Genomic DNA, 230,686 nt, shown 5'->3' on the forward strand with positions numbered 1-230,686 from the left:
CTAAAACCGAAGAACAATTAATGCAATATTTATGGAAACGTAAAAAAGCATTTTTAAAAGAATTATTAGAAGATTTTCCGGAACCAAAACCTGCAACTACTACAGTTGCTACTTTGTTAAAAAGGATTTCAGATAAAGGTTTTATTGATTATAAATTGTTTGGTAAATCGAGAGAATATTATCCAATAATTAAAAAGACAGACTATTTTTCTAATCACGTAAACGGATTGATAAAAAACTTTTTCAATAACTCTGCCAGCCAGTTTGCTTCTTTTTTTACGGAAGAAACAAATTTATCTACAGAAGAATTAGAAGAATTGAAAAAAGTAATTGATTCGCAAATTAAAAAGCAGCAAAAATGATTATCTATTTACTAAAATCTACAACTTGTTTGGCTTTACTTTTAGCTTTCTATCATCTAGTTTTAGAAAGAGAAAAAATGCACAATTTTAACCGTATTTATTTATTAAGCAGTATATTATTTTCTTTTTTAGCACCTTTATATATCATTTATATTGATGTTCCTCCTATTGTTTTACAAACAATAGAAACTACTTCTGAATTTATGATATCAGAAGATTATCCAACAGAAATTATCATAGAAAAATCTATTGATTATACACAAGTATTTCTAGGTTTTTACGCTTTTGTTTCATTTCTATTATTAATAAGATTTGGTAAAAACTTAGTCAATATTCTTAATAAAGTTAGAGAAAACACAAAAATTACGTATCAAAATTCTAAACTTGTTTTGGTTGATGATAAAATACAACCACATACTTTTTGGAACTACATTTTTATCAATAAAGAAGATTATAGATATCAAAAAATTGAGCAAGAATTATTTACGCACGAACTAACGCATGTAACTCAAAAACATACATTAGACATCTTGATTATAGAGATCATTCAGATTGTTTTCTGGATAAACCCATTCTTTATTTTGTTAAAAAAAGCGATGAAATTAAATCATGAATTTTTAGCAGATGATACCGTAATCAATCAACATAAAAACACATTTCAATATCAGTATTTATTACTAAATAAAGCTGCTTGGAAAAACGACTATTACTTGGCCAGTAATTTGAATTATTCATTAACTAAAAAAAGATTAAAAATGATGACAACACAAAGTTCACAGACACAAATCTTGTTAAAAAAACTGGCGGTAATTCCGTTATTAGCAGGGTTTGTTTTCCTCTTTGCAAAAAGAGTTGAAGCACGAGAGGTTATTAAAATTACTGAAGATCCAATACAAACTATTGTAGAAGAAGATTCTTCTATAAGAAAAGTATTGTCAAATTCAGAAATGAATGAATATGTACTTTTGATTAAGAAAGAAGGAGTGTTAATAATACAAAATCAATCAACAAATATCAATAATTTAAAAAAAGTAATTGATGCTGAAATTAATAATATTGAAAATGCTCATATTATTTTAGAAGCAGCTCCAAAAGCTAATCTAAATTATGATCTTGTTAATGATATTAAAAATGAATTAAGAAAGTCTGGCATTTATAAGATTAGTTTTAAAAATTTTACGCTATCACCAAAACCTCATAAAGTTTTATTAAAAAAGCAAACTCCATTAAAAGGAAAGTTACCTAATGATAAAATAGTAGAAATAATTGAAGTACTTGAGGAAGCTCCAAAAAAAGAATATATAGATTCCCCAATAGGTACAAGTTCTAAACAAAGCGTAAGTGATGTTACGTTAAAATTAGAGGATATCAATAAACTCTTTTTAAAAATAAATAATCCTGATTTAGAAGAATACAACAAGTTAGCAAAAAAATATAATCAAATACCCCTTCAAAAACGCATCATTAAACTAAAAGATTTAAATACGTTAGAAAGCTTATATAAAAAGTTATCTAAAGAAGAGAAAATGAACGCTCAGCCATTCCCTAACATTTATTTTCCAAATAAAGAAATACCTCAACAAAACCCGAAATTTCATAAAGACTGGTTTATCACCATTGATGGTCAAAAATATTACTACACTTTTGATAAAGATGAAAGAGTTGCCAGATATTACAAAAACGGAAAATTAGCAAATCTTGATATTGTTGAAGAATACAAAAAGAAGCATAAAATATTTGAAAACCTAAAAGCAACTGGTAAACATTATGTCTTTAAACCAAAAAACGAACAAAAAGAAATTGATAGAGAATTTTCTGATTTAGGTGGTATGTATTTTAGAATGCCAAGAGTAGATAAAAACAAAGTTCCTTACCCAGATAATCCTATTAAACCTTATGTTAGACTTAAAAAAGGAGATAAAATTTGGTATAAAAAACTTGATGAGTTAACAGAAGAGGAAAAACTATTACTTCCGCCTCCACCACCAATGCCAAATGCATCTGAAAAAGAAATTCTAAAAGCGAAAAAAGCTTATAGTGATTGGAAAAAGAGAACTGGTAATGATTTACCAGTTCCTCCAAAACCTACAAAAAATAAATAATTATAAAAAACCTCGAAATTTCGAGGTTTTTTTATGTAACAAATTCACTTTTAAAACGTTGTATTTATACATTTAAATACAAAACCTTGCTTAAAAAATTCTTTATTACGTGTTCTGGTGTAGATAAAAATCTACTAAATAGTTGTTCTAACGGAGAACAAAACAAATATGTTGGTATTGGTGCAACAGTATTTTTTACTGCAGTTATGGCAACAATTGCGGGTAGTTATGCTTTGTTTACCGTGTTTGATAATATATACACTTCTATTTTCTTCGGTATTATTTGGGGATTGTTAATCTTTAATTTAGATCGTTTTATAGTAGCAACTATTAAAAAAAGAGATAATAAATGGAAAGAATTTTTACAAGCTTCTCCAAGAATTTTGTTAGCCATAATTATTGCTATTGTAATTTCTAAACCTTTAGAGTTAAAATTGTTTGAAAAAGAAATTAATCAGGTTTTGTTAACGGAAAAAAACCAAATGACTTTTGATAATAAAACCCAAATTGCAGCACAATTTATACCTGAAATTGCAAAAATAAATTCAGAAATTGATGCTTTAAAAGAGGAAATTACAACCAAAGAAACAGAAACAAATACTTTGTACGAAACTTATATTGCAGAGGCAGAAGGAAGAAAAGGAACCAAATTATTAGGCAAAGGACCTGTTTATAAAGAAAAAAGAGAAAAACATGATGCTGCTTTAGCAGAATTAAAACAACTAAAAGAAACTAATTTAGAGAAAATAAAGGCAAAAGAATTGGCTATTACAGCATTACAAAAAGACCAAAAATTATACGAAAGTAAAACACAACCAATTATATCTAATTTTGATGGTTTAATGGCAAGAGTTAATGCTCTAAGTAAATTACCTTGGTTACCATCTTTCTTTATTTTTCTTCTCTTTTTAGCAATAGAAACTTCTCCTATTTTTGCCAAATTAATTTCACCAAAAGGCGAATATGATTTTAAATTAGAAGAACAAGAATCTGCTGTAAAAACTTGGGTAAAACAACAAGTTACTCAAAGAGAAGAAATGCTAAAAGCTGATATAAATATTAATAAAAAAGTATATGAAGATATTTCTACCGAAGAAGAAATATATGCTTATAAACAAAAAATGGCTCGTAATTTAATGAAATTACAAGCCGATTCTTTTTATAATAAACAACAAAAAATGTTGTAAAATCTATTTGTTGGCAAACAAGTGCGTTAGCGATTGCAGCATTTGTTTGAGCTCTTTTTTTTTTTGAAAAAAAGCGAGTGCGTAAAGCGCGACCTGAAAGGTAACGCCCAAATAACTTTACTCCTTTTCTGCCATTTTTTTAACGTAATCTGTAATAATTACAATTTGCGTTGGCCCAACTTTACCTTCTATATATTTTGCATTTTCATGATCTAAAGAAATTCTACGAACCGCAGTTCCTTGTTTTGCAACCATACTAGAGCCTTTTACTTTTAAATCTTTAATTAAAACCACAGAATCTCCGGCTTGTAAAATTGCTCCGTTTGCATCTCTATGAATTATTTTTTCGCTTTCATCTAAATGATCTCCAGATTCTTTTGCAAAACGTAAATCATCATCTTCTAAATACATCATATCTAACAAATCTTGCGGCCAACCTTCTACTCTTAAACGAGACAACATACGCCAAGCAACAACTTTTACTCCTCTATGCTCAGACCACATAGAATCGTTTAAACAACGCCAATGGTTTGCATCTGTTTCTTCTGGGTTTTCTATTTGAGTAACACAAGTTTCGCAAGCCAATAAACTACCATCAACACCACCGCCACCAGTTATAGTTGGTTTTACTTCGTAAATTGATAAATTATTTGTGGATGCACATAATTCGCACTGATTACCACTTCTTGCTTCTAAATCTTGTTGTAAACTCATAATATATTTTTGTTTCACAAAAGTACATTTTTAAAGTAAAACTCATTATTTTTATTGAGTGAAATTAGAAAGCGAAAGACTAATTATTAGAGATTTTGAAATAAAAGATGCTGCATTTTATTTTGATTTATTTAACGACCCAGATTGGAAACGTTTTATAAATGATAAAAAATTAAAATCGGTTGCAGAAACAGCTGAATTTCTTAAGAAAATGAGAGAGTCTAAATTAGAAGGACTTGGTTATTTTACTGTTATTTTAAAAGAAACTAATGAAGCTATTGGCGTTTCTACGGCGTTAAAAAGAGACAAGTTACAATTTGTAGATATTGGCTATGGTTTTTTACCAAAAGGAAGAGGAAAAGGCTATGCACAAGAGGCTACAAAATTAATTATAGAATTTGTACATGATACATTTAAACAGGAAAAAGTACTAGCTTTTACAATGCCAGAAAATAAGAATTCACAAAAATTGTTACAAAAATTAGGTTTTAAATTTATTGGCAATAAAGTTATTATTGAAAATAAAGAAGATGCTGTTTTTGAGTACCTTTTTTAATAAATTACTTTTTATCAGAATGCCCTAAATCTTTATTAGGTGCAATTTTATCTCTTACTAATTGTTTTAATTCTTTTATTTCTGGAAATCCACCATTTTCTTTTCTACACCAAATTAATGCTTTATTTACATAAATTTTAAAAACACCAACACCAGATGGTTTTAATGTTAATTCTGTGATTTCTGTTTCAAAAGTGGTTAATAATTCTTGCGCCATCCAAGAAGAACGCAACAACCATCTACATTTTGGGCAATATTTTATAGTGATTTTAGTTTCCATTTTTTAAATTTCTAATGAAGTAAACTGAAACGTATTTCCGTTAAACAAACCTTTGTCAGACAGTTTTAAAGCAGGTATTACCAACAACGCCATAAAAGACAAACTCATATAAGGCGCACGTAATTTACTACCCATTTGTTTTGCCATTTTATCTAATTCTGCATAAGCTTTACCAATTTCTTCTGCTGGTTTATCAGACATAATCCCAGCAACAGGTAAAGAAACTATTTTTTCTTCGGATGCATTTACAGCACAAACTCCACCTCTATTTTCTATAATTAAATTTACAGCTTTGCAAATAGCTTCATCAGAAACTCCTACAGCAATAATGTTATGAGAATCGTGCCCAACAGAACTTGCAATAGCACCTTCTTTTAATCCAAAATTTTTGATAAAAGCAATTGCGGGTTCATCATTTTTATAACGATTTACAACCGTCATTTTTAACACATCATTTTGAGTGTTAGAAACTAAATTTCCATCAACAATTAAAGACTGCGCTTCAATTTGATTGGTAACTAATTCGCCATCTAAAGCTTCTATAACTTTAATTTTTTCAGCCGATGATGCAAACCTAAAATCTGCAACTTCTTTTTTATTGGTGTTAAAATTATTTAATACTTCAAACGGAACAGACTTTACAAAAGAAACGCCATTTTTTGCAACCAACTCTCCGTTAATATATGTTTCTAATACATTAAAATTTGTTAAATTATCTACTACAACAAAATCTGCAAAATCTCCTTTTTGTAAAAGACCTACATCTAAATTGTAATGTTTTACAGGGTTTACACACGCTGCTTGTAATACTTTAAAAACATCAACTCCTTTGGCAACTGCTCTTTGGCATAATTGATTGATGTGACCTAACAATAAATCATCTGGATGTTTATCATCAGAACAAAACATCATATTCTCAAAATACTCTGGCAATAAATTAATTAAAGCTTCAAAGTTTTTTGCGGCAGAACCTTCTCGGATAATAATTTTCATGCCTTTTTGTAACTTTTCTAAAGCTTCATCAAACGTAAAACATTCGTGATCTGTAGAAATTCCGGCAGCAATATATTTTGTAGCATCATCGCCTCTTACTCCTGGTGCATGACCATCAATAGGTTTGTTGTTATTTTTTGCATGCTGAATCTTCTTTAAAACCTCTGTATCATCAAACAAAACACCCGGATAATTCATCATTTCTGCTAAATATTTAATGTCTGGGTTTTCCATCATTACTTTAATATCATCTGCATCTATAATTGCTCCGGCACTTTCAAAAGAGGTTGCTGGCACACAACTTGGCGCACCAAAATTAAATTTTAACGGAACTTTTTTTCCGTTTTCAATCATAAACTCAACACCTTTTACACCTAAAACATTCGCAATTTCATGCGGATCGGAAACTGTTGCAACGGTACCATGTTTTACAGCTATTTTTGCAAATTCTGACGGAACCAACATAGAGCTTTCTATATGAATATGCGCATCTATAAAACCTGGTAAAATATAGTTTTCTTGGTTGTGATTTGCTTCTCTGATTTCTAAAATCTTGTTGTTTTTTACCTCAACTTCACCTTTAAAAATTCGCTTATTTTTAATATCAACTATGTTTCCTTGTACAATCATTTGCTTTCTGTTTCTAGAACAAATTTACAAAGAATTAAAGCGGATTTAAAGTTTATTTGGGATAGATTACTTGATGTAAAGGAATATCAAAATCGTTAGAATCTTCTATTTGATAAATAGGTTTAAAGAAGTTTAACCCTATAAATTGTGCATCGTCTTTACATTTTGATAAAAACCGATCGTAAAATCCTTTTCCGTAACCAACTCTGTAGTTTAATTGGTCTGAAATTAATAACGGAACAAAAACCAAATCTAGTAATTTTTCATCTACTTGTTCTGCATTTACAGGTTCTGGAACTCCATATTTATTAAGTTCTAAAACGGTGTTTTCTTCTAAATAAAAATGAGTTAGTGTGTTGTTTTCTAAGTTAGATTTACTAACAACTATTTTAATATTTCTACTTCTAAAAAAACTTATAATTGGCTCTGTATCAATTTCTTTAAACTTTTTAAGTGATAAAAATATATGTACAACTCTAATACCTGTAAGATCTAAATCATAAATTTGTTGATAAATGCTATTCTGAAAATCAATAATCTGATTTTCAGTTAAATTTTGTCTTTTTTGTTTGTATATTTTTCTAAGTTCTTGCTTTTTCATTATTAATAAAATAACTTTTATTTTCTGATTTTATCTACCGTAATAACTCTAAATGTATTCGAATTTATTGTAATTCTGATATTATCTTTTTTACTATAAATATAAAAGTTCTTTCCTTTTTTTGTGTAATTTTCTAAAGCAGTTTCTTCTAAAACATTTCTGATAAGATGCTCTATTTTATTCTTAGAAAAATTAGTTTTTAACTTCTTATTTATTCGTTGATACACTAATTCTGTATAACAATGTTTTTCTAAAATATTGTTTTTATTAAGGTTTATCATTTTAAAAATCTACAATTCTTCTAGCTCTTTTTGTAGTTTTTTAGTCAATCCTTTTACCACTAAATCGTAAGAATGGTTAATGAGTTCTATTACTAAGTCGTCAGAAACATCACTTGTATTTAAAAGAACGGTGTTCCAATGTTTTTTATTCATGTGAAATCCGGCAGAAATCCCTTCAAATTCTTCACGCAATTCTATTGCTTTTTCTGGATTGCATTTTAGATTGACCTTTGCTTCTCCTTTTTCCCAATTTGTTAAACCAGTTAATAAAAACATTTTGTTCATCACTTTAAAAACTAAGGTAGATTCATCAAAAGGAAAATGTTCTGTTACTCCTTTTTTGGCTATACAAAAATCTCTTAATTGTTCTATATGCATAAACTCTAATTTTTAAATTGATTTTTTTTACAATATAAGAAGTATCTTTATCTATCAAATTTACAATTATTTTTAAGATGGAAAATGATTTTTTAGACAACACAACCATTATTAGATATTCTGACAATATTTATGAAAAAAATAAATTTTCTATGTTATCAGAAATTATTTTTTCTGATAATTCTAATACTACAAAATGGTTAAATACCTACGGAATTCAGTTTCAAGATATTTACAAGAAGGTTATTTATCAAAATAAATTAGACGATTTTTTAATTAAATTATTAAGTGATGAAGAGCATCCTAATAAAGTAATTTTATTAGATAATTTATTTTTTGTAACCACACGAGTTTTAATTACAGAAAGTCAGAAATTAGATTCTGAACAAATGGTTTTTATTGTTTCTTCTGATTTTCTATGGTCTATTCAAGAAAAAAAAGGTGATTATTTTAATTGGATTCGAGAGCGTTTAGAAGGTAATAAAGGAATTGTTAGAAAGAAAAAAGCAGATTATTTATTGTTTTTATTATTAGAGTCTATTATTGATAATTACCAAGATACTTATTTAGAAAATGCAGAGCTAAGTGCAGATAAATTAGACTCTTCTCATATAAAACCAACGCCAGAATTTACATCTTTAGTTGAAAAAAGAAAACAAGAATTATTTAACTTTAAAAAAGCGACTTTAAGTTTAAGAGACACTGTTATTAAACTAGAAAAAATTGAAATTGAAGGCTTTAATGTAAAATATTTTAGCGAACTAAAAGAACAAACCAACAATTTAGTTTCTAATATAGATTTTGAATTGCAAGAATTAGAAAGTAAAATAAACCTGATTTTTAGTATACAGGGACACAGATTAAATGAAGTAATGAAAACGCTTACAATTTTATCTGTTGTTTTTATTCCGCTTACTTTTTTGGCTGGAATTTACGGAATGAACTTTGAAAACATACCTGAGTTAAAATTTAAATATGGCTATTTTGTTCTATTAGCAATTATGGTTTTAGTAACCATTATTTCTATTTGGTATTTTAAAAGAAAGAAGTGGTTTTAAAAACACTTACAAAAAAAGAACTTTCAAGTTTAAAAAATTTGAAAGTTCTTTTTTATAAATCATCATTTTTATTTAAAAGCTTAAACGCCAAGAATATTAAAGATATAAATCCAAAAATTAATAAAAAATATTTAACCAAATTAATGATTAAAAAAATACCAAAACCTCTACTAGAATTATTTTTTTGAAGTTTTATTAAAATAGAATTTATTTTATCTGAGTTTTCTAGCAAAAAGTAAAATAACGATGACAAAATAGATAAAACTAATAATTTTATTATTTTTAAGTTTACTTTATCCATTAAAATCGTTATTTCTTTCCTATTTTTCCTAAATGAGTATTATTAAAACTATCAGAATATTTTAATCCATAACCTAAAATTCTATCAAAAGAAGCATGACCAAACATTACAATTCCTATAAGTTGTAAGGTTTCATTTTGTAAGTAAAATCCTAATAAATAAAACACAATTGCAATTGCTTTGTGATGTAAAACATTGTAACAAATAGCACCAAATTTTGTACTTATTTTGTAACCTAAAAAACTAATATCTGGCAACAAAAACAGTACAAGGTACCACCACCAATCAAAACTTAATTGATTGTAAGCAACAATAGACAAAGCAAACATTAATAACTCTTCTAATTTTAGAGTATTTTTCATTATTATTATTTTATGATTTTATACAAAATAGGTTTACTTGGCGTTGCATCATTTTCAAAAGGAGCAATCATTAAGTTTAATAAATACTCGCCATCTTTTACTTGGTTTGGTACAAAAATAAATTCTGTAATTGTTGCTTCCATTCTTACATCTCCATCAGTGTTCCAAAAAGTGTTGTGTACTTCTAATTTACCACCATCTTTTTCTTTATCTACAGAAGGTAAATCAATCAATAAATGTTTAATTCCTTTTTCTACTAAATAACTAGCAGCTTCTTTAGATAAATAAGCCGGGTTTGTATTAAAATATCTTGTTTCTTTTTTATCAGATAAATTTGGCAAAGTTCTTATTACAATAGCGTCTCTTTTTTTGTTTCTTAAAGCTGTTTTTATCTGCTTTTCTGAAATTACAAAATCTTCACCTACTTGCTCAGGAGCAACTGTAACCAACTCTGCTAAAAAAAAGTAATGTTTTAAATTTTGATTTACAGAATGTACTTTTTTTGTAATATGGCCAACACATTCTGTATGTGTTATATGAGAATGCGGGTTAAATTGAATACTATTAAAATTTACAACAGCTCCGTTTGCAACACTAACTTCATAACCATCAAAGTTTTCTACTTCTATTTTAGGATCATCTATACCCCAAGCGTTAATTTTACCTTTATCCATATCTATAGGTATTGATATATCTATAGGTTTAGAAACGTTAATTTCTATTTTTCTAGAATTGTATTCTATTATTGCTTTCATTTTGTACTGAAATTTATTTTTCTATGTGTTTAATTAAATTGCTTAGCTTATCATAAATAAATCAGAAGCAATTCCGTCTGTTAAAAATTGGCCTTTTTCAGTAGCTTTTAAAATTTGGCTTTCAATATACAACAAATCTTGTTTAATAAATTTGTCTGATTGCTTTTCTAAATAAATTCTATATTTTTCGCCAAAATCTTTTTTTACTTTGTGCAAAGAAACTCCCCAAATTGTTCTTAAACCCGTCATAACATACTCATTATAGCCATCTGTTTTGGTTAAAGTTTCTCTTTCTATTGGCAACTTTTTTTCTTGAATATATTTTATGTATTTAGAATTGTTGTTAATATTCCAACTTCGTTGAACACCATTAAAAGAATGTGCAGACGGACCAATACCTAAATACGATTTACCTAACCAATAAGAAGAATTATTTTTACTAAAAAAACCTTCTTTACCAAAGTTAGATAACTCATAATGCACAAAATTGGCTTTTTTTAATTCTTCTGTTAAAATAATAAATTGCTCTTGTGCCTTTGCATCATCTACATTTTTAATCTTTCCTTTTTTAATTAATGTATCTAAAGCTGTTTTTTCTTCTACCGTTAAAGCATAACTAGAAATATGTGGCACACCAAAACTCAAAGCAGTTTGTATGTTTGTTCTCCATTCTTCATTAGTACAATCCGGAATTCCGTAAATTAAATCTAAGGAGATATTATTAAAATATTGCGTTGCAAATTCTAAACATTTTTTTGCTTCGGATGCATTATGTGCTCTATTCATCAGTTTTAAATCTTTCCCAAAAAAAGATTGTATACCAATACTTAATCTATTGATGGATGTTTTAGAAAGCTCGATAATTTTTTCTTCGGATAAATCATCTGGATTTGCTTCTAAAGTAATTTCTGGATTTGCTACAACAGTATTATTTTTATAAACAGCACTAATTAACAACTCAATTTCATCAATATTTAAAACAGACGGAGTTCCGCCACCAAAGTAAATAGTTTCTATAATTTCATTTTGCAATTCATCTTTTCTGATTTCCATTTCCTTTATCAAAGCAGAAATCATAGGTTCTTTTTTCTTTAAAGAAGTAGAAAAATGAAAATCACAGTAAAAACAAGCTTGTTTACAAAATGGTATGTGAATATAAATTCCAGCCATTATTTTTTAACTCGTTTTTCATTTTGCTTTACAAAACTAGCCCAACCTGTATAGCTTTTTCCGGCTACAATTTTACCCGAATTGTAAAAATGACAAACTGCTGCCGCTAAACCATCTGTAGCGTCTAAATTTTTAGGTAATGTTTTTAAATTTAAAAGCGATTTTAACATCATTGCAACTTGCTCTTTACTTGCTGTTCCTTTTCCTGTAATTGCCATTTTAATTTTTCTTGGCGCGTATTCTGTTACAGGAATTTCTCTAGATAAACCCGCTGCCATAGCAACTCCTTGCGCTCTACCTAATTTTAACATCGATTGTACATTTTTACCAAAAAAGGGTGCTTCTAAAGCAATTTCATCCGGATGATACGTATCTATTAACTCTATAGTACGCTCAAAAATGAGTTTTAACTTTAAATAATGATCGTCGTACTTTTTCAACATCAATTCATTCATTTGAATAAATTCCATCTTTTTACCTACAACTTTTATAATACCAAACCCCATTATTGAAGTTCCTGGGTCAATTCCTAAAATGATTTTTTCTGTCATCAATTTTAACGTTCTTTGTAATAATGTACAACTCGTTAACTTACAAAACTAAACAATTCTTTTGGTTGATACTTAAACTATCGATTGTTATTGGTTGTACTTACTTTATTTATCTAAGATTAGGTAAAAATGAGCAATTATTTTTTTCTGATTTTTATCAAAAATTGAGTAAAAACAACATTTTTTCTTTTAAAACCGCTTTTATTTTATTTATTTTTTCTTTTTTAAACTGGTTTTTAGAAATTTTAAAATGGAAATATCTTGTTGGTTTTCTTAAAAAAATATCTTTTTACAAAGCTGCAAAACAAAGTTTAGCTTCTTTAACTACTTCTTTAATTACACCAAACAGAATTGGAGAATATGGTGCAAAAGCAATATATTTTAATAAAAATGATAGAAAAAAAATCTTAGGATTAAATTTTGTGGGTAACTTTTATCAAATGTTAATGACCTTATTTTTTGGAGTTATCGGATTTAGTTATTTTTCTTTTTTACATAAAGTTGAAATTAACTTTCCACAAATTTTTATTATTTTTCTAACAATATTTATTGCAATTACAGCCTTTTTTTTAATTATAAAACGTTTTAATTTAGGTGAATTATATTTTAAAAAAGTTAGAAATTTTACAAAGAAAATTCCGTTATCTTTAAATATAAAAGTCAGTTTTTTATCGTTTTTACGTTTCGTGGTTTTCTCACATCAGTTTTACTTTTTATTGATAATCTTTACTGTTAATATTTCTTATTTAGAGGCTATTTCTGCAATTACATCTGTTTATTTAATTGCTTCTATAATACCAATGTTGTCTTTATTTGATGTTGTTTTAAAAAGTTCTGTAGCTATTTGGGTTTTCTCTTTTTTTAATGCAGAACCACTTACTATTTTATCTATAACTACTTTAATGTGGATTCTTAATTTTGTTTTACCAGCAATTATTGGTTGTTATTTTGTGCTAACTTTTAAACCTAATTTTGTAAAATGATTGGGTTCTTAATTTTAGTTTTTACATTGTATGCAATTCTAATTATTGCACTTTCTTATGGTTTTAATAAGGTTGATGAATATAAATTGAATGATGATTTAGAAACAAATTCTTTTTCTGTGATAATTCCTTTTAGAAATGAAGCTAAAAACTTACCCAATTTATTAAGTTCTATTTCTAAAATTAATTATCCTAACAATTTGGTTGAATTTATTTTAGTTGATGATGATTCTACTGATAATTCGGTTGATGTTATTAATACTTTTTGTCAGGTTAAGCGTAGCCGAAACCTAAAACCTCTCGACTGCGCTCGAAGAGACATTTTTAAAATTATAAAAAACAACAGAACTTCTAATTCGCCCAAAAAAGATGCTATTACAACTGCTATTTTACAAGCAAAACACAATTGGATTGTTACTACTGATGCAGATTGTATTTTACCAAAAAACTGGCTAAACACATTAGATAATTTTATTGAAGAAAACAATCCTAAAATAGTTGTTGCACCTGTAAATTATAATGTTAAAAACAATTTTTTAGAGCAATTTCAATTGCTCGATTTTTTAAGTATGCAAGGCACTACTGTTGGTGGTTTTGGTATTAATTTTCCTTTTTTGTGCAATGGAGCAAATTTAGCTTACAAAAAAGATGAATTTTTAAAATTAGATGGTTTTAACGGAAATAATTTAATTGCTAGTGGCGATGATATTTTTCTATTTGAAAAATTTTTAAATGATGATAAAAAAGGTGTACAATATTTAAAATCTACAGAAGCAATTGTTACTACTTTTCCTGTAAAAAGTTGGACAGATTTGCTAAATCAAAGAACAAGATGGGCCGCAAAATCTAGCCATTTTAATTCTCTTAGTGTAAAACTAATTGGTTTATTGGTTTTACTTACTAATTTTTTAGTTCTTTATTATTTGTGGTTTGGTAGTTTTAAGGTGTTTTTTATTCCGTTTATTTTAAAAATGATAATTGACTTGTGCTTGTTTCTACCAACAATTAAATTTTTTAAAATAAAAAACAACTTTTTTAAATGGTATATTTTAGCAAGCTTATTGTATCCTTTTTTTAGTATTCTTGTTATTTTAAAATCTATTTTTTTTAAATATAATTGGAAAGGAAGGAATTTTAAAAAATAGGTTTTCTATAAGTAAGCAAATAAGTTTAGCCCTGATTGAACGACCTGTTTGAGCTCTTTTTTTATGCCAAACTAAATGCTGTAATATGCTTTAATAATTAATAGACTTTAAAAAAAGACAAAATGCTAAAATAAAATGATACATAAAAAAAAGCGAGTAGTGAAAGCAGGAAATAGCTTCTAAAATAAGGCATGCATAATATCTTCTGCTTTAAACCAAAGGATTAAAACAAACGCCAAAAGTATAACTAACAAAAGACCTTTTGTTGGTTTTGTTTTTTTCTGTCTTCCAAATTTTCTCTTAAACTCCATTTTGTATAATTTTTGTTTTTTCTTGACACAAATTTAGTCAATCAAACTAAATTTTTAATAGTAATAATTGGTTGCTGCTACAATGTTTTTTTGGTTGCTCTTAACATTTCTCTTTTTCCTGGAGGACCTGGCAATCTTTCTACTGTAAAACCAACTTCTTGCATAGCTCTTCTAACGCTTCCTTTTGCAGAATACGTAACTAAAATTCCGTTTTCTTTTAAGGCTTCAAACATTTTTTTAAAAATTTCTACGGTCCATAGTTGAGGTTGAACACGTGCGCCAAAAGCATCAAAATAAATTAAATTAAAGGTATTTTTATCTTCTATATCTTCAAAAAACTGTTTTCTTTTTGTTAAAGAAAAAGTACTAGAAATCTTATTTTTTTCTTCCCAAGAAACTTGGTGAATTTTATTAAAAAAAGCGCTTTCTTTTTCTGCATTTAAAATAGAAATGAAATTCATTTTTTCTACCTCATCTGCAGTTACCGGATAAGCTTCTACACCTACATAATTTATATTTCTTTTAGCTTCTAAAAAGGTTATAAAACAATTTAAACCTGTACCAAAACCTATTTCTAAAATAGAAACTTCTTCTGCTTCAACTAATTTTAATCCACTATTTATAAAAACATGATAAGACTCGTTAATAGATCCATTTTTAGAGTGATATTGCTCGTTTAATTCTGGTAAATTAATGGTTGTAGAACCGTCTGAGGTTATTAAAATTTCTCTTTTCATATCTTATTTAATCAATAATTTTTTAATTTTAGGTATAGGACCTACACAAGTAGTTTGATGACAAACTATACAACTATTAATTGCGTTATTATGATTGATAATAAGTGAATCTTTAGAGGTATTAAAAACCTTTTTAAAACTGTTTAAATAAAAATCTGAAAAGGTATTAAAAGTAGGATTTCTATTTGATGGATCTGTTAATTGAGCTGTATGAATGTTTAAAAATTCTGCTGGAAATTCGTTTGGTTTTTCTCCTTGTAAAATAAGCTGTTTATTTTCTAAATTTTTAGCATACATTTTAAGCATTAAAGCAGCCATTTCTGACTGCTTTGGTTTTTTACTTTCTATTATAATTATTTTTTTGGGAGTTTCTTTTTTACAAGAAAAAACCGCAATCAATAAAAAGAAAACAATTATTTTTTGCATTTATTTTTTCATTAAAACACCATCTGCCTCAAAAGCAAAATCTATTTTAGATTCTGTTATTGCTGCAATTTCTTCTTCAGTTTTACCTGCATCTTGTGCATAATGTTGTAATTCTTCTACAGATGTTTCTTTTACAAATGCCTTACCGTTTACCACAACTTCTCTTCCTTTAGAGTCTAAAGGCATAAAAAAACCATAGTCTTTAAAACGTACAAAAGTTGTTTTATCTTCTGCTAAAGGTAACTTCATCCAACATCCTTTTTTAGGACAAACATCTTCTATACTCGATGTAAATTTTACATCTAAAGTGTCTCCTACTTTTAAATCTTTAAATTTAGCTAATAATTTCTCTGATGAAATTGCATCGTCTAAAGTAATTTTTTCTCCAAAAGAATCGTAAACAACTTCTTGTTTTGGTTCTACGGCTTCTCTAGTTTCTTTTTTAGACTCTTTGCATGCTGTAAATGCAAGTATAGTAACTAAACAAATTTGTGCTAAATATTTCATCTCTTGTAGGTTTGGATTGTTTAACACAAAAGTAAGTATTTCAAGTAATAAAACCAATGATTTGTTCTATGGATACGAGCAATAATTTATGTACATTTGCTATTCAATTTAAACAACTCAAATGAAATCTAGTATAGAAATTCAACGTATAGAAAAATCGAAGATCGATTCTGTAGATTTTAATAACTTACCTTTTGGTAGTGTATATTCTGACCACATGTTAGAATGTGATTTTGTAAATGGAGAATGGCAAACACCTGTAATTAAGCCATATTCTCCTATTTCTTTAGATCCTGCTGCAAAAATTTTCCACTACGGTCAATCTATTTTTGAAGGGATGAAAGCTTACAAAGATGATAAAGGAAATACAATGTTATTTAGACCTTTAGACAACTGTAAACGTTTAAACAAATCTGCTGAAAGATTAGTGATACCTCAAATTCCTGAAGAGCTTTTTATGGAAGGTTTAAAAAAATTACTTGAGGTAGATGACGCTTGGATTCCTACAAATGAAGGAAGCTCTTTATACATAAGACCTTTTATGTTTGCTTCTGGTATTGGTTTTCATGCATCTCCTGCAAATGAGTATAAGTTTATAATTTGTTCTGCGCCTTCTGGTGCTTATTTTTCTGGAAAGGTAAAAGTTTTAATTGAAGAAAAATATGCACGTGCTGCTAATGGAGGTGTTGGTTTTGCTAAAGCGGGTGGAAATTATGCTGCTCAGTTTTATCCAACTCAATTAGCTATAGAAAAAGGTTACAACCAAGTTATTTGGACGGATGATAATACACATGAATATATAGAAGAAGCTGGTGCAATGAATATCTTTGTAAGAATAAACGATACTTTAATTACAAGCCCTACTAATGATAGAATTTTAGATGGTATAACTCGTAAGAGTATTATTAAAATAGCAGAAGATTCTAATATAGATGTAGAAGTTAGAAAAATTACGGTTTCTGAAGTTATTGCCGCGGCACAAAGTGGTAATTTAAAAGAAATGTTTGGTGCAGGTACTGCTGCTGTAATTTCTCCAATTTCTGGTTTTGGCTATCAAGGAACGGATTATGATTTACCTGAATTAGAAAATTCTTTTGCTAAAAACTTAAAGAAAACTATTACAGATATACAAACAAACAAAACAGAAGACCCTTACGGTTGGCGAGTAATACTTTAATCTAAAAAAATAAATCATTATTTATAAAAGCTTTAAGGTACTAACTTTAAAGCTTTTATTTTTTATATATTTACTGTTATACACATTATCTCTCTAATTTAAAAAAACAAAAATTAATGGCATCAATAATTACTCAAATATTCTTTTTAATAGCTGTTTTAGACCCTATTGGTTCTGTACCTGTTTATTTAGAAGCTACAAAAGAACTAAATAAAGTAGAAAAAAAGAAAGTTGCAGTAAGAGCTGCTGTAGTTGCTTTTTTAATTTTATTATTTTTTATAGTAATTGGTCAATTTATTTTAGAAGGAATGTCTATTACTTTAGATGCTTTTCAAATATCTGGAGGTGTTATTTTATTTCTTTTTGCTATTACTATGATTTTTGGTGATGGAAAACCAGAAAAAGAGAAAAGTCAAATTACAGATTATAGACATGTTACTATTTTTCCTGTAGCAATTCCTTCAATTGCTTCTCCTGGTGCAATTATGGCTGTAGTTTTACTAACAGATAATCATCTTTATTCTATAGACAAACAAATACTTACTTCTTTTCTTGTATTAATTGTAATAGCTTTAACAGCTGTTTTATTACTAATTGCAAATAGAGTACAAGAAAAAATAGGTAGTTACGGTATTACTGTAATTAGTAAAATTATGGGATTAATTCTTGCTTCTTATGCAGTACAAAGTATTTTAAGCGGAATAAGTGGATATTTTATTAAATAACCCAATATTAACTTTCTAAAATAGCTTTAATATTAGGTTTAAAGTAATTTGGTCCTTTTAGCACTTTACCATCTTCTCTGTAAATAGGTTTACCATTTTCGCCTAATTTACTCATATTACTGCGCTGAATTTCATTAAAAACTTCTTCTATTTTATCTTGCATACCATGCTCTATAATAGTACCACATAAAATATAAAGCATATCTCCTAAAGCATCTGCTACCTCAACCAAATCATTGTTATTTGCAGCCTCTAAATACTCTTCATTTTCTTCTTTCATTAGATCAAAACGAAGTTTATTTCTGTCTTCACCTATATTTGCAATAGGTTTTGTATTTATATTTACCTTAAAAGATGTGTGAAATTCTGTAACTGCTTTTATCTTATTTTTCATTTATATAATTAAATTAATCTACTTTTATTTTTAAATACGTTTTAGAAGATACTTTAAAAACTATGTTTATCTACTTTTAAAATTCGTAATTTTGCTAATTAATATTGATAGTAATATATAGATTTTTTTGTACAAAATTTATATCTCCTATTCTTTTTACAACTAATAAAAATTAGAAAATGTTTTTAAGCGCTTATTTTTCAACAGGTAGAATTATCTTTATGTGTTTTTTTATTATTGCATTTATTGCTTTAATGATTTACAGTTATAGAAAAGATATTAAAAACCACGAACGTTACTATAAAAATGCAGGTAAAAAAGTATTAATATACGGTGGGCTAATTATTGCTGTTTTTGTCGCTATCAGAATTTTGGCAGGTAACTAGACCCTATATTTGCACTTTTAACCTCAAAAAAAACAAAAAATTACATTTTTCTTAAAATTATAACTATATTAGTATATTAAACTAAAAGTCAATATTTAATTAAATGCATTTTGTATACTTTATAAAAAACAAGTTTAAAATATTAATCTTTTTTCTATTATTTTTTCAGTTTATTAATGCTCAAGTAACCAACAATGGCTTATTAACATCAAAGGTAACTAGTTGCAATCAAGGCTATACTGTAGATAACTTGTATAAAATAAAATACAAAATAACCCTTACAAATACGAGTACAGAAGCAAGCATAAATTCTACAAATGTTATTAAAGATATTAATTTAATTAATGATTTAGAATCCATATTTGGAAACGGATGTATCTCATACAACGATCTTGAAATAGATATAATAACTACAAGTGCAAAAGACTTAATAACTGATACAGATTTTCCAGAAGAATTTACAACAACCAACAGTTTAAACAACAACTTTTTAAACGGAACATCTAAAGATATCTTTAATACAGTTTCTAAACAATTTAGTTTATACCCAAGACAATCTATAAATATTGATATCTGTGTTGCTATAAACCCTTTTTGTAATGGTAGAACAAACCCTACCCAATCTGGTTCTAATATCGATTTTGACATTACAACAAGTACCACATCCGACAACGGAGACTCTAGCGCTAATTTATTGTTAAAAGATTTTCATACTACAGAAGCAATTTTAGCAGCAGGTTTATATGTATCAAACTCAAACCCAGAAGCAAATTCAGATGGTAGCTATGATTTTAGTAATAGAGTAATTATAACCAATGAAGGTACAGAAACAGCCCAAAATATAAATTACAACATGGGTTTAGAGAGCTTTTTAGAACAAGGAATTGTATTTAAAACCATAAATATTACTCAGGTTTCTGGTCCAACTGCTAAAATTAACACCAATTTTAATGGAGACACTAATACAACTTTATTAGATGCTAATCAATCTTTAGCAGCAAGAGAAACTATAATTTTAGAGATAAATGCATCAATAGATAAAACACCAACTATTTCTATAGGTTTCGATCAATTAGAAACTTCTCAAACACAAGGAGATTTAGATAATTTTGATGAATCAACCGATCAATACAAGCGTAAATATTCTTATGTACTTTGGTCTGATAATTTAGGAAATCATTTAGATCGTTATTACATTTCTAATTCTGAAACAGAATCTGTTTCCTCTTCTCAACAGTGTAGTTGCCAAGTTGCTAATATGAAATTTGAATTTAATACTTCTTCTACTGTTGAAAAATTGATATCTGACACAGATTTTGCTCCAAACGGAATCATTCAACATCAAAAAATTACATTTCAAATTACATTAACAAATACAAGTGATGAGGTAGAATTAAAAGACCTTCAATTAGAAGACAATTTAAATGCTATCTGTAATGATATTGCTGTAATTGATGTTAGCACTCCTTTTATTCAGAACTCAAATGCAACTTCAAACCCAGTAATAAACACAAGTTACAATGGCAAAACAGACATTAATTTTTTTGATGGAAATTCTGGACTTTTAAAAAAAGATGAATTTGTTACTGTTGAATTTTCGGTAGTTTTTAATAATGAATGTGATGGCTTTAATACGGCTAATTTTTCTGCAAAAGATCCATTAGACAATATAGTAAACTCTAGTAATAACGTACAAGTTAACACCAATTCAGACTTAGATAATGATAGTGATGGAATTACAGATAGTAATGATATTGATGATGATAATGACACCATTCTAGATATAGATGAATATAATGGTTTAGCTGATCCTATAGGTGATCATGATGGCGATTTTATCCCTAATTATAAAGACATCGATTTTGGTGAAGATTCTAATGCAGATGGTATAATAGATGTTTTTGATTTTGATTTAGACGGTGTTCCAAATCATTTTGATTTAGATAGCGATAATGACGGAATTTTAGATATTGTAGAAGCAGGAAACAAATCTGTTGACATCAACAATGATGGTGAAACAGATAATGAAGTTGGCATTAACGGACTTGATAATACCGTTGAAACGGATGATACCGATACTGCTTCAATAACCTACACAATACCTAATACAGATGAAAATGATAATTTTAATTTTTTAGATATTGATGCAGACGGAGATGGAATTGTAGATAATATAGAAGGTCAACCAACATTTAGCTACATTCCTCCTAATAACACAGTTACTATTGATGGTATAGATACTGCTTACAACAATGAAATTAAAGGAATTTTACCTGTAGACACAGATAATGATGGAATTTATGATTTTATAGATACAAATTCCGACAACGACACAAGAGATGATTTTATTGAAGGTTGGGATATAAATAATGACGGAATTGAAGAAATAATAGCTCTAAATATAGATGTTGATAATGATGGTTTAGATGATGCTTATGATAATGACAAAAGCAGTGCAAATCCTACAAACAATCAAACCCCTTTAGATTTTCCTAATATTGATACACCTGATGGAGATAAAGATGATCTTGACAGAGACTGGAGAGAAATACCTCCAGTTTATGTTACTATAGATAATGTTTCTGTTACAGAAGGAGATTTACTGACATTTAACATATCATTAGTTAGAAACAACCAATTAACTACGAGTGCAACACCTGTAGAAATTAGCTTATTTACATCAGATGGCACAAGTACAACAAACACTTCTAATACAGCAATGGCTTCTTTTGATTATTTAGAAAAAACAAGTTCTATTGCCATCCTTCCGTCTACTAGCAGTGCCACATTTTCTATAGAATCTATAGATGATAATTTTTACGAATTAAACGAGTTCTTTTCTTTAAACTTAAATATAACATCTACAAACACAAGAAACAAAATAGTAAATGGTATTGGTACTTTAATTGATAATGATAAGTTACCCAACTTATTTTCTCCTAACGGAGACGGACTTAGTGATGTTTTTAAAATAGATGAAATTAGCAATTATCCCAATTTTAAGATAATTATAATAGACCGTTGGGGAAGCGAGGTTTACAACTACAATAATAACGGTAATTTCAATCCTATTTGGTGGGATGGCACCTATAATAACAAACCGGTTATTGAAGGCGTGTATTATTACACAATTGATTTTAATGATGGTTTTACACCTCCTAAAAAAGGTTTTATTCAATTAATTAGATGATGCGAGAAAATCAATCAAAAAAACATAGAAATAGATATTTACAATATCTTTTTTGCATCTTTTTAGTTACTTTTTTAAGTAAAGTAATGCATGCGCAACAAGCACCGCATTACACTCAATATTTATACAATATGCAAATATTGAATCCTGCGTTTGTTGGTTCTAAGTCAGATTTAAGTATTTCTTTATTATCAAGACAACAATGGATTGGTATAGAAGGTGCACCAGAAACAACAACATTTTCTATAGGCGGAAGAACAATTGCTGGTTTTGGGCTAGGTGCTACTTTTATAAAAGATAAAATAGGCTTAACAACTAGTACAAATTTAAATATAGATGCCTCTTACACTGTTGCAACATCTAATTACGGAAGAATATCTTTTGGCTTAAAAGGTGGTTTAACTTTTTTTAATAATAATTTAGCCAATGCTATTACACCAGACAACGAAGTTTATGCTTCTACAGAAGGTAATTTTCCTAATATTGGTTTTGGTGGTTTATTTTACAATAAAAACTTTTTTATAGGCTTATCTGTACCTAATTTATTAAAATCCAATCAATTTAAAACTCTAGATAACTTAAACAATAATAACGGTATTAGTAATACAAATTACTTTATAACATCTGGTTATGTTTTTAATTTGTCAGATAATTTAAAGTTAAAACCATCAACTATGGTAAAGTACACAACTTCTTTACCTATTTCTGTAGATATTAACTCTAATTTAATTTATAAAGATAAAATTGAAACAGGTTTATCTTATCGTTATCAGAATTCTGTAAGTGCTTTATTTGCTATCATTATAAATAAAAAATACAGAGTTGGCTATTCTTATGATTACACTTTAGCAGAATACGGCAGTAATTTAAGTTCTCATGAGATCATCATTCGTTTTGATTTAGACTTAAACAGAAGTTCTCACTGGCTATTTCATAACCGTTGCTTTTTTTAAAATTACCTAGAATACCTAAAACAATCTGTAGTATGATCGTTTACCATACCAATTGCTTGCATAAAAGCATAAATCACTGTAGAACCAACAAATTTAAAACCTCTTTTTTTTAAATCTTTAGAAATTTTATCGGATAACTCTGTTGTTGCAGGAAACTCTTCTCTTGTTTTAAAATGATTTATAATTGGCTTATGGTTTACATAAGACCAAATAAATTTAGAAAAAGAACCAAACTCTTGCTGAATTTCTATAAATAACTGTGCATTTATAATTGCACTTTTTATTTTTAATTTATTTCTAATAATACCGGCATCTTGCAATAAAGACTCGTATTTACTTTCTGAGTATTCAGCTATTTTTTGATATTCAAAATCATCAAAAGCTTGCCTAAAATTTTCTCGCTTATTAAGAATTGTAATCCAACTTAAACCAGCCTGAAAAGTTTCTAAAATTAAAAACTCAAACAACGTTTTATCATCATAAACAGGTTTTCCCCATTCATTATCATGATAATCTTGATACAACTTACTATCTGTTACCCAAAAGCACCTATTTTTCATTTATTAAATTTAAGTGAGTAAAATAATGTTAAATCATTTAAAACTCATTATATTTTGGAATAATTTTTGCAACTTTACTTTCTAAACACTCTAATTATGAAGCTTTTAAAATACATATTTATTTCTTTTTCTTTAGCCTTTCTTTTTTGGGCTTGCGCATCTACACCTACAAAAACTACATCAACAGAAAAAGAAGAACCAGTTGTAATTGCTAATGATAGTTTAGAGTATCAAATTATAATTATAGATCCTGGTTTTACCTCTTTTTTAAACTCCATAGCACAACCTGAAGGTTTCTATTCGCAAAGTTATTTAGAAGCTAGAAATAATGTTTGGGTTTTAGAATGGAATAATAGAGTAAGATCTCCTTTTAGATATAATAGCAATATTTACGAAAACATAATCGATTACCAACCAACTATAGATTATGGTTACGAAGTTAATTATAAACTGTTTAATTATTTTTTGTTTGCACAACAAAAATATAAAATGAGTTTAGGTGGTGGTTTTAGAACCAATAGAATTAACTAAGCTTTCGTTTAAACTGAACAAAACTATAATCAAATTTATTTTTTTCATCTGCTTTAAAATCTTCTCTCTTAACTTCTTTCCATACTTTAAAGTCAATTTCTGGAAAAAAAGCGTCTGCCTCAAATTGATAATGTACTAATGTTAAATCTAAAGTATCTGGTATATTATTTTCTATAGCATATTTATAAATTTGAGCTCCGCCAATTATAAAAATTTGCTCATCTTCTTTTGCCATTTCAATTGCCTCTTCTAAACTATGTGCAATTAAACAACCATCTTTAAAATATTCTTTATTTCTGGTTATTATTATTGTTGTTCTATTTGGTAAAGGTTTACCTATAGATTCAAACGTATTTCTACCCATTAAAATATGATGACCAGAAGTAATTTTTTTAAACCTCTTTAAATCTTCTGGTAAATGCCAAATTAAATCGTTGTCTTTTCCTAACGCATTATTTTTTGCTATTGCTGCTATAATTGTAACCATTTGTACTCATTCATTTTATGCAAAATTACAGTAAATGTTCCACCATTTGATGATTTACGATTAATTTACAACATTTTTTCTTTTAACGAATACGTTTTCGTTAGCAAAAACCCTGAAAATCAATGCGAGAGCAATTATACTGTTTTAAAAATATTTTAATTTACTTCTGTTTTTATTTTGATAAATTAATATTTTGAGTTATCTATTTATCAAACTGACAATTCTTTAAAAATATTATAAAATAATGATTGTAAGTAAATACAACTTAATTAAATTTACTTAAACTTTTGAATAGAAAAATTATGGCAATTAAAAAACAATTTTTAAAAAGTAAACCAGTTTGTAAAGTAACTTTTACTGTACCAGCTGAAGAAGCTAAAAATGTTTCAGTAGTTGGATGTTTTAATGAATGGGATGTAGAAGCAATGCCTCTTAAAAAACTAAAAAATGGTTCTTTTAAAGGAACTGTAGATTTAGAAACAGAAAAATCATATGAATTTAGATATGTTATTGATGGCGAATATACAAATGAGCCAGATGCAGACAGTACTGTATGGAGTGATTTTGCTTCTGCCGATAATAGTGTTTTAGATTTATAATAAATATAAAAAGAGCTTTCAAAATAAATGAAAGCTCTTTTTTATTTTACTAAACAGCAACTGCTCCTTTTATATGAGGATGCGGGTTATAATCTAACAAAGTAAAATCTTCGAAAGTAAAATCTTCGATATTTTTTATTGATGGATTTATTTTCATCTTTGGTAACGCTCTTATATCTCTAGACAATTGCAACTCTAATTGTTCTTTATGATTATTATAGATATGAGCATCACCAAAAGTATGGATAAATTCTCCTGCTTCATATCCGCATACTTGCGCAATCATCATAGTAAATAATGCGTAAGATGCAATATTAAATGGTACACCTAAAAATATATCTGCACTTCTTTGATATAGTTGGCAAGATAATTTTCCTTCTGAAACATAAAACTGAAAAAAGGCATGACAAGGTGGTAACGCTGCTTTACCATTTGCTACGTTTTCTGAAAACGAAATAGAAGTATCTGGTAACACAGATGGATTCCATGCAGAAACCAACATTCTTCTAGAATTTGGATTTGTTTTTAATGTCTCTATCACTTCTTTTAACTGATCTACTTCATCACTATTCCAATTACGCCATTGATGACCATAGACAGGCCCTAAATCTCCATTTTCATCTGCCCATTCATTCCAAATTTTCACTCCATTTTCTTTAAGATATGTAATATTTGTATCTCCTTTAATAAACCAAAGTAATTCGTAAATTATAGATTTTAAATGCAGCTTTTTTGTAGTTACCATCGGAAAACCTTCACTTAAATCAAAACGCATTTGATAACCAAAAACACTTTTAGTTCCTGTACCTGTTCTATCTCCTTTTTCGTTTCCGTTTTCTAAAACGTGCTTTACTAAGTCATGATATTGCTTCATATTTCTTCTCTTTTATCAGGTTTTAAAAATAAAAAAAGCTTCAACCTAAAAAGATTGAAGCTAAAAATAATATTATAAAGTTATCAACTTTTTTTAAAAAGTTAGAATCTCAATTTATCCAATAATCATTCCTGCAATTGTTGCAGACATTAAAGAAGCTATTGTACCACCAATCAATGCCTTCATACCAAATTCTGATAATGTTTTTCTTTGCCCTGGAGCTAAAGAACCAATACCACCTATTTGAATACCTATAGAAGCAAAATTTGCAAAACCACATAGCATATAAGTAGCCATTATAACCGATTTATTAAACGTTAAATGTGTTGCATTAGCGGCATTTTTTAACTCTGCTAATTGTATATAACCAACAAATTCACTTGCGGCTAATTTAATACCTAATAATTGTCCCATCATAGAAATATCTACTGTTGGCACTCCTATTAACCACATTAACGGAGCAAAGATAGAACCTAAAATAAACTCTAAGGACAATGCAGAATAAGCTGTATTTTCTGCTATTATAGCATTTAATGTTGTAACATCTCCTACCCAACCTAAAATACCATTTAACATAGCTATAATTGCTACAAAAACAAGTAACATTGCACCTACATTTACTGCTAAACGAAGACCTTCTGTTGTTCCGTTTGCTATTGCATCTAATATATTAGATCCTATTTTTTCTGGCGAAACAGAAACGTCTGAATTTACTTCTTCTGTTTGTGGATACAATATTTTAGCAATTACAATTGCTCCTGGCGCTGCCATAACAGAAGCTGCCAAAAGGTGCTTTGCAAAAAGCAATTCTAACTCTTTATCTCCACCTCCTAAAAACCCTATATAAGCTGCTAATACCGCACCTGCTACGGTTGCCATACCACCAATCATAACCAACAACATTTCCGACTTATTCATTTTTTCTAAATAAGCTTTTATTAAAAGAGGAGCTTCTGTTTGTCCTAAAAAAATATTACCTGCTACAGATAAACTTTCCATACCAGAAATACCTAAAAACTTAGACAATACTATAGCTAAAACTTTAACTACTTGCTGAATAATACCTAAATAAAATAATAATGAAGTTAAAGCAGAAAAGAATATAATAGTTGGTAATACTTGAAAAGCAAATATGTAACCAAACTTATTCATATCACCAACAATACCTGCAAACAAAAACTCACTACCAGCTTTAGTGTATGCTAATATTTCTATAAAAATACCTCCTATAAATTCGAAAATAATTTGAATAAATTCTACTTTTAAAACACCAATAGCGATTAATAACTGTAATGATAAACCAATACCTACTTTTTTCCAATTTATTGCTTTCTTATTAGAACTAAATAAAAAGGCAATAACTATTAAAGAAAACATCCCTAAAGCACCTCTCCATAAACTAGTTATAGAAAAACCTTGACTTGGAACTATTTCTGAAATTGTTTCGGTATTTTGAGAAAAAATTGTAATTGATAATAAACAAAAAATAACGGTAAGTATTTTTTTCATAATTCTAATTTAATTTTTAGGAACGCTTACTAATTTCATCCCTAAGTTTTGCTGCAAGCTCATAATCTTCATTAGTTACTGCTTCTTCTAATTGGTTTTGAAGTTCTTCTATTGTTAAAGATTTAAATGAACTTTCATCATGTGTAATCATATTATCTAATGAGTCAGATTCCGCTGTTTCTTCTTCACCAAATTCTTCTTCTATTTTAAGAAAAACACCTGCTTTTTCTAATATATTTTCATAAGTGTAAATTGGTGCCTGAAAACGAACTGCTATTGCAATAGCGTCTGAAGTTCTTGCATCTATAGTTTCTTCTAGCCCATCTTTTTCACAAACTAAACTAGAAAAAAACACACCATCTACCAATTTATGGATTATAACCTCTTTTATTACGATAAAAAACCTATCAGAAAAGGTTTTAAATAAATCATGTGTAAGTGGTCTTGGCGGTCTAATTTCTGTTTCTAAAGCAATGGCTATAGATTGAGCTTCGAACGCGCCTATAATTACAGGCAAAGTTCTAGACCCGTTCATTTCGCTCAAAACTAACGCATAAGCTCCACTTTGAGTTTGACTGTAAGAAATACCTTTTATAGTTAGTTGTATTAAACTCATAAATTTATTTACATAAAACTAAAAGAAATTTATAATTGTTTTGAAGTTAATTTTATAAACTTTTTTAGAGGGCACAATTTAATAAAAATAATAAGTTATTACTTATATTTCTTAAAAAAGTACTTTTTTTTAAATGTTACACTTAATTGAAAAACAGAAAGGTTTTGTTTAAGCTTCTTTCTGTTGATTAATATAAGATTAAAAACCTATTAGAAAACAAATTCTAACAGGTTTTTAATCTTATAATTTAGTATCGTAAACATAAAAAATTATTCCTTTTTATGTTTAATAGTTTTTACTGATACATTATTATTCGTTTTTTCTATCTTTTTTTTAATTTCATCAATAGTTCCTTCAATTTTTTGAACATCTTTGGTTACAACACCATTAACAGTTTTAATTGTGGTAATTGTTGCCATTGCTAAATCTCCATTGGTTTGAGTAATTTCTACTTTTACATCTTTTTTAGTTTGATTAAAATTAGAAATATCAGCAGAATTCATTGCAATACTCGGTGCTATAACCAATGCAACAACAGACATTAATTTTAAAAGAATATTTAAAGAAGGACCAGAAGTATCTTTAAAAGGATCTCCAACAGTATCACCAACTACAGCAGCTTTATGATCTTCTGTCCCTTTTTTACCTTGTTCTTCAATTGTTTTCTTAGCATTATCCCAAGCACCACCTGCGTTAGATTGAAAAATTGCCATTAAAACTCCACAAGTTGTTACACCCGCTAACAAACCACCTAACATTTCTGCACCACCAATAAAGCCTATAGCCACAGGTACAGCAATAGCTAATAACCCTGGTAAAACCATTTCTTTAATAGACGCTTTTGTAGAAATATCTACACATTTATCATATTCTGCAACTCCATCTGCAGCATCAAAAATAGCTCTTTGTTCTTTGGTTGCTTTTGTCATATCAGAATCTACCGCTCTCATAACTTCTAAAGCAGCTTTTAATTTAGGAATATCTCTAAACTGACGACGAACTTCTTCTATCATTGCCATTGCAGCTCTACCAACTGCATTCATAGATAATGCAGAAAACACAAAAGGTAACATACCACCAATTAATAAACCTGCCATAATTTTTGGCTGAGAAACATCAATTGCTACAACATTAGCTGTTTTCATAAATGCAGCAAATAACGCTAATGCTGTTAAAGCTGCAGAAGCAATAGCAAAACCTTTTCCAACAGCTGCTGTTGTATTACCTACTGCGTCTAATTTATCTGTTCTATCTCTAACTTCACTAGGTAATTCTGCCATTTCTGCAATTCCACCTGCATTATCACAAATTGGTCCATAAGCATCAACAGCTAATTGGATTCCTGTATTTGCTAACATACCTACTGCAGCAATTGCAATACCGAATAAGCCTGCAAAATGATGAGAAACAATAATTGCAGCCGCAATTAAAATAATAGGAATTGCAGTAGACATCATACCAACACCTAAACCTGCAATAATATTTGTAGCTGCACCAGTTTTAGATTGCTTTACAATAGAAAGTACTGGTTTTTTACCAGTGGCTGTATAATACTCAGTTATTTTACCCACAGCTAAACCTGCAATTAAACCTGCAATTGTTGCCATAAAAACTCCCCATGAACCAAAAGGTAAACCTTCTACGGATTCTGGAATTAAAGTATCGATTATAAAATACGAAGCTACTACCATTAAACCTGCAGAACCAAATTCGCCAATATTTAAAGCAGTTTGTGGATTTCCACCGTCTTTAACTCTTACAAAGAACGATCCTAAAATAGACATTACAATTCCCACTGCAGCTAAAACTAACGGAAGATAAACTGCTCCTAAACCATTTAAATCTGGAGTAATTATAAAAGCTCCTAAAACCATTGTACCAATAATAGAACCTACATAAGATTCAAATAAATCTGCTCCCATACCAGCAACATCACCTACATTATCACCCACATTATCTGCAATTGTAGCTGGGTTTAAAGGATGGTCTTCTGGAATACCAGCTTCTACTTTACCAACTAAATCTGCACCAACATCTGCTGCTTTTGTATAAATACCACCACCTACTCTTGCAAAAAGAGCAATAGAAGACGCACCTAAAGAAAACCCAGAAAGCACATTTAAAACTAAAGTTAAATTTTCTGATCCAGGCCAAATATTTTGATACAAAATAAATAAACTACTAAGTCCTAAAACTCCTAAACCAACAACTCCTAAACCCATTACGGCTCCTCCTGCAAAAGCTACTTCTAATGCTTTTCCTAAAGATGTTCTAGCTGCTTGCGTAGTTCTTACATTTGCTTTTGTTGCTACTTTCATGCCAATAAAACCAGCTAAAGCAGAGCAAATTGCACCAATAACAAAAGACAAAGCTACAACTCCACTAGATCCTTCTTCAGAAACCCCTTTAAAATATAATAACACAGCAACAGCTACTACAAAAATTGATAAGACTTTATACTCTGCCTTTAAAAAAGACATTGCACCCACAGCAATATTTTTTGCAATTTTTTGCATCCTATTATCTCCCTGATCTTGCTTGCTTACCCAAGCACTTTTAATAACTACAAACGCTAGGGCCAACACCCCAAATAGCGGTAAAAATTTAACGATTAATTCCATACAATTAGTTGATTTAAATTTATATCATTTTGAAAATGACATTATAAAACATAAATTTACAGAAATTAAATTGATAAAAAAAGTATATTTATTTTACATATTATATATTTTAATAGCTATTAAATTTATATTTTAATAAAAAATGATTTATATCAGCTTTTACAAGTAATCTCATTGATTTTTAAAATACATAGTGAGAAGTGAAATAATTTTAATCTATTTTTAAGTTTAAAACAAAAAAAAACACCTTAAAAATTTAAGGTGTTTTTTTAAATATTATTTATCTATTTAAATAGTAAATGTTCTTTTTTTCTTGTGCTCACTATTATTATATCTATCAACACATTCGTTATATATTTTTACAGCAGCAGTTGCATCTCCCCAACCTCCTGTATCAACTTTTTTCTTTTCTAAGTCTTTATAAACTTGAAAGAAATGTTCTATTTCTTTTAATCTATGAGGATTTAAATCTGAAATATCTGTTTTATTACTCCAAATAGGATCAGAAACAGGTACACAAATTACTTTTTCATCTGGTCCTTTTTCATCAGTCATGTAAAAAACACCAATAGGTCTTACTTCCATTACCACCATTGGATAAGTTGGTTGATGACCTAAAACAAGTACATCTAAAGGGTCTGAATCTAAAGCTAAAGTTTCTGGAATAAACCCATAATCACCAGGATACATCATAGAAGAAAACAACATTCTATCGAATCTAATTTTGTGAAGCGCAAAATCGTATTCATATTTATTTCTACTTCCTTTAGGGATCTCTATAAGTACATCAAAAGTTACTTGTTTTTTTTGTTCTTTAGTCATTTGTTTCGGTTCTTTCATATTTTGGTTTTACACAAAATTAGTGATAAATTAAATTTTATTTAAGATTTTTGCCTTGTAAATTTACGCAAAGGTTTTCGGTTAAATTATTTAATAAAGCTATATAACTTTATTAAGATTAAAAATTAAACTCTAATCCGGCTGTTATACCAAACCTTCTAGCATCTGTATTATCAAAGTAGTTTCCTCTAAAATTAAAGTCTACTCTTAACACTTTAAATATGTTAGCAACACCTATACTATACTCGTAATATGGTTTTATAGATGGTGCTATTAATGGTATTTCTGCAGTATTACCAGTTGTATTAAGTGCAACATTTTCATCAGAAATATTTCCTATAAATGTTTTAAAGCCAACAACTGTTCTCATTTTTGTCTTTTTTAATAACGGAATTCTAGAAAAAATTCTTCCATTAAAATTATGTTCTAAATGTAAAGATGTGTATTGATCTGTTACAAATTCGTAAAAATTTAATAGGTTAAATGTATTATTAAACATAAAATAAGTTTGATTTCCAGGAGCCACACTTAATAAAGCTAAAGGCACTTCGCCAAATGTTTTACCAGCTTCTAAAGAGGTTTTTAATCTTCCTAAAGCCCCTATTTTCCATAACTTAAAAATAGATAATTGTACTTTTGTATAATCAAAATCACTATCAAAAACATCTTTACTACCTCTTGTTATTTGTGTATAATATTGGGCATAATCTGTATTAGCAGGATACCTTTGTACACCAAAGCCAGACATTTTTCTTTTAGGATAATAACCTAACCCAAAAATGGTTTCAAATTGTCTCATTTCTGAAGAAACCCCAGTTGCAGACGCGGCATCGTTATAATCTAAACTAAATGTTTCTGATGCAGAACTTAACGTTTTGTAGTTAGAAGAAAGTTTTAATACTAGGTTTGGTGTCGGTTCTATTTGTGCCGAAAACGTAGTTATATTAACATTTGTTAATTTATCATTTGTTCCTGTACTAATTAAAGATGACGAACCATCACTTCTACCTAAAACATCTGTATTAGCTATTAAAGAAGCCCCAATTTGTTCTATATCTCTTCTTTTTCCTCCGGATAGAATTAATCTGTTTTTCTTATTTAGTAACCATTTTCCTTGAAAACCATATTTTAACTTCTCATCTTTAAGTCCGTATGCTGTATAAGCTTCTAACCTAAATAAATCATTACTTGTTTTATAAGTTCTAGCACCAACTCTTACACGCAATCCTTCTACATCATTAAAACCAAAAGTAGAAAAAAGTGGTCCGTAATCTATGTTTAATGAATTAATTTCAAAATAACCAGAAGATAAAGTTTCTATTATCTTATTTAAGTTTTTATATTTTTTTACCGTTTGTAAAGTATCAATTAAAGTATATATTCCTTTTTCGTTGTCATTTAATTCTTCAAACCTATTATTGTTCCAAAATTCTTTGGGTTTATTATAAGAGTCATCATCTTGAGAAATAAAAGTTTTCTTATCGTAAAACTTTTTATCCTCTATGGGTTTATTAAAAACATAATCTTTATAAATGGTTGTTTTTTTACCATAAACACCTCTAGATTTCTCTTTATTTGTTAAAGAAAAATCTGACAACAAATAATCTCTTTTTAATACAAAAATAGAGTCGTTTAAAATATCAAATTCTTGTTCTATATAAACGTCTTTAACCCAATTTATGTTTGCATTTTTAGTTACTTGAAGGTTAATTTCTTTTACTGCAAATGTGGTATCGCTTACCCAAAAATTCCCTTTAAAAGTAAGTTCGTTTTTTCTTCTTGGGTAATAAATAATATTGTAAGACCATTTTTTATCAATAAAAGCACTGTCTGCCAATACATAATTATAATTGTTAATACCCGTTTTAGACAAAGGACTCACAAAACTTTTATCAAATATTTTTAGATAATTATCATAAATATTATAATCCGCGTACAAATCGTCTATATAATCAATTAGTTGTTGATTGTTACTAAAGCCAGAGTTTTGATTGGCTACTAAAACATCTTTTTCTTTTTTTAAAATATTATCACCATATACTTCAGAAATAGCTTCGTTTAAAAAAACAGGCAAAAAAGTTTTACCTGTAATACTTGAAGTATCTACATCTTTAAAAACAAACTCTAAACCATTAAAAATTTTCTTGTTTTTTAATTTATCATCAATTGTATTTAAATCAAATTCTACTTTTTGATATTTTTTATATTGATATTGATTAAAGTGTTTAAGTCCGTTTTTACGTTTTTGAGCCCAAATCTTTCTAAGAATTGCTATTGCAGGGTTATTTTTCTTAGGCTGTTTACCAGTAACTATAGTAATTGCATTTAAAGTTTCTTCCTCTTCTTCTAAAATTAACTTTAGATTAAATTGAATACTGTTCTCTAATTTATAAATTAAGTTTTTATACCCAATAAAAGAAACACTTATTTCTTGCCAATTTTTGTCTGATTCTAAATAAAAAGAACCATTATCATCACTAGTTGTACCTTCTGTAGAGTTTACAAATTGTATGCTACAGTATGGTATTGGGTCGTTATTTTTATCAATAATTATTCCTTTTACTTTTGTTTGTGCAAGTATAGAAAAAGAAAAAAAAGATATATATATTAAGAGTAATTTAAATCTCATATTTGTTTAATAAATAAGCAAAATAACGAATAAGTTGATTATTTATTTTCTATTAAAAGTTAAATATTTGTTTAAAAAAAAAGCCTTTTTGTCTTATAACAAAAAGGCTTTTTAAAAAATTTATATTTTGTTTATATATATAAAACTTCTTTTACAGCTTTTATAACATCGTTATGATTTGGAATCCATTTTTCTAATAATACTGGAGAATATGGAGCTGGAGTATCTGCCGTAGTTAATCTTTTTATAGGAGCATCTAAATAATCAAATGCCTCATCTTGTATTCTATAAGTAATCTCAGAAGAAACACTTGCAAATGGCCAAGCTTCTTCTAAAACAACTAATCTGTTAGTCTTTTTAACTGAAGCTATAATTGCAGCGTGATCCATAGGACGTACTGTTCTTAAATCAATAATTTCTACAGAAATATTTTCTTTAGCTAACTCATCTGCAGCTTTGTAAGCTTCTTTAATAATTTTACCAAAAGAAACAATTGTTACATCTGTTCCTTCTCTTTTAATGTCTGCAACACCAATAGGAATAATGTATTCTCCTTCAGGAATTTCCATTTTATCACCATACATTTGCTCAGACTCCATAAAAATAACCGGATCGTCATCTCTAATTGCAGCTTTTAATAAACCTTTTGCATCATACGGATTAGATGGAACTATAACTTTTAAACCTGGCGTGTTTGCAAACCAGTTTTCAAATGCTTGCGAGTGTGTTGCTCCTAATTGACCTGCAGAAGCTGTTGGCCCTCTAAAAACTATAGGACAATTAAATTGCCCACCAGACATTTGTCTAATTTTTGCAGCATTGTTTATAATTTGATCAATTCCAACCAAAGAGAAGTTAAAAGTCATATACTCTACAATAGGTCTATTACCGTTCATTGCAGAACCAACTGCAACTCCAGCAAAACCAAGTTCAGCAATTGGTGTATCAATAACACGTTTAGCACCAAACTCATCTAACATACCTTTAGATGCTTTATATGCACCATTATATTCTGCAACTTCTTCACCCATTAAGTAAATGCTTTCATCTCTACGCATTTCTTCACTCATGGCTTCACAAATCGCCTCTCTGAATTGAACTGTTTTCATCTAGTATAAAATTGTAATTATTATTTTCTATTTACAAAAGTAAGGAAATTATGTGTAAAATAAATGTACTTTTATATCAAAAAAAAACAAGTTTATATTTTGCATAAATCTCTATTTTTTAATCTAAAAGATAAGGTGTTTTTAATCTTACTTTTTCTAATTAATTCTCTTTTTGTTTTTAAGTATTCTGTAAGACTACCAGAAACTTTAAATAATATAGCTTTGTTAACTTACACCTTATTATTTATAAGCATTTTCTATGCTCACTTTAAGCTTAAAAATTTTTTAAATAGAATTAGAAACTTTAATTTGCTATTATACATTTTTTCTTTTTTGATATTTATTGTCTTTCTATTAGTTAACTTAAAAGTAGATGGATTGTCTTTAAATACAGACAGATGGTCTGCTTTAGATGTTTTAATAAAAAGTATTTTAGAAATTAAATATCCTTACGCAATCTTAGATCATTTAGGTAATACAACTTCTAATCTACCAGGTTTGTTTTACATTGGGTTGCCTTTTTATTTACTGGGCGATATAGGTTTTTTACAACCATTTACGTTCCTTTTTTTATCATTATTCATCATACAATCAAATATTAAAAATGATCAAAAAGTATTTATTTTTTTATTGATATTGATTTCTCCTGCTTTTTATTGGGAGGTAATTGCAAAAAGTGATTTAATGAGTAATTGTATCTTATTACTTATTTTTATTTGTTTTTGGCAGAAAAAATTTAGAAATAAACTTTTTAAGAAAAAAGGATTACTAGCAATTATTGTTGCTTTGTTCTGTTTAACAAGAGGCATAGTAATGATACCTTTAACCCTTTTTTTGTTTGCTCCTTTTGTTAAAATTGCCTCAAAGAAAAAAATATCTTTTCTACTTTATTTATTCTTTTTTGGAGTTCTTATTTCTTTACCAATTTTATTTTCATTACCAAGTTTAGATTTTATAATAGAACACAACCCTTTTAATCATCAGACAAGATATGCTCCTAAAATTTTAATTATTTTATCATTATTAGTTCCGTTTTTTTTGTCTTTTAAAGTTAAGTATTCTAGTGATGTTTTTCTTTTTTCTACTTACATTTTTAGTGGTTTAATGTTAATTACTTTTGGCTTAAATATTATAGAAGAAGGTTTTTATAATAATGTCTTTGGAGATTTATTTGATATTTCTTATTTATCAATGATATTACCTTTTATATTTTTTTACTTTTTAGAAAGCTTTATAAATATTGAAGAGGGTTTTAAAAATTATAGAAATTAATGAGAATAAGTTTTCAATAAAAAATCTCCCTTCTTTATTTAAATAATTTTATTTTTATTTATTAAACCTCTTTTTTTTATAAAATTGAAAAAAAATACTATTGTTTTTAATTAAAAAACTAAAAAACCCTAAAAAATACTATGCATGCATAGTATTTTTTAAAAAAAAGCCGTATTTTCGTAAACGACAAAAAACGTTTAAAATAGAGTTTTATGAAAATATTGGTTTGTATTAGTCACGTCCCAGATACTACATCAAAGATTAATTTTACAGATAATAACACAAAGTTTGATACAAATGGAGTGCAATTTGTAATAAATCCTTATGATGAGTTTTGTCTTACAAGAGCGATGTGGTTTAAAGAAAAACAAGGTGCTTCGGTAACCGTTGTAAATGTTGGTGGTGCAGAAACAGAACCTACTTTAAGAAAAGCCTTAGCAATAGGTGCAGATAAAGCAATTCGTATAAATGCAAACCCAACAGATAGTTTTCAGGTAGCAAGTGAGTTATCTGAAGTTGTTAAAAAAGGTGAGTTCGATTTAGTTTTAACAGGAAAAGAATCTGCAGATTATAACGGACAAATGGTACCTGGTATGTTATCTGCTTTAACTAATTTTAATTTTATTAATGGTTGTGTTGGTATAGAAATAGAAGGCACAAATGTATCTGCTACAAGAGAAATAGATGGTGGTAACGAAACTTTGTCTTCTAGTTTACCTATTGTAATAGGTGGCCAAAAAGGAATTGTAGAAGAAAAAGATTTACGTATACCAAATATGCGTGGTATTATGATGGCACGTAAAAAACCGTTAGAAGTTGTAGAGCCTATAGGTAGTACATCTGCCACAAACATTCAATCTTTTGAAAAACCAGCACCTAAAGGAGCTGTAAAATTGATAGACTCAAATAATGTAGATGAATTAATTAATCTGCTACATAATGAAGCAAAAGTGATCTAACTTAATAAAATAAGTTTACACAAATTTGTCTTAGAATTTTCACAAATAATAAAAATATTTTTAGAATACTTTTTAGTACCTGATTATAATAGTACAAATATTCTAAAAATTTAAAACCTTATAAAATATGTCTGTATTAGTTTTTGCCGATTCGTCGGAAGGAAAATTTAAGAAATCTGCTTTTGAAGTAGTTTCATATGGAAAAAAAATTGCAGAACAATTAAATACAAATATTGTTGCAGTAACAATTAATGCTGATGATTCATCTGAATTATATAAATACGGAGCAGAAAAAGTAGTTACAGTTTCTAATGATAGTTTAACTATTTTTAATGCGAAACAATATGGAGCAGTAATTACTGAGGTAGCAAAAGCAGAAAGCGCAACAGTTGTAGTTATAGACTCTAGCATTGATGGATTGTATTTAGCTCCATTAGTTGCTGTAAACCTAGAAGCCGGTTGTATTTCTAATGCTGTAGAGCTACCATCAAACGTTAGCCCGTTTACAATAAAAAGAAAAACATTTTCTAATAAAGCATTTTCTAACACTGTAATTTCTACTGATGTAAAAGTAATAGGATTAGCAAAAAATTCTTTTGGAATTTATGAAAACGTTGTTTCTGGAACTACAGAATCTTTTGAAGCAGCTTTGCCTGATGCAGGTGTAAAATCAGAAAAAATAGAAAAAGTTACTGGTAAAGTAACTATTGCAGATGCAGATATTGTAGTTTCTGGTGGTAGAGGTTTAAAAGGACCAGAAAATTGGGGTATGATTGAAGAATTGGCAGATGTTTTAGGAGCCGCAACAGCTTGTTCTAAACCTGTTTCTGATTTAGGTTGGAGACCTCATGGAGAACATGTTGGACAAACAGGTAAACCCGTAGCATCTAATTTATATATTGCTATAGGTATTTCTGGTGCAATACAACACTTAGCAGGGATTAATGCATCTAAAGTAAAAGTAGTTATAAACACAGATGCAGATGCTCCTTTCTTTAAAGCTGCAGACTACGGTATTATTGGTGATGCTTTTGAAGTTGTACCAGAATTAATAGAAAAATTAAAAGCATTTAAAACAGCTTAATAGTTTTTTTGTGTCTTTTAAAATAGACGCTCATAATACTAACAAAATAAGGTAGTAATATAAATATTACTACCTTTTGTTTTGTTATATAATTTCATTTAAAAAAAGTTTATTTTTTATTTATAAACAAAAATGTAATTTTTTATTTTTTTTATATTAAAAACTAACTTTATAAATATTGATTTTATAAAATATTGACAAACAACAACTAAATTATATCATTTTTTATAAAAAAATCTCTATAAAATAAAAACATCGCTTAAATTAAGCGATGTTTTTATTTCTATTTTTTATAATTAATAGTTTAACGTTTTACCAAACTCTTAATAATTGATAAAACAAAAAGTACTATAAATATAAAAAAGAAAATTTTTGCGATTCCGGTTGCAGCACCTGCAACTCCACCAAATCCAAAGATTGCAGCAATAAAGGCTATTATTAAAAATGTAATGGTATAACGTAACATATTAGTAAGTTTTAATGGTTAATATTATAGATAACTCCTTGTTATCTTCTATTCAAAGTTACTAACAATTAACACGTTACATTAACTGTAATAATTTTCATTTTAACTCATTTAATTTTAGTTACTTTACAAAAGTTCTCTCACATAATTAAAACTAGGTAAAAAAGGAATATTAAAACATAATATCTAATGATAGAAATTGAAATAATTGCTGATAGTCCTAAGGACTTAATCACTCAAATTCACGACGTGACAGGAGGTTCTTTAGTAACAGATTGGAATGAAAGCGTATTAACAATTAATAATGAATACGCTACAGGGATTATAAGATTTATTCCTTTTGATTGGGGCGTAAACCTTTTAGATTTTGAGTTAAAATTACACAAAGAGTTTATTTTAAAAATTAAAGCTGATGAACATTTTAATCCAATTCGTTTTATTTATCCTTCTTTAGGTTATTTAAAACATCGTTTTGGTGTTCAAAATGAAGTAAAACAAATAGATCAATTTCAATCTTTAATTTTTACAAATAAAACAGGAGGTTATAATTACCTTTCTTTTCCTAAAAACGAAAGTGTAAATATTAATGTAATACAAATTACCAGAAAACATTTTCTTAAAAAAAGAACAACCAATGTTTCTACTTTAAGCGAAAAACTTTATGATGTTTTTATGGACACCGATCATGAAAATAGGTTTTCTAATTATGGTACTTTAAACTTAAAAATGGCCGATTTAATTAGAGACATGAAAAAAGTAAAAGGTAAAGGAATGCTACGTATTTTAAAAATTGAAGCAAAAGTTTATGAGATTTTATCACATCACATACAACAACATAATAGAATTTTAGATGGTCAAAAAATACCAAATGCTATTGATAAAAGCGAATTAAAAATTGTAAGAAAAATAGGAAATAATATTCTAAAAAATCCTGCTAAAGAATACACTTTAGAGCAAATTTCAGAAAATTACGGTTTAACACAAGCAAAGCTTCAAGAAGGTTTTAAGTTTTTATACAAAAGAACTGTTACAGAATATATAAGACATATTCGTTTAGAATCTGCAAGAAACATGTTAAAAAATACCGATTTAAATATTTCTCAAGTGGTGTATAGTGTAGGTTTTAGTAGTAGAAGTTATTTTTCTAAAATTTTTAAAGAAAAATATGATATTACTCCAAATCAATTTAAAAAAAATCTACTAACTGTTATTTAATAAAAAAACCTCAATATAAAATATATTGAGGTTTTTAAAATCAACTAACCACTATTAAAAAAATTATTTAAACACTTTTTTTAAAAGCATAAAAAAACCGTATTTACTTGCAAATTTAAAAGTGCTATTTAACCAATTTATTGGTTTTAAAACATCTTCAAAATCACGCTTTACAATCTTAAGTTCTTCTAAAGCTATTTCCTTTTCTAAAGCTAATTTTTTAAGTTCTTTTTCTATATCATCAAAGCTCTCGTAGGTTTTCATAGTTTTATTTTTTTTTAGTTGATTGATTTTTTTAAGATTCAAAAAACATATCAGACATTTTTCGAATAATCTTTTTATCTATTTTTTTTCTTATTGAAAAAATAAAAAGCGGAATAATTAAGAAAAACAACGCAACAATTAAATATCCAAGAGAAGTATTATTTAAATAGTTACCTAGAAAAATTGCGGAAGCAAATGCTAAGAAAATTAATCCTATAAAAACAAACCAACCTATTAAAAATACTTTAACTATAGAGCTTAAAGAAACAGTTGCTAGTTGAAAAATTTTTAATTTTCCATGCTCGTAAAAAGTTTCTAAATATTTTTGGCCAGACTCAGAACCTCTATTTGTTGTCTTATTTATTTTATCTAAAATTTCCATTTAATTAGGCAGATTTTTGTAATTTTTTATTTTTCTCTTTCAATTCTTTTAATTTTTTCTCTAAAGAAGAAATTACATCTTCTGTTTTATGACTTACGTTAGATACCACAGTTTCTAATTGATCATCTAAAGTATCTGTCTTATTTACAAACGTAGATGCTACTTTTTCTGAAATATCAGAAGCATTTTCTACTATTATATCTTTTGCATTAATTGCTTCATCTGCAATTTTCTGTCTTGTTTCACTACCTTTATAAGGTGCAAATAAAACTCCTAAAGTTGCTCCTATTGCTGTTCCTGCTAAAATTCCTACTATCGTGTTACTACTACTATTATTCATAATATTTTGTTTTAATGGTTAAACTTATTTTCTGTACTTATATAGTGTTGTATAATTAGTACATCACAAATCTACAACAGCAATAAAGTCTTGTTTAACTCTATAAAAGTAAATCTTAACTCAAATGCTAATTAAGGTGAATTTTAAGCTATTATGAGTCGTTTTTTGAGAAAGTATGCCAATTGAATTTTCTGTAAGCTGTAAAACTCTAGGATAACCACCAGTAACTTGGCAGTCTTTCATTAAAACAATAATTTTTCCAGAAGGTGTTAATTGTACAGTTCCTGGCAAAACTGCAGATGTTAAAATAGAAGGTAAATTATTTTTGATTGTTTCATTTAACCGATACCCCATTCTATTATTATCATTAGAAATGGTAAATAACAGATTTGTTAATTGTTTTTTTTGATCATCATTTAACAAATCATATTCCGGACCTTTAAAACATTTTATTTCTTCTGTTTTAAAATAAGATTTTAAAATTCCGACAGAAGTATTGGTTGATTTTAATTGAGCTTTAATCTTCTTTACAGGTAGAATTTCATTTTTTTTAATGATAAAATCATCGGTTATATTCTGATAAAAACTTCTACTTTGTAATATTTTTTTTGATTGAAAACCTTCTTTTACCGCTAAATAACAACGAACTCCAAAATTAATTTTTCCAAAAGATAAAACATCATTTTTAGAAACACTAATTCTTGCATTTATTAAAATTGATTTCTGATTTATTTTAGGCGAAAAATCTCCACCAGAAATACATATAAAAGTATCGGTTAAAAACTGTAATTGCGTTCCGCCAAATGTAATTTCTAAAACGGCAAATTCTAAAGAATTATTTAAAATACTATTAGCTAAATTAGCAGAATACTCATCCATAACACCAGAAACCGGCACTCCTATTGAAGCAAAACCTTGCCTACCTTTATCTTGAATTGATGCATAAAAACCTGCTTTTAAAACTTTAATCATTTAATAAAGTTTTAGAAATTTTATAACTATTTTCTGTAATTTCTTTTTCTATTTCATAAAATTCATCCAAAGAAATAGACACAAATTTTATTTTATCTCCAGCTTTTGCAAAACACGGATTGTCATTTTCTACATCAAAAAAATTAACAGGCGTTTTACCAATAATATTCCATCCGCCAGGAGAATTTAACGGGTAAACTCCGGTTTGTTCACCACCTATTGCAACTGCACCTTTATCTACTTTTAAACGCGGATTTGGTTTTCTATCAAAAAACAATTGTTTATTTAATCCGCCTAAATAAAGAAAACCAGGTAAAAACCCAATAAAGAAAACTGTATAAATTTTAGATGAATGCAATTGTATAATTTCTGATGTAGTTAGTTTGGTTTTTGCTGATATTTCTTCTAAATCAGCCCCAAATTTAACATTGTAACAAACAGGAATTTCCCACAAATAATTAGATGCTTTTTTAATTTTTACATCAGAAATATAAATAGATTTTAAGAAGTTTACTTCTTCTAAAAAATTAGAAAACTCTTCTTTATATTTTATAGTTAAAGAATGATAACCAACAACTAAATCTGTATAAAATTCTTTTTTTTGATGCGCTATTTTGTGTTTAAATTTAAGAATATCATTTAAAATATCTTCACTAATAATTGCGTTCCATTCTACAAGAATAGCCTTATTTCCAAAAGGTTTATATGTAATTTTATTAACCAATTTGTATTCCTTTTTTTGCAAGTTCTTTAGATAAAAACGCTAAAATTTCTAATGAATTTTCATGATCTCCATGAATACAAAAAGTATCTGCTTTAATCTTTATTTCTGTATTAGAAATAGTTGTTACTTTTTGATGTAAAGCCATACTACAAACATGATTTAAAACTTGTGTAGAATTCTTAATAATCGCATTTTCTTTATTTCTGGCAACCAAAGTTAAATTATCATTGTAATTTCTATCTGCAAATGCTTCGTATTTAATTTTGATGTTGTTTTTTAAAGCAATTTTTTCAATTTCAGAATTAAAAGGAACATATAAAAACACATTTTCTGTATATTTTAAAATGCTTTTTATAAAGTTTTCTGCTGCATTTTTATCTACAGCAATTAAATTATACAAAGCTCCGTGTGGTTTAATATGATGCAGTTTTTTATTGAATTTAGATAATCTTTCTACAAATAAATCTAATTGATTTTGAATACTAGTTTGCAAATCGTTTGCAGAAATATGCATTACTTTTCTACCAAAATTTTCTTTATCAGCAAAAGAAGGATGTGCACCAATTAACACATTATTTTCAATAGCCAATTGTATGGTTTTGTCAATAGTATTTTTATCGCCATAATGGCCACCACAGGCAATATTACAAGAAGATATGTGTTGCATTAACAAATGTTCATTTACAATTCCTTCACCAACATCACAATTAATATCTATCTTCATTTATATAATATTAAAGACTTTTAAAATTCCTTTTGCACCTAAAAAAATGGTTATTGCTAAAATTACAAAACCGATAATATTTTGATTTTTACTATTGATAAAATCTCCTAAAACCGCTTTTTTATTCATAATCCACAATAAAATTCCGGCAATAATAGGTAAAAGCATTCCGTTTGCAACTTGTGCAAATTTTATAATTTCTATTGGTTTTATGCCTATTGATGAAAATAAAACACCTAAAAACAGAATGGTAATCCAAACAAATCTAAATTTTTTAGATTTTAAACCAACTTGCCAACCCAAACACCCTTTTGCTACATAAGCAGCTGCTAAAGGTGCTGTAATTGCAGATGTAATTCCGGCAGAAAACAAACCTAAAGCTAAAAAATAAGTAGCAAATTCGCCATACAAAGGCGCCAATCCTTTTGCTAAATCTGCGGCATTTGTAATATTGGTAGTTTGTATTGCTGCTGCAGAAACTATAATTGCCATTGAAACCAAACCGCCTAAAATAATAGAAACTACAGTATCTTTTTTAGCTGCAGATAAATCTTCTTTTTTACTCCATCTTTCTTTTACCAAAGAGGCGTGTAAAAACAGATTATATGGCACTACAGTTGTACCAATTAAACCAATAATTGTTAGAATACTTTTTTCTGGAAACTGAGGTATAAACAATCCTTTTAATAATTCTAAAATATTTGGTTTAGTAACAATTGCAGTTACTAAAAAAGAAATACTCATTATTAAAACCAATGTTACTAAGGCTTTTTCTAAAAATTTATAATTACCAATATAGAGCAAAACAAAAGCAATAATACCAATTAATACACTTAATAAATTGATTGAAAACCCATTGAAAACTAAGGTAATTTCACCTAGAATAGTTTCTAAACCTAAAATTCCACCGCTTATGTTTCCTGCTTCGTAAGATGCATTACCAACTACAACTGCGGCTAAAATTAAAAAAGTGATAAACTGTTTTAAAATTGGGTTTTTAATTTCTTCTCTAATCACTTCAGACAATCCTTTTTGAGAAATAATACCCAATCTTGCTGCCATTTCTTGTAAAACTATGGTTGCTATTACAGAAAGCAACATTGCCCAAAGTAAATTAAATCCAAAATTTACACCTGCTAACGTACAAAGTGTTACAGTACCAGGACCAATAAAAGCTGCTGCAACTAATGTACCCGGACCTATATTTGAAAACCATTTTTTTATCATAAAAATAAAGTTTATCTAATTTTTAAAACTAAAGATACTTTTTTAAAATAAAAAACACCCCAATTACGGGGTGTTTCAGAATAACTATTAAAAAAAACGACTAAAATGCATAACGTTGTGGACCTCCTCTTCGGATTTCTTCGTTTGCAAACTCTTCAAATTGTTTAAAATTATGTCTAAATGCATTCGATAATTTAAACGCTGTTTTATAATAAGCATCATCATTATTCCAAGTTGCTCTAGGACTTAATAATTCTGTTGGCACGCCAGGACAAGTTCTTGGTTGTGCTACACCAAAAACAGAATGTATATGGTAATCTTCATAAGTATAATCTCCTAATTTACCTTCTAAAACAGCCGTAATCATTGCTCTTGTATATTTTAAAGGCATTCGTCTACCAACACCGTATTGACCGCCAGACCAACCAGTATTTACCAACCAAACATTTACACCTGCATCCTTCATTTTTTTACTTAACATTTCTGCATATCTTGTTGGGTGTAATGGCATAAAAGGCGCTCCAAAACAAGCAGAAAAACTTGGTACAGGTTCTGTTACACCTGCTTCTGTACCTGCAACTTTTGCAGTATAACCAGATATAAAATGATATGCTGCTTGGCTTGGTGTTAACTTAGAAATTGGAGGTAAAACTCCAAAAGCATCTGCAGTTAAAAAGAAAATATTTTTTGGATTTTTACCTATTGATGGTTTTTGAATATTATCTATATGATAAATTGGATAACTTACTCTTGTATTTTGAGTAATTGATGTATCTGCAAAATCTACAACACCATCATTATTCATAACAACATTTTCTAAAATTGCACCTTTTTTAATGGCTGCAAAAATCTCTGGTTCTTGTTCTGCAGATAAGTTTATTACTTTTGCATAGCAACCTCCTTCAAAATTAAAAACAGTATTTTCTGCCGTCCAACCGTGTTCATCATCACCAATTAAACTTCTTTCTGAATCTGTAGATAATGTTGTTTTACCAGTACCAGATAATCCGAAGAAAATAGCAGTATCACCTTCTTTACCAACGTTTGCAGAACAATGCATTGGCAACGTATTTTTATAAATAGGCAAAATAAAATTTAAAGCAGAAAAAATTCCTTTTTTAATTTCTCCTGTATAACCTGTTCCTCCTATTAAAGCAATTTTTTTAGTAAAGTTTAAAATTGCAAAATTATGTTGACGTGTTCCGTCTTCTTCTGGATCTGCCATAAAACCAGGTGCGTTAATCACGGTCCATTCTGGTAAAAAGGTTTCTAATTCTTGTGCTGTTGGTCTTAAAAACATATTGTAAGCAAACATGTTACTCCACGGATATTCATTTACAACTCTAATATTTAGCTTGTAATTATCATCTGCACAGGCATAACTATCTCTTACAAAAATTTCTTTTTCTGATAAATAATTTACAACTTTTCTGTATAAAGCATCAAACTTTTCTGAATTAAACGGAATGTTAATATCGCTCCACCAAACTTTATCTTCTGTAATTTTATCTTTTACAATAAAACGATCTAAGGGCGAACGCCCAGTAAACTCTCCTGTGTTAACAGCAATTGCACCTAAAGAAGATACTACACCTTGTTTTTTTTGTAAAGTCTCTTGGTGTAATTCTTCTGAAGTTAACTGATAACGAATTATTGCATTTTTGATTCCTAGACTAGTTAACGAAATCGATTTCGTGCAGGTATCTAACATATCAATATTTTTAAATGATGAATATAAATTTTTACACCACTAATTTACGAATATAATTTTATATAGCTATTAAAATTATTAAATATATAAAAACCTATTTGTTTTTAAGAGCAGTTTTTAAAAATACAATAATCATTAAAAGCCACCCTAAGATTAAAGTAAGACCTCCTAAAGGCGTTATAAACCAAATAGATTTTGCTGAAATTGATGTTAAATGAATAGCATAAATAGAACCTGAAAAGAGTAAAATTCCTGAAAAGAAAAGATAACTAATTCTATTTTTTTGTTTCTTAGAAAATCCATCAAAAATATTAACAAACAATAGTACTATTACATGATACATTTGGTATCTAACTCCTGTTTCAAAACTCAATAATTCTTCTGCAGATAAAACTTCTTTTAAAGCATGAGCACCAAATGCTCCTAAAATAATAGCTAACATTCCTAAAAGAGCAGTAATTGTTAAATTTTTATACATTTTTAAAATTTATTTTTCATGATAAAACTAAGCATAACCCTATATAATATCTTACATTTTTAAATAAAAATCTTTGGTTAATTTTATGTAATCTTCTGTGTATTGATGGCGAGCAACTTCTATAACTAAATGTTCTTTTTTAATTTCTGATGGATGAAAAGAGAATTCTAACAAACTTCTTTTTATTTCTGATTTTGGATTGCCTTGTACATGACAAACTTTGTTTAAAAACAATTTATTTTCTTTTGCTAAATTGATAAAACCCTCTTCTTCTTTAAAAGGAACAATTACAGAAAATATTCCATTTTCTGATAAAATTTTAGATACACCTTTTAATAATTCATCAAAAGAAAGTGATGATGTAAAACGTGCTTTGTTTCTTGCTTTATTATTAGTTTCGTAATCATCAGTATAAAATGGTGGATTAGAAACAATTAAATTATAGGTTTCTTCCTCTTCTTCAATTTCATCGGCAAATTCTTGAAAAGTAGCATTGTAACAATACAAACGATCTCCCCAATCAGATTTTTCAAAATTTTCTACCGTTTGTTCATAAGCATTTTCATCAACCTCAACAGCATCAATTGTCATTGCATCAGAACGCTGTGCAAGCATTAAAGATATAATTCCTGTTCCAGAACCGATGTCTAAAATTGTATCTAAATAATTATCTACAGAACACCAAGCTCCTAAAAGCACTGCATCTGTACCAATTTTCATAGCTGTATTATTTTGATGAACAACAAACTCCTTAAATTCAAATGGTTTCATAAATAAATTATAATTGCTACAAAAGTACTTTTTCCCTAGCTAATTTTACAATTTGAACTCGATATTTATATCAATAAAAAACTAGGAAAACTGCATCTAATTAAGCTTCTTATAAATCTCTATATTTTGATAATTAATATCATTTTCTTTATAATTAATTGTTTGTTTAAGAGATGAATCTGATACTTCTATAACTATTGGATAAATAGAATTATACCCTTGCAAAGGGATAGACATAGAAGTTAAAGTTTCTATTAAAGTATCTTTTTTAAGATTATAAGTTCCGTAAGCATGCCATTCTACAGAATCTTTACCAGCATCAGAATTCCAGATAAGAAATCCGTCTAAATATATTTTGTGTTGAATTTTAGAATTATCTTTTAAAATAGTGTCTTTTTCCTTCAATCTAAAAAAGTTAGTTTGTTCCCAAACTCCCTCTAATTTATCTTTTTTACCTTCTTTATTATTACAAGAAACAAATACTAAAAGACTTGATAAGAATACTGTTTTAATGGCATTAAAAATTAGTTTATTCATCTCTTATTTTTTGTAGAAGGTACAACAAATAAGTTAGAACTCTTTATTTAAAAAACATAAAACACTATCAATAAAATATTTATAAATAATTTTTCATCATTAAGGCAGCACCCAAAGCACTTTCATTTTTACATTCTGATATTTTTATAACAACATCTTTCTGTAATAATTTTAAAAATGCTATAAAGATGTTATTCCTATTAAATCCACCAGAAATAAAAATATTTTTAATTGCTTTATCTTTATCCGTAATTAAATTAATACCAGAAATTACCTTTTTAGAAATCTCGAAAATTAATTGATAATAAGCTGTTTTATACAAACTAAAGTTATTTAATAAACTTTCATTCGCCTCAAAATTGGTATCTATTCCTTCTGATAAAAAAACTCGTGCGTTTTTAGTTATTAAATTTTGACATAGTTTTTCATCTAAATCTAACTCTAAATGTGTATTTATATCAACATTAAAATGTTTACTAAATGGCTCTAAATACACCTCATGAATACGCCCTAAAAATTGCATAGAAGATTTAACTTGTTGTTTTTTAGGTGTCATAAAACACAAACAATTGTTTTTTAATTGATGTTGTGTTAAAGTTTCTAAACTAAAAGGATTCATTGCAATAATCCAGGTTCCTGTAGAAAGTAATACAAAATCATTGTTTTTTTCTTTCTCTAAAATAGGTATTATTGATGATGAACTGTCATGTAAACCAGAACCAACTGCAACTTGTTGTCCGTTTATTTCTGCTAAAATTGCTTTTTCTCCATTTACAGGTTCTGGCAAAGAAATTCCTGCTTTTTTTAACCACGGATGATAATCCATTACATCAAAATTCCAAGTAGCTGTATGCGCTCCTATAGATGTAAAATCTGCTGTAACTTTTTTTGTAAATAAATAACTTAAATATTGAGGGTAATGTAGTATTGAGTGAACTTTCTGCCAAGTTTCTGGTTTATCTTTTTGCATCCAAAGCATTTGTAAACCTGTATTTAACATGCCGTAAGCAGGTGAAGCTGTTGCTCTAGAAAACTCTTCTACGCCTCCGTTTTGCTGATAAAACTCGTTAAAATCATTAATATCTAACGGTTTTAAATAATTATATAAAGGAGTAATTCTATTACCTTGTTTATCTAAATAAACAAGCGAAGCTCCATGAGTTGAAAAATTAATTGCTTTTAGATTATATAAGGAATTATTCTGTACCTTTTTTATTTCTTCAAAAATCCAATTTTCTATAGACTTAATATCATCACAAGGAAAACCATCATCATCTAATATTTCTTTAAATTTTGTAGAGTTTTGAAAGCATACTTCAAAATTTTCATCAAATAAAAATATTTTTTTATTTGTTTTACCTATATCTATAATTGCAATTACATTTTTCATTCTTATTGTAGTTAAAAAAGAAAAAGTTTCCTTTTAACTATTAAGAATTAAAAGGAGAAACTTTATCATCATCGAAATAAGAATTGACAAACAAAACAAACAATCCTAAAAATTTGCTTGCCAATTCTATTTTATAAATATTTTTTTATGATTCTTTAAAACCATATAATGGTCCATAATTTTTACAAGCTCTATAATCTGCTCCTTCTAGTTCTTCTCCAAAAGCAGACCAAGCACTTGGTCTAAAGACATCTTTTTCATCAACATTATGCATGTTAACAGGAATACGTAGCATTGCCGCTAAAGAAATTAAATCTGCACCAATATGTCCATGAGAAATTGCACCATGGTTTGCACCCCATTTTGCCATTACAGTATAAGCATCTTTAAAGAATCCTTTACCTGTTGTTCTTGGCACAAACCAAGTTGTTGGCCAAGTAGGGTCTGTTCTTTCATCTAAAATAGTATGTATATCTTCTGGCAACTCAACACTCCATCCTTCTACTATTTGTAAAACAGGCCCAATTCCTTTTATTAAGTTTAACCTGCACATTGTTAATGGCATTGTTGCTTTTGTTAAAAATTGAGATGAAAATCCTCCTCCTCTAAAATACTCGAAAGTTGCTGGTGGCCATTTTGTATTATCTAAACAACGCTGAACGTCATCTTCTGTTATATCCCAAAATGGTTTCATTGTTGGGTTTCCTTCACTATCTTTTTGTTGAGCTGTTGCATCTAACGTTGTAGATCCAGAATTAATTAAATGTATAATACCATCTTTGGCAATTCCTGTTAATTTTTTACCTGTAACTCTTTCTACAGATTCTGGACTCCAATACGTTCTTACATCAGAAAATAACTGTGCTTTGTTAGTTAATAAATGCCCAAATAACATAGAAATTGCATTTAAACAATCGTTTTCTGTAGCAAAAACATAAGCTTGTCTAATTCCGTTCCAATCAAAAGAAGAATTTAAAATAGACTCTGTAAAATCTGCATTTGGCTGATAATCTGTCCATTGTCTTTGCCCTTGAAAACCACCCATAATAGCGTTTCTCCCTTTAGACTCTTCACCAAAACCTAATTCTTTTAATTTTGGGTTTCCATTCATCAAATCTTTACAGATTAAGGTCATTTTAACAACCTTTTCCCATTCTTTTTCTTTTTCTTCGGATGATTTTTGAGTTTCTAAACTATTACGATCTTCTCCTTCTTTACAATTTTCTTTTGTCCAAGCTAATGCTTTTTCAAACTCTTCTTTATCATAAATCCCTTTATCCATTCTTCTTAAAAGCTCTACAGACTCTACAAATTCTGCTCTAACTCCTAAATAATCTTGTAAAAAGTTTACATCTACCATAGAACCTGCAATCCCCATAGAACTATAACCGATAGATAAATAAGATTTACCTTTCATTTGGGCAACTGCTAAAGCTCCTTTTACAAAACGTAAGATTTTCTCAGAAACATCATCAGGAATGGTTTGATCTCCTCCGTCTTGTACTTCTTTACCATAAATACCAAAAGCTGGTAATCCTTTTTGAGAATATCCTGCCAAAGCAGCCGCTAAATATACAGCTCCTGGTCTTTCTGTTCCGTTAAATCCCCAAACTGCTTTTGGTGTTAATGGATCTGTATCCATAACTTCTGTACCGTAACACCAACAAGGTGTAACTGTTAAAGAAACTTCTACACCTTCTCTTTTAAATTTATCTGCACAAGCAGCAGCATCTGCAACACCACCAATTGTTGTATCTGCAATAACACATTCTACTTTTTCTCCGCTAGGAAAACGCAAAGTATCTTCTATTAACTTTGCTGCAGCTTTTGCCATATCCATTGTTTGAACCTCTAAAGATTCTCTAACTCCCATTTCGCGTCCATCAATTACAGGACGAATTCCTACTTTTGGTAATCTACCTATTAATCTACTCATGATTTTTTTAATGCTTTTTAATTTATATAAACTGCTCTAATTCTGTTAACTGCTCGTTAGATAATCCTGCAGGCTTAAAACCAGCAGACCAACATGTTAACAACAATTTAGCACCTTTATTAGCTACATCTAAAAAGTCCCAAGCTTTCATAACATCTGGTGCTGTAGAAGTTGCACCGTGTTTTTCCCAAAGAGAAATATTTCTTGTTTTAAAAGCTTCCATAGTAACTTCTGCTAATGCAACTGTACTTGATAATGCATAAGGTGTACAATGCACTCCTTTTGGTACAAATACTTTTACTTCTGGGCACATCATCCATAATTGTCTGTTTAACTCTTCTTCATCATTAAATAAATCATGATGACTCATACAAATTAATTCTATAGGATGCGTATGTACAACTGCTAGGTTTTCTGGGTGATATTTTGAGTTGAATAAATGAATACTAGCATGAGAAATCAACTCGCAAGTTGGCCCAAAATTAGGTCTTTTTCCTCCCCAAATAATAGAATATGCTGTTGCTGTTTCATTTATATAAAGTATACAAGAAACCTCTTCTAACATATCAACTAAATCTCTTAAATAACAACCTGTTCCTGTAATATAAATTACAAAACCTGCTGATTCTTTAGGGAAATCGAAAGGCACTTCTGTACCAATACCTTGTACTTCTTCTTTTGTAAAAAACGAAGTTAAATTCATTGATATATTTCCTGCATTTCTTTCTGCCCACTCACGTTGCCATAAATAGCCTGCAACTTTAGAAACTTTTTTTAATTCTTCTGTTACTTGTAAAGGAAGATTTAGTGTTTTCATAATATTTAGTAAATTTGATGTAACAAAGATATTAGTCATTTAAACGATTAAAAATATTCAAAATCTGTATTTTTGTATCTAATTTAAACATTATCACTTTTTGGCATTTTCTAAAAACATAGCATTAGGAGACCCTTCTTCTAACTTTCAAAACTTTATAGATTTAAAATTAAAGTTATTGTGCTGCAGGTATTGGCTATTAAATTTATGGGATTGCCACGATATGATTTTCCCTTTTTGGAGAATATATTGGAATAGAAATGAAGGTGGAGAATTGATTCATTTAGATGAAGTGTACAAAATGACTCCAGACACTTTATATATAATACCACCTTTTACTTCTTTCTCTTCTCGTTTTACAAAAAACCATACCTATGAATCTGGCATACATGTTTCTGGTAGACATCTAACAAGTGATTATAATGAAAATGATTATTTAGACTCTTCTTTAATTCATTTTTTTATTCATTTTAACCTGGGTGTTCCTTTTGATAATGTTTACCCTGGTATCTTAAAAATAGAAGTAACAGATTATTTAAAAGATCGATTAGAATATTTAACAGAAAGATTAAAAATAGAAAACAAAGATTTTAAACTTACATTTAATTTAAAACTACAAGCATTTATTAAAGAAGCACTTACTACAATAGGACCAGAACTATGGAAAGCCATAAATATTGATAGTAGAGTTTTGCAAGTAATAAGATATATAGAAGCTAATATCAATAAAAAATTAAGCAATACAGAAATTGCTTCTGTAGTAAATATGGCTCCTAACTCTTTTGCTCGTTTATTTAAAGATGAAATGCATATTACAGTTCATAATTTTATTCAGAATAGAAAAATTGCAAGATCTTGTGAATTGTTTGAACACACCAATAAAACAATAGAAGATGTTGCTTTTCATTTAGGATTTTCTGATAGGTATCACTTTTCTAGAGTTTTTAAACTAGTTACAGGTTTAACTCCCGGAACTTATAAATCTGGAAAATATACATAAGTCTAAAAATTTATCTTTTAAAAAAAACACCTATCAACTAACTATACAAGGGTTTAAATGTTATTTACTTTTTACATTTTAACCTCAATGTTTAAATTATACATATTATTGATTATTATGGATAAAATTTTTAGACAATTCTATTTTTAAGTTTGTGTATTGACTTTAGCAACCAATATACATTAAGAGACATCTTTTAAAATCTCTTAAAAAAAAACAATTAACTAAAAAATTATTTTATGCAAGAATTCAATCAATTTATAAACGGAAAATTTGTAAAATCTACCTCTACAGAGGTCATAGAAATTTTAAATCCTTGTACAGAAGAGGTCTTGTCTCTAATGCCTAAAGGAAGTGTAGAAGATGCTAATTTAGCATTAGATGCAGCAAAAGCTTCTCAACACGCATGGAAATCTCTTCCTGCAATAGAAAGAGGTAATTACCTAAACAAAATGGCTAATATTATTCGTGAAAATCGAATATTTTTAGCAGAAACTTTAGCAGCAGAACAAGCTAAAGTAATGAGCTTAGCCCAAGTAGAAATTGATGTAACAGCAGATTATTTTGATTATTACGCTGGCTTTGCAAGAAGAATTGAAGGAGAAATTATACAAAGCGACCGTAGTAAAGAACATATCTTTTTACACAAAGCACCAATTGGTGTAGCTGTTGGTATTTTACCTTGGAATTTTCCTTTCTTTGTTATGGCTAGAAAAGTTGCAGGTTCTTTAATTACAGGTAATACTTGTGTTATAAACCCAAGTTCTATAGCTCCTAACACCGTTATGGAATTTGCAAAATTAATAGAAAGCATAAAACTACCAGCTGGTGTTTTAAATTATGTTTGTGGTAAAGGTAGTATAGTTGGTAACGCATTATCTAAAAGCCCTATTACTGGTATTATTAGTTTAACGGGTAGTGTTGGTGCTGGTCAAATGGTTATGCAAGCTGCATCAGAAAATATTACAAAAGTTTCTTTAGAGTTAGGTGGTAAAGCCCCTGCAATTGTATGTGCAGATGCTAATTTAGAACTAGCCGTTAATGCAGTTGTTACTTCTAGAATTACATTTAGCGGGCAAGTTTGTAATTGTGCAGAACGTCTTTATATAGAAGAATCAATTCATGATCAATTTTTAGACATGGTTGCTAAAAAAATGAAAACAATAAAGGTAGAAGATGCTTTTTCTGACAATAATCCAGACATGAGCGCTTTAGTCTCTAAAGATCAATTAGATAAAGTTTCTGAAATGGTAGAATATGCTAAAAAAGAAGGAGCAGAAGTTATCGTTGGTGGATCTGGCATGAGTCAATTTAATAAAGGATATTTTTATCAACCGACTTTATTAACAAATGTAAAACAAGACATGCAAATTATACAAGAAGAAGTATTTGGTCCTGTTTTACCTGTAATGAAATTTGGTACGCTTGATGAAGCAATTGCTTTAGCTAATGACTGTGAATTTGGTTTAACATCATCTATATTCTCAGAAAACTTTAATAAAGTAATGTATGCTGCAGAAGAATTACAATACGGAGAAACTTATATAAATAGAGAGCATTTTGAAGCTATACAAGGTTTTCATGCAGGTTGGAAAAAATCTGGTATAGGTGGTGCAGATGGTAAACATGGTATGGAAGAATACCTACAAACTAAAGTTGTTTACGCTCAATATAGATAGTAATTTCATTTTTATAAAAAGCACTTTTAATTTATCTAGATATCTATAATTTTATAGTATCTTTTAAGAGTGCTTTTTTAACAAAAAAAAATTTTATGAGTGAAACAAAAAAAATACCTGTAGTATCTAAAGAGGTACTTGTTCCTTTTATTATTATTACTTCATTATTTTCTTTATGGGGCTTTGCAAATGATATTACAAACCCAATGGTAGCAGCATTTGCCACCGTTATGGAAATATCTACCGCAAAAGCAGCATTAGTACAACTTGCTTTCTACGGAGGTTATGCTACAATGGCAATACCCGCAGCTTTATTTGTAAGAAAATATAGTTATAAGAAAGGCATATTATTAGGTTTAACATTGTATGCTGTTGGTGCATTATTATTTTACCCTGCAGCTAGGTTTGAAGTATTTGGGTTCTTTTTAGGCTCATTGTATATCTTAACCTTCGGGTTGGCTTTTTTAGAAACAACTGCAAACCCATATATACTTTCTATGGGAGATGAAAAAACAGCAACACAGCGTTTAAATTTAGCACAAGCCTTTAATCCTATTGGCTCTTTATTTGGCATGTTTGTGGCTTCAAAATTTATCTTAGTAGCATTAGATTCTGACAAAAGAAACGAAGCTGGAGAGTTAATTTTTAACACATTAGATGAAGCTCAAAAAGCAATTATTAGAACTCACGATTTAGCTATCATTAGAAATCCATACGTAATTCTTGGTTTTGTAGTTATTGCTATGTTTGTACTTATTGCTCTAATGAAAATGCCTCAAAGAAAAAAAACACAAAAATATTCTAGCGCAAAATCTTCTTTTCAAAGACTTTTTAAAAACGGAAAATATAAAGAAGGTGTTTTAGCTCAATTATTTTATGTAGCTGCACAAATTATGTGTTGGACATTTATTATTCAATACGCTGGAAACTTAGGCATTTCTAAAGCTACTGCTCAAAACTATAACATTGTTGCCATGTCTATTTTTTTAGGCAGTAGGTTTATTAGTACCTTTTTAATGAAATATGTTAATGCAAAAAAGTTACTAATGATTTTTGCACTGTGTGCAATGGTTACAATTGCAGGAGTAATTTTAATTGATGGTATTGTAGGTTTATATTTATTAGTAGCAACTTCTGCCTTTATGTCTTTAATGTTTCCTACCATTTACGGTATTGCTTTAGATGGTTTAAGCGAAGAAGACTCTGCTTTAGGTGCAGCTGGTTTAGTAATGGCTATTGTTGGTGGAGCATTAATGCCTATTTTACAAGGATTAATGATAGATATGGAAAAAATTGGACCTTTATCAGGCGTTAATTTTTCTTTTATTCTTCCTTTTATATGTTTTTGTTTTATTGCTTTCTACGGATATAGAACTCTAAAAATTTACAAGTAACATGAAAAAACATTGTTTTGCTTTAGATCTAAAAGATGATCAAAAACTAATTGATGAATACAAAGAATATCATCAAGAAATTTGGCCAGAAATAACTAAAAGTATCGTAGAATCTGGTATTATAAATTTAGAAATTTTTAATGTTGGTAATCGTTTATTTATGATTATGGAAGTTGATGATTCTTTTTCTTTCGAAAAGAAAGACAAACTAGACAAAAACAACATTAAAGTACAAGAATGGGAGACTTTAATGTGGAAATATCAACAAGCATTACCTGTTGCCAAAAAAGGAGAAAAATGGGTTTTAATGGAAAAAATTTATCAGTTAAAAGTATAGTTAGATATGGAAATAAAAATAAACCCTAAATATCCTTCTGTAACAGATTTAAGAAAAAGAGCAAAGGTTAAAATGCCAAAATTTGCTTTTGAATATCTAGACGGTGGATGTAATGAAGATATTAATTTAGATAAAAACCGTACCGATCTTCAGAAAATAGAATTAATGCCACAATATTTATCAAAATTTGATAAATCTAACCTTAAAACAGAATTGTTTGGTCATACTTATGCTGCCCCCTTCGGAATTGCACCAGTTGGCTTACAAGGATTAATGTGGCCAAATTCTCCAGAAATTTTAGCCAAAGCCGCTTTTAATCACAATATACCTTTTATTTTAAGTACCGTTACAACTTCTAGTATAGAACGTATTGCAGAATTAACCGAGGGTAAATCTTGGTTTCAATTATATCATCCGGCAGAAGAAAAAGTTAAAAGAGATTTATTAGACAGAGCTGCAAACGCAGGAACCGATGTTCTAGTTATTTTAGCTGATGTACCTACATTTGGTTATAGACCTAGAGATGTTAGAAATGGTTTAGCAATGCCACCCTCTATGAGTTTAAAAAACATTATTGAAGTTTTAAAAAAACCAGATTGGGCTATAAACACTTTAAAACACGGACAACCTGCTTTTAAAACACTAGAACCATACATGCCTAAAGGTTTAAATTTAAAAAAATTAGGCGAATTTATGGATGCAACTTTTTCTGGACGATTAAATGAAGACAGAATAGCTTCTATAAGAGATCAATGGAAAGGTAAATTGGTTATAAAAGGTGTGGTAAATGAAATGGACGCAGAAAAAGCTCTTAAATTAGGTGTTGATGGTTTAATTGTATCTAATCATGGTGGAAGACAATTAGATGCCGGACAATCATCAATTGTACCTATGACAAATCTGGCAAAAAAGTATAAAAACGACATAAAAATAATGGTAGATTCGGGCTTACGTGGTGGACCTGATATTGCAAGAGCGATGGCTAATGGTGCTGAATTTACATTTATGGGACGTAGTTTTATGTACGGAGTTGGAGCTCTTGGGAAAGAAGGTGGTAACCATACAATTTCTTTAATGAAACGTGAATTTCAACAAGTTATGGAACAATTATGTTGCGAAAAAGTAAAAGATTTACCTAAGCATTTAATATAAAATTAAATAAGTTATCTGTTACTAAAATACATTTTACAAGAATTTAATTTTAATTTAAACAAAAAAAATCGCTCTAAAAAATAATTTTTAGAGCGATTTTTAAGTTAAAAACACTTTTTATTTAATAGTAATTGTTTCTAAATGAACAGGTACAATAACTTTAGATTTTGGTGATGCTAACTCCATTTCTTTTAAAAATGGCTTAATTTTTTTCTCGATAGCATCTTCTTGAGAAAATCCGTAAGGCACTCTAAAATTATCCCAATGTGTTGGAATTACAATTTTAGGAAAATTTGTTAATGCCATTAATCGTTCTGTGTATTTGTAAATTTCTAACCTAGAAAAATTAACTCCTGGCAAAATAACATCTGGTTTTAAGCCCTCTACTTCTCTTTCCAAAAAATTCATAGAACCAGCCGTTAGTACTTTATGGTTTTTAAAACGGATTAAAAACATTAATGATTTTCCTTCTATAAAATCTTCTAACTTTAATGGCAGTTCTATTTCATCTGTATGCATTCTAGAATCGTAATAATGCTTATCATTTAATGCCGAGTGAATTGACGGAATTACTCTTACCGAAAATTGATCGAACTGATAATCTTCTCCTCCTCTTACTCTAAGCAATTGCTTTTCTGGAATACCGTAAGCTTTTAAAATTTTACAACTTGTTTCAGTTGCAATAACTGTAGCTCCTGTTTTTTTAGCAATGTAAGGCACATCTGCTAAATGATCTAAATGAGAATGATGTACTAATATAAAGTCTACTTTTTTTGTTATAACTTTATCAATCATTACTGTATCAGAAACATAAACATCTTTTGGATAAAAATTTTTACGTGGGTCTTTTTTACTATTTGCAGGGCTATCACCTAACTTTAACCTAGAAATATATGGATCTACTAAAATATTTAAATCACCTTCAATCATTTCCCAACCTGCTCCACCAAAGTATTTTAGTTTTAATTCTTGTGCTTTACTATTTTGAGTAAAACTTAAAAGGAATATCAATAAAAAAAACGACTTTAAAACGACTCTTTTTGTTGATTTTGTGTTACTTATTTTCATGTATTCTTTTTTATAATTAATCATAAACTTCTACAATTAATTCTATTTCTACAGCTTGCGCTCTTGGTAAAGATGCCATACCAACTGCGGCTCTTGCATGTTTTCCTTTTTCGCCAAAAACATCTACCATTAAATCTGAAAAACCATTAATTACTTTTGGTTGTTCTACAAAATTAGGATCTGAGTTTACCATACCCAAAACCTTAACAATGCGTTTAACTTTATTTAAATCTCCCAACATGTGTTTTAAAACTGCTAGTTGATTAATTGCTGTTAATCTTGCTGCTTCATATCCTTGTTCTATGGTAATATCTTGCCCTAACTTTCCCGTAATTTCTGATCCGTCTACACGTTTTGGCCCTTTTCCTGCTAAGAAAATAAGATTACCTGTTCTTACGCCGTTTACATAATTTGCAACTGGTTGTGGCGGACTAGGCAACACAATATTTAATTCTTTTAATTTTGCTTCTGGATTGTAATCTTTAGCTGGAGTTTCTTTTGGTGTTTGCTGTGTACAACTTACCATTAAAACAGCAACAAAAAGTAGTTTTATAATTTTATTCATCATTTTTATATTTATATTTTTTATTGTTTACTTATTCTGCTGGTTTAAAGTCTGCAGCTTTCCATAATGGATTACTTTTAAAATAATTTCCGTTTGTAACCACTGCAGATACTGTTCTTATATTAGATATATCTTCTAAAGGATTTTTATCTAAAATAGCAATATCTCCTTCTTTACCAACTTCTAAAGTTCCGGTTTTATCTCCTAACCCCATAGCTGTTGCCGGTATAATAGTTGCTGTTTTTATAGCTTCTAAAGGCGTTAATCCTCCGTATTTTTGATACGTTTCTAACTCTAAATACAAACCAAAAACAGGTACAATATTATCTGTACCAGCAACAATTGGCACACCTGCTTTGTAAAACTGCCCTAAAATACCCATTGCTTTTATATAATCTGCTCTAGCTATTTCTGCTCTTTTTGGAGATAAACCTGTTCTAAATCTTTTTCCTTCAAATAACTCATAAGCAATTCTATCAGAAAAAGGTTCTATACTTTCTAAAACATCTCCTTTTGTCATTCCTCTAGCAACGTCTAAAGCTATTGTTGGATCTAAAACAGTTTTATTTTTCAACAAAAATGCAATTGCATCGTCTATTTGTTTTTGAGAAATTTCATTTTTATAAATATAATAACTTCCTAAATCTTTAACTTTTTTATCAGGAAATAATACCGTTAAAATTCTAGATCGATGACTTAACATATCCATACCAGCATCAATAGCACCACGTGCATTACCAATAGCATTTGGTACATGCCCAGTAATAGACATACCTCTTTTATGACCTTCTTCTGCCAATACTTTTGTTAATTCTTCGGTTACAGAAGAGTAAATTTTTATTTGTTTATATCCGTTAGAAAAATACAGATCTGCAACTTCTTTTGCTTCTTGTTCATTTCTTGCTCTTACTACTCCGTTACCTTGTATTCCGGCTCCGTCTGTCATTCCTGCTAATAAAATATCCGGACCAATTGCTCCTTTTTTTGCAATAGCATCTCTAAATGATGTTGCAAACTCAAGCTCATTTCCGTTATCACGGATTGTAGTAACACCACCTGCTAAATAAGCTGGCGCCCAATCTACTTGATTAGAATGTGCATGCATATCCCATAAACCAGGAATTAATGTTTTGCCTTTTACATCAATTACTTCTGCTCCTTCTGGAATTTCTACTTCAGATCGTTTTCCTATTTTAGAAATTGTTCCGTCTACTACAATCAAAGTCATATCTTCTTTAGCTGTATTGCTAAGTCCGTCTACAATATTTCCACCAACAAAAGCTTTTACTTTTGCTTGAGTACCTTTTAAATCTTCTGTAAACTTAGACAACGCTGCCATTTCTTCTTCTACGTTTCCTTGAATAAAAAATGGTTTTGCTTCTTCGTATCCTTCTTTAATATATTCTCTAATTTGCGTATTTGCTTTAACAAGCGCCACTAAATTATTAGTTTCATCTACCCAAATAGTTCTTCCTCCCCAATTAATTCCTTCTACAACATATCTTTTTAAAGAAACTTTTTCTCCTTTAATAGTTACCGTATCTTTTTGGATGAAATTCATAGTAATTTCTCCTCTTGGTAAAATAGGAATACTTCCTGTACCTCCTTTTTTAAAGTAATAATGATACAACATCATTTCTATACCGGCAGGAATATTACTATGTACCGGAAAAAAATCTGAATTTTCTTTTTCTACAAAATCTCTATTTTTTTCCCAAACAGCAATACCTTTTGATGTTTTTTCTACTTTTAAATTAACAATTGTATCTGTTTGTGTAATACGTCTGTTTAAATAAAAAGACGGATTTAAATCCATATCTAAAATCAACTTTGCCTCTACACCTGTAATTCTTCCTCTTTCATTTTCTCCTTGAAGAGATGTTACTATAACAGAATCTTTTGTTGTAGAAATAGCATATGTTTCTTTACCAATTAAAGACTGCCTTCTATACACTAAAAAAGTACCTTCTTCATTTTTATTTGCCCATTCTGATGGCGCTGTTGAACAGCTTGTAACTAAAAATAGCACACCTAATTTAAACAAATTACCAACTTGTTTAAATGTTATTTTTGATTGATTATTATATATCATTTTATATTTTTAAATTATTTAGAATCTATTTTTTAGAGATAAGATTATGGAAATTTTGGTGTAAATCGGTTGAAATAAAATAGATTTAATTCATCAGAATTACTTTCTATAATATCTAGTTTTTTATCACCATTTAAATCTGAAGTTAAAATATCATAAGTACTAAAATTAGCGTCCTTTAATTGTATTTTCTCCCAAGAAGTGGCTTTTTTAGAATTGATAAAAACATTATTAGGCGCTGCTACATTACCTACAATAATATCTGTTTCTCCATCATCATTTAAATCTGCAATAGATAAAGAGTAGGTTTTATCATTACTATTATCAAAAACAATTTTACGATTGTAAGTTTCGTTTTTACTTCCAAAATAAATTACGTTTGGCTCACCAATATTTGCAGTAATAATATCCATAAAACCATCTTTATCTATATCTGTTACTGCAACAGACCTAGTAACATCCTTACCTGTACCATATGCTATTTTTTTAGTAAAATTTAAGTTTCCATCATTTAAATACACATAATTTGGTTGATCGTCTCTGTTTGCTAAAATCAAATCTAAATGTCCGTCTGCATTCATATCTGCAACCTCAACATCTATTGTAGAGTCTTTTTTATTTCCAAAACCAATTACTTTTGTAAAAATTCCTTTTCCGTTATTTAAACAGATTTCATTTTCGCTTCCTCTATTAGTTATTAAAATATCTATGTCTCCATCGTTGTCTAAATCTGCAACTACAATATTTCGTGTATGTCCGTATTTATCACCAAAAGAAGCGCCTTTTGTAAAATTTCCTTTTCCATCATTTATAAAAATAAAATTAGGTGCCATATCATTACCAACAGCAATATCTAAATCGCCATCGCCATCAAAATCTGCTAATTCTGTAGAGTAACTTGTTTCTTGTTCTGTGCCTAAATTTTTAGAAACAGTAAAAATACCACGTCCGTTATTTATAAAAATACGGTTCTGTCCTGGCCAATGCCTACCGTTTGCAAGTACAATATCCATATCTCCATCATTATCAACATCTCCAATACCCATAGAGGCTGTACGCTCTTTATGAATACCTAAAATGGTTCTATTATTAGTAAAAAAACTAGACTCCTGTGAATGAACAGAAAGTACGCAACTTAAAAAAATTGCTAAAAAAATGTATTTCATAATATGTTTATTAATTAATGACTACGATTATAAATAGGGGGATTTATCTTTTTTATAGACATTTTTTTTGAGGTGACTTTTACTTTAATGTCTCTTTAAAATATCGTAACCAATTTAAGCCTAATATTTTTTCGATATCACCAGTACTATAACCTCTTTTATCTAAAATTTTGGCAACTTGTAAATAACGATCTGGTTTATCTAATTCTGGTATCCAAGGTGGCCATTGTACTTTATAAGAAGGTTTAAATCTTGTTAATCTTGGTACATACCAATTTTCTTTTGTTGCGCCTGTTGCTTGCAATCCTTGAATTGCAAAATCTGCAGCAACACCTACATGATCTATTCCTGCAATTTTAACAGCATGATCTATATGATCTACATAAGTTTCTATGGTTGTTTTTGTTCCTAATTCTGGCCCAATCATATAACCTAAACAAATTACGCCCATAATACCACCTTTGTCTGCCATGGCTTTTATTTGTTGATCTGTTTTTGCTCTTGGATGATTTTTATATAACGTTTCGCACATTGTGTGATTAAAACAAGCTCCAGATTTGCTAAACTTAATTCCGTCGTTAGTAGTTTCTCTTCCGCAATGCGATAAATCAATCATAATACCAAGTTCATTCATACGTTCTACGGCTTCAATTCCAAAATCTGACAAACCACAATCTGTACGCTCTGTACTTCCATCACCTAACAAATTTCTTTGATTGTATGTTAATTGAATCCAACGTGTACCTGCATCATATAAAGTATCTAAGTTTTTTATAGATTTCTCCATCATTGTGGCATTTTGAAATCCATATAAAACAGCTGTTTTATTTTCTTTTTTTGCACGAATAAAATCGTTTGCTGTTGTAGCTTTTATTAAAACATCTGAATTGTTTTTTATACGAGCATCCCATTCTGCAATATTTTTTAAAGCCAATTTTAAGCTTCCGGAAAGTAAAGAGGTACTAAAACCAGAATAACCTGTTTTTGCCAAAGCTTTAAAAGAGTCTTCATTCCATCCTTTAGGAATAATAAGACCGTCTATTACCATTGCTTTTTTATAAAGCGCTTCAATTTTATCATTTGGAAGATTCATAATTGTTTCTGTTGATAAAAACTGACCTGAATCTGGACTTAAAGATTCTAATATGGAGTTGAAAGCACCTACTGTCTGTTTCGGAAAAAAAGCTCCTAATGACAATAGCTTTACTAAATTTCTGCGAGTTTGTTCCAAAATATCTTGTCTTTAAATTATTTAAATATTATAATCTTCTAAAACTAATAAAAAAAACTTGTTTACACACATTGACAAAGGACATCAACTTTATCAACACATGTGCAACAAGTTTATTTACCAGGCTATTAATTATAACCTGGATTTTGTTCTATATTAGGATTTACATCTGTTTCATCTTGTGGTATTGGCAATATATTTGTATCATCTGCATAAGGAATATAGCAAATACTAGATGTACATTCTGTTCTTACAATATCTTGCTTTCTACGCATTAAATCCCACAATCTTTGTCCTTCAAAACAAAGTTCTAATCTTCTTTCTAAGAAAATAGCATCTAATAAATCTTCTCCGGTAGTTGTTGTACTTGTTGCTGTTGGCAGTGCTCTTTTTCTAACAACATCTAAATCTTCTTGAGCACCTGTAATATTAGTACCAATTTGTGCTCTTGCTTCTGCTCTAATTAAATAAATTTCTGCAAGACGTACAACTTTTACATTATCATAACCTAATACATCAGAATATTTATTTACTCTATATGGTGCATAATCTCCTGCTAAATTAGTATCTTCTACAAAAACATTCATTCTTACATCTTCTGCATCATATAAAGAAACTACATCGTTAGACGGTAAATAATCTCCATAACCACCATCTGCAGCAGAAAGATATAAACCAGAAATACCGTTACCACCAACATTATCAGACTCAGTCATAGAAATTTCAAAAATAGATTCTGATGTATTATCTACATTCCATAATGTTAAATAATTATCATTATCAACTAAACTATAACCCGCGTTTATTACATCTGTAGCCATTGCTTCTGCATTTACCCAATCTTCTTTATATAAATAAACTCTAGACAATAATGCTTTTACTGATATTGCAGATAAGGTATTTGAATTTGAACTTCTAGAAGTGTCATTCATTAAAGATAAAGCCGTTGTCATATCAGAAATTATCTGATTATATACTTCTTCAACTGTATTTCTTTCTGGCTCTAAAGTTGGATCGAATTCTAATATTAAAGGAACACCTGAATGACTTGCATCTGAAGTATAAGTATAATGTTGGGCAAAAAGTTTTACCAAATCAAAATAAATTAATCCTCTTAATGCGTATGCCTCTCCTAAAATATGGTCTTTACTATCTTGAGATGTTTCTGGAACCTCTACATCTGAATTAATGATATTATTTAATGCATTATTTGCAAAATACATTCCCGTCCACAAAGAACTTGCCTGAACGTCTGAAACGTTTTGCACATGTTCTGCATAATCTATAATTCTGTTTGCTGATAAATTTTGTTTTACATCATCTGCTAAAACATCAGGAATCATAAACATATATCTACCATAATAATATGCTTCTTGCATCTCGTCATACACACCTGTAATAGAAGTTTCTAAATCTTCTAAATTGGTAATTGCATCTTCATTTGCAACTGAAGATTGTGGAGTAAGTTCTAAAAATGATTCTGAACATGATAAGAAAAAACCTATCATAATCAATAGTAATATTTTATTATATTTTTTCATGAGTGTTTTTTTATAGTTTAATATCTAATCCTACAGAAATAGTTTTCATTGCTGGCGTTAATCCATTATAACTACCACTTATCGATTGTTCTGGATCTATATATAAATCTTTTTCTTTAGTAAAAGTTAATAAATTTGTACCTCTTGCATATAACCTAGCAGAACTAAGATGTAAAAAAGAAGTTACTTTTTCTGGAAAATCATAAGCTGCTGTTATATCTTTTAAACGAATAAAACTACCATCGTACAACCATCTTGTTACATTGGCTTGATTACTACCAGAATGACCTCCCCATTGAAACTTAGGAAATAATGCATCTGTTTTACCTTCTACCCATCTGTTTTCAAACACATAAGTAGCCGTACTTCTTGGTGTTAATCTACCATCACCTAAAGTTCCACGTGCTCTACTGTCAAATAAATAATTACCAGAAGAATACATAAAGTTGGCATTTAAACTAAAACCTTTGTAAGAAAAAGACGTATTAAAACCTCCATAAAAATCTGGTGTTGCAGATTTACCTGTTAAATAACGTTCTGCTTCTCCTATATTATTAGTTATAGTTGTTTCGCTAGCATCTGTATAGTATTGTACTTCTCCATTTGTTTGATCTACACCTGCCCAACCATACATATAAAAAGATTGAAAATCTTGACCAACTTGTCTTCTAAAAGCTCCGTCTGTATAATCTTCATCTAACTCTGTAATTTCATTTTTTATAAAAGTGGTATTTAAACCAACACTCCATCTAAAATCTTTTTTATTAATAATATCAGCATTTAAAGTTATCTCTAAACCTTTATTAGACATTGATCCAAAATTTTGAGTAAGCTCTGTAAACCCTGTAGTTGGAGAAATAGGCACATCTAAAATAAGATCTGATGAAAGTCTATTAAAATACTCTACCGTACCACTTACTGCATTAAATAAACCAAAATCTAAACCTATATTAAAATTCTCTTGAGTTTCCCATGTTAAATCTGGATTTGCAAGTTGTTGTGGAGTTCCACCAGGAGAGCTATCATAATCATCTCCATAACCATATAATCCTAAAGAAGCAAAGTTACCAATAGCTGCGTTACCTGTTAAACCGTAAGAAGTTCTTAGCTTTAATAAATTTATAAAAGAAATATCATTAATAAAATCTTCTTTAAACATGTTCCAACTTGCTCCAACAGAATAAAAAGTTCCGTATCTATTATCTGCACCAAATCTAGAAGAACCATCTCTTCTTACACTACCAGAAAGAAAGTATTTATTATCATAATTATAGTTTCCTCTTAAAAATGTAGAATTAAAAGTATATTCTGTTTTTGTACCAGAAACAGCATATTCTGCTGCTGCTGTACTTAATGTTTTAACTACATCATTAGGAAAATCTGAACCCGAAGCAGAAAACGATTCTCTTGTAGTTTGTTGCGCTTCATAACCTGCTAAAAAGTTTAAGTTATGATTTTCATTTAACTTTAAACTATAATCTAAAGTTTGCGTACCTACCCAAGTTTTATTTGTAGTGTTTGCCTCATAAGCATAACCATTAGTATCATAACCAGTACCATAACGTCTATTATAATACGTAGATTCATTAATACTTAAAATATCAAAATTCCATTGAGATCTAAATACTAAACTTTCTACAGGTGTAACCGTTAAAGCTAAATTATCTATAATTCTATTTGTTTTTGTTTCCCAAGTATCTTCACCACTTAAACTACCTACAGGGTTACTCCCTATTGGAAAATAATCTAAATGATCTGCATTAAATTGCCCTTCATCATTATAAATAGGAATTAATGGAGATAATTCTAAAGTACTTTTAAACGGATTGTTCCAAGAACCTGCATCTGGCGCGGTTGTAGAAGTAATGTCTGCAATAGAAATATTATTAGATATTGTAATGTAATCACTAGCTTTGTATTCTAAATTTGTTCTACCACTAAATCTAGAAAAATCATAACCAATTATATAACTTCCTTGCTCCATAAAACCTCCAGACATAAAATATTTAACTTTGTCTGTGGCACCTCTTATACTTAAATCATAACTTTGTGTAACACCTGTACGTGTTATTGCATCTAACCAGTTTGTATCTGTTGCTTCACCTGTAGAAGGATCTATTTGCTGTGTATAATAACTATCTAATTGTGCTTGCGCTTCTGCTTCTGTTAAACCTAAATTTACATAACCTTCTATATACAGCTCCTTATATTGAGCTGCATTTAAAGGTTTTAAAATATTTTTTGATGCTTGTGAGTTAAAACCTGTAAGCGTTTTTAATTCTATTGTTGCTTTGCCTGTTTTACCTTGTTTTGTAGTAATTAAAATAACACCATTTGCACCTCTAGATCCATAAATTGCTGTAGAAGCAGCATCTTTTAAAACACTAATACTTTCTATATCATTTGGGTTGATAGACGCCATTACGTTAGAACTTGCACCGTCATTATCGTTTGTAGATTGGCTACCTGCCTGAATAGGAATACCATCTATAACATACAATGGTTCACTAGATGCATTAATAGAACCAATACCTCTAATTCTAATTTCTGTATTTGCTCCTGGAGCTCCATCAAGGGCACTTGCTTGTATACCAGCTACACCACCTCTAAGAGATTGCTCAAAAGAAGATGTTGGTGCTTGTTGTAAATCTGCACTTTTTACAATTGCAACAGAACCTGTTAATTCTTCTTTCTTTTGAGAACCATAACCTACAATTACAACTTCATCTAATGCAGCTGTAACCTCTTCCATTCTAACATCTATTATAGATTTATTACCAACGGTTATAGTTTGTTTTTTCATTCCTATATAAGAAAACTCTAAAACAGACTCACTTGTTACTTTTATTGAGTATTTACCATCAAAATCGGTTTCTGTACCAACAGATGCACCTTTTATACGTATACTTACACCTGGTAATGGATAACCTTCTGATGCTTCATAAACTACTCCGGAAACAACTCTTTCTTGTACACTTATTTTATTTTTAGATAAAGAATCGTCTTCTTTTTCTTTTATTTTTTTAACCACAACCTGCTTACCATCTACCTTATAAGTTAGGTTTGTTTTTGAAAAAGCTTTATCTAATACCTTAATAATATTTGCTTCGTTAAGCTTTAGTGATACTTTTTTATTTGTACTTAAAACATCATCTTTATAAAAGAACATGTAATCGCTTGTAGTTTGAATCTCTTTAAAAAGTTCTTCTATTGATATCCCTTTTACATCAATATTGATTTTTGTTTGCCCCATCAACGGATTTACATTACCAGCTGTGATTCCTAAACTAATTAATAATAGAAATATTCTCATAAGTATTAAAATTCCTGTGCGTGAGTTTTTTTTCATATTTTTGTTTTTGATTATTAAATTTTGCTGTTCTCTACAGCAATACAATTAAAATAAGCCAGAAGATGTTGGCGCATCTTCTGGTCTTTTTAGTAATTCAAATAATAGTTCACTTCATACATTACTTTTATTTAATTAATAATTATTTTATCCTCTTCTATGATATATTTCATATTTGTACTTGCTGCAATATTCTTAACTACTTTATCTATATTTTCATTTAAATCTAAGTAACCAGAAAATTTTTCTTTAGCTAACTCTTCGTTTTTTATATTTACTTTTAAATTATAGTATCTAGCAATTCTATTCATTACATAATGCAAATCGTTATTTTTAAAGATTAAAAAGCCATCTCTCCAAGAGAAATAATTATTTACATTTACTTTTTCTGATATTATACTCTTACTCTCTTTATTATAAGTTGCCTTTGTACCTGGTGTAATTTTAATTTTATCTGAATAATGATGCAACTCTGGATCATTATGATAATTAATTTGTACACTTCCGCTTTTTAATACTGTATTAATTACCCCTTCTTCCGGATAACTTGTAACTCCAAAAACAGTCCCCAACACCTTAACCTCTTGATCTTTAGATATTACTATAAAAGGATGGTTTTTATCGTGAGCAACATCAAAAATTGCTTCTCCTTCTAAGTACAATTCTCTTCTATCTCCATTAAAAGCCACTGGATATATTAACTTGGAACCCGAATTTAACCATACAATAGTTCCGTCTGAAAGGTTTATTTTAGACCTTTTCCCATAAGGAATAATTAACGTATTGTACGCAACTTTACTGTCTCTTGTGGTTTCTTGTTCTATTTCTGTATCGTTACCAATTGTTAACTTATTACCAGATTTAGAATAATTAATATTACTATCTTTTTTATCTATTTTTAAGTTTTTTCCATCACCTAAAACCAATACTACTTCATTTTCTTTACTAAAATCTATAGGTTTAGATTCATTTACAAAATCTGTAATCGAAATAGTTGGTTGGTTTTGATAATACAAAAAACCACCTATTAAAAAAACAATTGAAAAAGCTAGACTCATTGCCAGCCCCTTATTTCTTTTACTTCTTCTATAACTAAGGTTATCAACAGAATTTAAAATCTTACTCTTTAAAGCAGTTTTCTCCAATTCTGTAATTGGTAAAATCTTAACTTTATTAGACTTATTAATTTTCATATTGTATTTGTGTTCTGTTTTATTTTTTTTAATTTGATTGAATTCTATATAATTAATAGTACATATTAGACTTTATATAGACATATAACTTGTTTTTTTTATAAAAAACAACAAGTTAATTGTAAGAATAAAACAGTAAAATTCAGTTTTCTTAACGCTTTAATTGCCCTATAAACAGATGTTCTTGCAGACTCTACAGAAACACCTATAATCATAGAAATTTCTTCGTAAGATTTTTCTTGCTCAAACTTTAAAAGCAACACTTCTCTTTGTTTATCACTTAAAGTTTTCATTGCATTTTTCAACCTAATATTTCTTTCAGAAATATGCTCTTCTTTTATAATATCTTTCTCACAAGAATCTGAATGCTTTTTGTTCATAGCATCTATTTCATAATCAAAATCATCTAAAGAAACGGAGGTGTTTTTTTTGTAATACTTTTTATTAATCTTTCTTTTTAAAGATTTAAACAAGTAATACTTTACATTATCTGTTTTAGATAAGCTATTTCTATACTTATATAGATCTACAAATAAATCATGAATACAATCCATAACATACCCTCTATCTTTAGAGTGATACATTCCATAAGAAAATAAAATATTTACATATCTATCATACAGTTCTCCTAGAGCTGTCTTTTTTCCTTTTTTTAGCTCTGCCCAAATTAAAGCATCAGATTTTTCTTCAGGAAAAACATCATTAGCGCTAGTTTCTACTACTTGATTTATTGCAGATGTATTAAGATTGTTCTTTGCTACTAAAGCCAATGCTAACTCTCCATATTCTTGCATAAATTTTTCATTTTATATTCTTACTCTATTAATATGTTGTAAGGGCAACACAGTATATTAAGTAAACCATTTTAGTTTTATAGACGAAATTATCATATAATTATTAAAAAAGATCATTTTAAGAAAAATATTAAACAAAAATACCATTTACATAAAAAAAACACACATAAATTACCATATTATTACCTATACCTCAACAACACAAGTAACAAAAACTATATTGCTTAGTTTAAGGTTTAATTAAATAACAGGTATAATTGACAATAATTCTCTCTTTTTAAAAAACAAAAAACCTATAAGACACTTATCTTATAGGTTTTTATAACTCTGTAACAATTTGTAAGTTTTTTTAGCAGAAAGGAAGGGATTCGAACCCTCGATACCGTTACCAGTATACTACCTTTCCAGGGTAGCTCTTTCGACCACTCAGACACCTTTCTAAATATACAAGGCAATTAAACCTTCTGGTGCCTCTACTTTTATTATTTTATTTTCTCTGTCTACCTTTTTTATAAAGTCATCAACCATAGGAATAAAGATTTCTGTACCATCTCTATCTATTTCAAAAAGTGGTTGTGCTGCTTTATCATTTATATAAACGATTTTACCAACTTCGCCAAAATTAACATCTACAACTGTAAAGCCAATTACTTCGTGATAATAAAATTTATCACCTGTAAGTTTAGGCAACATTGTATTTGGTAAATAGATTTCGCATTTTAGAATTGATTCTGCTTCTTCTTCTGAATATACATCTTCAAACTGAACACGTAGTTGATTTCCTTTGTGTAGTGAGCTTTTTTCAATAAAAAATGGAACCAAGTTTGTGCCAAATTCGACATAAACTGATTCCATTTCTGTGTACAACTCAGGTTCATCTGTATCTAATTTGATAACAACTTCACCTTTAAAACTATATTTTGTTACGATTTTGCCTAAATAAAAACAATCTTCTTTACGCATTGTCGTATAAATTTATAATTTATTCTGCTGTATTTTCTTCTGTTGTTGCTTCTTCAGCAACCTCTTCTTCTACAACTGGTTTAGCTGCTTCAATTCTAGCTTCATTAACAGCTTTTTCTGCTGCAAATGCTTTTGCTTTAGCATCAGCTTGCGCTGCGCTTAAACCTTCTTCTTTTGCAGAAATTTTTGCTGCTTTTTCTTCTAACCAAGCTGCAAATTTAGCATCTGCCTGCTCTTGAGTTAAAGCTCCTTTTCTAATACCACCAACTAAATGGTTTTTTAACATTGCACCTTTGTAAGATAAAATGTTTTTTGCAGTATCAGTAGGTTGTGCACCATTTTGTAACCATTCTACAGCTTTATCAATATTTAAATCAATAGCAGCAGGGTTAACGTTAGGATTGTAAGTCCCAATTTTTTCTAAGTATTTACCATCTCTTTTTGCACGAGCATCAGCGGCAACGATCCAATAGAATGGTTTCCCTTTTTTACCGTGTCTTTGTAATCTAATCTTTACAGACATAATTTGTTAATTTTTTAAGGTTCTCGACCTTGATTATTAATAGTCTTACTATCTCGTAGTAAGTGGGCGCAAAATTACACTTTTTTTAAAAACTAAAACACTAATTTTCAATATTTTTTTACAGCTTCTAATCACAGTTTACAGTTAACTTTTTAAATCTATAACTAAACTTAAAAATCTTAAATTTCTATTAAAATAGCATATGAGCAAAGAATCAAACCTTATGCATCAATCACAACATTAAACATCCTATAAATTTGTGGTATCAACAGATGTGAAACAATACGCATCTTAAAACAATCTATTGGAATTTAAAATGAAAATGATATTATGAAGTACACAGAAAAAATTTCGAATAAGTTAAACGAACTATTAGAAAAAAATTACGATGCAGAAAAAGGATATTTAAATTCTGCTGATAATGTAGATAGTCCTAAATTAAAAATATTCTTTAAAAATAGAGCATCAGAAAGAAGTCAATTTGCAAAAGAAATTAGAACAGAAATTTTATCTTATGGTCAAATACCAGAAGATGATGGTTCTTTTAAAGGTACAATGCACAGAAATTGGATGTCTTTAAAATCTTTATTTAGCTCTAACGATGAAGAAGCAATTTTAGAAGAAGCAATTAGAGGAGAAAAAGCAAGTTATAATGAATATAAAGAAATTTTACAAGAAGATGCTCTTGCTCCATCAACAAGAAAAATGCTAGAATTTCAAATGCAAAAAATTCAATCTGCAATTAATATTTTAATGGTAGAAGAAGAATTATCATAAATAGTTGTAATTTAAATATAGTTAATTAATTTAAAGTCAGCCCTTAATTGGGTTGACTTTTTTTTTGGTTAAATTTCTATCTTATTTACAATATAATCCTCTGATGTTTTTGTATTTTTAACTTTCCAAATTTATTACCCAAAAAGTCTTTTTTATGTACTTAATTTTTGATACAGAAACTACCGGTTTACCCAAAAGCTGGAATGCACCCATCACAGACACAGACAATTGGCCTAGATGTATACAAATTGCATGGCAATTGCATGATGCAATGGGAAATGTATTAGAACATAACGATTTTTTAATTCAACCAGAAGGTTTTAACATTCCTTATGATGCAGAAAGAATTCACGGAATTTCTACAGAATTAGCACAAGAACAAGGTATAAAATTAGACAAAGGGTTAGCACTTTTTAATGAAGCTCTAAAAAAAACCAAGTTTATTGTTGGGCAAAATGTTGGTTTCGACATCAATATTATGGGGTGCGAATTCCATAGATTAGGTGTAGAAAACAATTTAACTTCATTACCACTATTAGATACTTGTACAGAAAAAACAGCTACAATGTGTCAAATTCCTGGTGGTCGTGGTGGTAAATTTAAATTACCAACCTTAACAGAATTACACAATCATTTATTTGGTGTTGGTTTTGGTGAAGCACACAACGCAACTGCCGATGTTGAAGCTACAACTCGTTGTTTTTTAGAGCTAATTCGTTTAAGAGAATTTACAAAAGAAGAATTAGATGTTGATGAAGATTATTTTAAAAACTTCTCTGAAGCAAACCCAAAACCAATTCAAGTAATTGGTTTAAAACACATCAACCTAAAACAAGAAAGCGATAAAATTCGCAAACGTTTAGAGAAATTAAAAGATACTGTAGAAACCAAATCTACATCAGAAGGTTTAGCAGAATTAAAAGACGTACAATTTTCACATTTACACAATCACACACAATATTCTGTTTTACAAAGTACCATTCAACTTGGTAATATTGTAAAAGCTGCTGCAAAGTATAATATGCCAGCAGTTGCTATGACAGATACAGCCAACATGATGGGAGCTTTTCATTTTGTAAATGCTGTTTTAAGTCATAATAAAAATGCAGAAACACCAATAAAACCAATTATTGGTTGTGAGTTTAATATTTGTGAAGACCACAAAAACAAGTCACAAAAAGACAATGGTTATCAAGTTGTTTTATTGGCTAAAAATAAAAATGGTTATCATAATCTAGCAAAATTATCTTCTGCTGCATTTGTAGACGGTTTTTACTATGTACCAAGAATAGACAAAATACTTGTAGAAAAATACAAAGAAGACATTATTGTATTAACCGGTAACTTATACGGAGAAGTACCAAGTAAAATTTTAAATCTAGGAGAAAAACAAGCCGAAGAAGCTTTAATTTGGTGGAAAGAGCAATTTAAAGACGATTTATATATCGAGTTGATGCGTCATAATCAACAAGATGAAAACATTGTAAATGAAACTTTATTAAAATTCTCTAAAAAACATAATGTAAAAGTTGTTGCTACCAACAATACTTTCTATCTAGATAAAAAAGATGCCAACGCACATGATATTTTATTATGTGTAAAAGATGGCGAAAAACAATCTACACCAATTGGTAAAGGCCGTGGTTATAGATATGGTTTACCTAACCAAGAGTATTATTTTAAGTCTTCGGATGAAATGAAGGCGCTCTTTGCAGATTTACCAGAAGCCATAATTAACATACAAGAAATTGTAGATAAAGTAGAAATTTTTACGCTAGCAAGAGACGTTTTATTGCCTGCTTTTAATATTCCTGATGAGTTTAAAGACGAAAAAGACAATGAAGATGGCGGAAAAAGAGGTGAAAATAATTTTCTAAAACACCTAACTTATGAAGGGGCAAAAAAACGTTATGGAGAAATTACAGAATCTATAAAAGAACGTTTAGATTTTGAGTTAGAAGTAATTGAAAAAACAGGATATCCTGGTTACTTTTTAATTGTAGAAGATTTTATTAGAGAAGCCAGAAATATGGATGTTGCTGTTGGTCCCGGTCGTGGTTCTGCAGCAGGTTCTGTAGTTGCTTACTGCCTTTGGATTACAAATATAGACCCTATTAAATACGATTTACTTTTTGAGCGTTTCTTAAATCCAGAACGTGTATCGATGCCCGATATTGATATTGATTTTGATGATGAAGGTCGTGGACGTGTAATGGATTATGTAATTGATAAATATGGCGCAAACCAAGTAGCACAAATTATTACTTACGGTACAATGGCTGCTAAATCTTCTATTAGAGATACTGCCAGAGTATTAGATTTACCACTTTTTGAAGCCGATAGAATTGCCAAATTAATTCCAGGAATTAAACTAAAAAATATTTTTGGTGATGATCCTAAAAGCAAAGGTAAAGTTGATGGTTTACGTGCAGAAGAAAAACAACTTGTAGAAGAATTAAAAAACATTTCTTATGGTTCTGATTTAGCTTCAGAAACTGTAAATAAAGCAACTATATTAGAGGGTTCTGTTAGAAATACCGGTATACATGCCTGTGGTGTAATTATAACTCCTGGTGATATAACAAATTATGTTCCTGTTTCTCTTGCTAAGGATTCTGACATGTATGTTACACAGTTTGATAACTCTGTAGTAGAAACTGCTGGGTTATTAAAAATGGATTTCTTAGGATTAAAAACACTAACTTTAATTAAAGATACCGTTAAAATTGTAAAAGCAAGACATGGCATTACTTTAGATCCAGAAAATTTTTCTTTAGATGATGTAAAAACTTACGAATTATTCCAAAGAGGAGAAACTGTTGGTGTTTTTCAATATGAATCTCCAGGAATGCAAAAACACATGCGCTCTTTAAAACCAACTGTTTTTGCCGATTTAATTGCAATGAACGCATTATATCGTCCTGGACCAATGGAATATATTCCGTCTTTTATCAACAGAAAACACGGTACAGAAGATATTGAGTACGATTTACCTGCCATGGAAGAATATTTGGCAGAAACCTACGGTATTACAGTTTACCAAGAGCAAGTAATGCTTTTATCGCAAAAATTAGCCGATTTTACCAAAGGTGAAGCCGATGTTTTACGTAAAGCAATGGGTAAAAAGCAAATTGCGGTTCTTGATAAAATGAAACCAAAATTTATTGAACAAGCTAGTAAAAACGGACATGATGAAGAAAAACTAGAAAAAATCTGGAAAGACTGGGAAGCTTTTGCAAGTTATGCCTTTAATAAATCTCACTCTACTTGTTATGCTTGGATTGCCTATCAAACTGCCTATTTAAAAGCACATTACCCAGCAGAATATATGGCTTCTGTACTTTCTAATAATATGAATGATATTAAATCTGTATCATTTTTTATGGAAGAATGTAAACGAATGGGATTACAAGTATTGGGACCAGATTTAAATGAATCTTTCTTAAAATTTTCTGTAAACAAAGAAGGTGCTGTTCGTTTTGGTATGGCAGCTGTAAAAGGTGTTGGCGCTGCAGCTGTAAGAGCAATTATTAAAGAAAGAGAAGAAAACGGACACTATAAATCTATTTTTGATTTAGCAAAACGTGTAGATTTAAGAGCTGCCAACAAAAAATCTTTTGATAGTTTAATTAAAGCTGGTGCTTTTGATTCTTTTACAGATACACATAGAGCACAATATTTTGAAACCGATGAAAAAGGGCAAACCTTTTTAGAACGTGCTATGAAATTTGGTAGTAAATATCAAGAAAACGAAAACTCAGCACAAGTTTCTATGTTTGGTGAAGCTTCTACTGTTCAATTTCCAGAACCAGACATTCCTAAATGTGAAACTTGGGGAACTATGGAGCTTTTATCTCAAGAAAAAGAAGTAATTGGTATTTATATTTCTGCACATCCTTTAGATGATTTTAAAAACGAAATGATTTTTTGTAACGCGGCTTTAAAACATTTTAAAGGAGATTTATCTAAATATGTAGGTATGAATTTAACTTTTGCTGGTATTGTTACAGATGTGCAACATCGTGTATCTAAAGCCGGTAAAGGTTGGGCAATGTTTACTATGGAAGATTATGGAGATAGCAATGAATTTAGAATTTTTGGTGAAGATTATTTAAGAATGAAACATTTTTTGGTTCCTAATTCTTTCTTGTTTGTAAGAGCTACAATTCAACCTGGTTGGACAAACAAAGAAGGTGTAACAGGCGAACCTCGCTTAAAATTTACCGACTTTAAATTGTTGCATGATATTATGGATGAACTTTGTAAGAAAATAACCATTAAAATTCCTTTACAAGAAATTACAACAGAAACCATTTCTAATTTAGAATCTATTCTAAAAAAGAGTCCTGGTAAACAAAATTTACATTTTACTGTTTGGGATGCTAAAGAAAAAATAGAAGTAAATTTACCAAGCAGAAATACAAAAGTTAATGTTTCTAACGAACTGTTAACTACCTTAAAAAGAGAACAAGTAGATTTTAAAATAAATTAAATACTATGAAAAAAAATTACATAATTATTTGTGCATTTTTAATCATAACCTCTTGTGGATCTCCAATAAAAATTACTGACTATAAACCTAATAAATATAAAGTAGCAAAAATAAATCAAGACACTATATTTGTTCCAAAACCTACTAGAGTTAGCACATACTCTAAAAAAGGTAGCTATCCTTTCATCCATATTAATGGATTTAAATCTTATGAAATTAACAAATCAAGAGCAGTAAAAACAAGAGATTCTATTTTTGCAAATGAACTTAAATTTTACGCAACTTATTCCTCTTTTTATACTAGACAATCTATGTATGAAAAATTTGGAAATTGGGATAAAAATTTATTTTTAAAAGGACAAAGAACTCCTTTTCTTATTTGGGAAAAAGTAAAATTATTTTCTGATAAAGAAAAATATTATACTGTAATTGCAGGTGGGTTTGAATGTACAACTTGTAATCCATCATTAGAAACAATTTACTCTTCTATTATTATCTTAGATGAAAATAAAAATGATTGTTTATCGGATCAAAATCCCGAATTAAAAAAAGAAATTCTAGCATTCTTTTCTGAAGGCATTAAAAACCTAACAAATAGTAAAGAGTTTCACAATAAATTTTGGGAATTAGTTCTTGATTGAAAAATAAATAATTTTCCTAATAAAACTCTTTACAAAAAAAAATAAACTTAATCAGTTGCTAAAAAAAGATTAATGATTACTTTTGTTTAATATTTTTAAAAATACATGAAACAAAACAAAAACGGAGTTTGGTTAAGCTGGAATGAAAATATAACTTATAACTACAAGTCTCTTTATACTATTTCTACTGAAGAAGAATTACAAGAAATTGTAAAAAATTCAGAAAAAATAAGGATTTTTGGTAATAAGCAATCTTCTGCAGACATTGCATCTGGAGCAGCAACTTTAGTTGATATAAAATCGTACAACAAAATTTTATCTTATAATGATGCTGAAAAAACAATTACAGTTCAGTCTGGTATTATTTTAGGTGATTTAATAGAAGCTGTAGAAGCAAAAGGTTGGTGTATACCTTGTTTGCCAGATATAAATACGATTACAATTGGTGGTGCTTTAGCTACAGGAACACATGGCACAAGTGGTAAATTATTATCTGAATATATTACAAAATGTAATCTTATTTTAGCTGATGGTTCTTTAAAAGAAATCACAGAAAAAGACGATTTAATAAATGCTGTTAGAGTTTCTTTAGGGGTTTTGGGCGTTTTATCAACCATTACTTTTAAATGTGAATCTATTTATACTTTACATGTAAAAGAAGGGCCAGAAAACGATAATGAATGGTTACCAAAAATTAAAGAACGTTTAAAAAAACACGATTTTTTAAGAATTTTATGGATTCCACATACAGATAAAGGATATGTGATTACTGGTGATAAAATAAATCCTGAAACAGAAATTAATGAAGATTTAGGTTCATCATTTTTAAAACATAGAAGAAAAGCTTCTAAAATTCTATATAAATACACACATATTTTTCCTTGGCTTACATCAATTGCAAACAAAATTTTATATCAAGGTTTTTTTAGCGGAACAAAAGAACACAAAGGTTCTTTATACCAAGCAACAGTTACAAAATCTAGAGGTTCTACATTAGAATTAGCAGAATGGACAATTGGTTTAGACGATTTTCCGAAAGTTTTTGAAGAGCTGAAAACTGAAATTAATAAATGGTCTAACAAATCTTTTATTCATATTCCTATGGATATTCGTTTTGTATATAGTGATAATTCTTGGTTAAGCTACGCTTACAAAAAAGAGGTTGTAACAATGGGGTGTGTTTCTAGAAATGCAGCAACTGCAGATACTTATGAAGCTTTTAAAACAATAGAAAACATCTTTTTAAAATACGGTGGAAAACCACATTGGGCAAAAAGATTTATGGCTAAAGATGCAGAGTTTTCTAAAATATATGACAAGTGGGAAGATTTTAAAACTTTAAGAAGAAAATTAGACCCAACTAACAAATTTTTAAATCCGTATTTAACAGAAATATTCAACGAAAAAACAAATAATTAATGGAGTTACCTAAAGGATTTTTATTCGATTTTGATGGTGTAATTGTAGATAGTAAAGAAAGTCATAATTCGGCTTGGGCTTCTGCCTTTAAAGAATTGTTTAATACAGAAATTGCTCCTTTTCCTAAAAGCCTTTCTGGAAAATCGCCAATGATAATAGCAGAATATTTTTGTAGTGTAATCGGTAAAAAAGAGAAAACCGAAGATTTATATCATTTAAAAGATGAACATTTAGATAAATACTTTACAGTGCCTAAATTATTACCTGGTATACGTGAAATTACCCAATTTTTATCCGAAGAGAAAATACCTTACGGTATTGCAAGTAACGCTACAAAACAGTTTTTAAAAAACAGTATTCATCATTTAGATTTAAACTTTACTACCGTTTTTGGATTGCAAGATTATGCAAAGCCAAAACCAGACCCAGAAGCTTATATATCTTTAGCAAAAGCTTTAGGTTTTAAAGAAGAAGATTTTAAAGAAATTTGGGTTTTTGAAGATAGCTTAACAGGTACAAATGCTGCAAAATTGGCAGGAATGCAACCTATTGGAATTACAACAAATTATTCTGTAGAAGAACTAAAAGCTGTTGGTAGTATTCTTGCATTTCCTACAGTTTTAGAAGCTTATAAATACTTAACCAATAAATAAAATCTTTTTTTTTAAGCTGATGTTACTTCTCTAAAAAGAGTTTCTAAATTCTTATTTTCTGTATTTAAACTAAGAATTTTTAAACCGTTTTCTTGTGCAAAATCAAAAATTACAGGTCGCATATCTTTATCACTCTCAAAAGTAATGTACCAAGTATTGTCGTAATTATTCTTGTATGAAACTATGTTTGGTAATCTATTAATAAATTGCTCTTCAATCTTATAATCAAAAGTAACAATTATAGTTTGTTGGTTATTTTCTTTCAATTCAGAAAGTTTTTTATCAACTAACAATTCACCTTTTTTAATAATAATTACTCTATCGCAAACCGCCTCTACTTCTTGCATAATATGTGTAGAAAAAAGCACTGTTTTGTCTTTACCTAAATCTTTAATTAACTCACGTATTTCTACCAATTGATTAGGATCTAAACCTGTTGTTGGTTCATCTAAAATTAAAACAGATGGATTGTGTAAAATAGCAGCAGCCAAACCAACTCTTTGCTGGTATCCTTTAGATAATTGATGTATTTTTTTATGAGCTTCTGCAGTTAATCCTACTTTTTCTATACAAGTTTGTATTTGTTGTTTATCAACTTTATAAATTGAAGCTCTAAACTGCAAATACTCTTTAACATACATATCTGTATACAAAGGGTTATGTTCTGGTAAATAACCTATTGTAATTTGTGCTTTTAATGGATTGAGTAAAACATTAATTTCATCAACAAAAACATCTCCAGAGTTTGGTTTGATAAAACCTGTTAAGATTTTCATCATTGTTGATTTTCCAGCTCCGTTTGGACCTAAAAAACCAATAATCTGACCTTTATCGGCAGAAAACGATACTTCGTTTAACGCTTTTTGATCTTTATAATTTTTAGAAACTAAGGATACTTTTATAGACATTTTACAAATGTAATATGATTTATATTGATAACGAAACGATGCGGAAATTAGTTTTTAAAATTAATTTTTTTACAAAAAAAATGGCTCTAAAAAGAGCCATTTTAAATTATATAATAAAGTAAAATATTATAATTGATAACGAACTCTAAGACTTATAAATCTTGGTAAAATAAAAGTTTCGTTAATAGAAAAAGCAAGATTACTTGTATTTACAGACGCTGTAGAACCTGTTGCTAATAGGTTACTACCTACTAACTCATATTCCCATTTTGCATCTTTATCTTTTCTATAAGCAAATGTTGCATCTAATATTTTATAAGAATTGGCAACAACTCCATCTTGTTTTACTTCATTATAAGAAAAATCTGAACGTATTGTTAAAGAGTTCCAAACATAAGCATCAAAACTTACAGAAGGCGCATTTGTAACACCTTTTACAATAGCATCTCTAGAACTGTTGTCTTGATCTGATAACCTTAAACTATAACCCAAAGAAAGATTTGGTGCTTTAGTAAAATTAGTACTTACACTTGCTGTATAACTTTGCGAAAATAATTCGTTTGTATTTTCTAAAGAGTTTATAAATTGATACGTTTTACTAAAACTATAATTAGCACCTAAAGAAGTTTTAATTTTATTAAATGTTTTACCAACTCTACCAGATGCTGTTAAACTCTCATTATCGAAAGGAGAATTTAAAGAAGTACTACTAGATACTACAGAACCATCTTCATAAATTACGTTAGAGTTAATTTGATCCATTGTTTTTCTATAGTTAATTCTTGCAAAAACATTGGTATAATTAAATAAATTAAAACTAGAGTAATTTAAATTAACATTATGTAATTGTGCATTCATTAACGCCTCATTACCATAATAAAAAGAATCATAACTATTGGCTACAATACCTCTTGCTAACTGATTAACGTCTGTAAAGTTAACTTCTTGTTTATAAGAAAAACGTAAACTTTCGCTTTGTTTAAACTGTGCTATCAAAGAAAATTCTGGAAATACTTTTTGAAATTGATCTTCAAAAATTTCTGTTTGATATTGTGTGTTTTTCACATTATAAGCATGCACTGTAAAACCTGGTGTAATTGTAAAAATACCAGCTTTTAAACGATATCTTAATCCTCCATAAATATCAGAAAAAGTATATTCTGTATCGTTAATTGTTTGCGGATCATCATTACCAGGAATAGTTGGTGTTGGTGTATGCTCACTTCCGTCATCTAAAATTTGAAAAAATCTAGAATCAAAATTTTGCTTACTTTGTATTGTACCAACCACAAAGTTTAAGTTACTTTTATCATTTAAAATATTATAGTAATCTAATTTTACATCTAACTGATTAGATTTTACACGTCTATCTTGCTCTAATGTATAAAGTAAATTTGTTGAAGTTGGCTCTGGATCTAAACCTAACGTTTCTGCTTCATCAACAAAACTATCTTTTTCTAAAGCAGCTACATAAAAAGGATCTTCGTCTTGTAATAAGTGCTGTGCTTCTAATGCAAAGATATTTTTTTCGTTTGCTGTATAGAAATAACTAAAATTCTGATTGATTTTATAAGGTGTTGATCTTTCATCTTCAGAAATATTATTTAACACATTAGACTCTACTTCATCTGTTCTAAACTCATTTGAAAAACGACCAATAAGATCGTAATTATATTGTTTTCTAGCGTTTTGCTTGTAGTTAGCACTAAACTTAAACAAACCTGTATTACTTGTTTGATCTGTTGTACTTACTTTGTTTTCATCTGGCGTAGCTTCATCTACGTAATCTATAATTGATGAATTTTTTTGTCCGTTACTATTACTAGAAAAAATTAAGAATCCACTTAAATCTAATTTTGTAGTTGGTGAGTAACTAAAGTTTATTGCACTTAATTTAGTTTCTATTCTATTTGCATTTCTTGCATTTGCTGTTAAAAAACCAATACCTGCATCTGCTAAACTTAAGTTTGTTCCGTTAGAAGGACTCTGGCTTCTAAAACCACCACTAAAATTTCTAATATCACTTCTATCTAAAACTACTTCTCCAATATTATTTACATCTCCAATTACGTTAATTGTATATTTTGGTGAATAGTAGAATAATTTTGGTTGAAACAAATATAAAGCTTCATCTGGTGCACTACCTCCTCCTGCAGTTACTTCTCCAAACCAAAAATTCTTTTTACCCTCTTTTAGTTTGATGTTAATAGCAACTCTGTCTTGGTTATTTTGCACACCGCTTAACTGACTTACATCTGCATAATTTCTTAAAACTTCAATTTTATCTAAAGCATTAGAAGGTATATTTTTTGTTGCTAGTTTTGTATCTCCATCAAAGAAATCTTTACCATCAATCATTATTTTTTCTACCGTGTTTCCTTCTACTTCAATTTCTCCATCATCATTAATTTCTACACCAGGTAGTTTCTTTATAACATCTTCTAATTTTCTTTCTGTACCATTCTGAAAAGAATCTGCGTTATAAACAATTGTATCTCCTTTTACCGTAACTGGCATTTTAGATACAATATTTATTCCTTCTAAAGCATTATCATAAGCCAACATAACATTATTAGTTATGTCTTCAGATTTTGTTTCTATATTAAATTCTGCTGGAATCATACCAACATAACTAATTTTTAAAATTATAGAAGCGTTTTTTTCTACATTTAATTTATAGTAACCATTTGCATCTGTAAAACCATAAGAGGCCATTTTATTAGTTACTTTATTAATAGCTAATACATTTGCCATTTCTAAAGGTTCACCAATACTATCTTTAACAACACCTGTTAATTTTACTTGTGCAGTAGCACAAAGTGAAACCATAAAAATGGTTAGTAGTAATATTTTTTTCATTAGTTGAATTATATTTATTTTTTATTTTTAGAAACGTCCACCACCACGGTTACCACCTCTACCTCTGTTCTGAAAGTTTTGTCTTAATTCTTCCATTTTTTTAGTAACAGTTTCTGTGTATTTTTCTCTAGTAATTTTTTTACCTTTTGTTGGCGCTTCTATAGATGCTTTTTCTGATGGATTTAAAACAATTTCTGTACATAAAATTGTTGTATTACCTTCACTAATTTCTAAAATTAAACCTGGTAAACCCCAGTATTCTCCAGGACCTGTACTTACTGGTATTTGTGGTGTATACCAAGCAGTAACTACAATTTGTTTTACTTCTTTTTCTTCTTCTTTTTTATCATCATTATTACCTGGTCTTCTAAAATTAGAAAAATCTAAAGGGTTAGCATCTTTTACTAAAGTTGCCTTATAGCATAAATAGTTACCTATTTGTTTTGTTTCTGCACCTAGCTCCCATTGTGGTTGCTCCATTTCGTCAGAAATTAAAAACTTTTTACCAAAAAATTCTGTAGATTCTAAAGCTACTTTGTCTTTAGTGTTTTTATATTTTGTTCCTCCTGTAGAAAAACCACCAAATCTAGGACCTCTTCCTCCACCACCAGTTGTTGGTGCATCTAATTTTGCATCTTCTTTATATAGTGAAGATGTTTTATCAAAGTCTAAAATAAATGTTTTCTCTAACTGAGATTTCATTCTTTCTTGAATTTGTTTCTTTCTAGCTTCAGACAATTGTTCTCCTCCTCTTGCAAAGTTATTTAGATCTATGCTTGTTTTAGACATGTAAGTAGCTTTACCTTGAAAGTCTTGTTGAGCAATTGTAACAAAAGAAGCAAATGCTAAAATGAATGTAAAAATTGATTTCATGTGTTCTGTTTATTTTTTTAATACTGATTGATATTACCTAAGACTTTTATAAAACAGAAAAGTTTAATCTAAATTCATTTTTTTTTAACCTTGTATGGTAATATTTATTCCTTTACCATCTCTACTTCTAAAACGCTCTAACATTTCTTTTTCTTTTTGAGCACTTATTTTGTTGTATTCTTCTTGGTTTACAACCTTACCTTTTTCTGGTGCTTCAATTTTAATTTCATCCGTAGGATTTAAAATTATTTCTGTACAAACCATAGTTGTTGTACCATCATTTATTTCTAAAATTAAACCTGGTAAGCCATAATAGGTACTTGGCCCATTGCTAACTGGTATTTGTGTTGTGTACCATGCGGTTGTAAGTACAGTTACTTTTTTGGTAACATTTTCTAATTTACCATCTACAACCTCCATACTTTTTTTATCTACTTCTTTAGATATTGTAGCTTTATAACAAGTATAATTACCAATATGTTTTGTTTCTGCAGTTAGTTGCCAATTGTATTTTGGTAAAACATCTTTTATTAAAAACCCTTTACCCATAATGTTTGTTTTATTAACAAACTTTTTTTCTTTAATATCTTTATAATAAACATCTGTACTGTTACCACCAAACATAGTAATTCCGCCTTTTTTTGGCTGTGGAACATTTAATTTTGCTTCTTGCTTGTAAATTGATGTAGATTTATCGAACTCTAAAATAAATGTCTTTTGATTCATTTTGCGCATTCTTTCTTCAATCTCTTTTATTTGACTCTCTGACATGTTAGATTTTGCTCCATCAATTTTAAAATTAGATTTTCTACTCGTCTTATAAATAGCTTTTCCTATAAACTCTTGGGCGCTTACAAAAACAGATAAACATAAAATTAGTAGTGTAAGTAGTTTAGTTTTCATGGTTTGATTTTTTAGTTATTTTATTAATATAGTTTATTCCTTTTTTCATTCTTACAATTAAAGTATCTATAGCTTTTGCTTTACCAACAGATTTAAAACTGTAATCTACCTTAAACTTAAGTTTTTTATCTTTAGTTTCTTTGGTTTTTACTTTAAACTCTAAAGAAACATTACTTTCTGGATCATTATCTTTAAATATACTTTTTATATCGTCCCAATTAATTGTTGCTAATTCTTCTTCAGAATCTACTTTAATACTAAAACCGGTTACATTAACATACGCTGCTTTTGGTGCACTTTTTTGAGAAAAGACAAGCAACGAAGTAAAAAAACAAATAATTAAGATTAGCTTACTCATAATAATTAATTTTAAATTCATTACAAAAATGGGTTTTAAATAACTATTACTTAGTTAACAAGTGTTAACGAGTGTTAACCGACTGATTATATAATTTTTACTGATTATATTTGACTTATGAATACCAAAAAGTATAAATGGATTTTCTACTTAATTACCGCTACAATTGTTGCAACAATTGCAGTACAATTCTATTGGAATTATAAAAATTACGAAGAAAATAAAATTAGAATTTCTAATGAAGTTCAACTAAGTTTAGATAATGCAATAGAAGAGTATTATGCCAAATTAGCTAAAGATGAAGTAACTACTATTATTGATTATAATAGAATTAAGGGTAAAACGAATAAAAAAATAAAATTTGATTCTATTTTTAAAAATTCTAGAAATTTTCAAAAAATAAAATCGCTTATTAAAAAAGACACTTCTGTAAAACCAAAATTTGAAATTACCAATATTGCTATTACTACAGATGATAAAAATGATGCAAAAAAAACAGATTCTATTTTTAAAGAATTAACAAAAGAAATTAATCCAAAAAACATAAAAAGTGTTCAAGTTTTTAAAAATAATACATTTAATAGAAAAGATGAATTAAAGTATTTTATGGGTCAAAAAGCTGCAGATAGTTTAAAACTAATAGATAATTTAAAACCTATTGTAGTTTCTATTACATCTAATTTTGTAGAATACAATCAATTAGACTCTTTAATTACAAACCAATTAAAACAAAAAGAAATCTCTATTGATTATACATTTCAGCATTTTAAAAGTGATACCATTTTTTACACCTCTAAAGATACTTTTTTTATTAAAAAACCAGTAAGAAGTATTTCATCAAAATCTACCTATTTAAAAAAGAATGAAGCATTTAAATTACTTTTTATCAACCCAAATTTAGAAGCTCTAAAACGAAGTTCTTTTGGTATTTTATTATCACTTTTACTATCAATTTTAATTATTTCCTCTTTGTTTTATTTGCTAAAAATAATCAATCAACAAAAAGATTTAGCAACCATAAAAAACGATTTAATTAGTAATATTACGCATGAGTTTAAAACACCAATAGCAACGGTTTCTACAGCTATAGAAGCCATTGAAAACTTTAATGTTTTAGATGATAAAGAAAAAACAAAAAAATACCTTTCTATGTCTTCTATTCAATTAAAAAAACTACATCAAATGGTAGAAAAACTGTTAGAAACAGCAACACTAGATAGTGAGCAATTAATCTTAAAAAAAGAAACTATTGATATTACAGAGCTAATAAAAAAATTAGTTTTAAAACATCAATTATTGTCTAACGGAAAAGAATTAATATTTTCTACCAACTTAAAACCTGTTTATGTTAACGTTGATGCTTTTCATTTTGAAAACGTAATTTCTAATTTAATTGACAACGCAATAAAATATGGCGGAAATAAAATAGAAATTAATATAAATGCTATTTTAGACTTTACAGAAATTACTGTTGCAGATAACGGAAAAGGAATTCTTCAAAATCAACAAGAAAAGATTTTTGATAAATTTTATAGAGTACCAAAAGGCAATACACATAATGTAAAAGGTTTTGGGATAGGCTTGTATTATTGTAAAAAAATAATTGAAAAACACTTAGGTAACATCTCTTTATCATCAACAAAAAACAATACTATTTTTAAAATAAATATTCCTAATGAATAACATAAAAATACTTTTAGCAGAAGACGAAGCTAGTTTAGGAATGATTGTAAAAGAAAGTTTAGAAACTAGAAACTTTACTGTTTTTCATGCTGAAAATGGCGAAGAAGCTTTAGATATTTATCAAAAAGAAAATGTAGATATTTTAGTTTTAGATGTTATGATGCCTAAAAAAGATGGCTTTACACTTGCCAAAGAAATCCGGCAAGAGAACAAAGAAATTCCTATTATTTTTTTAACTGCAAAATCGCAAACTTCTGATGTTTTAGAAGGTTTTAATAACGGAGGAAATGATTACCTAAAAAAACCTTTTTCTATGGAAGAATTAATTGTTAGAATTAAGTCTTTATTAAATAGAATTGAAATAAAACCACAAACAGACGCTATTAAAATTGGTAATTATCTTTTTAATTACACCAAACAAACTTTAACTTTTTTAGATGTAAAACAACAACTTACAAGTAGAGAAGCAGAATTATTACTGCATTTACACAAAAAGAAAAATGAAGTTTTAGACCGAACTTTTATATTGAATAAATTATGGGGAAATGATGATTTTTTTAATGCCAGAAGCATGGATGTTTTTATAAGTAAACTAAGAAAGAAACTAAAAAACGATGCTAATGTTAAGATTATTAACGTAAGAGGTTATGGTTATAAACTAATTTGCTAGTTTTTTTATCTATTAAAAAACATCATTCTTTAAAAAGATAACTAATTAAAAATCAAACAAAAAGACAAAAGTAACTTCTATTTATAAAGATAAAATATGTTAAATTTATTCTTTTTTTAAAAATTTATATTCTTTTTTGTAACAAAAACTTAGACTCTAACGTATAATAAGTTGTAGCGATTATATTAATGCTTAAAAAAGTTATAGAGAATTAGATGAGACAACTTAAAATTACCAAGCAGGTTACCAATAGAGAAACTGCATCGTTAGATAAATATTTACAAGAGATAGGAAAAGTAGACTTAATTACTGCTGATGAAGAAGTGGAATTAGCTCAACTTATTAAAGCAGGAGACCAAAGAGCTTTAGAAAAATTAACTAAAGCCAACTTAAGGTTTGTTGTCTCTGTAGCAAAACAATACCAAAATCAAGGATTAACATTACCAGATTTAATTAACGAAGGTAACTTAGGTTTAATTAAAGCTGCAAAACGTTTTGATGAAACAAGAGGTTTTAAATTTATATCTTATGCTGTTTGGTGGATTCGTCAATCTATATTACAAGCTTTAGCAGAACAATCTAGAATTGTACGTTTACCGTTAAACAAAATTGGTTCTATCAATAAAATTAACAAAATGTATGCTTTCTTAGAGCAAGAAAATGAAAGACCTCCAAGTCCGGAAGAAATTGCTAAGAAATTAGACATGACTGTTAATGACGTAAAAGAATCTATGAAAAATTCTGGTCGTCACGTATCTATGGATGCTCCTTTAATTGAGGGTGAAAACTCTAACTTATACGACGTATTAAACTCTGGAGAGTCTCCAAACCCAGATAGAGTTTTATTACATGAGTCTTTAAGAATAGAAATTAATAGAGCCTTAGAAACACTAACTCCTAGAGAGGCAGATGTTGTAAAATTATACTTTGGTTTAGGTGAACACCAACCAATGACTTTAGAAGAAATTGGAGAAACTTTTGATTTAACTAGAGAACGTGTTCGTCAAATTAAAGAAAAAGCAATTAGAAGACTAAAACACACTTCTAGATCTAAAATTTTAATGACGTATTTAGGATAATAGAAACAATAAATTATCGTAATTAATTATCATATTAAAAACTCTCGAAATAAAATTCGAGAGTTTTTTTGTTCTTTACTTTACAACATAATTTTTTATACTCTAAATCATACTTTTGAAAAAACTGTTATTATTTATATCGTCATTATTTTTTAGCAATATAAATGCTCAATCAGAATTTGATTTAGAGACCGTTTTAAGAATGGAAAAAAGAGATATGATTGTTATGAAAATTGACTCCTATTTGAATAAAAAATCTGAATATGGAGAAAAGATTGAAAAATTAAACTCCTCTCAACAAACTTTTCTTTTCGTAGAAAATTTAGAACGCGAAATAAATAATGGAGGATTTAATCAATTTTATTTTAATTCTAGTGGAGATTTTTGTCTAGAAACTGTAAATGCTTTGTTAGAAATTGGAGCTAAAAAAACGGCTGAAATTGTAAAAAAAGCGAACTCAGAATTTAAAGAGGAAATTGTTACAAAAGACAGAACTAAAAGACAAAATCAATTAGAACTGATTAAAAAAAATGCAGAAGATAACTGGAGTAAATACAATTCGGAATTTTATGAGTATCAAGATAATTTAACCGAACTATTAATTGTATTTGTTATTAAAAACAAATCTGATTTTAAAAAATAATGTTTTTAACCTACATTTAGATGAATAAATAGGTAAAAAAAGAAAAGCCATCATTACTATTGATGGCTTTTCTTATCTTGATTTTTTATGTAATTACAATCTTTTAATTTATTATCAATTTATTAGTATCATAATCTCTGTAATCATTAGATATTTTAATAAAATACAGTCCAGATTTTAATCCTTCTCTCTTTAATTGAATCTTATTATTACCTATTTCTGTATTAACTTCAAATTTTCTAATTCTTGCTCCTGTTAAAGAATACACTTCTATTTCTGTAGTAGTATTAATTTCTGAATAAAAACTAATTTCTGATGTAGAACTCATCGGGTTTGGATATATCATTGTTTTATTCTCTTCAATTATTTCATCATTTACACTTAAAACACTCTGAGTAAACAATATATCTCTTAAATTTAATTCTCTAGAAACTACCTCTACTCCATCCGAAGACATTGTAAACACCATACTTACTGCATCAGTTAAATCAATATCATCAGCAATAGCAGATGCAAAATGATCTAAAGGAACCGCATAATGAGTTTCATTCTCATTTAATGTAATTGTAGTTCTAAACTGATTTTCCCATGCATCAATACTTTCTTTTACAATTGTAATTTCTACATCTCCTATTCCGTTAGCATCAAACTCTAAAATATCGAATTCAGATAAATCAACCGCTGTAAATCTTGGAGTAAAAGACCTAAAAGCAGAAACATATTCGCTTGTTGTTGCTTTTAGAGCTATATTTCTTTCTACTCTATAACCACTTCCTGTATAAATTTCATCATTCTGAGTAATAGAGAAATCTGTAACTGTTGTTCCTTCTGGAGAATCATCTTTACCCCAAACACCATCAGACATAAATAAATCATCTGGAGTTAAATTGTACTCATTTTCTATTCTAAAACCGATATCAAAAATATTACCTGTTTCAATCACTAGATTTTCTATGTAACTACCTGTTAATTGTATAGTTTCGTTAAAGTATTCTGTTTCTGAAGTTTCAGTTCTTTTAAACCCTGCATCAATTACAGCACTAGTACCTCTTCTTACATTTATTAACTCTAATTCTAAAGCTCCGTTTTTGTACTCTCCTCTTTTTACAAATAATGGTGGAGGAGTAGAAGTTGCATACTCTGTAATAGGTTTTTGAATATCGAATAATGTTAGAGCTTCTTGACCTAAAGCTAACAAATCATCTATACTACTAGCCCAAATTTGAAAGTTATAATAAGTAGCTCCTTCTTGATATTTATCAATATTCCAATGACTATCAATTACAAAGTTTTCTTCATCATCAGTTAATCTACCAGAAAAACTTAATACAAATTCTTTAGATCCGTTGCTATTTTCTATTATAGATTTAATAAAATGAACCCCTTCTTCTTCTCCTTCTCCTTCTTCAGAATCTTCTTGAAATAGCTCTATTGTAGAAACAGATAATAATTTTGCACCTAATAATCTATCGCAAATAAACTTAGTATGTTCATAAACACCGTTTTCTGTTTTTGTTGCTAATACTACAGCTACAGTTTCTGAACCTTTTAAATAATCAACAGAATATAACTCTGTAGCATTAGTTATGTTTAATAAATCTAATGGTGATGATTCTACCGTTTCTGTTTCTGAGATTACACCTAAAGGAATTAAATCTTTTAATTCAAAACTTGTAGTTTTAGCAGATGTTTTCTTATAATTTTCTGACTTAATAACTTTTTTTGCTGAAAATTTATCAAACTTATAGTTTTCTTTAATTCTTAAATAATTTCTTTGATTGATTTTTTGTGAAAGTCTATCGTTACTTTCTAAACCTCCATCGCTTCCACTAGAAACCTCTGGCGTAATAACAGGACAAGATGCAACACCAGAACAAGCAGGATCATCACAATCTGTTAAACCATCACCATCATCATCTAAACCATTTGAGCAGTCTTCTTGCGGCACAGGAGCAGAAGGACATCTTGCACCATCGTTAGAGCTACTAGAAGGACCAAAAGCAAAAAGATTAGAATCCATTGTACTGCCTGCTGTTAAATCTTGTACATTTTGAATTACATAAACGGTTCCTGTTTCATTTGCTGATACATAAAAACGTCCAGAAGCATCAAAATAAACAGCTCCGTATGTATATCTAAAACCAGATAAAATTGGTACTTCTCCTAAATCTGTAATTACACTCGTTTCAGAGTCTATTCTATATAACTTATTTGTACTCTTTTCTACAGTATATAAATGTCCGTCTACAGCATTAAAAGCCCAATCATGAATATTAATACTTTTAGACAACTCATTAGTACTTAAAACTTCTGTATATGTATCTGAACTTGGGTCTAAATCTATTTTATAAAATGTACTTGAAGATCCTGCTTTTGCATAATAGATTCCATCAACACTTACATCTCCTACATATCTATTTTTTGTAGATAATTCATTAATTGTAATAACTTCTACTTGAAAGTCTTTACCTATTCTAACAATATTTTTACTAGACTGTAAAGAACCCCAAATATAACCATCAACAGAATTGTAACCTGCTGCGTTTATATTGGTTGATGTAATATTTTCGGCCACTAAATACGAGCTTCCTGAAGCTAAATCTAATGCATAAACATCATTTCTTTGAAATAAATATGCATTATAATCACAATTAAAAGGCTCGCTTTGCGCATAAATCGATAAACTTAAAATTATACATAAAACTGAGAATAATTTTGTTTTGAGGGGATGTAATTTTGTTATCATTTTTTCTGTTTTTTTGTCAAAGATAATTTCTTAACGTCTCTAAATATAACAAAATTAGATTACTAACACAAATCTATAGATGAAATGTAATCTTAAAATGATTAATTTTTAAACAAAAAAAAACTCCTTCGTTAAAAGAAGAAGTTTTTTTGTTTGAAAGTATTTTATTAATTCTAATCTACATTATCATGTAAAAATGAATTATTAGATTTTAAATTTAATTCATCTGTGTCTTTTTGAATAGATGTTTTATTGCTACTAATAGGCCCATTTGTATTTAAATCTATACCTAATCTTTTATAAGCTGGTTGACGCTCTATTTCATCTATATTTTTACTCATTTGATCGTTAAACTTATAATTGAAACCTTTCATCTTTTTACGTCTCTCTTCTGCTCTTCTTTGAAGCTCGTTTATTGTTAAATCTAACGGAGACACTTCTTCACTACTTACTTCAAAATTATCATGAGATTCTGTTGTTTTTGTTTTTAATTCAAATTTAATCTCATCTTTATCTTCTTTATCATCAACAATAACAGAACTTTTACCAATAGTTGGTTTAGCATCAAATTCTTCTAAAACATAACGTTTTTCTACTGTCTTTCTTTCAAATGTAATTTCTTCTACTCCAGAAACCTCAATTTCATTTACATTAACCTTAGGTGTTTCTTGTATCGGTTTTACCTGTCTTTTTGATGTTAAAGGTAAATCAAACAACAATTTTTCTTGAACTTCTTTAGGTTCTTCTTCAATAACTTCTTCTACAACAGGAGTTACATCATTAATAATAAAATCATCTTCAGAAACGATATCTAAAGTAATTTCTTCTGGAACTACTTGTGTTTCTATAACCTGATTAGTTATTTGTGTTGGCTTAGGCGCTACTTCTTCTTCCTCTTCTAAAACATGTACCACTTTTTGCGGCACTTCTTTAGAAATAGGCTCATTTGAAGCAGGCTCGTTACTTATTGTTTTTTCTCCAAAATCATAAGTTGCCTTTTGTTCGTCTTCTAAAGTATGTACAATTTTCTTTACTTCTGTATTAGTAATTGTATTTTGTTGATCTGCAGCAAAACCAGTTGCAACGATAGTTACCGAAATAGCTTCACCTATACTTTCATCTTCACCAATACCCATAATAATGTTGGCATCATAACCAGCTTCATCTTGAATGTAATCATTGATTTCTCCAATTTCATCAAGTGTAACTTCATTTGTACCTGACACAATTAATAACAACACATTTTTAGCTCCGGTAATTTTATTATCATTTAACAATGGAGAATCTAATGCTTTTTCTATGGCTGTTTTTGCTCTATTTGTACCTTCTTCTTTTGCAGAACCCATAATTGCAGTACCACTATTAGAAAGCACTGTTTTAGCATCATGTAAATCTATATTTTGTTTATAGTGATGTGTTATAACTTCTGCAATTCCTCTAGATGCAGTAGATAATACTTCGTCTGCTTTAGAAAACCCTGCTTTAAAACCAAGATTTCCATAAACTTCACGAAGTTTGTTATTATTAATTACAATTAAAGAATCTACATTTTGGCGCAGTTGATCGATTCCTATTTGAGCTTGTTTAGAACGTCTTCTTCCTTCAAACTGAAAAGGCATGGTTACAATACCTACAGTAAGGATCTCCATATCTTTTGCAATTTTTGCTATAATTGGCGCAGCTCCAGTACCTGTTCCACCTCCCATACCAGCAGTAATAAATACCATTTTTGTTTGGGTATTTAACATTTGCTGAATCTCTTGTAAACTTTCTTTAGCTGCCTTTGCACCAATCTCTGGGTTAGCTCCTGCACCTAAACCTGAAGTTAAATTAACACCTAACTGAATTTTATTGGGAATAGGGCTATTTTCTAAAGCTTGAGCATCTGTATTACAAATTACAAAGTCTACTCCTTTTATTTGTTGTGTAAACATGTGGTTTACTGCATTGCTACCTCCACCACCAACACCAATTACTTTAATTGTATTAGATTGTGTTTTTGGCATGTCAAATGAAATGTTATCAAATTCTGCGCTCATAATAACGTATCTATTGTTTAATGTTTCTAATTTATTTTTTACTTTTTCTTTTTTATTCTGCGTTATCTAAAAAATCTTTTAAAGATTCTGTAAATTTTTCTAAAAAAGACTTTTTCTTTTTTAATTTTGGTTTAGGCTCTTCTGCCTTAACAGGCTCTTCTTCAATTTCAATTGTTTTTTCTTCTGGCTTAAAAACCTCTTCTTCAACAACTTCTTTTTCTTCTACAATTGTTTCAACTTCTTTATCTTTTTTCTCCAAACCTTCCATTAACAAACCTACTGCTGTTGCGTAAGATGGACTTGATAAAGCGTCATCAGAATCTCCTGCCAAATGCTCATTAGGATAACCTATTCTAGCATCCATACCCGTAATATATTCTACCAGTTGGCGTAAATGTTTTAATTGTGCACCACCACCTGTTAAAACAATACCTGCAATTAATTTTCCTTTTGCAGTTTCGTGTCCATAATTTTTTATCTCTAGATACACATGCTCAATAATTTCTTGAACTCTAGCATGTATAATTTTAGATAAGTTTTTAAGTGTAATCTCTTTAGGCTCTCTACCTCTTAACCCTGGTATAGAAACTATTTCTGTTTCTTTATTTTCTCCTGGCCATGCAGAACCAAACTTAATTTTTAACAATTCTGCTTGTTTTTCTATAATAGAACAACCTTCTTTAATATCATCTGTAATTACATTTCCTCCAAAAGGAATTACTGCTGTATGTCTAATAATACCATCTTTAAAAATAGCTAAATCCGTAGTTCCACCACCTATATCTATTAAAGCAACACCAGCTTCTTTTTCTTCTTGGCTTAAAACAGCAGATGCTGATGCTAATGGCTCTAATGTAATTTCATTTAAACCTAAACCAGCACTTTTTACACATCTACCTATATTTCTTATTGATGAAACTTGCCCAACAACTACATGAAAATTGGCTTCTAAACGACCACCATACATCCCTATAGGCTCTTTAATATCTGCCTGAGAATCTACTTTGTATTCTTGCGGTAAAACATGAATAATTTCTTCTCCTGGTAACATTACTAGTTTATGCACCTGATTTACCAAATCTTCTATATCAGAGTCATCAATTACCTCATCGGCATGGCTTCTTGTAATATAATCACTATGATGTAAACTTCTAATGTGTTGCCCAGCTATACCAACAACAACTTCATCAATCTTTAAACCAGAAACACTTTCCGCTTCATCTACAGATTGTTGTATAGATTGAATTGTTTGTGTTATATTGCTTACAACACCTCTTTTTACACCTAAACTTTTAGCTTTACCTATACCAACAACCTCAATTTTATCGTATTCATTTTTACGACCAATCATGGCAACAATTTTGGTTGTACCAATATCTAAACCAACTGCTATTTTATTGTTCTCCATTTTTGATTTATTTTGTACACACAACTTGGTTGTGATATTTTACATTTATTCTTTTATAATCTTTAATCGTTTTATCTTCAAATACTGTATTATAAAACGCTTTTAACTTTTTAATTTTAACATCTATTTCTGTTAACTTACCAAAGTCTATTTTGTAATCTCCACTTCTTACAGAAAGTTGATATTCTCCATTACTCTTTCTTTCTATACCAATAACTTCTTCTTTTAAAAATTTATCGTTATAAACAATCGATAAAAAAGGCAATACCTCTTTAATATCGTCATCACTTTCAACTCCAAAAACCAACATAACTCTTGCTGTAAAATTATCTGACAAAGGAAAACTTACTCCTTCTTTATCAACATAGTAAGAATTATCATTGTTAATAACTCTAGCTATTGGGGTACGTTGTTTTATGGTAGATTTTAAGACTCCATTTATTGTTAAAAACACTGCTGCACTCTTAACAAACGGATTCTTAGAGACTTTCTTTTCTAAATCGTGTAAATTTATAACAGATTTAGTTTGATTTTTAACTGTTGAATCATTTTGTATTAACAATTTATTAACCATAGCATGAGTTAAAAAATTATTATCTCCTGCATCAAATTCTACAACAACTTCTTTTACTTTTTTATTATAATTTCTTTTTGAAGAAAAACTACATAAAAAGCTTAAACTAATAATTAGTAAAAAAAATAGTATGTATTTTAAAAACTTTTTAAATTTCATTTGCTATTGTTTTTAAAAGTTCTTTTGTTACATCATTAATTACAGCTCCAATATCTCCTGCTCCTAACATTACCACTACTTCTGCATCAGATTTTTTTATCTCTTCTATTATATTATTTTTTTTAATTATTTTTTTCTTATCGTTATAAATTTTACTTAACAACCATTCTGAGTTTACCCCCTTAATTGGCTCTTCTCTTGCAGGGTAAATATCTAGTAACAAAACCTCATCAAACTTAGATAACGAATCTGCAAAACTATCAATAAAATCTCTAGTTCTACTAAATAAATGAGGTTGAAATACAACTAATATTTCTTTGTTAGGATACATTTCTCTAACAGAAGCTTCTACGGCATTAATTTCTGTTGGATGATGTGCATAATCATCAATTAAAACAAAATTTTCTGTTTTTATCTTATATGAAAATCTACGTTTTACTCCTTTAAAAACAGCCAAACTTTCTTTAATTTTTTCTAATGATATGCCATAAATATCTGCAAGTGATAATGCAGCCAAAGCATTCATTACATTATGATGACCTGGCAAAAGAAATTCTATATCTTTAATTTCTGATGAAGGTGTTTTAACATCAAAAATATATTTACCTCTTACAATTCTTAAGTTATAGGCTTTATAATCTGCATCATCATTAATTGCATAAGTTAATCCTTTTAAAGGCAAACCTTTTGCAACAACTAACGTATTAGATACTTTTTTAGAAAACTCTACAAAAGACTCTTTTAAAGCTTCTGCATTTCCATAAATATCTAAATGATCTGCATCCATAGAAGTTACACAAGCAATATTAGGACTCAGTTTTAAGAAAGATCTATCAAACTCATCTGCCTCTACTACACTTACCTTATCTTCACCTAATATTAAATTTGAATTGTAATTTTCTGCAATTCCGCCTAAAAAAGAAGTTGCTTTTACTTCCGTCATAATATGACCCAAAATAGAAGATGTTGTTGTTTTACCGTGCGTACCTGCAACTGCTAAACAGAATGTGCTTTCTGTTATTTTACCTAAAATCTCTGCCCTTTTTAAAACTGTAAAATTATTATCTAAAAAATAATTTAACTCTATATTTTCCTTAGAAATTGCTGGCGTATAAACCACCAATGTATCCTTTTTTTCTAAAAATGAAATCGGCACATTTTTTAAAGCATCTTTAAAGTGAATTTGAACTCCCAAATTTTCTAAATCTTGAGTAATTTGTGTTGAATTTTTATCATAACCAGCCACATTTTTTCCATTAGAAACAAAGTAACGAGCAATTGCACTCATACCAATGCCTCCAATACCGACAAAATAGACGTTATGTATATTCTTTAAATTCACTACTTTAATAATTTTTCTACTTCATTAACAATATCTATTGTTGCACTTGGCAACGCTAATTCTTTAATATTTTTAGACAACTGTTGCTGTCTTTTATCATCTTTTATCAGTTCTTTAAATACAGAAGAAAATGTTTCTAATTCTGTTTCTTTTAATAAAATTGCTCCCTCTTTATCTGCAATTGATTTTGCATTTTTTGTTTGATGATCTTCTGCAACATTAGGAGAAGGAATAAAAATTACAGGTTTACCTACTATACATAATTCTGATACAGAACTTGCGCCCGCTCTAGAAATTATAATATCTGATGCTGCATAAGCTAAATCCATTCTATTTAAAAACTGATGCACTTGCACATTATCTAACTCATTGTATTTTTTATACTCATCAAAATAAAACTTACCACATTGCCAAACAATTTGCACTTCTTTACTTTTAAAGAAATTTAAATTATTTTCTACTAATTGATTTATTTTTCTTGCTCCTAAACTTCCTCCTAAAATGAGTACAGTTTTCTTAGTTTTATCTAACTTAAAAAACTCTTTTCCTTCTTTTCTCTTTGTGTCAATTGTTAATAAATCTTGACGAACAGGGTTTCCTGTTTTAACAATTTTTTCAACAGGAAAAAAACGTTCTAAATTATCATAAGCAACACAGATTTTATGAGCTTTTTTACCTAATAATTTATTGGTAATTCCTGGAAAAGAATTCTGTTCTTGTATTAACGTAGGAAATCCTTTTTTATTCGCCATTATTAAAGTTGGCCCACTTGCAAACCCACCCGTACCAATTGCTACATCGGGCTTAAATTCTTTAATTATTCTTTTTGCTTCTCGCAAACTACTCATCAACTTAAACGGAAAAGACAAATTATCTATTGTTAATTTTCTTTGAATGCCAGAAATCCACAAACCTTTAATTTTATATCCCGCTTGCGGAACTTTTTCCATTTCCATTTTATCTTTTGCACCTACAAACAAAAAATTAGCTTCCGGATAACGTAATTTTATCTCGTTAGCAATTGCTATTGCAGGATAAATATGCCCTCCTGTTCCTCCGCCTGAAATTAGTATGTTAATCGACTGTTTCATGAAGTATGTCTAAAGGGTTATCATCTAAAATATCTTCTTCTGTTTCTTCTTTTGATGCACTTACACTTAAAATCATTCCTAAAGCAAAACACGTCATCCAAATAGAAGTACCACCACTACTAATTAACGGTAAAGTTTGCCCTGTTACCGGAAATAAATTTGTTGCTACAGCCATATTTATTGTTGCTTGAAAAACAATAGGAATACCTACACCTAACACCAGTAGAACTCCAAAGATTGTTGTTGTTTTTCTTACAACAACAAAAATTCTAAACAACAATAAAAAATAAATACACACTATTACAAAACCACCAACTAAACCATATTCTTCTACAATAATTGCATAAATAAAATCTGAGGTTGATTGTGGTAAAAAGTTTTTTTGTACACTTTTTCCTGGTCCTACACCTAATGTTCCTCCTTTTGCAATTGCTATTTTTGCTTTTTCTACTTGATAAGAATCTCCACTTTCATCTTCAAAAAAACTACCTATCCTACTTTCCCAAGTTTGTACTCTATTTGGCATTATATCCGGAAAAGCTTTTGCAAATAATATAAATATTAAAAGCGCAACAATACCTGCTCCTAAAATAACGCCTATTTGCTTTATAGGATAACCACCAATAAAAGATAAAACCAAAATCATCATAAAAATGATGGCTGTTGTAGAAAAATTTGCTGGTAAAATCAATACCAAAACAGCAAATACTGGCAACCATAATTGCCATAAACTTTCTTTAAAATTTATTTTACCTTCTTTATTTTTTGCCAAATATCTTGCCACGTAAACCATTAATACCAAACCTGCCAAAGTAGATGTTTGAAAACCCAAACCACCTATTCTAATCCATCTACTAGCATTTGCACCACCAATGGTAGTACCTTGTGCCATTGTAAAAACTAATAAAATTATAATTACAGGCAACATTAACACAGATCCACCAGAAAAGTATCTGTAAGGTATTTTATGAACTCCATAAATAATAAGAAATCCCATTATTAAATGAAAAATATGCTTTGCCAAATAACCTAAAGTAGAACCAGAACCAACAACATACACTAAATTTGTACTTGCACTATAAACAGGCATAAACGAAAATATAGACAAAATGGCAAATATTGCCCAAATTGTTTTATCTCCTTTTATATGTTGAAAAATGGTTTTCATTTCTACGTTATTAAACTAGTTTTTATTCTTTTTTTATTGTAGGTTTCTTACTGCATTTTTAAATTGACGTCCTCTATCTTCATAATTATCAAATAAATCAAAACTTGCACAAGCTGGCGATAACAAAACAGTTTCTCCTTTTTCTGCTAATTTTTGAGAAACTTTTACAGCTTCTTCTGCTCCTGCTGTTTCTACAATAATATCTACAACATTTTCGAAAACATTTTTTATTTTATCATTATCTATACCTAAACAAACAATTGCTTTTACTTTTTCTCTTACTAAAGGCAATAAATCATTATAATCATTTCCTTTATCTACACCTCCTACAATCCAAATGGTAGTTTTATCCATGCACTCTAAAGCATAAAAAGTTGCATTAACATTGGTTGCTTTAGAATCATTAATGTATTCTACTTCTCTTATTTTTGCTACATTTTCTAATCTATGCTCTACACCTTCAAAATCCTCTAAACTTTCTTTTATTGTTTGCCTTCTTACTTTTAATAGTTGAGAGGCCATTGTTGCAGCCATAGCGTTTTTAGTATTGTGTTTTCCTTTTAATGATAAAGCTGATATTGGCATCGTAATTTTGTCGTTATTTATATTAATTATAATATTATTATTTTCTAAAAATGCTCCAAATTCTAATTTTCTTTCAATCGAAAACGGAACTATTTTTGCTTTTGTTTTATTGTTTTTTAACCAATTAATTATTGCATCATCATCTGCATCAACAATTAAAAAATCGGTTTCTTTTTGATTTTTTGTTATTCTAAATTTTGATTCTATATACTTATTAAAATCATACTCATATCTATCTAAATGATCTGGCGTAATATTGGTTATAATTGCAATATGCGGCGCAAATGTTATAATTCCATCTAACTGAAAACTACTTAATTCTAAAACATAATTTTCATAAGATTTTTCTCCAATTTGTTTTGCAAAACTATCACCAATATTACCTGCAACAGCAACATTTAAACCTGCTTTATTTAAAATATAATGCGTTAACAATGTTGTTGTTGTTTTACCGTTTGATCCCGTAACACCAACAATAGTTGCATTTGTATATTCTGATGCAAATTCAATTTCTGAAATAACAGGAACTCCTTTTTCTTTTATCTCTTTAATTAAAGATACTTTATCTGGAATTCCAGGACTTTTCATTACTACATCAGCATTTAAAATTTTGCTTTTAGTATGATTTTTCTCCTCAAAATCTATTTTACTATTTAAAAGAACTTCTTTATATTTTTTTAATATTTCTCCTTTATCAGAAACAAACACATCGTAACCTTTCTGCTTTCCTAAAATAGCAGTTCCAACGCCACTTTCGCCTCCACCAAGAATTACCAACCTTTTCATTTATCTTAATTTAAGAGTAACAATTGTAAATACAGCTAATAAAATTCCTATAATCCAAAAACGAACTACAATCTTACTTTCATGATAATCTAACTTTTGATAATGATGATGTAATGGCGACATTTTAAAAATCCTTCTTCCTGCTCCAAACTTCTTCTTTGTATATTTAAACCAAGAAACTTGCATAATTACCGATAGATTTTCAACCACAAAAACTCCTGCTAAAATTGGCAATAACAATTCTTTTCTAATTGCAATTGCTATAACTGCTATAATTCCTCCGATTGTTAAACTACCTGTATCTCCCATAAAAACTTGGGCCGGAAATGTATTGTACCATAGAAAACCTATTAACGCACCTGCAAAAGCCAAGATAAAAACAGTCATTTCTCCAGAATTTGGTATGTACATCACATCTAAATAATCTGCAAAAATAATATTACCAGAAACCCAAGCGAAAATTGCCAATGTTACCACCATAATTGCAGATGTACCTGCTGCTAAACCATCTATACCGTCTGTTAAATTTGCTCCGTTTGAGATTCCTGTTACTATAAAAACAGTAACCAAAATAAAAACAATCCAACCATATTTTTCATAACCTTCTCCTAAAAAACTTAAAGCTTTAGAATACTCTAATTCATTATTTTTAAAAAAAGGAATTGTTGTTTTTGTTGATTTATGAGCATCACCAAAAACTATTTTTCGTCCATTTTCATTTACAACTTGCTGCTCTTTAGGTAACTGATCTTTCATAGTAACTCCATCATTAAAATACAACATAGAACCTACGATAATACCTAAACCAACCTGACCAAGAACTTTAAATTTCCCTTTTAAACCTTCTTTATCTTTTTTAAAAACTTTTATATAGTCATCTATAAAACCAATTAACCCCATCCAAATGGTAGTAATTAAAAGCAGTACTATATATACATTATCTAACTTTGCTAATAAAAACACAGGTACTAAAGTTGAAAGAATAATAATTATTCCACCCATTGTTGGTGTACCAGATTTTTGCTTTTGTCCTTCTAAACCTAAATCTCTAACAGTTTCTCCAACTTGTTGTTTTCTTAAAAAATCAATAATTCTTCTACCAAAAATTGTTGATATCAATAATGATAAAATAAATGCAGCTCCAGCTCTAAACGTAATAAACTGAAACAATCCTAAACCAGGAAAGTGAGTTTGACTTTTTAAATACTCAAATAAATAATACAACATTATTAATTTCTTTTTAATTGATTAAAACAATTATTAACCTCTTCTAAATCATCAAAATGAGTTCTTACTCCATTTACTTCTTGATAATTTTCATGTCCTTTTCCTGCTATTAAAATAATATCACCCGTTTCAGAAAACTTACAAGCTGTTTTTATTGCTTGTCTTCTATCTAAAATTGACAATGTTTTTTTATAATTTTCTGCCGCAACACCAACTTCCATTTCATCAATTATCACTTGAGGATTTTCTGTTCTTGGATTATCTGATGTAAAAATTGCCTGATTACTTAAATGAGAAGCAATGTGTGCCATTTTTGGTCTTTTTACTTTATCCCTATCACCTCCACAACCAACAACCGAAATTAATTTTTCGTTACCTGTTCTAATATCATTAATTGTTTCTAAAACATTTTTTAACGCATCTGGTGTATGTGCATAATCTACAATTGCAGTAACCCCATCTTCTGACACTGTGTATTCAAAACGTCCGCTTACACTTTCTAACTGACTTACAATTGTTAAAATCTCTAATTTTTCTAATCCTAACAATTCTGCAGCAGCAACAATTGCTGTTAAATTATAGATATTAAAAACACCTATTAATTTTGTCCAAACTTCAGTTCCATCAACATTAATTAATGTACCAGAAAGCTGTTTCTCTAAAATTCTTACCTTAAAATCTGCAATGGTTTTTAAAGCATATGTTTTCTTTTTCGCTTTTGTGTTTTGCAACATAAAAGCACCATTTTTATCATCAATATTTGTTAAAGCAAAAGCTGATTTTGGTAAAGCATCAAAAAATGATTTTTTAATATTTCTGTACTCTGCAAATGTTTTATGATAATCTAAATGATCATGAGAAAGATTTGTAAAAATTCCTCCCGCAAAGGTTAAACCTTCAGTTCTTTTTTGATGAATTCCATGAGAGCTCACTTCCATAAAACAGTAATCTACACCAGCATCAATCATTTTATCTAAATAACTATTTATAGTTACCGAATCTGGCGTTGTATGTGTTGCTTTAAATTCTGTATTATCTACTAAAATTTTAACCGTAGATAAAAGACCTACTTTATAACCTGCCTTTTTAAATAATTGATACAGTAAAGAAGCTATTGTTGTCTTTCCGTTTGTTCCTGTAACACCAATTAATGGCAACTTACTTGAAGGATTATCATAAAAATTTGAAGCCATTATAGCTAAAGCTACATTCGAATCTTTTACCTCAACATAAGTTATTCCTTCTTTTTTATCTGATGGAAAATCTTCACACACAATTACTTTTGCCCCAAGACCTATTGCTTTATCAATATATAAATGACCATCTACTGTAACTCCTTTTTGAGCAACAAAAACATCGTTTAATTCAATTTTACGAGAATCAAAAACAATATTATTTACCACAACATCTGTTATGCCAAATACTTGCTGAATAGCAACCTGATACAATATGTCTTTTAAATTTCTCAATCTACGACAGCTTTAAAATAATTGTTCTTCCCTTTACTAATTTTTCTCCTTTTCTAAGTGATTGAGATTTCACCTTTCCAGTTCCTTGTACTTTTACTTTTAATCCTATATTTTCTAACAAAGACAAAGCATCCATACCAGACATACCTCTTACATCTGGCACTTCTTGGTATTCTTTATGCAACTTTTTATCAAAATCTTGATATTCTTTTTCTATGTCTGTAAAAGAAATTTTATCTCCGTCTACAGATTTATTATCTATAGGATTTGTTGTATAAATCTTTTGTGCAATCTCTTTAAATACAGGTCCTGCAACTGTTGCCCCGTAATATCCTTTTTCTTTCTTTGGATTATGAATAATAACAATACAAGAATATTTTGGCTTGTCTGCCGGAAAAAAACCAGCAAAAGAAGCTGTATAATGTTTGGTAGAATAATAACCACCCTCCCATTCGCCATTTTTATTTTTAGTTCTTGGCAAATACTTTTTAGCAGTACCCGTTTTACCTGCCATAGAAAAATTTGACGAGTATATATTTTTTGCGGTACCTTTAACTACAACATTCTCCAATACCTTTCTCAACTTTTTTAAAGTTTCATCAGAAGCTATTTTTGGATTGATTACTTCTGTTTTAAAAACTCTTTCTGTTTTATCTTCTTTTCTTAACTCTTTTATAAACCTAGGTTTTACCATAACCCCGTTGTTTGCAACAGCATTATAAAACATTAATGTTTGCATTGGCGTTATTGCTATACCATATCCCCAAGACATCCATTCTAGAGAAATTTTACTCCAGTTTTTCTTATCTTCAGGATTAGGCACAGAAGGCATTCCTTCTCCTTTTATTTGAAAACCAATAGGCTTAGTAAAACCATACTCTTCAATTTTATCATAAAATTTTTGAGGATTATCATCATAATGTTCTTTAATGATCTTAACAACACCTACATTAGAAGACACCTCTAAAACTCTAGCAGCAGATATTTTGCCATAACCACCTCTGTGAGAGTCTTCAACTTTTTTTCCATTTACATAAAATATTCCCTTCTCCGTATCTACCACTGTAGAAGTATCAATCACCTTATCATCTAGAGCAACCATTAAACTTGCTAACTTAAAAGTAGAACCTGGCTCATGACTTTCCCAAACAGCGTAATTTCTTTTCTCGTAATATGTCCCTTTAGAAGTTCTTCCTAAATTAGAAATTGCTTTAATCTCTCCAGTTGCAACCTCCATAACAACCGCACAACCATGTTCTGCCTCAAAATATTCTAACTTATCTAACAATGCATGATGCGCAATATCTTGAATATTTACATCTAAAGTTGTAATAATATCAAAACCATCAACAGGCTCTTTCTCATTTACATCATTTATTGGTTTCCATTGGTTTTTTGCAATTTTCTGTTTCCACCTAACACCATCTTCTCCTTTCATAAAATCTGCAAAAGCACCTTCAACCCCAGCTTCTCCTCTATGATCATGATAACCAATTGTACGCTCTGCAATTTTACCTATCGGGTGTGCACGAACCGTTTTTTGCTCTGCAATAAAACCACCTTTATAAACACCTTTATTAAATATCGGAAACTGTTTCATCTTTAAATAATCAGTATACCCAATATTTCTAGCAATAAAGAAATAACGTTTTCTTTTATTTTTTGCGTCCCTTAACCTAGATTGATAATAAGAAGCCGACCTACCTAAAAGCTTAGACAACTCTTTAGAAAGCCCTGCAATATTTTCTTCAAAAAGCTTCTGATCAACCGTTACCAAATCCATATAGATATTAAACCTAGACATTGATGTTGCTAGCAAATTACCATCAGACGCATAGACATTTCCTTTATTCGCAAAAACAGTATCCTTTCTAACAGTAAGATCTGTAGCCAGTTTTCTATATTTATCTCCCTCTACATTTTGAATCGCAAAAACCCTAAAGACAATAGCTAGTAAAAAAAGCGACATAAAAGCAGCCACTAAGTAGAATTTTGCAAGTATGCTTTTTTTATGAGTTGCCAATTTTATTAATCTTTAATAGTTACTTTTATTTTTTTCGGAGGAGACTCCAAAGGTTTTAAACCTCTTAATTTTGCTTTTTCTCTAATACTAGATTCCATTTTCATTCTCATCAAAATAGTCCCCGTATCTACGTATTCTGCCCTTAACTCTCTTTTCTTTTTATTTAGCTCTGATATCTTAATTACTTTCGTATCAGCCCTATGAGCACTTGATATCATTATCAACAATAAAGCCACTACAAAAACGATGATTTTCCAATTTTTAAAAGAAGAATCATCCGTAAGAAAACTTCCTCTCAGAAAATCATACACTCCTTTTTTTACTTTAGACATGTTATTTTTTTAATGTAGCTATTCGCAACTTTGCACTACGCGCTCTATTATTTAACTTAATTTCTTCCGCTGTAGGCACAATCAATTTACCCACTCTCTTTAAAGGCTCATTACTATTCCCAAAAACATCTTTCTCTGGCTCACCACTAAACAACCCCGTTCTAATAAACCTCTTTACTAACCTATCTTCTAAAGAATGATACGAAATAACACTTAACCTACCATCTTCTTTTAATAAGTTAGGAATCTGCTCTAAAAACTCTTTTAAAACATCCAACTCCTCATTCACCTCTATTCTAATTGCCTGAAATATTTGTGCAATTATTTTATGTTCTTTTGCTTTTGGCAAATACCTTTCTAATACTTTTCTTAATTGAAGACTGGTATTAATCTTCTCTTGCCCTCTTTTCTCTACAATCGTTTTTGCTATATTTCTAGAGTTTCTTAACTCACCATACAAAAACAATATTTCAGCTAATTTTTCTTCTGTATAACTGTTGATTATTTCTTTTGCTGATATTTTAGATTTTTGATTCATCCTCATATCTAACTCTCCATCAAAACGAGTAGAAAAACCTCTTTCCGCCTCATCAAACTGATGAGAAGAAACTCCTAAATCAGCTAAAACCCCATCAACTTTTCTAACACCATTAAATCGTAAAAACCTAGACATGTATCTAAAATTTTCTGGAATTAAAACAAAACGACTATCATCTATTATATTTTCTTGCGCATCCGGATCTTGATCAAAACCAAACAACCTACCGTTTTCTCCAAGCCTACTCAAAATTTCTCTTGAATGACCTCCACCACCAAACGTAACATCAACATAGACACCATCTTCTTTAATAGCTAAAGCATCTACACTTTCTTTTAACAAAACCGGATTATGATAATTCATCTATTATATCTGTATTTCCCATTACTTCTTCTGCCAAATCAGCAAAATCATCAGCCGCCTCATTGATGGCTTTTTCATACTTCTCTTTATCCCAAATCTCAATAATATTTACTGAAGACGCCATTACAACCTCTTTTTTTATCCCTGCAAAAGCAAATAAATCTTTTGGTATTAAAATTCTTCCCGCAGCATCTAATTCTACTATTTTTACACCCGCAGTAAACCTTCTTATAAAATCGTTATTCTTTTTGTTAAACCTATTTAACTTATTAATCTTCGCCATCATCAATTCCCACTCTTTCATAGGATACAATTCTAAACATGGTTGAAAAACCGCTCTTTTAATAACAAAACCTTCTTGTAAGACAGATGACAGCTGCTTTTTAAAAGCTGATGAAAACATCATCCTTCCCTTAGCGTCTGATTTACAATCATATGTCCCAATTAAATTTATCACTTCTGAGCTCGTTTATTAAAATCAAAAATATATAAAATTTACCACTTTTTACCACTTTTTACCACTTTGTTAATAACTATTCCTTTTACCCGTAATCTTTTAAGAACAAAATCTTCTAGAATTAAAATAATAGTGAAGCTTTAAAACAATATGTAATTCACAAAAAAGAATTACATTTGCTATTAGCCAATTGAAAAATTAATGACTGACAAGTTAACATCGGAAGGAAAATTTACATATGCAGAAGCTGGAGAAGGACCTTCAATCATTATTTTACACGGATTGATGGGAGCATTAAGTAATTTTGACTCTACATTTGATCATTTCTCTAATAATGGATATCAAGTTTTAATTCCAGAATTACCCTTATACACATTACCTCTAATAAAAACTAATGTTAAAAACTTAGCTAAGTTTTTACATGAATTTATGGAGTTTAAAGGCATAAAAAGTGCCATTTTATTAGGAAATTCTTTAGGAGGACATATTTCTTTATATTTTACAAAACACTATCCAGAAAATGTAAAAGCACTAGTACTTACTGGTAGTTCTGGTTTGTACGAGAATGCCATGGGAGATAGTTTTCCTAAAAGAGGAAATTATGAGTTTATAGAGCAAAAAGCCAGAGAAGTATTTTACGATCCTGCAATTGCTACTAAGCAATTAGTAGATGATGTTTACAATACTGTAAACGACAGAGTAAAAGCTTTAAAAACTATATCTATTGCCAAAAGTGCTATTAGACATAATATGGCTAATGATTTACCTAACATGAAACATCCTACATGTTTAATTTGGGGTAAACAAGATGGTGTTACACCACCAGAAGCTGCAGAAGATTTTCATAAACTTTTACCTAATTCAGATTTATTTTGGATAGACAAGTGTGGACATGCTGCAATGATGGAAAGACCAGAAGAGTTTAATAAAATTCTTCATGATTGGTTTCTTGCTAAGAATATTTAAATCTATCTTATGAAAATAAAATCTGCAGACTTTGTAATGAGCAATAGTAATGTTACAAATGCTCCCAAAGATAGAATTCCGGAATATGCTTTTATAGGACGCTCTAATGTTGGTAAATCTTCATTAATAAATATGTTAATGGAGCGCAAAGATCTAGCAAAAACATCTGGTAAGCCTGGTAAAACACAACTAATCAATCATTTTAAAATAAATGATGAGTGGTTTTTAGTAGATTTACCTGGCTATGGTTACGCACAAATTTCTAAAAAGAAAAGAACTATTTTTCAATACTTTATAGAAAACTACTTTAAAGAAAGAGAACAATTAGTTTGTACTTTTGTTTTAATTGATTCTAGACACGATCCTCAAAAAATTGATTTAGAGTTTATGCAGTTTTTAGGCGAAAATCAAATTCCGTTTTGCATTGTATTTACAAAAGCAGATAAATTAAGTAGCTCTAAATTAAACAAGCAAATTACCTCTTATAAAAAGAAACTTTTAAACAATTGGGAAACTTTACCAATGTCTTTTATTACGTCTTCTTCTAGCGGACTTGGTAGAAAAGAATTTTTAGATTTCATCAATAGTGTAAATGAAGATGTTGCAAAAGACTTTAAATAGTCTTTAATTTACTATATTAAAACAAAACTTCTTTTTTATGCATTCTTCCAAAGAAAATTTACAAATTTTATTTGAAGACAATCACATTGTGGTAGTAAATAAACGTGCTGGCGATATTACACAAGGTGATAAAACAGGCGACAAACCTTTAAGTGAGGTTGTAAAAGAATACATTAAAGACAAATACAACAAACCTGGCAACGTATATTTAGGCGTAGTACATAGGTTAGACAGACCAACATCTGGTATTATTATCTTTGCAAGAACCTCTAAAGCACTTGAGAGACTTAACAAAATGTTGCGAGATAAAACCATCAATAAAACCTATTGGGCTGTTGTTAAAAATCACCCTAAAAAAGAAAAAGACACTTTAATTAATTTTTTAAAAAAGAATCCTAAAAACAACAAATCTACCGCTTACGATAAAGAAATTAAAGATTCTAAAAAAGCTATCTTACATTATAAGGTGATAAAAAAACTAGACAATTACTCTTTATTAGAAATAGATTTAGAAACCGGAAGACATCACCAAATTAGAACACAATTATCTAATATTGGTTGCCCAATTAAAGGTGATTTAAAATACGGATTTAATAGAAGTAATAAAGACGGAAGCATCCATTTACATGCTAGAAAAATTAATTTTACACATCCTGTTTCTAAAGAAAACATTCAAATAACTGCTCCTACACCAAATGAAGTTATTTGGAATGCTTGCTCTTAAAAACTATTCTTTGGGTTTAAAAATTAACACGTTTTTACTCCTTTCTATCTCCGATTGATTTAGTTTCATTTTAACAAACTCTCCATCTAAATATTTTTGAGTTTGATCTTTATAATACTCACTAAAAACAACTCCAGACTGCCCTGTTGGTAAAATAGCCAAACTATTTTCTACATCAGAAAAATCGATAATTCTTCTTGTTGATGGTCCTGCAGTTACCTTATAATAACCTGTACTATCAATTTTAAAAATCTGATTATTTATTACCTCATTCCCGCCAATTGTTTCAAAAGGGCCAACATTAAAAAACGTACGTAAAAGACCTCCTGCCTTACCAATTGCATGTTCATGTTCTACAGATAAAACTCTATTCCATGTCCAATTATTTATATTTTCTCCTAATTGATTTTGTAAAAAAGAAATGGCTTTTACAAATGATGTTTGAACAATTTCTTTTCTTGTCTCAACCTTATCATTTGTTTTAATGTTATCCCACCAAACAGAATTTTCTCTATTAATTTGATTCGGCAAAACCTCATCTTGTAATTGTGTGTTGATAAACAAATTAAAACTTTCACCTAATTCGTCTTTATAAGTAGCACTTAAAAACTCATATAAAAAGCGATTATAAATTGTTGGTCCAATAGCTGTTTTTAAATACTCGCCATTCCAATTTATTAATGCAGAATGCGCTCTTTTTTCTGAAGGAGAAAATTTAAATTTATCAATAACTATTAATAAATCTTTAATCATAGAAGTAACTGTTGATGATTCTACATCATAAATCATCTCAGCAACATCTTCTTTTGTAAAATTATCTTTTGCATCTAATAACTCTACTATTCTTTTAGCTCTATCTTGTGGCTGACAATATCCAGGATACAATTTTCCTCTTACAGAATCTACTTGATTATTTGCAGAATACACATAATTAAAATCTGGATTTACAGCCTTAGGATTTTCCTCAAAAGGTAAATACGCTACAATTTCATCTTTACCAGAAGCTCCATTTAAATATGTTTTGGTAGACAAACTATCTCTTAATTGATACAATTTTGCAGAAGAAAACCAAGCCACATTATCTTTTGCATCACCATACATTACATTTAAACCAGGAGCATGAATTTTTGCTACAGAATTTTTAAAGTCATTTATAGATTTTGCATGAGAAATACCATAACAAGCATCTAAAACCCTGTTTGGCAACTGCGTGTAAATCCAGTTCATAGCAATTGATCTTTCATCTACAATATGTTCTATCAAACCATTCATAACCGGACCATGTTTACTAACTTTTACCTGATAAGAAGTATCTGCCGCATTTTTTACTAGAATTGTTTTATTTCTAATTTCATACTTTTTAAAACCATCTATCGTTTTGTATTCTAAAGAATTTTTAGGATTATTTTCTTCCACATAAAAATTTAAATCATCATTTGCCAACATTGTTAATCCGTATGCATAATCTCTATTATGCCCCAATAATGGAAAAGGCATTAAAGCAATATTAAATCCATAAATTTCAAAATCGGGTGTTTTTATATGATTTTGATACCAAACCGAAGGTTGAGAATATGCAATATGAGGATCGTTTGCAAAAATTACTTTTCCGTTTTTTGTTTTTTCTGGTGCTATTACCCAAGAATTACTACCTATAAGAGGAGAAACTGGTAAATTATCCATTATAGAAGCTACACTTTTAGAAATTGTAGCATCTATTTTATTTGGCACACTTGTTCTATTTATTGTTAAATAATCACTATTTAAATCTAACAATTCATTTAAATAAGAATCTCCTAATTTTTCTTTTATCTCTGTTAATAAAGGGTCTGTTTTATGAGCAATCGCAAAACTAAAAGACATATAACCAAAAACATTATACACATCTTTTATCGTATATTTTTCTTTTTCTACACCTACTAAAGTAAATTCTAAAGGAGTTTTCCCCTCTTCTATAAATTGATTTATACCATCTAAATACGCTTGTGTTAAAATATAAGCGTCAGAAGTTTTATCTAAATTTTCTATGGTTTTTTCAGCCGCTTCTTCAATTCCTAATCCTCCAAAAAACTGATCTACTCTTACCAAGTCTTTTCCAAAAATTTCAGATAATCTTCCTGCTGCAATTCTTCGCATTAATTCCATTTGCCATAATCTATCTTGCGCATGTACATAACCCAAAGCTATGTATGCATCTTTTTGATTTTTAGCATTAATATGAGGCACACCAATTTCATCAAAATAAACAGTTACTTCATCAGAAATATTTTTTAAATCTAACTCTCCAGAATAATTTGGATGATAGGTTTTAGAGTATAACCAGACAGAAACAACCGTTAACAAAATAAGAATTAATAAAATTTTAAAAAAACGTCTTAAAAACTTCATAAAATTGATTTTATTCAAAGATAACAGAATTATTATTTACTTATAAATACAAAAAAAACGAAAGTTAGTTTGTATTTTTGATGAGCAAACTTTTTTATATGAAAAAAATTCAAATGGTTGACCTACAAGGTCAATATCAACAAATAAAAGAAGCTGTAAATACTTCTATAGAGCAAGTTTTAAATTCTTCTGCATACATAAACGGACCTTTAGTTCACGAGTTTCAAGCAGATTTAGAAAAATATTTAAATGTAAAACACGTAATTCCTTGTGCAAATGGTACCGACGCTTTGCAAATAGCAATGATGGGCTTAGGTTTAGAACAAGGTGATGAAGTTATTACTGCAGATTTTACTTTTGCAGCAACTGTAGAGGTTATTGCTTTGTTAAAATTAACACCTGTTTTGGTTGATGTAGATGCAGCAACTTTTAACATAGATATTGAAGCTTTAAAAAAAGCAATTACACCTAAAACAAAAGCAATTGTACCAGTTCATTTATTTGGACAAGTAGCTAATATGGATGCTGTTTTAGAAATAGCCAAAGAACACAATTTATTTGTAATAGAAGATACTGCACAAGCAATTGGTGCAACTTACACGTTTAAAGATGGTACAAAAAAGAAAGCTGGTACAATTGGTCATGTTGGTACAACTTCTTTTTTCCCTTCTAAAAACTTAGGTTGTTATGGTGATGGAGGTGCAATTTTTACAAATGATGATGAATTAGCACACACTATTAGAGGTATTGTAAATCACGGAATGTACACACGTTATTACCACGATGTGGTTGGTGTAAACTCTCGTTTAGATTCTATACAAGCTGGTGTTTTAAAAGCTAAATTACCTTTATTAAATGATTATTGCGATGCCAGAAGAAATGCAGCAGAATTTTATTCAAATGCTTTTGCTGATAACAAAAACATCATCACTCCTAAAATTGCAGAAAATACCACACATGTTTTTCATCAATATACTTTACAAATAACAAACGGTAAAAGAGATGATTTACACAAACATTTATTAGCACAAGGAATACCGAATGCAATTTACTACCCAGTTGCATTGCATTCTCAAAAAGCATACGCAGACACTCGTTATAAAGAAAGTGATTTTCCTGTAACAAATGAGTTGATTAAAACTGTAATTTCTCTGCCAATGCATACAGAATTAGATAAAGAACAATTAACATTTATTACAAAAACTATTTTAGGTTTTGTAGGCTAAAAAAATATCATGAAAAAAATACTAGTAACAGGAGGACTTGGTTTTATTGGTTCTCACACAGTTGTAGAATTACAAAATGCAGGTTTCGAGGTAGTAATTATTGATGATTTATCTAACACAACTATAGGTGTTTTAGATAAAATTACAGAAATTACGGGCACTAAACCAGATTTTCATCAAATTGATTTAAGAGTAAAAAATGATGTAAAAAACTTTTTCGAAAACAATAAGGTTGATGGAATTATTCATTTTGCGGCTTTTAAAGCTGTTGGAGAAAGCATGCACAAGCCTTTAGATTACTATGAAAACAATCTTGGTGCTCTAGTTTATTTATTACAAGAAATGAGAGATAGAAAGTTAGACAACTTTATCTTTTCTTCTTCTTGTACTGTATATGGGCAAGCTGATGAATTACCTATTACAGAAAAAGCACCGGTTAAAACTGCAGAATCTGTATACGGAAACACAAAACAAATTGGTGAGGAAATCTTAAAAGACGCTAGTAAAGCACACAATTTAAATATTATTGCTTTAAGATATTTTAATCCTATTGGCGCACATCCATCAATAAAAATTGGAGAATTACCATTAGGTGTTCCTCAAAACTTAATTCCTTACATCACTCAAACTGCAGCTGGCATGAGAGAAGAATTATCTGTTTTTGGTGATGATTATGATACACCAGATGGAACAGCTGTACGTGATTATATACATGTTGTTGATTTAGCAAAAGCTCATATTGCGGCTTTAGAAAGATTGATTAATAAAAACAATAAAAAAGGTTTTGAGTATTTTAATATTGGTACAGGTAAAGGTAGCTCTGTTTTAGAAGTAATTAAAGCTTTTGAAAAAGCATCTGGTAAAACTTTAAATTACAAAATTGTCCCAAGAAGAGAAGGTGATATTACTGCTGCTTACGCAGACACAACAATTGCCAATAAAGAACTAAATTGGAAAACCGAAAAAACATTAGAAGAAGCTTTAGGTTCTTCTTGGAAATGGCAGCAACAACAATAATTTTATTTTTCTTTTAAATTAGAAAAAAGAAATTTTAATAAAAAAATCACTTGAAAAAAGATAATTCTCTATCATTTTTGAGTGATTTTTTACATTTTTTAGATATTTTAATCTAAAAACTGCTTTCTATATGCTAACGATATTACATTAGAATTATCATATCAATAAAACTAACTCGTAATATTTTTGACATTCATGTTTATTCGTAATTCATCTTGGTTTTAACATTTATAAATTGACATCCCTTTAGATTCGCTCTAACTTTGTTGCCAATTTATTAATGATACTAGAAAACATGAAATTGATTAAAATTAAAAGAAAAACACGTTTAGAAAAACGTTTTACACCAAAAATGGGAAGGCTACACACAAATGTAACTTACATTAAAAAAACACTATTTAATGTTATTCCTATAGAAACTGTACACAAATATAGAGAAACATATTACGGTGAAATAAAAGATTGCGAAGACTGTGTTTTATCAAAATAAAAATTAAAAACCTAAACTAAGATTTAGGTTTTTTTTTGCAATTTATTTAACAAGACTCAAAGACGCTCATCAATAAATTTTAGTATTTTTAAAAGTCTAAAATCAAACCAAATGAAAAAAATATTACTCGCATTCTTAGTTACAACTTCGCTATTAAGTTGTAAAAATTCATCCGAAGAAAAAACACCCGAACTTAGCATCAATTATAAAAAAATAGAACTAGAAAACGGCTTAGATGTTGTTTTTCATGTTGATAAATCAGACCCAGTTGTTGCTGTAGAATTAATGGTACACGTTGGTTCTGCCAGAGAAATTGAAGGTAGAACTGGTTTTGCCCATTTATTTGAACACTTATTATTCTTAGAATCAGAAAATTTAGGCAAAGGAGGTTTAGATAAAATGAGCGCAAGAATTGGTGGTTCTGGCGCAAACGGTTCTACCTCTAGAGATAGAACTAATTATTTACAAACAGTACCAAAAGATGCTTTAGAAAAAATGATTTGGGCAGAAGCAGACAAGTTAGGCTGGTTTATAAATACCGTTACAGACCCTGTTTTAGCAAAAGAAAAAGAAGTTGTTAAAAATGAAAAAAGACAACGTGTAGACAATGCTCCTTACGGTCATAATCAATATGTAATTGGTAAAAATTTATACCCAAAAGATCATCCTTATAATTGGCAAGTAATTGGTTCTTTAGAAGATTTACAAAATGCTACTTTAAATGATGTAAAAACATTTTTTAAAAAATGGTACGTACCAAATAATGCAACATTAGTTTTATCTGGTGATATTGATGTGGAACAAGCTACAAAATGGGTCCATAAATATTTTGATGAAATTCCTAAAGGTGATGAAATCCCTACACTAGAAAAAAGACCAGGAAAAGTTGATGAAATTAAATCTTTATATTATGAAGACAATTTTGCTAGAGTTCCGCAATTAACAATGGTTTGGCCAACGGTAGAACAATACCATCCAGACTCTTATGCTTTAGATGTTTTAGCTCAATATTTAACTGACGGAAAATCTGCTCCTTTTAATCAAGTTTTAATTGACGATTTAAAACTAACTTCTCGTACAGGTATGTTTAGTAGAAGTTCTGAATTGGCAGGAGAAACACAAATTTCTATTAGAGCTTTTAACAATGTAAAACTAGATGATGTAAAAGCCGGAATAGAAAAAGCTTTTGCAAAATTTGAAGAAGAAGGAATTTCTGAAAAAGACTTAAATAAAATTAAAGCCGGACAAGAAACACGTTTTTATAGTAGTTTATCTAGTGTTTTAGGTAAAGGAACTCGTTTAGCATCTTACAACACGTATACAGGAAATCCAGGTTTTGTAACAGAAGACATAAAAAACACATTGGCTGTAACTACTGCAGATGTAATGCGTGTGTATAACAAATACATTAAAGGTAAAAATTACGTTGCTACTAGTTTTGTACCTAAAAGTTCTGCAGAATTAGCTTTAACAGGAGCAGTTTTAGCAGATGTTGTAGAAGAACAAATTGTAACAGGAGCAGAAGAAAAATTTGATCCTAAAATTGCTGCAACTTACGAAAAAACTCCTTCTACTTTTGATAGAAGCGTAGAGCCACCTTACGGAGAAACTCCTTCTTTAGCTGTACCAGAAGTTTACGAAAGTAGCTTAGAAAACGGATTAAAAGTTTACGGAATAGAAAATGATGAAGTTCCATTAGTCCGTTTTAATATTACTATTGATGGAGGTCAATTATTAGAGTCTATGGGTAAATTAGGCGTTGCCAATTTAACTGCAGATTTATTAAATAAAGGAACCAAAAACAAAACGGTAAAAGAATTAGAAGAAGCAATTCAAGAACTAGGAGCTTCTATATATATTTATTCAGATGTTGAAAACATTACTTTAAGCGGAACAACTTTAGCTAAAAACTATAATAAAACATTAGCTTTAGCACAAGAAATGTTATTAGAACCAAGGTTCGATGAAAAAGAATTCGACTTACTTAAAAAAGCAACTATTACTAATTTGCGTCAGCAAGAAGCAAACCCAAATTCTGTAGCAAGAAATGCTTACAATGAATTAATTTACGGAAAAGACAACATTCGTTCTAAAAACATTTTAGGTAGTTTATCATCCGTAGAAAAAATAACTATTGAAGATTTAAAAGCATATTACAACAATTACATTTCTCCTTCTGTTGCAAAAATGTTAGTAGTTGGTGATATTTCTAAAGAAAAAGTAGTTGCTTCTTTAGCTTCATTAAATACAAATTGGCAAGCAAAAGAAGTGAATATTCCAGAATATAAAACACCAGAAACACCAACAAAACCTACTGTTTATTTTTACGACATTCCTAATGCAAAACAATCTGTTTTACAATTTGGTGCTCCTGCTTTAGCTGCAACAGACAAAGATTTTTACGCAGCTTCTGTTATGAACTATATTCTTGGCGGCGGTGGTTTTGCTTCTCGATTAACACAAGAGTTAAGAGAAGGAAAAGGTTATACATACGGAATTCGTTCTGGCTTTTCAGGTACAAAAGCAAAAGGTGCATTTACCATTTCTAGCGGAGTTAGAAGTAACGTTACACTAGAATCTGCACAATTAGTAAAACAAATTTTAGAAGAATATCCAACCACTTTTTCTGATAAAGACTTAGAAACAACTAAAAGTTTCTTAATTAAAAGTAACGCAAGAGCTTTTGAAACTTCTAGAGCAAAATTAAATATGTTATCTAATATTAGTAATTATGGCTGGAGTGCAGATTATGTAAAAGACCGAGAAAATATTGTTAATAATATGACTAAAGAAGAGATTTCTACACTAGCTAATAAATACGTAAATCCTAATAAAATGATTTGGTTAGTTGTTGGTGATGCAGAAACACAATTAGACAGAATGAAAGAATTAGGCTACGGAGAACCTATTTTATTAAACAAAAGACAAGAAAAAATTAAAAATTAAAAATTAAAATAATATTTACAAAAAGGTCCTAATTTCAAATAAGAAATTAGGACTTTTGTTTTTTAAATTATTAAAATAATGAACTACAGAAAAGCAACCGAAAAAGACCTTTTAGCAATTGTTAAAATAATGGCAGATGATGTATTAGGACAAAAGAGAGAAAACTTTCAAATTCCATTACCAAGCTCTTATTTAGATGCATTTCACAAAATAGACGCAAACAAAAACCAAGAATTGATTGTTTTAGAAAATGAAAATTTAGAAATAATTGGCACACTTCAATTAACTTACATTCAATACATTTCTTATTGCGGTGGCACTAGAGTTTTAATAGAAAATGTTTTTATAAGAGCAGACCAAAGAGGTCTTGGTATCGGCAAAAAAATGTTTGAGTGGGCAATTAACAGAGCTAAAGAAAAAAATGCACACATGGTGCAATTAACTTCTAATAAAGAAAGACCAAGAGCTATAAAATTTTATGAAAATTTAGGCTTTAAAGCAACTCATGAAGGCATGAAATTACTTTTTTAATCTTAAAAAGATATTCCCCTTTAAACATCAATCAACAAAATTTATATTTATTTAGATTTATTATAAATAACTTGCGTAAATTAAAGCAAGAAAGTATTTTTGCATAAAATTAACATATTATCTATACTCATTCTAAATAAACTAAATGAAAAATAAATTAACGCTACTATTATTAGTAGCAATAACCTCTCTTGGTTTTTCTCAAAACGCAACAGTTTCTGGTAAAATAACAGACAACTCTAAAACAGAAATTATCGGTGTAAACACATACTTAAAAAACACTATAATAGGTACTGAAACAAATGAAAAAGGAGAATTTACAATTTCTAACATTAATACAGGAAAACACACACTTGTAATTTCTTATTTAGGATATAAAACTAAAGAAATACCATTTACAATAACTAATAATGAAGTTAAAGATTTTGGTACTATTATATTATTTGAAGGAAATGAATTATTACAAGAAGTAACATTAACTTCTAGAGACAATAAATTTTCTCGTAAAAACACAGCATACGTTTCAAAATTACCTTTAAAAGATTTAGAAAACTCGCATGTATATTCTACTGTTACTTCAGATTTATTAGAATCTCAAATAGTTACTAACTTAGATGATGCTATGCAAAATGCAACTGGAGTTTATAAACTTTGGGAAGCTACAGGTAGAGGTCCCGGAAATGGAACCTCTTACTTTTCAACTAGAGGTTTTAGCGTACAACCTAGATTAATTAATGGTGTATCTGGAATAACTTTTAGTGAAGTAGATCCTTCTTATATAGAGCGTATTGAAGTAATAAAAGGACCTTCTGCTACTTTATTTGGTAGTACAGAAACATCATTAGGAGGTTTAATTAATGTCGTTACAAAAAAACCTTTTCAAGGTTTTGGAGGTAGCATTAGCTATACAGGTGGTTCATTTGGTATGCACAGGCTTTCTGCAGATGTTAATACTCCAATAGGAAATAGTGATGATTTATTTTTTAGAATAAACACTTCTTACTTAACTCAAGATAGTTTTCAAGATGCAGGATTTAAAAACACCTTTTTTGTTGCTCCGTCTCTTTCGTACAGAGTAAATAATAAATTAAATCTTACAGCAGGTATCGAGTTTTCTAGAACAGAACAAACAAACCCTTCAATGTTATTTTTAGGAAAAGGAACTCCATTAGTATCTACAAATATTGAAGAGCTAAACATAGACCCAAACAAATCTTTTACCTCTAATGATATTACATTAGATAACGATGTTTATAATACAAGGTTTGTAGTAGACTATAAAATTTCTGACAAATGGACTTCGCAAACTACTTTTTCTAGTAGTTATGCAGAAACAGGTGGTTATTATCAATATCAATTTGATGGAGGTGCCGCAGGTTTATTACAATTAGTAGCACTTTATGATGTTCCTGGCCTACAAGATTTAATAAGTCCGTTTGTAGACCCAATGCTTTATGAAGCAAGTACATTATTACAACAAAATGCTTTTACACGTGTTTACAGTAAAAGAGATGCAGACCAAACTAGATATAATTTACAACAAAATTTTATTGGAGATTTTAAAATAGGTAAAGTTAGAAATAGATTTGTTTTTGGAATTGATTATTTAAATGATTTAAGAAACAATAGAAATGTTAACGGTAACACTGTACTAACAAGTACTTCTAATTTCCCGGCATTATTAAACTACTTAAACAATTTTCCTTACGCAGATTTATCTGCTGTAGCTCAAACAATAGAAGCAAGTTTTGCTGGTTTTCCTTTCTTTGATGCTTTTCTATCTCCTAACGGAAATGTTATTTCTACAAGTTTTACACCAAACGCAACATATTCTCCTCCAACTAAGGCTCAATTAGATGCTAATTTTAATCAAATAGAACCTTTTACAAACAGACAAACATCTAAAACAATTGCAACTTATGTTTCTGATGTAATTAATGTAACACCTAACTTAACTGTTAATCTTGGTTTAAGATTAGATCATTTTATTCAAGATGGTAGAGATGATATTGCAGAAGATGATTTTACAAAAACTACATTATCTCCAACAGCTGGTATTTTATATCAACCAATAAAAAATAAATTATCATTATTTACAAACTACCAAACTGGTTTTGTAAATGTAGACCCTGTGGTAAATGCAGATAATACTGTTGATGTTTTTCAACCTCAAAAAGCAGTACAAATAGAAGCAGGAATAAAAACGCAGCTTTTTAATAGTAAATTAAATTTAGGAGCTAGTTATTACCATATTACTGTTGATGATTTTACCGCTCAAGATCCTACAGAAAGATTATTTAACACAACAATAGATATTGCACAAGCAGTAAGTAAAGGTTGGGAACTTGAGTTAAACGCAAACCCTTTTAACGGTCTTAACATTAGAGGTTCATATTCATTTAATGATATGAAATACACAGATGTTTATAGTGAAAAGGCCGGTAGAGATATTACAGAATTTGAAGGTAGAAGACCAGAATCTGCAGGAGCAGAAACTTTATATAATTTTTGGGCAGATTATAAATTTCAAAAAGGAAGTTTTGCAGAAAACTTTGGTTTTGGTATTGGTTTTAACGGAGCCTCAGAAAGTTTACCTATAAACAATGCACTTACAGGTGCTTTTACAATACCTAGTTACACAATATATAATGCAAGTATTTATTATGATGCTAATAAATTTAGAATTGGTTTAAAAGCAAATAATTTTACAGATAAAATTTATTACACAGGATGGACAACAGTAAATGCACAAGCTCCTAGATCTTTTGTAGGAACTGTAAGTTATAAATTTTAGATAAAATTGTGATTAATAATTATTTTGAATTAATAATTTTTGAAATGAAGAACTCTAAATTTTTTAATTTAGAGTTCTCTTATTCTGTAAAAATATGATAAGTACTTTAATTTTTATAATTTTCTTTGGATGTTTTTTTATATATAATACTTCAAAAAAAACAGTATTACAGCGTCAATCTATTTTAGATAATTGGCTACAAAAAAACAAAAAGCAAACAAAATACTTAGGGCTAACATTTTTATTAATTACTTTAATCTGTTCAATTCTAATTTTTAATCTAACAAGCGGACTCTTATTTTGGCTTTTTACAGTATCTTTTATTTTAAGTCTCATCATTGTACTTTACCCTATAATTAAACCTAAAATAAAACACTTAATAATTCTTTATATAATATCATTAATAATTGAATTAACATTAAATTTTTAAAATGCCTGCAAATACTAAATACTTAACAACAAGCGCTTGGCAAAAAACAGCAAAAATTACTGCTGGGTTAATTGGCGGATATATTATAACAGCATTATTTCACATATCATTAGCATTATGGTTATCTCCTTATCATAAAGAGGTATTAATTACATCTATTTATACTGTTTTTATTCTTTGGGGTATTTTATTAATTATCCCTTTTTTGTTTAAAAACGGATGGAAAGTATGGGGATTATACCTAATTATTTCTATAGTGTTATATATCATCTATTTTTTAGGAAAACAACAAAACCCTTTTATGTAATGAGTAAAAAAAACTATAATATTTTTTTTAACACACATACTGTTAGCGGTATAGTTATTAGTGTTGCATTGTATGTTATTTTCTTTGCGGGTGCTTTTTCTTTATTTAAAGATGAAATTTCATTATGGGAAGAAGGAAAACCACTACAACATATAGAAAAAAAAGATGTAAATTTTGATAAAATACTAAATAATTTACATCAAGAACACAATTTAACAGGTAGAGATTTATCATTAAATTTCAATTTTGAAAGCGATCATATTTCTATTACTTTAGAACCACAAAAAGACACTATAAACAATCAAAAAGATATAGAAAGAAAAGTCTTTTTTGTTAATACAAATACTTTTGAAAGCAAAACTTACGAAGAACAATATAGCTTAGGAGAATTTATTTATAGGTTACATTATTTTAGACAATTGCCAATTATTGGTCAGTACTTATCTGGTTTTGTTTCATTGTTTTTCTTATTTGCCATTGTAACAGGTGTTATTGTTCATTGGAAAAAAATTATTCCTAATTTCTTTCAATTCAATCCTAAAGTAACTTTAAAACGAATCTGGACAGATTCTCATACAGCTCTTGGGGTTATAGGATTACCTTTTCAATTTATATTTGCTGTAACTGGTGCTTATTTAGGTATAGGTCTTTTAGTGCTTTTGCCTGCTACATTTTTATACAATGGTAGTCAAGAAAAATTAATTGAAGATGTACGTCCTGCTAGAAAAACTTATGAATGGGTAAACACATCAAACCAAAAAGCTTTAAGTTTTAACACTTTTGCAAAAAAAACAAACGATAATTGGAATGATTTTTTCTTAACCAGAGCCTTTATTCGTAATTACGGAGGTAACAATATGGAGTATGTTTTAATAGGAGAACTAAACGACAACAAACGCTATATTGGTATTGGTAGAATTGTTTACAACGCCTACACAGGGCAAATACAAGAAGTTAAATCACCAGAAAAACTAGGCTATTTAGAAGATTCTCAAAGACTATTAGCTAGATTACATTTTGCAGATTTTGGTGGCTATTGGATTAAAATAGTCTATTTTATTTTAGCTTTAATTACCTGTTTTGTTATAATAACAGGAGTTTTAATTTACATAGAAGCTCGTAATAAAAAGAGCATGACGTTAAAACAACGTTTATTTACCGCTAAAGTTGGTCATATTTATTTAGCAATTTGCTTATCTATGTTTCCTATTATAGCATTATCCTTTTTATTGATAAAACTTTTACCAGAAGCATATATGGATCAAAGAATGAATATTTTGTACGCATTCTTTTTCACCTCTTGGTTAATAGCAACCCTCTTTTTTCGTTACAAAAGAGATAATTATTTTACAAACAAAATAAACCTATTAGCTGGTTCAATTCTTGGATTCTTAATTCCTATAACAAATGGTATCGTTTCTAATAATTGGATTTGGAATACTTATAAAAATCATCAATATGAAATTTTATCAGTAGATATTCTTTGGTTAATATTATCAATAACAGCATTACTTATCTATTTAAAAATTAAACCAGCTGTTAAAGAACAAAGTTCTTTTACAAAACATCCTATTGATTTTAAAAATCGAAAAAAATTATTATTAGAAGAAAAAAACAACCTATCTGTTACTAATAAAACAGAAATTACAGATAAAAACTTACAAAACAAAAACCACATCTCTATGAGAACAAAAATTATAATACTTTGGATATTTTTAGCTATCGGATGGATTGTACATCACATTTATGGTCTTTTTAACATCTACTATAACGAAACTTTAATGATTGAAGGTGCAACGGGAGATGTACCAACCGCGCATCATATTTACCGAATTTTATTTGAAGGTCTTTGTCTTCTTTTTGGATTATTAACCCTAGAAGTTTCTAAAAAATGGTTTAAATGGGTTTCTCTTATTTGGGCAATAATTACAGGTTTATACAATGTATATCATTTTGTAGAAGCTATTATTTATGAGAGCACAAACATTTCAGAAATATTTATGTTAGCATTAGTTTCTATTGCAAGTATTTTCTTAATTAAAAATTTAATTAACTGGAAAAAAGAACTTTAAAAATATACAATGAAAGAAATTGGGTTAATTTATGGTTCTGATACAGGAATGACAGAAGAAATTACAAGTGCTATTATAGACAAATGGGATTTGTGCAACATTAATGTTATTGAAGTTTCTGAAGTTAAAAAAGAAGATTTTGATAAATACAATATTTTAATTCTTGGTCTTTCTACTTGGTACGATGGCGATTTACAAAGCGAATGGGAATCTTATTATAACGAATTTAAAACAATAGATTTTACAGGTAAAACAGTTGCGCTTTATGGTTTAGGAGATCAATATGGTTATGGAGAATATTTTATTGATGGTGTAGGTATTTTAGCAGAAATAATATTAAAAAACAACGGTAATATTACTGGTTATTGGCCAACTAAAGAGTATGCTTTTGAAAAATCTAAAGCCTTGTTTAATGATGATTTCTTTTACGGCTTGGCAATAGATGAAGATAATCAACCAGAACTAACAGAACAAAGAATAAAAGATTGGCTCTCTATCTTAAAAGACGAGTTTTCTTTCATCTTAAATTAACACATCACATTTTAAAAAACAAAAAAAACGAACTTAAATTAAGTTCGTTTTTTTTGTAATATATAATTTCTATTTATTCTGCCAAAGCAGCACCAGAAGCTGCAACAGATCTATCAATCTTACGCATTAAACCTTGTAAAACTTTACCAGGTCCAACTTCAATAAATTCAGTTCCACCATCAGCAATCATTGCTTGTACACATTGTGTCCATTTTACAGGCGCAGTTAATTGAGCAATTAAATTCTCTTTAATTTCTGCAGGATTTGTAACAGCTTTTGCAACCACGTTTTGATATACTGCACAAGTTGGCTCACTAAACTGAGTAGCTTCTATTGCAGCCGCTAACTCTTCTCTTGCAGGCTCCATCATTGGCGAATGAAATGCACCTCCAACAGGCAACAATAAAGCTCTTCTTGCTCCTTTTTCTGTTAATACTTCACAAGCTTTTTTAACCGCTTCTATTTCTCCAGAAATTACCAATTGACCCGGACAATTATAATTTGCCGCAACTACTACTCCATCAATTTCTGCACACGTTTCTTCTACAACCTCATCTGCCAAACCTAAAACTGCCGCCATTGTACTTGGTGCAATTTCACAAGCTTTTTGCATTGCCAAAGCTCTTTTAGAAACCAAAGTTAATCCATCTTCAAAAGATAAAACTCCGTTTGCAACCAAAGCAGACAATTCTCCTAAAGAGTGCCCAGCAACCATTTCTGGCTGAAAAGAATCTCCTAAAACCTTTGCTAAAATTACAGAATGTAAAAAAATTGCAGGTTGTGTAACCTTTGTTTCTTTTAATTGTTCTGCCGTTCCTTCAAACATAATATCTGTTATAGAAAAACCTAAAATCTTGTTGGCTTTTTCAAATAATTCTTGCGCCAATGCAGATTTTTCGTATAAATCCAATCCCATTCCTGTAAATTGTGCTCCTTGACCCGGAAAAATATATGCTTTCATATAATATCTATTTTTGTAACTATTTTTTCGTTTTATTATCGGCAAAAATACTCATTTTTATTAGAAGCTATTTCCTGCTTTCCGCACTCGCTTTTTTTTGATGTTCTTTTACACAAACATCAAGCATTTTTTCAATCTCATTTTCAAATCAAAAAGCATTACACTTTATTTTTTACATCAAAAAAAGAGCTCAAACAAATGCTGCAATCAGGGCTAAACACATCAATTAACACTTGGCTTTCTTTAACCAATAGAATATTTATTAATTTCGCTTTATGAAAACAAAAGACAAACTACTTGCTAACAGAATTTATTTAATCTTAGCAGCATTGTTTATTGCTTCTTTAGTTACTTCTAACTTAATTTTTCAGAAGTTTTTTTATTGGTATCCTTTTCAAATAGAAATATTTAATGTAAAATTATTCGAAGTTTCGGTTGGTTTATTGCCTTACCCAATTACCTTTTTAATTACAGATATTTTATCAGAAATTTACGGAAAAAAGAAAGCCAACGATGTTGTTATTGCCGGCATTTTTGCATCATTTTTTTCTTTATTAATAATATACGTTTCTAAAGAAGTGCCAGCAACTTCGTGGTCTCAAGTACAAGACAATACTTTTTTAAACGTTTTTGGCGCAGCGCCTTTAGCAGTTTTTGCATCTATGCTAGCCTATTTATTTGCACAATTTATAGACATTAAAGTATATCATTTCTGGAAAAACTTTACAAAAGGCAAACATTTATGGTTGCGTAATAATTTTTCTACTTTTTCTTCTCAGTTTATAGATACACTTACGGTTTTAGTATTATTATGCTCTTTTAATATTATAGCTTGGAGTCAGTTTATAGGACTTTTAATAAGTGGAGTTCTTTTTAAAATAATTATTGCTGCGTTAGATACTCCTATTCTTTATTTTATTGTTTTTCTATTTAAAAAGAGATTCCATTTAAAAGCCGGACAAGAATTAACAGATTAATTTTTTATTTTTTGTAATCAATCTAAAAAGGTTTCGTCTAAAAAATCAGAAATTATAAAAAATGAAAAAAATACTTTTAATACTTGTTGCAGTTTTTACTTTATCAAATGTAAATGCACAAACATCAATATTTAACAATTTACTACAAAAACACGTTACAAAAGATGGCGTTGTAGATTATAAATCTTTACAAAAAAACGAAGCAAAACTAGATGAATTTTTATCTTATTTAGCAAACACAGTACCAGATAATTCTTGGTCTGCCAATAAACAAAAAGCTTTTTGGATAAACGCATACAACGCATATACAATCAAATTAATTTTAAATAATTACCCTTTAAAAAGCATTACTAATATTAAAGTAAAAGGCAAAACTGCTTGGAAAACTCCATTTGCTAAAGTTGCTGGTAAAACTTATACGTTAGATGAAATTGAGCACGAAGTTTTATTTAAAAACTTTTTTGATCCTAGAATTCATGTTGGTGTAAATTGCGCTTCTGGTTCTTGTCCTCAATTAGCAAATTTTGCTTTTACAGAAAATAATATCGACACAGAATTAACACGTTTAATGAAGCTCTTTGTAAACGATGCTTCTAGAAATAAAATATCAGAAAAGAAAATTCAAATATCTTCAATCTTCGATTGGTTTAAAGTTCATTTTACAAAAAACGGAACTGTTATTGATTTTTTAAATCAGTATTCAGAAACTAAAATTAGTCCAAAAGCAAAAATCAGTTATCTAAATTACGATTGGACTTTAAACGGTAAATAATTTTTTATCTTTCCGTTTTTAATCTAAAAAAACCAAAAAATGTCTAAAACATATTACGATGCTGCCGATTTAAGAAAATTCGGAAAAATAACTGAATGGAACGAAGAATTGGGTAACAAATTTTTTGATTATTATGGTAAAGTTTTCGAAGAAGGTGCTTTAACAGCTCGCGAAAAAAGCTTAATTGCTTTGGCAGTTGCACATACAGAACAATGCCCATATTGTATAGATGCTTACACTAAAGACGGTTTACAACGTGGTATTACAAAAGAAGAAATGATGGAAGCTGTGCATGTTGGTGCTGCTATTAAAAGTGGCGCAACTTTGGTACATGGCGTACAAATGATGAATAAAGTTAACAAACTTGAAATGTAAAGCAAGTATACAGTATCGATTGGCTAAAAAGCAGTCTAACTGTTTTACTGCAATTGAATACTGAGAATTATAAATATGGCTACAAAATCACTTAAAGCAAGAAATAACGATATTGCTAACACTTCTCGTCAAATGGAAATTCTGTCTAACGGAATTTTTGCTGACGGAGAATTACCCACTTTTGCCGCAAAAATTAAAGAAACAAATCAGTTTCCTTTACGTCCTAAAAAATTAGAAATTTTGCAAATTAACTTAGGTTACATGTGTAACCAAGTTTGCGAACATTGCCACGTAGATGCGGGGCCAGATCGTAAAGAAATTATGACGGTAGAAACCATGCAACAATGTTTAAAAGTCATAAAAAATACCGGTGCACATACGCTAGATTTAACAGGTGGCGCACCAGAAATGAATCCTAATTTTAGATGGTTTGTAGAAGAAGCTTCTAAAGCCGGAATTAAAGATTTTATTGTTCGTTCTAATTTAACCATTATTAGAGCCAATAAAAAATATTACGATTTACCAGAATTCTTTAAAAAACACAACGTACATGTTATTTCTTCTATGCCACATTGGACACGTGGAAAGACAGACAAACAACGTGGTAATGGTGTTTTTGATAAATCTATAAAAGCATTACAAGAATTAAATGCTGTTGGTTACGGTATGCCAAATTCTGATTTAAAATTAGACTTAGTTTACAATCCTTCGGGAGCTTTTTTACCTGGAGACCAAATGGCTTTAGAAAACGACTTTAAAAAAGCATTAAAAGCAGATTTTAATATTGATTTTCATAATTTATTTGCCATTACAAACTTGCCAATTAGCCGTTTTTTAGATTACTTAATTGCATCAGAAAATTACGAAGATTACATGTATTCTTTAGTAGAAGCCTACAATCCGCTTGCGGTAGAAAACGTAATGTGTACAAACACGCTTTCTATTAGTTGGGACGGTTGGTTGTATGATTGTGATTTTAATCAAATGTTAAATTTAAAAGTTAACTCTAAAGTAAAACACGTTTCTGATTACAACGAAGAATTATTGCAAAACAGAAACATTATTATAAATCAACATTGTTATGGTTGCACTGCTGGCGCAGGAAGTAGTTGCCAAGGTGTAGTTGCATAACAAATCTTACAATAAAATTTTATCTTTTTAAAAGAATCAGAATTAAGTAAAAATCATATTATTTTATACTTTTTTTTGATTCTTTTCTTATTTTAAAAATTACATTATTATTAAAAAATACAGGTTATTTTTATTAAAAATTTATTGATTTTCTCAAAAACTAATTTTTAAATCAAAAACCAAGGATATTTCCTCTATTTTTTTGTACTTTGAGCAAATGTTGATTTTATCATCAATAAAAACCAAAATTTTTAGACAAAAACCATAATTGAATGAAACACATTTTCATGTGGATGTTTTTGCTTTTTACTGGCATAAGCATTGCGCAAACTAAAATTACGGGTACAATTACCGACAAAAAAACAGGAGAAAAACTTCCTTATGTAAGCATCTCTTCTACTAGTAAAAATGGTACAACTTCTGATATTAACGGACAATATTCTATTACCATTTTACCCAACTCTAAATTTTTAACATTTACTTATTTAGGGTATCAAACAAAAAAAATCCCCATTAATAATCAAACCATAATTGATATTCAATTAGAAGAATCTGCTACTAGTTTAAACGAAGTTGTGGTTACTGCTTTGGGTGTAAACAGACAAACCAAAGAATTAGGTTATGTAGTACAAGAAATAAAATCTAAAGATCTTACAGAAGTAAAAACGCCTAACTTTTTAAATAACTTATCTGGTAAATTAGCAGGTGTTACTATTTCTCAAGGTGCTACAGGTGTTGGTTCTTCATCAAAGATAACCATTCGTGGCGAGGCTTCTTTTTCTAACAACAATCCGCTTTTTGTTGTAGACGGAACGCCTATAAATAACAATACTGTTTTTAATTTTAGTAACGAAGCGGCAGCTGGTTTTCAAGAAATAGATTTTGGAAACGGTGGTATGGAAGTAAATGCAGATGATATTGCATCGGTAACTGTTTTAAAAGGGCCAAGTGCAGCTGCATTGTATGGTACAAGAGCTTCTAACGGTGTAATTGTAATAAAAACAAAAGATGGTAGCAAGAAAAAAGGATTGGGTATCAGCATTAATTCTTCTATTACTTTTGACAGCGCTTTTCGTTTGCCAGATTTTCAAAACGAATACGGACAAGGTAATGCCGGAAACTTTGAATTTGTAGATGGTTTAGGTAGCGGAACCAATGATTTAATTTCTTATTCTTGGGGACCAAGATTAGATGATGGTAATTATATTGCCCAATTTGACAGCCCTGTAACCTTACCAGACGGAACGGTTGTTCGTGGTGGAGATACTTCTTTATATAGTGGTTTAACAATTACGCCTACTTTATTTAAATCTAACCCAGATAATTTAAAAGATTTTTACAGAACGGGTATTACAACTATTAATAATATTTCTATTACCGATAGTTTTGACAGAGGTTCTTACCGTTTGTCTTTAACTAATTTAGATAGCGAATCTATTATTCCGGGGGTAAATTTAGACAGAAAAACAGCCGCTTTTAAACTGAATTTTAATCCGATAGAAAAAACAAAAATTACTGCTTCTATCAATTATGTAAATTCTGGTAGCGACAACAGACCTTCTAACGGTTATGGTAGTGAAAATGCCAATTATGCGTTAGTTGCTTGGGGACCAAGATCTTTAAATATTGATAGTTTAAGAGATTATTGGCAACCTGGTCTAGAAGGCGTGCAACAATATTCTTTTAATTACACCTATTTCGACAATCCGTTTTTTACATTATATGAAAACACCAATTCTTTTAACAGAGATCGTGTGTACGGTAATGTAGCTATCAATCATCAATTTACAGATAATTTAAGCATTACAGTGCGTTCTGGAATGGATTACTCATCAGAAAAAAGAAAATTTAAACGTAATTTTAGCTCTAATCGTTTTAAAAACGGAGCTTATGCAGAACACGATGTTTTTTACAGAGAAGTTAACACAGATTTTTTAGTTAATTACAATAAGGAATTTAATAATTTTACTTTTGATGTTTCTTTTGGAGGTAACAGATTAGACCAAAATGCTTCTACAAAACAGTTACAAACAACAAGTTTAGCGCAACCAGGTATTTTTAGCTTAAACAATGCTGCTTCTCCTATAGAAGGTTTTCAATTCGATTCTAAAAAACGAATTAATTCTTTATACGGAATTGCAAAATTTGGATACAAAAATTATTTATACGTAGATATAACAGGAAGAAACGATTGGTCTAGCGCCTTGGCAACACCTTTTTCTGTAGACGGTACATCGTTCTTTTATCCATCTCTTTCTACAAGTTTTATTTTGTCTAATTATACAGAATTACCAGAAGTATTTTCTTTTGCTAAACTAAGAGCTAGTGTTGCACAAGTAGGTAATGATACAGATCCGTATCAAACTTCAGGAGCATTTGTATCGCAAACAACCTATAACAGCCAACCAACATTTAGCAACCAAGATTTTATTCCGAATGCAAATTTAAAACCAGAATCTACTACTTCTTATGAAATTGGTGCAGATGTGCGTTTCTTTAAAGATCGATTAAATGTCGATTTTACGTATTATAATGGTACAACGGTAGATCAAATTATCTCTTTACCAATTGCAAGTTCTTCTGGTTATAACCAACAAGTAATTAACGGAGGAAAAGTAAACACTAGTGGTTTTGAAGTTATTTTAGGAGGAACACCAATTAGAACCGAAAATTTTAAATGGAATACCACATTTAATTTTGCTTCTAACAAATCTATAATTAAAGATTTACCGCAAGAAGAAGGTAGATTAACATTAGCTTACAGTAGAATTTATGATAGTGCCAACCAAACGGTTTGGTTTCAAGCAGAAGAAGGCGGACAAGTTGGAGACATTTATGGAACTGGTTATCAAAAAAATGAAAATGGGCAATTTTTAATTGATGATAGTGGCAATTATATTGCCAGTGATGAATTGATTAAAATTGGTAATTACAATCCTGATTTTACCTTAGGATGGAACAATAGTTTCTCTTACAAAAACTGGAATGCAAGTTTCTTATTAGATTGGAGACAAGGTGGCGAAATTGTTTCTAGAACCCGTGCTTTAGGTAATGTTGGTGGGCAATTAGCAGAAACATTATACAGACCTTCTGAAGGAATTATTGCAGATGGAGTAAACATTAATACAGGTGCACAAAACACTGTAGCAATTACTGCAGAAAGTTATTACAGACAGTATTACGACAGAAATCATGAAGAAAATAATGTGTACGATGCTTCTTATTTAAAACTGCGTCAACTTTCTATTGGCTATACTTTAGAGTTAGATGAAGGTTTCTTAGGGTTGAAAGACACTTCTACAATGAATTTTTCTTTGATTGGAAACAACTTGTTTGTAATTACAGAAAATCCACATTTCGATCCAGAACAATTATCTGTACAAGGTAATGGTTTTGTAAGTGGTGTAGAAGATATGAGTTATGCTACAAGCAGAAGTTTAGGTTTTAAAGTATCGTTTGATTTTTAAAAAAGACATTATGAAAAAAATTATATATACACTCGCAATTTTTGCTTTTACAATAGCAAGTTGCACCAAAGATTTCGAAGAATTAAACACCAATATTAACGAGCCTGTTGCCGTACAACCAAATTTGTTATTAAGACAAGTTATTTACGATTTTGGAGAAAACATGAGTTATGAAGGTTTTGTTGCTGGCGATTTATTAGCACAACACAGAACTGCTTTAGACTTTAATTTATTTGATAGACATGCTTTAAAAAGTCCGCAATTGGGAGGAAATCCTTGGGAAATATTTTATACTAATTTACGTGATAATGAAATTATTATAAAACAAGCTCAAGAAACCACAGCTTACGCTGTTTACGAAGGTCCGGCTTTAATTTTAAAAGCATATATGGCTGCTGGTTTAACAGATTTATTTGGTGATGTTCCGTATTTTGAAGCCTTTAACGGAATTGACGGAACAGTAACACCTGCATACGATTTACAAGAAGATATTTATTTAAGTGAAAATGGTATTCTAGATAATTTAGACAAAGGGATTACAGCCATTAATGCGTATACAAGTTCTATTGCTTTAGAAGGTGATATATTGTTTAATGGTGATTTAGAGAGTTGGGTAAAATTTGCAAATTCACTAAAAATAAAATACCTAATTCGTATTTCTGATAAAGTAGATGTGGCTACTCAATTACAAACCATCTTTACAGAAGGTAATTATATAAAAAGCAATACAGAAAATGCAATTTTCGATTTTACAAACACAGAACCAAACAGTTTTAGATTGTCTCAATTAAGGATTGGAGATTTTAACAACTTTGTTCTTTCTGAAACTATGGAAGAAATTTTAACGGAGTTAAATGACACTAGAATAGCAACCATGTTTAGACCTTTTTCTAATTCAACTTCTAATGAATTTAATGGTTTAATTAACGGTATTGATGCCTCTTCTACTTCTATTGCTTTGGCCGATTATTCTTTAGCTGGAACAATTTTTAGAGAAGACTCTTCTACTTTAGATGCTAATTTTATGACAGCTTGGGAAACCAGTTTTTTACTTGCAGAAGCTGCTTTAAAAGGATTTATTTCTGCCGATGCAGAAACCTTATACAATAGCGGTGTTACACAAGCTTTTGAGTATTGGAACACAACTTTACCGACAGATTATTTAACAGTAAATGCCAACTTTAACGATACAAGTAAATCTTCATTAGAGCAAATTATTACTCAAAAATGGATTGCCTCGGTTATCAATGGTTATGAAGGTTGGATTGAATATAGAAGAACAGGTTTCCCTGCTTTAAAAGATATTTCTGCAAGTTTAAACGATGGTTTAATTCCGGTAAGAATGCCTTATCCTGCAGAAGAAGCTTCGTTAAATTCAGAAAATTATCAAGTAGCAGATGCCGCAACAGATGGCAATAGTTTAAACGTAAAAGTTTGGTGGAATAATTAAAAAATTTTTAAAAATATATGGATATTATAAAATGGCAGTGGCTTTTAGTAATTTGTTCTAGTTTAACCATGTTTTTTTTGTCGCCTTTGGCAAAAACAACAGATCAGTTTTTTAAAGCAGTAAATAAAAAGAAAGCTCCTAACACATTAATATTAACAGGTAGTTTAATTATCTCTTGGATTTTTGCAAAAAGTATTACCAATGCAGCAGACTTAGGATTGGCATTTGGTTTAGTTGGTGGTGTAGCATACGCGGGCTACTATGTTTCTTTTGCTGTTGCAGGTATTGTTATTTATCAATTAAGAACAAAAGGTGGTTTTAGAAGTATTCACGAATTTTTAATTTCTAAGTTCGGAAAAAAAGCCATGGCTGTTTTTTCTATTCTAATTGCTTTTAGACTTTTTAATGAAGTCTGGAGTAACACCATGGTTATTGGTAATTATTTTGGCGAGCAAGGTAGCACCCCTTATTACGCTTCTATTTTAGTATTTACTTTTTTAACACTAGCTTATGCTGTAAAAGGTGGTTTAAGTAGCTCTATTTTTACAGATGTAATACAAATGGTATTATTTTCTGTTTTATTAATCATTATTTTAGCCACTATTTTTACTACAAAAGATTTTTCATCAGAAGAAATGTTAACCTCTGGTACTTGGAGTTTTGAACTTGGATTAAATTTATTTTTTGCCGCTGTAATCCAATCTTTTAGTTACCCTTTTCATGATCCTGTTTTAACAGACAGAGGGTTTATTTCATCACCAAAAGTTACAAAACACAGTTTCTTATGGGCGAGTATTTTGGGCGCTATCTGTATTATTCTATTTAGTTTAATTGGTGTATACGCACAAACGAAAGGGATAAAAGCGCACGCAGCAGTAGAAGTTGGTAAAGCGTTAGGTGTTGTAATTTTATTAGTAATTAATTTTATAATGATTACTTCTGCCGCTTCTACCCTAGACTCTACATTTTCATCTTTTTCTAAATTACTGGCAGTAGATTTAAACTTAGGAAAATCGGTGTCTTTTGGTAGAATCACCATGATTACAGTTGCTATACTTGGTACAATTCCGGTATTTTTAAATGCCGAAATTTTATCTGCAACTACCATTTCTGGAACCATGGTTATTGGTTTAACACCGATGTTTATTTTTTGGAGTGTAAAAGTGCCAAAAATTAGCTTTTATTTAAGTGTTTCTTGTGGATTAATTTTTGGATTCTTACTTATTTTTGGAGTTTTCCCAAAGGCATTGGTTTTTACAACCGGTAAGTACGCTGCTTTATTATGGTCTAATCTTTGGGGAGTGCTTTGTTGTACGATTATATATTTTATTCCAAAATGGATCTCGAAATAACCGATTTAGGTAAATTAACTAAAAAAACATTACTTTTTGGCGGTGTTTATAGCAATTTACAAGCTTTAGAAGCTTTAAAACAAATTGCCGAAAAAGAAAATATTGCTCCAGAAAACTGTATTTGTACTGGTGATATTGTTGGCTATTGTGCACAACCAGATGAAACTGTGCAATTGCTAAAATTATGGGGTGCAAAAAGCATTGCTGGTAATGTAGAAATTCAGTTAAGAGAAAATGCAGAAGATTGTGGTTGCGATTTTAGAGAAGGCTCTCGTTGCGATAATTTTTCGCAAATGTGGTATCCATATGCACAAAGTAAATTATCAGAAAATAGTTTAGAGTTTTTAAAAACACTACCCAATTATATTCGTTTTCAATTTGCAGATAAAAATATTACGGTGGTACATGGTTCTTATTTTAACGTATCAGAATTTATTTTTAAATCTACAGATTGGGATCTAAAAGAGCCTAATTTTAAAGCCGCAAATGCAGACGTAATTGTTGCAGGCCATTGTGGTTTGCCTTTTAACCATCAACAAGAAAATAAACTTTGGTTAAATCCTGGTGTTGTTGGTATGCCTGCAAATAATGGTCATCCATCTGTTTGGTATGCTATTTTAGACGATGCTGATAATCGTTTTAATTTTACACATAAAAATTTAGATTACAACTACAAATTAACCAGTAAACTAATGCAAAACGGTTTGCTACCAGAAGAATATTCTAGAACAATTGTTACAGGAATTTGGGATAACACAGAAATATTACCACCTATAGAATCTGGTTTACAAGGATTTGGAATTCAACTTTAAGCTATTTAAAATGAAAAAAATATTCCTTCTTTTTTTACTGATATCAACTACTATTTCGGCACAAAATAAACTTGATAAACTATTAACAAAGTACAACAAAAACAACGTGCCGTATATTTCTGTAGATTCTTTGTCAACTACCTCATCAGCTATATTATTAGACGCTAGAGAAACTAAAGAATATAATGTAAGTCATTTAAAAGATGCTATTTGTGTTGGTTTTGACAATTTTAACATCAACAATACTTTAAAAGAATTACCCAAAGATAAAAATGCAAAAATTGTAGTGTATTGTTCTTTAGGCATTCGGTCAGAAATTGTAGCACATCAATTAATAGAAAAAGGATATACTAATGTTTATAATTTGTACGGAGGAATTTTTGAATGGAAAAACAACAATTTTAAAGTAATGGATACACTAGGTAAACCGACAGAGAAAGTACACGCTTTTAATAAAGATTGGGGAAAATGGTTAAAAAAGGGAACAAAAATTTATGAGTAAAAATCTATTATTAATATTTACAAGAAACCCAGAATTAGGTAAAGCAAAAACACGTTTAGCTAAAACTGTTGGAGACGTAACTGCTTTAGAAATCTATAAATTCTTATTACAAAAAACCAAAGAAGTTTCCTCTAAAGTAACTGCAGACAAAGCCGTATATTATTCTGTAAAAGTTAGAGAAAATGATATTTGGGATAGCAATATATTTCAAAAACACCAACAAGAAGGAGAAGATTTAGGACTTAGAATGTTAAACGCCTTTAAAGACGGATTTGATTCTGGATACAATAAAGTAATGATTATTGGTAGCGATTTGTATGATTTAACACCGGAAAATATAGAAAAAGCATTTGAAAAATTAGATACTAATGATGTTGTTATTGGTCCGGCAGAAGATGGCGGTTATTACCTTTTAGGGATGAACTCTTTACAAGAAAAAGTTTTTAAAAATAAAAATTGGGGATCAGAAACAGTTAGAAAAGATACTTTAGAAGATTTACAGGATAAAAAAGTATTTTTGTTAGAAGAATTAAATGACGTTGATGTTTTTGAAGATATAGAACATCACCCAGCATTTCAACAATTTATACACAGATGAAAAAACAACAGTTACAAGAAACCATCGATTTTTTAAAATCAAACGGAATTACAAACCCAGCAATAGGTATTGTTTTAGGTACAGGTTTAGGTAAATTGGTTCATGAAATTTCTATCGAAAAAGAAATTCCATATTCAGAAATACCACATTTTCCACAAGCAACGGTAGAGTTTCATTCTGGTAAATTAATTTACGGAGTGTTATCCGATAAAAAAGTATTGGTAATGTCTGGTCGTTTTCATTTATACGAAGGTTACACTCCTTGGGAAGTTACTTACGGCATTAGAACCATGCATGGATTGGGAGTTCAAAAATTATTAATTTCTAACGCAGCAGGTGCAATTAATTTAAATTACAAAAAAGGTGATTTAATGTTGATTGATGATCATATTAATTTACAAGGAAGTTCTCCTTTGGCTTTTAACGGAGCTAATAATTTTGGAAATATTTTTGCTGATATGTTAGCACCTTATTCAGCAGAGATTAATGGAAAAATAAAAACCATTGCTGCAGAACAAAATATTTTATTGCATGAAGGTGTTTATGCAAGTGTTTTAGGTCCGCAATTAGAAACCAGAGCAGAATACAGAATGTTACAAATTTTAGAAACTGATGCGGTTGGTATGAGCACTGTGCCAGAAGTAATTGTTGCCAAACAACTAAACTTACCTTGTGCTGCAATTTCGGTTTTAACCGATGAATGTGATCCTAAAAATTTAGAACCTGTTAATATTGCAGAAATTATAGCTATTGCAGGAGAAGCAGAACCTAAAATGATTACACTTTTTAGAGAAGTTATAAAAGTGATTTAAGAAATTTAAAGACCGAACAACATCTTTTTATAATTAAGCTTTGTTCGGTCTTAAAAAACTTAATCTTCTATATATTTTTTTATCGCCTCTTTCCAAAGCAGATATCCTTTTCCGTTTAAATGCAATCCATCATAAGACAAACTCATATCTAATTGATTATTGGCTGTTTTAAAAACATCAAAAAGATTGATATAAATTAGATTTTTCTTTTCGGCTAACTTTTCTAGTTCTCTATTTATGGCCATAATAACATTATTGTCTCTATTCAAACTATTTTTAGTTGGTAAAATACTTTGTACATATAGTGCTGTTTTGGGTGTTTTTGTAATTATGGTATCAATTAATTTTTGGTAATCTGATATAATTTGATGTTTATTTCTTCTATTTCCTAAATCGTTTGTACCAATCATTAAAAATATTTTTTTGGGTTTAGAGGCAATAATTTCATCTAATCGATTGATAACACCTTTTATTACATCTCCACTAATCCCTCTATTTTTAATATTTTGCTTATTAAAAAGTTCGTTCCAATTACAAAACTCAGTTATACTATCACCTAAAAAAACAATACTATTTTCTTGACATGGCATATTTTCAAAAATATTTTTTCTTGCTTGATAATGCCAATTATTATATCCTTGTTGTTTCGATATATTTTTTAATAAGATAAGTCTATTCTTTAAAAAGCGAAGGCCTCCTTTTTTATAAATAACATAAGCTATAAATAATAATAGTAAAACATTTATAGTAATTAATATTTTAATCATTTTAAAGTATCTGTAATTTTATAGAATATAAAAACAATATAGATAAAAAACGTTTTCTTTTATCAAACTTAATTTTAAAACATTAAAATAAGCTTTATATTTATCTATTATGAGTTCTAATATCATTTATATAAAAAATATGGTTTGCCCGCGTTGTATAGACGCGGTTAAAGAAATTTGCGATAATTTAAATATTTCTGTAGTAAAACTGCAATTAGGTAAATTAGAAAGCGATTCTAAAATAGATAACACCTTAAAGTCAAAATTAAGTAAACAACTAAAGGAAAAAGGCTTTGAACTACTTTTAGATAAAAACGAAAAAATTATTGCGCAAATTAAATCTTTAATTATTAAGCAAATACATCATACTAAAAAATCTTTAACCATTAATTTTTCTGATTATATTTCAGAGAAATTACACTATGATTATACATTTCTTAGTAAACTTTTTTCTTCTGTAGAAGGTATAACTATAGAACGTTTTATTGTAAAACAAAAAATAGAACACGTAAAAGAACTTTTGTTTTATAACGAATTGACGCTGTCGGAAATTGCTTTTCAAATGGATTATAGCAGCGTTGCACATCTTTCTAATCAATTTAAAAAAGAAACAGGCTTAACCCCTACACAGTTTAAAAAAACAAAGGGGCCAAATCATCAATTTTTAGACACTATTTAATCGTTTCAAAATTCTATAACAAAACCACATAATCTTGTAACACTTAATTATAAGAGTCTATTTACTTTTGTATTGGTAAAACATTGTACGGCATGAAAGAACAATATAAAATAATAGGCATGACTTGCGCTTCTTGTGCAGTTAGTATAGAATCTCATTTAAAAACACAAAAAGGAGTTATAGATGTTGCTGTAAATTACCCTAACAAATCTTTAAATATTTCTTACAATAAAAATGACATCAACACCGATGTTATTTCTAAAAAAGTAAAAGAAATTGGTTTTACATTAATGGTTAATACCAACGAAGATTCTATAAAAAATTTTAAAAACTTAGAAGAAAAACGATTAGCTGCACTTAAGTATAAATTAATTTTTGCTAGTGTATTTGCAATTCCTGTTTTTATAATTTCTATGTTTTTAAAAGACATAATTCCATATCAAAATTATGTTTTGTTAATACTTTCGCTTCCTGTTATTTTTTATAGTGGTGCAGAATTTTACAAAATTGCATGGAAAAGATTGCTACAGTTTTCTACAAATATGGATACACTTGTAGCATTAAGTACAGGTATTGCTTTTTTATTTAGTGTATTTAATACTGTAAACCCAAATTATTTTTTAAGCAAAGGTTTATTACCACATGTTTATTACGAATCTGCTGTTATTATTATCACTTTAATTTTATTAGGTCGTTTTTTTGAAGAAAAAGCAAAAAGCAGAACTTCATTTGCAATTAAAAAATTGATGAGTTTACAACCTAAAAAAGTAACGGTTATTAGAAATGGAGAAGAAAAAACAATTTCTTACAATGATATTATATTAGGAGAATTAATTATTATAAAACCCGGAGATAAAATACCTGTAGACGGAAAAGTAAAAAAAGGAACTTCTTTTATTGATGAAAGTATGATTTCTGGAGAACCGATTCCTGTTGAAAAAATAAAAGGAAGCAAAGTATTTGCAGGTACTATAAATCAAAAAGGGTCTTTAAGGATTATTGCCAATAAAATTGGTGATGAAACATTACTTTCTCAAATTATTAAACTAGTAGAACAAGCTCAATCTACCAAACCTAATATTCAAAAAATAGCAGATAAAATTGCTAAAATATTTGTTCCTACAGTTATAGCACTTGCCATAATTACATTTATTACTTGGTACTTACTAGCCCCAGAACTTTTATTAACTTATGCATTAGTAACCCCAATTACGGTTTTAATTATTGCATGTCCTTGTGCATTAGGGCTGGCAACACCAACAGCATTAATGGTTGGTATAGGAAAAGGTGCACAACAAGGTATTTTAATTAAAGATGCACAAGCTTTAGAAACTGCTTATAAGATAGATACTTTAATACTAGATAAAACAGGTACAATTACAGAAGGAAAACCTAAAGTAACCGATTTAATTTGGGATAAAGAATCAACAACTATAGAATTAGAAAAAATTGTTTTAGCAATAGAATCTCAATCAGAGCATCCTGTTGCAGATGCAATTGTACAATATTTAAAAGAAAAAAATACAGAAAATATTAGTATCAACTCTTTTAAAAGCATTACTGGTTTAGGTGCAAAAGCGAGCTATAACAATACTTTTTACAACATTGGAAATGAAAATTTAATGCTTAAAAATGAGATTATAATTCCAGAAAATTTATCAAAAAAAGCATGTGATTTAAAAAACGAAGCTAAAACGGTAGTTTATATTAGTAGAGAAAATAAAGTTGTTGGTATAATAGCTGTTGCAGATAAAGTTAAAGAAAGTTCTATTTTAGCTATTAAGAATTTAATGCAAATGGGTATTAAAGTTTATATGCTTACTGGCGATAATCAACAAACAGCACAAGCAATAGCTAACAAGGTTAAAATAACCAATTTTAAAGCAAATGTAACTCCATTAGAAAAAGGATCTTTTGTTAAAAAATTACAAGAACAAAGAAAAGTAGTTGCCATGGCTGGCGATGGTATTAATGATTCTAATGCGTTAGCACAAGCAGATATTGGTATTGCAATGGCTAACGGAACAGATATTGCTATAGAAAGTGCTAGTATTACTTTAATGCATTCTGATTTAAATCAAATTTCTAACGCAATTCAACTTTCTAAAGCAACTATAAAAACCATTAAGCAAAATTTATTTTGGGCTTTTATTTACAATATTATTAGCATACCTATTGCCGCAGGAATACTTTACCCAATTAATGGTTTTTTATTAAACCCAATGATTGCGGGTGCAGCCATGTCTTTAAGTTCTATTTCTGTACTTGCAAATAGCTTACGATTAAAAAATTTAACAATTAAATAAATATAAAATTATGATAACTGTAAAATACAAAACAAACATACACTGCAATAGCTGCATTAAATCTATAACACCTGTGTTAAACAATTTAGATAACGTAGATTTTTGGAAAGTAGATTTAGAGCATCCAGATAAAATATTAGAAGTTACTTTAGATGATCATAAAAAAGAAGATATATTAAACGCTGTTAGTAATGCTGGTTTTAAAATTACAGAAATGTAATTAACCAAATTATGATACGACTATCATTTTAAAAATTAATCCTTTAAAAACTTATTAGAAAAATAGTTTTAGCATCTGTAAATTTGTAGTAATATGAACAAATATTTAGACATCATAAAAAACTCATATACTAGTTATTGGAACTATATAAAACAATCTGTTTTAATGGAGTTAAATTGGGAAAATTATTTTTACGGTTTAATTATCATTTCTTTAATTGTCTGGGCTTTAGAAGCTATTTTTCCTTGGCGAAAAAATCAATCTTTATTTCGAAAAGATTTTTGGTTAGATACTTTTTACATGTTTTTTAATTTCTTTTTATTAAACTTAATTGTATTAATTGCTTTATCTAATACAGCTGCAGAAATTTTTAATGATATTTTAAGTATCGTTGGGTTGTCTTTATCTAATTTTGAATTATTAGAGATTAACAAGTTGCCTTTTGCCGCTCGTATTTTTATCTTTTTTATTGTAGTAGATTTTGTACAATGGTGGACACACAGGTTATTACACACCTTTGAGTTTTTATGGAATTTTCATAAAGTACACCATTCTGTAAAAGAAATGGGGTTTGCAGCACACTTGCGCTATCATTGGATGGAACCTGTAGTCTATAACTCTTTAAAATACATTCCGTTAGCAATAATTGGAGGTTTTTCTGCACAAGATGTAGCATTTGTCCATTTTTTTAATATTACTATCGGGCATTTAAATCATGCTAATATTGGTTGGGATTATGGTGTGTTAAAATATGTTTTTAACAACCCCAAAATGCACATTTGGCATCATGTAAAAGTATTACCAAAAGAAAGAAAAAATGGTGTAAATTTTGGAATTACCCTAAGCATTTGGGATTATATTTTTAAAACAAATTATATACCTTACGATGGTAGAGATATTGAGCTAGGTTTTGAAGGCGAAGAAGATTTTCCTAAAGACTTTTTAAAGCAAGAAATGTATCCTTTGGTAAAAAAATAAGGTTTACTTATTTCTTCCTTTTTCATTCGGATATAAATCTGGCAAATTATCACTTTGCACAAACTCTTTTGTATCAATATTTAATCCTGTTATTTTACCTTTAAAAGCCGCACCTGTATCTACATTCCAAACATTAGCAATATTCATTGGGTTTGCCTCATTATAATTTGTTGTTGGGGTATGACCTATATAAATTTCTTTATAATGTTGTATTCTCTTTGGATAAAAAATAGAATCTTTATCTAAGTTTGTATCCATAGAAACTAGCATTTCCCATAAAGATCTATCATAATAAAAACTCTCTTTAAATCGCTCTCTTTTTACACCGTGAGACGAAGTAAAACCAGCGTGTAAAAACAATCTATTTTCTTTATCTATATAATATAAAAGCAGGTTTTCTAAAAAATTAAGATGTTGTTTTTTTTCTTCATCAGAAAGGCCATCATAACTCTCTAAAGTTTCTTTTCCTCCGTGCAAATACCAAGTAGGATCTACGTTATTTTTATCTTTTAACCATTTTTGACACCAAACATCATGGTTTCCTTTGATAAAAATACATTCAAAATTTTCTGATAACTGAATTAGCAATCTAATAACTAAAGAAGATTCACTCCAACCATCTACATAATCTCCCATAAAAATAAGCTTATCCTCTTCTTGTAATTCTAACTTATTTAAAACCTGAATTAAAGCTTTTAAACCTCCGTGAATATCTCCAATAGCAAAAGTTCTCATCTTATTTTTTATTTTTTTTTAAGGGAATTAAATTAAAAATACTGACCTAAACCAAAAACTAAACCTCCTTTAGATTGCCCTAACTTATCTAAAATTCTAAAACCATAATCTATTCTAAAAGTAGCATTGTATATTTTTTTGCTAATAAATCTTAAACCAACACCAGAGTATACTCTTAAATTATCTCTTTTAACAAAATCTTTAATTTCTCCTCCTGGGTTTCTCCATGTTCCTCCATCAATAAAAAAGTTAGATTGTATTACCAACCATTTTTTATCAAAAAGTGTCTTTCTATATTCAGAATTTAAAACAGCAACTGCTGTACCTCTATCTACCAAAATACCAACACCTCTTATATTTATATTATTATCTATTGTAAATGGAGCAAAAGGAGATTCTTCATTCGTAGAAAAACCTACACGCAATCTGTTTGCAAAAGTTGCTTTTTCTGCTATTGTTTTATAAAAGAAAAAATCATTCCATGCGATAAAAAAATCATTCTGAAAAGCATTTTCTGATGTTACAAACTGAGCGTATAAAATACTTTTAAAACCATTTATATATTGATAATAGTAACTTAAATTATCATGAGTGTAAACAATCTTAAACAACATCTTATCTAAATCTAAATATTGAGGAATAGAAGGTGATGTAATTCCGGATAAATATTGATATTTTTCATTAAAAACATTTATACCAAAATTTAATTGATTTTTAAGATTGATTTGATAAATCCCTAAGGCTTCAAAAGAAATATTATTGTAAAGATAATTTGCGGTTTTATCTCTAAAATAAAGTGGTTCTTCACTTTTCCAGTTTTGATGTGTTAGTGATAAACCCCATTTTTTAGAAAATAGATTGGGTGCTTTAAAATTGATTCCGTAAGAATCAAATCCATTATGTTGATAAAAACCACCAAAAGCAATATTTCTTCCTAGAAAATTATAATCATACAATCCTAATTTATATGAAAATTGCCGATTAGTTGTTGTCCACAAATTAACATCTGGTATAATTGTAAAGTTTTCTTCTACGTATATAAAAACGTTGTAATTATTTTTATATGCATGAAAAACTTGATAATAAGCATGACTAACAGAAGCCAATCTTTTTAAGGTAATAATGTCTTTTTCTAATGATAAAGAGTCTAAAACATTTCCTTTTTTTGTTATTATTAGATTTTTTACAAAAGAAGTTTTTGTTTTTTTAAGTCCTTTAATCTTAACATCTGCAATCATTTTTTCTTGCGAAAACATTTGTGATGTAATCGATAATAAAAGAAGAAATAAAAGGTTTTTAAAACTCACTATTCTGATAAAAATGTTTCTTGTATAAATATATTAACCCAATTATCGCTGCTTAAACCTAAAATATCAATATCATACTCATCACTAAAAATTAATGTTGGTGGCGTATCTGTATGTATAAAAGAAGTTACATTAGAATCGTTGTAATATTGAAACATTTTATCTGTTGTAAAAGTTGCAGAAAGTACTTCGTTATCACTATCTGTTAGTATCTCAAAATATTGTTCACTTGCTTCTGCTGTTCCGTCTGTCCAAGTAAATTGCGGCATTAATGTCTGCGGATATTCTATAGTAACATCTGTAGACCATTCTGTTGGGCTTGTTTGATTTTTAATTCTTACAGGTTCTGATTTATATAAAACATCACCAATAACATAGGTTACAATACACCAAGCTTCGTTATCATCATCATCTCTTAAATAACGTCTTAATTTACCACCATAAACTGCTGCATCAGACAAATCTTTTCTTCTGTAGTTAGATAAATCTGTTTCATCTACATTTACGTTATCGGTTTCATAATATCTGTATGCAGATGCACCTACTAAAGGATAATAATACACATAGGTTAAACTATTATCAGAATTATCACTTGCTGCAAAAGCAATGGTTGTATCTATTGCTTTGTCTGTATTTTCATCTAAATATTCTTGCAAATTTTTAAGAATAAAATTCTCTTGAATTACCAAATTAACCCAATTATCTTCGCTTACGCCCATCATTGTAAAAAGATACTCTGTATCTTCTACCAAATCTTCTTCTGGTAATTTATCTTCGTTTATATTAAAAACAACGTTAGAGGTATCGTAAAACTGAAAAAACTTATCTTCTGTATAAGTACCAGAAACAAAGGTATCATCTTCTGTTTCTGAAATAACTTGAAAATAAATAGCGTTATCTGTAATACCAAAGTCTGACCATGTAAAATTTGGCGTTAGGGTTTCTGGATATTCTATAGTAACCTCATCTGTCCAACCTGTTGGGTTAGAAGCATTTTTTAAACGAATGGTGTTAGATTTATGTAATTCTCCGTTTAACATATAAGTTATTAAACACCAATTATCGTCTTCATCTTCTCTATAAAACTGACCTAATTTGCCTCCAAAAACATCAGAATTTGTTAGTACTTTTCTTCTATAATTAGAAAAATCTGTTGGATCTACATTTAAACTATCTGCCTCATAATATCTAATATCTGTTGCACCTTCTTCTGGATAATAAAAAATATAAGATTCTGTAGAACTTACACTTGCTGCGCATGCAACTACTTCTCCGAAATTACCATCTGAGGTAGCTTCTATATATTCTTGTAGGTTTCTAGGTACTGTAATATCATTATCTTCTGCACAAGAAAAAAAGAAAAAAGCAACAAAAATAGTTACTAAAAAGGCTTTTGTAGTCATTTATAGTTTTAAATTTTAAACGTAATAATTGGCAATGTAGAATGATTTGTAACATCTTCTGCTATACTACCTGCAAAAATATGAGATAATCCTTTTCTACCATGTGTTATTACAGAAATTAAATCTGCACCTACTGCATTAGAAAAATTTAAGATTCCTTTTTCTACAGATCTATCGCATACATAATTAACATTTATTAATCTGTCTGCATTTCCTTCTGCTTCTAATAAGAAATTACTTGCCATTTTTTCCATTTCTACAGTGGTTTTAAAATTTTCGTTTGGTAAGTTAACGTAAAGAAGTTGTTTTCTTGCATTTAAACAATCTAATGTTTTTAATACGTTTTTATAAGCAGGTATACTTTCTTTAGAAAAATCTGTAGCTACTACAATATCAGAAAAATCTATATTTGCTAGTTCATTTTTAACAACCAAAACAGGTGCATCTGAGTATCTAACTACTTTTTCTGTGTTAGAACCGATAAAAAAATCTTTTACACCACTTGTACCATGAGAACCCATTATAATTAAATCTGCCTGTACTTCTTCTACAATAGTATTTATTTCACTAAAAATTTTATAATTTTTAATAATAGGAATCACTTTTATACCTGTTAAATAGTCTTTCTTTAAAAAATCTTTAACCTTCTTTTCTGCTAATTTTAAAAAGAAAACCGCTTTTTCTTGTTGATAACTAATACTTTCTGTTAAAAACATATCTTGCATATCTAACATGTGCAAAGCAAATAAAGTAGCATTGTATTTTTTTGCTAATAACGCAGCTGTTTTAAGTGCAAATTCAGAATAATTAGAAAAATCTATGGGTACAATTATGTTTCTCATAAGAAAGTATTTTAGTATTAATTACAAATTTAAGGCCCATTTTTTATAATATAAAGAACTTTTATCATGTTTAAAAAAATTATTGATTATATAATTTTCTAATTAATTCTTCTGCTGGTTTATTTTGTGGCGTAAATCGGTTGTCTTCTACCCCACCAACTCTATCATGTCTATGAAACCATTTCCAAACAAAACCACCTGCAAACCAATCTTCACTCCAAAATTGATTGTGTATAGCTTGTAACCCGTTTACTTGAGCTTGTAAATTTATATTACCTTCTATTCTTGCTGCATCCCAAGGTTTTTTACCTGTATAATCTACACTTCTATAACCAAATTCTGTAAACATTATTGATTTGTTATATTTTTGTTGAACTCCCTTAATTTCATTTTTATGCGGTTTCCAACCTGCTTCTAAATCTGCTACTGTTGGCGATTTTTTTTCACTTAAAGGAAAATAAGCATCTATGCCTATAAAATCTATCTCGCTCCAAAAAGGCACTCTTTTGTACTCATCCCAATTGGCTGCGTAGGTAAGTTTCCCTTTGTATATTTCTTTAATTTGTTTGATTAGATTTTGCCAATATTCTGGACGATTCATTACAAATTCTTCTAATTCTGTACCAATACAAAAGATATCTGCATTAATTTCTTTAGCTGCTTTTGCATAAGCTAAAATAAAATCTGTGTACGATTTTTCTAAAACATCCCATTTTTCTTCAGTATCCATTTCTATATCACCAGTAAAATAACCACGGCCAACCCAAAGTTGTGGCTTAACCATAATTTTTACATCGTTTTTCTGAAATTCTTTTGCATATTGTAGCAAACCACTTCTGGTTTCGCCAAACCATTGTCTGCTTGTATTGTGTTGTACTTTGGGTAATGACAAGTCTCTTATAAAGCCAAAAGGCATCAATGCAACGTAATTGCTTTGTGCCCTTAAAACTGAGTTTGTATGTGTTGTATCTATTTTATCTCTTGATGCAACAAAACTTAATCCGTTAATTTTTTTGGTTTGACTTTTACAAGATATTTGTAAAAAGATAAGTGCTAATAAAAGGAGTTTTTGTGTTTTCATAATCTCCTTAAAAATATTCTTTTTCTAGAATAAAGCTCTTAAACCAATGTTAAAACTTTGTCCTAAACCGGTATCATTACCTCTTACAAATTTGCTGTACAAAACCTCTAAATTTAAAGTATTATTTAATTGATATTTCCCTCCAAATCCTACAGATGTAAAGTCTTGCATAAAATCTCCAAAACGTTGGTAATGTTGAGCAAAACCTAAAATAGTAGATTTATCCGTAGGAAAATAACTCATAAAAACACCTGGTGCTAACACAAATGTTTTGTTTGCAAAACTGTCTTCATCTCCAAAATTATATTCTGTATTTAACTCTGTAAATAATTGCCAATTACCACTTGGCAAAGTATAATCATAGAAAAATCTGTTTTGAAAAGTATAAGCTGTTTGGTCTAAATACACTCCATTTTCATCAGATTCATCAGAAATTATAGGAATATGAAATGCCGATTGAATAGAAAAATTACCCACACTCTCTATAGGTTGCCATTTTAAAGCAGGCGCAAAAGAAGACAAACCATTTCTAGAGTTTACATCATCTTTAAAACCAAAAACACTAGTGGCACTTTTATTATTAATAACATTAGATCTGTACTCTAACAATAAACCTACATTTAATCTATTATTATCAGAAATTCCTGTAAAAATATCTAAGGTTGATGTAAAATAAGTTTCTCTGTCTTTATCTGATTTTACACCATCATAAGTTCCTTTTGTCTCTGTATATAAATTGTTAAAAAATTTAATATCCCATTGTCCTTTGTTTAATAATTTAGAAGGTGTATAGGTTTGAATATTACTTTTATCTGCACTCGTTGCTTCTTGCGCATAAGATTGTAGATTAAAAATAAAAAGTAATGCTACTATAATTTTAAGTGATTTTGTTCTCATATTCTAGGTAATTATGTTTTTATTAACACATCAGTCTACAGAACTTTAAACAACTTACAAAATTTTTAAAACGCTATTTAAAATGATTCTAAACTGATTTTTATTTTTAAGTTCTTAACTTTCAATTCGACATAAATTCAAGAATTAAGCAACTTATGAAACACATTGTAATAATTGGTAACGGAATTTCTGGAGTTACTGCAGCTAGACACATCAGAAAAAACTCTGACAATAAAATAACTATTATTTCTGCGGAAACGAAATACTTTTTTTCTAGAACGGCACTAATGTATGTGTACATGGGGCATATGAAGTTTGAACATACACAACCTTATGAAAACTGGTTTTGGAAAAAAAACAACATAGAACTTAAACAAGGTTTTGTGAGTGATGTAAATACAGATAAAAAAGAACTTACGTTTAAAGATTCTTCTACAATTTCTTACGATCAATTAATTATTGCAACAGGCTCTAAACCTAATAAATTTGGTTGGCCAGGCCAGGATTTAGAAGGTGTTATGGGTATGTATCATAAACAAGATTTAGAAAAATTAGAAAAATATGCACCTAATAATAATGTTTGTAAAAGAGCGGTTATTGTTGGTGGTGGATTAATTGGTATAGAATTAGCAGAAATGTTAAGAAGCAGAAAAATTCCGGTTACTTTTTTAGTAAGAGAAACTAGTTTTTGGAACGGTGTTTTACCTGCTCAAGAATCTGAAATGATTAACAAGCATATAAAAGAACATCATATAGATTTACGTTTAAACACCAATTTAAAAGAAATTAAATCTGATGAAAACGGACGTGTAAAATCAATAATTATTGCAGAAACTGGCGAAGAAATTGCATGTAATGTGGTGGGTTTAACGGCTGGTGTAACACCAAATATAGATTTCTTAAAAGAATCTGGCATAGAATTGGGCAGAGGCGTAAAAGTAAATCGTTTTTTAGAGACTAACATAAAAGATATTTTTGCCATTGGCGATTGTGCAGAACAACACGAAGCTATTGGGCAACGTAGAAATATAGAAGCTGTTTGGTATACAGGTAGAATGATGGGAGAAACCCTTGCGCAAACAATCTGCGGTAACAAAACAGCTTACAAACCTGGACATTGGTTTAATTCTGCCAAATTTTTAGACATAGAATACCAAACTTATGGTTGGGTTTTTAGTGAGAGAAGTAAAAAAGAAAATGAGGCTTATTTTCAATGGCAACATCCAACAGACAACAAATGTATTACCATTTCTTTTGATAAAAATACCAACAAATTTTTAGGAATAAACACATTCGGAATTAGAATGCGTCATGAAATTTTTGACAAATGGTTAACCGAAAATCAACCGATAGAACATGTTTTAGAATACTTGGCAGATGCTAATTTTGATCCCGAGTTTTTTAAATTACATGAAGCCGAAATTATAGCAAAATTCAATAAAGAAAATAATACAAATATCACTTTAAAAAAGAAAAGTTGGAAACGAATTTTTGCTCGTTAATCAATAAGAAAATACATTCTTAAAAAACTTAAAACAAACACCTAAATACCATTTATTATTTTGAAACTTATAAAACAATCGGGTTTAATTATCTTTTTAGCTGGTTTAACCTTTTTCATAGGCATCCTTTTTACAGGTTCTTTTAATTTAACACAAACAGAATTGGATACTTATATCCAAGAACAAGGTTATAAAAGTGAAGTAATAAAAGACGAACTTACAAAAGCAGTTGTAACAGAAGATAATTTAAACATTTTTCAGTTTTCTAGCAGAACTATCAATGCTTTTGAAGCTTCTAACAACCATTATGATGCTTTAATTGCAAAATACAATAAAGAAAAAAATTGGGATAAAAAGGGACAACAATATCAATATAAAATATCTGGTAAACCTCATACTTTAAGTTATACTCTAGCTAAAAAAGCAGGTAAAGGTTTAGCGGCAGACAACACTGGTTTGGCTTGGTTTTTAACTTTTGGTTTAGGTATTATAGGGGCTTTAATGTTTATTATACCAGATGTTGTTTTATTAGGTAAACCAGGTATTAAAAACGATGGTATTTTTCTTAGTGCAGCTACAAACCGTGGTTGGATTGGTTGGTTTGCGTTTATCTTTTTAGTCACTTTTTACATCCTATTATATTTTAAGGCAGATTTAATTGTAAATTGGGTGTATTTGGTAGATCCTATTAGTAAATCTATTAGTGGTAATCCTGCAAGTCAGTGGTTTTTATATGGCTTTTTATACTGTGTAGTTATGACCGTTATGGCCATAAGAATGTATATAAAATATCGTCATAATAAATATCAAGTTTTAAGAACTACTTCTGTGTTATTTTTTCAAATTGTATTTGCTTTTTTAATTCCAGAAATCTTAGTTCGTTTCAATCAACCTTGGTACGATTTTAAAAACGCGTTTCCTTTAGATTATGATTTTTTCTTTAAATGGAATTTAAATGAATTAATTGCTAGTGGTGGTTTAGGTATTTTTATTTTAGTTTGGGGTATTGTTTTAACCATTGTTGTTGTGCCTGTTATGGTGTACTTTTTTGGTAAAAGATGGTATTGCTCTTGGGTTTGTGGTTGTGGTGGTTTAGCAGAAACTTTAGGAGATCCGTACAGACAAAACTCTAGCAAAACATTGCTTTCTTGGAGGGTAGAACGTATTGTTATTCACTCTGTTTTAGTTTTTGTTTTGGTAATGACAGCCTTTGCTTTGTACACCTTCTTTTCTGAAGAAAGTCAAGTTTTAGGTATTAAAACCCAAACTATACAAGATATTTACGGTTTCTTAATCGGTTCTATTTTTGCAGGTGTAATTGGTACAGGATTTTATCCGATTTTTGGTAACAGAGTTTGGTGTAGGTTTGGTTGTCCTTTAGCTGCTTATTTAGGATTTGTACAACGTTTTAAATCAAGATTTAGAATTACTACAAACGGTGGCCAATGTATTTCTTGTGGAAACTGTTCTACATATTGCGAGCAAGGTATTGATGTAAGATCTTACGCACAAAAAGGAGAAAACATTGTACGTTCTAGTTGTGTTGGTTGTGGTATTTGTTCTGCTGTTTGCCCAAGAGGAGTTTTAAAATTAGAAAACGGACCAGAAGAAGGAAGAATTAATCCTACAGATGTTTTATTAGGAAACGATGTAGATTTAATGAATTTAGTAAATAAAAAATAATGGCTCTAAAACATCTAACATTCTTCTTTTTACTATTGATGAGTTTTTACTCTTTTAGTCAAAAAAAATACATAAAAAAATATTACAACAACGGACAATTAAAGGAAGAAGGTTGGCTTTTAAATAATAAAAAAACTGATTATTGGAAATTTTATTACAATAGCGGAGTTTTAAAAAAAGAAGGCAGTTTTAAAGACAATTTAGAAACCAAATATTGGTATTTTTACAGCAAAAATTCTTTAAAAGAAAAAGAAGGCCATTATAATAATGGACAACAATTTAATTGGTGGTTATTTTATGACAAAGAAGGCCATATAAACCATAAATGCCAATTAAAATATAATGAAAAAAATGGATATTGTCTAATTTATAAAAATCAAAAGTTAGTAAAAGCATCCAAATATACAAATGGTAAAAAAATAAAAGAATGGACAGACTTTTTATCCTTTAAAAGAGAAAATAGTCTTAATGATTTAAAATGACAAAAACGATTATTAAAGTAATTATACCAGCTTATAACGAGCAAGATTCCATTGCTAATGTTATTAATGATATTCCCAAAATTGTAGATGAAATAATTGTTGTAAACAACAATTCTACCGACAACACATTACTTAACGCAGAAAAAGCTGGTGCAACAGTTTTAACAGAAATTAATAAAGGTTACGGATACGCTTGTTTAAAAGGGATAAAATACATTAGTAAACAAGAAATAAAACCAAGTATTATTGTTTTTTTAGATGGTGATTATTCTGATTATCCAGAACAATTAACAGAACTTGTTGCTCCTATAATTAATCAAAATTTAGATTTTGTAATTGGCGCTCGTGTTAAAGAGTTAAGAGAAGATGGATCTATGACACCTCAACAAATTTTTGGAAATTGGTTAGCAACATTTTTAATGAAACTAATTTTTGGAGCAAAATTTACAGACTTAGGTCCTTTTAGAGCCATTAAATATGATAAGTTACTAAACCTTAACATGCAAGACAAAACTTATGGTTGGACAGTAGAAATGCAGTTAAAAGCTTTAAAACAAAAATTAAGCTATACAGAAGTTTCTATGAAGTACAGAAACAGAATAGGTGTATCAAAAGTTTCAGGAACCGTAAAAGGTTCTATATTTGCAGGCGTAAAGATATTAAGTTGGATTTTTAAATACAGTTTTAAATAGTGATTCTAGAATACACCATCATTCTAATTTATTCCATTTCGTTGATACTTATTTTTATGTATGCTTTAGCGCAATTGAATTTACTTTTTAATTACCTAAAAGCAAGGAAAAAATTAGACAATTCAGAAAAATTTGATTTCTCTAACGATAAAGAAATACCTAAAGTAACTATACAATTACCGGTTTATAACGAGCTATATGTAATGGAGCGTTTGCTGCAAAATATTGCTTTAATAGAGTATCCTAGAGAAAAATTAGAAATTCAGGTTTTAGACGACTCTACAGATGAATCTGTAGAAACTACTGCAAAGCAAATTAAAATCATCAAAGAATTAGGTATAGACATTCAACATATTAGAAGAACCAATAGACAAGGTTTTAAAGCGGGCGCTTTAAAAGAAGGTTTAGAAACTGCTAAAGGTGAATTTATTGCTATTTTTGATGCTGATTTTTTACCTAAAAAAGATTGGTTAATAAAAACAGTTCCTTATTTTAAAAATAAAGAAATTGGTGTTGTACAAACCCGATGGGGACACATCAACAGAAATTATTCTACCCTAACAAAAGTACAAGCTTTTGCTTTAGATGCACATTTTACTCTAGAACAAGTTGGTAGAAACAGTAAAGGACATTTTATAAACTTTAACGGTACTGCAGGTGTTTGGAGAAAAGAATGTATTTATGATGCTGGTAATTGGGAAGGTGATACACTTACAGAAGATTTAGATTTAAGTTATAGAGCACAATTAAAAAATTGGAAATTTAAATATTTAGTAGATGTAGAAACTCCGGCAGAATTGCCTGTTGTTATTAGTGCTGCTAGATCTCAACAATTTAGATGGAACAAAGGTGGTGCAGAAAACTTTCAAAAAATGACAAAGAGGGTTATTACAAGTAAAAACCTTCCTTTTAAAACAAAAGTGCACAGTATATTGCACCTACTTAACAGCTCTATGTTTACATGCATATTTTTAGTTGCTGTTTTAAGTATACCAATGCTTTATATAAAAAATGAATATGCACATTTAAAAGTTTATTTTTATGTAATGAGCTTTTTTGTAATGAGTTCTATTATCTTTTTTATCTGTTACTGGTATATGTTTAAAACCATATATGGTGGCGGTTTTATTAAATTTATAAAATATATTGGTTCCTTTTTTACTTTCTTTTCTATTGCAATGGGGTTTTCTTTACACAATACAATTGCTGTTTTAGAAGGACATGTTGGTAAAAAAAGTGAATTTGTAAGAACTCCTAAATTTAACCTTACAGGCTTAAAAGATAGTTGGAAAAACAATAAATACATTAAGAAAAAACTTTCTTTTAATGTTGTTTTAGAAGGTATTTTGGCTTTATACTTTGTTTTTGGTATGTATAGTGCTTTTATAGTTGGAGACCAAGGAGGTGATTTTGGATTATTTCCTTTTCATTTTATGTTATTTATTGGCTTTAGCTACGTCTTTTTTAAATCTATATTTTCTAAAGCATAATGCTCTTTTTTAAAAAAAATAAAGACATATTACTTATTTTTATAAGTGTATTGCTATATTTTTATTTTGCTTACTTTTTAGAAAGAACAGCTTTTAACAAGTTACTCTTTTTATGGTTTTCTCTTTTTGGATGCGCATATTTTCTTATAAAAAGTAAAACAATAAGCACTTCTACTTTAACAGGATTAGTAATTCTTTTTAGGTTAATATTTTTATTTGCTTCCCCAAATTTATCTCAAGATTTTTATCGATTTATTTGGGATGGTCGTATGATTTTAGAAGGACTAAATCCTTATTTATCTTTACCAGAAACGTTTATACAACAAAACTTAATGCCAATTGCAGAAGCTTCTGAGCTTTACAATGGTATGGGAGAAATGAATGGAAGCCACTACACCAATTATCCGCCAATAAATCAACTTTGTTTTTTAATTGCTGCTTTACTTTCTAGTAAAAGTATTTTTGGTGCAACTATTGTTTTAAGATCTATTATTATTCTTGCTGATGTTGGTATTTTATACTTTGGCAAAAAACTCTTAAAAAAATTAAACTTACCTGTAAAAAACATTTTCTTGTATGCTTTAAATCCTTTTATAATTATAGAAATGACAGGTAATTTACATTTTGAACCTGTTATGTTATTTTTCTTAATTTGGAGTTTTTACAAACTGCATCAACAAAAATGGATTTGGGCAGCAATACTTTTAGCTTGTTCTATTTCTGTAAAATTAATTCCACTTTTGTTTTTACCGCTATTCTATCAATGGTTTGTAAATAAAAAGGAAAATTTTATCAAAAGACATTATCAACTAATTGCATTTTACGCAATTACTCTAACAACAATTTTGGTTTTATTTTTACCTTTTTACTCATCAGAATTTATAAATAACTATGCCAACTCCGTTGGACTTTGGTTTCGTAATTTTGAATTTAATGCAAGTTTCTATTATATTTTTAGAGAAATTGGCTACTTATTTAGAGGTTATAATGAAATTGCAATCATAGGAAAAATAACACCTGTTATTACAATTCTATTTTTACTAATTATTACTTTTTTCAGAAAAAACAAAACCGAAAAACAGCTAATTACTGCACTTTTGTTTGGTTTGTGTTTCTATTATTTTACCGCTACAACAGTGCATCCTTGGTATTTAGCAACTCCGTTAATTTTATCTATTTTTACTAAATATCGTTTTCCTGTTATTTGGAGTCTAGTAATTATTTTTAGTTATCAAGCTTATGCAAATACGCCATGGCAAGAGAACCTTTGGTTTGTAACTTTAGAATATTTAATACTTTATGGTTTTCTGTTTTTAGAACTTAGAAAAACATCCAAGATTATAAAATTGTAAAATAATCAGTTTTTAATTATATATTAAGAGATTTTTGTATTTTAGACATTAATTTTTTAACTAATAATGAAAAGACTTACCATAAAAGACATTGCTAAAGAGTTTAATGTTTCTATTTCTACTGTTTCTAAAGCCCTTAATGACAGTTATGAAATTAGTCTAAGTACAAAAGAAAAAATTCAAAAATACGCTAAAGCCAATAACTATAAACCTAACTTTAATGCACTAAGTTTAAAAAGTAGAAAAACAAAAACTATTGGAATAATTATTCCTAATATGTTAGACTACTTTTTTGCGCAAGTTTTTAATGGTATAGAGCAAGTTGCTAACGATAGAGGTTATAAAATAATTTCTTGTATTTCTAACGAATCTTTTAAAAAAGAAGTAGAAACTATAGAAATGCTTTCTAACGGAAGTATTGACGGTTTTATTTTATCTCTTGCAGAAGAAACGGTTTCTAAAGGCGATTTTAATCACTTTAAAGATGTTTTAGATAATGGTACTCCTATTGTTATGTTTGATAGAGTTGCAGACAAACTAAAATGCGATAAAGTAGTTACAGATAATTTTGATAGCGCTAGAAGCACTGTTACTTATTTAGTTAAATCTGGTAGTAAAAACATAGCCTTTATATCTACAATGAATAATTTAGAAATTGGTAGAAGGAGACAGCAAGGTTATTTAAAAGGCTTAGAAGATCATAATATTAAAGTAGAAAAAAACTTAATCATTAATATTGATGATAATTACAAGAATTACGAAAAAGTACTAGAACCTATATTTAAAAACAATACAATTGATAGTGTAATTGCTACTGATGAATCTTCTGCTATTGCAGCAATGAAAGTTGCTACAAAACTTGGACGTAAAATTCCTGAAAATTTCTCTGCAATTTCTTTTTCTAACGGAATTTTAGCAAGACACTCTAGCCCAAGAATGACATGTGTTAGCCAACACGGAGAAATTATGGGAGCAACTGCTGCTAAAATGCTTATAAATAGACTTGAAGATAAATCTGACTCTAAAAAGAAACCTAAAACAATTATTGTTAAAACAGATTTGGTAGAAAGAAACTCTACAAAACACATCTTATAAACTTAATTTAAAATATTTTAAAAAAATGGATTTATCTAAAGTTAAATTAGTGGTTTCTGATATGGACGGAACGCTCTTAAACTCCAAACACGAAATAAGTCCGTTGTTTTTTAAATTATTTAATAAATTAAAACAACAAAACATTCATTTTTGTGCCGCTAGTGGAAGACAATACAATTCTATTATTTCTAAATTTGATGCTATTAAAAACGAAATTTTTGTAATTTCAGAAAATGGAGGTTTGGCAAAACACAAAGATCAATTATTGGTTTTAAACGTACTTTCTACTGATAAAATCATAAAAATAATTACAGAATTAAGACTTGTTGAAGGTGCCAATATTGTTTTATGCGGAAAAGACACCGCTTTAATAGAATCTGATAATCAAGAATTTATTAGCTTATTTCAAGAATATTACAACGATTTTAAAATTGTTGATGATTTAACAGAATCTGCAAGCAAAGATGATTTCTTAAAAATTGCTGTTTATCATTTTAAATCTTCAGAGAAATTTATTTATCCTGTAATAAAAGGGCTTGGCGATGATTTGTTAATCAAAATTTCTGGTACAAATTGGCTAGACATTTCAGATAAAAAAGCGAATAAAGGAAATGCTTTAAGAGAAGTACAGCAAATTTTAAATGTTACCAAAGAAGAAACCATGGTTTTTGGTGATTATCATAATGATATTGAAATGTTACAAGAGGCTGATTTTAGTTTTGCAATGAAAAACGCACATAAAGACATTAAAGAGGTTGCAAATTACACCACAGAAAGCAATGATAACTTAGGCGTAGAAAGCATTATAGAGCAATTAGTTAACAGTAAAAACTAGACTCCAAAAGCAGTAATTACTAAATTTCTAGAACCACCATAATTTCTGTGTTCGCACAAATATATACCTTGCCAAGTTCCTAAATTTAATCTTCCGTTTGTTATAGGAATCTCTACAGAACTACCTAATAAAGAAGCTTTAATATGCGCAGGCATATCATCACTTCCTTCATAGGTATGTATATAATATGGTTCATTTTCTGCAACCATTTTATTAAAATGACTTTCAAAATCTACACGAACAGTAGAATCTGCGTTTTCATTAATTGTTAAACTTGCAGATGTATGTTTTATAAATACTTTTAAAAAACCTTTTTTAATCGTTTTTACTTCTGGTATTTCATTTAATATCTTAGTAGTAATTAAATGAAATCCCCTCTTAAAAGGTTGTAATTGTATTTCTTTTTGTTCGAAAATCATTTATTAATTTCTTTCTTTTTAAATCTCTATAGAAACTACCAAACCTTCGTTACTTCTTACATTAAAAACAGTTTCGTCTTCAAAAATTAAATACTGTCCTTTTACACCAACTAGTTTTCCAGAATAAGTAGGCGTTTTTAATAAGTTTAAACTTTTAGGTTTCAACGGATATTTTACAACCGGAAAATTTAAATTCGTTTCCGTATTATTCTCAATAAAATATGCTTTGGCTTCTTCAGGTATAAATTGTTTTAATTTATCTCTCCATTCCACCAAATTCTCATCTTCTATATCATTTTTTAACATTTTACGCCAATTGGTTTTATCGGCAACATGTTCTTTTAAAGCAACTTCGGTAATTCCTGCTAAATACCTGTTTGGCACTTCTACAATTTCTATAGCTTCGTGTGCACCTTGGTCTATCCAACGTGTTGGTACTTGCTGTTTTCTAGTTACACCAACTTTTACGTTACTAGAGTTTGCTAAATACACAATATGTGGTTTTAATTGTACAGATTGTTCGTAAGCTAAATCTCTATCTTCAATCCCTAAATGAGCTTTACTCAACTCTGGTTTCATAATCCAATCTGCAGCATTCGGAATTTCAAAAAAACAAGATTTACAAAAACCTTGTCTATAAATTTTTTTTTCTAAACCACAATTTAAACACTCGTAAGTAACAAAAGATAGTGTTAAATCTTTGTTTATTAACTGATTCATATTAATAAAATCAGTCTTCATATCTAAGTAATACTGAATTTCTTCAGCATTTTCTGTCATCATTTTTTTTAAAACTCCTTGGTACTTCATATAAAAAATTTTAACCTTTTTATTTTTCAATTTTAAAGGTATCTTCGTAATAAAATCGAACTTAACAAACTTACGAATTTCTATGGCGTTTCAAATTATCAATTCTATAATTTCTTGGTTTTTAAAGAAACGAAAACATCAAATAGAGCTATTTTTAAAATATCCTATTGATGTGCAAAACGAATTACTTTTAAAACTTTTAAATAATGCCAAAAACACAAAATTTGGTAAAGAAAAAGAGTTTTCTTCTATTAAAAGTTATCAAGATTTTGTTTCTAAAGTATCTATTCAAAAATATGAAACTTTTGAACCGATGATAAAACGTTGCAGAAAAGGAGAACAAAATTTATTTTGGCCTACAGATATAAAATGGTTTGCTAAAAGTAGCGGAACAACTAATGCTAAAAGTAAATTTATACCGGTTTCTGATGAAGCTTTAGAATATTGCCACATGAAAGCGGGTAAAGACATGTTATGTTTATACATTAACAACAACCCAAAAACACAGCTTTTTACGGGTAAAGGCTTGCGTTTAGGTGGTAGTTCTGATGTTTACAAAGACAACGATTCTTATTTTGGCGATTTATCTGCAATCATTATAGAAAACATGCCTTTTTGGGCAGATTTTAGTTCATCTCCTAGTCAAGAAGTTGCTTTAATGAGCGAGTGGGAAACCAAAATGGAAGCAATTATTGATGAAACAATTAATGAAAACATAACTAGTTTAGCCGGTGTACCAAGTTGGATGTTGGTTTTACTAAACAGAATTTTAGAGAGAACTGGTAAAGACAATATCTTAGAAGTTTGGCCTAATTTAGAAGTTTATTTTCATGGAGGCGTAAACTTTAATCCGTACAGAGAACAATACAAGAAAATTATTCCTAAAGCAGATTTTAAATATTACGAAACGTACAATGCTTCCGAAGGTTTTTTTGCTATTCAAGATCAAAATGATTCTAACGAATTGTTGTTGATGTTAGACTACGGAATTTTCTACGAATTTATACCAATGTCTGAGTACAAAGGAGAAAGTTCTAGAGCAATTTGTATTGCCGATGTAGAAAAAGATATTGATTATGCTTTAGTTATTACTACAAACGGTGGTTTATGGCGTTATATGATTGGCGATACGATTCGTTTTACTTCACTTAATCCATATAGAATAAAAATTACAGGCAGAACAAGGCATTACATAAATGTTTTTGGTGAAGAATTAAATATAGAAAATGTTGAAGATGCATTAAAACTTACTTGTGAAAAAACAGATTCGATTATAAAAGAATATACTGTTGGTCCAATTTTTATGAATGGAAAAGAAAAAGGCGGACATGAGTGGTTTATTGAATTTGAAAACGCTCCAGAGAGCTTGCCTTACTTTACCGAGATTTTAGACAATGCTTTAAAAGCTATAAACTCTGATTATGAAGCAAAACGTTACAAAAACATGACGTTAATGCCTCCTAAAATTCACCAAGCAAAAGACGGTTTATTTTATAGTTGGTTAAAAGAAAAAGGAAAATTAGGTGGCCAACACAAAGTTCCTCGCCTATCTAATTCTAGAAGTTTTATAGAAGAATTAATAATTTTAAGTAACTCTTAAAATTATTTTTCACATCGTCTTAATAGGCATGATTTTTGATACGTAAAAACAAAAATTATCTCCCCGTAAAAACTTATAATGATTAAAAAAATTACTTTTATTTTATTTCTATTTTTTTTAAAATTTTCAGCAAATGCTCAAATTTTAACTGTTACAAATAAAGAAACCAAAGAACCTCTAGATCAAGTAACTGTTTACAATAAAAAAACAAACAATTACATTACAACAAACGGAAAAGGACAAGTAGATATTAGCCATCTAAAAGATGCTAAGATTTTAGAAATCCGTTTTTTAGGCTTTAAAACACAAATTAAAAGTTTTGCAGAGTTAAAGAAAAATAACTTTACAATTCTGCTAACGCCTACTATTTTAAAAACAGACGAAATTGTGATTTCTGCATCTAAATGGAAACAAAAAACATCTGATTTAGCTTCTAAAATAAGTACAATTTCTCCCAAAGAAATAGAGTTAATGAACACACAAACCGCAGCAGATTTACTAACTGTTTCTGGAAAAGTTTTTGTTCAAAAAAGCCAACAAGGTGGCGGAAGCCCAATGATAAGAGGTTTTGCAACCAACCGATTATTATACACAATAGATGGTGTAAGAATGAATAACGCAATTTTTAGAGCCGGTAACATTCAAAATGTAATTTCTTTAGATCCCTTTACAATAGAAGAAACTGAAATTATTTTTGGTCCTGGCTCTGTAATTTACGGAAGTGATGCAATTGGTGCTGTAATGAGTTTTAAAACATTATCACCAAATTTATCTTTAGACGACAATACTTTAATTACAGGAAATACATTTACTAGATTTTCTTCTGCAAATGAAGAAAAAACATATCATGCAGATTTTAATTTAGGATATAAAAAATGGGCATTTATTACGAGTCTAAGCTATAATGATTATGGTGATTTAAAGATGGGAAGTAATGGTCCTGATGAATATTTAAGAAATGTTTATGTAGAAAGACAAAACAACCAAGACGTTGTAATTACTAATGAAAATCCTAAAATTCAAAATCCTACAGGTTATACGCAAACCAATTTAATGCAAAAAATTAGATTTAAGCCTAACAAAAATTGGAATTTTGAATATGGTTTTCATCTATCAGAAACCTCTAGTTACTCTAGATACGATAGACATTTAATGACAAGAGATGGAAACCCTCGTTATGGAGAATGGAAATACGGTCCACAAAAATGGATGATGAATAATTTTGAAATTAACAAACGAGCAAACAACTCATTTTATGATAATGTTACTCTAAGGTTGACGTATCAAAAATTTGAAGAAAGTAGAATTAGTAGAGATTTTAATGATAACCTAAGAGAAACAAGAGTAGAAAAAATAGATGCTTATTCCACAAACTTAGATTTTTCTAAAAAACTAAGCTCAAAAAGCAATTTATTTTACGGAACAGAATATGTCTTTAATGATGTAAATTCTACAGGAATAAATACAAACATAGATACAAACACTTCAGAAAAAGGAGCAAGTAGATATCCAGATTCTAATTGGTCTTCTTTAGGAATTTATGCATCTAACCAATATGATTTTTCTAAAAAATGGGTTTTACAATCTGGTTTACGCTATAATTTTTACAGCTTAAACGCTAATTTTGACACTACTTTTTATCCATTTCCTTTTACCGAAGCCAATATAAATGATAGTGCTTTAACTGGTAGTTTAGGATTAATATTTAGACCAGAAAAAAGCTGGTTGTTAAGCACAAACTTTTCTACTGCTTTTCGTTCTCCTAATGTAGATGATGTTGGTAAAATTTTTGATTCAGAACCTGGTTCTGTTGTGGTACCAAACCCAGATTTAAAAGCAGAATACGCTTATAATACAGATGTTTCTATTGCTAAAACTTTTGGTGATTATTTAAAAATTGAAATAACTGGTTTTTACACCAATTTAAAAAATGCAATGGTTAGAAGAGACTTTACCTTAAATGGTGAATCTGAAATTTTATATGATGGAGAATTAAGTAATGTACAAGCAATACAAAACGCAGCTGCTGCTAATGTTTACGGTCTACAAACTAGTTTTGAAGCGGAACTAGGAAGCGGAATCGGAATTTCATCAACCTTTAATTATCAAAAAGGAGAAGAAGAACTAGACAACGGAGAAAAATCTCCATCTAGACATGCGGCTCCTTATTTTGGATCTACACGTCTTACTTATAACGCAAACAAGTTAAAAGCACAATTATATGCAGATTATAGTGGTGCTGTTGCTTTTGATGATTTACCAGATAGCGAAAAGGAAAAAGATTACATATATGCCATTGATGGAAATGGAAATCCTTACTCACCATCTTACTTAACCTTAAATTTAAAAACTTCTTATCGATTTACCGATAATTTATTAATTTCTACTGGCTTAGAAAATATTACTGACAAAAGATATAGACCTTATAGCTCTGGTATTGTATCTGCTGGTAGAAATTTTGTAGTTTCTCTTAAAGCAAATATTTAAGCTATATTTTACGTTCTACTACGTAATCTATCATTGTTAATAAAGAACTTTTATATTCAGATTCTGGGAAATTTCCCAGAATCTCTATTGCTTTATTTTTGTAATCATTCATTTTAATGGTGGTATATTCTATACCTCCTTTTTCTTTTACAAAAGCAATAACTTCTTTTACACGCTTTTTATTTTTATTGTGTTTTTTAACAGAATTAATTAACCAGCTTTTTTCTTTAGAAGAACAATTATTTAGAGCATAAATTAAAGGCAATGTCATTTTTTGCTCTTTAATATCTATACCTGTTGGTTTACCTATCTTATCATCTGTATAATCAAATAAATCATCTTTAATTTGAAAAGCGATACCTATATACTCACCAAACTTGCGCATTTGTTGTACAGTATCATTATTTGCACCTACAGAAGCTGCACCAATACCACAACAAGCAGCAATTAAAGTTGCGGTTTTCTGACGGATAATATCAAAATAAACATCTTCTGTAATGTCTAGTTTTCTGGCTTTTTCTATTTGAAGTAACTCCCCCTCACTCATCTCTCTAACAGCAATAGAAATCAATTTTAATAAATCAAAATCTTCATTATCTATAGAAAGCAATAAACCTTTTGATAGTAAAAAATCTCCTACTAAAACTGCTATTTTATTTTTCCAAAGTGCGTTTACAGAGAAAAAACCTCTTCTTCTGTTAGAATCATCTACAACATCATCATGTACTAAAGTTGCCGTATGAATTAGCTCTACAACAGAAGCTCCTCTATAAGTTCTTTCATCAAAACCACCATTAGAAACCATTTTTGCTACCAAGAAAACAAACATTGGTCTCATTTGTTTTCCTTTTCTACGAACAATATAATAAGTAATTCTGTTTAATAACGGAACCTTAGATAACATAGAGTCTTTGAACTTTTCTTCAAAGAGCTCCATTTCTTTCTTAATAGGTAGTTTTATAAACTCTACTGGTTTCATTTAAAAAGTAAGCTTTTATCTTTTTTTAGATTTTTTAAATTTCTCTTTAGAACTTGGGTTAATTACATTTTTAATTTTATCTCCTATTAAATTGTAATATAACAAAGCTACTCTTTTGTAGATTTTACTAAATTTAAACTCAAACAAAGTATTTATTACAACATCTATGTCTGTAATTTTATGATAAGCTTGCATTCTTTCTTCAATTTGAGCATCTGTATATTTTGTATACACTCTTCTTGCAGCTAATTCGCACAATTGCCAACTAAATAAATGTTTTGCTCTCCATTTTTTTCTGTACTTACTAAAGTTTTCTTTTCCTGTTTTTAGGTAATAATCTATATGTTCTGATGCTAAATCTGCACTTTTCATTGCGTATCTAATACCTTCTCCACCAAGAGGGTTTACTGTAGAAATAGCATCACCAATAGCAACAATTTTATCTTTATAAAAAGTATCTTTAATACTTGTACTATATCTTAACGTACCACCATGAATATCAATTAACTCATAATCGTCTTTACCTAGTTTTAAGTAATCATTAATAACAATTTCTGTTATTTGTTTCATACTCTTAACCTCTTTTGTTTCTTCGTTAATGTACAATTTTCCAGAACCAACTTTTAAGATATTTTCTTCCATAGCAAAAATCCAAGAATATCCATTTTGCGCCCATTTATATCCTAAGAAAAAGAACAACGTATCTTTATATTTATCGTAAACTTCTTTTTTTACTTTTATTAAGTATTCAATTCCTGTTGCTACCACTAATTCTGGCTCATCCTTTCTATCATCATACATTACCTTACGTAAAGGACCTGTACCATCTACCACTATTTTAGATTGATAACTTACATTTTCTTTTGTTTTTATATTCTGAAAATGTGTAATTACTTTATCTGCTTTATATTCTTTTTTGATGTATTTATGTCCCATTAAAACATCAGCTCCATTTTTTACAGAATCATCTGCTAAAAACTGTCGAAGCCTTCCAAAATCTAAAACTACACCTTTTGTTTTATTTCCATTCCATGTATACAAACCTTTAGTACATTGTATACCAAGATTGTCCCAATAAGAACCAACAACAGATTCTGGTAAATTAAATTCTGTCATAGGAGCCAAAGTCATACCTGCACTAGAAAAATTATTTTCTTCAAAACTTTTAAACTTTTCTACTAGTAAAACTTTATATCCTTTTTTTGATAAGTTTCTAGCACATTGCCCTCCTGCAGGACCACCACCAACAACAATTACATCGTATTCTTTTACCATTTTCTATTATTTATTCTAACTTTTATTTGCTAATTGACCACAAGCCGCATCTATATCTTTACCTCTACTTCTTCTAACATTTACTGTTATATCATGCATTTCTAAATTTGAAATATAATTATTAATTGCAGATGAGCTTGCTTGCTGAAACTCACCATCATCAATAGGATTATATTCTATTAAATTTATTTTGCAAGGTACAGCTTTACAAAATTCTACTAACGCTTTTATATCTTCTTTTCTATCATTAATTCCATCCCAAACAACATATTCGTATGTAATTACTCTTTTTGTTTTTTCGTACCAATATTCTAAAGATTCTTTTAAATCTTTTAAAGGAAAAGTAGTATTAAAAGGCATTATAGATGTTCTAACCTCATCTATAGCAGAGTGTAAAGAAACAGCTAAATTAAATTTAACTTCTTCATCTGCCATTTTTTTTATCATTTTTGGTACGCCAGAAGTAGATACTGTTATTCTTTTTGATGACATACCTAATCCTTCTGGTGATGTAATTTTTTCTATAGACTTTAAAACATTTTTGTAATTCATTAAAGGTTCTCCCATTCCCATAAAAACAATATTTGTTAGTTTATGGTTATGATACAACCTACTTTGCTTGTCTATAACTACAACTTGATCGTAAATTTCATCAGGATTTAGATTACGCATTCTCTTTAACCTTGCGGTTGCACAGAATTTACAATCTAAACTACAACCAACTTGGCTAGAAACACAAGCGGTTGTTCTTTTTTCTGTTGGGATTAAAACAGATTCTACAATTAAACCATCGTGTAATTTAATTCCGTTTTTTATAGTTCCATCTTTACTTCTCTGCATGGAATCTACTTTTATATGATTGATAACAAAGTTATCTTCTAACATTTCTCTAGTTTTCTTAGAAATGTTAGTCATATCTTCAAAAGTATGCAAAGACTTACCCCAAAGCCATTCATACACTTGATTTCCTCTAAAAGCTTTATCGCCACTTTCTACAAAAAAGTTGCGTAATTGTTCTTTGGTTAAAGCTCTAATATCTTTCTTTTTTACTTCCATCTTTTGCAAAAATACAAAACCTCACAAGAAACTTGCGAGGTTTTAAGTTTTCAATAAAAAAATTGAATTATATAATTAACATTGCATCACCGTAAGTAGAAAAATTATATTTTTCTTTTACAGCTAATTTATATGCTTCCATTAAAAAATCGTACCCTGCAAATGCTGCAGCTTGCATCATTAAAGTAGATTTTGGTAAATGAAAATTAGTTATCATTGCATTAGCGATACTAAAATCATAAGGAGGAAAAATAAATTTATTTGTCCAACCTTCGTAAGCATTTAACTCTCCTTTAGAAGACACAGAAGACTCTATAGTTCTCATAACAGTTGTACCAACAGCACAAACTCTTCTTTTATCTCTTTTAGCAGCGTTTATCTTTTGTACAGATTCTTCTGGAATAAAAATTTGTTCAGAATCCATTTTATGTTTAGATAAATCTTCTACCTCTACCGGGCTAAATGTACCTAAACCAACATGTAAAGTAGTTTCTGCAAAGTCTACTCCTTTTATTTCTAAACGCTTCATTAAGTGTTTAGAAAAGTGTAAACCAGCTGTAGGTGCAGCAACTGCTCCTTCATTTTTAGCATAAATAGTTTGGTAACGCTCTTCATCTTCTGGCTCTACTTCTCTATTTATTGCTTTTGGTAAAGGCGTTTCTCCTAATTCTAATAACTTAGCTCTAAACTCTTCATAACTTCCATCAAATAAAAAACGTAATGTTCTTCCTCTAGAAGTTGTATTGTCTATTACTTCTGCTACTAAACTATCATCATCACCAAAAAATAATTTGTTACCGATTCTTATTTTTCTTGCCGGATCTACTAAAACATCCCACAATCTATTTTCTGCATTTAACTCTCTTAAAAGAAAAACCTCTATTCTAGCACCTGTTTTTTCTTTATTACCATACATTCTTGCAGGAAAAACTTTGGTGTTGTTTAGCATTAAAATATCTCCTTCATCAAAATAATTGATAACATCTTTAAAAGTTTTATGCTCAATTGTTTGTTCCTTTCTGTTTAAGACCATTAATCGAGATTCATCTCTATGTTCTGCAGGATAATTAGCCAATAAATCTTTTGGCAATTCAAAATCAAAGTTTGATAATTTCATAAGTATATTTTGCTATAAGAACGGCAAATATACGATATGAAGATAGGCGTTGTCAAGTGTTTAGCTATTTATCTTTAAAGTTCGTCTATTTTAATTCCTATTTGTTGCATATCTTCCCAAAATTTTTGGTAAGATTTTGTAACTACTTCTGCATTATTTATTTGAATAGGAACTTTTAACGCTAAAGGCGCAAAAGCCATTGCCATTCTATGATCATTATAAGTTTTAATGGCAATATTTTTGTGGATAATATTTGTTATTTCTAAATGTAAAGTTTCATTAGTTACCGTAATTTTAGCACCTAATTTAGATAACTCATCATGCAAAGCTACTAACCTGTCTGTTTCTTTAATTTTTAAAGTATGTAAACCTGTTAAATTACAAGCAATTTCTTCTGCAAAACAGGTTACAGCTATAGTTTGTGCAATGTCTGGAGCATTTTTTAAATCTATTTCTAAAACCTCTTTACTTGTATCTTTTACTTTTTTAAGAGTGATAAAATTCTCACCAAAAGTGGTTTCTACCCCAAAATGTTGATAAATTTCTGCCAAACAAGAATCTCCTTGCAAACTTTCTTTTTTATAGGCAGATAACTGTATTTTAGAACCAATTTCAGACAAAGCTATAATAGAATAAAAATAACTGGCAGAAGACCAATCAGACTCTACAACTACAGTTTGTTTTTCTATTGATTTTTTTGGTAAAACTTTTACAATATTTCCTTCAAAAGAATTTTCTATTCCTAATTGAGTTAATAAACTCAATGTCATTTTAATATAAGGTACAGAAGTTATTTTACCTATTAGCTCAATCTCTAAACCTTTTTCTAATTTAGAAGCAATTAGTAATAAAGATGATATGTATTGGCTACTTACATTACCATTTATCTGTACTTTTTCTTTGTTAATATTTGTCCCTTTAATTCTAATTGGCGGATACCCTTCTTTGGCTTCATAAGATATATTTGCACCTAAATCTTTTAAAGCGTTCACCAAAATTTCAATAGGTCTATTTTGCATTCTTTCAGAACCTGTAAGCACAGTTTCTCTACCTTTATTTATAGCAAAATAAGAAGTTAAAAAACGCATTGCAGTACCAGCATGACCAATATTAACCAGTTCATCACTTGTTGTTAGCGCATGTTGCATGTGCACAGAATCATCAGAATCAGATAAGTTTTCTATAGCAAGTTCTGTAAATAACTTTTGTAAAATCAACAATCTATTCGATTCGCTTTTAGAACCAGAAATCGTTATTTTTTGGTCTACCTTTTTATCCTCTAAAACATTTAACAATATGTCCATTCTAAAAATTGATTTTATTTCTTATTTTTAAATTTCTAACTTACAACTTACCAACATGAAAAAAGTACTTTTTTTGGCAATTTGCATCTTTTTTTCTGCAAATGCCAAAGTTAATGCACAAAAAAAATCTACCAAAGTTTCTGATGAATATTTTAGCGCAATAAAATGGAGAAACATTGGCCCTTTTAGAGGTGGAAGAAGTGCCGCTGTAACAGGTGTTTCTAACAAAGTCAATCTTTTTTATATGGGAGCAACTGGTGGTGGAGTTTGGAAAACTACTGACGCGGGTAATAGTTGGCAAAATATTTCTGACGGATTTTTTGGAGGTTCTGTAGGTGCCGTAGCGGTTTCTGAATCGGATAACAATGTAATATATGTTGGTATGGGAGAAAAAACAGTTCGTGGTAATGTTTCTTCTGGTGATGGAGTTTGGAAATCTGAAAACGCCGGTAAAACTTGGAAACACATAGGTTTAAAAACTTCTAGACATATTTCTAGAATGCGTATTCACCCAAAAAACTCTAATATTGTTTTTGCAGGAGTTATGGGAGATTTATACAAACCTACCCAAGAAAGAGGTGTTTACAAAACAACTGATGGCGGAGAAACTTGGCGAAAAGTATTATTTTCTAATGAAGATTCTGGGGTAGTAGATTTAGTAATAGACCCTAATAATCCAAGAATTTTATACGCAACCACATGGAATGTTAGAAGAACTCCTTATAGTTTATCATCAGGCGGAGAAGGTTCTGCTCTATGGAAAAGTACTGATGAAGGTGAAACGTGGACAAACATTTCTACAAATAAAGGTTTACCTAATGGTATTTGGGGAATTGCAGGCGTTACAGTTTCTCCTGTAAATTCTGATATTGTTTATGCTTTAATAGAAAATAAAAAAGGGGGTGTTTATAAATCTACAGATGCTGGTAAAACATGGAACCTTATCAATTCTGAAAGAAAATTAAGACAAAGAGCTTGGTATTATACTCGTTTGTACGCAGATACGCAAGATGAAAATATTTTATATGTTTTAAATGTACGTTACCACAAATCTACAGATGGTGGAAAAACGTACAAAACTTATAATGCACCTCATGGAGACCATCATGATTTATGGATTGCACCAGAAGACAACCAAAGAATGATTATTGGTGATGATGGTGGTGCACAAATTTCTTTTGATGCTGGTGAAAATTGGAGTACAATGAACAATCAGCCAACAGCACAATTTTATAGAGTTACTACAGACAACCATTTTCCTTACAGAATTTTAGCGGCACAACAAGACAATTCTACCGTAAGAATTTCTCATAGAACAGATGACAGGTTTATTACCGAATCTGATTGGTCTTCTACTGCCGGTGGAGAAAGTGCACATATTGCAGTAGATCCTTTAAATGATGATATTGTTTATGGTGGTAGTTATGGTGGTTTGTTAACAAGAGTTAATCATAAAACAAATGAATCTAGAGCTATAAATGTTTGGCCAGATGACCCAATGGGACATGGTGCAGAAGATTTTAAATATCGTTTTCAATGGAATTTTCCAATTCTATTTTCACCAAATAATAAAAAACGATTATACGCAGCTTCTAATCATTTGCATGCCACAGAAAATGAAGGACAATCTTGGAAATTGATTAGCCCAGATTTAACAAGAAACGATCCTAAAACTTTAGGACCTTCTGGAGGACCAATAACTAAAGACAATACCGGTGTAGAATATTATGGGACAATTTTTGCTGTTGCAGAATCTCCTTTAGAACCCGGTTTAATTTACACTGGTTCTGATGATGGATTGGTACACGTTACTAAAAATGATGGAGAATCTTGGAAAAACATCACTCCTAAAAAAATGCCAGAATGGATTATGATTAATTGTATAGAAATAGATCCTTTTACAAAAGGTGGTGCTTATATTGTAGGTACAAAATACAAATCTGGCGATTATAAACCATACATCTATAAAACAAAAAACTATGGTAAATCTTGGGAGTTAATTGTAAGCGGAATTGCAGATGAAGATTTTACAAGGGCTTTAAGAGCAGATCCTAAACGCAAAGGTTTATTATACGCAGGTACAGAAAGAGGTATGTATATTTCTTTTGATGATGGTAAAAACTGGCAAACTTTTAAACAAAACTTACCAATTGTACCAATTACTGATTTGACTATAAAAGATGATAATTTAATTGCAGCAACCCAAGGGCGTGCTCTTTGGATTATTGATGATTTAACACCTTTACATCAATTAAAAACATCAGAAAAAGAAAATGTTATTTTGTACAAACCAAAAGATGCTTATAATTTATCTGGCGGACGAGGAAGAACTTCTAAAATAGCAGGAACAAACCATTCTGGTGGTGTAAATATCTATTATTACATTAAAGAATTAACAGAAAAAGATTCCGTTTCTATTTCTATTTTTGACACCAATGATAATTTGGTTAAAAAATTCTCTACAAAACCAAATACAGGAAAAAAAGAAGTAAAATTAAAAGTAGAAGAAGGTAATAATGTTTTTAATTGGGATATGATGTATGATGGAGCAGAATCTGTAAAAGGTATGATTTTATGGTGGGCTTCGTTATCTGGACCAATGGCTTTGCCTGGTGATTATAAAGTTGAATTAACTGTAAACGATATAAAAAAATCACAAAATTTTACGATTGTAAAAAACCCAATGTCTGAAGCTTCTGAAAATGATATGAAAGCTCAGTTTGATTTTATTAATGACATTAATAAAAAAATGACTGAAATTCACAAAGCATTAAAGAATGTAAAGAAAATTCGTAGCCAAGTTGATCTATTAAAAAAATCAATAAAAGATAAAAAGAAACATAAAGATTTACTTGATTTTGCTAATAAATTGGTAAAAGATATTACTACTATAGAAGAAACATTATATCAAACAAAATCTAAAAGCGGACAAGATCCGTTAAATTATCCTATTCGTTTAAACAATAAATTAGCACATTTAAATTCTTTAATAAGAACTGGTAATTACGCTCCAACAAATCAAGAAATTGAGTTTAAAAATGAAATTACAAAAGTAATTGACTTAGAATTATCTAAACTTTACATCATTTTTAATAATGATGTTAAAGAACTAAATACCAAAGTAAAAGAAAGCAATATAGATTTAATTCAGTTAGATTAAATACTAGTTTTAATAAAAAAAGCGACTTTTTAAGTCGCTTTTTTTTTATTATTTCATTTTCATACTAGTTATGTAAAAGGCATATATAAAACTAAAAAAGATTTTATATCCAAAAAAGACTTTCCATTTATCATCGGTAAAATTGTCTTTTGCAACGGTATCAAAATCTCCAGAAAAAATAGCAGAAGAACTACTTATTAATAAAGAAACAACTGTAACAATTACAAAAAACGGAATTGCAATTTTTGCAAAATTCACCCAAAAAAGCTTCGTTTTTATTTTAGCTGAGATAATTTTTGCTCCCTCAACAAAATTTTTAATAAAACTCATTTTATTGTAATTTTTTATTATTGTGATGTCTATCGTGATCTCTCTTTGTTTTAATATCTAATTTCTTTTCAAATGCTTCTTGCAAATTAACACCTGTTTGATTTGCCAAACATAAAACCACAAACATAACATCTGCTAATTCTTCACCTAAATCTTTATTTTTATCAGATTCTTTTTCGCTTTGCTCTCCGTAACGTCTTGCAATAATACGGGCAACTTCACCAACTTCTTCAGTTAATTGCGCCATATTTGTTAACTCGTTAAAATAACGAACTCCATGGTTTTTAATCCAATCGTCTACCTGCTTTTGTGCGTTTTCTATATTCATTTTTCTATTCTAAAAATATTGAAAAAAATTACTTTATAAAACCTATTTGTATTTCATACCTAAATGAACAACTTTTTTAGTTTCAAAAAAGTCTTCATCAAAATAATCTGTTAAATCGTAAATTGTTGCAGAAGTATATAATTTTAATTCTTCTGTTAAATCTCCTCCTTTTAAATATAAAATTCCGTTTTTTAAATCGTGATTTTGTTTTTTGGCAATTTTACCTTTTGTCCAACCAACAAAAGTTTCCATTTGTGCAACAGCTCTACTTACAATAAAATCATAAGTATCTTTTACTTCTTCTACTCTACTATTTGTAGTTTTTACATTTTCTAACCCTAAACCAGCAACAACTTCATCTACTACTTTTATTTTTTTACCAATAGAATCTACTAAATGAAACTGCGTTTCTGGAAATAAAATTGCTAAAGGAATTCCAGGAAAACCACCACCAGTACCAACATCCATCACTTTAGAGCCGGGTTTAAATTGAGCTACTTTTGCAATACCTAAAGAATGTAAAACATGTCTTAAATACAACTCGTCTATATCTTTTCTAGAAACAACATTTATTTTTAAATTCCAATCTTGGTACAACTCTTGCAGTTTAGAAAACTGTTCGGTTTGTTTTGGTGTTAAATTTTTAAAATATTTGTTTATAATTTGCATCACTCTTTATTTTTTAGAACTGCAAAAATAGTTATTGTTAACAAACAATTAGTAACAAAAACTAACGTTTATCATATAATACAACTACAAAATGCATATTTTTGCATCTCATATACAATTTAAATGAATACAATAAAGTTTTCGAGAGTAGATAAAGCTAAGTTTTTTAGAACTCTTAACAAAAGAGTAAATACATATTTTAAAGAAAATGATATTAAAAGAACTGGTAATTGGAAGTTATATTCTAAAGCAGTAATTATGTTCTCTCTTTTTTTAATTCCTTTTATTTTAATTTTAACCGTATCTATGCCTCAATGGGTTATGGTTTTATTAATGGTAGTTACAGGAGTTGGAATGGCGGGTGTTGGCATGAATGTTATGCACGATGCTAATCATGAATCTTTTTCTAAAAGAAAATGGGTTAATAAATTAATGGGTAGCAGTATTTATATACTTGCTGGAAATGTATATAATTGGAAAGTACAACACAATGTTTTACACCATACTTTTACAAATGTAGAAGGCCATGATGAAGATATTGACGCGGGTAGAATTATTCGTTTTTCTTTACACTCTAAGTGGTTAAAAATCCATAAAATTCAAAAATATTATTCAATTTTTTTGTATGGTTTATTAACTATAAACTGGGCAATTACTACAGATATTAAACAAATGCACCGTTATTTAAAACGTAAATTATCCTACGGTAAATTTCCTAATCCAAAAATAGAGTGGACAAAATTAGTAATTTCTAAAATTGCCTATTATGCATTATGGATTGCGTTACCTATTTTAGTTTTAGACATTTCTTGGTGGAAAGTTTTAATTGGGTTCTTTGTAATGCATTATACTGCAGGTATGATTTTAAGTTTGGTTTTTCAATTAGCGCATATTGTACCTAATACAGAAATGCCTTTACCAGATAAAGATGGTAATTTAGAGCACACTTGGGCAGTCCATCAATTATACACAACATCTAACTTTGCGCCTAGTAACTGGTTGGTAAATTTCTATACAGGAGGTTTAAATCATCAAGTTGAACATCATATTTTTCCACATATTTCTCATGTACATTACAGCAAATTAGCTAAAATTGTAAAAGAAACCGCAAATGAATTTAATTTGCCTTATAATGAGTATGCAACCATGCGTAAAGCCATTATAGAACATTTTAAACATTTGGGAGTTTTAGGTAAAAATCCAGAATTAGCGTAAATAACAACTAACAATACAATGACACATCCATTATCGGACAGAATTAAAAGTTTACCAGCATCGCAAACTTTAGCGATGGCTGCTAAAGCAAGAGAACTAAGAAACGAAGGTAAAGATATAATTGGTTTAAGTTTAGGTGAACCAGACTTTAATACTCCAGATTTTATTAAAGAAGCTGCCATTGAAGCTATTAACCAAGATTATAACTCTTATACACCTGTAGATGGTTATGCAGAATTAAAAGATGCCATTACTGTAAAGTTTAAAAGAGATAATAACGTAGAATACAAAGCTAGCCAAATTGTAGTATCAACAGGTGCAAAACAATCTATTGCAAATGTAATGCAAGTTTTATTAAACCCTGGTGATGAAGTTTTATTACCTTGCCCTTATTGGGTAAGTTATTCTGCAATTGCTACTTTATGTGAAGCAACTCCTGTAGAAATCCCTTCTTCTATAGATACTAATTTTAAAATTACTGCAGATCAATTAGAAGCTGCAATTACACCAAAAACGAAGTTAATTTTATTTAACTCGCCAAACAACCCTAGTGGTGTAATGTATAGTAAAGAAGAATATGAAGCATTAGCTGCTGTGTTAGAAAAATACCCTAACATTTATGTAATGTCTGATGAAATATATGAGCATATAAACTACGAAGCAAAACCTTTTAGTTTTGCTGCAATACCAAGTATGTACGACAGAACAATTACTGTTAACGGTTTAGCAAAAGCATTTGCTATGACAGGTTGGAGAATTGGTTTTATTGGAGCTCCAGAATGGATTGCAAAAGCATGTACTAAATTACAAGGGCAAATTACTTCTGGTACTAACTGTATAGCACAACGTGCAGCAATTACTGCTTTATTAGCATCACCAGAAAAGGTGCAATATATGGTTGATGAGTTTAAAAACCGTAGAGAAATTATTATTGGTTTACTAAAAGAAATTGATGGTGTTAACATTAGTACTCCTGATGGAGCTTTTTATGTTTTTCCAGATATTTCTGCATTTTTTGGTAAAACCATTAAAGGTAAAGAAATTAAAACTGCTTCAGACTTTGCAATGTTATTGTTAGAAGAAGCAAATGTAGCAACTGTAACTGGTGATGCTTTTGGTGCACCTAGTTGTATAAGAATTTCTTATGCTGCTTCTGAAGCTCAAATTAGAGAAGCTATTAAAAGAATTAAAGAAGTTTTAAGCTAAAAAACTTCTCTAAAATAATTTATTTAAAAATCCATCTTTTAGATGGATTTTTTTGTTAGAATACTTTTCTAAAAAAAGGATATCAATAAAAAACAAACTTATTATTGTTTATATTAATTTACTGAAATATGAATTATAACAACAAAAAATTTAAACCAATTCAAAATTCTGAAAACGGAGAAACAACATCAGAAACAATTTTTGAATACAAACAGACAGAAAACATTATTACTTCTAATTATTCTGGAGGACAAATAATCTGTGGTCATTTAATTGGTTTGGTTGATGATGATGGAAATATTGAAATGCGCTACCATCAAGTGAATACAAAAAACAAATTAATGACAGGAATTTGCTTTTCTAAACCAGAAATTACCGCAAATGGAAAAATAAGACTGCACGAAACCTGGCAATGGACTTCTGGTGATAAAACAAAAGGTAAATCTATTTTAGAAGAAATTTAAGTTTTTTTTATAGCTAAACAACTATGTAAATTCTAATTTTATTTTTAATTATTGTTCTAGAAAAAAACAAACTACAATATTTACCTTGTAGAGATATTAAGCACAAATCAATTTGTAAATACTTTTCTATTTAGATTTTTTACTACCTTTATCCTCTCTATTTTTAATTTATTAGATAACAATATATGCACGTTGCAATTGCAGGAAATATTGGTGCGGGTAAAACCACACTAACAAAACTTTTAGCCAAACATTTTAATTGGAAACCACATTACGAGTCTGTTGATGAAAATCCTTATTTAGATGATTTTTATACAGAAATGGAGCGTTGGTCTTTTAACTTACAAGTTTATTTCTTAAATAGTCGTTTTCGTCAGGTTTTAGAGTTAAGAGAATCTGGAGAAAACATTATTCAAGATAGAACAATTTATGAAGACGCTCATATTTTTGCACCTAACTTACATGCAATGGGGTTAATGACAAATAGAGATTACAGCAATTACAGCTCTTTATTTGAATTGATGGAAAACTTGGTAAAACCACCAGATTTATTAATTTATTTACGTGCAGATATTTCTACTTTAGTAGGGCAAATACACAAACGCGGTAGAGATTATGAAAACTCTATTAGCATAGATTATTTAAGTAGATTAAACGAACGTTATGAAGCGTGGATATCTACCTACACGAAAGGTAAATTATTAGTTATTGATGTTGATAATTTAGATTTTGTAACAAATCAAGAAGATTTAGGTTATATAATAGACAGAATAGATTCACAAATTAATGGGTTATTTTAAAGTTTAAATAGAATAACAAATAATTAGAAGAAATTAATATAAAAATAAAAGAGACCGTTAACACGGTCTCTTTTTTCATATACATAGTCCCCCAACCATATACAAACTATTATTAATCAATTATTTCTACTTTACTATCTACTATTTCTTTAATTGGTAAAATCACTTTTCCTTTTGTTGTCATTAATACAACACATATATTATCAATTCTGTAAACTACACCTTCTAAACCATTAATAATAACCTTATCTCCTTCTTGCATGTTTTTTCTGGTATAAAAACCAAATAGCAATCTTTTAATTACATCTCTTGCTCCTAAACCAAAAGCAATTGTAAAAGAAGCTAAAATAGCACCAAGAATTATAGATAAGTTACTAGTAATTAAATCTGTATTAATACCTGCTTGATTAAGAGCAGTAACACTTACTATTATACTTATTAGATAAAAAGAAATGTTGCCTACTAAATTTCCACCTGTTATTTCTAAAGATTTAAACATAGTAATTAAGGCCTTTTTAACCAAATTAGCTACATAAACACCTAAAGCAAAAATTATTAGAGCACTTATTAATTTTGGTAAATATCCTATTACATTACTTAACTGTTCAGAAACCATTCTTAAGCCTAACAGTTCTGAACCTATTATTATAAATACAAGAATTAGAATCCATTTTATGGATGTTATAATAATTTTAGTTGGCTGTATTTTTAGAGAAGATTCTCCAAAGATTTCATTAACATGAAGTTTTTCTGGCAAACTATCTATCTTAGTATAACCTAATGCTTTTTTTACGATAAACAATAGAAACTTTATTAATAACCACCCGATTATAAAAAAGATTAAACCTTTTAATAATTGAGGTAAAAAATCTAAAAAGTTTTTCCAAAGATTTTGCAAAAAACTAAAATCTACATCAGATTTAAGGCTTGTAAACAATAATATATTTTTCATTACTTTATTTTTTTTTCTTAGAAGTATCAAGACTAAACAAATCTCCAACTGTATCAGGGTATTTTACTAAAAATAAGTCGGCAATATCTAACGTTAACTTAATAGCGTCAATATCACCTAATACCTTTTCTTTTAGAACATCTGGTACACTATGATGATGTATTATTTTTTTAAAAGGATTATTATCCATAATTACAACTCTTCATAAGTTCTTAGAACTTTCTGTTTAGCTCGTTTAATTCTCATTTTAACAGCACTCTCTCCTATTTTTAAAAACTCTTGAATTTCTTTAATTGTCATATCATCTTGATACTTCATTAGAAGAATCATTTTTTCTGACGGATCAATCATTGTTAAAACTTTTGCTAATTTTTCCGATTTTAACTCGAACAAAGTAGCATCATCTATATCATCATAAACATTTTCATCTTTTATCTGATCCGTGACAACCGTAATTTTTTCTTTTTTCTTGTGGCCATTTCTTTGAACATAATTTACACAGAAATTATATGTAAAAGAATACAACCATGTAGAAAATTTAGAATTCCCTTTAAAAGTTCTTAATTTAACAAATAATCGAATAAAAACATCATGCGTTAAATCTTCTGCTTCTTCTTTACTTTTTGAAAAACCATAACACTTATTGTACACAACTTTAGAAAATCTATCATATAAAATTGCAAACAAATGTGTATTATTTGTTTCTACAATTTTAAAGACTAAATCTTCGTCACTTAAAGTTTTAACGTCTACAGCTTTCAATTAGATACTTTTAAGACACAAAAAAACTTAATAAGTCACAACTTTTGTAAAAAAAAAGTTAATTAGAAGATTTATATCGATGAATGGTAATAAATAAGTTTTAAACACTATTAATTGTATTATTATTAATTTAATTCATAAAAAAATACAAATAATAACAAACACCTATTAACAAACAACTTAAAATATTTTTTTAATTGAAATTATTTTAAAAAAAACTTTAATTATTAGAAAAGAAAGCTACTAAGATTACAAATAATCTTTATACAATTACTAATTAATTACCTTTGCAAAAACACAATAATAAACTAATGAGTAATTTACTTGCACCTTCAATTTTAGCAGCAGATTTTGCTAACTTACAACGAGACATAGAAATGGTTAATAATAGTGAAGCAGACTGGTTTCACATAGATATTATGGACGGTGTTTTTGTGCCAAATATTTCTTTTGGAATGCCGGTTTTAAAAGCAATTACTAAACATGCTACCAAAACAATAGATGTACATTTAATGATTGTAAATCCAGATCAATACATACAAACATTTGCAGATTTAGGAGCCGATATTTTAACTGTACATTATGAAGCTTGTACGCATTTACACAGAACAATACAAGCAATAAAATCAACAGGAATGAAAGCTGGTGTTGCTTTAAATCCGCATACACCAATTGCAGTTTTAGAAGACATTATTACAGACTTAGATTTAGTTTGTATTATGAGTGTAAATCCTGGTTTTGGTGGACAATCTTTTATAGAAAACACATATAAAAAAGTAAACCAATTAAAACACTTAATAGAATTTACAGAATCTGATTGCCAAATAGAAATTGATGGTGGTGTTACCAACCAAAATGCCAATGCTTTAATTGAAGCTGGCGCTAATGTTTTAGTAGCTGGTAGTTTTGTTTTTGGTGCAGAAAACCCTACAGAAACTATTGCCAACTTAAAAAATATTATCGCCTAATTGCTATATAGTATTATAGACATAGAAACCACAGGAAATGGATATAAAGGTTCTAAAATAACCGAAATATCCATTTTTATTTTTGATGGAAAAAATATTGTTAATGAGTTTACTTCTTTGGTAAATCCAGAGCAAAATATTCCTGTATTTATTACCAATCTTACAGGTATTACAAATGCGATGGTAAGAAATGCTCCTAAATTTTATGAGATTGCCAAAAAAGTAGCAGAAATAACAGAAGACACTATTTTTGTAGCACACAATGTAAACTTCGATTACAATATTATTCATGAAGAATTTAAAAACTTAGGTTTTAATTTTAAGCGAAAAAAATTATGCACTGTTCGTTTATCTAGAAAAATTATGCCAGGCTTAAATTCTTATAGTTTAGGTAATATTTGTAGTTACGAAAACATACCTATTAACGGAAGACACAGAGCCAAAGGAGACGCAGAAGCTACTACAGAATTGTTTAAAAGATTGATAGAAAGAGATGATAATTTTATAATTAACTCATTCTTAAATCCAAAATCTAGACAAGCCACTTTACCACCTCTTTTAGATAAAAAGATAGTTGATAATTTACCAGAAACTTTTGGTGTTTACTATTTTAAAAACACCGAAAAAAAAATTATTTATATTGGTAAAGCTAATAATATAAAACAACGCGTTATTAGTCATTTTTACGATAAAAAGAAAAAAGAACAAACCATGTGTTTAGAAATTGCTGATGTTTCTTTTACAAAAACTGGTAGCGAGTTGTTGGCTCTTTTGCATGAATCTGCAGAAATTAAACACTTTTATCCAAAATTTAATAGAGCTCAAAGAAGAGCTAATGAAGCTATTGGTCTTTTTTCTTATGAAGATCAAAAAGGCATTATTCATTTAGCATATAATCGTTTAAAATTGATTTCTAATCCTTTGACAAAATATTACAATGTTTCTGAAGCTAGAAATCATTTAGAAACTTTATGCAAAGAGTTTAAATTGTGTCCTAAATATTGTCATTTACAAACAAATGTATCTAGTTGTTTTCATTATCAAATTAAAGAATGTAAAGGAGTTTGTTGTGATAAAGAAGCTATAATTGATTATAATTTAAGAGTAAAAAAAGCAATTAAATCAATAGGTATTGGTGCCGAAAATTTAGTTATCAAAGAAAAAGGAAGGACTAAGAATGAAATTGGTTTTGCTCTAATTTTAAATGGAATTTACAAAGGTTTTGGTTTTATGGATATTGATCAAAATAAGCTATTAAAAACCCCAGAAGATTATCAATTTTTTGTGGAACCTAAAAAGGATAATAAAGATATTCATAGAATAATTTCTGCATACATAAAAAAAGAGGCTTCATAGAAACCTCTTTTAGTACTAACTAACCAAAATAAAAACCACTATAATTTCTCGATCAAGTATTTTACTAAAACTTACAGTAACAGCTATAATACTGTAAGACTTTTCTTTTACTTGAGTTACGTGAAATTCTTCTTTAAAAGCAATTCTAATACATTTTTAAAACGTATAAAACAACTATTGTATCTTTAGATATAAATTAGACAAAAACATCTAATAGTCAAACAAATAAACCTTATTCTATCTGCCAATTTATATCTTTAATACTAGTACAAATTTCAAAAAAAAGAAGTACTAAAAAAATGATTTATGTCATATTATTGGTTAAATAACGTTCAATTTTTTACCAACTTTAATAAATGCATTAATAGCTTTATCTAAATGTTCTTTTGAATGAGAAGCAGATAGTTGAACTCTAATCCTTGCTTTATCTTTAGGTACAACTGGGTAAAAGAATCCTATTACATAAATACCTTCTTCTAACAAAGCATTTGCCATATCTTGAGATAATTTTGCATCGTATAACATTACTGGTACTATTGCTGCATCAGCTCCTACCAAATCAAAACCAGCAGCTTCCATATTTGTTCTAAAATATTTTGTGTTTTCTTCTAATTTATCTCGAAGCGAAGTATCTTTTTCTAATATTTCAAAAACTTTTAAAGAGGCACCTACAATAGCTGGCGCTAATGAATTTGAAAATAAATAAGGTCTAGAACGCTGACGAAGCATTTCTATAATTTCTTTTTTACCAGTTGTAAAACCTCCCATTGCACCACCTAATGCTTTACCTAAAGTTCCTGTAATAATATCAACTCTACCTAAAACATTTTTTAACTCTATGGTGCCTCTTCCTGTTTTACCTATAAAACCAGAAGCATGACATTCATCAACCATTACAAGTGCATCATATTTATCTGCTAAATCACAAATTTTATCTAACTGAGCTACAACCCCATCCATAGAAAAAACACCATCTGTAACAATAATTTTAAAACGATGATTTTGTTTATTTGCTTCTATAAGATTAGCCTCTAAAGCTTCCATATCATTATTAGCATACCTATAACGTGCTGCTTTACACAAACGTACACCATCTATAATTGAAGCATGATTTAAAGAATCTGAAATAATTGCATCTTCTTTTGTTAAAAGTGGCTCAAAAACACCACCATTAGCATCAAAAGCAGCAGCATATAAAATAGTATCTTCACAATGAAAAAATGAAGCTATTTTTGCCTCTAAATCTTTATGTATATCTTGTGTACCACAAATAAAACGAACAGAAGACATCCCGAAACCATGTGAATCCATAGTGTCTTTTGCAGCTTGAATAACTTCTTTATTATCTGATAATCCTAAATAATTATTAGCACAAAAATTGATTACTTTTTCGCCTGTTGAAATTTCAATTTCTACATTTTGCGGTGTTGTTATAATACGCTCTTCTTTAAACAAACCATCATTCTTAATCGTTTGTATTTCTTTCTTTAAAACTTCTTTAATGCTTCCGTACATACTATTTTTTTAAACGCTAACTAAATTATAATACTTTTTCAAATTTTTCATCATTTCTGCAGACATTGTATCTAAATTATATTTTGGTTGCCAACCCCAATCTTCTCTTGCTTGAGAGTCATCAATACTTTTTGGCCAAGAATTTGCAATTTCTTGTCTAAAATCTGGTGTATAAGTTATTTTAAAATCAGGATTTATCTTTTTTATAGACTCATATATTTGCATTGGACTAAAACTCATACCAGATAAATTATAAGAAGTTCTAACTTTTATATTTTCTTTTGGTGCAGCCATCAACTCTAAAGTAGCTCTAATAGCATCCTCCATAAAAATCATTGGCAATGTAGTAGAAGGCTCTAAAAAGCAATCAAATCTTTCATTTTTTACTGCATTATGATAAATACTTACAGCGTAATCTGTGGTTCCGCCACCCGGCAAAGATTGATAACCAATTACACCTGGATATCTTACAGAACGAATATCTAAACCATATTTTTTATAATAATAGTTTGCCCAGTTTTCTCCTGCCGCCTTACTCATACCATACACCGTTAATGGTGTTAAGTTTGGAAATTGAGGAGTGTTAATATATTCAATATCTTCACCAAAAACAGCAATAGAACTAGGATAAAAAACTTTTTTTACCCCATTTAATCTAGAAGATTCAAATACATTAAACAATGTATTCATATTAATATTCCAAGTATTTAAAGGATTTGATTCTCCTTTTGCAGACAAAATTGCTACTAAATGATATACTTGCGTTATTTTATTTTTAGAAATACAATAATTAACAGCATCAAAATTTGTAGCGTCTAAAATTTCGAAAACGCCATCATAATTATCACTAATACTTATATCTGAAGCTATTACATTTTGTATTCCATATTTTTTTTGCAATGCTTTTGTTAGTACAACACCTAGCTGACCACTTGCTCCTGTTATTAAAATTTTCTCCATAATAAAGATATATAAGAACAAATTTAAAAATAAGCGAACTAAAACAAGTAAAAACACTTATATATAAAATAAATTAAGTAATTTTATCTTATTTTGATGTAAAAATCAAAAAAAATAACTTTTAAAAATATATTTTACACTTAAAAAAAGTAATTTTTACTGCTTAATATGGACAAACTAGATGAAATTGATCTTAAAATTTTAAGGATTCTTCAAAAAAACTCTAAGCAAACAACTAAAGAAGTTGCAAAAGCACTTAATTTAACATCCTCACCAGTTTATGAACGTATAAAACAATTAGAAAATAAAGGTTATATAAAAAAATATGTTGCAATACTTAACAAAGATTATTTAAACAAATCTATCACAGCTATTTGCATGGTTTCATTACGCTATCATAATGAAGGTTTTATTGATAAATTTGAGCAGCAAGTAAAAAACCTTAAAGAAGTTCAAGAATGTTATCACATGGCTGGAAAAGTTGATTTTTTTTTAAAAATTAACTTAGAAAGTTTAAGTGATTATCATGAATTTGTTCGTTTAAAGTTATCTAAAATTGAAAATATAGGAATTTTAGAGAGTTATTTTGTTCTAAAAGAAATATCATCTACTACAGAATATGATATATAAAAAAAATCACCTAATAAAAATTTAGATGATTTTATATTTTTTGTGACTCCAGCAGGATTCAAACCTGCAACCCTCAGAGCCGAAATCTGATATTCTATTCAGTTGAACTATGGAGCCTTAACCATTTTAATTAAACTACATTAAATTCTTTTTTACTAATGTAGAAATTGTTTTTCCATCTGCTTGTCCTGCTAATTCTTTAGAAACAACACCCATTACTTTTCCCATATCTTTCATACCAGATGCACCAACTTTGGCTATTGTTGCAATTACTACTTTTTCAATTTCTTCTTCAGATAAAGCTTCTGGTAAAAATTGCTCTAAAACCGCTAATTCTGCTAATTCTGGTGCAGCTAAATCTTCTCTACCTTGTTTTACAAAAATAGCAGCACTATCTTTTCTTTGCTTAACTTGCTTTTGTATAATTTTTAATTCTGTTTCTGCAGATAATTCTTCTTGTACACCTGTTTCTGTTTTTGCTAATAAAAAAGCAGATTTAACAGCTCTTAAAGCTTGTAAAGCAACAGTATCTTTTGCTTTCATTGCTTCCTTCATTTTATCCATTACTTGTTTTTGCAAACTCATATTATAAATTTTAATTAATTATTTTTTTGTTTTTTTTAAATACAATACTTTTTTATTATAATCTATAAATGCTTTTCCTTTTTGTAGAATGTCTGCACCTATAATTCCATGTACTTCTTTTGCTTTATGTTGTACTAAAGCATTATTTACATGTGATAAATTAAATAAAACTAAATGGCATTTTTTTGTTTTCCAATCTCCTATTGATAAAAAGTTGTTATCTGATTGCTGAGTTTCCATATCTGTAGCACCTGCACCTGCTGCTTTGGTTTCACTCTCTTTAGCATTTAACTTAAAATACTCAATCATATCTAATCCTACACAAGAATTAGATGCTCCTGTATCTAAAATAAATCGCCCTTTTACTCCATTTATTTTAGCTTTTAATTCTAAGTGATTTGTAGTAATCTTTTTAAGCTTTATTTTAATGTATTTCTTTTTCTTTAAAATCTTTTGGATACTTTTCATTAGATAAATTAATTCATCAAAAATACGATTTAAAATAATCAGAAAAAACTAGTTAAAGTGTAAATTCTATTTTAATGATAAATCATCTTGACTACCATTTATTATTTGATTAATTTTAAGGATAAAATATTGATATTATGAAAACTACAAAAAGATTAGAAACAGCTTTAATAAAACTGTATAATGCATATCATAATAACAGATTAAATCCAGAGGATTGCACTGCTTGTGCTGTAGGTAATATTTTAGATAATAAAGATAGTTGGAAACATTTATCTGACTTTCATGGTTCTTTAAAATTAAATTATGTTGGCAGAGTACATCAAAATTTAGGTAAAAAATTTAATGGCTATTCACCACAAGAAATATTAAGTATTGAAAAAACATTTTTAGAAGCTTGTGGTTATAAAACTCCATTAGGTTATAATAATACAAAACCAATTAATCCTACTTCTAAAGACACTTTATTTAACGGACTATGTAAAGTTGTAGAATTATTATGTAAACTAGATAACATAAACAATGTTATGGATTACTCTAAACTTTTTGAAGAGGAAAACAGAAAACCTGTATATCATTTAAAAACTTTTTTTGCATAAAAAAACCGATTCTTTTTAGAATCGGTTTTTAAAGTTATTTTTATTTGAAGTTTATCCTCCAAAGTCATCAAAACGAATATTTTCATCTGAAAGACCAAAATCTTCACCCATTTTTTGAACTGCTTTGTTCATCAATGGTGGTCCACAGAAATATAATTCTAAATCTTCTGGAGATTCGTGTTTAGATAAATAGTTATCAATAACACAATTATGTATAAAACCTACAAAACCATCACCAGATTCATCATTTATATCAGTTTTTACTTTCCAGTTATCAGATTCTAACGGATCTGATAATGCGATAAAGAATTTAAAGTTTGGAAAATCTTTTTCTAAAGCTCTAAAGTGCTCAATATAGAATAATTCTGCTTTAGAACGTCCTCCATACCAATAAGTAACTTTTCTTCCTGTTTTTAATGTTCTAAATAAGTGATATAAGTGAGAACGCATTGGCGCCATACCTGCACCACCACCTACATATAACATTTCTGCATCAGACTCGTTAATAAAGAACTCTCCATAAGGTCCAGAAATAACACATTTATCTCCTTTCTTTAAGTTAAAAATATATGAAGATGCAACTCCTGGATTTACATCCATCCATCCACCTTTAGCTCTATCAAAAGGAGGTGTTGCGATACGTACATTTAACATAATTTCTCTACCTTCTGCTGGGTAAGAAGCCATAGAATATGCTCTCTCAACAGTTTCGGTATTTTTCATTACTAACGGACGTAGTTTAAACTTGTTCCATTCTGCCTCAAACTTATCTGGAGTTTCATGCTCTTCTGGGTGCGCTGTAATATCCATATCTGAATATTTAACTTCACAAGGAGGAATTTCAATTTGAATATACCCACCTGCTTTATATCCCATATCTTCAGGAATCTCTACTACAAATTCTTTAATAAAAGATGCTACGTTATAGTTTCTTACAACAACTGCATCCCACTTTTTAATTCCAAAAATTTCTTCAGGAATTGTAATATTCATGTCTTGCTTTACTTTAACCTGACAAGCTAGACGTACTCCTGATTTTAATTCTTTTTTAGTAAAGTGAGGAATTTCAGTTGGTAATGCTTCTCCACCACCTTCTAAAACATGACACTCACATTGTATACAAGAACCACCACCACCACATGCAGATGGTAAGAATATTTTCTCGTTTCCTAAAGTTGTTAATAATGTACTACCAGAACCTACTTCTATTTTTTTATCTCCATTAATAGTAATAGTTACGGGTCCGGAAGGTGATAATTTTTGTTTTACAAACAATAATAATGCTACTAATACCAGTGTTAATACTAAAAAAGCTACTACTGTTGCAATAATGGTTCCTGTTGTACCTGCTGCTAATATCATATCTACTCTTGGTTTGTGTTTGTGTTTTTAGCTACAACTTTATTAGCTGTTTCTTTTACTTCTTCTTTTTCCACCTTAGCTTCTACGGCTGGTTTTTTCTCTTCTTTCTTTTCATCATCACCACCTGTTAACATTCCTCCAAAACTCATAAACCCAATAGCCATTAAGCCTGTTATAATAAATGTAATACCCAAACCTCTTAATGCTGGAGGTACAGAAGAATATCTAATTTTTTCACGAATAGCAGCAATTGCTAAAATTGCTAAAAACCATCCAATTCCTGATCCGATACCGTAAGTAAATGCTAAACCTAAAGAAGGAATTTCACGAGACTGCATAAATAAACTTCCTCCTAAAATTGCACAGTTTACTGCAATTAATGGTAAGAAAATACCTAATGAATTGTATAACGAAGGAGAAAATTTCTCTACGATAATTTCTACCAATTGTACCATTGTTGCAATTGTTGCAATAAACATGATGAATGATAAGAAACTTAAATCATACTCTGCATATTCTGGACCTAACCAAACCAGTGCACCTTCTTTTAAAATGTATTGATCTAACAACCAGTTTAAAGGTACAGTTACTGCCAATACAAAGATTACAGCAGCACCTAAACCTACAGCTGTAGATACTTTTTTAGATACAGCAAGGTAAGAACACATCCCTAAGAAAGTGGCAAATACCATGTTGTCTATAAATATTGATTTGAAAAATAATTCTATATGTTCCATATATATTTAGTTTATAGTTTTTAGCTCTCAATTATTGGTTTGTATTTAATTACAAACTACAATTGTTACCTGCAAACTAATTTTTAATTCTCTTCGATTAATGATTTGTTCTTAGTACGTTGTACCCAAATTATAATACCAACCACGATTAATGCCATTGGTGATAATAACATAAAACCGTTATTTTCATATCCTATAGCATATAAACCTGTTTTTTCTATTGGGTCTCCTAATACTTTAAATCCTAATAAAGTACCAGAACCTAATAACTCTCTAAAAAAACCAACTGCAACTAAAATTAAACCATAACCAACTGCATTACCTATTCCGTCTAAGAAAGATCTCCATGGTCCGTTACCTAAAGCAAAAGCTTCAAAACGTCCCATAATAATACAGTTTGTAATAATTAATCCAACAAATACAGAAAGTGTTTTACTTAGCTCGTAAGCAAAAGCTTTTAAAACTAAATCTACAATAATTACTAAAGTTGCAACAACAACTAATTGTACAATAATTCTAATTTTAGATGGTATAATATTTCTCATTAAAGAGATTACTACGTTTCCTAAACCTAATACAAACATTACAGAAACTGCCATTACAATAGAAGCTTTTAGTTCTGCTGTAATTGCCAATGCAGAACAAATACCTAATACTTGAATTGTAATTGGGTTGTTATCTAATAATGGATCTGTAATTAATACTGCGTCTTTTTTTGATAAAAGTCCCATAAATTATTTTTTTAATGATTTAAAATAAGGTACGTATAATTTTAAATCAGATTTTATCATTGCAGAAACTCCATCACCAGTAATTGTTGCACCAGCAATAGCATCTACTTCATAATCTGTTTTTTCTTCATTTTTAGGATCATTGTTACCTTTGGCAACTGTAATTCCTTTAAAGTCTCCTGCTTCTGTCATTAAATGCTCTCCAGCAAAATCATCCATAAAGAAACGTTGTTTAATGTTTGCTCCTAATCCTGGCGTTTCTCCTTTATGATCAAAATAAGCACCTTGTACAACCATGTTTTCATCCATAGCTACATAGCCCCAAATGGCATCCCAAAGTCCTTTACCTCTAATTGGTGCTACATAAAATGTTTTACCATCTTTTTCTCCAATAAATAAAGGTAATTTTCTTTCGTTTCCTGCTTTAGCAGAAGCTTGCTCTTTTTTTACATCAATTAAATAAGCTTTGTCATCCTCAGTAATTTTATCACCTTGTATAACAATTTGCTTTGTAATGTATTTTGCAAACTCATCACCAGCAACATCTGTAGAAACAAAGTTTGCACTTGATTCATCATTTTCGTTAACGCCCATTGCGTATAAAATGTTTTGTTGCTTTTCTATTCTTTTATTTTCGTCGATATTTGGTTTTAAAGACGATGCAAAAAATGCCAATAACGAACCAACAATTAATACCATAATTACGGCAAAAATTATTGTATATAAATTACTATCTGTTCTCTTACTCATAATTAGGCAGTTTTAACTTTAGTACGTTTTAATCTTTTCTTTACGTTTCCTTGAACTACGTAATGGTCTATTGTTGGTGCAAACACATTCATTAACAAGATTGCTAACATAACACCTTCTGGGTAGGCTGGGTTAAATACACGAATCATAATTGCTATAAAACCTGCTAAGAAACCGTAAATCCATTTTCCTTTATTTGTTTGTGCTGCTGTTACAGGATCTGTAGCCATAAATACAGCTCCAAATGCTAAACCACCAATTAATAATTGCTCCCACCAAGGGGCATTCATTAATCCGTAAAACTTACTAGATTCTGTAATAATTTCTGCGCCAACTATTAAGTTAAAAATGAAACCCATTACTGCTGCTCCTAAAAATGTAGAAACAATAATTCTCCAACTTCCAATTTTTGTAAAAATTAAAAATGCGGCTCCTAAAAGAATTAAGAATGTTGATGTTTCTCCTACAGAACCTGGTATAAATCCAAAAAACTTATCCCAAGTAGAATAAACTACTTCTTGACTTTGCGCATAGCTTCCTAAAATAGTTTCTCCAGATATTGCATCTGCTGTACCTACTCTATTTACTGCATCATGTACCCAAACTTTATCTCCAGACATCCAAGTAGGATATGCAAAAAACAAGAATGCTCTAATTGTTAAAGCTGGGTTTAAGATGTTCATTCCTGTACCACCAAAAACTTCTTTCCCTATTACAACTCCAAAAATAACAGCAACAGCTAACATCCATAATGGTGTGTCTACTGGTACAATTAAAGGTACTAACATACCTGTTACTAAGTAACCTTCTTCTACTTCGTGTCCTTTAATTACTGCAAAAATAAATTCTACAACAAGACCAACTGCATAAGAAACAATTACTAGTGGTAATACTTTTATAATTCCTATCCAAAGGTTATCAAACGTAAAAAAGTTTGCTAACACATCTGTTCTTAAAGAATTATCTATAGCTGCATAGTGTTGAAAACCTGCATTAAACATCCCAAAAATTAAACATGGAATTAAAGCCATAATTACAATATTCATTGTACGCTTTAAATCGTCTGCTGCTTTTATATGTGTTCCTCCGTGAGTAACATCATTTGGTAAATATAAAAAAGTATGAATTGCGTTAAACGCAGGAGCCATCTTTGTTCCTTTATATTTTTCTTTTAAATTATGTAAATTTTGTTTTAAGCCCATAATCTTATCCTAATTCTTCTCTCATTAAATCTAAACCTTCACGTATTATTTTTTGGTGAGGTTGTTTAGATACACAAATAAATTCTGTTAGTGCAAAATCTTCTGGAGCAACTTCGTATCCTCCTAAAGCTTCCATTTCATCTAAATCTTTATACATAAATGCTTTTAACAATTGCATTGGATAAATATCTAAAGGAAAAACTTGTTCGTAAGAACCTGTAACAACAAATGCTCTATGCTCTCCGTTTGTATTTGTATTTAAATCGTATTTTTTCTTTGGTGTTAACCAAGAGAAAGTTAACGCTCTAGATGTAGATATCTTATTAAAAACTGGCTTGTTCCAACCAAAAAACTCATAATCATCACCTTCTGGAATTGCTGTAACTTGGTTATCATAATAACCTAAGAAATCATCAACTTTTACTTCTTTACCAGAAAGCACATTACCACTAATTACTCTTGCATTATCACTATCTAAATTACTAGCAGTAATATCTGCAATAGTTGCTCCTGCAATTGCAGTTACATATTGTGGTTTGCTAAATTTAGATCCTGTTAAAGCAATTGTTCTAGTAGCATTAAATTTACCAGTTAAAAACAACTCACCAATAATAACTAAATCTTGTGGTCTTATTACCCAAACAACTTCTCCTTTGTTAATAGGATCTATCTGTGCAATTTGAGTACTAACGTTTCCTGATGGATGAGGACCAGATACTTTATGCAACTCTACCCCACTTACTTTTGATAAAGGAGAATTAGAATTTGCACCTACAGAAACGTGTACCTTACCTTCTGTTAACTTAGAAACAGCTGTAATTGCTGCTTGCAGCTCTGCTTCTTTGCCTGCTAAAGTAAAATCTAAATCTGCCGCTAAAGGTGCACTTGCGTATGCTGAAATAAATATTGCCTTTGGTGCTTGATTTGGATTTGCAACCACATCATAAGGACGTTGCTTTACAAATGGCCAACAACCTGAAGCAAATAAATAATCCTTAACCTCTTCTGCAGACATCTTTGTTGCATCTTTAGTGCCGAAATCTTTAAATTCTTGTGTAGAATCTGCTGCTATCTTAACTGTTAAAACTTTTCTTCTTGCCCCACGAATTACCTCTACAACTTTACCAGAAACCGGACTAGGAAATAAAATACGTTCGTCACTTTTTGAATGAAAAAGTGCCTCACCAGCTTTTACTTCTGTTCCTTCTTTAGCTATAAGCTTAGGTATAATTCCGTGAAAATCTTCTGGCTTAATTGCATAAACACTACTTAAAGTAATAGCTGTAGTTGTTTTTTCTGCACTGCCAACAAGCTTAATGTCTAAGCCTTTTTTAATACGAATGTCTTTTGACATAGTAATTTGGAATTGTTAGTTATCATAAAAAATCAAGCAAATTTAGGCTTTTTGCTATTTATGAAAGAAATATTTTAACTTTTATCTTGGGTAAAATTTCTTATTTATAATAATTCTAAATTATTATTTTTATTGAAATCGTTTTAGTTAAAAATTTTGGCTTAAAATTTTAATTATTCAAAAAAATGAATACTATTTTTGTTAAATGAGAAAAAAAAATTTTATACTGATATTTATATTTTTAAGCTTTAATCTAATTTCTCAAAATATAAAATCGATACAACTACGACCTTTACAAGAAGATAGCTTTTCTTCTATTGTTCCGCTTGGTACTATTTTAGAATTATCTTTTGATGATTTAGATGCAGACAGTAAAGATTATCAATATAAAATAGAACATATGACGCATAATTGGGAGTCTAGTAGGTTGGCGTCTAGCCAATACATAGATGGTTTTAATCAAAACACAATTATCGATGTTACTAATTCTTTTAACACGCTTCAAAATTACAAGCATTATTCTGTACAAATACCCAATACAAATACCGTAATTACAAAAAGCGGAAACTACCTTTTATCTGTTTTAAATAGTTATGATGAAGTTATTTTTACAAAACGTTTTGTTTTGTACGAAAACCTAGTAACAACGGGAGTTCTGGTTGAAAGAAGTAGAAATACAAAAACACTAAACACACAACAAACTGTTCAGTTTTCTATAAATCATCCTAACTTAAAAATTAACAATCCAAATCAAGAAATTAATGTTGTAATTTTAAAAAACAATAATTGGAATGAAAAAATAACAAACATACAACCTACATTTTTTAAGCAAAACCAATTATTATATACTTATACAAACAAAACTAATTTTTGGGGAGGAAATGAGTACACTTTTTTTGACACAAAATTAATCAGCAATAAGAGTTTAAACATTGCAAAAATCATCAAAAAAGATATTTATCATCATTATATATATCCTTTTACCTACAATCCTTTTAAAGGTTACGTTTACAACCCAGATATAAATGGTCAATTTGTAATTAGAACCATAGAAGCAGACGACTCTGCAACTGAAGCAGATTACGCTTCTATGCATTTTTCATTAATTACAGAAACACCTTTTGCAAACAAAAAAGTATACATTTACGGGGCTTTTAACGATTTTAATCTTACTGATGAAAACGAAATGCAATACGATGAAAATACAAGAACTTACACCGGAAACTTACTACTTAAACAAGGTTTTTACAACTATACTTACGTTACACTTGATAGCAATAAGAAAATAGATGCTAACGAAATAAATGGATCTTTTTATCAAACAGAAAATGAATATACTGTTATTGTTTATTACAAGCCTTTTGGTAGTTTTTACGAACGTGTAGTTGGCATTGGCACTGGTTATTTTAATCAAAATAAATAATTGTAGTTTATGCAATCACTAAAAAACAAATTTACTTTTAAGGTTTTAATAGGTTATATTATACTTGGTTTTTTAGCTACAATTTCTGGTTTTTTAGTGCTTTCTGAAATAAAAACATTTACTCAAACACAAAAACAAGATATTTCTGACAGAAATATTATTGTAAAAACAGGAACTTTAATTGCTAATATTTACAAAAATGAAAGTTTAGCTAGAGCTGCTCTTCAATTTAATTCTGAACAAAAATTTAATGAATATTTAAATGAAAATAAAAAATTAGTAACAAAAATAGATTCATTAAAACTTATTATTGCTAACAATTCTCAAGAATTTATTTTAGATAGCATTAAGTTAATTATTGACAAAAAACTAAAGAATATTATAGATCTAAAAAACTTAGGCAAGAACAATAATTCTGATGAATCTATAAACAATGCCCTAAGTAAACTAAGCTCTATAGACTCTCTTTTGGTTAAAATAACTATTAATGATTTTGTAAGTAATCCTTTACTTTTTGACAATGAAACTCGTGCTAAATTAGAAGATTTTGCACTGCAACTAAACCAATATATACCAAAAGATTCTATTAATAATATAGAGCAAAAAAAAATAGATTCTTTGGTTTCTGTTTCTAGAGACATGCTAAAAAAAGCACAAAGTAAAAATATAAAACAACGGCTGTCTTTACAAAGAAAACAAAATGAATTGATAGAAAACGATTTAACTATTTCTAGAAAACTTCATGAACTTTTAGGTAATTTAGAAAATGACATTATTCTCTACACAAGTAGCATGAATAAACAGCGAGAAGAAACTTTAAACCAGAGTAGAAAAATTATTTTACTTGCAGCAGGAATCAGTTTTATCATCATAATTATTTTTTCGATTATTATTTTAAGCGATTATTGGAAAACACAGAAATATCGTAATCAATTAGAAAAAGCCAACAAAAAAACCACATCACTTTTAAAAAGTAGAGAGCAATTAATCTCTATGGTAAGTCACGATTTAAGAACACCTTTAAACACCATTTCTGGCTTTAGTGAATTATTACAAAAAACAACAAAAAATACAAAAGACAAAAATTACATAGATCATATTAGACAATCGTCTAGTTATATGGAACAATTGGTTGATGATCTTTTAGAGTTTTCTAAACTAGAAAATGGTCATATAAACATAGAATCTATTCCGTTTAATTTAGAAAACTGTATTAATGAAATTGTTTTAAATGCAAAAAGCATCATAAAAAACAAACCCATTAATTTTATTATCAATCACGATAAAACAATCAAAAACCTTGTTATTGGAGATCCTTTTAGAACAAAGCAAATTTTATCTAATTTAATTATTAACGCTTGTAAATTTACAAACGAAGGCAGCATTACCGTAACTAGTTTTTTAAATAAAAATACAGATAAAAATTCTTTAGAAATTTCTGTAAGCGATACTGGTATTGGTATTAGTAAAGAACAAAAAGCCAAAATATTTAAAGCTTTTAATCAGGCTGATAATAGCAAAAGCAACAATATTAAAGGTTTTGGTTTAGGATTAACCATTTCTAAAAAATTAGCAGAATTACTAAATGGTACTCTAAGTTTAGAAAGCGAACTAAATGTAGGAAGCACTTTTACATTAAAAACACCAATTATTTTATCTGAAAAACCGATTGTAAAAACAGAAGAAACTAAAAAAATTCTTCCTGTTTTTAACTTAACAGCGATTGTTATAGATGATGATGATGCTATTAGACAACTTCTAGAAGATTTTTTAAAACAATTTAAGATTAAAACTTTCACTTTTGAAAACGCACAAGAAGCTATTAAAGAAATTGATAAAATAGCCTATAATTTTGTTTTAACAGATATTCAACTACCAAAAATGAATGGTATCCATTTTATGGAAGTTTTAAAAAAGACAAAATCATACAATTTACAACCAATATTTGCCATGACCGGACGTGCAAATATTTCTAAAGAGGAGTTGATAAAAAGTGGTTTTTCTGAAGTTTTAATAAAACCATTTGATTCTAATAAACTTCAAAATATTTTATCTCGTTTTTTTAATGCTGATTCAGCAGATTCTAAATCAATCATTATCAAAAACAAAAAAAACACAAAAGGTTTTAGCATTAAAACTTTAAATTCTTTTTTAAATAACGATGTTTCTGCAATAGAAAAAACATTGCAAATTTTCTTAAAAGACACACTTGACAATTATGATTTATTAAAAAAAGCAGAACAAAATAACGATGTTGTTTTACTTAACAAAACAAGTCATAAAATGCTTAGCATGTTTAAGCAATTAGAAGTTAAAGCCATTATACCTCACTTAGAGCTATTTGAAACCACAAACACTTTTGATAATGATGTTTTTATTGATTTTGAACATCATTTAAACGAATTTATAAAATCTTTAAAAAATTATCTTAGTTAAGATTGTATTCTTTCATTTTATTATAAAGTGTTTTTCTGGTGATGTTTAATAATTTTGCTGCTTTAGTTTTATTATTATCAACTTCTTCTAAAGCATTTATAATAAGTACTTTTTCGTTTTCTTTTGTTGAAAACTTATTGGATAACGTAGCGCTATTTTCTTTTACAGCAATCAATTCGCTAGGTAAAACATTAACATCAATAATTTCTGATTTTGTTAATAAAGTTGCCCTTTTTATTACGTTAGACAACTCTCTTAAATTACCTGGCCATTGATAGTTTTGAAAAATAGTTAATACACTTTTAGAAAAACCAACAACCGATTTGTTTAACTGCTGGTTAGATTTATTTAAAAAGAAATCTGCATATAAAATTAAGTCATCATTTCTATCTTTTAAATTAGGTACTTTTATAGAAAACTCATTTAACCGATGATACAAATCTTCTCTAAAATCTCCTTTTTCTACCGCTAAAAGTAAATCTTCATTTGTTGCGGTAATCAAACGAATATCAACATTAATTTCTTTACTACTACCAATTGGTTTTATTTTTCTTTCTTGTAAAGCTCTTAGTAATTGTATTTGGTTTTCGTAAGTTAAATTACCAACTTCATCTAAAAACAATGTTCCTCCATTAGCAGATTCAAAATGACCAATTTTATCATCATTTGCGCCTGTAAAAGAACCTTTTTTATGACCAAAAAATTCGCTAGACGCAATTTCTCTAGGAATTGCACCACAATCTACAGGTATAAAAGGCTTGTCTTTTCTAGAACTTTTTAAGTGAATTGTTTTGGCAACTACTTCTTTTCCGGTACCGCTTTCTCCGGTAATAAGCACAGACATATCTGTAGGCGCAACCAAATCTATATATTCATAAAGAACTTTTGATGAACTACTAATTCCTTTTATAAAATCTGTGGATGGCTTATTAATTGTTTTTTCTTCTTTCTTTTTAGAAACTGAAGTACTATTATCAGATTTTTCTTCTAAAGCATTACTTATAACTTCTAAAACCTCATCAGGATTAAAAGGTTTAGAAATATAATCAAAAGCACCTTGTTTCATTGCTTGCACAGCAGTAGATACTTCTGCATAACTAGTCATTAAAACAACCGGCACAGGATCTTTGCTTTTTTTTATCTGTTTTAACAAAGTAATTCCATCTCCGTCTGGCAAACGTAAATCTGTAAAAACCAAATCGTATTTTTGGTTTTTTAATTGCTGTAACGCATTTTTTATATTATAACTTACCTCAACAACATATTTGTGTCGTTTAAGAAATTGCTTTAACATTTCTGAGAAAGCTACATCATCTTCTACTAATAAAATCCCTTTCATAAAGCTTATACGTTTCTTACAAAAATATTAAGATAACATTGATTGTAACAAAAAAAAAGACATTTTAATTAAAAAACATCTTTTCTTCTTTTTTTGAAATTTTGAAAAACTGAAACGGAAGACTTTTAAATCTTTAATCTTTCTACTTTTTCTTCAATTACCTCTTCTTCTTTTAACCACTTACCTTCTTTATCTGCAAAAACAACTTTTTCTTTTTCATCAACAATCATTGATATTTTATATTGTTCGCTTGTATTTACATACGCTTTTGTTACTGTACCAGCTGCAAAATCTTTTAAAATAGCATCTGTAACAGCTGCTGGCAATTCTTTTAAATTAATCTCTTTAAAATCATCATCAACAGAAAGTGTTGTAATTTTATTGATATTATTAAGGCTATTATTTTCTATAGCATAAACTGAAACTCCACTTGTTAAAATTGCTACCGTTGCTGTTAAAATTAATTTTCTCATGATATTGTTTTTTTTAATTACTTTTTTAAAAATTGTGTTTAAAATCTTGTTTTAAAGATCTTTCACTTTTCTTTTATTTAACCAATTTCCTTTTTCATCAGCATAAACAAAACTTTTAGTTTCATCATCAATCATAAATTTAATTTTATATTGATGTTGATCATTTACAAAAGCTTTGGTTACAATTGCTGCTGCAAAATCTTCTAAAATTGAATCTACAACTGCATCTGGTAATTCTTTTAAAGCAATTTCTTTAAACTCACTATTGGTAACTACAGCAACAACCTTATTAAAGTTTTTGCTATACTTATTTTCTAATGAAGTTGCCGAAACTCCACTTGTTAAAATTGCTACTGTTATTGTTAAGATTAATTTTTTCATGATTTATTTTTTTTCTTGTTAAAAATGAATTTGAAGATCTTTTGTTTGATAATTACTCTATTGTACTTGTAATTATATCTTCTTTCTTCAACCAATTACCTTCTTTATCTGCATAAAGAATCTTTTCTGTTTCTTCTACTGTAATAGCAATTTTATACTGCTCACTTTCGTTTACATATACTTTGGTTACAGCTCCTTTAGGAAAATCTTTTAAAATTGCATTAGCAACTGATTCTGGCATTTCTTTAATTGTAATTTCTTTAAATTCTTCTTTTACAATTACAGAAGCAATTTCTTTAGGATTATTGTTTGATTGAGCAAATACCGAAACGCTGCTTGTTAATAGAACTACAGCCACTGTTAAAACTAATTTTTTCATTTTTTTGGGTTTTTATAAGATTAATTATTATTCTACGGTTAAATACATAGAAATAAACATGCCATCAAATAAAACCGATTAAAACAAAACAATTAAATAACTAAAAATCAGAAATTTAAATTCAATTAAAATCTTTTTTTCAGCATTAAAAATTTTGAGTAAAAAAATGAGTAACTACAAATAAACCGGGTAAACTTTACACAAAAGAGATTTTATAACTTTAAATTACCTTATTAAAAGCAACAAATTTTTAGTCTTTTTTTTGTGCTATTTAAATTATAATAAATAGAAAAAAATCATTTGTAGTTTTTAAACAAAAAAACTACTTTTACTCGTAATGGTTTCTAAAATAACGAAAGGGATAAAAATTTCTGTTAAAACAAATTATAATGGTACAAACTATAGAAACAATAGATTGTACCACACATACACTTATGTAATAACCATAGAAAACAAATCTTCTTACACAGTAAAACTAACTGATAGGTTTTGGGAAATTTATGACTCTTTAAATAAAACAGAAACTGTAAGCGGAGAAGGTGTTATTGGACAAACACCTATTTTAAAACCAAACGACACCTATGTATATAGCTCTGGTTGTTTTTTAGAATCTAACATGGGAGCTATGAAAGGGTTTTATACTATGATAAACTTAGATACTTACGAGCAATTTAAAGTAATAATACCAACTTTTCAACTAACAACCCTACTGTTATTAAATTAAAAAAATCTCAAAATAAAGCTACAATTATAAAAGATCCCGCATGTTTAAACTGTGGACATCCTTTTACAGGCCACGAAAAATTTTGCCCAGAGTGTGGACAAGAAAACAAAGGAAGTAGAATAACCTTTTATAATTTTATTCAAGAAATTTTTAGCGGTCTGTTTAATTTTGATGCTAAGTTTTGGAAAACCATTATACCTCTTTTAACAAAACCAGGCAAAGTTTCTAGAAATTATATTGATGGTAAAAGGCAACGCTATACAAACCCTTTTAGATTCTATTTAACAATTTCAATTATTTTCTTTTTAATTCTCGGTCTTAATAAAACCTTAGATAAATTTAATGAGTTTAAAAACGGAAACATCAAAACAAATTCTAAAAACTTAATAACTTTTGATGATAATGAAAACGCAAAAGATATTGATATAGATTCTTTAAGAACCACAATAAATAACGAATTAAAAAACACTTGGATTCCTATAGATTCAATTAAAAGAAAACAAATTGTAGACAAAGCTATAGAAGATGCAAAAGACAGCACCAAAACTGTTAGTAAAAACAAAATAAATTTTAGCAATTTACAAATAGACAATTATATTAGTTTTCAAAAAGAACACCCTAATTTAGAAACAGATATTGCTTTAGATAGTTTAAACTCAGAAAAAACATTTTTTAATAGATTCTTGTACAGCAGAGCAAAAGTTTTAAATACTTTTATGGACCAACAAGACAGCCAAGAACAATTTATAAATCAAATGCTTTCTTATGGTTCTATCGCGCTTTTTATATTTTTACCTTTCTTTACTTTATTTCTAAAGCTACTTTATATTAGAAAAAAATACACGTACGTAGATCATTTAATTTTTGTTTTCCACACTCAAACCGTGTTTTTCATGTTAATTTCTATTTATTTCTTGTTAGAAATTTTTAGAATAAATCCAAAATTTTGGATTTTTACAATCTTGTTTTTAATTTATCTTTTTTTAGGAATGAAAAATTTTTACAAACAAGGATATCTTAAAACATTTGTTAAATTTTGTTTCTTAAACACTACTTACTTCTTCATTTCTTGTATAGGAATAACCATTGTAGGATTACTTTCTTTTGCATTATTCTAATTTTTAAACCTGTTTTTTACATATAAATTTAAAAAAAATACCCTTGATTATAATTAATCTAATCGTTATATTTGGTCAACCAAATTGGTTAACCAAATTATTTTTATTAATCATATCAAAAAATTAACTAATAACATGAAAAAAAAGTATTTTTTTGCCCTCACATTATTGTTAGTAATTACCAAAATTTCCTTCTCTCAAAACATCACTTACAACATTGACGACCCAGAAGATTTAAGAAATGTAATTTACCAACCAGGAGATGTAATTATTTTAAAAAATGGTGTTTATGACACCGATGAAAGAATGCGGTTTTTAGGTTCTGGTACCGCAGAAAACCCTGTAACTTTTAGAGCAGAAACACCTGGTGGTGTTATTTTTACAGGAGGACCAAGACTAACGATAGGTGGTGACTCTGAAGATGGTGTAAAAACTGCAACTGGTGAATATTTAATTGTAGACGGATTTCATTGGAAAGGTGGTTACGGAGCCAGTAATTTTATAGAATTTAGAAACGGTAATGATTACGCACATCACAGTACCATTCAAAATTGTGTAATTGATGGACTTGGCATAGAACCAGATGAACTAGCAGAAGATTTAGCAGATGAACAGATACCTAAACACAGATGGGTAGTATTATACGGTACTTACAATACAGTAACTAACTGTTCTTTTATGAACAAAGTAAGTGCTGGTGCAATTGTTTTAGGAGAATATGCTTACAATGCTTTTCCTCCTGTAGAAGATGGTGAAGAAGAAATTAATACTAGCTGTTTAGAAGTAGGACATACAATTACCAACAACTACTTTTATAACTTCGAAAAAGTAAGTGAACTTTATGGTAAAAAAGCAAATGGAGATGATTTATCTAATGCTGGCGATAGCGAAACTATTCGTATAGGTACAAGTTCTTATCAAATGGTAAACAGTAACGCTACAGTTAGCAATAACTATTTTGTTCAGGCTGATGGTGAAAACGAAATTATCACCAATAAAAGTAAAGGAAACACTTATACCAATAACACTTTTAGAAGATCTAGAGGCTCTTTAGTACTCCGTCATGGATCTAATGCAACTGTTGATGGAAACTTTTTTTTAGGTGAAAACGTTGATGGTACTGGCGGTGTTAGAATTACTGATAGTGGCCATACAATAACCAACAATTACATACAAGATTGTATTGCTGTAAATAGTAATGCAAAATGGAATAACGGAATAACATTTTTAGGAGGTAATGAAGATGCTGATATTGATTGTAGTTCTGATGATGTATCTAACGGATATCAACAAACATCAAACATTAACGTATCTAACAATTCTATTGTTAATACAAATGCACCTTTATTTTATAATGAAGACAAAGGTTCTACAGACCCAACGGGTACAGTTGCAAATAATTTAATTTATTTTCAAGCGGAAAACACCAATTTAACTGATGTAATTTCTGGTGATAGCGATACTGCATTTAATAACCTTGGTAAGGGATTAACTTACACAAACAACGTATTTACCGGCACTTCTTTAGGTGCTACAACTGATGGATTTACAGAAGAAACAGGCATTACAGCAACTGCAAATGGAGAAATATTTACATTTACAGGAGCTGATGGAAAAGGTGCAAATACAACATCTAACACACCAATTTCTGATGATATGGTAGGTTATGGTATTGGTGCTTGTTTTACAGATTACACGGGTAATTCTATAACAGATGGTAATTGTACCATACAAGCTGTAGAAACTTTAAATATAAGTGGATTATCTATTTTACCCGCAGAAACTGCTAGCTATGATGTTACAGTTACAGCTAATGTAAGCTGGACTGCAGCTTCTAATGACGATTGGATATCTATAGATATTACATCTGGTACAGGTAATGAAACTGTTTCTGTTACAGTTACTAAAAATACAGAACCTACAAACAGAACTGGTACTGTAACATTTACACAAGTAGAAGGTGGTGATGATTTAGAAAAAACCTTAACAGTGATACAGAAAGGAGCCGATTTAACCGATATTTATACCTTAATAAATACAGGAACAGGCCTAGAAACTGATAAAGTAACTGTACATTCTTTTTCTAAAGAAAACAGCTCTAAAGATGAAGTTGCTACTAATTCTTTAGATAAAGATTTAGATACAGAATGGACTGCAGACGATGGTTCTATTCTTTCTGGTGATTATAAAGGTGACGGAGAATATGTTATTTATGATTTAGGAAGTGAAGAACACCTTAATTTAATTCAATTTAATACTACCAATAAAAGCGATGCTTTCGGAGTCCAAATATGGGTATCTACAACAGGTACAGAGTCTAGTGATTTTTCAATGATTTTACCAACTTCTGGAGATTTATTATTTACAGCTACAAACACAACCGATTTTAATCAATACCAGGTAGATGTAGATGCTCGTTATGTTAAATTTATAGGTTTTGGGAGATTTAACAGTGCAGGAGACTCTAGAGAAAGTGCTTGGACAGCTGTTACCGAAATAGAATTTTACGGTCCTTCTTCTTTATCTACGGATGAATATACCAATGCAGATGAATTAGGAATTAAATTTTATCCTAATCCTGTAACAGACAAAACCCTTTATATACAAAGAGATTCTAATGATTTTAATACAGTAAAAATATACTCTGTTATTGGCAAACAAGTTTTAAACACAAAATTAAATACCAATAATGCAGTAGAAGAAGTTGATTTGTCTTTACTTAATAGTGGCTTATATTTTGTAGAAATAAATAACGGCAAACAAAAAACCGTTAAGAAAATAATAATAAAATAAGCTTTTAAACAAGAGCAGCTATCTAAAACTAGATAGCTGCTTTTTTATTTAAATCAAAAATACTTATTAAAACAAAGTAACACTTTGTGTACTTTTTCTTAAATCTAAATATTTCATATCTATTTTTGATGTTCTTTTTTCTACCGATGTAACACTCACTGTTTCTACATTATCCCTCTTCATTTTTGGTGAAACCTCAACATTCCCAAGTGTTTCATTTTGATGAAATTCTAAAATTTTCTCTTGCTTAAAAGTATCATTTTCTAACAACCAATTTGCAAACCAATCTTTTCTTAACTCTTTCATTTCTTCTGTATACAAAGTAGAAGAAGACCAAATTGCTGGTTTTTGCAATAATTTTCTAAAATGCTTTAATAAACCATCCCAAACTAATTCATACGTTTTTAATTCATTTTTCCATTCAACTAAAATTAAAGTAAAAGGCTCTACATCTGTAAAATCAAAATTATTAATAAAAGCAACTCCATCATCAGAAGATAAAATCTTTTTTACAATAATTCCTCTACTCATTTTGTAAGAACTTTTTTTTATATGATTTCTAAACCCTCCGTTTAAAAGACAAACCATTCTATCTTTATCGCTTAATCCAATCCACGTTCCTCCAGCTAGCTCATCTTTTGGATACATTAATTTAACACCATCTTCAAAATACTCTTTAGGAGAAATTGTATTTCTTAACGGAGTTTCATCTCTATTAGAGGTTAAAATAAAATTATTATTTCCTAAAGGAAGATAAGTAACGGTACACATATTTAGTATTATTATGATAAAATTTAAATTTAGAGACAATTTTTAAACTTCTTATAACAAAAGACTCCAAAAACTCACTAAATTTATTGAAACAAAAATTGTAACTTTGAACTCCAAAATTAGTCGATAAAATTTTAAAAACATACAAAATGACAAGAGGATTTTTTAATGTTCCTAAAGCAGTAAATGAACCTGTTAAAGGATATGCTCCTGGCTCTCCGGAAAGAGAAGAATTATTAGCTACTTATAAACAAATGTTTAGTAGCAATGTAGATGTACCAATGTATATTAACGGAGAAAAAGTTAGAACAGGTAACACAAAAAACATTACACCTCCTCATGATCATCAACATATTGTTGGTCAATATCATACTGCAGATAAATCTCACGTAGATACAGCAATTTCTACAGCTTTAGCTGCAAGACAAGCTTGGTCTTCTGTTTCTTGGATGGAAAGAGCTTCTATATTTTTAAAAGCGGCTGAGTTATTAGCTGGACCTTATAGAGCTAAAATGAATGCAGCAACTATGATTGCTCAATCTAAAAATGTACATCAAGCAGAAATTGATGCTGCTTGTGAAATGATAGATTTCTTTAGATTTAATGTAGAGTATATGACTGATATTTTTAAAGATCAGCCTGCTTCTGCACCAGGAATTTGGAACAGAGTTGAGTATAGACCTTTAGAAGGATTTGTATATGCAATTACACCTTTTAACTTTACATCAATCGCTGCAAATTTACCTGCGGCGGCTGCTTTAATGGGTAATGTAGTTGTTTGGAAACCATCTGATCACCAAGCATATTCTGCACAAGTAATTGTAGATTTATTTAAAGAAGCAGGTTTACCAGACGGAGTTATAAACGTAGTTTATGGAGACCCTGTAATGATTACAGATACTGTTTTAGCATCACCAGATTTTTCTGGATTACACTTTACTGGCTCTACTTTTGTTTTTAAAGAATTATGGAAACAAATCGGTACAAATATTCATACATATAAAACATACCCAAGAATTGTAGGAGAAACTGGTGGAAAAGATTTTATTTGGGCTCACAATTCTGCAAATCCTTTACAAGTTGCTACTGCAATAACAAGAGGTGCTTTTGAGTTTCAAGGTCAAAAATGTTCTGCAGCTTCTCGTGCTTACATTCCTTCTTCTATTTGGAATAAAGTTAAAGAACATTTAGTTGCACAAACATCAGAATTAAAAATGGGTTCTCCAGAAGATCCATCAAACTTTATAAACGCAGTTATTCACGAAGGTTCTTTTGACAAAATTGCAAAATATATAGATTTAGCAAAAGCTGATGAAAATGCAGAAGTAATTATTGGTGGTAATTATGATAAATCTGTTGGTTATTTTATTGAACCAACGGTTATTTTAGCAAAATCGCCAACTTTTGAAACGATGACAACTGAGTTATTTGGACCAGTTATGACGGTTTATATTTATGAAGATGCAGAGTGGGAAGCTTCTTTAAAATTAGTTGATGAATCTACAGAGTACGCTTTAACAGGTGCTATTTTATCTACAGATAGATATATTATAGAAAAAGCATCTAAAGCATTAGAAAATGCAGCTGGTAATTTTTATATTAATGACAAGCCTACAGGTGCTGTAGTTGGTCAACAACCATTTGGAGGCGCAAGAGCTTCTGGTACAAATGATAAAGCTGGTTCTGCACAAAACTTATTACGTTGGACATCTGTTCGTTTAATAAAAGAAACTTTTGTAACACCTACAGATTACAAATACCCTTTCTTAGGATAAGAAATAAAACCTTCATTTAATTAATATAAAAAAGGCAGTAACTTAGTTACTGCCTTTTTTGTTTCTCTTAAATTAAAAATTAAGCTGACTTATATATTTTTATAAAGAAGTAATAATAACACCCTGTAAACAACAATAGAAATATTATGTTATTGATACTATTATATTTAAAATAAACACTTTAAACTAAATTCACCTCTTTTCCACGCCTATAAATAGATTCATTTAGTAACATTTTTAAAGAAATTTTAATTAGAAAACAAATTTAACAAGATTACTTTTTCATTTAAATAAATACAACGTTTTAACAAAAACACTAAAAATACCAATATCAATTTAACATTTTAAATCCTTAAAATTATTAAAATCACAATTTCAACAACCAATATTAAAAACTTTTAAATTCTTACCTAATTTAATGAAATTAAAAGTAAAAAAATTGTTAATTAAATAATAATTCATGAATTTTGAGATAATCAAACCAAATATTTATCAAAAATGAAAACAAAATCACATGGAATTCTAACGCTATTTATGGCGTTTCTTCTGCAAATATCTTTTGCACAAGAAAAAACTATTTCAGGGACCATTAAAAGTGGCCCTGACCCTTTACCAGGAGTGAGTATTACTATAAAAGGCACCTCTTCTGGTGTTGAAACCGATTTTAATGGAAAATACTCTATAAAAGCTAAAATAGGAGATGTTTTAGTTTTTAGATTTTTAGGGTATACCACTACTGAAAGAAAAGTAGGTAAATCAAACGTAATTAACTTATCACTTACTGAGGACGCAAATGTTTTAGAAGAAGTTGTAGTTGTTGGTTATGGTTCTAAAAAAAGAGTTAGTTCTATAGTTGGTTCAGCTGCAGCTGTTACAACCGAGACTATAGTAAACAGACCTACAGCAAATGTTATGGATGCCCTACAAGGGCAAGTTGCAGGTTTTCAAGTATATACTTCTTCTGGAGAACCATCAGCTACACCTAGTTTTAGACTACATGGTAACGGTTCATTAGGAGCAGGATCAACTCCTTTAATTATTATGGATGGTGTGCCAATTCGTTCTGGAACCCTAGTTTCTCTTAACCCTAGAGATTTTGAATCAGTTACCATATTAAAAGATGCATCGGCTACTTCTATTTATGGTTCTAGAGCAGCAAATGGAGTGGTAGTAATCACAACAAAAAAAGGTTCTAAAAATGGAAATACAATAGATATTTCTACTCAATATGGAGTATCTAATATAGCAAACACTGATTTTTACGAAAACTTTATGAACTCTAAAGAACTAACTGACTTCTGGTTAGCCACAGGTTATCGTTCTCAAGAACAAGTTGATGCATTATTAGCTGATGGGCACGATACAGAATGGTATAAGTATTATTATAAAGAAAACGCTCCAACCATACAGGCTGATCTTGCATTTTCAGGAGGTAGTGAAAAATCTACTTATTATGTATCGTTAGGTTTATTTAATCAAGAAGGTTTAGCTTATAGATCTGATTATGACAAGTATACTTTTAGAGCTAATATTGATTCTAAAATCAATGATTGGTCTAGATTTGGAACAAACCTTTCTTTCAGTTATGACGAAACTCAAACAAATAATTACGGGAGCAATAGCACAAATAGAGGTTTAGCTTTACTGGCACAACCTTTCTATTCTCCGTATGATGAAAATGGTGATAATATAGAAGGCGTTATTCCTGGATGGGGTAGATATAACCCTAGATATTTGGCTGACAACTTTCCTAGTGTTACTAATAAAGTTCAAGTTAACCCTACAGCATTTATAGAAGTTGAACCTATAGAAAATTTAATTCTAAAAACTCAAGCTGGTATAGAGTTTTACGACTCAAGAAACTCTTCAAAAAGACTACCTTCTTATATTGGTTCTTTGGCCAATGGTTATTCTTCTGAAAATTTTTCAAGAATAATTAACACCACCGTTACCAATACATTACAGTACTCTTATTCTTTAAAAGATATACATAATTTCAGTTTAATCGCTGGTCAAGAAACTATAAAAAATGATTATGAATATTTTTACGCATATTCTGCAGGACAAAATGACGACAGACTAACTCTCTTATCATCAGGACCTAACAACAGAAACGTTAATCACAGCGAATCTCAATATATCTTTAGTTCTTATTTTACTAATTTAGAATATAATTATGATAAAAAATACTATGGAGATATATCTTTTAGACGAGATGGTTCTTCTAGATTTGGTAAAGATAATAAATATGCTAACTTTTGGGCTGCTGGTGTAATGTGGGACATAAAAAAAGAGGATTTTATGCAAGACATTACATGGCTTAATGAATTAAAATTTAGAACAAGCTACGGAACAAGTGGAAATTCTAATATTGGAAATTACGAAAGTTTAGCTAGCGTTGGTACAGGTGTATATGAAGGAAATACAGGTTGGTTTCTTACAACACCTGGAAACTCTGGACTAACATGGGAAGAGCAAAAAAAATTAACTTCAGGTTTAACTTTTGGATTATTCGAAAAAGCAACTTTAAGTGTTGAATATTATAACAGAAGAACTACTAGCATGTTAATTGATGTCCCTCAACCTTACACAACTGGTTGGAGCAGCATAACATCTAATGTTGGTGAATTAGAAAATGCAGGAGTAGATATAACTCTAAATTTTGATATAATTAAAAACTCAGATTTACATATTTCTCCTTATGTAACTTTCAACTATAACAAAGAAAAAATCATAGAGTTATTCCAAGATAGAGATTATTGGATAATTCCTAATACAGGGGTTTCTTGGATAAAAGGACAACCTAGAACATTTTTCCGCGCTATATTTGCTGGTATAAACTCAGAAACAGGTGCACCAGAATGGTATGTCCCTGGAGACGATATTACAAAAACAACTAAAGACCCTAACAACGTAACTAGCGTATTTAACGCTGCCGATTTACAACAAAGCACAGGTCAAAGCAGATACGCTCCTGTAAATGGTGGTTTTGGATTAAATGCAGGATATAAAGGGTTTAACTTACAAGTTGACTTTTCTTTTTCTAGTGGTAAATACCTTTTTAACAACGATGCTTATTTCTTTGAAAACCCTACCGTTTTTGGAGGTTTTAACCAATCTAAAGATGTTCTTGATTATTGGCAACAACCAGGCGATGTAACAACCTACCCTTCTACAGATTATCAATTTACACAATTTGATTCAAGATTAATTGAAAATGCATCTTTTTTAAGAATGAAGAATATTTCATTTGGATACCAAGTACCTACTGATTTTTTACCAAAAAATGGATTTCTTAAATCTTTAAATCTATATATAACTGGTCGTAATTTATTAACCTTTACCAAATATACAGGACCTGATCCTGAGGTAGATTCTAACATATCGTTAGGTGCTAATCCAAACACAAAACAAATTACATTTGGTGTAGATATTAAACTATAAAATAAAACGTAATGAAAAAATTAAATATAAAAAATATTATTTTATTATCATTCTTACTGATAACTACAATATCTTGTGACGATAATTTAGACAGATTTCCTTCAAATAGTATTGAGCAAACACAATCATTTAAAACAATAGCAGATGCCGAAAACTGGGATAATGGATTATTTTCTACATTTAGAGCTCGAGTTTACGGCGTAAACACTTATGTAACTGACGTACAAGCAGATCAATTAAATGCCACTTTAGATTATGGTAATAGAAATGGCTTCCCTCATAGATGGGAAGGTTTTTTATCTACCGACCAAACAATCGCTTCAGTTTGGCAAGGTTATTATTCTTCATTAAGAAATGTTAACGTAGCTTTAGAAGGATACCCTACTATAGAGACTACCAGCCCTGAAGAAGAAACTTATCTTAATCAAATGATTGGAAAAGCTTATTTATTAAGAGCTTTTTATTACCACAGGTTAGTTTTACGTTTTGCAAAAGCATACAACCCTTCAACAGCTAGCTCTGACCTAGGTGTGCCTTTAGTCTTGAATTACGATGTAAATTACAGACCATCTAGAAGTACAATTGAAGAAGTATATAATCAAATATTAAGTGATATAAATGAAGCTAAATCTAGATTAAGCTCGGTAAGTGGTGAAGCTGGAGCTACAAAATTCACTTCAGACGCTGTTTTAGCTTTAGAAGCTAGAGTAAAACTTTATATGCAAGATTGGTCTGGCGCTAAAACTGCTGCAGACTTATTAATTAACTCAGGAAACTACCCGCTATTAACAAGTCAATCAGAATTAGATGATATGTGGGTTAATGATTACTCTCAAGAAATTATAATGCAATCTTTTGTAAGCGCTCCTAATGAACTTCCAGGCACTAACAGTATTTACCTTGGTTTCAGTGCTGGTACAGGCATGTTTACTCCAGATTTTGTTCCTTCTCAATGGGTGTTGGACAAATTTGATGATGCAGATTTTAGAAAAAATACTTTTTTTGACAGTAAAGAAATACTTATTCAAGGAAGTACATATTCTGACATAATGCTAGTTAATAAATACCCTGGAAACCCTACTTTATTTACTGGAGCAACAACTAACTACGCACACGCTCCTAAAGTATTTAGAATTGCAGAAATGTATTTAATTTCAGCAGAAGCAGCCGCTATGTCTTCTGGAGATGCTTTAACTCCATTAAATACACTAAGAGTAGCAAGAAACCTTCCTCCGTTAACAGGAATAACAGGTACAACTTTATTAAATGAAATAAAAGATGAGAGATTTAGAGAGCTAGCTTTTGAAGGGTTCCGATTAGACGACTTAAAACGCTGGGATGAAGGATTTACAAGAACTGATCCTCAAAGCTTAGATTTCATTAATATTGGTCCTAATTACAATACATTATCTAAAGATGCTGGGGATTATCAATTTGTATGGGGAATTCCTTCTAACGACATCATTAGTAATGAGAACTTAGCTTCTCAACAAAATCCAGGTTGGTAATATTATATTTGCTAAAAAAACCGCCCTATATAGGGTGGTTTTTTTATAGTAATATTTCCAACTAAATCTAATTGAATAAAATTTTTAAATTACTACAATAATACCACAATAAGTAAATCTATAACTTTGTCTTTAGCTTTAAAAGAAAGAGCTAATATGTTTTACTACATTGAAATTTAATACTTTTATCTCCGATAATTTACTGAAATAAAAAAGCCAAATCATTGTTGATTTGGCTTTTTTATTTTATCTGTAAGTTTCTTAAGCTATCTTATAATTAATTTTTTAACAACTTGTTTCTCTCCATTTATCACTTTTAACATATACAAACCTGCAGATGCTTTATTAAAAGAAATTCTTTCAGAAAAATCTGTTAGTGTATTATAATAATTTTTCTCATCTATCAACCTACCATTAACATCAAATAATTGTACAGAAACCTCATCTGCATTTACAGCTTTTAAACTTAAAGTAAATTCTCCTTCTGTTGGGTTTGGATATAAATTGAATCCATCAAAACCATAATCATCAACAGAAGCGGTATTATCTATAACAATAGTATAATCTTCTGTTTCACCCCATTCCGAAACATGGTCTACATCGCAAGCACCTCCACCAGGTACATAACTATTATCGTAATATTCTATAAATACTCTCATTCTAGTTTCTCCAAATCTTGCATCTTCTGGTATTGCAATATCTAATGTTGCTGTTGCAATATCTGTATCAAATTCACCTAAATCATACATTTCTGTATCATTATCAAAAACATAATCCTGATTCCAGTCTATAAACACAAAACATTGATCTCTATAACCCCCTGTATCAAAAGTTACACTAATTTGATGTATATCTCCTCTTTTTACATTTGTACTAATTGATGTAAAATCTTCATAACCATTAATGGTATTATTTCCTGAATCATTATTTATATCATTAAAAGTTACGTTTGTTATATGCTCGGTTCCTCCTAACTCGTCTGTAAAAGTTGACAAACAATAAGAAGGTGTTAATGTGCTAAAATTATAAACCTCAGAAAAGCTACCTTCTCCACAATCATTTTTTGGTTTTACTCTCCAATAATAAACAGTATCACCCAATAAGCTGGTTAAAGAATAACTATTAGTTGTTACATTTCCGCTAGAAATTATAGAAGAAAAATTACTATCTGTAGCAACCTGAACATCATAACTTAAAACATTAGAATCTTCTAACCAGTTTAATTCTGTATTAATATCTACTTCTATTGAATTATTTTCTGGTGATGATAAACTTACTGTATTAAAGTTAGATGTTGTTACATTTAACTCTACATCTATATTCTGATTTAAACTACTAGAACTACCCAATACATTAATAGTGTAAATTTGAGGTGTTACTGCATTTAAACCAGAAATTTGCATTGTTACATTACCATCTGAATTTATTGTTGACGGACTAAATGTAACATCTGCTCCTGCAGGTTGACCTGTTGCTGATAAAACTACATTTTCTGTAAAACCATTTATAAAATCAAAATTTAAATTATAACTTAAAGTTTCATTTTCCGTATTACAAGTAATTTGAGAACCTGTTGTATTTTCCATTATAAAAGTTGGCTCTGTAGAGTTAATTGTAAAATTTGTGCTACTTACATTATAAAAAATATTGTCCGCAGCCTCTATCATTATTCTTGCAGAAGATGTTGCATTATTAGGTATTACAATTTCTTCTGTACCATCGTTTGGTGTATTAGACTTAATTGTAATAGGAAACGTTAAACCTCCGTCTATTGATAATTTAATATTTACTGTAGCACAATTAATAGGAGCAATATCTGTAGACCCCTTAACCCAGTTTATTGTTTGTACAGAACCTACATCCCAAGTAACTGCAGAACTCGGAGTTGAAACAGTAAAAGGAATAGCATCTGTTACAGAAACAATCATATCATCTCTTGCTGTACTTCCTCCTCCAGCATTATTATCTCTCACTAAAAAAGAAAAACTTAAATCTCTCTCTACAGAAGGTAAAACCTCCCAAGTAGAAGATATATTACCTGCGATAACAGTTGCTAAATCTGGCATATATCGTTCTGGTGATGTTTTTGATGGCAAAGATCTAAACATAGGACCTACCGAATTTGTACTTTCTGGAGGCATTGCTCCAACTTCGTTATCTAATTGCTCCCAATTATAAGTTAAACTAGATAACCCGTCTACATCTGTTGCTATACCTGATAACTTAAATGGTGTAGACTTAGGTATAATATAATCAGAACCCGCATTAGCAACCGGAGCTGTATTATTTGTATCTGTTAAAACAGCACAGCTACCAGAAGACTCAATAACACTCCAAATTTGAGCAATACTTACTGCGTGAAAATAATCATCGCTATTTCCATCTAAATTTCCTTCTTCAACATTTGGAGAACAAATACCTGCATATCCCATAATGGTAGATCCACTACCTGGCTCTACAGCCGTAGAACTTGTTCTGTTACAATCATTATTTTGGGTATGTGTTGCACCAAATTGATGCCCTAATTCATGCGCTACTAAATCTATATCATAAGGATCTCCGACAGGAGAACCCAAACCGGTTACCCCTCTTGCTTTTTGGCCAGTAACACAAACAACACCTAAACCTGCTAAACCAGATAACTGACCACCAGAAGTACTAAATACATGGCCAACATCATAATTTGCATCTCCTATCTGAGCATCGCAAATTGTTTGAACCTGATTTATTAAAGTATTTGGGTCTGCATCAGACATTCCATCTAAATCTGCATCTAAAAAAATAATTTTATCATTATCATCTACAATAACCAATTTTATAGCTAAATCTTTTTCAAAAACACCATTAATTCTTGTAATAGATGTATTCATTGCAGATAAAATAGCTTCTTTTTTTACAGAATCAGAAGCATCATCATCTATATTTTGTTGTTCTTCACCTAAATGAAAATCTGCATATTCTCCTGTACAAGCTAATGCCAATCTGTATGTTCTTAACTTTCCATCATCTGCGTTATTTGTAAAATCAGAAATAGTAACCTCTTTTTCTACTGAAGATTCTATCTCACATTTAAAATCATCATCAACCTTACTTAAACTGCTTTTTTGATAAACTATCAAGTCTTGATTATCCTTAGAATAAGGGTCCATATATAATGTTCCTTTATTACCTGAAAAAACAACCGCATGAAAACCATCTGTACCTATACTAATTTTAGCTATTGCCGTTGGATCATCTATTCCTTGGGCAGAATACGATTTAATATTAGGAAATTTAGCCTGCAAACCTTCTTCAAAATTAGAGGTTTCTTTTACATTAAATTTAGATAAAGTTCCGTCTGCATTTGGTAATTCTATTATTTGATTCTGACTTTTAGATTGTTGTTTTAAATTCTTTGAAAATGAATTTACATCTAAAGACAAAATTTGATAATCTGATGGAAAATGCTTTTTTTGATAAATATCTTTCTTTTGAAAATGATAATTTGCTTTATCAACTTTATTCCATATTTGTTGAGACATAAGACTATTAACACTAAAAAAAAGAGTAATTATTAATAGAAAAAAGGGTGATTTATTTCTCATAAAATGATATTAAAAATATAAATATGTGGTCTCAAATATAACGATTTATTTACCTTTGCAATTGATATTATGAACAGAAAAATACTACTTTCAGATTTAGGAAATAAAGACTACAAAGAAACTTGGGATTTTCAGTCTGATTTACTGCAAAAAATTGTTGATGTAAAAATTAACAATAGAAGAAATAATTTACAACAACCTACTAACAATCATTTTTTATTTGTAGAGCATCCTCATGTGTATACTTTAGGAAAAAGTGGAGATTTAAACAACTTATTACTAAACGAAAAACAGCTTGCAGAAAAAGGGGCTACTTTTTATAAAATAAATCGTGGTGGAGATATTACATACCACGGACCGGGACAAATTGTAGGTTATCCTATTTTGGATTTAGAGAATTTTTTTACTGATATTCATAAATATCTACGTTTCTTAGAAGAAGCTATTATTTTAACTATTGCAGAATATGGTATAAAAGGTACAAGAAGCGAAGGCGAAACTGGTGTTTGGTTAGATATTGGCACTCCGTTTGCTCGTAAAATTTGCGCTATGGGAATCCGATCTTCTCGCTGGGTAACAATGCATGGTTTTGCTTTAAACGCAAATGCTAATTTGGGTTATTTTGATAATATTATTCCGTGTGGAATTAAAGGAAAAGCTGTTACTTCTATGGAAGCAGAATTGAACAAAAAAGTTGATTTAGAAGAGGTAAAACAAAAAATTTTGAAGCATTTTAAAACGCTGTTTGAAGTTGAAGAATTTATTGTGTCACTATAAAAAAAATCCTGCTTTTGCAGGATTTTTTTTATCTAAAATTTATTTTTCTTCGTTAAAATATACTTTGTAATATTTCATTTTCTTTTCTTCATCATAACCTCTTTCTAAATATTCTGATGCTGCTTCTGGTGCATCTACATCTAATTTTATATTGATGTTGGTATCTAACTTAATTTCTGTTTTTAATTTGTTTTTTTCTTTCTTTAAAACAACACCAGAAACATCAAAATTATTTCTAACCAAAACATCGTTTAAATTTTCAAAATGTTTTTTGTATTCGTCAAATTGTTCTTTATGCTTATCATCTTCAAAAACCTCATCTTTAAACGTAGCATAATCTACAGATTCGTTTTCCTTAAAATAATCTACGGTATTTGCTAAAAAATTACCTTGCTCATGCATACCTAATTCTGGCTTTATTACTTCTTCAGAAAACTCTTTACACATCTCTAAATAATTTTGTGTATGAGAGTTATAATCATCTGCTAGCTTAACAGATAAAAAGTTTTTACTCCAATATTGTGCATCGTAATTATTATTATCTACAGAAAAAACAACGGTTCCTTCTTCATCAGAAGTGTTTAAAATTAAGCAACCTTTATCTAATCTTTTTGTTGAAATTCCTTTTTGAACTACAACATCAAAACTCTCATTGTCATCTAAATAAGTTTGAAAAAAGTCTACTTTATTTTCAATTTTAAAAATACCTACGGCTTCTGTTAATACATCTTTATATTCTATACCTTCTATAAAAACAACTAGCACATCGCCAGTTTTTATTTGTGCAGAATTAGATTGTTCAAACAAATGGTTTACAATGCTTTTAGAATATTCTACAAAACTTTCTTCTTCTTTAAAAATTTCTGATGTAAACTTATTTAATTCGTTTAAACGAATATCTTCATGATTTGTAAAACGGTAACTTTGTGTTAAAGAACCAAAAGGTTTTAATAAAAACCCTTTCATTAAATCGTAACTTTCTTGATCAAAACGAATTAAATCTTCAGAAAAAACATTTTGCCCGCTGTTAAATTTATTGGCTACTTTATGTAAAATACATTTGGTTATTTCTGCTCTAGTTTTTTTAATCATCATTTTAAATTTTGGAGCGTAAAAATAGTTGAACTTTTTAAATAATTAGAAATTAATCTGTAAAGTTTATAAACAAGCCTAGCCCTGATTGAACGGTTTGTTTGAGCTCTTTTTTGGCTTTTTAGACAAAAAAAGCGAGTAGTGAAAGCAGGAAATAGCTTCTAAAAAAATTACAAATCTAATTTTATTTGTTCTGGTAATAGTTTAAATGTTTTTCTGTGATAATCTGTTGCACCAAATTCTCTAATAGCATTTCTGTGCTCTTTGGTTGGATAACCTTTATTTTTTTGCCAATTATACATAGGAAATTCTTGATGAATTTTTGCCATATATTCATCTCTATATGTTTTTGCCAATACAGAAGCTGCGGCAATACTTAGGTATTTTGCATCGCCTTTTACAATGGTTTTGTGCGGAATTTCTTTATAATTTTTAAATTTATTTCCGTCTACAATAATAAATTCTGGCTCTAATTTTAGCATTTCTATAGATCTGTGCATACCTGTTATAGATGCTTGCAAAACATTAATTTTATCTATTTCTTCTTGCCAAACAAACGAAACTCCAAAAGCAAGAGCATTTTGCTCTATAAAAGGGCGCAATAAATCTCTTTTTTTTTCTGATAATTGTTTAGAATCGTTTAAAAACGGATGGGTAAAATCTTTGGGTAAAATTACTGCCGCAGCTACTACCGGACCAGATAAACAGCCTCTGCCCGCTTCATCTGTACCTGCCTCTAAAGTAAAACCACTAAAATTGGATGCTAACATATTGCAAAGAAATGAAATCTTTTTAATTTTAATTAACAGATATCCTCATAATTATTCACAACAATTTCCGTTTAATTATTTTACATTTGCGATTGTTATAGTTTATGATGAATACATTAAAATTTTTTCTTTTTTTATCTCTTATATTAAGTTTTAATACTGCTTTTTCTCAAAGAGAACTTAACAGTGGGATAATGAATGTAAATGCTACTGCTAACGACTCTATTAATTCTGGAGAAAAAAAGATTATTTTATCTGGGAAAACAAAATATACAGATTACAAAATTTTTTCTCACCAAGGAGACACCACTTATATTGATACTACTTTATCTATAAAAAAAGATTATAAGTTTAATTATTTAAGAACTGATAATTTTGAACTTTTAGATTTTCATAACCAAGGACAAACCTTTACTAATTTAGGGTATGATTTTAGCAATGTAAAACTTTTTCCGGATATTGGTTTTACAGCAAAACAATTTAGTTATTTAGATATTGATGAAATAAAATATTACGAAGTACCAACACCTACTACAGAAATAACTTACAGAACAGGTTTACAACAAGGGCAAGTTGTTGATGCAATTTTTACCGTAAATTTTTCTAAAAGATTAAACGTAGCAATGTCTTACAAAGGTTTACGTTCTTTAGGTGCTTACAGAAGATCTTTATCTAGTAATGGTAATTTTAGAAGTAGTTTCCATTATATAACCAAAGAAGGACAATATCAAATTCGAGGACATTTTACTTCTCAAGACTTTTTTAATCAAGAAAGCGGTGGTTTACCTGATACAGAAATAGAAAAGTTTGAAAGTAATGACCCTGATTACACAACAAGATCTTATTTAGATGTTAATTTAGATGATGCAGAAAATCAATTTGATTCTGGTAGAATGTACATAGAACATAGTTACAAACTAGTTGCTAGTAAAGATACTATTAACAAAAAAGATTTTAGTAATTTAAAAATCGGGCATGTTTTAACGAATGAATCTAAGACTTATGAGTTTATACAAACAACAGAAACAACCGATATTTTTGGAGAAATAAATGATGCTGATGCAAATGACAAAAAAGCAAAAAGCACTATTTTTAATAACGAATTTAATTTAGAATTTAACTCTAAATATGTTCTTGGTAAATTTAAAGCAAAAACAAATCTTACCAAATACACTTACGGCTACGATACTATTTTAAACAGTAACAGTACTATTGATAAAATTAAATTAAAAGGAGGTGCAATTTCTTTTGGTGCAGATTGGAATGCCAAAATTAAAAACTTTAAATTAAATGCAGATGTATCTATAACACCTGGTAATAGTAGATTATCTGGTAACTTTTTAAAAGGCGAAGCTGTATATGAAAAAGACAGTGTTTTAAGTGTTAAAGCCAGCTTATTACTAAGTTCTAAATCTCCTAATTTTAACACCTTATTACACCAAAGTGAATATGATGATTACAATTGGCAAAACAACTTTAGTAATATAAATACTAGAGATTTAGGTTTTGTACTTTCTTCTAATTGGATAAATGCAACACTAAATTTTACCAATATAGATAATTACACTTATTTTAGTGAAAACAACAAACCTCTTCAGTTTGATGGCCAAATTGTCTATTTAAAATTAAAAGCTAATAAAGAATTTAAATATAAAAAGTTTGCTTTAGATAATACAGTAATGTATCAAAATGTAAGTAGCGGTAGTTCTGTTTTTAGAGTACCAGAAATCGTTTCAAGAAATACTTTCTATTATCAAGACTATTGGTTTAAAGGAAAACCTATGTTAGTAAATATTGGTGCTACATTAAAATATTTTACAAAGTATAAAATGAATGCTTACAATCCTTTATTAGCAGAATTTACTTTACAAAACACACAAGAAATTGGTTTTCCTTCTTTAGATGTTTTCTTTAATGCACAAGTAAGAAGAACGCGTTTATTTTTTAAGATTGATAATGTAACTTCTAGCATTACTCCTAAAAATTATTATTCGGCACCAAATTATCCATATAGAGACTTTACGATTCGTTTTGGTTTAGTTTGGAACTGGTTTATATAGATAATCTAAACATGATAAACCTACTTAAAAAGAATTGGAAAATTTTCTTATTTGCTAGTTTAACTTTAGGATTAGCACCTTTTAATCCGCCACATATTGTTGGTAAAATTAACTGGATTTTAGGTGGAAATGCTTTTTCTGCAGAAAACGGAATGAAAACTGATGATTGGTTTGATGTTTTTGTACACGGAAGTCCGTGGTTACTTTTATTAATTTCTATTGTTTTAAATCTTTTTGCATTAAAGACAAAAAACGGTCCAAAATAGCACTACCAACTTTGCTTTTTTCTAGAAAACCTTGAGATTTATAAAAAGGAATTGCATTTGGGTCTGCAATTAATTCTATTGTTTTTACTTTAGTTTCTATTGCTTTTTCTACTGCGTGCGTTAATAACTTTTTCCCTTTTCCTTTACCTATAAAAAGAGGCAAAACAAACAACATTTCTAATTTAATTAAATCATCTTTAGGGTTATTTAACACATAAAAACCAACAGCCATTTTATCTGCCAAGATTTTGTATACGTTGCATGTTTGTATGGTTTTAGGTGTAACTGTTAAGTCTGATCGCCAACCTTCTATTAACTCACTAGAATAACCCCAATAAGCTTTGCTTTTTAAAGCAATATCTGTAAGGTTTTCAGCATCAGAAATAACTGCTTTAACAATCACTTTTTTATTTTTTTACTAATTGCTTAATTTTAATATTAAAAGCAGCAAATATTAAAGTCATAAACGGACTTAACCAGTTAAAAATAGCATAGAAAAAGTATTCTGAAACAGAGACTCCTAATACTCCAGATTGATAAGCTCCACAAGTATTCCAAGGGATTAAAACAGAAGTTACAGTACCAGAATCTTCTAAAGTTCTACTTAAATTTTCTGGCGCTAAGCCTTTATCTTCATAAGCTTTTTTAAACATTTTACCAGGCACTACAATTGCTAAATACTGGTCTGAAGCTGTTATATTTAAAGCTAAACAACTTGCTACTGTACTTGCAAATAAGCCAAAAATAGAAGATGCTAAACTTAACAAAGCTTTACTAATTCTTGCCAAAGCACCAATTGCATCCATAATTCCACCAAATACCATTGCACAAATTATCAACCAAATTGTACCTAACATTCCGCTCATTCCTCCTGCAGAAAACAGGTCATTTAATTCTTCGCTAGTAGTTGTTACTGCAGAGTCTACCGTAATTGCATTCATAACCCCTTTATAAGCAGATTTTATAGTTATTGTATCTGCACCAGCAACATTCATTACTATTTCTGGTTGGGCAATTATAGCTACTATACCAGCAAATAAAGTACCTACTAACAAAGCTACCAAAGGTTCTGTCTTTTTTATAATTAGAAAAATTACTGTTACAGGAACAATAAATAACCAAGGCGAAATATTAAAAGCGGCATCTATTGCAGCTAATTTATCTGACACGTCTGGCGTACCTGTTGTTTCTATAGAAAAGCCAATAATTACAAAAATCAATAATGTAACTACAATTGTTGGTATGGTAGTTAATGACATATATTTAATATGCGTAAACAAATCTCCTCCAGCCATTGTAGGCGCAAGATTTGTTGTATCGGACAATGGAGACATTTTATCACCAAAATAAGCCCCAGACAACACGGCTCCTGCTGTCATACCAGCAGAAATACCTAATGTATTACCAATACCAACTAAAGCAATACCAACTGTTGCAGAGGTTGTCCAAGAACTTCCGGTTGCTATAGATATAATTGCACAAATAATTACAGAAGCTGCTAGAAATATAGTTGGATTCAAAATTTGTAACCCATAATAAATCATAGAAGGAATAATACCACTTATTAACCAAGTTCCTGCTAGAGCACCAACCATTAATAATATTAAAATAGCTCCAGAAGTAGATTTTATATTTTCAGAAACCTCTTCCATCATTTGTTTATAAGAAACCTTATTCTTAAAACCAACAATTGCAGCTACTGCTGCACCCATTAATAAGATAAATTGATTACTACCACTTAAAGCATCATCTCCATAAATAAAAAAAACATTATAGAATAACATTGCAATTAATGCAAAAACAGGTATTAGAGCTTCCCAAATATTAAGTTCTTTATTTTCTATAATATTTTCGTCTTGCGGTTTTGTTGGTGTAATATTTTTACTCTCCATATAATTAAATTTTCATTCTGTAATGTTACGATATTACTAAGTTTTATACAAAATTGATTTAAGTAATTTATACTACATACTTTGTTTTTGTAACAATTTATTATTTTTATGTTCTCTTTTCTAAAAAATATTCTTTTCTTTCTAAAAGAAAAATCAACCTAAAGAAATAAAAAACATATTTTACTTGTGTTTTTATTCTAAATTAAGCAACCATCAAATGCAAAATATTCGTTACAAATATGTAGAACTAATAGTACTCTTTATTTTAATTCCTGTTAGTTTTATTTTTAACTATTCTTCTATACTAAAACTTATTATTGGAGGTTTAGGTTTTGTATACACTTTATATATTCTATTAAAAACAGAAAACAATATTTTTAAAATAAGAAAAAACATTAACTGGAAATCTTTTTGGACAACAACCTTGGTTAAGTTTCTTTTAATTGTAATAACAACCATCTTTTTTGTTTGGTATACAGACGCAAATAATCTTTTTTACGTAGTATTAAACAAACCTAAACTATGGATACTTATTTTACTTTTCTATTCTATTTTTTCTGTTTATCCACAAGAATTAATTTATAGAACTTTCTTCTTTAAACGATATAAAATGCTATTTAGCAATGAAAAAATGTTGATTTTAATGAATGCTATTCTATTTTCTATGGCACATTTATTATTTAAAAAGGCTTTAGTTTTACTACTTACTTTTATTGGTGGAATTCTTTTTACTTTTACTTATAAGAAAACAAATTCTACTTTACTTGTATCTATAGAACATAGTATTTATGGTTGCTGGCTTTTTACAGTTGGTATGGGAAACATGTTAGGCTTCCCATCTTAAAAAGTTTATATTTTAGAAAAAATAATTTTTTCTGATTGTTTAGCTACCATTTTACCATAAAACTCTTTTAGAGCTCCGTAATACTGAGGTATTATAACTGCTTTATTAATTTGTAAAGTTGAAATCACCTGAATTACAGATCCTTTTTGAGTGATTTCATATTTAAAAACAGCCAGATTATCTGGTAAACCTATTGCTATTGTTTCTGGTAGTTTTTCTACCTTATATCCTGCTGGTATAGTTATAGATACATTGTTTTTATTTTTCCATGGAGTAGCAAAATCTACAGGAAATTTTCTATCTTCTAACTTAAAAGGATTTGTATGAGATGTTAAAAATAACAAAGGTTCTATATATAGTTTACCATTTATTTCTTCTACTAAATCTTCGCTACTTAATTGTAAAATTCTTAAAATAGGCTTAGAGATATCTAAACTATTATTAACTCTAAAACCATCTATTTCTATATTATAATTTTCTTCTAATTGGGTAATTACACTTTCTTCTTTAAGGTGATTATAATCTTTTCTATAACTTAAAGCACTATAATCTTTAAACTTAGACCTCATTATACCTTCAGCAATTAAGTCTTCAGAAATTTTTACCGATAAGTTATTATCTTCTTCTGCGTATATAGATGTATTAAGACTTACCCAAGAAGAATTACCTTCTTTAGTAACTTTTCTTCCATTCCAATTTAAGGTTCTTTCTGGTAATGTATTTGGCAAACTAAAAGGTTCTGTTGCATCTAATAACACATAACTTCCATTATTAAACTCTACCATAGAAATTACATAATTAAACCCATCTAAAGTAGGAAAAACCGGCACTCCATTTGCTCTAGTACTTACAAGAACAGGATTGGCTTCTAAACCTGCAAAACGCAACATAGATGTTAACATTAAATTTATTTCTGCAACATTACCAACTCTATCTTTAAATGCTTTTCTAACACCTACATCTGTATATTTACTATTGTAACCATTCCATTTTACTTTACCTTTAACAAAATTTAAAATAGCTATAATTTTTTGTGAGTCTGAACTAACTGTTGCCAATATTTCTTCTAACTCATCTTTATAATAACCTGTTTTATTTAATTCTGCACCAAAACTAGATGTCTTAAAAATTTTCTTACTAACATCTTCCCATGAATTAGAGTATGTTGTAACATCTCCACCTATTCTTAAAAAATCTTCTTGAGTTAGCTCAAATTTCATGCTACCTCTATAATTATCTATATTACTTACATATGGTTCATTATCTTTTAATGCAGGTATATTATCTCCATTAAAAGTAAAAACATCTACCCTAAAATCTGTATCACCAACTTTTCCGGTTTTAGATTCTTGCTGCATTGGTATTGTGTAATACCCTTTACTTCTTTTATTAAAAATATAAAATTCTGGAATTTCTACTCGGTAATCTAAACTTTTAACCGGTATACCAAACTGAAATTGCAAATCGTTTATAGAACTAGTATAAGGAGAAGTTAAAGTATATTTTAATTCTATTACGCAGCCTTCTGTTATATTGGGCATTGTAATTTTTTTTATACTATAATACTTATTTTTATTTTCTTCGAAAATACTTTTTTTAGTAAGTTTTTCTTTCTCTACTTTATTATCAACTAAAAAATAAGTGTAACCTTTTATAGAATTTACAGTTTGTGGTTCTCCATTTTCTGGGTCATAATAAGCAACAGATTTTGTTGCCTGATTAAAACCTTCTTTTGTATAAATTTTAATTCTTTCGTGAATTTCTGTTGTTAACTGGAAGCCCCTATTAGATATATACATATAATAAGTTCTTCTTTTTCTAAATAAATAAGCAGCATCGGCCGTAGAATCTAAAGGATAAAATTTTTCTTCTATTTCCTCTTTAGAGACCTTACCGAATTTATGATCTTGTGCTAAAATTGATAATTGACTTAATAATAATAGTAATAGTGTAATTTTTTTCATGCTTATTTATTTTTTACGACTGCAATTCTTAAATTTTCTGATTTAGAAATACTTCTTCTAAAATTTCTGTATAGTTTATAATCTTCTTTTGAATAAACCCCTGCTTTTATTAGCATTATTTTTTTATACTTAAACGTAGTATCATTTACTTTAGTAAAAGTTACTTTATAACTACCAAATTTTGTGTTAAGTATTTTTTCTGAAGGCAAAACAGTTAATGAATAGTCTTTAGGTATTATAATTTCATATTCATCTACATCTTTATAACCTCTAGAAATTTTTAGAGGTAATTTTCTAGTTCTGTATCTTTTAGGCACAAAACTATTTTTATTAAAAACATTTACCCTAAATAAATATTCTTGTTCATTAACAGAAGCATAATTTTTAATTGAGGCTTGTACGTCTTCTGTAAAAGAAACTTTGTCTTTATCATTTAATAAATTAACAGATTCTATTTCTAAATTATTATTGTAGCTCCAAACGTTAGATTTATAATTTTTTATTAAATCTTCTTCATTAAAAGTGTCGTAATAAGAAACCGCATCGTATTGAAGGCCTTTAGAAACCATTTTTAAACTAGCCTTTAAGCTTCCGTCTGCTTCTAATTGTATTACAGCTTTAGATTCTTTTAAATTTGTATCATCTTTATATGCTGGTGTTCTTTTAACAATACCTCCTTCAGGTGTAATAACCAATACATTTCTATCGTCTGTAAAATCACCTAAAAAACCAAAAGGTATTGTTTGGCTTGTACATTCTAACCAAATATCATTTCCTTTATTAGGTATATTTAAAATTACATGATTTCCTTGCATACCAAAAAAATCTTTCTCTATATTTCTTTGATCCTCTCCTGCCCAAATAACCGAATAATGAGATTCTACACCAACAGCATCTAATAACGCTTTTGTGTAATTTGTTAAACCTTTACAGTCTCCGTAACCTACCTTATCTACTTCTGTAGCAGGTATTGGCATCCAACCACCTATACCTTCTTGTACACTTATATATCTTGTTTTATTTTGCATGTACTTGTACACAATTTTTGCTTTTTCAACAGGGTCTGTAACACCTTTAACAAGACTTATTACGTGTTGTTTAACCTCATCGGGTAAATTATCATTACCATTTTTTAAATAATCATAACGCCATTTACCAAACTCACTCCAATCATTTGCTTTTCCTTTTATTTTCTTTAAAGTAAACTCATTTACACCAACTAATAACCAAGGCATAATATCAGAAAATAAAGGTGCATTACTCTCATACTCCACCACTTTTTGATTATTCATTGTATAATTTATCTCAAATTCTGTTGAAGTATTTTCTACAGAATATGAATTAAAATTATTCTCTTTTTTTCTGATTTTAAAATGGTTAGGATTGTATACTTTGTAGTTACTTTTTTCTACTGATAAAAAATATCCATTAATTGGATACCAACTAGGTATAAAACCTGTTGATGTTGTTTTGTATTCTGATTCGAAAACAACTGTATAAGGATATGATATGGGCGTAAAATCTATATATTTTACTCTAGAATCTGAATACAGAGTACCGCCATCTACAGCACTAACATCTAAAAAGTCGTTTCTAGAATATTTATTTATTTTAGTACCAAAAGCATCATAAATTACTGCAGATAGTTTTGTTATTTTGGTATCATCATCATAACTTTCTTGCATAGAAGCATAGCTATTACCTAACTTATTTAAAACGGTAACAACTTTTCTTCTTGCCACAACCATTTCATCTACATCTGCAATCGTAATTTCTGTAGAATTATCTCTAATTACTGCATTTGCATTTTCTTTTAATGATGGTGGTATTAGTAAAGCTGAAAGGTTTATCTCTTGTGAAATACTTAAAAAAGGTAGAAATAAAAAAAATAGTTTGGGGGTAAGATTTTTGATCATGTTAATTATTAAAAGTCCCCACAATATAAAAAAGAAACCCAAAACATTAAATGTTTTGGGTTTCTTTTTATTTAAAATTTATTAAACTAAATAATTTATGCTTTTGTTTTTACAACAAAAGAAAATTCTATAATATCATCTATAAATTTATCTTTTAAATTTTCGAAGAAAGATTTAGAACCATATTTTACGTTAAAATCTGCTCTGTTAACATTAAATGTTTCACTTGCAAAAGTAGTTACACCATTTTCTGTAGTAACAGTTGCTGGTATAGTTATGCTTTTAGTTACATCTTTAATTGTTAAATTACCTGTAACAGCCAATTTACCTTCTGTTTCTTCTACAGAAGTAATTACAAATTTAGACGTTGGATAAACTTCTACATCAAAAAAATCTGCATTAGTTAAATGTCCTACTAATTTACCATTTCCACCATTATCTGCAGGAATATCTAAAACTTTAATAGACTTCATATCTACAACAAACTGACCGCTAACTAATTTACCTTCTTCAACTAAAATAGTTCCACTTTCTAAAGCTACAGTTCCGTTATGTGCGCCACCAGGTTTTGAACCTTTCCAGTTTAAAACAGAAATAGATGTATCTACATTATTTAAATCTACTTTTTTATCTTCTACTTTTACAGCTTCTTTAACTGCTACTTCTTCTTTTTTTTCACTTTTACATGCAGTTAAAACTGATGCTACTAATACTAATGATAAAACTATTTTTTTCATTTTTATTGGATTTAGTTATTTTTCGATTTTTTATATTACAGGTCAAATATATACAAAATTATTTTCCTTGGAAACTATTATTTACTTTTTAAAATAAAATTAACAACATGTGCTGCTGCTTGCAAGCCAAAAGCTGCTGGCATGTAACTAATAGTACCATAATAAGATTTTTTAAAATTGGTACCATCTGTAATTTTAACACTTGCTGGTATTTGTACTTCATCAGAAAAAACAGCTTTTACACCTTTATCTACTTTGCGCTCTTTTAATCTTTTACGTAAAACCCTCGCCATTGTACAATTTTTTGTTTTGGCAATATCTCTTACTTTTATTTTTGTTGCATCTAATTTACCACCTGCACCCATAGAAGAAATTATTTTTACCTTTTTTCTTCTTGCTGCCACTATTAAATTTACTTTTGGTGTAATACTGTCTATGCAATCTAGTACATAATCAAACTCTTTAGAAACAATTTCATAAGCTCTTTCTGGCGATAAAAATTCTTGTAAAACTGTTAATTCTATTTCTGGATTAATGTCTTTTAATCGATCTTTTAAAACAGCTACTTTTGCTTTTCCTATGGTAGAATTTAATGCTGGTAATTGTCTGTTTTTATTAGTTTCATCAAAAACATCACCATCTACAATAGTCATTTTATTTACACCTGCTCTTGCTATAAATTCTGCAGCATAAGAGCCAACACCACCTAAACCAACTACTAAAATATTGGCATTTTGTAATTTTTTTAATCCTTCTTCTTGGACTAATAACTGGGTACGTTCTAACCAACTCATTATATAAAAATAGTATTAAAATTTTGCTTTATTTCTTGTTGAAGTTCATCAATATTTATTTTTCTTATTGATGCTGCTTTTTTATAAACTTCTTCAATTGCAACTTCATTATCATCGGTTTCTAATAAAATAGATGCTAAAGGTAATTCTAAAAAAGTTTCTTGTAATTTTTTATTGGCAATAATAGCTGCTCCAAATGAAAGTAATATTCCGTTTTTTACACAACTTTCTGCCAATTGAATACTCTTATTAAATCCGTGTAAAATCCAAACTTGTTTGGGTTTCATTTCTTTTTTAAGTGCTATAATTTCTTGATGTGCTTTTACGCAATGTATAATTAATGGCTTTTGATACTTTTCTGAAAGTTGAATTTGTTTGATAAGCACTTCTTTTTGCAACTCAAAATTAACATCAGTTAATTTATCTAATCCGCATTCTCCTAAAGCAAAACAATTTTTAGACTGTAGTTTATCTTCTAAAATAGACAATTGATTACCTAATTGTTCTTTTTTGATAAACCAAGGATGTATGCCTATTGAAAATGGTTTAGAAAAATCTTTAGAGTCTGGATAAGTATTTACGATTGAAAATACTTTTTTTCTTTCAGAAAAAGCATGTGTATGAACATCAATAAAAACCATTAAAAATTACTCTTTATTCTTAGAATCTATAATAATTGTAACAGGTCCGTCATTTAGCAATTCTACTTTCATATCTGCACCAAACTGACCTGTTTGTACTGTTTTGCCTAATTGATTTTCTAATGTTTTTACAAACTTTTCGTATAAAGGAATAGCCACATCTGGCTTTGCGGCTTTAATATAACTTGGTCTGTTTCCTTTTTTTGTTGATGCTTGTAATGTAAACTGACTTACCACAATTACTTCTCCATTAATTTCTAAAAGAGAATTATTCATTACTCCTTTATCATCATTAAAAATACGAAGGTTTAAGATTTTACGAACCAACCAATCTATATCTTCTTGTGTATCTTCATTTACAATACCTAATAAAACTAAAAGCCCAGATTTAATACCTGCAACTTTTTTTTGATTGATGGTAACACTTGCTTTAGAAACTCTCTGTATAACAATTTTCATAATTATTCATTATCTTCTTCGTTCCAAATATCTGTTCTATAATGTTCTGTTTCGTCTTCTCCTTCTATAATTTGCAAGTAACTTTTATAACGAGACCAAGAAATTTCTTCGGTTTCTAAGGCTTCTTTAACCGCACATTGTGGTTCTTTTAAATGCAAACAATTGTTAAATTTACAATGCTGTTTCATTTCAAAAAACTCAGGAAAATAATCGCCCAGCTCATATTTATCAATATCTACAATTCCAAAACCTTTAATACCTGGTGTATCTATAATTCTGGCATCAAAACTTAAATCGAACATTTCTGCAAAGGTTGTTGTATGTTGTCCTTGTTTGTGTTGATCAGAAATTTCTTTCGTTTTTAAATCTAAAGTAGGTTCTACTGCATTTACTAAAGTAGATTTACC

At 29.1% G+C, this 230,686-nt stretch carries 207 protein-coding genes and 2 tRNA genes (2 of these 209 only partly in view); 90 read left to right on the plus strand and 119 right to left on the minus strand.

Translation table 11 applies throughout. The features are described 5' to 3' along the window. The 3 genes from KI686_RS06360 to KI686_RS06370 form a co-directional block, all read left to right on the plus strand. Window positions 1-362, plus strand: partial view of a BlaI/MecI/CopY family transcriptional regulator gene (locus KI686_RS06360; protein ID WP_237588433.1) — the 3' portion only. Its footprint begins 10 nt before the window's first position; the window shows 362 of its 372 coding nt (coding positions 11-372); the start codon falls outside the window, past its left edge; the stop codon is at window positions 360-362. Beyond that, window positions 359-2,464: a M56 family metallopeptidase gene (locus tag KI686_RS06365; RefSeq protein WP_237588434.1), complete on the plus strand. Its 2,106-nt coding sequence runs from the start codon at window positions 359-361 to the stop codon at window positions 2,462-2,464. Before KI686_RS06360 ends, KI686_RS06365 begins: the two co-directional genes overlap by 4 nt. An 86-nt stretch (window positions 2,465-2,550) precedes the next feature. Next, window positions 2,551-3,651 carry a DUF4407 domain-containing protein gene (locus KI686_RS06370; protein WP_237588435.1) on the plus strand — a complete coding sequence of 367 codons (1,101 nt, stop codon included), beginning with the start codon at window positions 2,551-2,553 and terminating at the stop codon, window positions 3,649-3,651. 117 nt (window positions 3,652-3,768) lie between these two features. Here the strand turns inward: KI686_RS06370 and KI686_RS06375 are convergent, their stop codons facing one another. After that, a complete protein-coding gene (locus KI686_RS06375; RefSeq protein ID WP_237588436.1) occupies window positions 3,769-4,365 on the minus strand; it encodes a PhnA domain-containing protein in 597 nt (198 codons plus the stop codon). Window positions 4,366-4,423: 58 nt separating this feature from the next. On the opposite strand from KI686_RS06375, the gene KI686_RS06380 reads away from it, so the two are divergent. Then, a complete protein-coding gene (locus KI686_RS06380; RefSeq protein WP_237588437.1) occupies window positions 4,424-4,921 on the plus strand; it encodes a GNAT family N-acetyltransferase in 498 nt (165 codons plus the stop codon). Window positions 4,922-4,925: 4 nt separating this feature from the next. Here KI686_RS06380 and KI686_RS06385 read toward each other — a convergent pair whose 3' ends face one another. Genes KI686_RS06385 through KI686_RS06405 form a run of 5 tightly spaced genes read right to left on the minus strand, consistent with a single transcriptional unit; the run spans window position 4,926 to window position 8,084 of the window. Then, the gene (locus KI686_RS06385; protein WP_237588438.1) at window positions 4,926-5,201 is read right to left on the minus strand and encodes an Rdx family protein; all 276 of its coding nucleotides are present in this window, start codon (window positions 5,199-5,201) and stop codon (window positions 4,926-4,928) included. Window positions 5,202-5,204: 3 nt separating this feature from the next. After that, window positions 5,205-6,824 carry an adenine deaminase gene (gene ade / locus KI686_RS06390; RefSeq protein ID WP_237588439.1) on the minus strand — a complete coding sequence of 540 codons (1,620 nt, stop codon included), beginning with the start codon at window positions 6,822-6,824 and terminating at the stop codon, window positions 5,205-5,207. Window positions 6,825-6,876: 52 nt separating this feature from the next. Next, complete coding sequence (locus KI686_RS06395) at window positions 6,877-7,425, minus strand: 5-formyltetrahydrofolate cyclo-ligase (protein ID WP_237588440.1); 549 nt, start codon at window positions 7,423-7,425, stop codon at window positions 6,877-6,879. Window positions 7,426-7,442: 17 nt separating this feature from the next. Beyond that, window positions 7,443-7,706 (minus strand): DUF3781 domain-containing protein, encoded by a 264-nt coding sequence (locus KI686_RS06400; RefSeq protein ID WP_237588441.1) that lies wholly within the window; start codon window positions 7,704-7,706, stop codon window positions 7,443-7,445. Between the two features lie 9 nt (window positions 7,707-7,715). Continuing rightward, a complete protein-coding gene (locus KI686_RS06405; RefSeq protein WP_237588442.1) occupies window positions 7,716-8,084 on the minus strand; it encodes an MmcQ/YjbR family DNA-binding protein in 369 nt (122 codons plus the stop codon). A gap of 77 nt (window positions 8,085-8,161) precedes the next feature. On the opposite strand from KI686_RS06405, the gene KI686_RS06410 reads away from it, so the two are divergent. Beyond that, the gene (locus tag KI686_RS06410; RefSeq protein WP_237588443.1) at window positions 8,162-9,142 is read left to right on the plus strand and encodes a CorA family divalent cation transporter; all 981 of its coding nucleotides are present in this window, start codon (window positions 8,162-8,164) and stop codon (window positions 9,140-9,142) included. Window positions 9,143-9,451: 309 nt separating this feature from the next. Here KI686_RS06410 and KI686_RS06415 read toward each other — a convergent pair whose 3' ends face one another. The 4 genes from KI686_RS06415 to ruvC are packed head-to-tail and all read right to left on the minus strand — an operon-like array spanning window position 9,452 to window position 12,284. Beyond that, window positions 9,452-9,805 (minus strand): DUF4260 domain-containing protein, encoded by a 354-nt coding sequence (locus KI686_RS06415; RefSeq protein WP_237588444.1) that lies wholly within the window; start codon window positions 9,803-9,805, stop codon window positions 9,452-9,454. Window positions 9,806-9,810: 5 nt separating this feature from the next. Further along, window positions 9,811-10,560 carry a cyclase family protein gene (locus KI686_RS06420; RefSeq protein ID WP_237588445.1) on the minus strand — a complete coding sequence of 250 codons (750 nt, stop codon included), beginning with the start codon at window positions 10,558-10,560 and terminating at the stop codon, window positions 9,811-9,813. Window positions 10,561-10,602: 42 nt separating this feature from the next. Next, entirely contained in the window at window positions 10,603-11,730 is a 1,128-nt protein-coding gene (gene hemW, locus KI686_RS06425) for a radical SAM family heme chaperone HemW (RefSeq protein ID WP_237588446.1), read from the minus strand. Then, window positions 11,730-12,284, minus strand: a complete 555-nt coding sequence (gene ruvC / locus KI686_RS06430) for a crossover junction endodeoxyribonuclease RuvC (protein ID WP_237588447.1) — start codon at window positions 12,282-12,284, stop codon at window positions 11,730-11,732. The genes hemW and ruvC overlap by 1 nt, the downstream gene beginning before the upstream one ends. A gap of 62 nt (window positions 12,285-12,346) precedes the next feature. Here ruvC and KI686_RS06435 point away from each other — a divergent pair, with 62 nt between their 5' ends. Together KI686_RS06435 and KI686_RS06440 are read left to right on the plus strand one after the other, a co-directional pair. Continuing rightward, window positions 12,347-13,264 (plus strand): hypothetical protein, encoded by a 918-nt coding sequence (locus KI686_RS06435; protein WP_237588448.1) that lies wholly within the window; start codon window positions 12,347-12,349, stop codon window positions 13,262-13,264. Beyond that, window positions 13,261-14,409 (plus strand): glycosyltransferase family 2 protein, encoded by a 1,149-nt coding sequence (locus KI686_RS06440; RefSeq protein WP_237588449.1) that lies wholly within the window; start codon window positions 13,261-13,263, stop codon window positions 14,407-14,409. The genes KI686_RS06435 and KI686_RS06440 overlap by 4 nt, the downstream gene beginning before the upstream one ends. A 388-nt stretch (window positions 14,410-14,797) precedes the next feature. On the opposite strand, the gene mnmC2 is transcribed toward KI686_RS06440, so the two are convergent. The 3 genes from mnmC2 to KI686_RS06455 are packed head-to-tail and all read right to left on the minus strand — an operon-like array spanning window position 14,798 to window position 16,390. Beyond that, window positions 14,798-15,457 (minus strand): tRNA (5-methylaminomethyl-2-thiouridine)(34)-methyltransferase MnmC2, encoded by a 660-nt coding sequence (gene mnmC2, locus KI686_RS06445; protein WP_237588450.1) that lies wholly within the window; start codon window positions 15,455-15,457, stop codon window positions 14,798-14,800. A gap of 3 nt (window positions 15,458-15,460) precedes the next feature. Beyond that, the gene (locus KI686_RS06450) at window positions 15,461-15,883 is read right to left on the minus strand and encodes a hypothetical protein (RefSeq protein ID WP_237588451.1); all 423 of its coding nucleotides are present in this window, start codon (window positions 15,881-15,883) and stop codon (window positions 15,461-15,463) included. After that, window positions 15,884-16,390 carry a DUF4920 domain-containing protein gene (locus tag KI686_RS06455; protein ID WP_237588452.1) on the minus strand — a complete coding sequence of 169 codons (507 nt, stop codon included), beginning with the start codon at window positions 16,388-16,390 and terminating at the stop codon, window positions 15,884-15,886. It lies immediately after the preceding gene. Between the two features lie 121 nt (window positions 16,391-16,511). On the opposite strand from KI686_RS06455, the gene KI686_RS06460 reads away from it, so the two are divergent. Then, window positions 16,512-17,567 carry a branched-chain amino acid aminotransferase gene (locus tag KI686_RS06460; RefSeq protein ID WP_237588453.1) on the plus strand — a complete coding sequence of 352 codons (1,056 nt, stop codon included), beginning with the start codon at window positions 16,512-16,514 and terminating at the stop codon, window positions 17,565-17,567. Between the two features lie 116 nt (window positions 17,568-17,683). Next, window positions 17,684-18,292, plus strand: a complete 609-nt coding sequence (locus KI686_RS06465) for a MarC family protein (RefSeq protein ID WP_237588454.1) — start codon at window positions 17,684-17,686, stop codon at window positions 18,290-18,292. A gap of 7 nt (window positions 18,293-18,299) precedes the next feature. Here the strand turns inward: KI686_RS06465 and KI686_RS06470 are convergent, their stop codons facing one another. Then, on the minus strand, window positions 18,300-18,686 hold the full coding sequence (locus tag KI686_RS06470; RefSeq protein WP_237588455.1) for a pyrophosphohydrolase domain-containing protein: 387 nt from the start codon (window positions 18,684-18,686) through the stop codon (window positions 18,300-18,302). 179 nt (window positions 18,687-18,865) lie between these two features. On the opposite strand from KI686_RS06470, the gene KI686_RS06475 reads away from it, so the two are divergent. The 3 genes from KI686_RS06475 (at window position 18,866) to KI686_RS06485 (ending at window position 23,215) form a co-directional block, all read left to right on the plus strand. Further along, window positions 18,866-19,072, plus strand: coding sequence for a hypothetical protein (locus KI686_RS06475; RefSeq protein ID WP_237588456.1), 207 nt, complete (start codon window positions 18,866-18,868; stop codon window positions 19,070-19,072). Between the two features lie 103 nt (window positions 19,073-19,175). Then, complete coding sequence (locus tag KI686_RS06480) at window positions 19,176-22,262, plus strand: T9SS type B sorting domain-containing protein (protein WP_237588457.1); 3,087 nt, start codon at window positions 19,176-19,178, stop codon at window positions 22,260-22,262. After that, window positions 22,259-23,215, plus strand: a complete 957-nt coding sequence (locus tag KI686_RS06485) for a PorP/SprF family type IX secretion system membrane protein (RefSeq protein ID WP_237588458.1) — start codon at window positions 22,259-22,261, stop codon at window positions 23,213-23,215. Before KI686_RS06480 ends, KI686_RS06485 begins: the two co-directional genes overlap by 4 nt. Window positions 23,216-23,217: 2 nt before the next feature. Here the strand turns inward: KI686_RS06485 and KI686_RS06490 are convergent, their stop codons facing one another. Continuing rightward, window positions 23,218-23,775 (minus strand): DNA-3-methyladenine glycosylase I, encoded by a 558-nt coding sequence (locus tag KI686_RS06490; RefSeq protein WP_237588459.1) that lies wholly within the window; start codon window positions 23,773-23,775, stop codon window positions 23,218-23,220. A gap of 96 nt (window positions 23,776-23,871) precedes the next feature. Here KI686_RS06490 and KI686_RS06495 point away from each other — a divergent pair, with 96 nt between their 5' ends. Beyond that, window positions 23,872-24,306, plus strand: a complete 435-nt coding sequence (locus tag KI686_RS06495) for a DUF6146 family protein (protein ID WP_237588460.1) — start codon at window positions 23,872-23,874, stop codon at window positions 24,304-24,306. Here the strand turns inward: KI686_RS06495 and KI686_RS06500 are convergent. Then, window positions 24,299-24,793, minus strand: a complete 495-nt coding sequence (locus KI686_RS06500) for a dihydrofolate reductase (RefSeq protein ID WP_237588461.1) — start codon at window positions 24,791-24,793, stop codon at window positions 24,299-24,301. The two genes, KI686_RS06495 and KI686_RS06500, sit on opposite strands and share 8 nt — an antisense overlap. 302 nt (window positions 24,794-25,095) lie before the next feature. Here KI686_RS06500 and KI686_RS06505 point away from each other — a divergent pair, with 302 nt between their 5' ends. After that, complete coding sequence (locus KI686_RS06505; protein ID WP_237588462.1) at window positions 25,096-25,392, plus strand: isoamylase early set domain-containing protein; 297 nt, start codon at window positions 25,096-25,098, stop codon at window positions 25,390-25,392. A 49-nt stretch (window positions 25,393-25,441) separates the two neighbouring features. Here the strand turns inward: KI686_RS06505 and KI686_RS06510 are convergent, their stop codons facing one another. The 7 genes from KI686_RS06510 to KI686_RS06540 all read right to left on the minus strand — a co-directional run bounded on the left by KI686_RS06510 (window position 25,442) and on the right by KI686_RS06540 (window position 35,590). Further along, the gene (locus KI686_RS06510; protein ID WP_237588463.1) at window positions 25,442-26,266 is read right to left on the minus strand and encodes a thymidylate synthase; all 825 of its coding nucleotides are present in this window, start codon (window positions 26,264-26,266) and stop codon (window positions 25,442-25,444) included. A gap of 114 nt (window positions 26,267-26,380) precedes the next feature. Further along, on the minus strand, window positions 26,381-27,775 hold the full coding sequence (locus KI686_RS06515) for a NupC/NupG family nucleoside CNT transporter (protein WP_237588464.1): 1,395 nt from the start codon (window positions 27,773-27,775) through the stop codon (window positions 26,381-26,383). Window positions 27,776-27,791: 16 nt separating this feature from the next. Then, a complete protein-coding gene (locus tag KI686_RS06520) occupies window positions 27,792-28,391 on the minus strand; it encodes a bifunctional nuclease family protein (RefSeq protein WP_237588465.1) in 600 nt (199 codons plus the stop codon). A gap of 269 nt (window positions 28,392-28,660) precedes the next feature. Continuing rightward, window positions 28,661-31,012 carry a sodium-translocating pyrophosphatase gene (locus KI686_RS06525; RefSeq protein ID WP_237588466.1) on the minus strand — a complete coding sequence of 784 codons (2,352 nt, stop codon included), beginning with the start codon at window positions 31,010-31,012 and terminating at the stop codon, window positions 28,661-28,663. A 288-nt stretch (window positions 31,013-31,300) separates the two neighbouring features. Further along, on the minus strand, window positions 31,301-31,852 hold the full coding sequence (locus tag KI686_RS06530) for an inorganic diphosphatase (RefSeq protein ID WP_438617004.1): 552 nt from the start codon (window positions 31,850-31,852) through the stop codon (window positions 31,301-31,303). Window positions 31,853-31,970: 118 nt separating this feature from the next. After that, window positions 31,971-34,481 (minus strand): DUF5686 family protein, encoded by a 2,511-nt coding sequence (locus KI686_RS06535; protein ID WP_237588467.1) that lies wholly within the window; start codon window positions 34,479-34,481, stop codon window positions 31,971-31,973. Between the two features lie 131 nt (window positions 34,482-34,612). Further along, window positions 34,613-35,590 carry a pyruvate dehydrogenase complex E1 component subunit beta gene (locus KI686_RS06540; protein WP_237588468.1) on the minus strand — a complete coding sequence of 326 codons (978 nt, stop codon included), beginning with the start codon at window positions 35,588-35,590 and terminating at the stop codon, window positions 34,613-34,615. A gap of 333 nt (window positions 35,591-35,923) precedes the next feature. Between KI686_RS06540 and KI686_RS06545 the strand changes: the two genes are divergently transcribed. The 3 genes from KI686_RS06545 (at window position 35,924) to KI686_RS06555 (ending at window position 38,905) form a co-directional block, all read left to right on the plus strand. Further along, on the plus strand, window positions 35,924-36,862 hold the full coding sequence (locus tag KI686_RS06545; RefSeq protein ID WP_237588469.1) for a hypothetical protein: 939 nt from the start codon (window positions 35,924-35,926) through the stop codon (window positions 36,860-36,862). A gap of 212 nt (window positions 36,863-37,074) precedes the next feature. After that, the gene (locus tag KI686_RS06550) at window positions 37,075-37,821 is read left to right on the plus strand and encodes an electron transfer flavoprotein subunit beta/FixA family protein (RefSeq protein WP_237588470.1); all 747 of its coding nucleotides are present in this window, start codon (window positions 37,075-37,077) and stop codon (window positions 37,819-37,821) included. Window positions 37,822-37,948: 127 nt separating this feature from the next. Beyond that, window positions 37,949-38,905, plus strand: coding sequence for an electron transfer flavoprotein subunit alpha/FixB family protein (locus KI686_RS06555; protein WP_237588471.1), 957 nt, complete (start codon window positions 37,949-37,951; stop codon window positions 38,903-38,905). A gap of 304 nt (window positions 38,906-39,209) precedes the next feature. Here KI686_RS06555 and KI686_RS06560 read toward each other — a convergent pair whose 3' ends face one another. After that, window positions 39,210-39,371 carry a DUF1328 domain-containing protein gene (locus KI686_RS06560; RefSeq protein WP_237588472.1) on the minus strand — a complete coding sequence of 54 codons (162 nt, stop codon included), beginning with the start codon at window positions 39,369-39,371 and terminating at the stop codon, window positions 39,210-39,212. Window positions 39,372-39,560: 189 nt separating this feature from the next. On the opposite strand from KI686_RS06560, the gene KI686_RS06565 reads away from it, so the two are divergent. Continuing rightward, window positions 39,561-40,586: a helix-turn-helix transcriptional regulator gene (locus KI686_RS06565; RefSeq protein ID WP_237588473.1), complete on the plus strand. Its 1,026-nt coding sequence runs from the start codon at window positions 39,561-39,563 to the stop codon at window positions 40,584-40,586. Window positions 40,587-40,649: 63 nt separating this feature from the next. Here the strand turns inward: KI686_RS06565 and KI686_RS06570 are convergent, their stop codons facing one another. The 14 genes from KI686_RS06570 to rhaD all read right to left on the minus strand — a co-directional run bounded on the left by KI686_RS06570 (window position 40,650) and on the right by rhaD (window position 52,859). Continuing rightward, window positions 40,650-40,850, minus strand: a complete 201-nt coding sequence (locus tag KI686_RS06570; protein ID WP_237588474.1) for a hypothetical protein — start codon at window positions 40,848-40,850, stop codon at window positions 40,650-40,652. 31 nt (window positions 40,851-40,881) lie between these two features. Next, window positions 40,882-41,232 (minus strand): hypothetical protein, encoded by a 351-nt coding sequence (locus KI686_RS06575; protein ID WP_237588475.1) that lies wholly within the window; start codon window positions 41,230-41,232, stop codon window positions 40,882-40,884. Window positions 41,233-41,236: 4 nt separating this feature from the next. Further along, window positions 41,237-41,572, minus strand: a complete 336-nt coding sequence (locus KI686_RS06580) for a YtxH domain-containing protein (RefSeq protein WP_237588476.1) — start codon at window positions 41,570-41,572, stop codon at window positions 41,237-41,239. Between the two features lie 120 nt (window positions 41,573-41,692). After that, entirely contained in the window at window positions 41,693-42,544 is an 852-nt protein-coding gene (locus KI686_RS06585) for a 5-oxoprolinase subunit C family protein (protein ID WP_237588477.1), read from the minus strand. After that, window positions 42,537-43,268, minus strand: coding sequence for a 5-oxoprolinase subunit PxpB (gene pxpB / locus KI686_RS06590; RefSeq protein ID WP_237588478.1), 732 nt, complete (start codon window positions 43,266-43,268; stop codon window positions 42,537-42,539). The genes KI686_RS06585 and pxpB overlap by 8 nt, the downstream gene beginning before the upstream one ends. Beyond that, the gene (gene pxpA / locus KI686_RS06595; protein WP_237588479.1) at window positions 43,261-43,992 is read right to left on the minus strand and encodes a 5-oxoprolinase subunit PxpA; all 732 of its coding nucleotides are present in this window, start codon (window positions 43,990-43,992) and stop codon (window positions 43,261-43,263) included. The genes pxpB and pxpA overlap by 8 nt, the downstream gene beginning before the upstream one ends. Next, on the minus strand, window positions 43,993-45,219 hold the full coding sequence (locus KI686_RS06600) for an Nramp family divalent metal transporter (RefSeq protein ID WP_237588480.1): 1,227 nt from the start codon (window positions 45,217-45,219) through the stop codon (window positions 43,993-43,995). It lies immediately after the preceding gene. A gap of 100 nt (window positions 45,220-45,319) precedes the next feature. Beyond that, window positions 45,320-46,930, minus strand: a complete 1,611-nt coding sequence (gene pckA / locus KI686_RS06605; protein WP_237588481.1) for a phosphoenolpyruvate carboxykinase (ATP) — start codon at window positions 46,928-46,930, stop codon at window positions 45,320-45,322. 94 nt (window positions 46,931-47,024) lie between these two features. Next, the gene (locus KI686_RS06610) at window positions 47,025-47,408 is read right to left on the minus strand and encodes a DUF423 domain-containing protein (protein WP_237588482.1); all 384 of its coding nucleotides are present in this window, start codon (window positions 47,406-47,408) and stop codon (window positions 47,025-47,027) included. 51 nt (window positions 47,409-47,459) lie between these two features. Continuing rightward, window positions 47,460-48,179, minus strand: a complete 720-nt coding sequence (locus KI686_RS06615; protein ID WP_237588483.1) for a tRNA1(Val) (adenine(37)-N6)-methyltransferase — start codon at window positions 48,177-48,179, stop codon at window positions 47,460-47,462. Window positions 48,180-48,275: 96 nt separating this feature from the next. After that, window positions 48,276-48,716, minus strand: coding sequence for a hypothetical protein (locus tag KI686_RS06620; RefSeq protein WP_237588484.1), 441 nt, complete (start codon window positions 48,714-48,716; stop codon window positions 48,276-48,278). A 79-nt stretch (window positions 48,717-48,795) separates the two neighbouring features. Further along, window positions 48,796-50,106 (minus strand): FGGY family carbohydrate kinase, encoded by a 1,311-nt coding sequence (locus KI686_RS06625; RefSeq protein ID WP_237588485.1) that lies wholly within the window; start codon window positions 50,104-50,106, stop codon window positions 48,796-48,798. A gap of 145 nt (window positions 50,107-50,251) precedes the next feature. Beyond that, window positions 50,252-52,042: an L-fucose isomerase gene (locus tag KI686_RS06630; RefSeq protein ID WP_237588486.1), complete on the minus strand. Its 1,791-nt coding sequence runs from the start codon at window positions 52,040-52,042 to the stop codon at window positions 50,252-50,254. A gap of 22 nt (window positions 52,043-52,064) precedes the next feature. After that, window positions 52,065-52,859 (minus strand): rhamnulose-1-phosphate aldolase, encoded by a 795-nt coding sequence (gene rhaD / locus KI686_RS06635; RefSeq protein ID WP_237588487.1) that lies wholly within the window; start codon window positions 52,857-52,859, stop codon window positions 52,065-52,067. A gap of 100 nt (window positions 52,860-52,959) precedes the next feature. Between rhaD and KI686_RS06640 the strand changes: the two genes are divergently transcribed. From KI686_RS06640 to KI686_RS06660, 5 genes are all read left to right on the plus strand, one after another. Continuing rightward, complete coding sequence (locus KI686_RS06640) at window positions 52,960-53,859, plus strand: AraC family transcriptional regulator (RefSeq protein WP_237588488.1); 900 nt, start codon at window positions 52,960-52,962, stop codon at window positions 53,857-53,859. Window positions 53,860-54,098: 239 nt separating this feature from the next. After that, window positions 54,099-55,538: an aldehyde dehydrogenase gene (gene aldA / locus KI686_RS06645; protein WP_237588489.1), complete on the plus strand. Its 1,440-nt coding sequence runs from the start codon at window positions 54,099-54,101 to the stop codon at window positions 55,536-55,538. A 95-nt stretch (window positions 55,539-55,633) separates the two neighbouring features. Continuing rightward, window positions 55,634-56,932: an L-fucose:H+ symporter permease gene (fucP, locus tag KI686_RS06650; RefSeq protein ID WP_237588490.1), complete on the plus strand. Its 1,299-nt coding sequence runs from the start codon at window positions 55,634-55,636 to the stop codon at window positions 56,930-56,932. Window position 56,933: 1 nt separating this feature from the next. After that, window positions 56,934-57,269 carry an L-rhamnose mutarotase gene (locus KI686_RS06655; RefSeq protein ID WP_237588491.1) on the plus strand — a complete coding sequence of 112 codons (336 nt, stop codon included), beginning with the start codon at window positions 56,934-56,936 and terminating at the stop codon, window positions 57,267-57,269. Between the two features lie 6 nt (window positions 57,270-57,275). Then, window positions 57,276-58,421, plus strand: coding sequence for an alpha-hydroxy acid oxidase (locus tag KI686_RS06660; RefSeq protein ID WP_237588492.1), 1,146 nt, complete (start codon window positions 57,276-57,278; stop codon window positions 58,419-58,421). A gap of 117 nt (window positions 58,422-58,538) precedes the next feature. Here the strand turns inward: KI686_RS06660 and KI686_RS06665 are convergent, their stop codons facing one another. From KI686_RS06665 to KI686_RS06720, 12 genes are all read right to left on the minus strand, one after another. Further along, a complete protein-coding gene (locus KI686_RS06665; protein ID WP_237588493.1) occupies window positions 58,539-59,489 on the minus strand; it encodes an MBL fold metallo-hydrolase in 951 nt (316 codons plus the stop codon). 16 nt (window positions 59,490-59,505) lie between these two features. After that, a complete protein-coding gene (locus KI686_RS06670) occupies window positions 59,506-60,057 on the minus strand; it encodes a RidA family protein (RefSeq protein ID WP_262913979.1) in 552 nt (183 codons plus the stop codon). Between the two features lie 28 nt (window positions 60,058-60,085). Further along, entirely contained in the window at window positions 60,086-62,146 is a 2,061-nt protein-coding gene (locus tag KI686_RS06675; RefSeq protein WP_237588494.1) for an amidohydrolase family protein, read from the minus strand. Between the two features lie 44 nt (window positions 62,147-62,190). Beyond that, window positions 62,191-63,312, minus strand: a complete 1,122-nt coding sequence (locus tag KI686_RS06680; protein WP_237588495.1) for an FG-GAP repeat domain-containing protein — start codon at window positions 63,310-63,312, stop codon at window positions 62,191-62,193. Between the two features lie 79 nt (window positions 63,313-63,391). Beyond that, on the minus strand, window positions 63,392-64,543 hold the full coding sequence (locus KI686_RS06685; RefSeq protein ID WP_237588496.1) for a dipeptidase: 1,152 nt from the start codon (window positions 64,541-64,543) through the stop codon (window positions 63,392-63,394). A 128-nt stretch (window positions 64,544-64,671) separates the two neighbouring features. Further along, window positions 64,672-66,084: a RagB/SusD family nutrient uptake outer membrane protein gene (locus KI686_RS06690; protein ID WP_237588497.1), complete on the minus strand. Its 1,413-nt coding sequence runs from the start codon at window positions 66,082-66,084 to the stop codon at window positions 64,672-64,674. Window positions 66,085-66,094: 10 nt separating this feature from the next. Beyond that, entirely contained in the window at window positions 66,095-69,433 is a 3,339-nt protein-coding gene (locus tag KI686_RS06695; protein ID WP_237588498.1) for a TonB-dependent receptor, read from the minus strand. 131 nt (window positions 69,434-69,564) lie between these two features. Beyond that, window positions 69,565-70,626: a FecR family protein gene (locus KI686_RS06700; RefSeq protein ID WP_237588499.1), complete on the minus strand. Its 1,062-nt coding sequence runs from the start codon at window positions 70,624-70,626 to the stop codon at window positions 69,565-69,567. 98 nt (window positions 70,627-70,724) lie between these two features. Further along, window positions 70,725-71,420: an RNA polymerase sigma factor gene (locus KI686_RS06705; RefSeq protein ID WP_237588500.1), complete on the minus strand. Its 696-nt coding sequence runs from the start codon at window positions 71,418-71,420 to the stop codon at window positions 70,725-70,727. Between the two features lie 353 nt (window positions 71,421-71,773). Continuing rightward, window positions 71,774-71,860: transfer RNA gene (locus KI686_RS06710), tRNA-Ser, on the minus strand. Next, on the minus strand, window positions 71,859-72,383 hold the full coding sequence (gene rimM, locus KI686_RS06715) for a ribosome maturation factor RimM (RefSeq protein WP_237588501.1): 525 nt from the start codon (window positions 72,381-72,383) through the stop codon (window positions 71,859-71,861). Before rimM ends, KI686_RS06710 begins: the two co-directional genes overlap by 2 nt. A gap of 19 nt (window positions 72,384-72,402) precedes the next feature. Then, on the minus strand, window positions 72,403-72,906 hold the full coding sequence (locus KI686_RS06720; protein WP_237588502.1) for a 30S ribosomal protein S16: 504 nt from the start codon (window positions 72,904-72,906) through the stop codon (window positions 72,403-72,405). 330 nt (window positions 72,907-73,236) lie between these two features. On the opposite strand from KI686_RS06720, the gene KI686_RS06725 reads away from it, so the two are divergent. The 5 genes from KI686_RS06725 to KI686_RS06745 all read left to right on the plus strand — a co-directional run bounded on the left by KI686_RS06725 (window position 73,237) and on the right by KI686_RS06745 (window position 80,888). Beyond that, on the plus strand, window positions 73,237-73,683 hold the full coding sequence (locus KI686_RS06725) for a ferritin-like domain-containing protein (protein WP_237588503.1): 447 nt from the start codon (window positions 73,237-73,239) through the stop codon (window positions 73,681-73,683). 154 nt (window positions 73,684-73,837) lie between these two features. Further along, the gene (gene dnaE, locus KI686_RS06730; RefSeq protein WP_237588504.1) at window positions 73,838-78,175 is read left to right on the plus strand and encodes a DNA polymerase III subunit alpha; all 4,338 of its coding nucleotides are present in this window, start codon (window positions 73,838-73,840) and stop codon (window positions 78,173-78,175) included. Between the two features lie 5 nt (window positions 78,176-78,180). Next, window positions 78,181-78,816 (plus strand): hypothetical protein, encoded by a 636-nt coding sequence (locus KI686_RS06735; protein ID WP_237588505.1) that lies wholly within the window; start codon window positions 78,181-78,183, stop codon window positions 78,814-78,816. 105 nt (window positions 78,817-78,921) lie between these two features. Then, window positions 78,922-80,235, plus strand: coding sequence for a D-arabinono-1,4-lactone oxidase (locus KI686_RS06740; protein ID WP_237588506.1), 1,314 nt, complete (start codon window positions 78,922-78,924; stop codon window positions 80,233-80,235). After that, on the plus strand, window positions 80,235-80,888 hold the full coding sequence (locus KI686_RS06745; RefSeq protein WP_237588507.1) for an HAD family hydrolase: 654 nt from the start codon (window positions 80,235-80,237) through the stop codon (window positions 80,886-80,888). The genes KI686_RS06740 and KI686_RS06745 overlap by 1 nt, the downstream gene beginning before the upstream one ends. Before the next feature lie 11 nt (window positions 80,889-80,899). Here the strand turns inward: KI686_RS06745 and gldA are convergent, their stop codons facing one another. The 5 genes from gldA to KI686_RS06770 form a co-directional block, all read right to left on the minus strand. Next, a complete protein-coding gene (gldA, locus tag KI686_RS06750; RefSeq protein ID WP_237588508.1) occupies window positions 80,900-81,796 on the minus strand; it encodes a gliding motility-associated ABC transporter ATP-binding subunit GldA in 897 nt (298 codons plus the stop codon). A 126-nt stretch (window positions 81,797-81,922) separates the two neighbouring features. Next, a complete protein-coding gene (locus KI686_RS06755; RefSeq protein WP_237588509.1) occupies window positions 81,923-84,655 on the minus strand; it encodes a carboxypeptidase-like regulatory domain-containing protein in 2,733 nt (910 codons plus the stop codon). Between the two features lie 27 nt (window positions 84,656-84,682). Then, the gene (locus tag KI686_RS06760) at window positions 84,683-85,528 is read right to left on the minus strand and encodes a GLPGLI family protein (protein ID WP_237588510.1); all 846 of its coding nucleotides are present in this window, start codon (window positions 85,526-85,528) and stop codon (window positions 84,683-84,685) included. Between the two features lie 84 nt (window positions 85,529-85,612). Beyond that, window positions 85,613-86,431: a GLPGLI family protein gene (locus KI686_RS06765; protein WP_237588511.1), complete on the minus strand. Its 819-nt coding sequence runs from the start codon at window positions 86,429-86,431 to the stop codon at window positions 85,613-85,615. After that, entirely contained in the window at window positions 86,421-86,789 is a 369-nt protein-coding gene (locus tag KI686_RS06770) for a hypothetical protein (RefSeq protein WP_237588512.1), read from the minus strand. Before KI686_RS06770 ends, KI686_RS06765 begins: the two co-directional genes overlap by 11 nt. Window positions 86,790-86,906: 117 nt before the next feature. Here KI686_RS06770 and KI686_RS06775 point away from each other — a divergent pair, with 117 nt between their 5' ends. The 4 genes from KI686_RS06775 to KI686_RS06790 all read left to right on the plus strand — a co-directional run bounded on the left by KI686_RS06775 (window position 86,907) and on the right by KI686_RS06790 (window position 90,864). After that, entirely contained in the window at window positions 86,907-88,472 is a 1,566-nt protein-coding gene (locus tag KI686_RS06775) for a sensor histidine kinase (RefSeq protein WP_237588513.1), read from the plus strand. Continuing rightward, the gene (locus KI686_RS06780) at window positions 88,465-89,142 is read left to right on the plus strand and encodes a response regulator transcription factor (protein ID WP_237588514.1); all 678 of its coding nucleotides are present in this window, start codon (window positions 88,465-88,467) and stop codon (window positions 89,140-89,142) included. The genes KI686_RS06775 and KI686_RS06780 overlap by 8 nt, the downstream gene beginning before the upstream one ends. A gap of 215 nt (window positions 89,143-89,357) precedes the next feature. Beyond that, window positions 89,358-90,221: a sigma-70 family RNA polymerase sigma factor gene (locus KI686_RS06785; protein ID WP_237588515.1), complete on the plus strand. Its 864-nt coding sequence runs from the start codon at window positions 89,358-89,360 to the stop codon at window positions 90,219-90,221. Window positions 90,222-90,336: 115 nt separating this feature from the next. After that, window positions 90,337-90,864, plus strand: a complete 528-nt coding sequence (locus KI686_RS06790) for a DMP19 family protein (RefSeq protein WP_237588516.1) — start codon at window positions 90,337-90,339, stop codon at window positions 90,862-90,864. 103 nt (window positions 90,865-90,967) lie between these two features. Here KI686_RS06790 and KI686_RS06795 read toward each other — a convergent pair whose 3' ends face one another. The 14 genes from KI686_RS06795 to mraZ form a co-directional block, all read right to left on the minus strand. Continuing rightward, window positions 90,968-93,610, minus strand: a complete 2,643-nt coding sequence (locus tag KI686_RS06795) for a T9SS type A sorting domain-containing protein (protein ID WP_237588517.1) — start codon at window positions 93,608-93,610, stop codon at window positions 90,968-90,970. Window positions 93,611-93,783: 173 nt separating this feature from the next. Further along, entirely contained in the window at window positions 93,784-95,649 is a 1,866-nt protein-coding gene (gene ftsZ, locus KI686_RS06800; RefSeq protein ID WP_237588518.1) for a cell division protein FtsZ, read from the minus strand. 52 nt (window positions 95,650-95,701) lie between these two features. Next, window positions 95,702-97,057, minus strand: coding sequence for a cell division protein FtsA (gene ftsA, locus KI686_RS06805; protein ID WP_237588519.1), 1,356 nt, complete (start codon window positions 97,055-97,057; stop codon window positions 95,702-95,704). A 7-nt stretch (window positions 97,058-97,064) separates the two neighbouring features. Further along, complete coding sequence (locus tag KI686_RS06810; protein WP_237588520.1) at window positions 97,065-97,790, minus strand: cell division protein FtsQ/DivIB; 726 nt, start codon at window positions 97,788-97,790, stop codon at window positions 97,065-97,067. After that, window positions 97,780-99,132, minus strand: a complete 1,353-nt coding sequence (murC, locus tag KI686_RS06815; RefSeq protein ID WP_237588521.1) for a UDP-N-acetylmuramate--L-alanine ligase — start codon at window positions 99,130-99,132, stop codon at window positions 97,780-97,782. The genes KI686_RS06810 and murC overlap by 11 nt, the downstream gene beginning before the upstream one ends. Next, window positions 99,132-100,223: an undecaprenyldiphospho-muramoylpentapeptide beta-N-acetylglucosaminyltransferase gene (gene murG / locus KI686_RS06820; protein WP_237588522.1), complete on the minus strand. Its 1,092-nt coding sequence runs from the start codon at window positions 100,221-100,223 to the stop codon at window positions 99,132-99,134. Before murG ends, murC begins: the two co-directional genes overlap by 1 nt. Then, a complete protein-coding gene (locus KI686_RS06825) occupies window positions 100,207-101,391 on the minus strand; it encodes an FtsW/RodA/SpoVE family cell cycle protein (protein WP_237588523.1) in 1,185 nt (394 codons plus the stop codon). The genes murG and KI686_RS06825 overlap by 17 nt, the downstream gene beginning before the upstream one ends. Window positions 101,392-101,424: 33 nt before the next feature. Then, window positions 101,425-102,762: a UDP-N-acetylmuramoyl-L-alanine--D-glutamate ligase gene (gene murD, locus KI686_RS06830; RefSeq protein ID WP_237588524.1), complete on the minus strand. Its 1,338-nt coding sequence runs from the start codon at window positions 102,760-102,762 to the stop codon at window positions 101,425-101,427. After that, entirely contained in the window at window positions 102,763-103,989 is a 1,227-nt protein-coding gene (mraY, locus tag KI686_RS06835) for a phospho-N-acetylmuramoyl-pentapeptide-transferase (protein WP_237588525.1), read from the minus strand. Window positions 103,990-103,991: 2 nt separating this feature from the next. Further along, window positions 103,992-105,458 carry a UDP-N-acetylmuramoyl-L-alanyl-D-glutamate--2,6-diaminopimelate ligase gene (locus KI686_RS06840; RefSeq protein WP_237588526.1) on the minus strand — a complete coding sequence of 489 codons (1,467 nt, stop codon included), beginning with the start codon at window positions 105,456-105,458 and terminating at the stop codon, window positions 103,992-103,994. A 1-nt stretch (window position 105,459) separates the two neighbouring features. Beyond that, window positions 105,460-107,427 carry a penicillin-binding protein gene (locus KI686_RS06845; protein ID WP_237588677.1) on the minus strand — a complete coding sequence of 656 codons (1,968 nt, stop codon included), beginning with the start codon at window positions 107,425-107,427 and terminating at the stop codon, window positions 105,460-105,462. A gap of 59 nt (window positions 107,428-107,486) precedes the next feature. After that, on the minus strand, window positions 107,487-107,813 hold the full coding sequence (locus tag KI686_RS06850; RefSeq protein ID WP_237588527.1) for an FtsL-like putative cell division protein: 327 nt from the start codon (window positions 107,811-107,813) through the stop codon (window positions 107,487-107,489). A gap of 1 nt (window position 107,814) precedes the next feature. Further along, window positions 107,815-108,714 carry a 16S rRNA (cytosine(1402)-N(4))-methyltransferase RsmH gene (gene rsmH / locus KI686_RS06855; RefSeq protein WP_237588528.1) on the minus strand — a complete coding sequence of 300 codons (900 nt, stop codon included), beginning with the start codon at window positions 108,712-108,714 and terminating at the stop codon, window positions 107,815-107,817. Beyond that, a complete protein-coding gene (gene mraZ / locus KI686_RS06860; protein ID WP_237588529.1) occupies window positions 108,701-109,171 on the minus strand; it encodes a division/cell wall cluster transcriptional repressor MraZ in 471 nt (156 codons plus the stop codon). Before mraZ ends, rsmH begins: the two co-directional genes overlap by 14 nt. Window positions 109,172-109,372: 201 nt before the next feature. Between mraZ and KI686_RS06865 the strand changes: the two genes are divergently transcribed. From KI686_RS06865 to KI686_RS06875, 3 genes are read left to right on the plus strand one after another with little or no spacing between them, the layout of a single operon-like run. Further along, a complete protein-coding gene (locus tag KI686_RS06865; RefSeq protein ID WP_237588530.1) occupies window positions 109,373-110,137 on the plus strand; it encodes an alpha/beta fold hydrolase in 765 nt (254 codons plus the stop codon). Between the two features lie 9 nt (window positions 110,138-110,146). Continuing rightward, window positions 110,147-110,758: a ribosome biogenesis GTP-binding protein YihA/YsxC gene (gene yihA, locus KI686_RS06870; RefSeq protein WP_237588531.1), complete on the plus strand. Its 612-nt coding sequence runs from the start codon at window positions 110,147-110,149 to the stop codon at window positions 110,756-110,758. Between the two features lie 37 nt (window positions 110,759-110,795). Further along, the gene (locus tag KI686_RS06875) at window positions 110,796-111,482 is read left to right on the plus strand and encodes an RluA family pseudouridine synthase (RefSeq protein WP_237588532.1); all 687 of its coding nucleotides are present in this window, start codon (window positions 110,796-110,798) and stop codon (window positions 111,480-111,482) included. 3 nt (window positions 111,483-111,485) lie between these two features. On the opposite strand, the gene KI686_RS06880 is transcribed toward KI686_RS06875, so the two are convergent. Then, the gene (locus KI686_RS06880) at window positions 111,486-113,870 is read right to left on the minus strand and encodes a penicillin acylase family protein (RefSeq protein WP_237588533.1); all 2,385 of its coding nucleotides are present in this window, start codon (window positions 113,868-113,870) and stop codon (window positions 111,486-111,488) included. Window positions 113,871-113,968: 98 nt separating this feature from the next. Here KI686_RS06880 and KI686_RS06885 point away from each other — a divergent pair, with 98 nt between their 5' ends. The 9 genes from KI686_RS06885 (at window position 113,969) to KI686_RS06925 (ending at window position 126,214) form a co-directional block, all read left to right on the plus strand. Further along, window positions 113,969-115,096, plus strand: coding sequence for a DegT/DnrJ/EryC1/StrS family aminotransferase (locus KI686_RS06885; protein WP_237588534.1), 1,128 nt, complete (start codon window positions 113,969-113,971; stop codon window positions 115,094-115,096). A 9-nt stretch (window positions 115,097-115,105) separates the two neighbouring features. Further along, window positions 115,106-116,113, plus strand: a complete 1,008-nt coding sequence (gene galE, locus KI686_RS06890; RefSeq protein WP_237588535.1) for a UDP-glucose 4-epimerase GalE — start codon at window positions 115,106-115,108, stop codon at window positions 116,111-116,113. A gap of 295 nt (window positions 116,114-116,408) precedes the next feature. Further along, the gene (locus KI686_RS06895; protein ID WP_237588536.1) at window positions 116,409-116,603 is read left to right on the plus strand and encodes a hypothetical protein; all 195 of its coding nucleotides are present in this window, start codon (window positions 116,409-116,411) and stop codon (window positions 116,601-116,603) included. A 111-nt stretch (window positions 116,604-116,714) separates the two neighbouring features. After that, window positions 116,715-119,549, plus strand: a complete 2,835-nt coding sequence (locus KI686_RS06900) for a M16 family metallopeptidase (protein ID WP_237588537.1) — start codon at window positions 116,715-116,717, stop codon at window positions 119,547-119,549. A gap of 78 nt (window positions 119,550-119,627) precedes the next feature. Then, window positions 119,628-120,080, plus strand: coding sequence for a GNAT family N-acetyltransferase (locus KI686_RS06905; protein ID WP_237588538.1), 453 nt, complete (start codon window positions 119,628-119,630; stop codon window positions 120,078-120,080). Between the two features lie 145 nt (window positions 120,081-120,225). Then, the gene (locus KI686_RS06910; protein WP_237588539.1) at window positions 120,226-122,874 is read left to right on the plus strand and encodes a TonB-dependent receptor; all 2,649 of its coding nucleotides are present in this window, start codon (window positions 120,226-120,228) and stop codon (window positions 122,872-122,874) included. A gap of 431 nt (window positions 122,875-123,305) precedes the next feature. After that, the gene (locus KI686_RS06915; protein ID WP_237588540.1) at window positions 123,306-123,611 is read left to right on the plus strand and encodes a hypothetical protein; all 306 of its coding nucleotides are present in this window, start codon (window positions 123,306-123,308) and stop codon (window positions 123,609-123,611) included. Then, window positions 123,611-125,683, plus strand: a complete 2,073-nt coding sequence (locus KI686_RS06920; RefSeq protein WP_237588541.1) for a PepSY-associated TM helix domain-containing protein — start codon at window positions 123,611-123,613, stop codon at window positions 125,681-125,683. The genes KI686_RS06915 and KI686_RS06920 overlap by 1 nt, the downstream gene beginning before the upstream one ends. Window positions 125,684-125,692: 9 nt before the next feature. Beyond that, window positions 125,693-126,214, plus strand: a complete 522-nt coding sequence (locus KI686_RS06925; protein ID WP_237588542.1) for a flavodoxin — start codon at window positions 125,693-125,695, stop codon at window positions 126,212-126,214. Between the two features lie 73 nt (window positions 126,215-126,287). Here KI686_RS06925 and fabD read toward each other — a convergent pair whose 3' ends face one another. Further along, on the minus strand, window positions 126,288-127,175 hold the full coding sequence (gene fabD, locus KI686_RS06930) for an ACP S-malonyltransferase (RefSeq protein WP_237588543.1): 888 nt from the start codon (window positions 127,173-127,175) through the stop codon (window positions 126,288-126,290). A gap of 275 nt (window positions 127,176-127,450) precedes the next feature. Between fabD and KI686_RS06935 the strand changes: the two genes are divergently transcribed. The 11 genes from KI686_RS06935 (at window position 127,451) to KI686_RS06985 (ending at window position 139,423) form a co-directional block, all read left to right on the plus strand. After that, window positions 127,451-128,152: a queuosine precursor transporter gene (locus KI686_RS06935; RefSeq protein WP_237588544.1), complete on the plus strand. Its 702-nt coding sequence runs from the start codon at window positions 127,451-127,453 to the stop codon at window positions 128,150-128,152. Window positions 128,153-128,213: 61 nt separating this feature from the next. Then, window positions 128,214-128,924, plus strand: a complete 711-nt coding sequence (locus KI686_RS06940) for a DUF547 domain-containing protein (protein ID WP_237588545.1) — start codon at window positions 128,214-128,216, stop codon at window positions 128,922-128,924. Window positions 128,925-128,963: 39 nt separating this feature from the next. Further along, window positions 128,964-129,299, plus strand: coding sequence for an arsenosugar biosynthesis-associated peroxidase-like protein (locus KI686_RS06945; protein ID WP_237588546.1), 336 nt, complete (start codon window positions 128,964-128,966; stop codon window positions 129,297-129,299). Between the two features lie 75 nt (window positions 129,300-129,374). Next, window positions 129,375-130,430 (plus strand): arsenosugar biosynthesis radical SAM (seleno)protein ArsS, encoded by a 1,056-nt coding sequence (arsS, locus tag KI686_RS06950; RefSeq protein WP_237588547.1) that lies wholly within the window; start codon window positions 129,375-129,377, stop codon window positions 130,428-130,430. Between the two features lie 272 nt (window positions 130,431-130,702). Next, entirely contained in the window at window positions 130,703-133,897 is a 3,195-nt protein-coding gene (locus KI686_RS06955) for a SusC/RagA family TonB-linked outer membrane protein (RefSeq protein WP_237588548.1), read from the plus strand. Between the two features lie 10 nt (window positions 133,898-133,907). Beyond that, a complete protein-coding gene (locus tag KI686_RS06960) occupies window positions 133,908-135,347 on the plus strand; it encodes a SusD/RagB family nutrient-binding outer membrane lipoprotein (protein ID WP_237588549.1) in 1,440 nt (479 codons plus the stop codon). 17 nt (window positions 135,348-135,364) lie between these two features. Further along, window positions 135,365-136,699 (plus strand): SLC5/6 family protein, encoded by a 1,335-nt coding sequence (locus tag KI686_RS06965; RefSeq protein WP_237588550.1) that lies wholly within the window; start codon window positions 135,365-135,367, stop codon window positions 136,697-136,699. Next, window positions 136,684-137,511, plus strand: a complete 828-nt coding sequence (locus KI686_RS06970) for a metallophosphoesterase family protein (protein ID WP_237588551.1) — start codon at window positions 136,684-136,686, stop codon at window positions 137,509-137,511. The genes KI686_RS06965 and KI686_RS06970 overlap by 16 nt, the downstream gene beginning before the upstream one ends. Window positions 137,512-137,521: 10 nt before the next feature. After that, the gene (locus KI686_RS06975) at window positions 137,522-138,013 is read left to right on the plus strand and encodes a rhodanese-like domain-containing protein (protein WP_237588552.1); all 492 of its coding nucleotides are present in this window, start codon (window positions 137,522-137,524) and stop codon (window positions 138,011-138,013) included. Continuing rightward, window positions 138,006-138,611 carry a TIGR04282 family arsenosugar biosynthesis glycosyltransferase gene (locus tag KI686_RS06980; protein WP_237588553.1) on the plus strand — a complete coding sequence of 202 codons (606 nt, stop codon included), beginning with the start codon at window positions 138,006-138,008 and terminating at the stop codon, window positions 138,609-138,611. The genes KI686_RS06975 and KI686_RS06980 overlap by 8 nt, the downstream gene beginning before the upstream one ends. Continuing rightward, window positions 138,608-139,423, plus strand: a complete 816-nt coding sequence (locus KI686_RS06985; protein ID WP_237588554.1) for a purine-nucleoside phosphorylase — start codon at window positions 138,608-138,610, stop codon at window positions 139,421-139,423. The genes KI686_RS06980 and KI686_RS06985 overlap by 4 nt, the downstream gene beginning before the upstream one ends. 59 nt (window positions 139,424-139,482) lie before the next feature. Here the strand turns inward: KI686_RS06985 and KI686_RS06990 are convergent, their stop codons facing one another. Further along, window positions 139,483-140,190 (minus strand): GDSL-type esterase/lipase family protein, encoded by a 708-nt coding sequence (locus KI686_RS06990; protein WP_237588555.1) that lies wholly within the window; start codon window positions 140,188-140,190, stop codon window positions 139,483-139,485. A 109-nt stretch (window positions 140,191-140,299) separates the two neighbouring features. Between KI686_RS06990 and KI686_RS06995 the strand changes: the two genes are divergently transcribed. From KI686_RS06995 to KI686_RS07010, 4 genes are all read left to right on the plus strand, one after another. Further along, window positions 140,300-140,869 (plus strand): helix-turn-helix domain-containing protein, encoded by a 570-nt coding sequence (locus KI686_RS06995; RefSeq protein WP_237588556.1) that lies wholly within the window; start codon window positions 140,300-140,302, stop codon window positions 140,867-140,869. A gap of 92 nt (window positions 140,870-140,961) precedes the next feature. Next, on the plus strand, window positions 140,962-143,175 hold the full coding sequence (locus KI686_RS07000; protein ID WP_237588557.1) for a heavy metal translocating P-type ATPase: 2,214 nt from the start codon (window positions 140,962-140,964) through the stop codon (window positions 143,173-143,175). Between the two features lie 10 nt (window positions 143,176-143,185). Further along, window positions 143,186-143,395, plus strand: a complete 210-nt coding sequence (locus tag KI686_RS07005; RefSeq protein WP_237588558.1) for a heavy-metal-associated domain-containing protein — start codon at window positions 143,186-143,188, stop codon at window positions 143,393-143,395. A 93-nt stretch (window positions 143,396-143,488) separates the two neighbouring features. Beyond that, window positions 143,489-144,373, plus strand: coding sequence for a sterol desaturase family protein (locus tag KI686_RS07010; RefSeq protein ID WP_237588559.1), 885 nt, complete (start codon window positions 143,489-143,491; stop codon window positions 144,371-144,373). Window positions 144,374-144,376: 3 nt separating this feature from the next. Here the strand turns inward: KI686_RS07010 and KI686_RS07015 are convergent, their stop codons facing one another. The 6 genes from KI686_RS07015 to KI686_RS07040 form a co-directional block, all read right to left on the minus strand. Beyond that, entirely contained in the window at window positions 144,377-145,108 is a 732-nt protein-coding gene (locus tag KI686_RS07015; RefSeq protein WP_237588560.1) for a metallophosphoesterase family protein, read from the minus strand. 32 nt (window positions 145,109-145,140) lie between these two features. Further along, window positions 145,141-146,364, minus strand: a complete 1,224-nt coding sequence (locus KI686_RS07020; protein WP_237588561.1) for a BamA/TamA family outer membrane protein — start codon at window positions 146,362-146,364, stop codon at window positions 145,141-145,143. 50 nt (window positions 146,365-146,414) lie between these two features. After that, window positions 146,415-147,818 carry a hypothetical protein gene (locus KI686_RS07025; RefSeq protein WP_237588562.1) on the minus strand — a complete coding sequence of 468 codons (1,404 nt, stop codon included), beginning with the start codon at window positions 147,816-147,818 and terminating at the stop codon, window positions 146,415-146,417. A gap of 8 nt (window positions 147,819-147,826) precedes the next feature. Next, entirely contained in the window at window positions 147,827-148,660 is an 834-nt protein-coding gene (locus tag KI686_RS07030) for a universal stress protein (RefSeq protein ID WP_237588563.1), read from the minus strand. Window positions 148,661-148,739: 79 nt separating this feature from the next. Then, window positions 148,740-149,741 (minus strand): glycoside hydrolase family 113, encoded by a 1,002-nt coding sequence (locus tag KI686_RS07035; protein WP_237588564.1) that lies wholly within the window; start codon window positions 149,739-149,741, stop codon window positions 148,740-148,742. 24 nt (window positions 149,742-149,765) lie between these two features. Beyond that, a complete protein-coding gene (locus KI686_RS07040) occupies window positions 149,766-150,638 on the minus strand; it encodes a hypothetical protein (protein WP_237588565.1) in 873 nt (290 codons plus the stop codon). A 155-nt stretch (window positions 150,639-150,793) separates the two neighbouring features. On the opposite strand from KI686_RS07040, the gene KI686_RS07045 reads away from it, so the two are divergent. From KI686_RS07045 to KI686_RS07080, 8 genes are all read left to right on the plus strand, one after another. Then, window positions 150,794-152,140 (plus strand): NAD(P)/FAD-dependent oxidoreductase, encoded by a 1,347-nt coding sequence (locus KI686_RS07045; protein ID WP_237588566.1) that lies wholly within the window; start codon window positions 150,794-150,796, stop codon window positions 152,138-152,140. A 60-nt stretch (window positions 152,141-152,200) separates the two neighbouring features. After that, window positions 152,201-153,823: a 4Fe-4S binding protein gene (locus tag KI686_RS07050; RefSeq protein WP_237588567.1), complete on the plus strand. Its 1,623-nt coding sequence runs from the start codon at window positions 152,201-152,203 to the stop codon at window positions 153,821-153,823. Next, window positions 153,823-154,305 (plus strand): toxin-antitoxin system YwqK family antitoxin, encoded by a 483-nt coding sequence (locus tag KI686_RS07055; RefSeq protein WP_237588568.1) that lies wholly within the window; start codon window positions 153,823-153,825, stop codon window positions 154,303-154,305. Before KI686_RS07050 ends, KI686_RS07055 begins: the two co-directional genes overlap by 1 nt. Beyond that, entirely contained in the window at window positions 154,302-154,997 is a 696-nt protein-coding gene (locus tag KI686_RS07060; RefSeq protein ID WP_237588569.1) for a glycosyltransferase family 2 protein, read from the plus strand. Before KI686_RS07055 ends, KI686_RS07060 begins: the two co-directional genes overlap by 4 nt. Then, window positions 154,997-156,487 carry a cellulose synthase family protein gene (locus KI686_RS07065; protein ID WP_237588570.1) on the plus strand — a complete coding sequence of 497 codons (1,491 nt, stop codon included), beginning with the start codon at window positions 154,997-154,999 and terminating at the stop codon, window positions 156,485-156,487. The genes KI686_RS07060 and KI686_RS07065 overlap by 1 nt, the downstream gene beginning before the upstream one ends. Beyond that, window positions 156,487-157,839: an MptA/MptB family glycosyltransferase gene (locus tag KI686_RS07070; protein ID WP_237588571.1), complete on the plus strand. Its 1,353-nt coding sequence runs from the start codon at window positions 156,487-156,489 to the stop codon at window positions 157,837-157,839. The genes KI686_RS07065 and KI686_RS07070 overlap by 1 nt, the downstream gene beginning before the upstream one ends. Before the next feature lie 66 nt (window positions 157,840-157,905). Further along, a complete protein-coding gene (locus KI686_RS07075; RefSeq protein WP_237588572.1) occupies window positions 157,906-158,934 on the plus strand; it encodes a LacI family DNA-binding transcriptional regulator in 1,029 nt (342 codons plus the stop codon). Between the two features lie 25 nt (window positions 158,935-158,959). Continuing rightward, a complete protein-coding gene (locus KI686_RS07080) occupies window positions 158,960-159,769 on the plus strand; it encodes an HAD family hydrolase (protein ID WP_237588573.1) in 810 nt (269 codons plus the stop codon). Here the strand turns inward: KI686_RS07080 and KI686_RS07085 are convergent. Both KI686_RS07085 and KI686_RS07090 read right to left on the minus strand, forming a co-directional pair. Continuing rightward, entirely contained in the window at window positions 159,766-160,188 is a 423-nt protein-coding gene (locus KI686_RS07085) for a secondary thiamine-phosphate synthase enzyme YjbQ (RefSeq protein WP_237588574.1), read from the minus strand. The two genes, KI686_RS07080 and KI686_RS07085, sit on opposite strands and share 4 nt — an antisense overlap. Before the next feature lie 18 nt (window positions 160,189-160,206). Further along, window positions 160,207-160,998, minus strand: coding sequence for a DUF2797 domain-containing protein (locus tag KI686_RS07090; RefSeq protein ID WP_237588575.1), 792 nt, complete (start codon window positions 160,996-160,998; stop codon window positions 160,207-160,209). Between the two features lie 82 nt (window positions 160,999-161,080). On the opposite strand from KI686_RS07090, the gene KI686_RS07095 reads away from it, so the two are divergent. Next, complete coding sequence (locus KI686_RS07095; RefSeq protein ID WP_237588576.1) at window positions 161,081-162,598, plus strand: GH3 auxin-responsive promoter family protein; 1,518 nt, start codon at window positions 161,081-161,083, stop codon at window positions 162,596-162,598. 78 nt (window positions 162,599-162,676) lie between these two features. Further along, window positions 162,677-165,085 carry a TonB-dependent receptor gene (locus KI686_RS07100; protein WP_237588577.1) on the plus strand — a complete coding sequence of 803 codons (2,409 nt, stop codon included), beginning with the start codon at window positions 162,677-162,679 and terminating at the stop codon, window positions 165,083-165,085. A gap of 1 nt (window position 165,086) precedes the next feature. Here the strand turns inward: KI686_RS07100 and KI686_RS07105 are convergent, their stop codons facing one another. From KI686_RS07105 to KI686_RS07125, 5 genes are all read right to left on the minus strand, one after another. After that, window positions 165,087-166,064 carry a polyprenyl synthetase family protein gene (locus KI686_RS07105; protein ID WP_237588578.1) on the minus strand — a complete coding sequence of 326 codons (978 nt, stop codon included), beginning with the start codon at window positions 166,062-166,064 and terminating at the stop codon, window positions 165,087-165,089. 15 nt (window positions 166,065-166,079) lie between these two features. Further along, window positions 166,080-167,339, minus strand: a complete 1,260-nt coding sequence (locus KI686_RS07110; RefSeq protein WP_237588579.1) for an NAD(P)/FAD-dependent oxidoreductase — start codon at window positions 167,337-167,339, stop codon at window positions 166,080-166,082. A 15-nt stretch (window positions 167,340-167,354) separates the two neighbouring features. Next, window positions 167,355-168,395, minus strand: a complete 1,041-nt coding sequence (gene rlmN, locus KI686_RS07115; protein ID WP_237588580.1) for a dual-specificity RNA methyltransferase RlmN — start codon at window positions 168,393-168,395, stop codon at window positions 167,355-167,357. A gap of 67 nt (window positions 168,396-168,462) precedes the next feature. Beyond that, window positions 168,463-169,512, minus strand: a complete 1,050-nt coding sequence (queA, locus tag KI686_RS07120) for a tRNA preQ1(34) S-adenosylmethionine ribosyltransferase-isomerase QueA (protein ID WP_237588581.1) — start codon at window positions 169,510-169,512, stop codon at window positions 168,463-168,465. A 74-nt stretch (window positions 169,513-169,586) separates the two neighbouring features. After that, on the minus strand, window positions 169,587-170,816 hold the full coding sequence (locus KI686_RS07125; protein ID WP_237588582.1) for a 3-phosphoshikimate 1-carboxyvinyltransferase: 1,230 nt from the start codon (window positions 170,814-170,816) through the stop codon (window positions 169,587-169,589). A gap of 55 nt (window positions 170,817-170,871) precedes the next feature. Between KI686_RS07125 and KI686_RS07130 the strand changes: the two genes are divergently transcribed. Then, window positions 170,872-173,976 carry a WD40/YVTN/BNR-like repeat-containing protein gene (locus KI686_RS07130; RefSeq protein WP_237588583.1) on the plus strand — a complete coding sequence of 1,035 codons (3,105 nt, stop codon included), beginning with the start codon at window positions 170,872-170,874 and terminating at the stop codon, window positions 173,974-173,976. Window positions 173,977-174,024: 48 nt separating this feature from the next. On the opposite strand, the gene KI686_RS07135 is transcribed toward KI686_RS07130, so the two are convergent. The 3 genes from KI686_RS07135 to rsmG are packed head-to-tail and all read right to left on the minus strand — an operon-like array spanning window position 174,025 to window position 175,303. Further along, a complete protein-coding gene (locus KI686_RS07135) occupies window positions 174,025-174,306 on the minus strand; it encodes a hypothetical protein (protein WP_237588584.1) in 282 nt (93 codons plus the stop codon). A 1-nt stretch (window position 174,307) separates the two neighbouring features. Continuing rightward, window positions 174,308-174,634 (minus strand): nucleotide pyrophosphohydrolase, encoded by a 327-nt coding sequence (locus KI686_RS07140; protein WP_237588585.1) that lies wholly within the window; start codon window positions 174,632-174,634, stop codon window positions 174,308-174,310. Window positions 174,635-174,676: 42 nt separating this feature from the next. Beyond that, entirely contained in the window at window positions 174,677-175,303 is a 627-nt protein-coding gene (rsmG, locus tag KI686_RS07145) for a 16S rRNA (guanine(527)-N(7))-methyltransferase RsmG (protein ID WP_237588586.1), read from the minus strand. Window positions 175,304-175,426: 123 nt separating this feature from the next. Between rsmG and KI686_RS07150 the strand changes: the two genes are divergently transcribed. From KI686_RS07150 to KI686_RS07165, 4 genes are all read left to right on the plus strand, one after another. Beyond that, the gene (locus tag KI686_RS07150; RefSeq protein WP_237588587.1) at window positions 175,427-176,518 is read left to right on the plus strand and encodes a fatty acid desaturase family protein; all 1,092 of its coding nucleotides are present in this window, start codon (window positions 175,427-175,429) and stop codon (window positions 176,516-176,518) included. A gap of 18 nt (window positions 176,519-176,536) precedes the next feature. Then, window positions 176,537-177,724: a pyridoxal phosphate-dependent aminotransferase gene (locus KI686_RS07155; protein WP_237588588.1), complete on the plus strand. Its 1,188-nt coding sequence runs from the start codon at window positions 176,537-176,539 to the stop codon at window positions 177,722-177,724. A gap of 128 nt (window positions 177,725-177,852) precedes the next feature. Then, on the plus strand, window positions 177,853-178,188 hold the full coding sequence (locus tag KI686_RS07160; protein ID WP_237588589.1) for an avidin-fold protein: 336 nt from the start codon (window positions 177,853-177,855) through the stop codon (window positions 178,186-178,188). 185 nt (window positions 178,189-178,373) lie between these two features. Then, complete coding sequence (locus KI686_RS07165; protein WP_237588590.1) at window positions 178,374-178,988, plus strand: deoxynucleoside kinase; 615 nt, start codon at window positions 178,374-178,376, stop codon at window positions 178,986-178,988. Window positions 178,989-179,100: 112 nt separating this feature from the next. On the opposite strand, the gene KI686_RS07170 is transcribed toward KI686_RS07165, so the two are convergent. Genes KI686_RS07170 through KI686_RS07180 form a run of 3 tightly spaced genes read right to left on the minus strand, consistent with a single transcriptional unit; the run spans window position 179,101 to window position 180,702 of the window. Further along, window positions 179,101-179,940 carry a mechanosensitive ion channel family protein gene (locus KI686_RS07170; protein ID WP_237588591.1) on the minus strand — a complete coding sequence of 280 codons (840 nt, stop codon included), beginning with the start codon at window positions 179,938-179,940 and terminating at the stop codon, window positions 179,101-179,103. 4 nt (window positions 179,941-179,944) lie between these two features. Then, window positions 179,945-180,130, minus strand: a complete 186-nt coding sequence (locus KI686_RS07175) for a hypothetical protein (protein ID WP_237588592.1) — start codon at window positions 180,128-180,130, stop codon at window positions 179,945-179,947. A 2-nt stretch (window positions 180,131-180,132) separates the two neighbouring features. After that, window positions 180,133-180,702 (minus strand): RNA polymerase sigma factor, encoded by a 570-nt coding sequence (locus KI686_RS07180; protein WP_237588593.1) that lies wholly within the window; start codon window positions 180,700-180,702, stop codon window positions 180,133-180,135. 311 nt (window positions 180,703-181,013) lie between these two features. Here KI686_RS07180 and rpe point away from each other — a divergent pair, with 311 nt between their 5' ends. Then, the gene (gene rpe / locus KI686_RS07185; RefSeq protein WP_237588594.1) at window positions 181,014-181,670 is read left to right on the plus strand and encodes a ribulose-phosphate 3-epimerase; all 657 of its coding nucleotides are present in this window, start codon (window positions 181,014-181,016) and stop codon (window positions 181,668-181,670) included. Continuing rightward, window positions 181,671-183,026, plus strand: coding sequence for an exonuclease domain-containing protein (locus KI686_RS07190; protein ID WP_237588595.1), 1,356 nt, complete (start codon window positions 181,671-181,673; stop codon window positions 183,024-183,026). 321 nt (window positions 183,027-183,347) lie between these two features. Here the strand turns inward: KI686_RS07190 and kbl are convergent, their stop codons facing one another. Next, a complete protein-coding gene (kbl, locus tag KI686_RS07195) occupies window positions 183,348-184,541 on the minus strand; it encodes a glycine C-acetyltransferase (protein ID WP_237588596.1) in 1,194 nt (397 codons plus the stop codon). A 9-nt stretch (window positions 184,542-184,550) separates the two neighbouring features. Further along, window positions 184,551-185,501 carry an NAD-dependent epimerase/dehydratase family protein gene (locus KI686_RS07200; RefSeq protein WP_262913980.1) on the minus strand — a complete coding sequence of 317 codons (951 nt, stop codon included), beginning with the start codon at window positions 185,499-185,501 and terminating at the stop codon, window positions 184,551-184,553. A gap of 168 nt (window positions 185,502-185,669) precedes the next feature. On the opposite strand from KI686_RS07200, the gene KI686_RS07205 reads away from it, so the two are divergent. Beyond that, a complete protein-coding gene (locus KI686_RS07205; protein ID WP_237588597.1) occupies window positions 185,670-186,131 on the plus strand; it encodes an Lrp/AsnC family transcriptional regulator in 462 nt (153 codons plus the stop codon). A gap of 43 nt (window positions 186,132-186,174) precedes the next feature. Here KI686_RS07205 and KI686_RS07210 read toward each other — a convergent pair. The 3 genes from KI686_RS07210 to KI686_RS07220 all read right to left on the minus strand — a co-directional run bounded on the left by KI686_RS07210 (window position 186,175) and on the right by KI686_RS07220 (window position 187,184). Further along, a tRNA-Arg gene (locus tag KI686_RS07210) sits at window positions 186,175-186,248 on the minus strand. A gap of 18 nt (window positions 186,249-186,266) precedes the next feature. After that, the gene (locus KI686_RS07215) at window positions 186,267-186,716 is read right to left on the minus strand and encodes a GatB/YqeY domain-containing protein (RefSeq protein ID WP_237588598.1); all 450 of its coding nucleotides are present in this window, start codon (window positions 186,714-186,716) and stop codon (window positions 186,267-186,269) included. A gap of 18 nt (window positions 186,717-186,734) precedes the next feature. Further along, window positions 186,735-187,184 carry a retropepsin-like aspartic protease gene (locus KI686_RS07220; RefSeq protein WP_237588599.1) on the minus strand — a complete coding sequence of 150 codons (450 nt, stop codon included), beginning with the start codon at window positions 187,182-187,184 and terminating at the stop codon, window positions 186,735-186,737. Between the two features lie 137 nt (window positions 187,185-187,321). On the opposite strand from KI686_RS07220, the gene KI686_RS07225 reads away from it, so the two are divergent. Further along, entirely contained in the window at window positions 187,322-187,783 is a 462-nt protein-coding gene (locus KI686_RS07225; protein ID WP_237588600.1) for a Na(+)-translocating NADH-quinone reductase subunit F, read from the plus strand. Between the two features lie 51 nt (window positions 187,784-187,834). Here KI686_RS07225 and nqrF read toward each other — a convergent pair whose 3' ends face one another. The 6 genes from nqrF to KI686_RS07255 form a co-directional block, all read right to left on the minus strand. Next, window positions 187,835-189,145 carry an NADH:ubiquinone reductase (Na(+)-transporting) subunit F gene (gene nqrF / locus KI686_RS07230; RefSeq protein WP_237588601.1) on the minus strand — a complete coding sequence of 437 codons (1,311 nt, stop codon included), beginning with the start codon at window positions 189,143-189,145 and terminating at the stop codon, window positions 187,835-187,837. A 2-nt stretch (window positions 189,146-189,147) separates the two neighbouring features. Further along, complete coding sequence (nqrE, locus tag KI686_RS07235) at window positions 189,148-189,882, minus strand: NADH:ubiquinone reductase (Na(+)-transporting) subunit E (protein WP_237588602.1); 735 nt, start codon at window positions 189,880-189,882, stop codon at window positions 189,148-189,150. Window positions 189,883-189,965: 83 nt separating this feature from the next. Then, a complete protein-coding gene (locus KI686_RS07240; protein WP_237588603.1) occupies window positions 189,966-190,613 on the minus strand; it encodes an NADH:ubiquinone reductase (Na(+)-transporting) subunit D in 648 nt (215 codons plus the stop codon). Between the two features lie 3 nt (window positions 190,614-190,616). Further along, entirely contained in the window at window positions 190,617-191,363 is a 747-nt protein-coding gene (locus KI686_RS07245; protein ID WP_237588604.1) for a Na(+)-translocating NADH-quinone reductase subunit C, read from the minus strand. Between the two features lie 2 nt (window positions 191,364-191,365). Beyond that, window positions 191,366-192,565 carry an NADH:ubiquinone reductase (Na(+)-transporting) subunit B gene (locus KI686_RS07250; RefSeq protein ID WP_237588605.1) on the minus strand — a complete coding sequence of 400 codons (1,200 nt, stop codon included), beginning with the start codon at window positions 192,563-192,565 and terminating at the stop codon, window positions 191,366-191,368. A gap of 4 nt (window positions 192,566-192,569) precedes the next feature. Beyond that, window positions 192,570-193,919, minus strand: coding sequence for a Na(+)-translocating NADH-quinone reductase subunit A (locus tag KI686_RS07255; RefSeq protein WP_237588606.1), 1,350 nt, complete (start codon window positions 193,917-193,919; stop codon window positions 192,570-192,572). A 205-nt stretch (window positions 193,920-194,124) separates the two neighbouring features. Here KI686_RS07255 and KI686_RS07260 point away from each other — a divergent pair, with 205 nt between their 5' ends. Next, window positions 194,125-195,342: a type IX secretion system plug protein gene (locus tag KI686_RS07260; protein WP_237588607.1), complete on the plus strand. Its 1,218-nt coding sequence runs from the start codon at window positions 194,125-194,127 to the stop codon at window positions 195,340-195,342. A gap of 9 nt (window positions 195,343-195,351) precedes the next feature. Further along, a complete protein-coding gene (locus KI686_RS07265; RefSeq protein WP_237588608.1) occupies window positions 195,352-197,778 on the plus strand; it encodes a hybrid sensor histidine kinase/response regulator in 2,427 nt (808 codons plus the stop codon). Here the strand turns inward: KI686_RS07265 and KI686_RS07270 are convergent. From KI686_RS07270 to KI686_RS07285, 4 genes are all read right to left on the minus strand, one after another. Continuing rightward, window positions 197,771-199,117, minus strand: coding sequence for a sigma-54-dependent transcriptional regulator (locus KI686_RS07270; protein ID WP_237588609.1), 1,347 nt, complete (start codon window positions 199,115-199,117; stop codon window positions 197,771-197,773). The genes KI686_RS07265 and KI686_RS07270 overlap by 8 nt on opposite strands. Window positions 199,118-199,242: 125 nt before the next feature. Further along, window positions 199,243-199,590: a hypothetical protein gene (locus KI686_RS07275; protein WP_237588610.1), complete on the minus strand. Its 348-nt coding sequence runs from the start codon at window positions 199,588-199,590 to the stop codon at window positions 199,243-199,245. A 51-nt stretch (window positions 199,591-199,641) separates the two neighbouring features. Continuing rightward, window positions 199,642-199,971 carry a hypothetical protein gene (locus KI686_RS07280; RefSeq protein WP_237588611.1) on the minus strand — a complete coding sequence of 110 codons (330 nt, stop codon included), beginning with the start codon at window positions 199,969-199,971 and terminating at the stop codon, window positions 199,642-199,644. 52 nt (window positions 199,972-200,023) lie between these two features. Then, entirely contained in the window at window positions 200,024-200,350 is a 327-nt protein-coding gene (locus KI686_RS07285; protein ID WP_237588612.1) for a hypothetical protein, read from the minus strand. 337 nt (window positions 200,351-200,687) lie between these two features. Here KI686_RS07285 and apaG point away from each other — a divergent pair, with 337 nt between their 5' ends. The 3 genes from apaG (at window position 200,688) to KI686_RS07295 (ending at window position 204,985) form a co-directional block, all read left to right on the plus strand. After that, window positions 200,688-201,074, plus strand: coding sequence for a Co2+/Mg2+ efflux facilitator ApaG/CorD (gene apaG, locus KI686_RS07290; protein ID WP_237588613.1), 387 nt, complete (start codon window positions 200,688-200,690; stop codon window positions 201,072-201,074). Window positions 201,075-201,232: 158 nt separating this feature from the next. Further along, window positions 201,233-202,192: a DUF3667 domain-containing protein gene (locus KI686_RS16885; RefSeq protein ID WP_368735869.1), complete on the plus strand. Its 960-nt coding sequence runs from the start codon at window positions 201,233-201,235 to the stop codon at window positions 202,190-202,192. A gap of 135 nt (window positions 202,193-202,327) precedes the next feature. Beyond that, the gene (locus KI686_RS07295; protein ID WP_237588614.1) at window positions 202,328-204,985 is read left to right on the plus strand and encodes a chondroitinase-B domain-containing protein; all 2,658 of its coding nucleotides are present in this window, start codon (window positions 202,328-202,330) and stop codon (window positions 204,983-204,985) included. A 66-nt stretch (window positions 204,986-205,051) separates the two neighbouring features. Here KI686_RS07295 and KI686_RS07300 read toward each other — a convergent pair whose 3' ends face one another. Further along, a complete protein-coding gene (locus KI686_RS07300) occupies window positions 205,052-205,756 on the minus strand; it encodes an NRDE family protein (protein ID WP_237588615.1) in 705 nt (234 codons plus the stop codon). Window positions 205,757-205,905: 149 nt separating this feature from the next. Between KI686_RS07300 and pruA the strand changes: the two genes are divergently transcribed. From pruA to KI686_RS07315, 3 genes are all read left to right on the plus strand, one after another. Then, on the plus strand, window positions 205,906-207,531 hold the full coding sequence (pruA, locus tag KI686_RS07305; RefSeq protein ID WP_237588616.1) for an L-glutamate gamma-semialdehyde dehydrogenase: 1,626 nt from the start codon (window positions 205,906-205,908) through the stop codon (window positions 207,529-207,531). A 498-nt stretch (window positions 207,532-208,029) separates the two neighbouring features. After that, on the plus strand, window positions 208,030-210,975 hold the full coding sequence (locus tag KI686_RS07310; RefSeq protein WP_237588617.1) for a SusC/RagA family TonB-linked outer membrane protein: 2,946 nt from the start codon (window positions 208,030-208,032) through the stop codon (window positions 210,973-210,975). 11 nt (window positions 210,976-210,986) lie between these two features. Then, window positions 210,987-212,483, plus strand: a complete 1,497-nt coding sequence (locus KI686_RS07315; protein WP_237588618.1) for a RagB/SusD family nutrient uptake outer membrane protein — start codon at window positions 210,987-210,989, stop codon at window positions 212,481-212,483. A gap of 266 nt (window positions 212,484-212,749) precedes the next feature. On the opposite strand, the gene KI686_RS07320 is transcribed toward KI686_RS07315, so the two are convergent. Continuing rightward, window positions 212,750-216,004 (minus strand): reprolysin-like metallopeptidase, encoded by a 3,255-nt coding sequence (locus KI686_RS07320; protein WP_237588619.1) that lies wholly within the window; start codon window positions 216,002-216,004, stop codon window positions 212,750-212,752. Window positions 216,005-216,136: 132 nt separating this feature from the next. On the opposite strand from KI686_RS07320, the gene lipB reads away from it, so the two are divergent. Further along, complete coding sequence (gene lipB / locus KI686_RS07325; RefSeq protein ID WP_237588620.1) at window positions 216,137-216,844, plus strand: lipoyl(octanoyl) transferase LipB; 708 nt, start codon at window positions 216,137-216,139, stop codon at window positions 216,842-216,844. 39 nt (window positions 216,845-216,883) lie between these two features. Here lipB and KI686_RS07330 read toward each other — a convergent pair whose 3' ends face one another. Next, entirely contained in the window at window positions 216,884-217,936 is a 1,053-nt protein-coding gene (locus KI686_RS07330; RefSeq protein WP_237588621.1) for a nucleoid-associated protein, read from the minus strand. Window positions 217,937-218,106: 170 nt separating this feature from the next. Next, window positions 218,107-218,706, minus strand: a complete 600-nt coding sequence (rnhB, locus tag KI686_RS07335) for a ribonuclease HII (RefSeq protein WP_237588622.1) — start codon at window positions 218,704-218,706, stop codon at window positions 218,107-218,109. 194 nt (window positions 218,707-218,900) lie between these two features. Here rnhB and KI686_RS07340 point away from each other — a divergent pair, with 194 nt between their 5' ends. Both KI686_RS07340 and KI686_RS07345 read left to right on the plus strand, forming a co-directional pair. Further along, window positions 218,901-220,766, plus strand: coding sequence for a putative porin (locus KI686_RS07340; protein ID WP_237588623.1), 1,866 nt, complete (start codon window positions 218,901-218,903; stop codon window positions 220,764-220,766). 11 nt (window positions 220,767-220,777) lie between these two features. Beyond that, the gene (locus KI686_RS07345) at window positions 220,778-221,032 is read left to right on the plus strand and encodes a hypothetical protein (RefSeq protein ID WP_237588624.1); all 255 of its coding nucleotides are present in this window, start codon (window positions 220,778-220,780) and stop codon (window positions 221,030-221,032) included. Here KI686_RS07345 and KI686_RS07350 read toward each other — a convergent pair. Together KI686_RS07350 and nhaC are read right to left on the minus strand one after the other, a co-directional pair. After that, window positions 220,983-221,435, minus strand: coding sequence for a GNAT family N-acetyltransferase (locus KI686_RS07350; protein WP_237588625.1), 453 nt, complete (start codon window positions 221,433-221,435; stop codon window positions 220,983-220,985). The two genes, KI686_RS07345 and KI686_RS07350, sit on opposite strands and share 50 nt — an antisense overlap. Window positions 221,436-221,439: 4 nt before the next feature. After that, window positions 221,440-222,924 carry a Na+/H+ antiporter NhaC gene (nhaC, locus tag KI686_RS07355; protein WP_237588626.1) on the minus strand — a complete coding sequence of 495 codons (1,485 nt, stop codon included), beginning with the start codon at window positions 222,922-222,924 and terminating at the stop codon, window positions 221,440-221,442. A 217-nt stretch (window positions 222,925-223,141) separates the two neighbouring features. Here nhaC and KI686_RS07360 point away from each other — a divergent pair, with 217 nt between their 5' ends. After that, entirely contained in the window at window positions 223,142-223,768 is a 627-nt protein-coding gene (locus KI686_RS07360) for a CPBP family intramembrane glutamic endopeptidase (protein ID WP_237588627.1), read from the plus strand. A 5-nt stretch (window positions 223,769-223,773) separates the two neighbouring features. On the opposite strand, the gene KI686_RS07365 is transcribed toward KI686_RS07360, so the two are convergent. The 7 genes from KI686_RS07365 to rsgA all read right to left on the minus strand — a co-directional run. Continuing rightward, a complete protein-coding gene (locus KI686_RS07365) occupies window positions 223,774-225,732 on the minus strand; it encodes a DUF3858 domain-containing protein (RefSeq protein WP_237588628.1) in 1,959 nt (652 codons plus the stop codon). Between the two features lie 2 nt (window positions 225,733-225,734). Then, window positions 225,735-227,648, minus strand: a complete 1,914-nt coding sequence (locus KI686_RS07370; RefSeq protein ID WP_237588629.1) for a DUF3858 domain-containing protein — start codon at window positions 227,646-227,648, stop codon at window positions 225,735-225,737. Between the two features lie 95 nt (window positions 227,649-227,743). Further along, window positions 227,744-228,385 carry a YceI family protein gene (locus KI686_RS07375; RefSeq protein WP_237588630.1) on the minus strand — a complete coding sequence of 214 codons (642 nt, stop codon included), beginning with the start codon at window positions 228,383-228,385 and terminating at the stop codon, window positions 227,744-227,746. 77 nt (window positions 228,386-228,462) lie between these two features. Then, window positions 228,463-229,179 carry a tRNA threonylcarbamoyladenosine dehydratase gene (locus tag KI686_RS07380; protein WP_237588631.1) on the minus strand — a complete coding sequence of 239 codons (717 nt, stop codon included), beginning with the start codon at window positions 229,177-229,179 and terminating at the stop codon, window positions 228,463-228,465. Beyond that, window positions 229,179-229,820 (minus strand): TatD family hydrolase, encoded by a 642-nt coding sequence (locus tag KI686_RS07385; protein WP_237588632.1) that lies wholly within the window; start codon window positions 229,818-229,820, stop codon window positions 229,179-229,181. Before KI686_RS07385 ends, KI686_RS07380 begins: the two co-directional genes overlap by 1 nt. Before the next feature lie 6 nt (window positions 229,821-229,826). Further along, on the minus strand, window positions 229,827-230,279 hold the full coding sequence (gene dtd, locus KI686_RS07390) for a D-aminoacyl-tRNA deacylase (protein WP_237588633.1): 453 nt from the start codon (window positions 230,277-230,279) through the stop codon (window positions 229,827-229,829). A gap of 2 nt (window positions 230,280-230,281) precedes the next feature. Then, window positions 230,282-230,686 carry the end of a ribosome small subunit-dependent GTPase A gene (gene rsgA / locus KI686_RS07395; RefSeq protein ID WP_237588634.1) on the minus strand. Its footprint extends 561 nt past the window's final position, so only the last 405 of its 966 coding nucleotides appear in the window; its start codon lies off the right edge, out of view — the gene reads right to left on this strand; the stop codon is at window positions 230,282-230,284.

Origin of the sequence: Polaribacter sargassicola (assembly GCF_021991835.1) — a bacterium.
Lineage (GTDB): Bacteria > Bacteroidota > Bacteroidia > Flavobacteriales > Flavobacteriaceae > Polaribacter > Polaribacter sargassicola.

Coding starts and splice junctions, on each gene's coding strand:
- KI686_RS07165 (WP_237588590.1), top strand. CDS start 178,374: ATGCACGTTGCAATTGCAGGAAATATTGGTGCGGGTAAAACCACACTA.
- rnhB (WP_237588622.1), bottom strand. CDS start 218,706: ATGTTAGCATCCAATTTTAGTGGTTTTACTTTAGAGGCAGGTACAGAT.
- KI686_RS06670 (WP_262913979.1), bottom strand. CDS start 60,057: ATGATGAATAAAATTATAAAACTACTTTTTGTTGCTGTTTTAATGGTA.
- KI686_RS06585 (WP_237588477.1), bottom strand. CDS start 42,544: ATGATTAAAGTTTTAAAAGCAGGTTTTTATGCATCAATTCAAGATAAA.
- KI686_RS07085 (WP_237588574.1), bottom strand. CDS start 160,188: ATGATTTTCGAACAAAAAGAAATACAATTACAACCTTTTAAGAGGGGA.
- KI686_RS07385 (WP_237588632.1), bottom strand. CDS start 229,820: ATGGTTTTTATTGATGTTCATACACATGCTTTTTCTGAAAGAAAAAAA.
- KI686_RS06500 (WP_237588461.1), bottom strand. CDS start 24,793: ATGGTTACAATTATAGCAGCAATAGCAAAAAATAATGCGTTAGGAAAA.
- KI686_RS07270 (WP_237588609.1), bottom strand. CDS start 199,117: ATGAAAGGGATTTTATTAGTAGAAGATGATGTAGCTTTCTCAGAAATG.
- KI686_RS07205 (WP_237588597.1), top strand. CDS start 185,670: ATGGACAAACTAGATGAAATTGATCTTAAAATTTTAAGGATTCTTCAA.
- KI686_RS06915 (WP_237588540.1), top strand. CDS start 123,306: ATGCCTGCAAATACTAAATACTTAACAACAAGCGCTTGGCAAAAAACA.
- mnmC2 (WP_237588450.1), bottom strand. CDS start 15,457: ATGAAAAGAGAAATTTTAATAACCTCAGACGGTTCTACAACCATTAAT.
- KI686_RS06400 (WP_237588441.1), bottom strand. CDS start 7,706: ATGATAAACCTTAATAAAAACAATATTTTAGAAAAACATTGTTATACA.
- dnaE (WP_237588504.1), top strand. CDS start 73,838: ATGTACTTAATTTTTGATACAGAAACTACCGGTTTACCCAAAAGCTGG.
- nhaC (WP_237588626.1), bottom strand. CDS start 222,924: ATGGAGAGTAAAAATATTACACCAACAAAACCGCAAGACGAAAATATT.
- KI686_RS06440 (WP_237588449.1), top strand. CDS start 13,261: ATGATTGGGTTCTTAATTTTAGTTTTTACATTGTATGCAATTCTAATT.
- KI686_RS07265 (WP_237588608.1), top strand. CDS start 195,352: ATGCAATCACTAAAAAACAAATTTACTTTTAAGGTTTTAATAGGTTAT.
- KI686_RS06580 (WP_237588476.1), bottom strand. CDS start 41,572: ATGAATAATAGTAGTAGTAACACGATAGTAGGAATTTTAGCAGGAACA.
- KI686_RS06480 (WP_237588457.1), top strand. CDS start 19,176: ATGCATTTTGTATACTTTATAAAAAACAAGTTTAAAATATTAATCTTT.
- KI686_RS06985 (WP_237588554.1), top strand. CDS start 138,608: ATGAAAAAACAACAGTTACAAGAAACCATCGATTTTTTAAAATCAAAC.
- KI686_RS06395 (WP_237588440.1), bottom strand. CDS start 7,425: ATGAAAAAGCAAGAACTTAGAAAAATATACAAACAAAAAAGACAAAAT.
- KI686_RS07045 (WP_237588566.1), top strand. CDS start 150,794: ATGAAACACATTGTAATAATTGGTAACGGAATTTCTGGAGTTACTGCA.
- KI686_RS07070 (WP_237588571.1), top strand. CDS start 156,487: ATGCTCTTTTTTAAAAAAAATAAAGACATATTACTTATTTTTATAAGT.
- KI686_RS07220 (WP_237588599.1), bottom strand. CDS start 187,184: ATGAAAAGTATCCAAAAGATTTTAAAGAAAAAGAAATACATTAAAATA.
- KI686_RS07170 (WP_237588591.1), bottom strand. CDS start 179,940: ATGAAAAATATATTATTGTTTACAAGCCTTAAATCTGATGTAGATTTT.
- KI686_RS07255 (WP_237588606.1), bottom strand. CDS start 193,919: ATGTCAAAAGACATTCGTATTAAAAAAGGCTTAGACATTAAGCTTGTT.
- queA (WP_237588581.1), bottom strand. CDS start 169,512: ATGAAATTATCAAACTTTGATTTTGAATTGCCAAAAGATTTATTGGCT.
- KI686_RS06760 (WP_237588510.1), bottom strand. CDS start 85,528: ATGAAATCAATTTTTACATTCATTTTAGCATTTGCTTCTTTTGTTACA.
- KI686_RS06490 (WP_237588459.1), bottom strand. CDS start 23,775: ATGAAAAATAGGTGCTTTTGGGTAACAGATAGTAAGTTGTATCAAGAT.
- KI686_RS07015 (WP_237588560.1), bottom strand. CDS start 145,108: ATGAGAACTTTTGCTATTGGAGATATTCACGGAGGTTTAAAAGCTTTA.
- KI686_RS06405 (WP_237588442.1), bottom strand. CDS start 8,084: ATGCATATAGAACAATTAAGAGATTTTTGTATAGCCAAAAAAGGAGTA.
- dtd (WP_237588633.1), bottom strand. CDS start 230,279: ATGAAAATTGTTATACAGAGAGTTTCTAAAGCAAGTGTTACCATCAAT.
- rpe (WP_237588594.1), top strand. CDS start 181,014: ATGAGTAATTTACTTGCACCTTCAATTTTAGCAGCAGATTTTGCTAAC.
- KI686_RS07135 (WP_237588584.1), bottom strand. CDS start 174,306: ATGAGTTTTATTAAAAATTTTGTTGAGGGAGCAAAAATTATCTCAGCT.
- KI686_RS06675 (WP_237588494.1), bottom strand. CDS start 62,146: ATGATATATAATAATCAATCAAAAATAACATTTAAACAAGTTGGTAAT.
- fabD (WP_237588543.1), bottom strand. CDS start 127,175: ATGAAAGCATATATTTTTCCGGGTCAAGGAGCACAATTTACAGGAATG.
- KI686_RS06385 (WP_237588438.1), bottom strand. CDS start 5,201: ATGGAAACTAAAATCACTATAAAATATTGCCCAAAATGTAGATGGTTG.
- KI686_RS07100 (WP_237588577.1), top strand. CDS start 162,677: ATGATTAAAAAAATTACTTTTATTTTATTTCTATTTTTTTTAAAATTT.
- KI686_RS06965 (WP_237588550.1), top strand. CDS start 135,365: ATGGATATTATAAAATGGCAGTGGCTTTTAGTAATTTGTTCTAGTTTA.
- KI686_RS06925 (WP_237588542.1), top strand. CDS start 125,693: ATGAAAGAAATTGGGTTAATTTATGGTTCTGATACAGGAATGACAGAA.
- KI686_RS07150 (WP_237588587.1), top strand. CDS start 175,427: ATGAATACAATAAAGTTTTCGAGAGTAGATAAAGCTAAGTTTTTTAGA.
- KI686_RS07095 (WP_237588576.1), top strand. CDS start 161,081: ATGGCGTTTCAAATTATCAATTCTATAATTTCTTGGTTTTTAAAGAAA.
- KI686_RS06540 (WP_237588468.1), bottom strand. CDS start 35,590: ATGAAAACAGTTCAATTCAGAGAGGCGATTTGTGAAGCCATGAGTGAA.
- KI686_RS06990 (WP_237588555.1), bottom strand. CDS start 140,190: ATGATTAAAATATTAATTACTATAAATGTTTTACTATTATTATTTATA.
- KI686_RS07375 (WP_237588630.1), bottom strand. CDS start 228,385: ATGAAAAAAATAGTTTTATCATTAGTATTAGTAGCATCAGTTTTAACT.
- KI686_RS06485 (WP_237588458.1), top strand. CDS start 22,259: ATGATGCGAGAAAATCAATCAAAAAAACATAGAAATAGATATTTACAA.
- ftsA (WP_237588519.1), bottom strand. CDS start 97,057: ATGGAGAACAATAAAATAGCAGTTGGTTTAGATATTGGTACAACCAAA.
- mraY (WP_237588525.1), bottom strand. CDS start 103,989: ATGTTGTATTATTTATTTGAGTATTTAAAAAGTCAAACTCACTTTCCT.
- KI686_RS06935 (WP_237588544.1), top strand. CDS start 127,451: ATGAAAACAAAAGACAAACTACTTGCTAACAGAATTTATTTAATCTTA.
- KI686_RS06875 (WP_237588532.1), top strand. CDS start 110,796: ATGCATTCTTCCAAAGAAAATTTACAAATTTTATTTGAAGACAATCAC.
- kbl (WP_237588596.1), bottom strand. CDS start 184,541: ATGTACGGAAGCATTAAAGAAGTTTTAAAGAAAGAAATACAAACGATT.
- nqrF (WP_237588601.1), bottom strand. CDS start 189,145: ATGATATTAGCAGCAGGTACAACAGGAACCATTATTGCAACAGTAGTA.
- hemW (WP_237588446.1), bottom strand. CDS start 11,730: ATGGCTGGAATTTATATTCACATACCATTTTGTAAACAAGCTTGTTTT.
- KI686_RS07360 (WP_237588627.1), top strand. CDS start 223,142: ATGCAAAATATTCGTTACAAATATGTAGAACTAATAGTACTCTTTATT.
- KI686_RS06690 (WP_237588497.1), bottom strand. CDS start 66,084: ATGAAAAAATATAATAAAATATTACTATTGATTATGATAGGTTTTTTC.
- KI686_RS07260 (WP_237588607.1), top strand. CDS start 194,125: ATGAGAAAAAAAAATTTTATACTGATATTTATATTTTTAAGCTTTAAT.
- KI686_RS07055 (WP_237588568.1), top strand. CDS start 153,823: ATGGCTCTAAAACATCTAACATTCTTCTTTTTACTATTGATGAGTTTT.
- KI686_RS06570 (WP_237588474.1), bottom strand. CDS start 40,850: ATGAAAACCTACGAGAGCTTTGATGATATAGAAAAAGAACTTAAAAAA.
- KI686_RS06695 (WP_237588498.1), bottom strand. CDS start 69,433: ATGAAAAAAAACTCACGCACAGGAATTTTAATACTTATGAGAATATTT.
- KI686_RS06810 (WP_237588520.1), bottom strand. CDS start 97,790: ATGAAATTTAAAAAGTTTTTAAAATACATACTATTTTTTTTACTAATT.
- KI686_RS07365 (WP_237588628.1), bottom strand. CDS start 225,732: ATGAAAAAAATTACACTATTACTATTATTATTAAGTCAATTATCAATT.
- KI686_RS06505 (WP_237588462.1), top strand. CDS start 25,096: ATGGCAATTAAAAAACAATTTTTAAAAAGTAAACCAGTTTGTAAAGTA.
- KI686_RS07275 (WP_237588610.1), bottom strand. CDS start 199,590: ATGAGAAAATTAATTTTAACAGCAACGGTAGCAATTTTAACAAGTGGA.
- KI686_RS06910 (WP_237588539.1), top strand. CDS start 120,226: ATGAAAAATAAATTAACGCTACTATTATTAGTAGCAATAACCTCTCTT.
- KI686_RS07330 (WP_237588621.1), bottom strand. CDS start 217,936: ATGATTAAAAAAACTAGAGCAGAAATAACCAAATGTATTTTACATAAA.
- KI686_RS06970 (WP_237588551.1), top strand. CDS start 136,684: ATGGATCTCGAAATAACCGATTTAGGTAAATTAACTAAAAAAACATTA.
- KI686_RS06900 (WP_237588537.1), top strand. CDS start 116,715: ATGAAAAAAATATTACTCGCATTCTTAGTTACAACTTCGCTATTAAGT.
- KI686_RS06455 (WP_237588452.1), bottom strand. CDS start 16,390: ATGAAATATTTAGCACAAATTTGTTTAGTTACTATACTTGCATTTACA.
- KI686_RS06655 (WP_237588491.1), top strand. CDS start 56,934: ATGAAAAAACATTGTTTTGCTTTAGATCTAAAAGATGATCAAAAACTA.
- KI686_RS06905 (WP_237588538.1), top strand. CDS start 119,628: ATGAACTACAGAAAAGCAACCGAAAAAGACCTTTTAGCAATTGTTAAA.
- KI686_RS06755 (WP_237588509.1), bottom strand. CDS start 84,655: ATGAAAAAAATATTACTACTAACCATTTTTATGGTTTCACTTTGTGCT.
- KI686_RS06495 (WP_237588460.1), top strand. CDS start 23,872: ATGAAGCTTTTAAAATACATATTTATTTCTTTTTCTTTAGCCTTTCTT.
- murG (WP_237588522.1), bottom strand. CDS start 100,223: ATGAAACAGTCGATTAACATACTAATTTCAGGCGGAGGAACAGGAGGG.
- lipB (WP_237588620.1), top strand. CDS start 216,137: ATGAACAGAAAAATACTACTTTCAGATTTAGGAAATAAAGACTACAAA.
- KI686_RS07285 (WP_237588612.1), bottom strand. CDS start 200,350: ATGAAAAAATTAGTTTTAACAGTGGCTGTAGTTCTATTAACAAGCAGC.
- KI686_RS07280 (WP_237588611.1), bottom strand. CDS start 199,971: ATGAAAAAATTAATCTTAACAATAACAGTAGCAATTTTAACAAGTGGA.
- KI686_RS06600 (WP_237588480.1), bottom strand. CDS start 45,219: ATGATAAAAAAATGGTTTTCAAATATAGGTCCGGGTACATTAGTTGCA.
- KI686_RS07295 (WP_237588614.1), top strand. CDS start 202,328: ATGAAAAAAAAGTATTTTTTTGCCCTCACATTATTGTTAGTAATTACC.
- KI686_RS06740 (WP_237588506.1), top strand. CDS start 78,922: ATGAAACAAAACAAAAACGGAGTTTGGTTAAGCTGGAATGAAAATATA.
- nqrE (WP_237588602.1), bottom strand. CDS start 189,882: ATGGAACATATAGAATTATTTTTCAAATCAATATTTATAGACAACATG.
- KI686_RS06700 (WP_237588499.1), bottom strand. CDS start 70,626: ATGAAAATTAATAAGTCTAATAAAGTTAAGATTTTACCAATTACAGAA.
- KI686_RS07340 (WP_237588623.1), top strand. CDS start 218,901: ATGAATGTAAATGCTACTGCTAACGACTCTATTAATTCTGGAGAAAAA.
- KI686_RS06770 (WP_237588512.1), bottom strand. CDS start 86,789: ATGAGTAAGCTAATCTTAATTATTTGTTTTTTTACTTCGTTGCTTGTC.
- KI686_RS07035 (WP_237588564.1), bottom strand. CDS start 149,741: ATGAAAACACAAAAACTCCTTTTATTAGCACTTATCTTTTTACAAATA.
- KI686_RS07005 (WP_237588558.1), top strand. CDS start 143,186: ATGATAACTGTAAAATACAAAACAAACATACACTGCAATAGCTGCATT.
- KI686_RS06420 (WP_237588445.1), bottom strand. CDS start 10,560: ATGAAAGCAATAATAGAATACAATTCTAGAAAAATAGAAATTAACGTT.
- KI686_RS06980 (WP_237588553.1), top strand. CDS start 138,006: ATGAGTAAAAATCTATTATTAATATTTACAAGAAACCCAGAATTAGGT.
- KI686_RS06610 (WP_237588482.1), bottom strand. CDS start 47,408: ATGTATAAAAATTTAACAATTACTGCTCTTTTAGGAATGTTAGCTATT.
- KI686_RS07130 (WP_237588583.1), top strand. CDS start 170,872: ATGAAAAAAGTACTTTTTTTGGCAATTTGCATCTTTTTTTCTGCAAAT.
- aldA (WP_237588489.1), top strand. CDS start 54,099: ATGCAAGAATTCAATCAATTTATAAACGGAAAATTTGTAAAATCTACC.
- KI686_RS07025 (WP_237588562.1), bottom strand. CDS start 147,818: ATGACTACAAAAGCCTTTTTAGTAACTATTTTTGTTGCTTTTTTCTTT.
- KI686_RS06555 (WP_237588471.1), top strand. CDS start 37,949: ATGTCTGTATTAGTTTTTGCCGATTCGTCGGAAGGAAAATTTAAGAAA.
- ade (WP_237588439.1), bottom strand. CDS start 6,824: ATGATTGTACAAGGAAACATAGTTGATATTAAAAATAAGCGAATTTTT.
- KI686_RS07300 (WP_237588615.1), bottom strand. CDS start 205,756: ATGTGTACCGTTACTTATCTTCCTTTAGGAAATAATAATTTTATTTTA.
- gldA (WP_237588508.1), bottom strand. CDS start 81,796: ATGTCTATAAAAGTATCCTTAGTTTCTAAAAATTATAAAGATCAAAAA.
- KI686_RS07250 (WP_237588605.1), bottom strand. CDS start 192,565: ATGGGCTTAAAACAAAATTTACATAATTTAAAAGAAAAATATAAAGGA.
- KI686_RS06510 (WP_237588463.1), bottom strand. CDS start 26,266: ATGAAGCAATATCATGACTTAGTAAAGCACGTTTTAGAAAACGGAAAC.
- rsmH (WP_237588528.1), bottom strand. CDS start 108,714: ATGAATTATCATAATCCGGTTTTGTTAAAAGAAAGTGTAGATGCTTTA.
- KI686_RS06725 (WP_237588503.1), top strand. CDS start 73,237: ATGAAGTACACAGAAAAAATTTCGAATAAGTTAAACGAACTATTAGAA.
- KI686_RS06680 (WP_237588495.1), bottom strand. CDS start 63,312: ATGAAATACATTTTTTTAGCAATTTTTTTAAGTTGCGTACTTTCTGTT.
- KI686_RS06565 (WP_237588473.1), top strand. CDS start 39,561: ATGATAGAAATTGAAATAATTGCTGATAGTCCTAAGGACTTAATCACT.
- KI686_RS06415 (WP_237588444.1), bottom strand. CDS start 9,805: ATGAAAAATACTCTAAAATTAGAAGAGTTATTAATGTTTGCTTTGTCT.
- KI686_RS06895 (WP_237588536.1), top strand. CDS start 116,409: ATGAAATTGATTAAAATTAAAAGAAAAACACGTTTAGAAAAACGTTTT.
- KI686_RS06665 (WP_237588493.1), bottom strand. CDS start 59,489: ATGAAAATAAGTAACACAAAATCAACAAAAAGAGTCGTTTTAAAGTCG.
- KI686_RS06955 (WP_237588548.1), top strand. CDS start 130,703: ATGAAACACATTTTCATGTGGATGTTTTTGCTTTTTACTGGCATAAGC.
- arsS (WP_237588547.1), top strand. CDS start 129,375: ATGGCTACAAAATCACTTAAAGCAAGAAATAACGATATTGCTAACACT.
- KI686_RS07000 (WP_237588557.1), top strand. CDS start 140,962: ATGAAAGAACAATATAAAATAATAGGCATGACTTGCGCTTCTTGTGCA.
- KI686_RS06520 (WP_237588465.1), bottom strand. CDS start 28,391: ATGAGTTTAATACAACTAACTATAAAAGGTATTTCTTACAGTCAAACT.
- pckA (WP_237588481.1), bottom strand. CDS start 46,930: ATGTTAGATACCTGCACGAAATCGATTTCGTTAACTAGTCTAGGAATC.
- KI686_RS06660 (WP_237588492.1), top strand. CDS start 57,276: ATGGAAATAAAAATAAACCCTAAATATCCTTCTGTAACAGATTTAAGA.
- KI686_RS07060 (WP_237588569.1), top strand. CDS start 154,302: ATGACAAAAACGATTATTAAAGTAATTATACCAGCTTATAACGAGCAA.
- KI686_RS06515 (WP_237588464.1), bottom strand. CDS start 27,775: ATGAAAAAAATACTTACCGTTATTTTTTGTTTATTATCAATTACAATT.
- KI686_RS07090 (WP_237588575.1), bottom strand. CDS start 160,998: ATGAAGTACCAAGGAGTTTTAAAAAAAATGATGACAGAAAATGCTGAA.
- apaG (WP_237588613.1), top strand. CDS start 200,688: ATGGTTTCTAAAATAACGAAAGGGATAAAAATTTCTGTTAAAACAAAT.
- KI686_RS06550 (WP_237588470.1), top strand. CDS start 37,075: ATGAAAATATTGGTTTGTATTAGTCACGTCCCAGATACTACATCAAAG.
- KI686_RS07380 (WP_237588631.1), bottom strand. CDS start 229,179: ATGAGTTGGTTAGAACGTACCCAGTTATTAGTCCAAGAAGAAGGATTA.
- KI686_RS07175 (WP_237588592.1), bottom strand. CDS start 180,130: ATGGATAATAATCCTTTTAAAAAAATAATACATCATCATAGTGTACCA.
- KI686_RS06995 (WP_237588556.1), top strand. CDS start 140,300: ATGAGTTCTAATATCATTTATATAAAAAATATGGTTTGCCCGCGTTGT.
- KI686_RS06620 (WP_237588484.1), bottom strand. CDS start 48,716: ATGAATAAACTAATTTTTAATGCCATTAAAACAGTATTCTTATCAAGT.
- KI686_RS06560 (WP_237588472.1), bottom strand. CDS start 39,371: ATGTTACGTTATACCATTACATTTTTAATAATAGCCTTTATTGCTGCA.
- pruA (WP_237588616.1), top strand. CDS start 205,906: ATGACAAGAGGATTTTTTAATGTTCCTAAAGCAGTAAATGAACCTGTT.
- KI686_RS06525 (WP_237588466.1), bottom strand. CDS start 31,012: ATGGAATTAATCGTTAAATTTTTACCGCTATTTGGGGTGTTGGCCCTA.
- KI686_RS06460 (WP_237588453.1), top strand. CDS start 16,512: ATGAAATCTAGTATAGAAATTCAACGTATAGAAAAATCGAAGATCGAT.
- KI686_RS07140 (WP_237588585.1), bottom strand. CDS start 174,634: ATGAATATAGAAAACGCACAAAAGCAGGTAGACGATTGGATTAAAAAC.
- KI686_RS07155 (WP_237588588.1), top strand. CDS start 176,537: ATGACACATCCATTATCGGACAGAATTAAAAGTTTACCAGCATCGCAA.
- KI686_RS07320 (WP_237588619.1), bottom strand. CDS start 216,004: ATGTCTCAACAAATATGGAATAAAGTTGATAAAGCAAATTATCATTTT.
- KI686_RS06880 (WP_237588533.1), bottom strand. CDS start 113,870: ATGAAGTTTTTAAGACGTTTTTTTAAAATTTTATTAATTCTTATTTTG.
- yihA (WP_237588531.1), top strand. CDS start 110,147: ATGAAAATAAAATCTGCAGACTTTGTAATGAGCAATAGTAATGTTACA.
- KI686_RS06450 (WP_237588451.1), bottom strand. CDS start 15,883: ATGCAAAAAATAATTGTTTTCTTTTTATTGATTGCGGTTTTTTCTTGT.
- ftsZ (WP_237588518.1), bottom strand. CDS start 95,649: ATGAGCGCAGAATTTGATAACATTTCATTTGACATGCCAAAAACACAA.
- KI686_RS06615 (WP_237588483.1), bottom strand. CDS start 48,179: ATGAAACCATTTGAATTTAAGGAGTTTGTTGTTCATCAAAATAATACA.
- KI686_RS06745 (WP_237588507.1), top strand. CDS start 80,235: ATGGAGTTACCTAAAGGATTTTTATTCGATTTTGATGGTGTAATTGTA.
- KI686_RS07125 (WP_237588582.1), bottom strand. CDS start 170,816: ATGGACATATTGTTAAATGTTTTAGAGGATAAAAAGGTAGACCAAAAA.
- KI686_RS06410 (WP_237588443.1), top strand. CDS start 8,162: ATGGAAAATGATTTTTTAGACAACACAACCATTATTAGATATTCTGAC.
- KI686_RS07020 (WP_237588561.1), bottom strand. CDS start 146,364: ATGTTTTCGCAAGAAAAAATGATTGCAGATGTTAAGATTAAAGGACTT.
- KI686_RS07370 (WP_237588629.1), bottom strand. CDS start 227,648: ATGATCAAAAATCTTACCCCCAAACTATTTTTTTTATTTCTACCTTTT.
- KI686_RS07080 (WP_237588573.1), top strand. CDS start 158,960: ATGGATTTATCTAAAGTTAAATTAGTGGTTTCTGATATGGACGGAACG.
- KI686_RS06720 (WP_237588502.1), bottom strand. CDS start 72,906: ATGTCTGTAAAGATTAGATTACAAAGACACGGTAAAAAAGGGAAACCA.
- KI686_RS06765 (WP_237588511.1), bottom strand. CDS start 86,431: ATGAAAACTAAACTACTTACACTACTAATTTTATGTTTATCTGTTTTT.
- KI686_RS06795 (WP_237588517.1), bottom strand. CDS start 93,610: ATGATAACAAAATTACATCCCCTCAAAACAAAATTATTCTCAGTTTTA.
- KI686_RS07200 (WP_262913980.1), bottom strand. CDS start 185,501: ATGGAGAAAATTTTAATAACAGGAGCAAGTGGTCAGCTAGGTGTTGTA.
- KI686_RS07215 (WP_237588598.1), bottom strand. CDS start 186,716: ATGAGTTTGCAAAAACAAGTAATGGATAAAATGAAGGAAGCAATGAAA.
- KI686_RS06365 (WP_237588434.1), top strand. CDS start 359: ATGATTATCTATTTACTAAAATCTACAACTTGTTTGGCTTTACTTTTA.
- rimM (WP_237588501.1), bottom strand. CDS start 72,383: ATGCGTAAAGAAGATTGTTTTTATTTAGGCAAAATCGTAACAAAATAT.
- KI686_RS07105 (WP_237588578.1), bottom strand. CDS start 166,064: ATGAAACCAGTAGAGTTTATAAAACTACCTATTAAGAAAGAAATGGAG.
- KI686_RS06575 (WP_237588475.1), bottom strand. CDS start 41,232: ATGGAAATTTTAGATAAAATAAATAAGACAACAAATAGAGGTTCTGAG.
- KI686_RS06705 (WP_237588500.1), bottom strand. CDS start 71,420: ATGCAAGAATATGGAGAGTTAGCATTGGCTTTAGTAGCAAAGAACAAT.
- KI686_RS06475 (WP_237588456.1), top strand. CDS start 18,866: ATGTTTTTAAGCGCTTATTTTTCAACAGGTAGAATTATCTTTATGTGT.
- KI686_RS06470 (WP_237588455.1), bottom strand. CDS start 18,686: ATGAAAAATAAGATAAAAGCAGTTACAGAATTTCACACATCTTTTAAG.
- KI686_RS06630 (WP_237588486.1), bottom strand. CDS start 52,042: ATGAGTAGATTAATAGGTAGATTACCAAAAGTAGGAATTCGTCCTGTA.
- KI686_RS06940 (WP_237588545.1), top strand. CDS start 128,214: ATGAAAAAAATACTTTTAATACTTGTTGCAGTTTTTACTTTATCAAAT.
- rsmG (WP_237588586.1), bottom strand. CDS start 175,303: ATGCAAATTATAAACAAATATTTTAAAAATTTAACACCAAAACAAACC.
- KI686_RS06960 (WP_237588549.1), top strand. CDS start 133,908: ATGAAAAAAATTATATATACACTCGCAATTTTTGCTTTTACAATAGCA.
- rhaD (WP_237588487.1), bottom strand. CDS start 52,859: ATGAAAACACTAAATCTTCCTTTACAAGTAACAGAAGAATTAAAAAAA.
- KI686_RS06885 (WP_237588534.1), top strand. CDS start 113,969: ATGAAAAAAATTCAAATGGTTGACCTACAAGGTCAATATCAACAAATA.
- KI686_RS06465 (WP_237588454.1), top strand. CDS start 17,684: ATGGCATCAATAATTACTCAAATATTCTTTTTAATAGCTGTTTTAGAC.
- fucP (WP_237588490.1), top strand. CDS start 55,634: ATGAGTGAAACAAAAAAAATACCTGTAGTATCTAAAGAGGTACTTGTT.
- rlmN (WP_237588580.1), bottom strand. CDS start 168,395: ATGGAAGTAAAAAAGAAAGATATTAGAGCTTTAACCAAAGAACAATTA.
- KI686_RS07075 (WP_237588572.1), top strand. CDS start 157,906: ATGAAAAGACTTACCATAAAAGACATTGCTAAAGAGTTTAATGTTTCT.
- KI686_RS06375 (WP_237588436.1), bottom strand. CDS start 4,365: ATGAGTTTACAACAAGATTTAGAAGCAAGAAGTGGTAATCAGTGCGAA.
- KI686_RS07110 (WP_237588579.1), bottom strand. CDS start 167,339: ATGGTAAAAGAATACGATGTAATTGTTGTTGGTGGTGGTCCTGCAGGA.
- murD (WP_237588524.1), bottom strand. CDS start 102,762: ATGAAAAGGTTGGTAATTCTTGGTGGAGGCGAAAGTGGCGTTGGAACT.
- KI686_RS07315 (WP_237588618.1), top strand. CDS start 210,987: ATGAAAAAATTAAATATAAAAAATATTATTTTATTATCATTCTTACTG.
- KI686_RS06845 (WP_237588677.1), bottom strand. CDS start 107,427: ATGTCGCTTTTTTTACTAGCTATTGTCTTTAGGGTTTTTGCGATTCAA.
- KI686_RS06850 (WP_237588527.1), bottom strand. CDS start 107,813: ATGTCTAAAGTAAAAAAAGGAGTGTATGATTTTCTGAGAGGAAGTTTT.
- KI686_RS07040 (WP_237588565.1), bottom strand. CDS start 150,638: ATGAGAACAAAATCACTTAAAATTATAGTAGCATTACTTTTTATTTTT.
- pxpA (WP_237588479.1), bottom strand. CDS start 43,992: ATGAAGATAGATATTAATTGTGATGTTGGTGAAGGAATTGTAAATGAA.
- KI686_RS06530 (WP_438617004.1), bottom strand. CDS start 31,852: ATGAAAGAACCGAAACAAATGACTAAAGAACAAAAAAAACAAGTAACT.
- KI686_RS06785 (WP_237588515.1), top strand. CDS start 89,358: ATGAGACAACTTAAAATTACCAAGCAGGTTACCAATAGAGAAACTGCA.
- KI686_RS07310 (WP_237588617.1), top strand. CDS start 208,030: ATGAAAACAAAATCACATGGAATTCTAACGCTATTTATGGCGTTTCTT.
- KI686_RS07240 (WP_237588603.1), bottom strand. CDS start 190,613: ATGGGACTTTTATCAAAAAAAGACGCAGTATTAATTACAGATCCATTA.
- KI686_RS06535 (WP_237588467.1), bottom strand. CDS start 34,481: ATGAGATTTAAATTACTCTTAATATATATATCTTTTTTTTCTTTTTCT.
- KI686_RS06825 (WP_237588523.1), bottom strand. CDS start 101,391: ATGAAAACCATTTTTCAACATATAAAAGGAGATAAAACAATTTGGGCA.
- KI686_RS06945 (WP_237588546.1), top strand. CDS start 128,964: ATGTCTAAAACATATTACGATGCTGCCGATTTAAGAAAATTCGGAAAA.
- KI686_RS07225 (WP_237588600.1), top strand. CDS start 187,322: ATGAAAACTACAAAAAGATTAGAAACAGCTTTAATAAAACTGTATAAT.
- KI686_RS06625 (WP_237588485.1), bottom strand. CDS start 50,106: ATGAAAAATGTAATTGCAATTATAGATATAGGTAAAACAAATAAAAAA.
- KI686_RS07245 (WP_237588604.1), bottom strand. CDS start 191,363: ATGAGTAAGAGAACAGATAGTAATTTATATACAATAATTTTTGCCGTA.
- KI686_RS06865 (WP_237588530.1), top strand. CDS start 109,373: ATGACTGACAAGTTAACATCGGAAGGAAAATTTACATATGCAGAAGCT.
- KI686_RS07345 (WP_237588624.1), top strand. CDS start 220,778: ATGATAAACCTACTTAAAAAGAATTGGAAAATTTTCTTATTTGCTAGT.
- KI686_RS06920 (WP_237588541.1), top strand. CDS start 123,611: ATGAGTAAAAAAAACTATAATATTTTTTTTAACACACATACTGTTAGC.
- KI686_RS07160 (WP_237588589.1), top strand. CDS start 177,853: ATGAATTATAACAACAAAAAATTTAAACCAATTCAAAATTCTGAAAAC.
- KI686_RS06780 (WP_237588514.1), top strand. CDS start 88,465: ATGAATAACATAAAAATACTTTTAGCAGAAGACGAAGCTAGTTTAGGA.
- KI686_RS07030 (WP_237588563.1), bottom strand. CDS start 148,660: ATGAGAAACATAATTGTACCCATAGATTTTTCTAATTATTCTGAATTT.
- KI686_RS06975 (WP_237588552.1), top strand. CDS start 137,522: ATGAAAAAAATATTCCTTCTTTTTTTACTGATATCAACTACTATTTCG.
- KI686_RS06735 (WP_237588505.1), top strand. CDS start 78,181: ATGAAAAAAAATTACATAATTATTTGTGCATTTTTAATCATAACCTCT.
- KI686_RS06775 (WP_237588513.1), top strand. CDS start 86,907: ATGAATACCAAAAAGTATAAATGGATTTTCTACTTAATTACCGCTACA.
- KI686_RS07010 (WP_237588559.1), top strand. CDS start 143,489: ATGAACAAATATTTAGACATCATAAAAAACTCATATACTAGTTATTGG.
- galE (WP_237588535.1), top strand. CDS start 115,106: ATGAAAAAAATACTAGTAACAGGAGGACTTGGTTTTATTGGTTCTCAC.